General features: G+C 44.4%; 239 protein-coding genes, 1 tRNA gene, 1 other RNA gene, 5 pseudogenes and 2 riboswitches (1 of these 248 running past the window's edge). Of the genes and pseudogenes, 67 read left to right on the top strand and 179 right to left on the bottom strand.

Translation table 11 applies throughout. The features are described from left to right. From G9F48_RS15115 to G9F48_RS15090, 6 genes are all read right to left on the bottom strand, one after another. Positions 1 to 2,765 (bottom strand): non-ribosomal peptide synthetase (locus tag G9F48_RS15115; RefSeq protein ID WP_165409717.1); only part of this gene is annotated, 2,765 nt, incomplete at its 3' end. Between the two features lie 15 nt (positions 2,766 to 2,780). Continuing rightward, positions 2,781 to 10,478 carry a non-ribosomal peptide synthetase gene (locus G9F48_RS15110; RefSeq protein WP_165409716.1) on the bottom strand — a complete coding sequence of 2,566 codons (7,698 nt, stop codon included), beginning with the start codon at positions 10,476 to 10,478 and terminating at the stop codon, positions 2,781 to 2,783. 25 nt (positions 10,479 to 10,503) lie between these two features. Beyond that, complete coding sequence (locus G9F48_RS15105) at positions 10,504 to 18,162, bottom strand: non-ribosomal peptide synthetase (protein ID WP_165409715.1); 7,659 nt, start codon at positions 18,160 to 18,162, stop codon at positions 10,504 to 10,506. Between the two features lie 480 nt (positions 18,163 to 18,642). Further along, on the bottom strand, positions 18,643 to 20,118 hold the full coding sequence (dacB, locus tag G9F48_RS15100; protein ID WP_165409714.1) for a D-alanyl-D-alanine carboxypeptidase/D-alanyl-D-alanine endopeptidase: 1,476 nt from the start codon (positions 20,116 to 20,118) through the stop codon (positions 18,643 to 18,645). A 19-nt stretch (positions 20,119 to 20,137) separates the two neighbouring features. Next, positions 20,138 to 21,106 (bottom strand): aldose 1-epimerase, encoded by a 969-nt coding sequence (locus tag G9F48_RS15095; RefSeq protein WP_156734926.1) that lies wholly within the window; start codon positions 21,104 to 21,106, stop codon positions 20,138 to 20,140. A 114-nt stretch (positions 21,107 to 21,220) separates the two neighbouring features. Further along, positions 21,221 to 22,609 (bottom strand): MATE family efflux transporter, encoded by a 1,389-nt coding sequence (locus G9F48_RS15090; protein WP_139890107.1) that lies wholly within the window; start codon positions 22,607 to 22,609, stop codon positions 21,221 to 21,223. A gap of 228 nt (positions 22,610 to 22,837) precedes the next feature. Here G9F48_RS15090 and G9F48_RS15085 point away from each other — a divergent pair, with 228 nt between their 5' ends. The 4 genes from G9F48_RS15085 to G9F48_RS15070 all read left to right on the top strand — a co-directional run bounded on the left by G9F48_RS15085 (position 22,838) and on the right by G9F48_RS15070 (position 26,575). Then, positions 22,838 to 23,380 (top strand): IseA DL-endopeptidase inhibitor family protein, encoded by a 543-nt coding sequence (locus G9F48_RS15085; protein ID WP_015417595.1) that lies wholly within the window; start codon positions 22,838 to 22,840, stop codon positions 23,378 to 23,380. 342 nt (positions 23,381 to 23,722) lie between these two features. Continuing rightward, positions 23,723 to 25,375 (top strand): T7SS effector LXG polymorphic toxin, encoded by a 1,653-nt coding sequence (locus G9F48_RS15080; protein ID WP_165409713.1) that lies wholly within the window; start codon positions 23,723 to 23,725, stop codon positions 25,373 to 25,375. After that, complete coding sequence (locus G9F48_RS15075; RefSeq protein WP_046341269.1) at positions 25,372 to 25,803, top strand: SMI1/KNR4 family protein; 432 nt, start codon at positions 25,372 to 25,374, stop codon at positions 25,801 to 25,803. Before G9F48_RS15080 ends, G9F48_RS15075 begins: the two co-directional genes overlap by 4 nt. A gap of 154 nt (positions 25,804 to 25,957) precedes the next feature. Further along, positions 25,958 to 26,575 (top strand): hypothetical protein, encoded by a 618-nt coding sequence (locus tag G9F48_RS15070; protein WP_165409712.1) that lies wholly within the window; start codon positions 25,958 to 25,960, stop codon positions 26,573 to 26,575. Between the two features lie 44 nt (positions 26,576 to 26,619). Here G9F48_RS15070 and G9F48_RS15065 read toward each other — a convergent pair whose 3' ends face one another. From G9F48_RS15065 to G9F48_RS14830, 48 genes are all read right to left on the bottom strand, one after another. Continuing rightward, positions 26,620 to 27,618, bottom strand: coding sequence for an N-acetylmuramoyl-L-alanine amidase (locus G9F48_RS15065; protein WP_165409711.1), 999 nt, complete (start codon positions 27,616 to 27,618; stop codon positions 26,620 to 26,622). 48 nt (positions 27,619 to 27,666) lie between these two features. Then, on the bottom strand, positions 27,667 to 28,089 hold the full coding sequence (locus tag G9F48_RS15060) for a phage holin family protein (protein ID WP_015387952.1): 423 nt from the start codon (positions 28,087 to 28,089) through the stop codon (positions 27,667 to 27,669). A 51-nt stretch (positions 28,090 to 28,140) separates the two neighbouring features. After that, positions 28,141 to 28,329 carry an XkdX family protein gene (locus G9F48_RS15055; protein WP_015387951.1) on the bottom strand — a complete coding sequence of 63 codons (189 nt, stop codon included), beginning with the start codon at positions 28,327 to 28,329 and terminating at the stop codon, positions 28,141 to 28,143. Continuing rightward, the gene (locus G9F48_RS15050) at positions 28,326 to 28,688 is read right to left on the bottom strand and encodes a hypothetical protein (protein ID WP_139885416.1); all 363 of its coding nucleotides are present in this window, start codon (positions 28,686 to 28,688) and stop codon (positions 28,326 to 28,328) included. Before G9F48_RS15050 ends, G9F48_RS15055 begins: the two co-directional genes overlap by 4 nt. Further along, positions 28,685 to 29,962: a phage baseplate upper protein gene (locus tag G9F48_RS15045; protein ID WP_165409710.1), complete on the bottom strand. Its 1,278-nt coding sequence runs from the start codon at positions 29,960 to 29,962 to the stop codon at positions 28,685 to 28,687. The genes G9F48_RS15050 and G9F48_RS15045 overlap by 4 nt, the downstream gene beginning before the upstream one ends. A 16-nt stretch (positions 29,963 to 29,978) precedes the next feature. After that, positions 29,979 to 32,471, bottom strand: a complete 2,493-nt coding sequence (locus G9F48_RS15040) for a peptidase G2 autoproteolytic cleavage domain-containing protein (RefSeq protein ID WP_238785829.1) — start codon at positions 32,469 to 32,471, stop codon at positions 29,979 to 29,981. Between the two features lie 108 nt (positions 32,472 to 32,579). After that, positions 32,580 to 34,283 (bottom strand): phage tail spike protein, encoded by a 1,704-nt coding sequence (locus tag G9F48_RS15035; protein WP_165409708.1) that lies wholly within the window; start codon positions 34,281 to 34,283, stop codon positions 32,580 to 32,582. Between the two features lie 11 nt (positions 34,284 to 34,294). Beyond that, positions 34,295 to 35,134 (bottom strand): phage tail domain-containing protein, encoded by an 840-nt coding sequence (locus G9F48_RS15030; protein WP_165409707.1) that lies wholly within the window; start codon positions 35,132 to 35,134, stop codon positions 34,295 to 34,297. Beyond that, positions 35,134 to 39,009, bottom strand: coding sequence for a phage tail tape measure protein (locus tag G9F48_RS15025; protein WP_165409706.1), 3,876 nt, complete (start codon positions 39,007 to 39,009; stop codon positions 35,134 to 35,136). The genes G9F48_RS15030 and G9F48_RS15025 overlap by 1 nt, the downstream gene beginning before the upstream one ends. A gap of 200 nt (positions 39,010 to 39,209) precedes the next feature. Beyond that, on the bottom strand, positions 39,210 to 39,548 hold the full coding sequence (gene gpG / locus G9F48_RS15020; protein WP_061046721.1) for a phage tail assembly chaperone G: 339 nt from the start codon (positions 39,546 to 39,548) through the stop codon (positions 39,210 to 39,212). A 59-nt stretch (positions 39,549 to 39,607) separates the two neighbouring features. Next, a complete protein-coding gene (locus G9F48_RS15015) occupies positions 39,608 to 40,216 on the bottom strand; it encodes a major tail protein (protein ID WP_165409705.1) in 609 nt (202 codons plus the stop codon). Beyond that, positions 40,217 to 40,570 carry a tail completion protein gp17 gene (gp17, locus tag G9F48_RS15010; protein ID WP_238785828.1) on the bottom strand — a complete coding sequence of 118 codons (354 nt, stop codon included), beginning with the start codon at positions 40,568 to 40,570 and terminating at the stop codon, positions 40,217 to 40,219. A gap of 23 nt (positions 40,571 to 40,593) precedes the next feature. After that, positions 40,594 to 40,977 carry an HK97-gp10 family putative phage morphogenesis protein gene (locus G9F48_RS15005; protein WP_165409703.1) on the bottom strand — a complete coding sequence of 128 codons (384 nt, stop codon included), beginning with the start codon at positions 40,975 to 40,977 and terminating at the stop codon, positions 40,594 to 40,596. Next, positions 40,970 to 41,329, bottom strand: coding sequence for a phage head closure protein (locus tag G9F48_RS15000; RefSeq protein WP_165409702.1), 360 nt, complete (start codon positions 41,327 to 41,329; stop codon positions 40,970 to 40,972). The genes G9F48_RS15005 and G9F48_RS15000 overlap by 8 nt, the downstream gene beginning before the upstream one ends. Next, the gene (locus tag G9F48_RS14995; protein WP_046559647.1) at positions 41,274 to 41,609 is read right to left on the bottom strand and encodes a head-tail connector protein; all 336 of its coding nucleotides are present in this window, start codon (positions 41,607 to 41,609) and stop codon (positions 41,274 to 41,276) included. The genes G9F48_RS15000 and G9F48_RS14995 overlap by 56 nt, the downstream gene beginning before the upstream one ends. 14 nt (positions 41,610 to 41,623) lie before the next feature. Then, the gene (locus tag G9F48_RS14990; RefSeq protein WP_165409701.1) at positions 41,624 to 42,133 is read right to left on the bottom strand and encodes a collagen-like protein; all 510 of its coding nucleotides are present in this window, start codon (positions 42,131 to 42,133) and stop codon (positions 41,624 to 41,626) included. Positions 42,134 to 42,160: 27 nt separating this feature from the next. Continuing rightward, complete coding sequence (locus G9F48_RS14985; RefSeq protein ID WP_165409700.1) at positions 42,161 to 42,475, bottom strand: hypothetical protein; 315 nt, start codon at positions 42,473 to 42,475, stop codon at positions 42,161 to 42,163. Between the two features lie 11 nt (positions 42,476 to 42,486). After that, positions 42,487 to 43,680: a phage major capsid protein gene (locus G9F48_RS14980; RefSeq protein WP_015968216.1), complete on the bottom strand. Its 1,194-nt coding sequence runs from the start codon at positions 43,678 to 43,680 to the stop codon at positions 42,487 to 42,489. Positions 43,681 to 43,719: 39 nt separating this feature from the next. Beyond that, a complete protein-coding gene (locus G9F48_RS14975) occupies positions 43,720 to 44,346 on the bottom strand; it encodes an HK97 family phage prohead protease (RefSeq protein ID WP_015968215.1) in 627 nt (208 codons plus the stop codon). Beyond that, the gene (locus G9F48_RS14970) at positions 44,336 to 45,586 is read right to left on the bottom strand and encodes a phage portal protein (protein WP_069448797.1); all 1,251 of its coding nucleotides are present in this window, start codon (positions 45,584 to 45,586) and stop codon (positions 44,336 to 44,338) included. Before G9F48_RS14970 ends, G9F48_RS14975 begins: the two co-directional genes overlap by 11 nt. A gap of 247 nt (positions 45,587 to 45,833) precedes the next feature. Further along, entirely contained in the window at positions 45,834 to 47,543 is a 1,710-nt protein-coding gene (locus G9F48_RS14965; RefSeq protein WP_024085421.1) for a terminase large subunit, read from the bottom strand. Then, positions 47,543 to 48,076 (bottom strand): phage terminase small subunit P27 family, encoded by a 534-nt coding sequence (locus tag G9F48_RS14960; RefSeq protein ID WP_139885406.1) that lies wholly within the window; start codon positions 48,074 to 48,076, stop codon positions 47,543 to 47,545. Before G9F48_RS14960 ends, G9F48_RS14965 begins: the two co-directional genes overlap by 1 nt. A gap of 86 nt (positions 48,077 to 48,162) precedes the next feature. Next, entirely contained in the window at positions 48,163 to 48,498 is a 336-nt protein-coding gene (locus G9F48_RS14955; protein ID WP_230467100.1) for a transglycosylase, read from the bottom strand. Beyond that, entirely contained in the window at positions 48,458 to 48,832 is a 375-nt protein-coding gene (locus G9F48_RS14950) for an HNH endonuclease signature motif containing protein (protein ID WP_165409699.1), read from the bottom strand. The genes G9F48_RS14955 and G9F48_RS14950 overlap by 41 nt, the downstream gene beginning before the upstream one ends. A 176-nt stretch (positions 48,833 to 49,008) precedes the next feature. Further along, positions 49,009 to 49,485 (bottom strand): hypothetical protein, encoded by a 477-nt coding sequence (locus tag G9F48_RS14945; protein ID WP_039251269.1) that lies wholly within the window; start codon positions 49,483 to 49,485, stop codon positions 49,009 to 49,011. Between the two features lie 111 nt (positions 49,486 to 49,596). Next, positions 49,597 to 49,965, bottom strand: a complete 369-nt coding sequence (locus tag G9F48_RS14940; RefSeq protein WP_052250224.1) for a DUF2513 domain-containing protein — start codon at positions 49,963 to 49,965, stop codon at positions 49,597 to 49,599. A gap of 78 nt (positions 49,966 to 50,043) precedes the next feature. Next, positions 50,044 to 50,226, bottom strand: coding sequence for a hypothetical protein (locus tag G9F48_RS14935; RefSeq protein WP_039251267.1), 183 nt, complete (start codon positions 50,224 to 50,226; stop codon positions 50,044 to 50,046). 111 nt (positions 50,227 to 50,337) lie between these two features. Then, on the bottom strand, positions 50,338 to 50,508 hold the full coding sequence (locus tag G9F48_RS14930; RefSeq protein WP_153952963.1) for a hypothetical protein: 171 nt from the start codon (positions 50,506 to 50,508) through the stop codon (positions 50,338 to 50,340). A gap of 284 nt (positions 50,509 to 50,792) precedes the next feature. Further along, entirely contained in the window at positions 50,793 to 51,368 is a 576-nt protein-coding gene (locus tag G9F48_RS14925; protein WP_039251265.1) for a DUF4145 domain-containing protein, read from the bottom strand. Positions 51,369 to 51,584: 216 nt separating this feature from the next. Further along, positions 51,585 to 52,127: a tyrosine-type recombinase/integrase gene (locus G9F48_RS14920; RefSeq protein WP_070081937.1), complete on the bottom strand. Its 543-nt coding sequence runs from the start codon at positions 52,125 to 52,127 to the stop codon at positions 51,585 to 51,587. Beyond that, positions 52,124 to 52,576, bottom strand: coding sequence for an ArpU family phage packaging/lysis transcriptional regulator (locus G9F48_RS14915; protein WP_070081938.1), 453 nt, complete (start codon positions 52,574 to 52,576; stop codon positions 52,124 to 52,126). The genes G9F48_RS14920 and G9F48_RS14915 overlap by 4 nt, the downstream gene beginning before the upstream one ends. A gap of 17 nt (positions 52,577 to 52,593) precedes the next feature. Next, on the bottom strand, positions 52,594 to 52,770 hold the full coding sequence (locus G9F48_RS14910; protein WP_164672398.1) for a hypothetical protein: 177 nt from the start codon (positions 52,768 to 52,770) through the stop codon (positions 52,594 to 52,596). Positions 52,771 to 52,861: 91 nt separating this feature from the next. Further along, positions 52,862 to 53,395, bottom strand: a complete 534-nt coding sequence (locus tag G9F48_RS14905; RefSeq protein WP_229024204.1) for a hypothetical protein — start codon at positions 53,393 to 53,395, stop codon at positions 52,862 to 52,864. A 202-nt stretch (positions 53,396 to 53,597) separates the two neighbouring features. Continuing rightward, on the bottom strand, positions 53,598 to 54,080 hold the full coding sequence (locus tag G9F48_RS14900; protein WP_064115608.1) for a hypothetical protein: 483 nt from the start codon (positions 54,078 to 54,080) through the stop codon (positions 53,598 to 53,600). Between the two features lie 63 nt (positions 54,081 to 54,143). Next, positions 54,144 to 55,115, bottom strand: coding sequence for a DNA cytosine methyltransferase (locus G9F48_RS14895; RefSeq protein ID WP_165409698.1), 972 nt, complete (start codon positions 55,113 to 55,115; stop codon positions 54,144 to 54,146). A gap of 4 nt (positions 55,116 to 55,119) precedes the next feature. Beyond that, positions 55,120 to 55,377 carry a hypothetical protein gene (locus tag G9F48_RS14890; RefSeq protein WP_070081940.1) on the bottom strand — a complete coding sequence of 86 codons (258 nt, stop codon included), beginning with the start codon at positions 55,375 to 55,377 and terminating at the stop codon, positions 55,120 to 55,122. A 220-nt stretch (positions 55,378 to 55,597) separates the two neighbouring features. After that, positions 55,598 to 55,828: a hypothetical protein gene (locus tag G9F48_RS14885; RefSeq protein WP_165409697.1), complete on the bottom strand. Its 231-nt coding sequence runs from the start codon at positions 55,826 to 55,828 to the stop codon at positions 55,598 to 55,600. Then, positions 55,825 to 56,205 (bottom strand): hypothetical protein, encoded by a 381-nt coding sequence (locus tag G9F48_RS14880; RefSeq protein WP_070081943.1) that lies wholly within the window; start codon positions 56,203 to 56,205, stop codon positions 55,825 to 55,827. Before G9F48_RS14880 ends, G9F48_RS14885 begins: the two co-directional genes overlap by 4 nt. A gap of 140 nt (positions 56,206 to 56,345) precedes the next feature. Continuing rightward, positions 56,346 to 56,549: an XtrA/YqaO family protein gene (locus tag G9F48_RS14875; protein WP_024085436.1), complete on the bottom strand. Its 204-nt coding sequence runs from the start codon at positions 56,547 to 56,549 to the stop codon at positions 56,346 to 56,348. A 79-nt stretch (positions 56,550 to 56,628) separates the two neighbouring features. Further along, positions 56,629 to 56,784: a hypothetical protein gene (locus G9F48_RS14870; protein ID WP_165409696.1), complete on the bottom strand. Its 156-nt coding sequence runs from the start codon at positions 56,782 to 56,784 to the stop codon at positions 56,629 to 56,631. A gap of 12 nt (positions 56,785 to 56,796) precedes the next feature. Beyond that, positions 56,797 to 56,937 (bottom strand): BH0509 family protein, encoded by a 141-nt coding sequence (locus tag G9F48_RS14865; protein WP_024085438.1) that lies wholly within the window; start codon positions 56,935 to 56,937, stop codon positions 56,797 to 56,799. A gap of 107 nt (positions 56,938 to 57,044) precedes the next feature. Beyond that, the gene (locus G9F48_RS14860; protein WP_070081944.1) at positions 57,045 to 57,593 is read right to left on the bottom strand and encodes a hypothetical protein; all 549 of its coding nucleotides are present in this window, start codon (positions 57,591 to 57,593) and stop codon (positions 57,045 to 57,047) included. Continuing rightward, on the bottom strand, positions 57,590 to 57,748 hold the full coding sequence (locus G9F48_RS14855; protein ID WP_165409695.1) for a DUF6906 family protein: 159 nt from the start codon (positions 57,746 to 57,748) through the stop codon (positions 57,590 to 57,592). The genes G9F48_RS14860 and G9F48_RS14855 overlap by 4 nt, the downstream gene beginning before the upstream one ends. Further along, positions 57,745 to 57,894, bottom strand: coding sequence for a hypothetical protein (locus tag G9F48_RS14850; RefSeq protein WP_017417259.1), 150 nt, complete (start codon positions 57,892 to 57,894; stop codon positions 57,745 to 57,747). Before G9F48_RS14850 ends, G9F48_RS14855 begins: the two co-directional genes overlap by 4 nt. Before the next feature lie 14 nt (positions 57,895 to 57,908). Beyond that, positions 57,909 to 58,742 carry an ATP-binding protein gene (locus G9F48_RS14845; protein ID WP_070082714.1) on the bottom strand — a complete coding sequence of 278 codons (834 nt, stop codon included), beginning with the start codon at positions 58,740 to 58,742 and terminating at the stop codon, positions 57,909 to 57,911. Further along, complete coding sequence (locus G9F48_RS14840; RefSeq protein WP_070081945.1) at positions 58,726 to 59,604, bottom strand: phage replisome organizer N-terminal domain-containing protein; 879 nt, start codon at positions 59,602 to 59,604, stop codon at positions 58,726 to 58,728. Before G9F48_RS14840 ends, G9F48_RS14845 begins: the two co-directional genes overlap by 17 nt. Positions 59,605 to 59,832: 228 nt before the next feature. After that, positions 59,833 to 60,156: a DUF771 domain-containing protein gene (locus tag G9F48_RS14835; RefSeq protein ID WP_017417255.1), complete on the bottom strand. Its 324-nt coding sequence runs from the start codon at positions 60,154 to 60,156 to the stop codon at positions 59,833 to 59,835. Positions 60,157 to 60,219: 63 nt separating this feature from the next. Next, a complete protein-coding gene (locus G9F48_RS14830) occupies positions 60,220 to 60,426 on the bottom strand; it encodes a helix-turn-helix domain-containing protein (RefSeq protein WP_032858779.1) in 207 nt (68 codons plus the stop codon). Between the two features lie 164 nt (positions 60,427 to 60,590). Here G9F48_RS14830 and G9F48_RS14825 point away from each other — a divergent pair, with 164 nt between their 5' ends. Beyond that, complete coding sequence (locus tag G9F48_RS14825) at positions 60,591 to 60,989, top strand: helix-turn-helix domain-containing protein (protein ID WP_014305167.1); 399 nt, start codon at positions 60,591 to 60,593, stop codon at positions 60,987 to 60,989. 431 nt (positions 60,990 to 61,420) lie between these two features. Here the strand turns inward: G9F48_RS14825 and G9F48_RS14820 are convergent, their stop codons facing one another. Continuing rightward, a complete protein-coding gene (locus tag G9F48_RS14820; protein ID WP_061046701.1) occupies positions 61,421 to 62,521 on the bottom strand; it encodes an AimR family lysis-lysogeny pheromone receptor in 1,101 nt (366 codons plus the stop codon). Between the two features lie 242 nt (positions 62,522 to 62,763). Here G9F48_RS14820 and G9F48_RS14815 point away from each other — a divergent pair, with 242 nt between their 5' ends. Then, the gene (locus G9F48_RS14815) at positions 62,764 to 63,870 is read left to right on the top strand and encodes a tyrosine-type recombinase/integrase (RefSeq protein WP_165409694.1); all 1,107 of its coding nucleotides are present in this window, start codon (positions 62,764 to 62,766) and stop codon (positions 63,868 to 63,870) included. A gap of 158 nt (positions 63,871 to 64,028) precedes the next feature. Here the strand turns inward: G9F48_RS14815 and G9F48_RS14810 are convergent. The 3 genes from G9F48_RS14810 to G9F48_RS14800 all read right to left on the bottom strand — a co-directional run bounded on the left by G9F48_RS14810 (position 64,029) and on the right by G9F48_RS14800 (position 65,235). Continuing rightward, a tRNA-Arg gene (locus G9F48_RS14810) sits at positions 64,029 to 64,101 on the bottom strand. Positions 64,102 to 64,143: 42 nt separating this feature from the next. Further along, the gene (locus G9F48_RS14805) at positions 64,144 to 64,689 is read right to left on the bottom strand and encodes a site-specific integrase (RefSeq protein WP_003153850.1); all 546 of its coding nucleotides are present in this window, start codon (positions 64,687 to 64,689) and stop codon (positions 64,144 to 64,146) included. 315 nt (positions 64,690 to 65,004) lie between these two features. Then, on the bottom strand, positions 65,005 to 65,235 hold the full coding sequence (locus tag G9F48_RS14800; RefSeq protein ID WP_003153848.1) for an excisionase family DNA-binding protein: 231 nt from the start codon (positions 65,233 to 65,235) through the stop codon (positions 65,005 to 65,007). Between the two features lie 243 nt (positions 65,236 to 65,478). On the opposite strand from G9F48_RS14800, the gene ggt reads away from it, so the two are divergent. Then, positions 65,479 to 67,254: a gamma-glutamyltransferase gene (gene ggt / locus G9F48_RS14795; RefSeq protein ID WP_156734924.1), complete on the top strand. Its 1,776-nt coding sequence runs from the start codon at positions 65,479 to 65,481 to the stop codon at positions 67,252 to 67,254. A gap of 46 nt (positions 67,255 to 67,300) precedes the next feature. Here ggt and G9F48_RS14790 read toward each other — a convergent pair whose 3' ends face one another. From G9F48_RS14790 to G9F48_RS14775, 4 genes and pseudogenes are all read right to left on the bottom strand, one after another. After that, entirely contained in the window at positions 67,301 to 68,476 is a 1,176-nt protein-coding gene (locus G9F48_RS14790) for an MFS transporter (protein ID WP_165409693.1), read from the bottom strand. Positions 68,477 to 68,619: 143 nt separating this feature from the next. Next, entirely contained in the window at positions 68,620 to 68,922 is a 303-nt protein-coding gene (locus G9F48_RS14785; RefSeq protein ID WP_003153841.1) for an ArsR/SmtB family transcription factor, read from the bottom strand. Positions 68,923 to 68,959: 37 nt separating this feature from the next. Further along, positions 68,960 to 69,199, bottom strand: a pseudogene (locus G9F48_RS14780) (His/Gly/Thr/Pro-type tRNA ligase C-terminal domain-containing protein); the annotation flags it as partial. A 51-nt stretch (positions 69,200 to 69,250) separates the two neighbouring features. Continuing rightward, positions 69,251 to 70,117: a LysR family transcriptional regulator gene (locus G9F48_RS14775; protein WP_070081951.1), complete on the bottom strand. Its 867-nt coding sequence runs from the start codon at positions 70,115 to 70,117 to the stop codon at positions 69,251 to 69,253. A 118-nt stretch (positions 70,118 to 70,235) separates the two neighbouring features. Here G9F48_RS14775 and G9F48_RS14770 point away from each other — a divergent pair, with 118 nt between their 5' ends. After that, positions 70,236 to 71,216: a zinc-binding dehydrogenase gene (locus G9F48_RS14770; RefSeq protein ID WP_165409720.1), complete on the top strand. Its 981-nt coding sequence runs from the start codon at positions 70,236 to 70,238 to the stop codon at positions 71,214 to 71,216. A gap of 138 nt (positions 71,217 to 71,354) precedes the next feature. Here the strand turns inward: G9F48_RS14770 and G9F48_RS19785 are convergent, their stop codons facing one another. From G9F48_RS19785 to gltB, 3 genes are all read right to left on the bottom strand, one after another. Next, positions 71,355 to 71,492, bottom strand: a complete 138-nt coding sequence (locus G9F48_RS19785) for a hypothetical protein (RefSeq protein ID WP_165409691.1) — start codon at positions 71,490 to 71,492, stop codon at positions 71,355 to 71,357. Positions 71,493 to 71,592: 100 nt separating this feature from the next. After that, a complete protein-coding gene (gltD, locus tag G9F48_RS14760; protein ID WP_003153838.1) occupies positions 71,593 to 73,074 on the bottom strand; it encodes a glutamate synthase small subunit in 1,482 nt (493 codons plus the stop codon). Positions 73,075 to 73,090: 16 nt separating this feature from the next. Continuing rightward, on the bottom strand, positions 73,091 to 77,650 hold the full coding sequence (gene gltB / locus G9F48_RS14755; protein WP_165409690.1) for a glutamate synthase large subunit: 4,560 nt from the start codon (positions 77,648 to 77,650) through the stop codon (positions 73,091 to 73,093). Positions 77,651 to 77,795: 145 nt separating this feature from the next. Between gltB and G9F48_RS14750 the strand changes: the two genes are divergently transcribed. Then, positions 77,796 to 78,698 carry a LysR family transcriptional regulator gene (locus tag G9F48_RS14750; protein ID WP_003153836.1) on the top strand — a complete coding sequence of 301 codons (903 nt, stop codon included), beginning with the start codon at positions 77,796 to 77,798 and terminating at the stop codon, positions 78,696 to 78,698. A gap of 60 nt (positions 78,699 to 78,758) precedes the next feature. On the opposite strand, the gene proB is transcribed toward G9F48_RS14750, so the two are convergent. The 4 genes from proB to G9F48_RS14730 all read right to left on the bottom strand — a co-directional run bounded on the left by proB (position 78,759) and on the right by G9F48_RS14730 (position 82,302). Then, positions 78,759 to 79,877, bottom strand: a complete 1,119-nt coding sequence (gene proB / locus G9F48_RS14745; RefSeq protein ID WP_014305177.1) for a glutamate 5-kinase — start codon at positions 79,875 to 79,877, stop codon at positions 78,759 to 78,761. A gap of 24 nt (positions 79,878 to 79,901) precedes the next feature. Beyond that, complete coding sequence (proC, locus tag G9F48_RS14740; RefSeq protein ID WP_156734919.1) at positions 79,902 to 80,750, bottom strand: pyrroline-5-carboxylate reductase; 849 nt, start codon at positions 80,748 to 80,750, stop codon at positions 79,902 to 79,904. A 176-nt stretch (positions 80,751 to 80,926) separates the two neighbouring features. Beyond that, on the bottom strand, positions 80,927 to 81,295 hold the full coding sequence (gene rtp, locus G9F48_RS14735; RefSeq protein ID WP_003153833.1) for a replication termination protein: 369 nt from the start codon (positions 81,293 to 81,295) through the stop codon (positions 80,927 to 80,929). 290 nt (positions 81,296 to 81,585) lie between these two features. After that, the gene (locus tag G9F48_RS14730) at positions 81,586 to 82,302 is read right to left on the bottom strand and encodes a 3-ketoacyl-ACP reductase (RefSeq protein WP_015417604.1); all 717 of its coding nucleotides are present in this window, start codon (positions 82,300 to 82,302) and stop codon (positions 81,586 to 81,588) included. 129 nt (positions 82,303 to 82,431) lie between these two features. On the opposite strand from G9F48_RS14730, the gene G9F48_RS14725 reads away from it, so the two are divergent. Both G9F48_RS14725 and G9F48_RS14720 read left to right on the top strand, forming a co-directional pair. Further along, the gene (locus G9F48_RS14725; RefSeq protein ID WP_003153826.1) at positions 82,432 to 82,737 is read left to right on the top strand and encodes a DUF948 domain-containing protein; all 306 of its coding nucleotides are present in this window, start codon (positions 82,432 to 82,434) and stop codon (positions 82,735 to 82,737) included. A 65-nt stretch (positions 82,738 to 82,802) separates the two neighbouring features. Further along, positions 82,803 to 83,564, top strand: a complete 762-nt coding sequence (locus tag G9F48_RS14720; protein WP_165409689.1) for a hypothetical protein — start codon at positions 82,803 to 82,805, stop codon at positions 83,562 to 83,564. 31 nt (positions 83,565 to 83,595) lie between these two features. Here the strand turns inward: G9F48_RS14720 and G9F48_RS14715 are convergent, their stop codons facing one another. From G9F48_RS14715 to G9F48_RS14705, 3 genes are read right to left on the bottom strand one after another with little or no spacing between them, the layout of a single operon-like run. Further along, on the bottom strand, positions 83,596 to 84,843 hold the full coding sequence (locus G9F48_RS14715) for an RbtT/DalT/CsbX family MFS transporter (RefSeq protein ID WP_165409688.1): 1,248 nt from the start codon (positions 84,841 to 84,843) through the stop codon (positions 83,596 to 83,598). A gap of 47 nt (positions 84,844 to 84,890) precedes the next feature. Continuing rightward, positions 84,891 to 86,357, bottom strand: a complete 1,467-nt coding sequence (locus G9F48_RS14710) for an FGGY-family carbohydrate kinase (RefSeq protein ID WP_077722439.1) — start codon at positions 86,355 to 86,357, stop codon at positions 84,891 to 84,893. Continuing rightward, positions 86,350 to 87,366 carry a 2-hydroxyacid dehydrogenase gene (locus G9F48_RS14705; protein ID WP_165409687.1) on the bottom strand — a complete coding sequence of 339 codons (1,017 nt, stop codon included), beginning with the start codon at positions 87,364 to 87,366 and terminating at the stop codon, positions 86,350 to 86,352. Before G9F48_RS14705 ends, G9F48_RS14710 begins: the two co-directional genes overlap by 8 nt. Before the next feature lie 121 nt (positions 87,367 to 87,487). Continuing rightward, a riboswitch (SAM riboswitch) is annotated at positions 87,488 to 87,580 on the bottom strand. Between the two features lie 146 nt (positions 87,581 to 87,726). Between G9F48_RS14705 and G9F48_RS14700 the strand changes: the two genes are divergently transcribed. Next, the gene (locus tag G9F48_RS14700) at positions 87,727 to 89,790 is read left to right on the top strand and encodes a molybdopterin oxidoreductase family protein (RefSeq protein WP_165409686.1); all 2,064 of its coding nucleotides are present in this window, start codon (positions 87,727 to 87,729) and stop codon (positions 89,788 to 89,790) included. 133 nt (positions 89,791 to 89,923) lie between these two features. Then, positions 89,924 to 90,151: a hypothetical protein gene (locus G9F48_RS14695; RefSeq protein WP_165409685.1), complete on the top strand. Its 228-nt coding sequence runs from the start codon at positions 89,924 to 89,926 to the stop codon at positions 90,149 to 90,151. Between the two features lie 44 nt (positions 90,152 to 90,195). On the opposite strand, the gene G9F48_RS14690 is transcribed toward G9F48_RS14695, so the two are convergent. Further along, on the bottom strand, positions 90,196 to 90,420 hold the full coding sequence (locus G9F48_RS14690) for a hypothetical protein (protein WP_031379048.1): 225 nt from the start codon (positions 90,418 to 90,420) through the stop codon (positions 90,196 to 90,198). A gap of 199 nt (positions 90,421 to 90,619) precedes the next feature. On the opposite strand from G9F48_RS14690, the gene G9F48_RS14685 reads away from it, so the two are divergent. Continuing rightward, positions 90,620 to 91,198, top strand: coding sequence for a MarR family winged helix-turn-helix transcriptional regulator (locus G9F48_RS14685; protein ID WP_165409684.1), 579 nt, complete (start codon positions 90,620 to 90,622; stop codon positions 91,196 to 91,198). Beyond that, on the top strand, positions 91,191 to 91,472 hold the full coding sequence (locus G9F48_RS14680; protein WP_061581688.1) for a hypothetical protein: 282 nt from the start codon (positions 91,191 to 91,193) through the stop codon (positions 91,470 to 91,472). Before G9F48_RS14685 ends, G9F48_RS14680 begins: the two co-directional genes overlap by 8 nt. Before the next feature lie 397 nt (positions 91,473 to 91,869). Here the strand turns inward: G9F48_RS14680 and G9F48_RS14675 are convergent, their stop codons facing one another. Beyond that, a complete protein-coding gene (locus tag G9F48_RS14675) occupies positions 91,870 to 92,616 on the bottom strand; it encodes an SDR family NAD(P)-dependent oxidoreductase (protein ID WP_077722443.1) in 747 nt (248 codons plus the stop codon). A 168-nt stretch (positions 92,617 to 92,784) separates the two neighbouring features. On the opposite strand from G9F48_RS14675, the gene G9F48_RS14670 reads away from it, so the two are divergent. Further along, on the top strand, positions 92,785 to 93,141 hold the full coding sequence (locus G9F48_RS14670) for a winged helix-turn-helix transcriptional regulator (RefSeq protein ID WP_014417586.1): 357 nt from the start codon (positions 92,785 to 92,787) through the stop codon (positions 93,139 to 93,141). A gap of 699 nt (positions 93,142 to 93,840) precedes the next feature. Here the strand turns inward: G9F48_RS14670 and csaA are convergent. From csaA to G9F48_RS14650, 4 genes are all read right to left on the bottom strand, one after another. Then, positions 93,841 to 94,173, bottom strand: coding sequence for a chaperone CsaA (gene csaA, locus G9F48_RS14665; protein ID WP_025852277.1), 333 nt, complete (start codon positions 94,171 to 94,173; stop codon positions 93,841 to 93,843). A 68-nt stretch (positions 94,174 to 94,241) separates the two neighbouring features. Next, the gene (locus tag G9F48_RS14660) at positions 94,242 to 94,952 is read right to left on the bottom strand and encodes an AraC family transcriptional regulator (protein ID WP_165409683.1); all 711 of its coding nucleotides are present in this window, start codon (positions 94,950 to 94,952) and stop codon (positions 94,242 to 94,244) included. Positions 94,953 to 95,003: 51 nt separating this feature from the next. Further along, on the bottom strand, positions 95,004 to 95,570 hold the full coding sequence (locus tag G9F48_RS14655) for a TetR/AcrR family transcriptional regulator (RefSeq protein WP_165409682.1): 567 nt from the start codon (positions 95,568 to 95,570) through the stop codon (positions 95,004 to 95,006). Beyond that, complete coding sequence (locus G9F48_RS14650) at positions 95,570 to 96,289, bottom strand: MBL fold metallo-hydrolase (protein ID WP_165409681.1); 720 nt, start codon at positions 96,287 to 96,289, stop codon at positions 95,570 to 95,572. The genes G9F48_RS14655 and G9F48_RS14650 overlap by 1 nt, the downstream gene beginning before the upstream one ends. A 224-nt stretch (positions 96,290 to 96,513) precedes the next feature. On the opposite strand from G9F48_RS14650, the gene G9F48_RS14645 reads away from it, so the two are divergent. Then, positions 96,514 to 97,035: a hypothetical protein gene (locus tag G9F48_RS14645; protein WP_007407994.1), complete on the top strand. Its 522-nt coding sequence runs from the start codon at positions 96,514 to 96,516 to the stop codon at positions 97,033 to 97,035. A 29-nt stretch (positions 97,036 to 97,064) separates the two neighbouring features. Here the strand turns inward: G9F48_RS14645 and czrA are convergent, their stop codons facing one another. Then, positions 97,065 to 97,397, bottom strand: coding sequence for a Zn(II)-responsive metalloregulatory transcriptional repressor CzrA (gene czrA / locus G9F48_RS14640; protein ID WP_007407993.1), 333 nt, complete (start codon positions 97,395 to 97,397; stop codon positions 97,065 to 97,067). 191 nt (positions 97,398 to 97,588) lie between these two features. On the opposite strand from czrA, the gene G9F48_RS14635 reads away from it, so the two are divergent. Beyond that, entirely contained in the window at positions 97,589 to 98,254 is a 666-nt protein-coding gene (locus tag G9F48_RS14635) for a lysozyme family protein (RefSeq protein ID WP_003153802.1), read from the top strand. A gap of 64 nt (positions 98,255 to 98,318) precedes the next feature. Here the strand turns inward: G9F48_RS14635 and G9F48_RS14630 are convergent, their stop codons facing one another. Together G9F48_RS14630 and G9F48_RS14625 are read right to left on the bottom strand one after the other, a co-directional pair. Then, positions 98,319 to 98,855 carry a DUF420 domain-containing protein gene (locus G9F48_RS14630; protein WP_003153801.1) on the bottom strand — a complete coding sequence of 179 codons (537 nt, stop codon included), beginning with the start codon at positions 98,853 to 98,855 and terminating at the stop codon, positions 98,319 to 98,321. A gap of 144 nt (positions 98,856 to 98,999) precedes the next feature. After that, the gene (locus G9F48_RS14625) at positions 99,000 to 99,782 is read right to left on the bottom strand and encodes a VLRF1 family aeRF1-type release factor (RefSeq protein ID WP_165409680.1); all 783 of its coding nucleotides are present in this window, start codon (positions 99,780 to 99,782) and stop codon (positions 99,000 to 99,002) included. 188 nt (positions 99,783 to 99,970) lie between these two features. On the opposite strand from G9F48_RS14625, the gene G9F48_RS14620 reads away from it, so the two are divergent. Beyond that, on the top strand, positions 99,971 to 100,474 hold the full coding sequence (locus G9F48_RS14620; protein ID WP_014305189.1) for an N-acetyltransferase: 504 nt from the start codon (positions 99,971 to 99,973) through the stop codon (positions 100,472 to 100,474). A 64-nt stretch (positions 100,475 to 100,538) separates the two neighbouring features. Further along, on the top strand, positions 100,539 to 101,516 hold the full coding sequence (locus tag G9F48_RS14615) for a S66 family peptidase (RefSeq protein WP_165409679.1): 978 nt from the start codon (positions 100,539 to 100,541) through the stop codon (positions 101,514 to 101,516). Positions 101,517 to 101,546: 30 nt separating this feature from the next. Here G9F48_RS14615 and G9F48_RS14610 read toward each other — a convergent pair whose 3' ends face one another. The 7 genes from G9F48_RS14610 to gerPC all read right to left on the bottom strand — a co-directional run bounded on the left by G9F48_RS14610 (position 101,547) and on the right by gerPC (position 107,222). After that, complete coding sequence (locus tag G9F48_RS14610; protein ID WP_165409678.1) at positions 101,547 to 101,939, bottom strand: hypothetical protein; 393 nt, start codon at positions 101,937 to 101,939, stop codon at positions 101,547 to 101,549. A gap of 162 nt (positions 101,940 to 102,101) precedes the next feature. Next, on the bottom strand, positions 102,102 to 102,974 hold the full coding sequence (locus G9F48_RS14605; protein ID WP_003153795.1) for a 3D domain-containing protein: 873 nt from the start codon (positions 102,972 to 102,974) through the stop codon (positions 102,102 to 102,104). Positions 102,975 to 103,209: 235 nt separating this feature from the next. Further along, a complete protein-coding gene (gene recQ, locus G9F48_RS14600; RefSeq protein WP_165409677.1) occupies positions 103,210 to 104,988 on the bottom strand; it encodes a DNA helicase RecQ in 1,779 nt (592 codons plus the stop codon). Positions 104,989 to 105,095: 107 nt separating this feature from the next. After that, positions 105,096 to 105,281: non-coding RNA, 6S RNA (ssrS, locus tag G9F48_RS14595), on the bottom strand. Between the two features lie 214 nt (positions 105,282 to 105,495). Next, positions 105,496 to 106,122: an FMN-dependent NADH-azoreductase gene (locus tag G9F48_RS14590; protein WP_003153791.1), complete on the bottom strand. Its 627-nt coding sequence runs from the start codon at positions 106,120 to 106,122 to the stop codon at positions 105,496 to 105,498. 144 nt (positions 106,123 to 106,266) lie between these two features. Beyond that, on the bottom strand, positions 106,267 to 106,758 hold the full coding sequence (locus tag G9F48_RS14585; protein ID WP_003153790.1) for a TraR/DksA family transcriptional regulator: 492 nt from the start codon (positions 106,756 to 106,758) through the stop codon (positions 106,267 to 106,269). Positions 106,759 to 106,841: 83 nt separating this feature from the next. After that, entirely contained in the window at positions 106,842 to 107,222 is a 381-nt protein-coding gene (gene gerPC / locus G9F48_RS14580) for a spore germination protein GerPC (RefSeq protein WP_165409676.1), read from the bottom strand. A gap of 92 nt (positions 107,223 to 107,314) precedes the next feature. Here gerPC and G9F48_RS14575 point away from each other — a divergent pair, with 92 nt between their 5' ends. Continuing rightward, entirely contained in the window at positions 107,315 to 107,548 is a 234-nt protein-coding gene (locus G9F48_RS14575) for a hypothetical protein (protein ID WP_014418113.1), read from the top strand. On the opposite strand, the gene G9F48_RS14570 is transcribed toward G9F48_RS14575, so the two are convergent. After that, a complete protein-coding gene (locus tag G9F48_RS14570) occupies positions 107,535 to 108,017 on the bottom strand; it encodes an Hsp20/alpha crystallin family protein (protein WP_070081965.1) in 483 nt (160 codons plus the stop codon). The two genes, G9F48_RS14575 and G9F48_RS14570, sit on opposite strands and share 14 nt — an antisense overlap. Before the next feature lie 70 nt (positions 108,018 to 108,087). Here G9F48_RS14570 and G9F48_RS14565 point away from each other — a divergent pair, with 70 nt between their 5' ends. Continuing rightward, positions 108,088 to 108,360, top strand: coding sequence for a hypothetical protein (locus G9F48_RS14565; protein WP_088037336.1), 273 nt, complete (start codon positions 108,088 to 108,090; stop codon positions 108,358 to 108,360). Further along, positions 108,357 to 108,590: a hypothetical protein gene (locus G9F48_RS14560; RefSeq protein WP_003153785.1), complete on the top strand. Its 234-nt coding sequence runs from the start codon at positions 108,357 to 108,359 to the stop codon at positions 108,588 to 108,590. The genes G9F48_RS14565 and G9F48_RS14560 overlap by 4 nt, the downstream gene beginning before the upstream one ends. A 44-nt stretch (positions 108,591 to 108,634) precedes the next feature. Here the strand turns inward: G9F48_RS14560 and G9F48_RS14555 are convergent, their stop codons facing one another. From G9F48_RS14555 to G9F48_RS14545, 3 genes are all read right to left on the bottom strand, one after another. Further along, positions 108,635 to 108,979, bottom strand: coding sequence for a PH domain-containing protein (locus G9F48_RS14555; RefSeq protein WP_003153783.1), 345 nt, complete (start codon positions 108,977 to 108,979; stop codon positions 108,635 to 108,637). A gap of 293 nt (positions 108,980 to 109,272) precedes the next feature. After that, on the bottom strand, positions 109,273 to 109,413 hold the full coding sequence (locus tag G9F48_RS14550) for a DUF4025 domain-containing protein (protein WP_165409675.1): 141 nt from the start codon (positions 109,411 to 109,413) through the stop codon (positions 109,273 to 109,275). A 65-nt stretch (positions 109,414 to 109,478) separates the two neighbouring features. After that, positions 109,479 to 109,682 (bottom strand): DUF6501 family protein, encoded by a 204-nt coding sequence (locus G9F48_RS14545; RefSeq protein WP_003153779.1) that lies wholly within the window; start codon positions 109,680 to 109,682, stop codon positions 109,479 to 109,481. A 183-nt stretch (positions 109,683 to 109,865) separates the two neighbouring features. On the opposite strand from G9F48_RS14545, the gene G9F48_RS14540 reads away from it, so the two are divergent. From G9F48_RS14540 to G9F48_RS14530, 3 genes are all read left to right on the top strand, one after another. Then, positions 109,866 to 111,353: an aldehyde dehydrogenase family protein gene (locus tag G9F48_RS14540; RefSeq protein WP_024085472.1), complete on the top strand. Its 1,488-nt coding sequence runs from the start codon at positions 109,866 to 109,868 to the stop codon at positions 111,351 to 111,353. Between the two features lie 96 nt (positions 111,354 to 111,449). Next, positions 111,450 to 113,333 carry a terpene cyclase/mutase family protein gene (locus G9F48_RS14535; protein WP_165409674.1) on the top strand — a complete coding sequence of 628 codons (1,884 nt, stop codon included), beginning with the start codon at positions 111,450 to 111,452 and terminating at the stop codon, positions 113,331 to 113,333. Beyond that, positions 113,330 to 114,175, top strand: a complete 846-nt coding sequence (locus G9F48_RS14530; RefSeq protein ID WP_165409673.1) for a superoxide dismutase — start codon at positions 113,330 to 113,332, stop codon at positions 114,173 to 114,175. The genes G9F48_RS14535 and G9F48_RS14530 overlap by 4 nt, the downstream gene beginning before the upstream one ends. Positions 114,176 to 114,215: 40 nt before the next feature. Here G9F48_RS14530 and G9F48_RS14525 read toward each other — a convergent pair whose 3' ends face one another. Then, positions 114,216 to 115,553: a sodium-dependent transporter gene (locus tag G9F48_RS14525; protein ID WP_007407975.1), complete on the bottom strand. Its 1,338-nt coding sequence runs from the start codon at positions 115,551 to 115,553 to the stop codon at positions 114,216 to 114,218. Between the two features lie 195 nt (positions 115,554 to 115,748). On the opposite strand from G9F48_RS14525, the gene G9F48_RS14520 reads away from it, so the two are divergent. After that, positions 115,749 to 116,717 carry a bile acid:sodium symporter family transporter gene (locus G9F48_RS14520; RefSeq protein ID WP_165409672.1) on the top strand — a complete coding sequence of 323 codons (969 nt, stop codon included), beginning with the start codon at positions 115,749 to 115,751 and terminating at the stop codon, positions 116,715 to 116,717. A gap of 27 nt (positions 116,718 to 116,744) precedes the next feature. Here the strand turns inward: G9F48_RS14520 and G9F48_RS14515 are convergent, their stop codons facing one another. From G9F48_RS14515 to cdaS, 9 genes are all read right to left on the bottom strand, one after another. Beyond that, entirely contained in the window at positions 116,745 to 117,491 is a 747-nt protein-coding gene (locus tag G9F48_RS14515; protein WP_165409671.1) for an MBL fold metallo-hydrolase, read from the bottom strand. A gap of 73 nt (positions 117,492 to 117,564) precedes the next feature. Further along, positions 117,565 to 118,812: a 2-oxoglutarate dehydrogenase complex dihydrolipoyllysine-residue succinyltransferase gene (gene odhB / locus G9F48_RS14510; RefSeq protein ID WP_165409670.1), complete on the bottom strand. Its 1,248-nt coding sequence runs from the start codon at positions 118,810 to 118,812 to the stop codon at positions 117,565 to 117,567. Between the two features lie 15 nt (positions 118,813 to 118,827). Next, positions 118,828 to 121,662, bottom strand: a complete 2,835-nt coding sequence (sucA, locus tag G9F48_RS14505; protein WP_165409669.1) for a 2-oxoglutarate dehydrogenase E1 component — start codon at positions 121,660 to 121,662, stop codon at positions 118,828 to 118,830. Positions 121,663 to 121,889: 227 nt separating this feature from the next. Continuing rightward, positions 121,890 to 123,806, bottom strand: coding sequence for a vWA domain-containing protein (locus G9F48_RS14500; protein ID WP_165409668.1), 1,917 nt, complete (start codon positions 123,804 to 123,806; stop codon positions 121,890 to 121,892). Positions 123,807 to 123,816: 10 nt separating this feature from the next. After that, the gene (locus G9F48_RS14495) at positions 123,817 to 124,707 is read right to left on the bottom strand and encodes an AAA family ATPase (RefSeq protein WP_003153758.1); all 891 of its coding nucleotides are present in this window, start codon (positions 124,705 to 124,707) and stop codon (positions 123,817 to 123,819) included. A 77-nt stretch (positions 124,708 to 124,784) separates the two neighbouring features. Further along, positions 124,785 to 125,375 (bottom strand): superoxide dismutase family protein, encoded by a 591-nt coding sequence (locus G9F48_RS14490; RefSeq protein WP_057080768.1) that lies wholly within the window; start codon positions 125,373 to 125,375, stop codon positions 124,785 to 124,787. 84 nt (positions 125,376 to 125,459) lie between these two features. Next, complete coding sequence (locus G9F48_RS14485) at positions 125,460 to 126,701, bottom strand: C40 family peptidase (protein WP_165409667.1); 1,242 nt, start codon at positions 126,699 to 126,701, stop codon at positions 125,460 to 125,462. A gap of 320 nt (positions 126,702 to 127,021) precedes the next feature. Continuing rightward, positions 127,022 to 128,233: a macrolide family glycosyltransferase gene (locus tag G9F48_RS14480; RefSeq protein WP_165409666.1), complete on the bottom strand. Its 1,212-nt coding sequence runs from the start codon at positions 128,231 to 128,233 to the stop codon at positions 127,022 to 127,024. Between the two features lie 118 nt (positions 128,234 to 128,351). After that, the gene (gene cdaS, locus G9F48_RS14475) at positions 128,352 to 128,978 is read right to left on the bottom strand and encodes a sporulation-specific diadenylate cyclase CdaS (RefSeq protein WP_014305204.1); all 627 of its coding nucleotides are present in this window, start codon (positions 128,976 to 128,978) and stop codon (positions 128,352 to 128,354) included. 277 nt (positions 128,979 to 129,255) lie between these two features. Here cdaS and G9F48_RS14470 point away from each other — a divergent pair, with 277 nt between their 5' ends. After that, the gene (locus G9F48_RS14470; protein WP_165409665.1) at positions 129,256 to 130,617 is read left to right on the top strand and encodes an MATE family efflux transporter; all 1,362 of its coding nucleotides are present in this window, start codon (positions 129,256 to 129,258) and stop codon (positions 130,615 to 130,617) included. A gap of 13 nt (positions 130,618 to 130,630) precedes the next feature. Continuing rightward, positions 130,631 to 131,479: an STAS domain-containing protein gene (locus G9F48_RS14465; protein ID WP_070081972.1), complete on the top strand. Its 849-nt coding sequence runs from the start codon at positions 130,631 to 130,633 to the stop codon at positions 131,477 to 131,479. 27 nt (positions 131,480 to 131,506) lie between these two features. On the opposite strand, the gene bshB2 is transcribed toward G9F48_RS14465, so the two are convergent. The 4 genes from bshB2 to rarD all read right to left on the bottom strand — a co-directional run bounded on the left by bshB2 (position 131,507) and on the right by rarD (position 133,779). After that, positions 131,507 to 132,172: a bacillithiol biosynthesis deacetylase BshB2 gene (bshB2, locus tag G9F48_RS14460; protein WP_031379023.1), complete on the bottom strand. Its 666-nt coding sequence runs from the start codon at positions 132,170 to 132,172 to the stop codon at positions 131,507 to 131,509. A 17-nt stretch (positions 132,173 to 132,189) separates the two neighbouring features. Continuing rightward, entirely contained in the window at positions 132,190 to 132,540 is a 351-nt protein-coding gene (locus G9F48_RS14455; RefSeq protein WP_007611980.1) for a YojF family protein, read from the bottom strand. Continuing rightward, a complete protein-coding gene (locus G9F48_RS14450) occupies positions 132,537 to 132,815 on the bottom strand; it encodes a hypothetical protein (protein ID WP_003153742.1) in 279 nt (92 codons plus the stop codon). The genes G9F48_RS14455 and G9F48_RS14450 overlap by 4 nt, the downstream gene beginning before the upstream one ends. Positions 132,816 to 132,882: 67 nt before the next feature. Beyond that, positions 132,883 to 133,779, bottom strand: a complete 897-nt coding sequence (gene rarD, locus G9F48_RS14445; RefSeq protein WP_165409664.1) for an EamA family transporter RarD — start codon at positions 133,777 to 133,779, stop codon at positions 132,883 to 132,885. A gap of 97 nt (positions 133,780 to 133,876) precedes the next feature. Between rarD and G9F48_RS14440 the strand changes: the two genes are divergently transcribed. Beyond that, entirely contained in the window at positions 133,877 to 134,341 is a 465-nt protein-coding gene (locus G9F48_RS14440) for a hypothetical protein (protein WP_014305207.1), read from the top strand. A 33-nt stretch (positions 134,342 to 134,374) separates the two neighbouring features. On the opposite strand, the gene G9F48_RS14435 is transcribed toward G9F48_RS14440, so the two are convergent. Then, on the bottom strand, positions 134,375 to 134,614 hold the full coding sequence (locus tag G9F48_RS14435) for a hypothetical protein (RefSeq protein WP_003153736.1): 240 nt from the start codon (positions 134,612 to 134,614) through the stop codon (positions 134,375 to 134,377). Between the two features lie 201 nt (positions 134,615 to 134,815). Here G9F48_RS14435 and G9F48_RS14430 point away from each other — a divergent pair, with 201 nt between their 5' ends. Together G9F48_RS14430 and G9F48_RS14425 are read left to right on the top strand one after the other, a co-directional pair. Next, positions 134,816 to 135,205: a tautomerase family protein gene (locus G9F48_RS14430; RefSeq protein WP_165409663.1), complete on the top strand. Its 390-nt coding sequence runs from the start codon at positions 134,816 to 134,818 to the stop codon at positions 135,203 to 135,205. 52 nt (positions 135,206 to 135,257) lie between these two features. Next, positions 135,258 to 135,626 (top strand): hypothetical protein, encoded by a 369-nt coding sequence (locus G9F48_RS14425; RefSeq protein ID WP_102422256.1) that lies wholly within the window; start codon positions 135,258 to 135,260, stop codon positions 135,624 to 135,626. A 39-nt stretch (positions 135,627 to 135,665) separates the two neighbouring features. Here the strand turns inward: G9F48_RS14425 and G9F48_RS14420 are convergent, their stop codons facing one another. Then, on the bottom strand, positions 135,666 to 136,007 hold the full coding sequence (locus G9F48_RS14420) for a winged helix-turn-helix transcriptional regulator (protein WP_003153729.1): 342 nt from the start codon (positions 136,005 to 136,007) through the stop codon (positions 135,666 to 135,668). Between the two features lie 129 nt (positions 136,008 to 136,136). Here G9F48_RS14420 and G9F48_RS14415 point away from each other — a divergent pair, with 129 nt between their 5' ends. Then, on the top strand, positions 136,137 to 136,745 hold the full coding sequence (locus tag G9F48_RS14415; protein ID WP_031379019.1) for a nitroreductase family protein: 609 nt from the start codon (positions 136,137 to 136,139) through the stop codon (positions 136,743 to 136,745). 43 nt (positions 136,746 to 136,788) lie between these two features. Here G9F48_RS14415 and G9F48_RS14410 read toward each other — a convergent pair whose 3' ends face one another. Further along, positions 136,789 to 137,391: an alpha/beta hydrolase gene (locus tag G9F48_RS14410; RefSeq protein ID WP_031306620.1), complete on the bottom strand. Its 603-nt coding sequence runs from the start codon at positions 137,389 to 137,391 to the stop codon at positions 136,789 to 136,791. A gap of 2 nt (positions 137,392 to 137,393) precedes the next feature. Further along, positions 137,394 to 138,317, bottom strand: coding sequence for a ring-cleaving dioxygenase (locus G9F48_RS14405; RefSeq protein WP_003153719.1), 924 nt, complete (start codon positions 138,315 to 138,317; stop codon positions 137,394 to 137,396). A 185-nt stretch (positions 138,318 to 138,502) separates the two neighbouring features. On the opposite strand from G9F48_RS14405, the gene G9F48_RS14400 reads away from it, so the two are divergent. Further along, complete coding sequence (locus tag G9F48_RS14400) at positions 138,503 to 138,703, top strand: DUF3311 domain-containing protein (RefSeq protein ID WP_003153716.1); 201 nt, start codon at positions 138,503 to 138,505, stop codon at positions 138,701 to 138,703. Beyond that, positions 138,703 to 140,193, top strand: a complete 1,491-nt coding sequence (locus G9F48_RS14395) for a sodium:solute symporter family protein (protein WP_165409662.1) — start codon at positions 138,703 to 138,705, stop codon at positions 140,191 to 140,193. Before G9F48_RS14400 ends, G9F48_RS14395 begins: the two co-directional genes overlap by 1 nt. A gap of 35 nt (positions 140,194 to 140,228) precedes the next feature. On the opposite strand, the gene G9F48_RS14390 is transcribed toward G9F48_RS14395, so the two are convergent. Further along, positions 140,229 to 141,707, bottom strand: coding sequence for a glycoside hydrolase family 30 protein (locus G9F48_RS14390; protein WP_165409661.1), 1,479 nt, complete (start codon positions 141,705 to 141,707; stop codon positions 140,229 to 140,231). A 147-nt stretch (positions 141,708 to 141,854) separates the two neighbouring features. Further along, entirely contained in the window at positions 141,855 to 143,297 is a 1,443-nt protein-coding gene (gene bglA / locus G9F48_RS14385) for a 6-phospho-beta-glucosidase BglA (RefSeq protein ID WP_165409660.1), read from the bottom strand. Between the two features lie 249 nt (positions 143,298 to 143,546). On the opposite strand from bglA, the gene G9F48_RS14380 reads away from it, so the two are divergent. After that, the gene (locus G9F48_RS14380; protein ID WP_071391727.1) at positions 143,547 to 144,272 is read left to right on the top strand and encodes a GntR family transcriptional regulator; all 726 of its coding nucleotides are present in this window, start codon (positions 143,547 to 143,549) and stop codon (positions 144,270 to 144,272) included. 60 nt (positions 144,273 to 144,332) lie between these two features. Here the strand turns inward: G9F48_RS14380 and ctpA are convergent, their stop codons facing one another. Beyond that, entirely contained in the window at positions 144,333 to 145,736 is a 1,404-nt protein-coding gene (gene ctpA, locus G9F48_RS14375; RefSeq protein WP_015388098.1) for a carboxy-terminal processing protease CtpA, read from the bottom strand. Between the two features lie 146 nt (positions 145,737 to 145,882). On the opposite strand from ctpA, the gene G9F48_RS14370 reads away from it, so the two are divergent. Both G9F48_RS14370 and G9F48_RS14365 read left to right on the top strand, forming a co-directional pair. Beyond that, on the top strand, positions 145,883 to 146,584 hold the full coding sequence (locus G9F48_RS14370) for a class I SAM-dependent methyltransferase (RefSeq protein WP_032857922.1): 702 nt from the start codon (positions 145,883 to 145,885) through the stop codon (positions 146,582 to 146,584). A 92-nt stretch (positions 146,585 to 146,676) separates the two neighbouring features. Further along, complete coding sequence (locus G9F48_RS14365; RefSeq protein WP_003153704.1) at positions 146,677 to 146,931, top strand: hypothetical protein; 255 nt, start codon at positions 146,677 to 146,679, stop codon at positions 146,929 to 146,931. Positions 146,932 to 146,974: 43 nt separating this feature from the next. On the opposite strand, the gene G9F48_RS14360 is transcribed toward G9F48_RS14365, so the two are convergent. Together G9F48_RS14360 and deoD are read right to left on the bottom strand one after the other, a co-directional pair. Then, positions 146,975 to 147,793: a M15 family metallopeptidase gene (locus G9F48_RS14360; RefSeq protein WP_165409659.1), complete on the bottom strand. Its 819-nt coding sequence runs from the start codon at positions 147,791 to 147,793 to the stop codon at positions 146,975 to 146,977. Between the two features lie 83 nt (positions 147,794 to 147,876). Then, the gene (gene deoD / locus G9F48_RS14355; protein WP_003153702.1) at positions 147,877 to 148,575 is read right to left on the bottom strand and encodes a purine-nucleoside phosphorylase; all 699 of its coding nucleotides are present in this window, start codon (positions 148,573 to 148,575) and stop codon (positions 147,877 to 147,879) included. 135 nt (positions 148,576 to 148,710) lie between these two features. On the opposite strand from deoD, the gene G9F48_RS14350 reads away from it, so the two are divergent. Then, complete coding sequence (locus G9F48_RS14350) at positions 148,711 to 148,836, top strand: hypothetical protein (protein WP_003153701.1); 126 nt, start codon at positions 148,711 to 148,713, stop codon at positions 148,834 to 148,836. Positions 148,837 to 148,890: 54 nt separating this feature from the next. On the opposite strand, the gene G9F48_RS14345 is transcribed toward G9F48_RS14350, so the two are convergent. The 3 genes from G9F48_RS14345 to G9F48_RS14335 all read right to left on the bottom strand — a co-directional run bounded on the left by G9F48_RS14345 (position 148,891) and on the right by G9F48_RS14335 (position 150,129). Next, a complete protein-coding gene (locus G9F48_RS14345; RefSeq protein WP_003153700.1) occupies positions 148,891 to 149,211 on the bottom strand; it encodes a YodL domain-containing protein in 321 nt (106 codons plus the stop codon). A gap of 59 nt (positions 149,212 to 149,270) precedes the next feature. Continuing rightward, on the bottom strand, positions 149,271 to 149,882 hold the full coding sequence (locus G9F48_RS14340) for a phosphatase PAP2 family protein (protein ID WP_077722470.1): 612 nt from the start codon (positions 149,880 to 149,882) through the stop codon (positions 149,271 to 149,273). Between the two features lie 73 nt (positions 149,883 to 149,955). Then, positions 149,956 to 150,129: a YozD family protein gene (locus tag G9F48_RS14335; protein WP_003153696.1), complete on the bottom strand. Its 174-nt coding sequence runs from the start codon at positions 150,127 to 150,129 to the stop codon at positions 149,956 to 149,958. Positions 150,130 to 150,245: 116 nt separating this feature from the next. On the opposite strand from G9F48_RS14335, the gene G9F48_RS14330 reads away from it, so the two are divergent. After that, positions 150,246 to 150,389 carry a hypothetical protein gene (locus G9F48_RS14330; RefSeq protein WP_012117771.1) on the top strand — a complete coding sequence of 48 codons (144 nt, stop codon included), beginning with the start codon at positions 150,246 to 150,248 and terminating at the stop codon, positions 150,387 to 150,389. Here the strand turns inward: G9F48_RS14330 and G9F48_RS14325 are convergent. From G9F48_RS14325 to cgeC, 15 genes are all read right to left on the bottom strand, one after another. Next, positions 150,386 to 151,066, bottom strand: coding sequence for a hypothetical protein (locus G9F48_RS14325; RefSeq protein ID WP_003153690.1), 681 nt, complete (start codon positions 151,064 to 151,066; stop codon positions 150,386 to 150,388). The genes G9F48_RS14330 and G9F48_RS14325 overlap by 4 nt on opposite strands. Positions 151,067 to 151,207: 141 nt before the next feature. Next, positions 151,208 to 151,570 carry a glyoxalase gene (locus tag G9F48_RS14320; RefSeq protein WP_238785827.1) on the bottom strand — a complete coding sequence of 121 codons (363 nt, stop codon included), beginning with the start codon at positions 151,568 to 151,570 and terminating at the stop codon, positions 151,208 to 151,210. Positions 151,571 to 151,821: 251 nt separating this feature from the next. Beyond that, positions 151,822 to 152,046 carry a YozE family protein gene (locus G9F48_RS14315; protein WP_003153684.1) on the bottom strand — a complete coding sequence of 75 codons (225 nt, stop codon included), beginning with the start codon at positions 152,044 to 152,046 and terminating at the stop codon, positions 151,822 to 151,824. 74 nt (positions 152,047 to 152,120) lie between these two features. After that, positions 152,121 to 152,399 (bottom strand): YokU family protein, encoded by a 279-nt coding sequence (locus G9F48_RS14310; RefSeq protein WP_053573288.1) that lies wholly within the window; start codon positions 152,397 to 152,399, stop codon positions 152,121 to 152,123. Beyond that, the gene (kamA, locus tag G9F48_RS14305; protein ID WP_101562175.1) at positions 152,396 to 153,817 is read right to left on the bottom strand and encodes a lysine 2,3-aminomutase; all 1,422 of its coding nucleotides are present in this window, start codon (positions 153,815 to 153,817) and stop codon (positions 152,396 to 152,398) included. The genes G9F48_RS14310 and kamA overlap by 4 nt, the downstream gene beginning before the upstream one ends. Continuing rightward, a complete protein-coding gene (gene ablB / locus G9F48_RS14300) occupies positions 153,814 to 154,686 on the bottom strand; it encodes a putative beta-lysine N-acetyltransferase (RefSeq protein ID WP_165409658.1) in 873 nt (290 codons plus the stop codon). The genes kamA and ablB overlap by 4 nt, the downstream gene beginning before the upstream one ends. Further along, a complete protein-coding gene (locus G9F48_RS14295) occupies positions 154,649 to 155,950 on the bottom strand; it encodes a peptidase (RefSeq protein WP_446697971.1) in 1,302 nt (433 codons plus the stop codon). The genes ablB and G9F48_RS14295 overlap by 38 nt, the downstream gene beginning before the upstream one ends. Beyond that, entirely contained in the window at positions 155,922 to 156,617 is a 696-nt protein-coding gene (locus G9F48_RS14290; RefSeq protein WP_025852465.1) for a 3-oxoacid CoA-transferase subunit B, read from the bottom strand. Before G9F48_RS14290 ends, G9F48_RS14295 begins: the two co-directional genes overlap by 29 nt. Continuing rightward, complete coding sequence (locus G9F48_RS14285) at positions 156,602 to 157,291, bottom strand: CoA transferase subunit A (RefSeq protein ID WP_012117777.1); 690 nt, start codon at positions 157,289 to 157,291, stop codon at positions 156,602 to 156,604. Before G9F48_RS14285 ends, G9F48_RS14290 begins: the two co-directional genes overlap by 16 nt. 6 nt (positions 157,292 to 157,297) lie before the next feature. Then, positions 157,298 to 158,629 carry an aspartate aminotransferase family protein gene (locus G9F48_RS14280; RefSeq protein ID WP_156734895.1) on the bottom strand — a complete coding sequence of 444 codons (1,332 nt, stop codon included), beginning with the start codon at positions 158,627 to 158,629 and terminating at the stop codon, positions 157,298 to 157,300. Positions 158,630 to 158,896: 267 nt separating this feature from the next. Then, complete coding sequence (locus G9F48_RS14275) at positions 158,897 to 159,343, bottom strand: AraC family transcriptional regulator (RefSeq protein ID WP_165409657.1); 447 nt, start codon at positions 159,341 to 159,343, stop codon at positions 158,897 to 158,899. A gap of 137 nt (positions 159,344 to 159,480) precedes the next feature. Further along, on the bottom strand, positions 159,481 to 159,627 hold the full coding sequence (locus G9F48_RS14270) for a YjcZ family sporulation protein (RefSeq protein WP_014418145.1): 147 nt from the start codon (positions 159,625 to 159,627) through the stop codon (positions 159,481 to 159,483). A 78-nt stretch (positions 159,628 to 159,705) separates the two neighbouring features. Next, the gene (locus G9F48_RS14265) at positions 159,706 to 160,485 is read right to left on the bottom strand and encodes a GNAT family N-acetyltransferase (protein WP_063636667.1); all 780 of its coding nucleotides are present in this window, start codon (positions 160,483 to 160,485) and stop codon (positions 159,706 to 159,708) included. Positions 160,486 to 160,523: 38 nt separating this feature from the next. Continuing rightward, a complete protein-coding gene (locus tag G9F48_RS14260; RefSeq protein ID WP_165409656.1) occupies positions 160,524 to 161,795 on the bottom strand; it encodes a glycosyltransferase family 2 protein in 1,272 nt (423 codons plus the stop codon). A gap of 63 nt (positions 161,796 to 161,858) precedes the next feature. Next, the gene (gene cgeC / locus G9F48_RS14255) at positions 161,859 to 162,158 is read right to left on the bottom strand and encodes a spore maturation protein CgeC (RefSeq protein WP_003153667.1); all 300 of its coding nucleotides are present in this window, start codon (positions 162,156 to 162,158) and stop codon (positions 161,859 to 161,861) included. Positions 162,159 to 162,369: 211 nt separating this feature from the next. Between cgeC and G9F48_RS14250 the strand changes: the two genes are divergently transcribed. Both G9F48_RS14250 and G9F48_RS14245 read left to right on the top strand, forming a co-directional pair. Next, positions 162,370 to 162,801: a hypothetical protein gene (locus G9F48_RS14250; protein ID WP_029326144.1), complete on the top strand. Its 432-nt coding sequence runs from the start codon at positions 162,370 to 162,372 to the stop codon at positions 162,799 to 162,801. 6 nt (positions 162,802 to 162,807) lie between these two features. Next, positions 162,808 to 163,764, top strand: a complete 957-nt coding sequence (locus G9F48_RS14245) for a CgeB family protein (protein WP_165409655.1) — start codon at positions 162,808 to 162,810, stop codon at positions 163,762 to 163,764. A gap of 49 nt (positions 163,765 to 163,813) precedes the next feature. On the opposite strand, the gene phyC is transcribed toward G9F48_RS14245, so the two are convergent. Further along, on the bottom strand, positions 163,814 to 164,965 hold the full coding sequence (gene phyC, locus G9F48_RS14240) for a 3-phytase (RefSeq protein WP_114354832.1): 1,152 nt from the start codon (positions 164,963 to 164,965) through the stop codon (positions 163,814 to 163,816). A gap of 315 nt (positions 164,966 to 165,280) precedes the next feature. Here phyC and G9F48_RS14235 point away from each other — a divergent pair, with 315 nt between their 5' ends. Further along, the gene (locus G9F48_RS14235) at positions 165,281 to 165,775 is read left to right on the top strand and encodes an SDR family NAD(P)-dependent oxidoreductase (protein WP_258570277.1); all 495 of its coding nucleotides are present in this window, start codon (positions 165,281 to 165,283) and stop codon (positions 165,773 to 165,775) included. On the opposite strand, the gene sprB is transcribed toward G9F48_RS14235, so the two are convergent. Then, a complete protein-coding gene (gene sprB, locus G9F48_RS14230) occupies positions 165,740 to 165,916 on the bottom strand; it encodes a recombination directionality factor SprB (protein WP_094247860.1) in 177 nt (58 codons plus the stop codon). The genes G9F48_RS14235 and sprB overlap by 36 nt on opposite strands. Positions 165,917 to 166,266: 350 nt before the next feature. Next, positions 166,267 to 166,524, bottom strand: a complete 258-nt coding sequence (locus G9F48_RS14225; protein WP_238785826.1) for a DUF3221 domain-containing protein — start codon at positions 166,522 to 166,524, stop codon at positions 166,267 to 166,269. A gap of 547 nt (positions 166,525 to 167,071) precedes the next feature. On the opposite strand from G9F48_RS14225, the gene G9F48_RS14220 reads away from it, so the two are divergent. Continuing rightward, positions 167,072 to 167,308 carry a hypothetical protein gene (locus G9F48_RS14220; RefSeq protein WP_063636671.1) on the top strand — a complete coding sequence of 79 codons (237 nt, stop codon included), beginning with the start codon at positions 167,072 to 167,074 and terminating at the stop codon, positions 167,306 to 167,308. A gap of 123 nt (positions 167,309 to 167,431) precedes the next feature. Then, the gene (locus tag G9F48_RS14215; RefSeq protein ID WP_063636672.1) at positions 167,432 to 167,806 is read left to right on the top strand and encodes a YoqO family protein; all 375 of its coding nucleotides are present in this window, start codon (positions 167,432 to 167,434) and stop codon (positions 167,804 to 167,806) included. A gap of 238 nt (positions 167,807 to 168,044) precedes the next feature. Here G9F48_RS14215 and G9F48_RS14210 read toward each other — a convergent pair whose 3' ends face one another. Beyond that, positions 168,045 to 168,497, bottom strand: coding sequence for a hypothetical protein (locus G9F48_RS14210; RefSeq protein ID WP_094247858.1), 453 nt, complete (start codon positions 168,495 to 168,497; stop codon positions 168,045 to 168,047). Positions 168,498 to 168,847: 350 nt separating this feature from the next. Between G9F48_RS14210 and G9F48_RS14205 the strand changes: the two genes are divergently transcribed. The 3 genes from G9F48_RS14205 to G9F48_RS14195 all read left to right on the top strand — a co-directional run bounded on the left by G9F48_RS14205 (position 168,848) and on the right by G9F48_RS14195 (position 171,502). Then, positions 168,848 to 169,984 carry a Rap family tetratricopeptide repeat protein gene (locus G9F48_RS14205; RefSeq protein ID WP_094247857.1) on the top strand — a complete coding sequence of 379 codons (1,137 nt, stop codon included), beginning with the start codon at positions 168,848 to 168,850 and terminating at the stop codon, positions 169,982 to 169,984. Then, positions 169,974 to 170,156, top strand: coding sequence for a hypothetical protein (locus G9F48_RS14200; protein ID WP_003153655.1), 183 nt, complete (start codon positions 169,974 to 169,976; stop codon positions 170,154 to 170,156). The genes G9F48_RS14205 and G9F48_RS14200 overlap by 11 nt, the downstream gene beginning before the upstream one ends. A 326-nt stretch (positions 170,157 to 170,482) precedes the next feature. Beyond that, positions 170,483 to 171,502, top strand: coding sequence for a hypothetical protein (locus tag G9F48_RS14195; protein ID WP_165409653.1), 1,020 nt, complete (start codon positions 170,483 to 170,485; stop codon positions 171,500 to 171,502). Positions 171,503 to 171,561: 59 nt separating this feature from the next. Here G9F48_RS14195 and G9F48_RS14190 read toward each other — a convergent pair whose 3' ends face one another. The 4 genes from G9F48_RS14190 to G9F48_RS14175 form a co-directional block, all read right to left on the bottom strand. Next, entirely contained in the window at positions 171,562 to 171,921 is a 360-nt protein-coding gene (locus G9F48_RS14190) for a hypothetical protein (RefSeq protein ID WP_165409652.1), read from the bottom strand. A gap of 210 nt (positions 171,922 to 172,131) precedes the next feature. Then, entirely contained in the window at positions 172,132 to 172,590 is a 459-nt protein-coding gene (locus G9F48_RS14185; protein WP_165409651.1) for an SMI1/KNR4 family protein, read from the bottom strand. A 15-nt stretch (positions 172,591 to 172,605) separates the two neighbouring features. Then, positions 172,606 to 174,405 (bottom strand): T7SS effector LXG polymorphic toxin, encoded by a 1,800-nt coding sequence (locus G9F48_RS14180; protein WP_165409650.1) that lies wholly within the window; start codon positions 174,403 to 174,405, stop codon positions 172,606 to 172,608. Between the two features lie 36 nt (positions 174,406 to 174,441). Continuing rightward, positions 174,442 to 174,876: an SMI1/KNR4 family protein gene (locus G9F48_RS14175; protein ID WP_148661873.1), complete on the bottom strand. Its 435-nt coding sequence runs from the start codon at positions 174,874 to 174,876 to the stop codon at positions 174,442 to 174,444. Positions 174,877 to 175,138: 262 nt separating this feature from the next. Between G9F48_RS14175 and G9F48_RS14170 the strand changes: the two genes are divergently transcribed. Then, the gene (locus G9F48_RS14170; protein WP_003153650.1) at positions 175,139 to 176,119 is read left to right on the top strand and encodes a thermonuclease family protein; all 981 of its coding nucleotides are present in this window, start codon (positions 175,139 to 175,141) and stop codon (positions 176,117 to 176,119) included. A gap of 138 nt (positions 176,120 to 176,257) precedes the next feature. Here the strand turns inward: G9F48_RS14170 and G9F48_RS14165 are convergent, their stop codons facing one another. Both G9F48_RS14165 and G9F48_RS14160 read right to left on the bottom strand, forming a co-directional pair. Continuing rightward, a complete protein-coding gene (locus G9F48_RS14165) occupies positions 176,258 to 176,578 on the bottom strand; it encodes a hypothetical protein (RefSeq protein WP_070081995.1) in 321 nt (106 codons plus the stop codon). 260 nt (positions 176,579 to 176,838) lie between these two features. Then, positions 176,839 to 177,165 (bottom strand): hypothetical protein, encoded by a 327-nt coding sequence (locus tag G9F48_RS14160; protein WP_165409649.1) that lies wholly within the window; start codon positions 177,163 to 177,165, stop codon positions 176,839 to 176,841. 803 nt (positions 177,166 to 177,968) lie between these two features. Between G9F48_RS14160 and G9F48_RS14155 the strand changes: the two are divergent. Both G9F48_RS14155 and G9F48_RS14150 read left to right on the top strand, forming a co-directional pair. Next, positions 177,969 to 179,653: pseudogene (locus G9F48_RS14155) on the top strand (recombinase family protein). After that, positions 179,629 to 180,249 (top strand): annotated as a pseudogene (locus G9F48_RS14150) (polysaccharide biosynthesis protein); the annotation flags it as partial. The pseudogenes G9F48_RS14155 and G9F48_RS14150, both read left to right, overlap by 25 nt. 40 nt (positions 180,250 to 180,289) lie before the next feature. Here the strand turns inward: G9F48_RS14150 and msrB are convergent. Together msrB and msrA are read right to left on the bottom strand one after the other, a co-directional pair. After that, positions 180,290 to 180,724 carry a peptide-methionine (R)-S-oxide reductase MsrB gene (gene msrB, locus G9F48_RS14145; RefSeq protein ID WP_007409536.1) on the bottom strand — a complete coding sequence of 145 codons (435 nt, stop codon included), beginning with the start codon at positions 180,722 to 180,724 and terminating at the stop codon, positions 180,290 to 180,292. Position 180,725: 1 nt separating this feature from the next. After that, entirely contained in the window at positions 180,726 to 181,259 is a 534-nt protein-coding gene (gene msrA / locus G9F48_RS14140) for a peptide-methionine (S)-S-oxide reductase MsrA (protein WP_063094973.1), read from the bottom strand. A 128-nt stretch (positions 181,260 to 181,387) separates the two neighbouring features. Between msrA and G9F48_RS14135 the strand changes: the two genes are divergently transcribed. Then, positions 181,388 to 181,813, top strand: coding sequence for a MarR family transcriptional regulator (locus G9F48_RS14135; protein ID WP_003153639.1), 426 nt, complete (start codon positions 181,388 to 181,390; stop codon positions 181,811 to 181,813). A 49-nt stretch (positions 181,814 to 181,862) separates the two neighbouring features. On the opposite strand, the gene G9F48_RS14130 is transcribed toward G9F48_RS14135, so the two are convergent. The 5 genes from G9F48_RS14130 to ilvA all read right to left on the bottom strand — a co-directional run bounded on the left by G9F48_RS14130 (position 181,863) and on the right by ilvA (position 185,562). Continuing rightward, a complete protein-coding gene (locus G9F48_RS14130) occupies positions 181,863 to 182,426 on the bottom strand; it encodes a YpmS family protein (RefSeq protein ID WP_003153637.1) in 564 nt (187 codons plus the stop codon). 9 nt (positions 182,427 to 182,435) lie between these two features. Continuing rightward, complete coding sequence (locus G9F48_RS14125) at positions 182,436 to 183,191, bottom strand: SGNH/GDSL hydrolase family protein (protein WP_165409648.1); 756 nt, start codon at positions 183,189 to 183,191, stop codon at positions 182,436 to 182,438. Between the two features lie 77 nt (positions 183,192 to 183,268). Beyond that, the gene (locus G9F48_RS14120; RefSeq protein ID WP_165409647.1) at positions 183,269 to 183,850 is read right to left on the bottom strand and encodes an SCO family protein; all 582 of its coding nucleotides are present in this window, start codon (positions 183,848 to 183,850) and stop codon (positions 183,269 to 183,271) included. A gap of 99 nt (positions 183,851 to 183,949) precedes the next feature. Then, positions 183,950 to 184,201: a DUF2535 family protein gene (locus G9F48_RS14115; RefSeq protein ID WP_094247854.1), complete on the bottom strand. Its 252-nt coding sequence runs from the start codon at positions 184,199 to 184,201 to the stop codon at positions 183,950 to 183,952. A 92-nt stretch (positions 184,202 to 184,293) separates the two neighbouring features. Then, positions 184,294 to 185,562 carry a threonine ammonia-lyase IlvA gene (gene ilvA / locus G9F48_RS14110; protein ID WP_031379000.1) on the bottom strand — a complete coding sequence of 423 codons (1,269 nt, stop codon included), beginning with the start codon at positions 185,560 to 185,562 and terminating at the stop codon, positions 184,294 to 184,296. A 184-nt stretch (positions 185,563 to 185,746) separates the two neighbouring features. On the opposite strand from ilvA, the gene G9F48_RS14105 reads away from it, so the two are divergent. Continuing rightward, a complete protein-coding gene (locus G9F48_RS14105; protein ID WP_048367432.1) occupies positions 185,747 to 186,739 on the top strand; it encodes a sigma 54-interacting transcriptional regulator in 993 nt (330 codons plus the stop codon). Between the two features lie 16 nt (positions 186,740 to 186,755). Further along, positions 186,756 to 187,394 (top strand): PAQR family membrane homeostasis protein TrhA, encoded by a 639-nt coding sequence (gene trhA, locus G9F48_RS14100; RefSeq protein ID WP_003153625.1) that lies wholly within the window; start codon positions 186,756 to 186,758, stop codon positions 187,392 to 187,394. Between the two features lie 41 nt (positions 187,395 to 187,435). Here trhA and G9F48_RS14095 read toward each other — a convergent pair whose 3' ends face one another. From G9F48_RS14095 to G9F48_RS14050, 10 genes are all read right to left on the bottom strand, one after another. After that, a complete protein-coding gene (locus tag G9F48_RS14095) occupies positions 187,436 to 188,059 on the bottom strand; it encodes a lysophospholipid acyltransferase family protein (RefSeq protein WP_015417675.1) in 624 nt (207 codons plus the stop codon). Positions 188,060 to 188,074: 15 nt separating this feature from the next. Beyond that, a complete protein-coding gene (locus G9F48_RS14090; protein WP_015417676.1) occupies positions 188,075 to 188,560 on the bottom strand; it encodes a dihydrofolate reductase in 486 nt (161 codons plus the stop codon). After that, positions 188,557 to 189,351, bottom strand: coding sequence for a thymidylate synthase (locus G9F48_RS14085; protein WP_003153622.1), 795 nt, complete (start codon positions 189,349 to 189,351; stop codon positions 188,557 to 188,559). Before G9F48_RS14085 ends, G9F48_RS14090 begins: the two co-directional genes overlap by 4 nt. A gap of 99 nt (positions 189,352 to 189,450) precedes the next feature. Beyond that, complete coding sequence (locus tag G9F48_RS14080) at positions 189,451 to 190,059, bottom strand: YpjP family protein (protein ID WP_165409646.1); 609 nt, start codon at positions 190,057 to 190,059, stop codon at positions 189,451 to 189,453. A 262-nt stretch (positions 190,060 to 190,321) separates the two neighbouring features. Continuing rightward, a complete protein-coding gene (locus G9F48_RS14075) occupies positions 190,322 to 191,092 on the bottom strand; it encodes a class I SAM-dependent methyltransferase (protein WP_165409645.1) in 771 nt (256 codons plus the stop codon). A gap of 39 nt (positions 191,093 to 191,131) precedes the next feature. After that, positions 191,132 to 191,566, bottom strand: coding sequence for a BrxA/BrxB family bacilliredoxin (locus G9F48_RS14070; protein ID WP_003153619.1), 435 nt, complete (start codon positions 191,564 to 191,566; stop codon positions 191,132 to 191,134). 81 nt (positions 191,567 to 191,647) lie between these two features. After that, positions 191,648 to 193,324 (bottom strand): dihydroxy-acid dehydratase, encoded by a 1,677-nt coding sequence (gene ilvD, locus G9F48_RS14065; protein ID WP_007409524.1) that lies wholly within the window; start codon positions 193,322 to 193,324, stop codon positions 191,648 to 191,650. A 258-nt stretch (positions 193,325 to 193,582) separates the two neighbouring features. Beyond that, positions 193,583 to 194,716 carry a conserved virulence factor C family protein gene (locus G9F48_RS14060; RefSeq protein ID WP_016936689.1) on the bottom strand — a complete coding sequence of 378 codons (1,134 nt, stop codon included), beginning with the start codon at positions 194,714 to 194,716 and terminating at the stop codon, positions 193,583 to 193,585. A gap of 68 nt (positions 194,717 to 194,784) precedes the next feature. Further along, on the bottom strand, positions 194,785 to 195,393 hold the full coding sequence (locus G9F48_RS14055) for an HD domain-containing protein (protein WP_071391713.1): 609 nt from the start codon (positions 195,391 to 195,393) through the stop codon (positions 194,785 to 194,787). An 11-nt stretch (positions 195,394 to 195,404) separates the two neighbouring features. Then, on the bottom strand, positions 195,405 to 195,887 hold the full coding sequence (locus G9F48_RS14050) for a glutathione peroxidase (protein ID WP_061582158.1): 483 nt from the start codon (positions 195,885 to 195,887) through the stop codon (positions 195,405 to 195,407). A gap of 283 nt (positions 195,888 to 196,170) precedes the next feature. Here G9F48_RS14050 and metA point away from each other — a divergent pair, with 283 nt between their 5' ends. From metA to cspD, 4 genes and pseudogenes are all read left to right on the top strand, one after another. Further along, positions 196,171 to 197,076, top strand: a complete 906-nt coding sequence (gene metA / locus G9F48_RS14045; protein ID WP_003153608.1) for a homoserine O-acetyltransferase MetA — start codon at positions 196,171 to 196,173, stop codon at positions 197,074 to 197,076. A gap of 224 nt (positions 197,077 to 197,300) precedes the next feature. Then, positions 197,301 to 198,443 carry a diglucosyl diacylglycerol synthase gene (locus tag G9F48_RS14040; RefSeq protein ID WP_102422245.1) on the top strand — a complete coding sequence of 381 codons (1,143 nt, stop codon included), beginning with the start codon at positions 197,301 to 197,303 and terminating at the stop codon, positions 198,441 to 198,443. Between the two features lie 94 nt (positions 198,444 to 198,537). Continuing rightward, positions 198,538 to 198,649: pseudogene (locus tag G9F48_RS14035) on the top strand (hypothetical protein); the annotation flags it as partial. A gap of 15 nt (positions 198,650 to 198,664) precedes the next feature. After that, positions 198,665 to 198,865 carry a cold-shock protein CspD gene (cspD, locus tag G9F48_RS14030; protein WP_003153604.1) on the top strand — a complete coding sequence of 67 codons (201 nt, stop codon included), beginning with the start codon at positions 198,665 to 198,667 and terminating at the stop codon, positions 198,863 to 198,865. A gap of 51 nt (positions 198,866 to 198,916) precedes the next feature. Here the strand turns inward: cspD and G9F48_RS14025 are convergent, their stop codons facing one another. Beyond that, positions 198,917 to 199,099, bottom strand: coding sequence for a hypothetical protein (locus tag G9F48_RS14025; RefSeq protein WP_077722488.1), 183 nt, complete (start codon positions 199,097 to 199,099; stop codon positions 198,917 to 198,919). A gap of 161 nt (positions 199,100 to 199,260) precedes the next feature. Between G9F48_RS14025 and G9F48_RS14020 the strand changes: the two genes are divergently transcribed. After that, positions 199,261 to 199,518: a DUF2564 family protein gene (locus G9F48_RS14020; protein WP_007409519.1), complete on the top strand. Its 258-nt coding sequence runs from the start codon at positions 199,261 to 199,263 to the stop codon at positions 199,516 to 199,518. A 26-nt stretch (positions 199,519 to 199,544) separates the two neighbouring features. Here G9F48_RS14020 and G9F48_RS14015 read toward each other — a convergent pair whose 3' ends face one another. Together G9F48_RS14015 and G9F48_RS14010 are read right to left on the bottom strand one after the other, a co-directional pair. Next, the gene (locus G9F48_RS14015; RefSeq protein ID WP_003153581.1) at positions 199,545 to 199,727 is read right to left on the bottom strand and encodes a zinc-finger domain-containing protein; all 183 of its coding nucleotides are present in this window, start codon (positions 199,725 to 199,727) and stop codon (positions 199,545 to 199,547) included. A gap of 2 nt (positions 199,728 to 199,729) precedes the next feature. Further along, positions 199,730 to 200,401 (bottom strand): ribonuclease H family protein, encoded by a 672-nt coding sequence (locus G9F48_RS14010; RefSeq protein ID WP_102422244.1) that lies wholly within the window; start codon positions 200,399 to 200,401, stop codon positions 199,730 to 199,732. An 81-nt stretch (positions 200,402 to 200,482) separates the two neighbouring features. On the opposite strand from G9F48_RS14010, the gene G9F48_RS14005 reads away from it, so the two are divergent. The 3 genes from G9F48_RS14005 to sspL are packed head-to-tail and all read left to right on the top strand — an operon-like array spanning position 200,483 to position 201,742. Continuing rightward, positions 200,483 to 201,163 carry a queuosine precursor transporter gene (locus tag G9F48_RS14005; protein ID WP_077722490.1) on the top strand — a complete coding sequence of 227 codons (681 nt, stop codon included), beginning with the start codon at positions 200,483 to 200,485 and terminating at the stop codon, positions 201,161 to 201,163. 6 nt (positions 201,164 to 201,169) lie between these two features. Continuing rightward, positions 201,170 to 201,562 (top strand): reverse transcriptase-like protein, encoded by a 393-nt coding sequence (locus G9F48_RS14000; protein WP_102422315.1) that lies wholly within the window; start codon positions 201,170 to 201,172, stop codon positions 201,560 to 201,562. Positions 201,563 to 201,613: 51 nt separating this feature from the next. Then, on the top strand, positions 201,614 to 201,742 hold the full coding sequence (sspL, locus tag G9F48_RS13995; RefSeq protein WP_003153575.1) for a small, acid-soluble spore protein L: 129 nt from the start codon (positions 201,614 to 201,616) through the stop codon (positions 201,740 to 201,742). 5 nt (positions 201,743 to 201,747) lie between these two features. Here sspL and G9F48_RS13990 read toward each other — a convergent pair whose 3' ends face one another. The 7 genes from G9F48_RS13990 to G9F48_RS13960 all read right to left on the bottom strand — a co-directional run bounded on the left by G9F48_RS13990 (position 201,748) and on the right by G9F48_RS13960 (position 208,812). Then, positions 201,748 to 202,635 (bottom strand): 5'-3' exonuclease, encoded by an 888-nt coding sequence (locus G9F48_RS13990; RefSeq protein WP_070082003.1) that lies wholly within the window; start codon positions 202,633 to 202,635, stop codon positions 201,748 to 201,750. A gap of 95 nt (positions 202,636 to 202,730) precedes the next feature. After that, positions 202,731 to 202,874 carry a hypothetical protein gene (locus G9F48_RS13985; protein ID WP_003153570.1) on the bottom strand — a complete coding sequence of 48 codons (144 nt, stop codon included), beginning with the start codon at positions 202,872 to 202,874 and terminating at the stop codon, positions 202,731 to 202,733. A 76-nt stretch (positions 202,875 to 202,950) separates the two neighbouring features. Then, entirely contained in the window at positions 202,951 to 203,208 is a 258-nt protein-coding gene (locus G9F48_RS13980; protein WP_031378990.1) for a YpbS family protein, read from the bottom strand. A 67-nt stretch (positions 203,209 to 203,275) separates the two neighbouring features. After that, positions 203,276 to 206,857 carry a dynamin family protein gene (locus tag G9F48_RS13975; protein ID WP_165409644.1) on the bottom strand — a complete coding sequence of 1,194 codons (3,582 nt, stop codon included), beginning with the start codon at positions 206,855 to 206,857 and terminating at the stop codon, positions 203,276 to 203,278. 180 nt (positions 206,858 to 207,037) lie between these two features. Beyond that, complete coding sequence (gene fbpC, locus G9F48_RS13970; RefSeq protein ID WP_025284905.1) at positions 207,038 to 207,133, bottom strand: Fur-regulated basic protein FbpC; 96 nt, start codon at positions 207,131 to 207,133, stop codon at positions 207,038 to 207,040. A gap of 72 nt (positions 207,134 to 207,205) precedes the next feature. Then, positions 207,206 to 207,712 carry an isoprenylcysteine carboxyl methyltransferase family protein gene (locus G9F48_RS13965; RefSeq protein ID WP_003153565.1) on the bottom strand — a complete coding sequence of 169 codons (507 nt, stop codon included), beginning with the start codon at positions 207,710 to 207,712 and terminating at the stop codon, positions 207,206 to 207,208. Continuing rightward, positions 207,712 to 208,812: a type III polyketide synthase gene (locus G9F48_RS13960; RefSeq protein ID WP_102422241.1), complete on the bottom strand. Its 1,101-nt coding sequence runs from the start codon at positions 208,810 to 208,812 to the stop codon at positions 207,712 to 207,714. The genes G9F48_RS13965 and G9F48_RS13960 overlap by 1 nt, the downstream gene beginning before the upstream one ends. Positions 208,813 to 208,977: 165 nt before the next feature. On the opposite strand from G9F48_RS13960, the gene G9F48_RS13955 reads away from it, so the two are divergent. Beyond that, positions 208,978 to 209,586 carry a GNAT family N-acetyltransferase gene (locus tag G9F48_RS13955; protein WP_165409643.1) on the top strand — a complete coding sequence of 203 codons (609 nt, stop codon included), beginning with the start codon at positions 208,978 to 208,980 and terminating at the stop codon, positions 209,584 to 209,586. Between the two features lie 29 nt (positions 209,587 to 209,615). Here G9F48_RS13955 and G9F48_RS13950 read toward each other — a convergent pair whose 3' ends face one another. Then, complete coding sequence (locus G9F48_RS13950) at positions 209,616 to 209,924, bottom strand: MGMT family protein (protein ID WP_156734881.1); 309 nt, start codon at positions 209,922 to 209,924, stop codon at positions 209,616 to 209,618. A 222-nt stretch (positions 209,925 to 210,146) separates the two neighbouring features. Between G9F48_RS13950 and G9F48_RS13945 the strand changes: the two genes are divergently transcribed. Both G9F48_RS13945 and G9F48_RS13940 read left to right on the top strand, forming a co-directional pair. Beyond that, positions 210,147 to 210,410 (top strand): hypothetical protein, encoded by a 264-nt coding sequence (locus G9F48_RS13945; protein WP_025852546.1) that lies wholly within the window; start codon positions 210,147 to 210,149, stop codon positions 210,408 to 210,410. Positions 210,411 to 210,755: 345 nt separating this feature from the next. Beyond that, a pseudogene (locus G9F48_RS13940) lies at positions 210,756 to 211,283 on the top strand (DUF421 domain-containing protein). Between the two features lie 205 nt (positions 211,284 to 211,488). Here the strand turns inward: G9F48_RS13940 and G9F48_RS13935 are convergent. Then, on the bottom strand, positions 211,489 to 212,055 hold the full coding sequence (locus G9F48_RS13935; protein WP_165409642.1) for a cysteine hydrolase family protein: 567 nt from the start codon (positions 212,053 to 212,055) through the stop codon (positions 211,489 to 211,491). Between the two features lie 334 nt (positions 212,056 to 212,389). Between G9F48_RS13935 and G9F48_RS13930 the strand changes: the two genes are divergently transcribed. Then, positions 212,390 to 212,665, top strand: a complete 276-nt coding sequence (locus G9F48_RS13930) for a hypothetical protein (protein WP_165409641.1) — start codon at positions 212,390 to 212,392, stop codon at positions 212,663 to 212,665. Positions 212,666 to 213,056: 391 nt separating this feature from the next. On the opposite strand, the gene pbuX is transcribed toward G9F48_RS13930, so the two are convergent. The 5 genes from pbuX to G9F48_RS13905 all read right to left on the bottom strand — a co-directional run bounded on the left by pbuX (position 213,057) and on the right by G9F48_RS13905 (position 219,103). Then, the gene (gene pbuX / locus G9F48_RS13925) at positions 213,057 to 214,361 is read right to left on the bottom strand and encodes a xanthine permease PbuX (RefSeq protein WP_165409640.1); all 1,305 of its coding nucleotides are present in this window, start codon (positions 214,359 to 214,361) and stop codon (positions 213,057 to 213,059) included. Then, entirely contained in the window at positions 214,358 to 214,942 is a 585-nt protein-coding gene (gene xpt, locus G9F48_RS13920; RefSeq protein WP_003153553.1) for a xanthine phosphoribosyltransferase, read from the bottom strand. The genes pbuX and xpt overlap by 4 nt, the downstream gene beginning before the upstream one ends. A 99-nt stretch (positions 214,943 to 215,041) precedes the next feature. Continuing rightward, a riboswitch (purine riboswitch) is annotated at positions 215,042 to 215,141 on the bottom strand. A gap of 133 nt (positions 215,142 to 215,274) precedes the next feature. Continuing rightward, positions 215,275 to 216,777 (bottom strand): carboxypeptidase M32, encoded by a 1,503-nt coding sequence (locus G9F48_RS13915; protein ID WP_165409639.1) that lies wholly within the window; start codon positions 216,775 to 216,777, stop codon positions 215,275 to 215,277. Between the two features lie 111 nt (positions 216,778 to 216,888). After that, the gene (locus G9F48_RS13910) at positions 216,889 to 218,808 is read right to left on the bottom strand and encodes an ATP-dependent DNA helicase (RefSeq protein ID WP_139885591.1); all 1,920 of its coding nucleotides are present in this window, start codon (positions 218,806 to 218,808) and stop codon (positions 216,889 to 216,891) included. A gap of 103 nt (positions 218,809 to 218,911) precedes the next feature. Further along, positions 218,912 to 219,103 (bottom strand): hypothetical protein, encoded by a 192-nt coding sequence (locus tag G9F48_RS13905; protein WP_003153550.1) that lies wholly within the window; start codon positions 219,101 to 219,103, stop codon positions 218,912 to 218,914. A 166-nt stretch (positions 219,104 to 219,269) separates the two neighbouring features. Between G9F48_RS13905 and G9F48_RS13900 the strand changes: the two genes are divergently transcribed. Further along, a complete protein-coding gene (locus G9F48_RS13900; RefSeq protein ID WP_003153548.1) occupies positions 219,270 to 219,422 on the top strand; it encodes a YpzG family protein in 153 nt (50 codons plus the stop codon). Positions 219,423 to 219,506: 84 nt separating this feature from the next. On the opposite strand, the gene G9F48_RS13895 is transcribed toward G9F48_RS13900, so the two are convergent. Together G9F48_RS13895 and G9F48_RS13890 are read right to left on the bottom strand one after the other, a co-directional pair. Further along, positions 219,507 to 219,953, bottom strand: a complete 447-nt coding sequence (locus G9F48_RS13895) for a hypothetical protein (RefSeq protein WP_003153543.1) — start codon at positions 219,951 to 219,953, stop codon at positions 219,507 to 219,509. Between the two features lie 351 nt (positions 219,954 to 220,304). Beyond that, positions 220,305 to 221,017: the 3' portion of a THUMP domain-containing class I SAM-dependent RNA methyltransferase gene (locus tag G9F48_RS13890; protein WP_070082011.1), read on the bottom strand. Its footprint extends 436 nt past the window's final position; 713 of the gene's 1,149 nt are visible here — the last part of the coding sequence; the start codon falls outside the window, past its right edge — the gene reads right to left on this strand; its stop codon occupies positions 220,305 to 220,307.

Here is a 221,017-nt window from a genome sequence, read left to right as displayed (position 1 = left end):
GCCCGCACGTCATCGCTTTTTCGTCCTTCAATATAGGCGTAAAGTGCGGTTTCGCCGTGTTCGGTCCGGGCGGTGACCGCCGCCTCACGAATGCCGTCAATTCGCCGGATCGCCGCTTCGATTTCTCCCGGTTCAATCCGGTAGCCGCGGACTTTCACCTGTCCGTCTGACCGGCCGAGCCATTCGACAAGCCCGTCTTCAGTCCAGCGTGCGATATCGCCCGTCTGATACATGCGCTCTCCCGGATAAAACGGATCATCGAGAAAACGTTCCGCCGTCAGTTCAGGACGGTTCAAATAGCCCCGGGCCACCCCTGTCCCCGCGATGTACAGCTCTCCTGCCACGCCCGCAGGCTGGATGGCTCCTCCGCTATCTAATACATACAGACGGGCACCCGGAACGGGTTTTCCGATCGGAAGCCGCGTCCGTTCGCTGTCCCGTTTTCGGTCACAGACGTAAAACGCCGCATCAACCGTCGCTTCCGTCGGCCCATAGCCGTGAATGAGCACGGTCTCCGGCAGAAGATCGGAAAACCGGGCAGCCGTAAGCGGGGAAAGAGCTTCCCCTCCGGCAAACACGCGTGTCAGGGTTCTGCCGAGGCGTGTTCTTGTTTCCTCAGGCTCCGTTTCCAGCGCGTCTAAAAAGCTGTTGACCATCGCCGGAATAAAATGCGCGGTCGTCACCTTTTCTGAGGCAAACGCTTCAATCATCCGCACAGGATCTTTCTCCCAGCCGGCCGGAAGCAGATAGACGGAGGCGCCTGACATCGTCCACCAAAACAATTGCCAGATGGAGGCGTCGAATGAAAAGGATGATTTCAGCACGATAATGTCCTCTTCCGTTAACGGAAACTGCCCTTGCATCCCTGATAAAAAGGCGGCGGCTTGACGGTGTTCAACAGCCACTCCCTTCGGTGTTCCCGTCGAACCGGACGTATAAATGATATAAGCGAGCGAATCAGCATCCGCTTCGTCAGAGACAGCCCCTGTCTCCGCCTCACCTGTAAGGGCAGAAAGAGACACTTCTAGCGTTTCGCCGGAAAAACCGGGAACGGATAACCCCGACTGTTGAAGCAGGAGACAGGCGCCGCTGTCGTCAAGCATATAGCGCAGCCTGTCCTCCGGATATTCCGGGTCAAGCGGCACGTAGGCGCCGCCTGCTTTTAACACGGCAAGCACTGAAATCACCATCTCTGGCGAGCGTTCAGCGAGCACACCGATCATGCTTTCTTTGCGGACGCCTTTTTGTCGGAGCCGGACGGCAAGCCTGTCCGTGTACTGATCGAGCTCAGCGTAAGTCAGCATACCGCCCGGAAAACGGAGCGCCGGACGATGCGGCGAAAGCGCGGCGCGGCGAGTAAACAGCCCGTGAAGCGTCGGGGCCGGCGGTTCAGCCGTTTCTGTATGGTTAAATGCATCCATCATACTTCTGGCTTCACACGCATCCAGCAATGCGATCTCGGAAGCGCCGATTTCAGGGTCGGAAATGACTGAGTTCACCATATGCCGTAAAAATGTTTCGATATTCTTCATAAAAACATCGTCGTATATACCGGTATCAAATTTTAAGCGGATATAAAGAGAATTGCCCGGAATCACCTTTATGCTGCATCCGTAGTTTGTGACTTCTTCCATCGTGAAATCCTCTACCGCAAAATCAAATGAACCGGCCTGACTCACATTTTCAATTTCACGCTGGGCCGGCACATTTTCAAACACGATAATGTGGTCAAACAGCGCTTGCTTCAGAGGGCTTTGAGCCTGAATGTCATACAGCGGATAATAGCTGTACGCTTCTGCTTGCAGCGTCTCCTGCTGCAAATGCCTGACAAGCTCCAGAAAAGAAAATGAACCGCTTTTCACCCGTACGGGAATCGTATTAATAAACAGTCCCACCATTTTTTCCACGCCTGCGAGATCCGACGGCCGGCCGGAAACGACAGAACCGAAAACGGCATCATCACAGCGGCTGACACGCTGCAGCAAAATGCCCCATAGTGCCTGGAACACTGTATTCAGCGTTGCTCCCGCCCTTGCCGCAATGTTCTTCAGCTCATTTGTCTGTTCTTCAGAAATGGTGAAAACCGCCTGCTCAAGTTCGCCGTTTGGTTCCGCGGATTTTTTCGGAAGAGACGCCGATTGCTCAAGATCGGCAAGTCTCGTTTTCCAAAAAATCTCGGCTTCTTTACGATCCTGCTTCATGAGCCATTTAATATACTTCCCATATGGCTGAACAGGCTCGAGAGACGGAAGCCGTCCGTCTCCGAGAGATTGATAGATCATCAGAAATTCCTTCATGACAATTCCGAAGCACCAGCCGTCCATGACAATATGATGATGGCTCCATATACAAACATATCGTTCAGGCGCTTTTTTCAAAATGGAGATTCTCATGAGAGGATCTGATTGCAAATCAAAGCCTTTATCTTTATCTTCTTTTCTGAACCGGTCGGCATATTTGTCTTGCGCCTTCTCGTCCAAATGAGAAATATCATGAAACTGAACGCGGCTCGGCCTGTTTTTCAACACGACTTGGCGGGGCTTCGCCACATTCTTATGAATAAATGTCGTACGGAAAATATCGTATCGTTCAAAAACAGCATCTATACTTTTTTGGAATCGTTCCCGGTCAAGCTGTCCGCTGATCGTAAACACCGCTTGTTCGAAGTAGGCTCTTGAGTCATGATCCAACAGAGAATGAAAAAGCATGCCCTCCTGCATAAAAGACAAAGGATATATATCTTGTATTTCCGGTTGCTGCCCCATTGCGCCACTCCTTTTCTATAGTTTGTTGACGGCTCCCATAATGTCATTCAGATCTTCCAGCGTTAACTCCTCGTCACTGAAATCAGCGGCGCTCCATTCACGCTCCTCTTTTCCTGTGCAATGCGTGATGATCTGCTTGAGAAAGGTATGAAAATATCCCGTCAAAACTTCAATCGTTTCTTTTTGATACTGAAAACGGTTGTACACGACATGCATGCTGAGACATTCCGACGATACGGAGCCGCTGATATCAAGTGTGTACGGGCGTTCCCAGTCTGGGCTGACTTCATTTCCCGCTTTTACGGGAGAAACACCGAAGCCGCTGGAACGGATTTCCCGGTCAAACTGTCCCAGATAGTTAAAACTGATTTCAGGAGAATCAGATTCAGTCTCTCCCCAGAGTTTGCTTATATATTTCAGCACCCCGTATCCCGCTCCTTTATGCGGTATGCGGCGCATCATGTCTTTTGTCCGCTTAATGTGATAGCCGAGACGCTCGCCGTCATCAGGCTGATCTTGAAAACTTGCGTTAACCAATACCGGATAAATTGACGTAAACCAGCCGATGGTTCTGCTGATATCAAGATGCTCCAGGTGCTCTTCCCTTCCGTGGCCTTCCATGCTGATTTTGAATGTCTCGTTTCCGGTCCATCTGTTCAGCGCTAGGCTTAACGCGGCAAGCAATAATTCGCCCGTCTCTGTTGTGTATGCTCTGTTTGCTTCCGTTAACAGCTGCTCAGTCTCCTGTTTTGTCAATGTAACGGTCATCACATCTGTATCTTTCAGAAGATTGGAAGAGGTGCGGGCATCTTTCGGAAGCGGTTTGACCGCCGCTTTTTCTCTTTCGGACCAGTAGTCTGCTTCCTGTAACAGCCGGCGGCTTTTTGCATAATCAGAGATTTGCTTTGCGTAAGTCTGATAGGAATCGGTTTTCGCCGGAAGCGCGTTTTCTTTTCCTTCGAGCGCCTGCCTGTAGCACGCGGTGAGATCTTCAAATAAAATCCTCCATGACACTCCGTCAATGACAAGGTGATGAATGGAAAGCAGCAGATGATCGCCATCAGCGGCATGAAATAAGCCGACAGCTACGAGCGGACCCGTCTCCAGCCGAATGGAAGTTTGAATACGGGCGGCCGCCTGTTCAATTGCGGCGTGCTCCTCTTGTAATGAACCTTTCTCTCTTACGTCATGCGTTTCAAACGTAAAGAGTTCTTCTTCAGAAAGGTTTTCCGCTCTGTTATATTGAATCACCGATCCGTTTTGCGTGCCGCATACCATCCGTAATGCGTCATGATGAACCGCGAGTTGTGCCAGCGCTTTTCTCATAGCAGATTCATTGATTCTGTCCGCACTGCGGAGCATAACGGACTGATTAAAATGATCATGCGGCAATGATTGCGAAAAGAACCAGTGCTGGATCGGCGTCAGCGGCACGTCTCCCGTGACGGGAGACTGATCAATCACGCGGCGGACTTTCCGGAGCCGCATCGACACTTCTCCCAGTGTCTGATGCTCGAACAGCTCGCGGACGGTCGTTTCATAGCCCTGCTGTTTCAGCCTCGCACATACTTGCAGCGCTTTAATCGAATCCCCGCCGAGATGGAAGAAATGAGCATTGGGGCCGAGTCCTTCAACACCTAAGAGTTCTTCCCAGATGTCAGCCATCATTTCTTCAGTTTCATTTCTCAGGCTGATATCATCTCCAAGGCTTTCATTTAATTCAGGCTGCGGGAGTGCCTTCTCGTCCAGCTTCCCATTCGCCGTCAAAGGCAGTTCATCAAGCTCTATCAAGCGGGCGGGAATCATATATTCCGGCAGAAAAGCTCTGAGAGAGGCCTGAACCTCTGCTTCTTTTATCTTTTCGTTCCCGTGTAAGACCGCGTATGCGTAAATGGAGTGCTGACCGTGCTGATCAGCACGTGTGATCACGGCGGCCTCTTTCACGAAGGAAAGCTCCTGCAGCGCTGATTTTATTTCTCCCAGCTCAATTCTGTGGCCTCTGACTTTTACTTGCGCATCTTTCCGCCCGACATATTCCAGCTCGCCATTTGAGAGTCTTTTGGCAATATCGCCCGTTCGGTAGAGCCGCATGCCGGTAATGTGCGGATTCGTGATGAACCGGGAGGCGGTTAAATCATCCCTGTTTACATATCCCCTCGCGACGCCTTCCCCGCCGATATAAAGCTCACCTGGAATTCCGATCGGCTGCGGATTCATATAGGCGTCCATGACAAAAGCATGAAGGGTTTCCAGCGGTCTGCCGATATTGCTTTTATTTCTCTCAATATCATCCATCTTCAGTTTTTTGCATGTGACGTGAACCGTGGTTTCCGTAATGCCGTACATATTAACAAGCTCCGTCTCCGGGTACTTCTCTTTCCAGCTTTTCAGCATGCCGGGCTGAAGCGCTTCTCCGCCGAAAATGACATATCGAAGCTTCAGCTTGTCCGTATGCCCGGCTTCTTCATGAATGAGTCCGGAAAAAGCCGTCGGCGTTTGGTTCAGCACCGTTACGCCTTCACTTTGCAGCAGCTGCCGGTACAAATGCGGATCACGGGCAGTTTCTTTCGGCACGATAACTACCTTTCCGCCGTATAGAAACGCGCCGAATATTTCCCAGACAGAAAAATCAAAGCAATAGGAGTGGAACAGCGTCCAAACGTCTCCAGAGCCGAAATCAAACGGCAGTCCTTTATGTGTGATAAGGCTGATGACATTGCGGTGTTCCGTCATAACGCCTTTCGGTTTTCCGGTAGTGCCCGATGTGTAAATCACGTAAGCCGGCTGTTCAGGCGTTATCATTTCTTTCGTTCTGTCTGCTGAAACGGATTCAGGCTTATCGATGTATAATACCGGCAGCCCGTCCATTCCGGATATCCCAAGACCCGATTGCGTCAACAGAACACGCGCGCCGCTGTCAGTCAGCATAAATGAAATCCGCTCGTCCGGATAGTCAGGATCAATCGGCAGATACGCCCCTCCCGCTTTTAAAATACCGAGAATCCCAATTAGCATATCCGGAGATCGTTCGGTCATAATTCCCACAATCTGTCCGGAGCGGATGCCGTTTTCCGACAGCATATCGGCGATTCGATCCGCCTTTTCATTGAGCTCGCGGTAGGTGAGACGCTCATCGGACATAACGGCTGCAATTTGATCCGGCATTTTTTCCGCCTGTGCTTCAAATAAACTGACGATCGTCTCATGCCTCGGATACTCAGCTGTTTGATTTTCCGCTTGAAGAAGCATCTGCCGCTCGTTTTTATCCAGCAAATGAATGTCAGACAGCTTCCGCTCATCATCCGATGCGATTTGTCCTAAAAGCTCTTTAAAATGACCGGCCCACCGTTCGATCGTACCTTTTTCAAACAACGCGGTACTGTATTCAAAATGAAAATCCAGTGAGCCGTCCGGCTGTTCCTCGGCATGAAGCGTCAAGTCGAATTTTGAAATGTCATGTTTCACTGCATGTGAAGAAACGGATAAGCCCGGAAGGTTCACTTTGAAATCATCACTGTTTTGCAAAACGAGCATGGCATCAAACAGCGGATTGCGATTGACTTCCCGGTGTGTATCAAGCTTTTGGGCAAGTTCTTCAAACGGGAAGTCCTGATGTTCGGCTGCGCCGAGGGCGAGCATTTTCACCTCTTCTAAATAAGCGCGGAATGTCTTATCCCCTTTCGGCCTGCTTCTCATTGCCACGGTATTTACAAACATGCCGATGACCCCATCAAGCTCAGCGCGGCTTCTGCCGGCCGCAGGTGAACCGACGATAATGTCTTCCTGCCCGCTCAATTTAGAAAGGAACAAGGAGTAGCCTGCCAAAAGAATCATATACAGCGTCGAACCCGTCTCATCCATAAGCCGGCGCAAATTCCCCGCCGTTTCTTTTTGAAGGCGCGTTCGTACAACGGACCCGCTGAAATCAGGAAGCTGCGGGCGCTTTTTATCGAGCGGCAGATCAAGAACGGGAATGTTTTCCCCGATCGCATCCAGCCAATACCGCTCATGTTTTTTGAATTCTTCAGCGGCGAACCGCTCATGCTGCCAGACGGAAAAATCTTTGTACTGAAGTTTTAACGGCCGCAGCTCTTTTCCTCTGTACAAATCCGTCAATTCTTGAATCAGAACGCTCATTGACACACCGTCTGCGATAAGATGATGCATATCAAGCAGCAGAAAATGACGTTCTTCAGTGGCTTTGGCTAAAGTCACTCTCAAAAGCGGCGCTTTTTCCACGTCAAACGGCTTGACGAAAGCTTCCATTGTCTCTTGAAAAAGTGTCCCGGATGGCATGTGAACCTCTGTGAGATCGAGATCGACATGTGAATGTACGTGCTGCATCGGCTCCCCGTTTCGCAAAACAAATGATGTCCGTAACGCTTCATGCCTTTGTAACAGCGCTGAAAAGGCTTCGTGCAGACGATCCCGGTTGAGTCTGCCGCTCAGTTCCAGACAAGCGGGCATATGATAGCCCGTGCTGTCCGCCGCAAGCTGATGAAGGGCATAGAGCCTTTTTTGCGCAAAAGATAGCGGGTACAAGTCCTTTGCCTCCGCAGGCGTGATTTCTGCATATTCTCCTCTTTTCCTCTGTTCTAGGAAGCGGGCCATGCTCTCGATGGTCGGATGTTCAAAAACATGGCGGACGGCAAGTTCAATTTGCAGCCGTTTATGTATGTTTGAAACAAGCGACGCGGCTTTCAGCGACTGTCCGCCGATTTGGAAGAAATCATCTCTCATACTGATGTGTTCCCGTTTCAGCACTTCTTGCCAAATAGACAGCAGCTCAGTCTCAAGCATTGTGCGCGGAGCTTGATAATCACCGGTTCTCTCGGCTTCTTTCGGCTCAGGAAGTGCGGCCCGGTCAAGTTTTCCGCTCACAGACAGCGGCATTTCCGTCAATTTGGTAAAGCTTCCCGGGATCATATAAGCAGGTAATCTCCCGGCCAATTCGGCATGAGGGTCAAATGTCACACCCGCGTTTTCCAGCACGACATAAGCTGCAAGCTCCTGTTCCCCGTCCGCCGTTTTGCGCACGATGACTGCCGCCTCTTTTACCCCGGACAGACTTCTGAGTGCCGTTTCGATTTCTCCTAATTCAATTCTGTAACCTCTTACCTTCACCTGATCGTCAAAGCGTCCCATATATTCAATCGTTCCGTCCGGTAAAAATCGGGCTGCATCTCCCGTTCTGTACAGCCGTTCACCTTTACGAAACGGATGAGGGGTAAAGACTTTGTCCGTCAGCTCTTTTTGCTGAAAATATCCGTCCGCCAGACCTTTTCCGGAAATACACAGTTCACCGACGGCTCCGACCGGCTGCAGCCGATCTCCGTGCATCATATAGACAGAAGTGTTGGCAATCGGGCGCCCGATCGTAATCCGGCTGCTTTTTTGCAGGTTGCGCAGAATCGTCGTGGCCACACTGTTTTCCGTCGGGCCGTATTCATTCAGCAGCTCGGCATTCGGGCATATGTTGCGGCTCGCTTCCACGATATCAGGGGTGGCCGCTTCCCCGGCAAATGTCACCGCCCGAAGCGTCTGCGCATCCTTTTTCGTCAGCGAATCAAGCAGAACGCGATACAGAGACGGAACGATCAGAAGATGGCTCACTCCGTGGCGGGCGATTTTCTGTTTTATTGAAAGGACGTCTTTCGCATCATCTTCATCAGTTAACAGTACACAGGCGCCCGACAGAAGCGGAGTGAAAAGACTCGTTAATGACCCGTCAAATACGTATGAAAAAAGATGAAGCGCTATGTCTCCTTCTGTCATCCCGTATTCTTCACGCCGCCATTGCAATGTATTGCTGATCGCTTTGTGTTGTACAAGCACCCCTTTCGGCCGGCCTGTCGTTCCGGAGGTGTAAATGACATACGCCCAATTTCCGCTGTCAGACACCGGCGGAAGCGGTGCGGTCTGCTGGGAAACCGTTTCCTCCATGATGACGACGCTGCCCTTGAAATGCGGCGGAATGAGGGAGAGCAGGTCTTTTTCAGTCACGAGCAGTGAGGCTTCACTGTCTCTCAGTAAAAATGAAATCCGTTCAGGCGGAAATTCCGCATCAATCGGCATATAGGCGCTGCCCGACTTCCAAATTCCGAGCAGAGCGGCAACCGTACTCATTGATCGGCGCAGCATAACAGCGGTGATCTGATCGGAACGGGCGCCTTTTTCCCTTAACGCATGGGCAATCTGATTCGCCCGCTGATTTAATTTTTTGTAGCTCCAGCTTACTCCGTTATATCTCAACGCCTCTTGGTCAGGCATTTTTGCCGCCTGTTCTTCAAACAGCCCATGAACGGTTGTCTCAGGGTACGGACGGTTCGTTTCGTTAAACGAATGAATCAGGGCTTCTTCCCCCGGAGGTACGAGACTGATGCTTGATAAAAGCCTGTCCGGATCTTCCGTTACACAGGAGATGACCTCCAGAATATGCCCTTTGATCCGTTTCATGTCTTCCCGATCGTAGATGCCCGCATTGTAGCTGAATTTCACATAAAACTCTTCTCCCGGAACGATGACGACGTTAAGGTCGTAATTGGTTTCTTCCGCCATCGAAAAGTTTTCAAGTGAGAGCGCACTGCTTTCCGTTTGCTGCCAGCCGTTTACCGCAGCCTGCATCTGAACCGGATAATTTTCAAAGACAAGGATATGGTTCAAGAGATCTTTTTGCAGGCCGCTCTCGTTTTGGATGTCATAAAGCGGATAATAGCTGTGCTCTTCCGCAGCGAGTGACTCTTTTTGCACTTTTTTGAGAAGAGAAGAAAAAGTCATATCCCCAGCCGCGCGCACCCTTACCGGCACGGTATTGATAAACAGTCCGGCCATGGATTCAATGCCGGCGATAGCTGACGGCCTGCCGGAAACAACTGAACCGAATACCGCATCTTCAGTGCCGTTGTAACGATGGAGAAGCAGACCCCAAATGCCCGTAAATATAGTATTCAGCGTGACCCCGATGCCTCGGGCAATGTCTGTCAGTTTTTGCACGGTTTCAGGCTCAAGGGAAAATTGAAAATGCTCAGATGCATAACCGTTTTGCGCCGGCTTATTCTTCGTTTGCGGAACGGAAACGGTTTCTCCGTAATCTTCCAAGCAGCGCGACCAGAACGCTGACGTCTCTTCTTTATTCCGGCTTCGGAGCCATTTGATATAAGTGCTGTAAGGAGCCGGACTGCCGAGGTTTACAGACCTGTTGTTTCGGATCGCATAATACATGCTGAAGAAATCTTTCAGTACAAGGCCCAAGCTCCAGCCGTCCATCATAATGTGATGATGAGTCCAAACGCATGTATGGCGATTTTCTCCCGTTTGAAAAAGAGTCAAGCGCATTAAGGGGCCTTTTTGCAGATCAAACCCCTTATGCCGGTCGTTTTCCTTAAATTCGTCAATGATGCTTTGCTGCCGTTCTTCCGAATAGTCTGAAATGTTCTCAGTCTGTACGGCAGTGTCACGGCGTGAAAGGACAACTTGCTGCGGCCCTTCAAGGTCAGGCACTTCTTTTATGAAAATCGTTCTGAAAATATCATAACGGCTGACAAGCATATCCAGACTTTTTTGGAATGTATCAATGCATAAATCCCCGCTGACTGTAAACGAAATCTGCTCGACATATGCGTTTGATCCGGAATCCAGAAGCGAATGAAACAGCATGCCTTCCTGCATATATGATAAAGGGTAAATATCTTGAATTTCTGTCGCTTGTGTCACGAATGCCACACACCTTTTTATGAAATTAAAGTCCTTTTACGAGATCTTCAATGCTTGATAGTGCTTGAGCGGTCAATTCTGTATGGCTGTAATCCGTTAATGTTTTTTCCCGCTCTTTCTTGCCGGAACAATGGGCGATGATGTCCTCGAGGTGAGTATGGAAACGATTCATGAAGAACTCGATTGCCCCCGGTGCAAATACATCGGTATAAACGGCTTTTACCTCCAGTTGCCCGGCCGCCACCATCGCGTTAATATCCAGATCAAACTCGCGGATGCGCCCGGATGCTATATCATGCTGCGGCTTGAACGGTGACATCTTCAGCGTCCCCTCAAGACCGTCAAACGCACCGAGATAGTTAAAGCTTATTTCTGGGTCTTTATAAAGAATGTTCCGCGAATATCTCAGCAGCCCGTAGCCGGTTCCGTGATGAGGAACCCGTCTCATCATGTCTTTTACCGTCTTTATGCGGTGCGCGGTTTTTTCGCCTGAGCCGTCCGGCACTCTCATATCCAAAAGCACCGGGTAAACAGATGTAAACCAGCCTGCCGTTCTTGACATATCAATGTCAGGAATATGCCCTTGGCGTCCGTGTCCTTCAGTGCTGATAAGGATCTGTTCGGAACCCGTCCACTCATGAAGCGCCATTCCAAGCGCCGTTAAAAGCAATTCATGAACATCCGTTCCGTATGCCTGCTGTGTTTCCAACAGCAGCTGCTTCGTGACTTCGCTGCTTAATATCCACGATGCAGTGCGCGCGTTTTCCTGCAATCGTCCGGCGTTTTCATCAGTTATTTTCGGCAGCGGCGCTGTTTCACCAGACATCACGCTGTCCCAGTATGCGGCTTCCTCCAGCAATGCTTTGCTCTTGGAAATGTCAAAAAGCTCTTCAGCATACTTTATATAAGAATCGCTTTTCGGCGGCAGTTCGATTTGTTTGCCGTCCAATGCCTGCTGATAAGCTGTCTGCAGATCTTCAAGCAATATCCTCCATGACACGCCGTCCGTGATAAGGTGATGAATCGTGATGAGCAGATGGTCGGCTTCTTTCAGCCTGAACACTCCGAGATGAAGCAGAGGGCCTTGATCAAGGCGCATAGCCTGCTGTATTGCTTTTTCCTCAGCGGCTATCCGTTTTTCCGGCTGTGTTTCTTCTGAAAGATCTATGACATTAAGCGTAAAGATTTCTTCATGCTGCTCTGTGATTCCGCGGTTATATTGAACAACTTCCCCATGCTCATTTTCAGTGAAAGTCATTCGCAGCGCATCATGATGTTCTGTCAGCGCGCAAACCGCCTGATACAGCGCATCTATTTCGAGGCTGTCTTCACTGCACAGCATGACTGATTGGTTATAATGAAGCTCAAACGCACCCGGCTCCTCAAAAAATCTCTGCTGGATCGGTGTCAGCGGAGCGCTTCCTTCTATCGGGCCCTGATCAGCCGTTGCAACAGCCGGCGTGAGGTGTTTCGCGAGTTCTGCAATCGTCGGGAACTGAAACAAATCGCGGATCGACATATTCCAGCCTTCTCCGGCGAGTCGGGCTGACACTTGAAGCGCCTTAATGGAATCTCCCCCAAGCTCAAAGAAAGAGTGATGAATTCCCGCTTTCTGAATATGAAGCACATCTTCCCAAATCCGGCATAACATCGCCTGTTTTTCATCGCCGGGCGCGACAAATGCCTGTGATGAATGTATCTCTTCTGCCGGCAATGCCGATTTATCAAGTTTGCCGTTCAGTGTCAGGGGCATGCTGTCTAAACCGATAATATGAGACGGCATCATATAAGCCGGGAGCTCCTGCATAAGAGACTGGCGGAGTGATGAGATATCGGCCTCTTTAGGAACGATGTATGCCGCTAACCGGGCTTGTCCTTCGGCATCTTTCATCACGGTAACAGCCGCTTCTTTGACTTGATCGTGTTTCAAAAGCACACTTTCTATTTCTCCCGTCTCAATTCTGTATCCTCTGATCTTCACCTGCTTATCGATCCGCCCTTTAAAACGAAGAGTTCCATCCGGCAGCCAGCAAGCCTGATCTCCGGTTCTGTAAAGTGTTTCTCCCGTTTGTAACGGGTCACTGAATGCGTCCTCTGTCAGCTCAGGCTGTCCCCAATATCCTTTGGCGACGCCGGCGCCTCCGATATACAGCTCTCCGAAAACGCCGATCGGCTGGACCTGTTTGTCTTTGTTTAAGACGTACATTTGCACATTCGGAAGCGGAACACCGATCGGCACATCATCTTCCCGCGGCTCTTCGCTCATTCCGGCTTCATAATACGAAGAATCAATTGTCGCTTCTGTTACACCGTAGCTGTTAATGATCCGCATTTCTTTCCCAAAGCGTTCATGAAGCGTATAAAAATCTTGCGACTTGATCATATCTGAACCAAGTACCAGTATTTTTACGCTTTGCAGCGCGAGTTTCCGGCGGTATATATATTCCATAAACGGAACAATCAGCGCGGGTGTCGACTCCATAAACGTGATACGGTGCTGATCAATGAGCCGATAAAGCTGCTGCGGCTCAAGCCGGACGTCATCCGGACAAATGACAAGCGTTCCCCCGTTCAGCAGGGCGCGTGCAAGATCCCCTGAAAATACATCAAATGAGAAACTCGCCATCTGCAGCACTCTGACCGGTATAAGATCAAGCTCATAAATCCTGCGCCATGCAAGTGCTGCATGCGTAAAGCTGCGATTTCTGACTTCGACTCCCTTCGGCGTTCCCGTTGTTCCCGAAGTATATATGATATATGCAGTATCATCCGGTGACGCTGCCGGCTGAATATTCTTTGCAGAAATATCGTATTGATTTTCATGATCAAGCTGAATGAGAAATAAATTGTGATCCGTCAGCTGTGAAGCAAGTTCTTTGTATTCTGACTGCACCATCAAGACGGATGCTGCGCTGTCTTTTAATAAATAACGAATCCGTTCCTCAGGATAATGGGAGTCAACCGGTATATACGCCCCTCCCGATTTCATGACGGCAAGAACACTGACGATCGCTTCAATCGAACGGTTTGCTAATATGGCTGCTCTTTTTCCCGGACCGAATCCATTTTTCTGCAGTGTTCGGGCAAGACGGTTTGCCCGCTCATTGAGCTGGAAATAGCTGATCTGTTGTGTTCCTTCAATAACAGCGGTCTGATGAGGCGTTTCTTCTGCTTTCTCTTCAAACAGCTGGTGAAACAGTTTGTGTTTTTCCATGAATTCGGTTTGTGTGTTATTAAACTCAATCAGTAACTTTTGTTTTTCTTCTTCATCCAAAATGTCAGCTTTCGATAGTGTGACTTCCGGTTCGGCGGTAACATGGCGCAAGAGATTCAGTAAGTGGCCCATCCAGCGTTCAATCGTTTCTTTTATAAAAAGCTCGGTGCTGAATTCCATCTCAAAGCGGATGTTTCCGTCGGATTCAGCCGCTGATAAGGTCAGGTCAAAACTTGATACATCATGTTCGGTATGCTCTGAGCGTGACGCCTTCAGACCGGCCAGATTTATCTCCTCTCGCTCCATATTCTGAAGAATAAACATCGCATCAAACAGCGGATTGCGGCTCATGTCCCGCTGCACGCCGAGCCGTTCCACCAGCTCTTCAAACGGATAGTCCTGATGTTCATACGCCTCAAGCGCCGCCTGGCGGACTTCCGCCAAGTAATCGGTGAACCGTTTGTCCCCTTTCGGCTCCGTTCTGATGGCGAGCGTGTTGACGAACATGCCGAGAATCGGTTCAAGGTCTTTATGCGGGCGCCCGGCAATCGGCGATCCGACGATGATATCTTCCTGTCCGCTCAACCGCGCGAGCAGCGTATTGTACGCGGCGAGAAGAACCATATACAAAGTGGAGCCGTGATCGCGTGCGATGCGGTGAAGGCCGGATGCCGTGGCAGCGTCAAGCGTGCACGATACGCTGCCGCCCGCAAAGCTTCTGACAGCCGGACGGGGCTTGTCAGCCGGAAGCTCAAGCACCGGAAGCTCTCCTTCTAGCCGTTTCAGCCAATAGGCTTCCTGCTTTTGGTATCCTTCTTTCTCCTGAAACGACCGCTGCCAGACGGCATAGTCTTTATATTGAAGGCGCATCGGCGCAAGCGAACGGCCTGCGTACAGCTCGCCGAATTCTTTTATCAAGGTGTTGACGGACACACCGTCAGAGATAATATGATGCATATCCGTTAATAAAAGATGGCGTTCGTCCGATTCTTTCACGAGGGCCGCACGGAAGAGCGGCGCTTCCTCCAGACAAAACGGCCGGACGAATGTGTCAGCTGACTCGGCCTCATCGAGCTGAAACGGTACGCTGTCATGGATGCGCTGCACCGGTTCGCCGTCAGGCCCCGTTTCGAAGGACGTTCTAAGCGATTCGTGCCGCTCCACAAGCTGCCGGAACGTCTCCTCCAGCCGGACACGGTCAAGCGGGCCCGTCAGTTCCAGCACAGCCGGCATATTGTAGCCGACACCGCCGTCTTCAAGCTGCTGGAGCACATACATCCGTTTCTGCGCTGAAGACACCGGATAAGTGTCCTGCGTTTTCGCCGGCTGAATCGCTTCATACGGGCTCTCTTCCAAGTCCTGAATAACCGAAGCGAGCTCTTCCACCGTCGGCCGGGCGAAGATGTCCTGTAACGGCACCTGAACACCGAACTCCTTGGCGATGCGGGATACGAGAGCCGTCGCTTTTAACGAATGGCCGCCCCGCTCAAAAAAGTGATCCCGGATGCCGACAGGGCCGTTTTTCAGCACCTCTTCCCAAAGGGCGCAAAGCTTCATTTCCGTGACGTTCCGAGGGGCTGTGTACGCCCGTCTGTCTGCCGATCCGCCGGGAGCCGGCAGCGCGCGGCGGTCAAGCTTTCCGCTCGGTGTGACCGGCCACTCGCTCATCTCTATAAACTGAGCCGGCACCATGTAGGCCGGAAGACGTGCCGCAAGCTCCGCCCGCACGTCATCGCTTTTTCGTCCTTCAATATAGGCGTAAAGTGCGGTTTCACTGTGTTCGGTTCGGGCAGTGACCGCCGCCTCACGAATGCCGTCGATGCGCCGGATCGCCGCTTCGATCTCCCCCGGTTCAATCCGGTAGCCGCGGACTTTCACCTGTCCGTCTGAACGCCCGAGCCATTCAACAAGGCCGTCTTCTGTCCAGCGTGCGATATCGCCCGTCTGATACATGCGTTCTCCCGGGTAAAACGGATCATCGAGAAAGCGCTCCTCCGTCAGCTCAGGCCGGTTCAGATAGCCCCGGGCCACGCCTGTCCCCGCGATGTACAGCTCTCCTGCCACGCCCGCAGGCTGGATGGTTCCCCCGCTATCTAATACATACAGACGGGCACCAGGAACGGGTTTTCCGATCGGAAGCCGCGTCCGTCCGCTATCCCGTTTTCGGTCACAGACGTAAAACGCCGCATCGACCGTCGCTTCTGTCGGCCCGTAGCCGTGAATAAGCATGGTCTCAGGCAGAAGATCGGCAAACCGGGAAGCCGTAAGCGGGGAAAGAGCTTCCCCTCCGGCAAACACGCGTGTCAGTGTTCTGCCGAGGCGTGTTCTTGTTTCTACAGGCTCTGTTTCCAGCGCGTCTAAAAAGCTGTTGACCATCGCCGGAATAAAATGCGCGGTCGTCACCTTTTCAGAAGAAAAAGCTTCAATCATCCGCACAGGATCTTTCTCCCAGCCAGCCGGAAGCAGATACACGGAGGCGCCGGACATCGTCCACCAAAACAATTGCCAGATGGAGGCGTCGAATGAAAAGGATGATTTCAGCACGATAATATCCTCTTCCGTTAACGGAAACTGCCCTTGCATCCCTGATAAAAAGGCGGCGGCTTGACGGTGTTCAACAGCCACTCCCTTCGGTGTTCCCGTCGAACCGGACGTATAAATGATATAAGCGAGCGAATCAGCATCCGCTTCGTCAGAGACAGCCCCTGTCTCCGTCTCACTTGTCAGAGAAGAAAGAGACACTTCTAGCGTTTCACCGGAAAAACCGGAAACGGATAACCCCGACTGTTGAAGCAGGAGACAGGCGCCGCTGTCGTCAAGCATATAGCGCAGCCTGTCCTCCGGATATTCCGGGTCAAGCGGCACGTAGGCGCCGCCTGCTTTTAACACGGCAAGCACTGAAATCACCATCTCTGGCGAGCGTTCAGCGAGCACACCGACCACGCTTTCTTTGCGGACGCCTTTTTGGCGGAGCCGAACAGCGAGTCTGTCTGTGTACCGGTCAAGCTCGGCGTACGTCAGCATACCGTCGGGAAAACGAAGCGCCGGACAATGCGGCGAAAGCGCGGCGCGGCGGGTGAACAGCCCGTGAAGCGTCGGGGCCGGCGGTTCAGCCGTTTCTGTACGGTTAAACGCAGTTAACACCCGTTTCTTTTCTTTTTCATCCGCCATATCAATATGCCGAATCAGCCGGTTTGGATTTCTAACGGCATTTTCAACGATCGTCAGCAAATGAGTTTGAATCCGTTTAATCGATGTTTCAGTAAATAAAGCGGATTGATAATCAAAATTCAGCTCAATCAATCCCGTATCTGTCCGCTCCTTAATTAAAATGGACAGCTCATTTGCCGTATGCCCGCTGAAAAACATCGCCGTTTCATAATCGAAGCCCTCCGCCTGATGCCACGCGAGAGGCTGGTATTGCATCGAAATCCCGATGATATTTTGCAGATCGTGATGAACCTGCCTTAATTCATTGACAAAAAGATTGTAAGGATATTTCTGGTGCCGCATAACAGACAGCTGCTCTTTTCCTACGCTGCGGACAAAGGACAGGAACTCCGCATCAGGATCTGCCGTCATTCTGATCGGCAGTGTGCTGACGAACATGCCGAGCATATCCTTTTCGAGCCTGGAGCCCCGGTTTCCGTAATAAGTGCCGATGGCAATATCTTTTTTAGCCGTCAGACGGCTGATGCATATGTATAACGAAGCCATAAACAGAGAGATGATGCTGATATTATTTTCTTTGCAAAAACGCCGGATAGATTGTTCTAAGGAGTGAGAAAGAGTGATTGTATCTCTGGAAGCCGCAGTGCTTTGTCTAAGATGAGAGGTTCGTTCCGCCAGTGAAAGGTGTTCCGGAACGGTTCGGTATGTTTCAGTCCAAAATGAACGGTCCTTTTGAAAACGGGAAGACTGTAAGTATTGCTGTTCTTTTTCCATGTAGCTGAGATAGGAAGGCCTGTGATGTTCAGCTAAATCCTCGCCCCGCATGATCTTTTGGTAGATATCAATGAGCTGGTTGCCGAGCAGGTTGAGCGAGATGCCGTCCATGATAATATGGTGAAATTTTGAATAAAGCCAAACTTCTTCGTCTGACATGACAAGCAGAGTAAATTGATACAGAGGTGAATGAAACAGCTTGAACGGAACACGGGTCTGCGTGTCAATCCATGCGTCCCGCTCTGAGTTATCAGTATGAGTAAAATCAACAGTCTCTAAAGAAATCGGCCGATGTCCCGCCAGATACAGCTGGGGTTCTGATCCGTCCCCTTCTGTCAGTTGAAACCTGAGCGAATCATTTTGCGAGATAGAAAAATCTAAAGCATGGCGCAGTACGTCAAAATCAATGTCCCCCCTGAATTTGACGCATGCCGCGAGATTGCAGATACTTGTGCCCGGTTCGAGCAGCTCGGTAAACCACACTCTTCTTTGTGCGTGAGTTAAAGAATAAACAGTGTTCTTCAATGGAATCCCTCCGCTTCAATTTAAGAGGATAAGAAAGTGAAATAATTACAATTAAATTTCGACAGCATATGACTAAATCATCCATATAAGCATTATTTTAAAACATATTTTAGAAATCACAATAAAAAATTAAATTTTCTCTAACATTTTTTAGAATATAGTATATATTCCTCACTTCATTTCTTCATTTCTATAATCTTTATACCATGTAAAACGGTATGTATGCACACTGCAAACTGGTTCTTAAACACTATAATAAGGAATAAAATGTATAATTAATTGCGCTTTTAAAAAGGTTTTGCCTCCTGAAAAGAAGTTTCATGTTAGAAAATGAAAAATCGGTGAACAAGTAAGAAAGTAGTGTGTAAAAAAAAGGAAGTATATTGCGATATTACTTTTTGAAAAGATTGATTCATAATCGCAATATAATGTTTTACAGACATCAAAAAAAAGCCGAACCCTCTAAGGATCCGGCCCTTCTTATTGATTTGCCAGCACGACTGCGATTTTGTCTTCAATGTCTTTTCCGTCATCTTCGTCAAGCAGCCCGTTTTGAAGCACGGAAAAAATAAGCGTATCTCCTGTTTTTGTGTCTGCATAGCCGGCAATCGAACTGACTGATGTTAGTGACCCGGTTTTCGCTTTAATTTTGCCCTCTGCCGGAGTATTCTTCAGCCGATTCCGAAGAGTGCCTCCCGTCATTCTGTCGCTTGCACCGGCGACAGGGAGCGAACGAAGGAAAGCCGGGTACCACTTTTCTTTCTGAACCGCATACAAAAGCTCTCCGATTTGGCCGGCGGATACGCCGTTAATATGAGAAACGCCGGATCCGTCTCTTGCAATCAATTCATCCGGATTCAGCCCGAACGATTTGAGCTCCGATTTCATCACGTCCAAACCCTTTTCCCAGCTGCCCTCCCCTTTTTTCACTTTTCCCATTTCCTTGATCAGAATTTCGGCGTGCCCGTTGTTGCTCAGTTTCATAAACGGGATCAATAATTCTGAAAGAGGCATGGATGTCCGTGATGTGACAAGCTGGGTGCGGTGCGGCATTCGCCCTGTTCTGATTTTCCCTTTTACAGTTATACCCTTTTTTGTAAGCGCTTGTTTCCATAAATCTAAAGCATAGGACGACGGGTCCCACACTGCCGCCCATTCTCTTGCCTTTGACGAGCCGGCAGGTATGGTTCCCTTTATCGTAATCACATTGCCACCGTGCTCCCGTTCAACCGTCAATTCTTTCTTTTCATCAGAAGCGACGGTTTTCACTTCATTTTTCACACGAACGACGTCCGTATGGGGAGAAATCGAAATGCGCGGCTTTTTACCGGGCTGTTTCGCCGGGGTGATTTCTGCAATCACCGTTCCGGTATCATAATCTTCATTTGGGGAAGCGGTAAGAGCTGATACTTGCGCGCCATAATATTGGCCTTCATCACTCCACGGAAGATCAACTGAATACCTGGTATCGTCATACCACGAATCATCCCCGACCAGATCTCCTTTAATGACATGGATGCCTCTGGCTTTGACTTGTTTAGCCATCTTCTCAAAATCAGAAGCCAATAGGGTCGGATCGCCTTTTCCCCTGAGATAAAGGTTTCCGCGCAGCTGTTTTCCTTTCACGGCGCCGTCTGCCCGTACTTCTGTCTTAAAGGTGTAATCTTCTCCGAGAACGGAAAGCGCCGCAGATGCCGTCAGCAGTTTCATCAATGATGCAGGCCTCAGCCGCATATCTTCCCGGCTGCCGAACAGCACCTCCCCTGTTTTTGCTGACCGGACACTGACGCCCGCTGAAGTTCCCTTTAAAGCGGGTTCTTCATCCAGAATGTGTTCCAGCTCTTTTTGCAAAGTATTTTTTTGTTCAGCCGCCTTAGCCGCATCATCAATATAAGGAACTGCGGCAATGATCAAAAGCAGAATCACCGCGCACAAGCGTTTCACATATGTTTTCAATGTTATCCCCGCCTCTTTCCTATTCTTCGTCATGCAAAATGGTGATTCTGGATGACGCAGCCGCTTCTTCGCCCGGTTTCAGAATCTGAAGCCCTGTCAGTGATGCAGGCTGATTCAGATTAAATGCATCTGTAACGGAAGTATAAGGCTCAAGACTGACAAACCCCTGCTTTCCGTCACCGTTATATACCACCCAATGCTTGAAAGACGTGTCCGCTTGATACAAAACGGATAATTGCTCATCCGGATGATAAATAACAGCTTCGTTATTGCCGCCATTCCGTCCGGAAGAAAGAAAAACATCGTCAAACTGTTTATTTTTCAAAGACATTCCATGACGGAACGCTTCTTTATCAGGAACATCCAATAAACGGCCCGTCGGTACGAAACGTTCATTTAATTCCCACATGCGGTCAGCCGTCAAAAATAGACGGGATCGCTCTTCATTGAAAACAAATGTGGAATGATAGCCTAGCCCCCAAGGAAAAGCCTCCGTTCCCTTATTCATAATCAGCGCCCGCTGCGTAAACACATTGTCTTTTAATGTATAGGTCATCCGGACAATGACATCGTGCGGAAATTGTTTATGAACACGGGGAATCTTTGAAAGATCAATTTCTGTTTCGACTGTCATTCCATCCCCCTCTTCTCTCGCTGCCGCCGCTTTCCAATGCTGATTGTGAAGAAAGCCGTGAATATGATTATGTTTATCCTCTTCGTTTATCTCGAATTGATACGCACGCCCGTCAAAACGAAACGTCCCGTCCGTAATCCGGTTCGGCGGGAATAAAACGGGAATGCCGTACAGCATGGGTTTTTTGAGGAATTCCTCCGCAGTTTCCGGTTCTCTCAGAAGCCGCATACCGGTTCTTTTATCCCGAAGCGATATGACATTTGATCCCCACTCCGGCACAATGATGCATTCAGCCTGATCAGTCTCCGCTTTTATGGCTGAAACTCCTAAATAAGTCGTATGTTCAATCGTCATAAGCACCTGCCCTTTCCTTGTTTTCTAGCATGTATAGGAATTCCATTTTCTAAACTCATTTTCCTTCTCTAAAAAAACATCGCCCGTATGAATTGAGCGATGTGCGGTAAAACCTTATTGAATCAGCCGGGTAATCTGTTTTTTCTTCCATACAAACCGGTAATATCCGTATTGCAGCAGCAGGCTGACGACAAAAGCCGCCGGATAACCGACCCAAATGCCGAGAATGCCGAGATTCGTATAATGAGAAAGAATAAAGGCCACAGGCACTTCAATTCCCCAAATCGTAAAAATGCTGATAATCGTCGGCCATAACACCGTACCGCTCGCCCGCATTGTTGCTGAAACAATCTGAGCATGACCGAAAATCAGATAGCTCCAAAGGGTAATCATAATCAGATTGCGGGCAATGCGGAGTGTATCCTGATCGGTTAAAAACAAAGCCAGTATCTGCCGGGAGAAGGTGTAAATCAGCACAATCAAAACCCCGCCGATCAAATAATTCAGGCCGATGCCGACTTTAATGACCTGCTTCAGCCGGCCGAATTGATTTGCTCCTATGGATTGGGCGGCAAAAATTGAAACGGCGATACCGAGGCTTACCGCCGGCATCTGCACATAACTCGCCACTTGGTTGACAACCCCGTAAGCAGCCGTCGCGTTTGATCCGTAATGATTGACAAATGAAATGACCGCAATTTCAGAAAGTGACACGAGAATCATATTGATGCTCGACGGAATCCCGAGACGGAGTAAAAGCGCGAGCAGCTTTTTGTCCATTTTAAGAGAACGGAGCGCAGTCCGGTCAAATGCCAATGGATGTTTCCTTTTCCGCAAATAAACCATGAGTACGATAAATGTCACGATGTTTGAAATCACGGTTGCATACGCCGAACCGTAAATGCCGAACTTCGGAAGTCCGAAAAGCCCGAGAATCAATAAGGGCAAGATACCGATGTTTATGACTGTACTGACGATTAACGTATAAAACGGAGTCTTTGAATCTCCCGTTCCGCGTAAAAATGTCGTATACGCAAAATATAAAAACATCAGCGGCATTGCGCAAAACAAAATGCGCGCATATCGGACACTGACATCTATTACGTTTTCCGGCGTTCCCATCAGCCGCAGAATATCAAGCGTAAACACACTGCCGACAACTGCCAGAACAACACCGAGCATAAAGGTAAAAGTCAGTGTAGTGCCGACAATCGCCTTCATCCTCTCTTCGTTTTTCGCGCCGTAAGCCTGCCCGATCAGAATGGAACTTCCCGAACCGATTCCGATCGTAAAGGAGATCAGCAGAAAAAACAGCGGAAAAAAAGACGATACGGCGGCAAGCGCATCAACTCCGAGCCACCTTCCGACAAATACCATTCCGACCAATTGGCCGACAGATTGCAATACATTGCTTAAAAGCAGCGGCACTAAAAACAGTGACATCGATCGCCAGACAGACTGGCCGCGGCCTTCCGCTGTTTCTAAATGATCTTGTACTTCCATATGTAGGACTCCTTTTTTGATTTTCTTCCATTTTATTATTCAGCAGACAGCTTGTAAAAACCTTTTGTTCAATGAAACTCTTTATCTTATTCTCACGTCTTACATGGAAATAAACCATAAAAATAAAAAGTCCGGAAAATATTTCTGAAAAGGTATTGTAATCTCACTGTAATTATTGTAACATTTGTAACATAAGAGAAAGAGATTGATTGAAGGAGAGATTATATCATGAAAAAATGGCTATTATTCCTCACTACTATTACATTGATTCTGTCATTGGGCACTGCGGCGACCGCAAAAAATGCATCTAATGACCTTACACAAAAACAAGCACTTCAACTGGCCCTGTCAGCGAGAGAACATTTCTGGAACACGATGAGCGGCGGTGCGCTTAAATCAAACGCAAACTGCACATCTGAACCGTTTGAATATCAAAATCTTCAATACGTATTTATGTGCAAAGACCTCGGAACAAAAGCGAAAGCCGTAAAATATCTGACACCCGCTTTTACAAAGCAAGCGATTGACAAAGGGCTCAAAGATTACCACTTCACTGTAAAAGACGGCAAATTGGCTGTTCCGGTCGGCGACGGAGATAACCTCCTGAATTGGAAAAAAGCAAAAATGACTCTTCTTTCTAAAAAAGGAAGCGTTCAAACATACCGCTTCACTGTACCGACTCTTGACGGTTCTCCGTCAGCAAAACGCGATGTAACATTCGTAAAAGAAAACAACGTTTGGAAAGTCAATCAATTTGATGCTGTCATATAAGAAAAAGCCCGCTTGCTTACAGCGGGCTTTTTTCACATCATTTCCACCAGGTTCTTGCAAAATATTAAACTCAAAAACCCCTTGTATAACAAGGGGTTTTTTGTTTTGCCGACATTATTAATCTGCGCCTATCTTATACAAAAAACGCTCTAGGAGAACGTGCAATATACCTCTATATGCGTTGATATATAAGCTTTTTTAACAATACTTGTGCTAAATTTGCGAAAAATATTTTAAGTGTTTTTATCTGTGTAAATTTCGAACTCTTAAAGATATTCATTTTACTCCGAGTTTCAACGTGGTAAAATTTTGAATAACATTTTATCACGAAAGGATATGATCATGAAAATCTTTGAAGCAACCACCCTGCTTTCTGCCGCCAAACAACGCGCAAACGAATACAAAGAATTGCGCAACCAAATGACGAACCTGAAAAATGCGTTCCAAGGTATGGCAGACTTGGGCGACAATGATTTTTCGGGCAAAGGCGCTGATAACATCAAAGCTTTATTTCAAGATCATGCAGGCGTCACAGATGAATGGTTGGAATTGATTGATATGAAAATCGCGTTTCTCACAAGCATAGAAGCCATGATTGGAGATGCCGGGCTTTCAGATTCTTATGTGGAAGAATCGTTCCTTGAGCATGAATTGACAAATGCACTTGATAAATCAAAAGCGATTATGCAAGAGCAGCGCAATGAAATGAAAGGTATCCTTGATGAAATCGCAGATATACTGCCGCTCGATCTCTTTTCAACCGATAACGCAGATCAGAAATTAGATGATTCGGATACAACAAAAAGAGAAACAATACAAAAAATTGGTGAGCTGGATAACAACCTTTCAAATGAGTATGCGCTGACAGAAGCTAATGAGGCGTTTATCATGGCGGATTTTCAGGCATTACAGGATGCGACAGGTAAAGGCAAAAACGCCACACCGCTCAACTATAATGCAAAGGCGTATCGGGAAAGTGAAATCCACCAGATGCAAGCAGGATTACATAAGCAGTCATCCGAATATCTTTCGTTCAAAAAGCAGCAGGCTGAAGAGCGAAGAATCGCCAAGGAGCAGGAAGAGCTTGCAAATAGACCCTGGTACGAAAAAACGTGGAATGTTGTATGTGATTTTACAGGTGAGGTTACCGGATATTATGATTATAAAAGGGCCGCTGATGGAGTTGACCCCGTCACAGGTGAAAAACTCACTACCGGTCAGCGAGTCGCAGCAGGAGGAATGGCTGCCGCTGGTTATGTTCCTATTGTCGGCTGGGCCGGCCGTATCTTTAAAGGTGGAAAGGCAATCTATTCAACTGGAAAAGCAATTTACAAAGCAGATAAAGCGCTCGAAATATATAAAACCCCAAAAACCTTTAAAGCCCTTCAAAACTCTGACAAAGGACTTTATGGGCTCGCATCTGCGAACGGTTTTAGTGAGGCAATAACCGGTCGAGATATGTTTGGGAATAAAATATCGGACGAAGAACGAAATAACAGTATACACACTGCCTTAGCTGCATTTGTGCCGTTCGGGGTTCGTGGAGTTAGTGGGAAACTAAATGTAAAAGCAAATGGCACAACTGAGAATTTCGTAATATTTAACAAGACTCATAAAGATTCAATGCCAAAACCAAAAGGTACGGGCCCTAGTGGTGGGCGGTTACAATCCCATCATGGATTACAACAGCAGTGGGCAAAAGAAAACCTAAAAAAGTATGGTTATGATGCCAATAAAGCGCCTACTATAACTATTGAAACAGGAAAAGGGTTCCCCCACACTGAAATAAGTAAAAGACAGAACATGAGACGAAATGAACGGGTTGCTCAAGGGAAAGGGAAATGGGAATCGACTTTACAAGAGGAACTCAATCACACAGTGGAGGATTTAAAAGCAGCAGGGTTTTCTCATAAAACTATTGAAAATGTACTCGAACAACAATATAAGATGTTAGAGAAGCTCGGAGTAAAATTTGAAAGGATTGATTTGAAATGACTTTGCTCAATAAAATAAGCTCTCGTTTTTCAGTAGATGCGAAAGAAGCAGCAGCAACCGAAGAAGAAATCAAAGCATTAACGGAATTTTCCCCTATTAATGTACCATCGGATTATTTAGACATAGTAAGTGAAGCCACAGAAGTAGAAATAAATGTAGCTGGTGAAAAGTATATACGAATATGGAGCCCTGCTGGTTGTATTGATATGAATGAATCCTATGAAATACAGGACTACATACCGAACTCGCTTGCTGTCGGCGACGATGAGGGCGGGAATGCTCTGATTTACTTGGAAGGAGCAGAAGGATTTGGGTTATATATTGTGGGATTCGGAGATTTAGATCCAGAAGAAGCTGTAAAAGTCGCCCCATCTTTAAATGATTTATTAATTCAGGATACAGGTATAGAAAAAATATTAGAAAATTAATAAAAGCCCTCTTATAGAGGGCTTTTATTTTACTGCAGTTTATCTTTCGTACTCAGCCCATTTTAAAATTATAACAAAGTTTTTACAATGCATAGAAATGAATCCTTATTTGCTTTAAAATGTAAATGTTGTTTGATTAAGAGGAGGATTTTTTATGAAAAAGCTTGTTTTTTTATTATCCATTTTTCTTCTATGCTTTGGTATATCTGCGTGTAGCAGTGAAAACACCATTTCGGAAGAAAAAGAGAAAAATAACACTGAAAGTGAAGACAATAACGTCGAGACAGATAAAGTTGAGAATACACAAAAAGAATTTAACTTTAGCCTTGAGGAATTTGTACAGACTTTCAATGAAGCGACTCGAGATATTGAAAGTGATGAAGATATTGAATCCACTGGTCTCAGTCGTATTAATAAAGATAATATCGGAGATTTTGAACTTACCGAAGCCAAAGATGGTACAATTTACACCAGAGAACTGAAAACAGAAACTGATAACTCCGGCGGAACTTTCACTTTGGAAGCATGGTATGACGAGAATCATAAATTCTATCGTTTACATTTATCCACTTCTGGTCCAGATAATATGGCTTCTCAAATAGGCCTGGATAATACACTTGCGGTTTTTCATGCTTTAGGAATTGATATTAAGCATGTAAACGATCTTCTAAAAAGCGAGCAAAATACACTTGAGGTATTTGACGGTAACTATCTTGTTACACTAGCTAAAATTCCTCAAATGTCGTTAATTATAAATATTGAACCAAAATAAAAGCCCCTTTTGGGGGCTTTCTCATTATTTCAAAAGCGTTTTACTTAAACCATTTTTCCATATTGTCCTGACACATACCGCCGTTTACCGCCATGGATGACTTCCCAATAGCCTTTAGAGTTGTTTAAACCTTTAACAGAACCTAAGATATTAATTGTCTTACCGAGGCCAATTGTATCCACATTCTTGGCGTTTTTACGGTCTGGTTTGTCCATAATAATTGCAGCACTTTTAACACCAACAATTTTAATTTTGCCTACGGACTTAATACTCCCACCAGTCTTGTTTGAAGATTTCGAAGGGATTTTCCCTAACTCTGCATCGCTCTTGATATAGCTTACATTAACGTAACCGCTGTATGTGGCTCCTTTAGAATTGGTATATTTAATGTAACCCCAACCATTTTGAGTCGATCCTTTTTTATATTGGACAGTCGAACCTTTAGGAAGAGCAAGCACAATAGACGAGTTGGCACTGCGCTGAGTTCTCACATTAAGGCTGTCAGCAACAACTGTATTTTTAATATACGATTCTTTTGTTTTATCAACAGGAGAATTTACCGTTTTAGACGGGGCGCCGCTGATACCGGCTTTAAAGGAGTCCCATCGATCAAGCAGCTTGCGCGGACAATACTTGCCGGACCAGTGCTGGTGAGGGACCACGTTTGCAAAGGAAATGCCCTGCTCCTTCATGAGCTTTTTGATCAGCCATTGAGCATTTGCCACGGCTTTCTCAAAATCCCCATCGCTATTCTCGCAAATTTCAATGCCGATAGATTTCCGATTGCCAGTTCCGCGGTTTCCGTCTCCCGCGTGCCATCCGTTTTCATTCAATGGCAGATGCTGATAAATCTCTTTGTCGTCTACTGTAAAGTGCCAGCTGGTGGGTGTTTCCGGATTTTTCTCATAACGGGCGTGCATGGATGCGCTTGCCCCTTGTGCCGTGTTTGCCGTGTTATGAACTGTGATGTATGCCGGGTTCATTGCGTATCCCGGTCTGTTATTGTGCCCCGCTGGAATAAAGTCTTTAGTGATTTTCACCATGTTTCATCGTCTCCTATTCTATTTTTGGAATTTAAAAAGCCGCTGGATTTACTCAGCAGCTTTGTCCTCTTTTTCTGTTTTCTGATCGTTGTCACTTTCAATTACATGGAGCCGGTCAGTGATGACGGCCGGAATTTTAACGCCGATCTGTGCCAAGTTTTCCGTGATGGATAGGCCCTCATTTGCAATATAAAAAAGAACGGTCGCAAAGGTCAGGACGCCGTTCAGATCCATAATCGTATCAATAGCATTCGCCACAATAACCACAAGGAAACTGAGCATCTTACGCACATAGCCGAACCATGCGCTACGGCTCCGAAGCTCCTTGAATTTCCATGCCTTTATCACACCGGTAATGATGTCAATGATGTTCAGCACCAGCATTAAATCAAGATATTTCACCTCCCCAAAAAGATATGCTCTTGCGATCTGTAAGCTCTCAAAATTCATCCACACGTATATTCCCTCCAATTGTTATCACCTCCTTCGAGGCAAAATAAAAAACACCTCTCCGGGTGTTGATCAGTTTGCGGCGCCGCCTAAATCCACACTGACAGGCTGTTTTGTCATCGGATAGGTTAAGCCGGTTATTTGTTTGTATTCATCTTCTGTAATTCTTCCCCACTCCACAAAACGGGCCACGTCTGCATTACTGTAATACTGCGGCCCCCATCCGTAGATGGTTTTAACGCTTGTAAACCAATCCATCATACCCCTTTCCCTCCCTCCGCCAGCATTAGATAAAGATTTGCAATCATTTGCGCTTGTGACTCGGCCAGGCTCTGCGCTTCCGCAAGCTGCGTTGTAATGGCCGCATTCTGAGCTTTCAATTCATCGACGGGGGAAGGAACCCGTCCGCTTTCAATTTGCTTTTCCAAGGATTTTTTCTCTTCCTCTGTGGCCGCCTCCGTCCATATCTTCTCAGCTGGATGATACATCGCCTTTATAAAAGAAGGAGGCTGGATCATTGTGCAATTATCAGGAATTGTATAGTTTCCTTCTTCATCAGGCTCAATTGGAACGGGTTTGGTCAAAATGAAATTTTCATCGTACTCATAAACCTGAATCATGCTGTCCCTCCTTCCTGAAAGCCCACGACCACATCCAGATAGTAGCCTCCGCCCATCTTACTTGAGTCCGCCGGGTCCGGGTATTTTATTTTCAAGTCTCCATCATCATAAATGATTAAATTGGCTGTGCCGCCTGTACCACTTAACGGCACTGTTATAACGGAACCGCCAGCAGGTGCGTATTCCGCGGGGATGGAGCCGAATATAATTTCGGCGTCTGTTTTCACATGCCCCCGTAAGATTAAAAACGCCCCCCACTTTGCGTACATCGGTGTCCGCGTCCCTGCGGTGGCTCCGTTCTTCAGCATGATGTTGGCAAAGGTGGCAGCTCCGTTCCATGTCTTCCGTTCAACTTTAGAAATATGCCGTTCTTGGTTGTAATTATGGGCCGTGAACTGACGTAATAATTCTTCCAGTTCATCTTTAAAACCCGCTGTGAATAACTTTGATAATTGCTCCAATGTATCTTTGAAAGGTTTGGTAACATGAATGTCCGTATTATTGGCGTGAGTGTTTACCTTCTCTTGCGCCCCGCTTTCTGTTTCTTTACTGTCCCAAACCTTCCGATCTGCTGCAGAAACATGCTTTTCTTGATCGTTCGCATGGGCGTTTACTTTCTTTTGCGCGCCGGAGGGGGTTTCCTTGGCATTCCACGCCTTTCTTTCGGCAGCCGTAATATGCTTTTCTTCATCATTCGCATGTTCATTTGTATAAGCCTTGGCCTTTTCCTCTGCAGCATCCGCTTTTTTCTGCGCGCCCTCTTTCGTTTCAATAGCTTCCAGATCGGCAAATTTCTTCTGTAATTCCTCGACAGTCTGACTGATTTCTTCGACGATGTGGTTTACCCCGTCTCTCAGCGTTTCAAAATCATCAATGTAATAATCAGCTGTCGGAACGATGTTCTGATCCTCTAACGTTTTGGCGATAGAGAAAGTAAAAAATGAAGTCGCCAGCGCTTGGCCGTTCGTGTAATATAGTTTGATTTCCGCCTTAACCGTTCCGTAATGCTTGAGTTCTGCATTGGACAACACATATTCTGCTGTGCCGTTTACCTTGTCAGTGATGGTGTGGCTCTTTTTATAAAACGATCCATCATCATACAGTAGGACAATTTTTGCATCTACGGCTGACAGAGGCAACGGTACACCATCCTTTGTAAAAGAAAAAAACAGCTTTGCGCTGCCTGTGTCTTGCGTCATAAATTGTATATTTGTACTCCGGCCATTGATTGGATTTGTATTAATGTTGATCGGCACGCTGCCCGTTTTATACATCGTCGCTTATCCCTCCTTAGTGCTGCGGTGTAACCATCATTTGCGCCACACCGTATCCTTTTTCCGCATCGTACGGGGATTCAAATCTCATCACGGTTCCGTATCCGCCGCTTTCCGCCTTTGTCGCGATGCCGTCAACTGCTGAAACACTGTCACCGACGTTAACGGTATCATCAACGCGCACGAACACTTGACCAATCAATCCAACAATATGCCACTCGTCTCGTTCCTCTCGTGGCTTGTACTCAGCTTCCGGATCATAGTTCGGGTTCTCAGCTGGAATCGTAATGATGTCCTCACCGTCAAATACTTCCCGGTAGATAATGCCGCCAAATTCATCACGAAGAAAACGATCATTCCAATAGAAGGCAGCTCCGCCAAGCACAACGCCGGCAGTCCTAGAAACGACCCCGAGTATCTTGTCGCCTTCTTGCGCTTTTCGGATTTTGTCCCCCTCTAACGCTACAAGATAAGATGCCTCTATCTTTGCTCCGTCAGCTGATTCAAAATACTCCGCCAAGTCTTTTAAATTCGATACACTTTCTATTGCGCCAGTAGCCTTGACTGTTCCATTCTTTGCGTTTAATTCTATTTTTTTGTTGGTTTCCGAGGCTTTGCCATTTCCATGGCCTAAAGCCAATGTGTAAGATTTACTATTCTTGGTAGCCTTCGAGAACATGACACCCGAGGACGCCCCGTCTCCTGTTGTGTGAGAATCGTATGAAAACATGACACCGTTGCGCGATCCTTCCGAGGAAGAACCTCCCGCATTTCCTGCAAGCAGATTGCGCTCACCCTTCGCGTACGTTGCCCCCGTACACGCAATAATCGCACTGTATTTCGTCAGTGCATGGCCGGAGCCGGAAGCTGCTCGAAAGCCTCCCTTGACGTTATTCGGAACGACTGAATGCTTTTCCCCCGCAATGACAGCCGCATCTTTATAGCCGTAAGCTCTGACAAGAAAAATATTGGTCTTGGTGTTCGGGGATGTAATGCCGGCCGTTCCGCTTGCCACATGCATAAGCCCATTTAACAAGTTAACATTATATACGCCGCCCCCTATCGCGATGCCGGTTCTTGCGGAATCATGGATAACAAAATCAGAAATAAATACATCGTCGGTCATCTGATCGCCGCCGGTAATATAAATGTCACAATCAGCCTTTTTAAATCCGGTAATGTGCAAGTTGTTTACTGTTATCTTCCTGCTCTTATACTGGAAAGCAATGATCGAGCCGTCTTTGTAATCATATGTTGGATCACCTATGGCTTTGAATCCGATAATCTGAACACGCTGGTACGCCGAAACGACAAGGGCTTTCGGAGCTAATCCTTCATAAAGCGAATTATAGACGGGTTCCCGGGATGTGCAGTCTACTAACGTCACATCACGAGCCGTCTCGCTCCATGGGTCTTTTACAAGATGGTGATCAATATGCCGTAAATCAAATGAGCGAACGTCACGAAATGATTCATGACCGCGAATGTGAACGTCACTCGGTGCCGGCCATTCCTTATGGGCTTTTACCTCTACGCCCCGCACATTCCCCTCTGTATAATTATCTATAACCCAGACATGCTTGGAGCCGTCATCCACTTCAATTCCGTTTGAATTGGCTCCCCCTTTACGGTGTGCGGTGCCGCGCGGGTTCGTCATCACATTATTTGTGATGAAAATATACTCGCTGTAATGGGTCGTAATGCCGTCGTCACCATACCCCGAGCCGACACACTTGTCGATCCAAATATATTTGCTCCCCGTTGCCGTGTAATCTTTTGCTGTAATGTCATAAGAAGGCGCTGATACATCAAAACAATGTAAGCCGGGATTAATACCTTCAACGCCGCGCGCAATACCAAACTTTACTTGCGCGAAAAGCAGACAGCTTGAATGTACACCTCCGGTTGCGCCTACGCCGCCCTGACGATCAGGATTCCAGTCAAGCGACATACCTTCCACAACGATATTCCGGTTGCCTTTCGCATGATCAGCATTTGTGACAACCCACTCACTGGCCGGCGTGTCCTCGTGCAGTTTTAGCGTGGTGACGCCCATGCCCTGGCCGATCAAATACGTCCATGACGGCAGCTTTACGCCCCTTATCACGTATTCTCCGGCTGATAGATTGAGCCGCACCTTTCCATTTCCGATCGCTCTTTTGAATGCTTCTGTGCTGTCTGTCTCCCCGGTAGGGTCGGCCCCGTAGTCGTCTACGTTAACGTTTCTGGTGATCTTACGTAGAAGTTTGTTATATTCCTTATCAAGACGCTCTTTCAACAGTGGAGCAATTTCTCCATCAGCAGTAACACGGGCGTCCACTACTTCTTTTACATTTGTCCCGTCGGCATTAAGAATGAGATTACGCACCCGGTTATAGAGTCCGTCAATATAAGTTCGTAAAGAAAAGCCCCCGTGATCAATTTGCTCAGATGTATGCGCCGTAGCAGCTTTCTTATGACGGGTAATTTCACTTTCAAGTCCGTTTACGCTACTCTCGATCGCTTCCATATCACCAGATAGCTCATCCTCATAACGAGAGTTTCTAGTGGTATCGTAATTTTTTTTCAACCTCAACACTGTATTCACTCTCCTTTTCGACAAAATAAAAAACGCCTATCAAAGCGCTGTCAGTATTTGATCAATATATCGTTTTTGTTCTCTCAGCTTCTTCGCCTGATTCACCGCGATATCTTGTATGTCTTTTCTGAAATTAGCAAAAGTCAGCTTCGGGCTGCTGTATGGATTTAGCGGATTGTATTGAATCGTTAAGAGCCGCACATCATCCTCATAAGTCGTTCCGTCTGCTGTGTCGGCTAAAATGTGGACTGTATCACCTTTCCAGAATGGCTTTTCAATTTTGAGCAATTTCGGTTCGTATACATATTGATAATCCACACTGACGACTGTTTCCGGATATGGATTCACATGTTTTTTCAGCGCAGAAACCATGCTACCCGACTTTTTTATAGTTTCGTCTCTGATCGGGTCGGCCCACTTCGGTTTACCTTCCCGCAGGAATTTCTTTTCCTCTGGATGGATGTACAAGATCGGCTCAAATACGTATTTCGGTTTTTTGTCTGTGCTCTTACTGTCTTTAGACATCGCGCCGTATCCCCATGCTCGAGTAGAACAGTTTTGCGAGTTGGTTTTGATACTGATGCCCGGCATATTGTAACGAGAGTCAAATGTGAAAGGGATCTCTTTCCCCATTTTCTTATAGACATGAATTTTATAATTATCCACGTCAAGCTCTAACTCATAATCATTTATGAGCTGATCTATTAATTCGGTAGAGTTTTTATCACCAAAATTCTCTTCTTCGGCGGTGGCGAATTTGCTTTGTGGCTCTTCCAGCACATATGAAAAATCAGTACCTTTTAACGCAATGTCAAAGGCCTCTTTTACGGTCAATTTCTTCGTTACTGTATCATCCACTCGATTCTCAGCAAGCAAAACGGTAAATATATGATTGGCCGTGATTGTTTTTGTCAGGACGTTTTTAGCCTGCTTCAAGTCTACATCTGTAATATAGTATTTTTGTTGTTTGAATCTTCTTTCGTCAATGTAAAGAATATTGTCATTGACCAGTAAATCGAATTCAGTCGCATTGCTCTCTGTTTTGGTAATTGTAAAGGTAAAGCTCTTTTTCCCGGTAGTATCGTCTGTAAGATCAACGATCACGCCTGTTACTTCCACAACGTCATTTCCATCCTTCGTGGAAACATGCAACTGAGGAAAGTCCACATCTGACGGCAATTTTTTATTAAGAGGGATGTCGTTACCTGTGTATTCTTTACTCGGAAAGCTCGGTTCTTCTTCTGGGGTCTCTGGGGATTCTGGATCATCAGGCTCGTTCGGCAATTCTGACGTATCGTCATATTGCATCAACTTATACTGTTCGATCATGGTAATTAATTTATTAGCATAGTTGATGTCTGTTGCGTAACCAGCTTTTTGAACGGCTCGGCATGCTTTTTTATAATCAGTTTCCCCTACCACTGCTTTATACCGATCAAGACGATTATACAAGCTTCCCAGATCGGCCAAACTCTCAGCGTATGAAGGGTACTTTCTAAATTTAGCTTGTACCCTCTCAACATTTCCGTATTTGTCCTGCTCGCTGGTCCACATCAAAACGTATTTTCCGTTATAGGTTCCCTTTATCCCAAACAAATTGTAAGCTTGTTTGGAAAGGCCACTCGTGCCAAACCCACTTTCCAGACAGCCTTGAGCAATGACAAGGCTGGCAAGGACATTATATTTTTTTCGTACCTTCTGCGCCCCCGGTACCAGGCTTTTAATAAAGTCAGCCGCAGCCATGTTATCCCTCCTTACTTATAATAAAAACGAGTATCAAATAAAATTTCAAAGTCATTTGAGTTTATAATTTCAAAATCGTTCCATCCTACATCCAGTGTCGGCAGACGGCCGGATGTTTTCAGACGCTTATCCCCGATTACAGTGTACTGCCTGATGAATGTGACTTTTTGCGAGCGTTTTAGCTCCTGCTCAATTTTCAATTTTTCCCCGTTCGTTCGGTTCACAATGGTTACGTTTGTGCCTTTGGCCCACAGAAAGACGTTATAATCATGCTGCAGAGTGTTGACCGCGGCGCCGCCGGGATTGTAAACACTGAACCGTTTTTGGTTATTGAAATGATATTCAAGATCATCTCTCCGAAGGATTCCCATGCCGGGACTCCAGTGCTCTCCATTGAAATTCTGGATGGTAGAAGAGGTATATTTCGACTCGGCAAGCCCCAGAATGTCCGTGAAATCTACTGTAAATGTGGCATGGTTTTTCTGTTTGTCCTTGGTGATAGTAAAATTCCCGTCACACGTAACAAGGAACCGACGGTTAGGCAGAAGGTCCGTCGAAATATAATAAGGAAACGGCTGCACTAACAATGAATAAAGTTCATGCCGGTTCTGATAAAAGATTTCGGCAATGACGGAATCTAATAAAAAATCAACCTTGATGCCTCTCTCTTTGTAAACAACGTCCCGGGGGTGTTGCGGCAGTACTAAACCGTTTATCCTTGGAAGGGTTGTTGTTTCTCGTTCAATATTCGGTGAGTCAGGCGTGAAGCTGCGTACCTTAAAACGGGGGAGAATGCCTGTTAAACTTTGTTCCCCCATACCGTTATTAAAAGCAATATATAAATCTAGCATTATGATCTGACACCGCCTTTATAGGCATTCTGGTTGTATCGGTCTGCAGCTTTCTGGTCAAGTATCCTGCCATCTCCTTTTTCAAAAGCGATCGTCGCAATTTGTTGGCCGTCCATATGCACCGCAGCCGGATGGATGATGATAGGCTGCTGAGGTATCGCGGCCTGGCCTGCCCCGCCAGACTGTTGCTGTGACAGAAGTGTGATTAGAGCGTCGAGTTTTTGGTTTAAGGCAGGCGTGTCAACTTCATTCCGAACAGTAAGCTCCGACTTCATTGAAATGAGCTGATCAGCAGCCCCCTTTATGTTGAAAGCCATCTGATTTAATTCCTGCTTAAACGAGGTCATCGCGTTCTGTGCCATAAAAGCAGCGCTTTGTTTTACGTTTTTGGCTTTGTCCTCTATCCCTAACGCAAACCCATCAGAAAAGTTGTTTCCTTCCGCTTTTGTTAGTTTGGAGGGAGAATGAGAGTCAATTGACTTTTTTAAGGTCCGCAAGGCGGATTTCCCCAGATTCCATGCCGCACTAAAGAGAGAGCTGTTTTTTGATCCCATTCCATTTATAAAGCCAGTAACAAAATCGGTACCGACACCTTGTGTCTTAACGCTTTTCATCCCTGTTTTTGCGCTGTTTGCAACACTTTTTCCGGCGCTGTTTGCTGAGCCTTTTTTGCTAAGAACGCCGCTGGCTAATTCAGTTCCGGCCTTTTTACCGCCTCCGCCGTCTGAGGTTTTGGCTAAATTGCTCGTTACCGATGAGCTAAGAGAGCCGGCCGCAGATGTATTGGCGCCTTTGGTAGACGTTAAACCAGCTTTATGCTTATTTCCTTTGTTTTGTCCTGCTGCATTTGCTTGCCCGCCGCCTTTCCTCATCTCGCTTAAAGCAGATTGGAGTATAGACGCCCCCGCTTGTGCATTACCGGGCTTTGTAGAATTGATACCTGTACGAAAGGCATTTCCTTTATTTTGTCCGGCCTGTGCGGGCGTGGCATTATCTGCGGAAAGCGAATTGTTAAGGGCTTGCTGTAAGACCGTTCCCCCACCAATCACTGCTGGTGTGGACTGCTTCAAACCGGCAGAAAAATCCTCAGCAACCTTCTTCCCTGATTGGCTGGCGCTTGTCGGCTTATCTAATTCCCCTTCAACATTGGCAACCATCTGACTTGCTTCTTCACGGGCTTGTTCTTTGGTCATCCCCATACCTTGGTAAAACTCTTCTAAAGCCTGTTGGGTTGTCTCAATCGCTTTTTCTTTGGACTGCCCTAATTTTTGAAGATAGTCTATTTGCCGTGCCGCCCATCGTTCTTGATATGCGGCCTCCTGTTCTTCAGCTTGCGACGCTATTCCCATAGAGTTAGTAGTAAACTCCGTTTGTCTCTCAAGAGCCTTTCCTGTTTCTAAATCAAGGAGTTTCCCATCTCTCGACATTTTAGAAAACAAGGCTCTCGAGTTTTTTTCGTAGACATCGGTATTTTTGGTTAAAGCTGTATTATAGTCAGCTGTGCTTTTGCTCAGTAATGATCTTCTTTGTTCAGCCTCTATATATCCCTGCGCAAATAACTTCTCAATAACATCATTTCTGTATTCCATGTCTTTCTTGGCGGCTTGTTTACCATCGTCATAGACTTTTTTAATGTCGTTGTTGTACTTCTGAGCTTGTTTAAATGAAAGCTGTCCTTGCTGATCTGTTACTACTTTTTGCATTGCTAATGCTTCTTTTTGATTGGCCGCAAATTTACTTGTAGACAATTCAAAATAGGAAACAATGTCATTGAATTGCTTCTTTTGTGAGGCATTCATGTTGGAAGTGACGAGGCCCGTCTCTTTTTGTAGAGCATTTAACTGTTTCAGTTTATTTCTAGCCTCTTGCATATCTTTATCAATTGCGCCAACCATCTTGTCAGTCATCTTTTCGCCGGCTTTTTTTGTTTTCTCATCGGTGTCCGCGTATAGTCCTTTTAAGACAACCAGAGCATCCTTTTTAAGCCCTTCAAGTTCTTGTATCAGCTGGTCGCGCATATTGGCATAAGTTTCAACTAATTTAGCTGACATCTTCTGAGCTTCTGAACCCGATACCCGGGTCAATTCAAATAGCTGTAGTTCCGCCTTTTCCCTTAAATCCACATAGGCGGAAGCAGATTTTTGTGTTGCTTTAGAAACGCCCTCGCCGTAAAGCAAGGCGGATTCTCGCGCCTCTTCTTGCTGCTTTTTCTGGTTCTTCAATTGTTCAGTGTAAGCGTAAGTAGCAACTGAAATGCCGCCAAGCAGCGCTGTACCTCCGACAATCGCAAGGCCAACAGGACCGGTAAACGCTAAAAGCGCCCCTATTCCAGCTGTAAGCGTGGCGACGGCTGTCGTAACTCCTAATACACCTGTCGCCAGAACGGCTGTTTTCGCTATAGTTTGCACGGTACCGGAATCCAGATTATTAAACATCATAATCAAGTCGCTGCCCTTGTTTGCTAAATCGCCCAGGGCAGGTAGCAGGCTTTCCGTCAGTTTGATTTTTGCTCCTTCGAGTGCTGACTCAAAAGCTATTATGCTTCCGTGTGCATTATCCAGCATTGTATCCGCCATCTTTTTGGCGGCTCCATCTGATTTTTCAAGCGCCTTAGTATTATCCCCCAAAGCCTTTGAACCTTTTTGAAGAAGGACAGCCCAATGTTTATATGCTTCAGCGCCCACAATCGTTTTTAATGCGGCCGCCTGTTGCTCTTTGGTCATGCCTTTCAGACCTTTTTCCATTTCCTCAACGACTTCCGGCATGCTTTTCATGTTTCCGGCTGCATCGAAGAAATCAAAACCTAATTTTTTGACAAGCTTCGACGCCTTACCCGTCGGCGAAGCGAGACGGATCAAGGATGTACCAAAAGCCTGCCCTGCAATTGAGCCTTGGAGTCCTGCGTCACCAAAAGCCATAATGGCGGCCGCTGATTCTTCCATTCCCCAACCAAGAGAATTGGCATTCGGCGCCAAAAACTTCATGGCTTCGCCCATCTGTTCAACGTTGGTGTTTGCGTTGGCTGCGGCGTAAGCAATGACATCCGAGGCGTGCCCTGACTCTTTTGCTTTTAGAGCAAAGGCAGACATGATATTTGATGTAATATCCGCGGCCATTCCTAATTCCAGTTGACCGGCCGCCGCCAGACTGAGCATTCCCGGCATTGCGTCATAAATGTCATTCACCTTAAATCCAGCCATTGCCAAAAAACCCTGTGCATCCGCTGCCTGACTTGCTGTGAAGACAGTGGTTGCACCGAGTTCTTTTGCTTGCTCTCTCAATTTTGCGATCTCTGCCGCCGATCCGCCGGAAATGGCCTGCACCTTACTCATTTGCTTTTCAAAGTCAATGCCGACCTGAACAGCATCACGAAGGGACAGAGCCAGCGCACCAAAGGCGATGCCCGATGTCATAGCTACTGACGAACCAACTGAACGCATTTTTCCACCAATTGAATCCATTCGTTCGCCCATGATCCGAACACGGGAGGAAGCTCTTTTCGCTGCCTCCTCTAACGCTTTTATCCTCTGAGTCGTACTATTTAGCGCGTTTTGCGTCTTATTCATTGCGGCAGTAGCGTTATTTAAACGGCGGGCGAGGGTTTGTGTTTCTTTTATGTCTTTCCCTTTTTTTATAGCCGCGTCTGCGTAAGCTCTCTCGAGCGCCTTTACTCTACGTTTATGTGTTTCCAGTTGTTGTGTTAATGTTTTTTCGGTTACTTGAGCAGTTTTTAATTCGTTGCCCCACACACCCACTGCCGTACGGTTTTTTTCAAATTCCGACTTCAAATTTTTCATTTGAACAGCACAGGCACTCATTTCTTTTTTAAACTCAGATGAATTCGAATACAGCCTGACCTTTATGTCTTTGCTCAACCGGGCACCTCCTTATCCGAGAATTTGATCAATATACACAGGTTCATCATTGTTTTTTACTTTCGGTTGTGTCTTTTCTTGTGATTTTCTCCGAGCCAGTCTTTTCAGATGATAGACAATGTCCATTTCGTCAATTTGATTCTGCGTATATCCTATTTCCTCAAGGGCGTTATACATATCAAGGACTGACTCAGACAGACTTACTCCCCCGGCTCTTCACCATTGGAAGTTTCTCCGCTATTTAAAAGAGCCGTTGCTTCCGCAATATTCCCCAACACGTACTGTGCGGCAGCGTAGATTGTTCTTCCTACCAACCGGGCATCAATTCCTTTTTCAAACTCATCAGGCGCAAATTTCTGACCAAAGGTATTACAGACAAATTCAACCTGTTCATTAGTAAAAAGACGCTCTGAATCTTGTGATTCAAAATCGTCAGCAATCTTTGCAGCCTTCCGGAACAATAAACCTGTAATGTGGTCAGGTGTAACAAATTTTTTATCTTTGCCGTCAAGCCGAAGTGTAATAGACAATGCTTCCATGTAAGTTCCTCCTTTTTTATATAAAAAGAGCGCTCTAAGGCGCTCAATGAATGAATGAATTATTTACCTACATCAACAACAGGCGTTTCTTCTTTCGTGATGTCCTTATAGACAACTTGTTTAAACCATGTTTCGGCGTTGATTCCGTTGCCTTCTTCTGCTTTGGCTTCCCACCTGCGTTTACCTTCTTTCACATTAGTAAGAGGCATGAATTTGATCTTCACCTGTGATGTTTGAGGAGTAGGTTTCCCTTCCTCTGTTTTATGTTCAACTGGCACTAATTCAGGTTTTCCTTTTAATGCCCAATAGTACCGGTAACCGCCAGTTGAAATTTTGGCCCGGAAACCGAGTGCGATTTCAAGCGTCCTATCATCTGCGCTAGAAAAGTGGATTCCGTTTTCAACTGTTTTCCCGAATATTCTCGCTTGCATATTAAGTGGCAGATCGGCCACTTCCATCTCTCCGTCAATATCTCCCAAGCTACTCATCTGTGCATATGATACGTTATCGGCATAAAATGTTTCTGTCTCTGATTTCGGGTCCAACTTCATATTGACAGCGCCCGGCAATTCTTCTGGAACAGAGAATTCCAATTCATCCTTCGTGTCTTTTAAAACTTCTGAGATATGAAACATATCCAAGCCGGTTAATACTTTTCCCGCCTCCATCTAATTCTCCTCCTGATAATAGGTTTTTTTATAACGTCTGGCCTTATGAAAGACCTTTGTGTCTGTTTCGTATAAATCTTGAGAATCATACCGGCTGTAGCCGATTTCCCGCATAAGCCTGTCTATTTCAGCAGCAATCGCTGTTTCCTTGCCGCGGGTGCTCGCTTGAGTGAAAATACTGATCTGATAACGCACCTCAAATGAATAGACCTTGTTGTCTGCAAAATCCGTATCGGCGTCTTGAATCTCCGAAAATACTACTCTTGGAAAAGCACTGACATCATTTGCGACGAGATTATGAATTCCGCCAGACGCCAGGCTTTTTAATAAGGCACTGGAATTAAGTGTACTCACCAATTCAATTTTAGGAGAGTAGGTCATTTGATCGACGCTGTAAGAATTCGCTCCAATAATTCCACAGCAGCCCCCTCCCCTTCTTTTCCGCCTTTTTCTATGAACGGTTGCGGCGGCATTTTTGAGGTTCCCCACTCCAAGAACCTCCCGCGATACGCTACCTTTTTATTCGGACCAACGGCCACAAACCTCACTCCGTCCTTGGATTCTCGGACATTGGAGACTGTGATATTGTCCTGCATATGGGGCTGTTTCTTATCACTCCGGTTAACGTGAGCGCGCTGCCGTTCAGCAATAAGTTCTCCGCCCGCCTTTAATGCTACGGGTTCAACTTTTTCGACGTCTCCGCCGATTTTTTCAAAATACTGCGTTAGATCATCTATGCCGTCAAAGCTCATATCAGCCATTGATTCCCACCTCCTGACAAAGAATCTCAAGCTCTTCCCCTTGATCATCCGGATCGTTAGTGTCCAAAATATCAAAAACGCGTTCCGTCTTTTCTTTAGGAACGCGCTTAACAATCCGCATATTCGGTTTTATATCATTCCGGTAACGCACCGTGATTTTTTTAGGGGTCTTGACTCCCAATGCTCCGGCAATCATAGTTTCGCTATTCCCAAGAGAGCCAGCCCCCTCTACAGCTCCCCAGACCGTGAATAAGTCCGCATAGGTTGCATTCCAGTTACCTTCTTCATCCTGTGTCTCAGTTTTCTTTTGAAAGGTCAGACGGTGCCGGAGTTGGCTGATCTTTTTTCTCATTTTCTTGTTCCTCCACAGATACATAACGCAGCTGCGTCAATATATTTTCAGCAGTAAAAGGGATAGATAAGCCGGTTCCCCCGGACTCATATATCCCTTTGTTTTCATACCAATGTTGGACAAGCATTTGAAGCACCAGCTCAAATTGCGGGTGCCCTTCAATATACCTGCCTATCCCGTTGATAATATAGCTTTTGGCCGCCGCCATTTGATTCAAAAGCTGACGATCATCTTCTTCATGCTCGACCTTTAAATAGTTTTTAATAGCCTCTAAATCCATTCAGGACACACCGCCTATTCTGTCGGTCCTTCTTCTGTTCCTTTCAAAGCAGCCAGGTCACTTTCAAGGTTATTCATTTTTTGTTTCAATTCATCAAGCAATTTTGTAATTTCGCTGTTTAGATGCTCCGGCATCACGCTGCCAGTTCCGATGTTTTTACTCCGGACGGATTTTTCTGCAAGCATTTCATACGTAATGCTGCTTTCTTCAATAACAGCCGGATCACCCTTGTCTCCTTTCTCACCTTGCGGGCCTTGCTCGCCAGTATCTCCCTTTGGTCCGGCCGGTCCCGGTTCACCCTGTGGCCCCTGTTCCCCGGGTTCCCCCGGTTCTCCTTGAGGACCTTGTTTACCGGTATCGCCTTTGTCTCCTTTCTCACCTTTTTCACCCTGCAGTCCTTTTACAAAAAGAGGATTTTCTTCGCTGTTTTCTTTGAGATAGACTGGCGTTATCGCCTTGCCGTCTTTTCCTTTTTCAGATGAAGTTTTGACTCCATTACTTTCATATAAATAATCTTCAGCCATCTGTAATCATCCTTTTCCTTTTATTTTTTATTCCGTTTTTCCGTCAGACTCAGAACCGGCAAGCTCTTTCAATTTATCTTCAATAGCCTTGAGACGATCTAAAACAGATGAATTTAAGTGTTCTTCCATTACACTGCCGGTGCCGATATTCCTGCTGCGGACCGACTTATCCGCCAGCATTTCATGGGTTACGCTTCCGGGTCCTGGTTCAGATTGGTTTCCGCCGTCTAAACTGACCTCTTGTCCATCTTTAATGACCTTGCCCCCGGCAATTTCTAAAACACCGCCGATGACGGTACGATTTCCCCCGTCGGCGGTGTAGTTTTTTGTTGAATAGCTCATATTATCTCTCCTTATTCAACCGTGATTTGTCCGAATACTACAGCATCCTCATCCCATTTACGGACATCTTCTCGTTCAATCCCTCTGACTTTTGTTGAATTTGTCTCAAATGCTCCTGCCCCTGTGTCTGTGGATGCAATTGACTGTTGTTCACGATCAAACAGAACAATCGCTTCTTTTAAATTCCCGATGATGAGAGGAGCTTTACCTTTTTGAGTTTTTAATACTCTGTTAGTAAAAGGCACGACAGGTCGTCCATCAAGCAACTTCTTTGTAGGATTGGTTGGGTCCGGCTGTAATAGGTATCTTCCTGTTCCATCTTTAAGCGTGTCTAACCAGTCATATCCGTCTTGGTTTGTCAGCACGATAGAACCCGGCGCCACCATCGGATCAAGCGTGACATTTAATGCTTTTTTAATACCATCCAAACCATCAATATCTACTTTTTTCAATGATGCAATTGCAGCCAAAATCAAATTGTTACGGGTAACAACTGATTTCTTTGCGAACCATTTTGCTACATATGTCATGATCGCTTGGTCAGAGTCATTCAACATTGAATTAGATAGAGTCATGATGCCACCATAATCTATGATTGAGTAGGATACTTTTGTGAATCTAGGCTGATCAATCTCAGGTAAATTCCCCAATTCCTCTACAGGTGAAAACGGCACCATATCAGCATTTTTCTCAAGTAAACGAGTTCCAGATCGAGTTGTGACAGGTTCAACGGTTACATATTGTTCCAACGGCTCAAACTGACGTTTAAATTCATGGATTTGCCTTCCAATATCCTCTGGGATCAAAATTCCGCCATCTTCATCATTTATACCGGACATCGCTCTAAATTCTGGACTATCCAGAAGGTCACGCTCTTCGTCGGTAAGTCTTTTGCCTCTCAATCCTTTAAGGAAAGCTTTGCTGTATTGCTGTTGCCTTTCCTCATTTCCTTGACCTTGTGAACGCTGCCCCTCTGGGTTTCGCTCTTGCTCGGGCACAAAGTTTACACCGCCCGGTAAATCCGGGACATCAAGTGAACGTCCTTCGGTCATCAATTCGATTTGATTTTTAAGCTGTTTCACTTCATCAAGCAATGCACGCGCTTCATCGGTATTGCCCTCCTGCAGTGCCTTGTCTGCTTGCTGCTTCTTTTCAGTAAACTGTTGTCTTAATGCGATTTCTTTTTTGCTCATTTGCATTGGCATAAAATCATTTCCTCCTTGTTTTCTGAACTAAAAAAGACCTTACTCCGGGAGTACAAGGCCTAATAGTTCCAATTCCATTTTTAACGCTTCATCTGATGAATTACGTCTTTCTTTCAGCTGCTCTACCTTTTCTAAACTGCGGGCACCTACAACCGCCTCAGTATCGCTGTAAGCAGGCGTAGTGACGAGCGAAATATCAAAAATACGATTGATTTTATTAATTCGTCGCTCGTAAATGTCCTCATCTTCATTGATACGCCATTCATCTGCCTCAGCATCCCCATAATCAAGTGAAAAAGCAAAGGAGCACTGATTGATCACACCGCTCCTGACATTCTCCATTAAATCACGCGCATATGACGTGTCTGAGGGCTTGAATCGGAATTTGAGGCCTATCCCATCTGTTTCTAATTCAAGGCGGCCAGTATCCCCGGAAACAGTATTTCTCGCCAAGGGGAAATCTTGCTGATGGTTAAAAAGGGCGATGACGTTAGACATGTCAGCTGAGTCAAGAGCTGTTCTACTGATTATCTCTTTAAACCAGCCCAAACGTTCTGACCATTTTTCGAATTTGAGAGCGTACCCTTCGATATATTCACTCTGCCCTTCACCTTCGGAACGCAGTTCAATCGGCGTCGTCAGATGCCGCACCTCTTTATCCTTCATTCTTGTTGTCACCCCCCTTCATGGCGCCGCCAGCTTTAAGCCGCTGATATTCTTCCACAAAATCGAGGAACACATAGTTTAAGCTGGAGATATATTTGTCGCCGTTTTCAATAGGGTTGCGCTCAAGTAATTCTCTGATTTCGTCTTTATTCAGCACTCCTGTTTCATGAAGTGTTTTCAAATACTCCGCTTGCGTCTTACTGTCGCCGCGCAGCTCGCTATCTATATTGAATTTCACGTAATGGCCGCTTTTCTGATCGTGATCTAAGAACAATTTAACGTTTAGTTCTTGTTCAAAATTCACAATCCACGGTTGCAGCGTGTTTCTGACATATTCAATGGACTGATGCTCAATATTTGAAAATGTCGCTTTATCCAATTCGTTCAGCTTATGCAACGGCACTTTATAAATCATGGAAATCTGTGCTTTGTTAAACTTCATAGACTCAACAAATTGAGCTTCTTGCAGAGGCATGGAAATAGATTGATATTCCAGTCCGTTATCTATAATGGCGATATTTTCACCTTGATTCACCCGTTTCCACTCTTTGCGCACGTTCTCTTTTGGTTTTTCATCCAGGAACGCCGGAACTTTCAATATCCCCCGAGGAGTTGCCTCGTTCTTGTACAGTTTGGCGTTATATTTTGTGGCAGCCGCTTGCGCCCCGATATGCTCCCGCACAACGCCAATAGGTGATTTACCATGTATTCCGTCAGTCGAAAGCCCTTTAAAATGCAGTACCTCGTAGTCATATAATTCAATGGCTTTCCCGTTTAACACAGTTTGATACCACAGCATGCCTGTTGTCGGATGAACGTAAGCATTCGTGTAATCAGGGCGCAAGGGAAAGAGCGCTTCCGGGTAACCATGTGGTCCGAATTGAATATAGGAATATGCATTCCCCCAAGTCAGAACATGAGTCATCATGAGCTTTTTCCATGTGAAAGCTGTCATGTAAGGATTCGGCCGAGCATAAACAGCATGCGCGGACATGTGCTCGGGTTTCCGCTCAATGCCGCCGTCCGTTCTTTTATATGTGTGAATCGGCAGTTTCGCAATGTCATCCGATAATACATTGACACATGCAAATATGTCCGGCTGCACAAGTGAGTTGCTTTCACTCACTCTTTCGCCGCTTGCTGTTTTCCGGCCGCCGAACATGTTTAATAAAATGTTGTTAAAACCATCTTCATGATCTGACGAGCCAGAACGTTTCTCAAACATTCGTTCAAGCAGCATTTATATCACCTCGCTTTCTTTGATATGAGGTATGCATAAAACATTAAAAAGACACCCGTCAGAATCAGACCGATGTTGGTGCTCCATCTATAGACAGCTGTCAGGATAAAGGCGGCTCCCGCCATAAACAGCAGATCATTTATTATCAAGCAGAAAAAAGAAAGCAGGGCTTTCAAATACTTGGGGTGAAAAAACCACTTAAAAGAAGCTTTGATCTTTTTCCTGACTTTTTTCATTTTCTCACATCCTAAAAACTGAAATTCCCAGAGCCGAAGTGATTATTTAAATCTACTCTATGGTTTGTGTCGTGATACATCGCTCTGGCGTAAGCATTTATAACAGCCGCAATAGGGTCGATTCTCTGCGGTGATTTTGCTTTATCCAACATGATATTCTCTTGCGGGTCCATTTTCGTAATTGCGTTATTAATTGCCCATGTTAAAACCGGATCATCGCCATGCACGACTTTCCTTTCAAATACCTTTTCTCGAAAGCTTTTTGTTGGTAATGAAAGATGATTGATTCTCTGCGGCAGTTCCACCATTGTATGCCCTTTTGATTCAAGCCGCTGCGCTAAATGAAGAGCATTCCACTTGTCATATGCTGTCTCTTGTAGCCGAAAACGGTTTTTATGAATAAATTCAATGATCCATTGTTCAACTAATTGATAGTCAACTGCTTCGCCAGATGTATAAGTGATAAATCCCATCTCTCTCCACAAATCATATGGCACTTTATCCGTCGCCATTTTTTCTTTGGCTCGGGCTTCAGGCATAAAGGAATGTTGACCGACATAGAAAAAGCCGTCTTGCATGGCCACATATCCAACGGAGGTTAAGTCTGTTGTCATTGATAAATCAAGGCCCAAATAAACGGGCAGTCCTTGCAGATCAGGAATTTCCCCGCTGCAAGCGCGCCATTTTGTCATCTTCATATAACCATTGTCCTTCTGGTCAACCCATCGGTTCATATTTTTGGTGAGGAAACTGCGCATCTTTTCAGGCACTTCAAGAGCCACTTTTAAAGCAGAACGTAATGACTCCATCCCCTCGGGGTATGTTGCCACAATCGGATTCGCCTTGATCCAGTTTGATTCATCTTTTATGTCATCTTCCGGGTCCAGTTCACAGATCATAACAAAATAATCATCATTCTCCGTGTCAATGTCTGGATCAAGAATTTTACTCGTATATTGATATTCCTTAAAGCATGGCCGCTCCATGTTGAAACCCGCTGTCGTAATAACAGCCATTAACGGACTGCGCCGGGCGACCATCCCGCTGTCCAGGACATCGTAAATCTCACTTGTTTCATGTGCGTGGTATTCATCCACAATTCCCAATGATGGGTTTTTACCATCCCCGAGCTTCCGGGCCTCACGGGAAAGAGGCTGGATAATGGAGTTTGTTTTATATTTTTTCACGCGGCCATTAGCAGAGGTGTATTTCCCTTTGAGTATCGGCGCGTGATGCAGCTGCTCAAGAATTGCTTGATATACTTCATCTGATTGTTCGCGGGACCAGCCTGCGATAAATACCCGGTGTTTTTCTTGTGTCGGGAAAATCTCATATGACGCTATTAAAGCTAAAAATTGCGATTTCGCATTTTTACGTGCCAGCTGGATATAAGCTTTCCGGAACCGGCGGGCGCCATTTTCTTTTTTATAGAATCCGTATATATTGGCCGCAATAAAAAGCTGAAAGTCTGTTAGTTCAATCGGCTGCCCTGCAAGTATACCTTCGACATGATTAAATTGCCGCGACCATTCATAAAAATCTACAACAGCTTCAGCATCAAAGTAATAAGGGCAGTCATCTTCTGCGAGCCGGTCAACATCTTTAAAAAATCGCTCTACAGCCCATTTTTGCTTTTTGCCTGCCTTAATTTCCCCGGAACGAATTTTCTCAGCATATGACCAAACCCGCTCAATGAGAATTTCAGCAGTTATCTCTTGCATTACACGCGGCCCCCGAACCGTTCTTCCTCTTTAGTTTTCTGTTTTCCGTCATCTTTTTTCGGGATGACAAGTTTACAACGAGAGGAAATGGTTAACCCCAAATCACTGGAAGCTTGCCTGCATTGTTTAAAAAGCTTGTCCTGATTGATTAAAAGATCGGAATAGTCATCATTCGGAACAATTTTTTCTTCTTCCCCTATTACATTTCCGTCATCATCCAATTTTCTAATGATCACTGTTTTCATTGGTCCTCGTTCAAGCAAGTGCTCCGTTACTTGCAGATATAATTTTCGAGCAAACAAAAAACGGGCGAGCGCATCAACATCTAAATTAGTCATAATTCCGATGTTTTTAAGCTCATCCGCTATCTTTTTAAACTCTCTTTTTAAGTCTTTTGGCAAATATGATGGAGCTTTCACTTTGTCGCTCGGCGCCTTTATTTCTTGTTCCCTGCGTTCCTCAATCTCTTGCTTTGTCAAGTTTTTCTTGCCTTTATAAAGTAACAAGTCCACAGGTTGACGCGGTCTGGCCATTCCCTCACCTCCTTCCGATTTTTCATTTAGGGAATTTATCAAAATGGGGAGGGGAGCGCGGTCTCCGGCAAACGTCCTCTAGGGATTTAAGGGTGGGGGGCCTCCATCTCCTTCTTCAGCTGGCTCATGGCTGCTTGTATTTCCTTTTGTGCTGTTTCTATTTTCTTTGAATATAGATCGACAGCTGATTCCTTTTTCATGTTACGACGAAGAGCAAACATCTTTCTTATTCTGTGTTGCATTCGTCTGATGTCCTCGTTCGTATAGAAGGATGTATACTCAGCCTTGCAGCGTGGACACTTGATATAATGCTCTTTGATTCCGTTGTTGTGCTTCCTGATCTTTGAACAGCCTTTGATAAGCAGTCTGGTCATACATTGATCACACACGCACGTTTGATGTTCTGTTCCCAAATCCTCCATCCTCCTTCGCTGTCTTCCGGCTATGGCACGGCCCGCAGAGAGGCTGCCAGTTACTCGAGTCCCAGAATAGTTTTTTGTCGCCTTTATGCGGAACGATATGATCGACAACTGTCGCCGGGGTTCTTCTGCCTTGCATTAAGCAGGCGGCACATAACGGATGCTTGGACAGGTAGCCAGCGCGGGCCTGCCTCCACTTGCTGTTATACCCCCGTTTGGCAGCAGACTCTCGGTATTGATCATAGGCCGGCTTGGTTCGCTTATGCTGTGCGCAGTAGCCCTCTCGCGTCAGGGTGGGACAACCGGGTTCATTGCAGGGCTTTAAAGCTTTCTTCATTCCAATCCCTCCAATCATATTCTTTCTAAACTGCCCCCGCACTCAAGCCGTTAACCGCCAATTGTCTATCCTGAGATCTACCGGCCGCAGTTTACAGAGAATATAAAAAACACCCCGTAGGATGTTTTTCTTCTTTCTTCAAACTCATTATATTTGGTTAAAATATTTTTATAATTTCAATCTCCAGCTTCCGAATCACCAAAAATGATCTTATGAATCTTAGTAAATTCCTTTTGATTTACCTGTTCTAATCTTGAATTGAATTCATCCAGGTCAATTAATTCTTTTTCCACAAGCAATTGAACTAACGTAACAATATCTAATTTGTTGGTAATTGATAAGAACACAGAATTAGCTTGCCAGTTTTCATTAGAATTAGCTTCAGCTTCTTTAAGTACAATTGAAAAGGAGACGGCCGTATTTCTATCTAGTTCTCCTTGGTAATTTGTTGTTGAGCTCTCTAGTTTTGCTACGAACGATCCTCTCGGTGTTACCACGTCTAATTTATTATTCGAGAATAAACTTGAATACAGATGATATTCATTTGCACCATGGGTTAAAAATTGTATTGACAAGTGATTATCTCTTCCATCAATATACTCAGCCTTACAGTTGATTTCAACACCATTAATAGTAATTTTTGTATTTTTCATGCGATTCTCCTCCCTATCTAATTATGAGGTAATGGTAGGGATAATGGAACCAATTGCGAAATTTGTCGAACGATTTACTAGAAATAGTTTTTGCAAAGAATAAATCCTTAATCAGAAACCAAGTTTACTCAAAGTCCACTCTTTCGCTATTTCCACTGCTACACTCGATACTACTGTTAAAGGAGCCGTCTTTAACTGATTCCCCATTTTTTCTTTAATCTTAGAATAAGTTGTCTCATTTTTAATTGTGTCTAAAAAGTCATGGCCTTGATTTGTTAATGACCTTGCATACCACCAAAATCCAGGATTTAAATTAGTATCTTTTCCTTCTATTAATCCTGCTTCTGTTAACAATTTTACATGATAACTTATAACCTTTTGGTCTCTCTCTTCGAGTTGAATAACTTTCCAAGATTCTGGATTATTATCATTTTCTAAAGTAATAAGTATTTCTCGTATTAAATCAAAATCTCTTTTCATCTTAATCCCTCCCACCTTATTATCGGTAAAAGGAAGCGACAAGGGAATCATTTGCGAAATTTGTCGAACGATTAGTAATTAAACTGGATCATAACCTCTTATGCTGTAACAAATGTCGCCGTGCTTGTTGTATTCATTCTTTAAAGAGGGTTCTTCTTTTGTTGACTTGACTTCTAATATTTGACCAGCGTCAAGAATCTGTGTAATTTTGTCCAAAGCCGCTCCCTTGCAATGTGTAACCCGCATTACTAAATTCTTCAATGAAATCCCTCCAATAGAAAAAGCGCCCTCCCGATTGGGAAAGCGCCTGTTTTTTTGCATAGAGAGTTACAGCGAAACAAAAATTTCTCATAAAGCGACTATCAAACTCGCTTAATTTTTAGATGCTTTTTCGTATTTTTCTAGTGCTTTTGCCAACATCTCAGCATTTAGTTTGATCATAGCTTCATAGATATGATACGTTGTCTGCCCTTTAATTTTCTCAATTGTTGGCATGTACTCTTCTATTAACTCAGATGCAATTTTTGCGAACTTAGGATCCAAGATTCCCCCCTCCTTTCTATGTGAATCCTACCATAAATTATATCTAACGACTAAGATTTTCAATAAATCATCTTTACTTATATTCTTTCTAAACCAATCATACTCAAAAGGCTTCTTAAACATCCAATAGTCTATCCTGAGATTTACCGGACGCAGTTTACAGAGAACATAAAAAAGCGCCCCCGCTCATCAGCAGTGCCGCTCCCTTATTTTATTACCTATTACCATAATACCTTATCTAAAACAAAATGGTGTGCCGTTATCGTGCCAAGTTTGTGCCAAAATTATTTTCTTGCCATTCTACCAGGCATTTCATACTTTATTCTTAATAAAAATTCTAAAAACGTTACAATATCTTCTGCTAATTCTTGATTTATTGATGGAATTTTATGAGTTGCAATGTTACCCGCTTGTCTAATAGCATCAACCCAATCCTTACCGTCTTTAGGAATAATGCCTTCACTCTCAAGAAAATTTACATAGGTTACAAAACTTTCTCCCTCTTTTGCACCTGAATCAACAGCTATATTCATTAACAGCTTCCTAGCTAACAATACACCTGCCGTATATAATTGATGAGACATACAATCTCTTATTTCTGTGTAGACTTTTTCGATTTCTTCTGGAAGATGCTCTATTTTATTCCCATATCGCGGTGAAGGAATTTGAGTCCTATCATTACTCATTTCAAAATAAGTGGGTCTGTTGCAGTTAGGACATATATAGACTTTCCCCAATGCACCCCCATGTCGATCACATAAATAACCTGAATCCGGGCCAACTAATGCATCACAGTGGGCGCATTGATATTTACACGGATCCATTCTATCAACATCAACCCATTCTCCCCATAATACCATTATTCCACTTCCTCTTTTTTGTATAGTATAACATATCCACATTATCCACCAATTACTCATATGTTATATACTGTGCAACTGCCCGAAGTGCCGTCAACCCTTGGCACCCTTGTTTTCAAGCAATATCCCTAAAATGAATTCCACGTATGCTTTTTGAAGGGAATTAATAAAAATATGCAGAAAAAAAGACTCATCTTGTTTATGAGATGAGCCTGCTTATATCTTGAATTTCTTCATGGCGTGGTTCATGGCATCCTGATTGATTCCAATGTATCGAAGGGTTGTCCGCTGATCTGAGTGATTAAAAATCTCCTGCAGCATGGCAACGTCTTTTGTTTGCCTGTAAAAATGGTATCCGAATGTTTTCCTCAGCGTGTGTGTGCCTATATCATCCAAACCGACATACTCAGCGGCGACCCTTAGAATCTTATAAGCCATCGATCGGGAAATGGGCTTGTTGATCCCTTCGCGGCTTTTGAAAAGATATTCATGATCTTCTTTCCCCTCGATATACGCTTTTAATTCCCTTTGAAGAGCCGGCGTCATATCAATTCTCTTTTTCTTTTTGGTTTTCTTCTCTATAAGATTAAAATACGGCCGTTTGGCGTCCCTTACCCTCAGTTCCAATATATCTGATATGCGGAGACCTGAATTTATCCCGGTGACAAATAGCATGTGATTCCGCTCGCTCTGTTCTTTTAAAAACCGTTTGATATAGAAAATACATTCCGGGTCCCTTATCGGCTGAACAAAATTCATTCCGGCGCGCCCCCGTCCTTATAGACTTCCACACGAAGAGCAAAGGCCAGCCGGTAAAATGCTTTTGCTTTCGTCCGGTAGTAGCTCCGCTGACTGAGTCTCATTTCTGCATAGACTTCATAATCATACATTTCTTCATTCTGCATGTAGAGCATGACGAGAATTTGCCGCTCCTTTTGTGAAAGCCGGTTAACCGCTCTTTGCATTCTCTTTAAAAACCGTTCTCTCTCAACCTCCCAATCCATGCGTTTTAATGCTGCGTCTTCTGTGGAGGAATGAAATTCATTCGAAAAGCTGGGCGGAACAAGGCTGTATGTCGCGGTCACTTTCGGCAAAAAATCCTCCGGCACTTGTAACAAGTACATGCGATATTGTTCGAGCAGCTTTTCTGCTTTCGTTCTCGTTGCTTCTTCGTCAATTTGAGGTATGTTCAGTGTCATTTGATACATTAAAAATCCCCCCGCTATTATTTCTGTCTAAAAGCTCCGCCACGGCCTCTTTTATATGTAGGTCTGTTTATACCCATGAGGTTCTCTAAATCTCTCTCAGTAAGCTTCTGCGGCTTTTTTTCGATACTCTTGCGTGACGATGGCTGTTTTTCTTTAAAACCAACGTTCTGTGCGACGTTTTTCTTCGTTTTCATGCCGTCCCTCCGCTCAAATAAAAAACGGACACCAATCAGAGCACAGTAATTCTGTGCAATGATCAGTGTCCGCAGGCTTTCCGTCTTGGACTTATTTCGTTTTAATATCCTCTATACAGGCATCAGCCATTTCTTCTATAAACTTTAAACGTTTTTTATTTCCCGAAAAAAGGAAAACGATATTAATAATAATAGACAGAAAAAGCATCAAAATTAAAGAAATATTCATAACATTCATTAATAACGGGTTTGCATCTTTTAATGGAATTTTAATGCTTTCCATAAAGGCATTGTTTCTAATAACGTATAGAAACAACGGACCTGCTAGTAATGTAATTATTGTACGGTTTATCGTGTCTAGGCTACCCTCAGTGATTTTAGTACGAACAAGAGCTTTAAGCATTCTTAGCTTTGTAATATCATGACTTGTATAAATCAATAACTGTAAACGAAAATTATTAAGGTTATTATGGAGGTTCTGCTTATCAATTTTTATTTCTTCTAGGTTCTTAAAGAATGTATTCGGTTCATATATTATTGGGTTCTCTAACCATTGAAATAAATTTTTAGGTGGTTTAATCTGTTCTAAAGGGGTTATTAGACCAAATATAAGGTAGTAATACATTAATCCGTGAACTCCTATAACAATAGTGTTAGATGACCACGTCGGTTTATTTATCGATTCAAAAAACGATGCTACTGATACAGTTAGTAACATGGAGAATATAAAAGCAAGGGAAAAGTTTACGAATCTATTCGTAAAGAGTTTTTTTATTACTGCTTTAACCAATTAACAATCACATCCTATGTTAAGCTCTAATCTTTTTTCAAAAAATTTTTTTTGAATCAGAAAGCAATGATTTAGTTATAGATAGATTCCAAGCTCTCATTCTCTTGTGCCAACGCTTATGCTTTATAAAACTATCCCAACTTAATTCGTATATTCCTTTTAAAGCATACTCTCTATCAAACAAAACAATTATTACATATTCGAATTTTTGAACATCAGGGTCCGTTAATTCGGGATCGTTCAAACCATAAAAAACTCCCGTAACATTTCCAGTTGTTGTTTTAATACTATATCGATCTCCTTTTATGCTTAGAGCATCGATATTTTGAGTTCCCGTCGGAGCAGCTTGAAGCTTAGGTAGTCCTTTAGTTTTATTATAAAAATTAATAGCTAAGTATTCCCCAAGCTCTCCAACCACATTATTCGTACGAATTATACCTCGATGCTTCAACTCCTTGAGTAACTCACTATAAAGGAAAGTCAATTCCAAGTCGTCTAAATTTTCTAATGATACAGCCAAAAAGTAACCCACCTTTTATAATTTATATCCATATTAAATCATAAAAAAGTGAAATTATGTCTTTCAACTGTGAAATTCTCTTAAAAATCTAAATATCGGATAAATCTGCTGCGGCACAACCGCGTTGCCTAATCCTTTAATTCTGTCCACCCGGTCGGGAACCCCATAAGCCACTCGACCCACGTCGGGTTCAGCTGTCCACCGACTCGCTTCCCCTCTAGACTTGAGACTGTATTCCCCAACCTGACATACTGCTTTTTCGCTCGTCTTTCTTCCTCTGTCATGTTGTTCCACTTGGTCGCATCGCTCGCAAGAGGTGTCGGGTATAGCTTCACCCTCTCCGGTAAACCCTGCTGTTTGCTGTTCGGTCCCCGTCCTTTGTAATCGCTCGCTGTAGGTGTCGGAAAAAGCTTGGTCACCGCCGTATAAAGATTTTGACAAGAAGGATTCACTGCTTTTTTCTCGTTGTAACTGCTCTTTTCCGGATTGTTGAATCTTTTCCGGCTGTCCCTTTCGTTCCATGCGTCCGAAGCTGCCGGAGTAGGCAACAACGAAAGTTCGATCTCTTCTATGTTTGGCGTCGACGGCACAAGCCGGTATAATAAACGATTGCCCTGTGTAACCTGCGCTTTCCAAGTCAGATAGCGTGCGGTCGAGTTCCATATTTGCGAAGTTAGCAACGTTTTCACCAACAACCCAACTGGGTCTAAGCTCTTTGATGATCCTAAACATTTCCGGCCAGAGGTCGCGGTCATCTTCCGTGCCTCTTCGCTTCCCGGCAATACTGTAAGGCTGGCAAGGGAATCCCCCTGAAATAATGTCAATTGTTCCACCTGGCTCAATCACTCCTTTTTCTTCTAAAAGCTGTCTATTCAGGGTGCATACATCATCGAAGATAGGTACGCCCGGGAAATTTTTGTTTAATATCTTTTGACAAAAGGGTTCACGCTCGCAGAATGCTACCGTCTCAACGCCGGCCCATTCAGCGGCAAGAGCGATCCCCCCAATGCCGGCGAACAATTCAATACTTTTCATCCTGTCACCCCACCAATCCTGGCAGGACACAAACAGCGAAGAAGAAAAGCCCCACGCATGCCCCGACCAGCCAGATATTTGTTTTATCCCGTTTAGCGATAATGGTATGGTCGCCAATCATTTTCAGATCATCAGACCGAGCGACCAGCGTCGGGATGTAGTCCGGGTGAACCTTTAAAAGCGCGGCCGCCTGCTCGACGGTCATTGCTTCGTCCTTCGTGGCCTTCACGTTCCGTTGTAGTTCTATTTGTAATGGCATCATTTTTCTTCCCCCTCGCAATGGCATTCACTTTCTTCATGACCGCATTCTTCACATATTTTTTCAACCTGCCAACCCTCAAAACGATATTGGGGCATTGAAAAATATTCTTTATAGCAACTCGTGCATGTTACGATCCCGTCGCTGTCTGAATCCCAGTTAGAAAGGGATGCTTCTTCTGTGCAATCGCAATACGGACAAGTTTGTTCTTGGGATAATTCGCTCATTCCGCGTCACCTACAATCTGTAGATTTTTATAATGAGCTACATGTCCGCAGGGGTTTTCCCAAGTATGAACCCGTCCAAAGAATCCGTCCTCAACTTGTTGCGTCAGCTGAGGATTCCTCATTTTCTCCCCACAAGTAGGACATTCCCAAAGTGCATTCACTTCTTTGAACCCGATCATGAAACCATTGGAATCGCGGGCGGGTATAGTTACTTTTTTTGCGTTCATTCCGCAGCCCCCTCCAATGCTGTTTTGGCAACAGCGCCCCAATCCATATCAATAGCGGGCGGACAGTCTTCAAATTCATTTGTGTATGTCGTGTCATCAGCGTAAAATTCTAATGCGTTTCTATAACGCTTGTTCTCCGCCTGCAGCAACTTAATATCTTTCTGTGCCTGCCGGAATTGATTGGCCGCAATATCCTGCTGGCGCTGGTGTTCTCGATTCATAGCCTGCTGCATGATTAACTCTTCCGCGAGCTTTTCGGCTGCTGCTTCCAAAGAAATTTGCTCCGGTGTACTGGCCGCCGTTTTCGAAAGGGTGCAAATGTAAGAGCCGGTATATAAAACCTCACCTTTTGATAAGTTGATTTTGAATTCTTTCATACCCGGGCCTCCCGGTCTAAAAGACATGTTTTGCATACAACCCATTGAGCTGAATAATATATTTTTCCGCAGCGTTCACACTTGCGGGCAATTTCGTTTTGATACATTTTCCGTTCCTCCCCCGCAGGGGAAAACCCCTGCTAATTGAATTTATGGCCGATCTCGTAATCACAACGAGCCAGGCCGCCTTTTACTGTTTGAATGATTGTTTTACCGTGTTCGGGTGCCTCAACGACATACGCGGCGTTTTGATTGCCGTCTAACACGATGACAGACACCTTCCCCGGCTCAATAAATTGAGAAACACTTGTATTTTGATTGAGTGATATATGTTTTGGCTGCATGTTCAAAGCCTCCGTATGGTATAATAAAAGTGTCTAGTTTTTATTTTTCATACGGTGGCGGTTGCTTTAGCGGCCGTCCTTACATCCAATATTTTGACGGGAAGAGCTGCATACCAGCTTTTGGTTTTTCCGTCGGAATGATTGGGTGTTTTTTTATATACTCCATGCGTTCCTCTTCGTTCATCACCCGCGTTGTAACTTCGCCGTGTCGACGCAAGTTTTTGTTTTCTGTCATGGTGCTATCCTCCTATTCTTCGTTCAAGCCTTTGATTTCGCGATTATATAAGCGCTCAAGCTCTTCGTCTGATTTGCGGTTTAGAAAATCTCTGCCAAAAGAGCCGATAAGCAAAAGCCATTCAATTAAATGCTTTCGTTCTGCCTGTCCCAACGTCTGCCACTCCCTTCATAATCAGCATTTGTAAGGCCGCGTTCCGTACCTCCGGGGCGCAGTCTTCATAACGCACGATGACCATAAGTTGCTGGACGGTTGCTTTTTCAAAATGGAAGCTTTTGTTTGTTGCGTTCATCTTCTGACGCTTCCTTTCCGAGCAAGCCGGATTCCCGAGGCTCTATGAGGTCTTTTTTTGCTTGGTCGATGATAAGAAATAATGTTTCGTCTTCATTCCGTCTCAGCTCTTTTGCTATGTTGAGATATGACTCATTTGCCGCCCATAGCTCCCGGAAACGTCTAATTTCGCTGTCATAAAACATGAAGTTTAGTTCCTGAAAAGGGATATACACCGGGCTTTCTTCAAACAAATAGCGCAGTCGATACATTTTATCTTTCATTGTTTTCTCAGATATTCTTATTCTTTTGTTAGCGCGTAAACCGTTCTTACGGGCGGGCAGGATGTTTTTTCGTGCAAAGTCCATGACCAACAAAATGATTTCATCCGAATCCCTGTTTAATAATTCCGACATATCAAGAATGGATTTTCCATCATGCCAATATTGAACGACCTTTTTTAGCTGGACCATTGACCACTCATAATTCATATTTTCTAAAGCCAGTTCGAACCGTTCAGCATTGACCGCCTGACTCATGCCCAACACCTCCGGACCGTTCCTGTATGCCGATGGACGATAATAAGACGGTGTTCGTGCTGCAGATTTTTGGTTACAAGCCAGTTAATCGGGTTTAAGCCGTTTGCCTTAATGACATTTTTCTGTGCGCGCGTCGGGCGCTTCCCGTGTTTCACACTGCATCCCCCCTAAAGTTCTGATAGTCTGCTATTTTTTGATCAAGAATCTTGATAAGCTCGTCTATTTCTTTTTTGCGCTGGTCATCCGTTAATTTGCGTTCAGGGACGATCTGCAGCACGCCGGGCATGATTGCCTGTATCAACTGTTTTCACCTCCTTAAAAGGACAGGGCGGGCGCAGTACGGCCTTTTCTTTCCTTCTGCTTCTCTTCGAATTTGACTGTTTCCAAGTGTGCCGTGAGCCGGCTTACGACTTTCTTGTCATAAAGTTTAGTCAGAGCCACGCCGGATAGATTAGTTGTAACGATCGTGAATTTGCCTTGCCGCCCTGTAGAGACGCCGTACCATACGCGATGAATAAAATCATTTGCCGCCCTGTTTTCGTTGTCTGTGTCGCCCACCTCGGCCCCGAGATCGTCAATGACAAGATAATCAACCCTTGTCAGCAGTTCGATCGCAAAAGCTTCGGTAAGCCTTTCAGAGCTGTCCTTGAATGAGTTCTTTATTCGCCTCATAAGGGCGTCACTGTTTACAAACAACGCTGATTTAGCGTATCCTTCTGCGTCCCTCTTGTTCAGCTCTTTAATGGCTGACATAGCGAGATGGCTTTTTCCTGCGTTAGATTCACCCGTTAAGAAGACATTCATGACGGCTCCCGCCTTCACTTGCTTAACAAGCTCCATCATCCGGCGCTTGTTCCGCTCGTCTTCATGGTTATAACTTTGGAATGTCGAGAACGTCGCTTCTTTGAGTGTGGGATCAGCGATTAGTGAATACATAGATAAAACCTTTTGATCCATCCGGCGGCGCCATTCCTCGGTTTCATGCTCAATCTCCTTATTGCGCTGTTCCCGTTCGCACATGGGACACTTTGCAGAGCCATCCCGAAGTTTAATGAGCTGAACTGGATACGGCTTTTCTTCTCCACCGATAATCCGGGTGTGTTTATCGCAGTAAACAGGATTGCCGTGCTTATCAGTATGGAATGTCATCCTCCGAGATATTTCGCCCTGGACTGCGGCCGCTTGTTCCTTTGTAAAATCCTTCATTCGCTGATCCTCCTTTTTGATTTAGGTAAGATTCAAATTTTGTCCCGAACAATGTTTCAGGACGCAAAAATCTATTCATAGCAGGATCATTGAGCCATTCCTCAGTTTTTACTAGAATGACATGTTTAAAATCTTCAAAGCGAAAACCTTCGTTCCAGCGTGCCTTGATGTCTTTTTTTGTTTTTGGTGTAGTAGGTCGGTATCGTTTGCCCGCTACTTTGTTCAGCAGATCAATGATCAGTTTGTAAGGAATCTCGTCCTTTTCGTTTTTGGAAGAAGATGCGTCGTCGGGTTTACCCGACAATATATCTTTTAATTCTTCTTCTTCTTTCTTCTTTCTTCTTTCTTCTTCTTGTTCGTTACCTTGCGTTACTGTAACGTTACCTGTAACGTTACTAGGTTGAGAAAGCTGTAAAGCCTTTTGTTTTTCCCGATATTTAGCAACTCTTTTGCGTGTATCTTCCCTGATTTTATCCATCGCATCGACGTTCTGATGCTTTTCCCAATTGCAAATACTGATATAGTTCTGATCGTTAATCTCGATCATTCCGAACCGTCTAAATGTATCCAAGGCCATTCTTACAACCCCCAACGGCCGCGAGAAAATAGCTGCAAGCATTTCGTCAGTATACGGAACATTTTCACTAAGAAAGATGTAACCGGAGGCGTTGGTTTTACCAGCTTGAGCGAGTAATTTCACCCAAATAATTAACAAAGTGTCAGCTTCGGGCATCTGTTCAATAAGCTTAATTTTTTCGTCATCAAACATATGGGTGCTGAGCTTTACGAATTTAATTTCGCCCATTCAACTCCCCCCTTTCTGACTTGGTCAAAGACCATACAGACCGCTTGCCGTTGACAATTACAGAGCCGAGGGTGTTTTGCTGACATTGATCAGACAGGCAGGTGCCGCCTTGAGCTTCTAGTTCGGCAATTGCCCTTTCGTGAGTATTAACAGACTCGCTTATAATTACGTGAATTTGATTATGCAGCCAGATGTGGCTTTCTAAAAACACATGTATTCTCCTTTCGGCTATTTGTTGAAAATCTCAGCAAAGTGCTTATCTAAAAAGGCAGCCATTTTAGAAGCTTGAAAGCTCCAGTTTTGCCCTTTGGCTTGCGGGTAAAATACAAAACCCCCGTTTACCGAATCTAAAACTTTGCGGAACCGACTTGGGTATAAAATGTTTTCTTTGATCCACTCGCTTTTACGTGCTGTCTTTTTCTCAAGGTCTTTCATGTTCCAATAGACCCCGGATAACGATTGTTCTCTTAGTTCCTGGAGTTCCACCTTGCTGATGAGAATTTTGTCAGCAGGGATCGGAATTGACAGGCTAACATCAAGAAGTTGTTCCATAAGTTTCTCCTCTCATGTCTTTTAAAAATTTTACTCACTTTTATTTTGTTCCTATCAGTACCATTATTGTTCAAAAAAAAATCGGATCTTAATATTAAGTTTCTTCGTGACCTTTTCAATCGCTTGCATAGAAAGATTCGCTTTCCCTCTCTCAACTCTTGAGATGTATGAAGCTGTGTACCCTAAGAATTGAGCGAATTCGATTTGAGACATTTTCCGCTTTTTTCGGATTTTTTGGAGCAGACGTCCAAACTCTTTCAGATCGAACATTTGTTTTAACACATCCTTTTTGTACCTGAAAGGAACAATTCGATCTTAACATAGCGATTTTTTTTACACAAGTGCTTTTTAAAAGAATTTTCTCGTGAGGTACACGATATGGTATAATTACCTATGAGGAATAAGGTTAATTTTTCAAAAGAGCAGGTGTTATTATGGGAAATATGAAAATGGGAGAAGCGATTCGGCGTATTCGTAAGGAAAAGAAAAAAACATTAGATGAAGTTGCCGAAGCTGTGGGAATTACACACAGCTACCTTTCAAGAATAGAAAGAAATTTACAACAGCCATCAATACAAGTAATAGAAAAAATCGCTGACTATTTAGGCGTCCACAAATCATACTTGTTTTTTGATGAAGAGAGCCTAGAAAAGTATTCAGAACCAGAGAAGCAGCTTCTTTCACAGAAGAGTATAACAATAGATGATCTCAAGAAGCTAAACATTGTCCACGATAACGGAAGTAAGATAACAGAAGAAGAATTGCAAATGGTTATAAATTATTTAAAGGAATTAAGGGAATTAAAAGAACGACATTTGAAAGATTTAAATTAACCAACTTTAAGTTTTTTTGTGTCCACATTTTTCTCCTTTTCAATTTCCTTTTTTAGATTCCCGATGATGTTCTCGAATGTAATATGCATGATGTGTTTCCCCTCCCAAAACAGAACGTTTGTTCCTATTATATTTAATAACAATTTTAAAATAAATACTTTTTCAGGAATTTCCTATTTTCGTTTTTCCGGAAAACAGGAAATATCCCCGAAAAGTACGAAAGACGTTGCCAGTCATGGCAGCGTCTTTTTGTTTTTTTATGTACTTTTCGGGAGTCAGATATACTACATGCCTACTCTTATCTCAGTCGTTTGAAAACTTCCGCCTGCTTCAGAATGGTTTAACGAAACACCCACAAAAGCAGTAGTCAGTATACCGAACGCTAAAACTAAGGTCAATGACATTTTTCTCATCTGCAACACCTCCCACTTCTAAATATTAAAATTAAATCCTAATTTTATCAAGTCAATTTTAGGAAGAGTTGCTCTAAATTGATCTTGCTGTTGAGAAAAATAATAAAGGGATAGCAATAATTTTTCAGCGTTTTCTTCTCTTTTCCCATCAAAAAGAAGAGCATATTTTTTATAAAAGGAATCCGAATAGAAAGAGTTTAATGGCTCGGATCTTCCTAAAGCCTTTGCGAATTCAGTCACTTGAAACTCCTTTGAAATTTCTTTGTTCCAATAATATTGTAATATGGCTATTTCCTCTTTATTCTGGACCATTTCCTCACTGCGATCAGGGAAATTTGCAAGTAAGTTCAAACACCTCAAATAGTACCTATAAGAATGGCAATATGATTCATTCATATAAGACAATGCCAATATGTACAAAGCTGTCATATTCAAATTGATACTGAGGTCTTTTTCAAGGAGAGAGAAGGCCGCCTCTCTCGCCTTATTAACGTCGTTGTTTTGTTTTAAATATATATTCACTAAGACTTCTTCTATACGAGCAGTAAATGCGATTTTCAAAAATGGATCTGATAAATTTTTAATAAGACTTCGAATGGATCGAATATGGTATAGAGTGATCTCATACCTGCCATTATAAAAGTACCCATACATTTCTAGTATACTCAACAACGTTCTCATTTCGTCACAAGAAGGACTAAACTTCTTTAATCCTTCGGTATACTCAATATTCCCAAAAGAGAATCTTGAATTAAGAATAAATCTATAAATATTAGACCATTGATCGTATTTGCCATCCCTTTCAATCTGGGCGCTTATCAATGCCTCTATAACAGAATATAATTGCTTAGTGTAGCAATATTCCAAAGCAGAAGCATAATTTTTCTTTTTCACTCCAGTTAAGCAGTGCTGTTCCATCAATGCAGTTTCATTTTCTGGATCAACATACCTTATGATCTCTCGAACCATCCAAAAATTAATTTCTTTTCCGCTAAGAAACTTACTTAAATAGCCTTCGCTAATCCCGATTTTAGCAGCTATAACATTCTGCTTTTCATCAGAGGATTTTATTAATTCTTTTAGATGGATCCTTATATCTCTAGCTGCTACTGTTTCCATATGATCACCTTTTCACCTCAAATTTAACATAATCACAAAGAAAATTTTGTCGAACGATGGCGATAAGATTTAGAATTTTTTGATTTTTTACGTTATAATTTATTCCTCTCAATACTTATTATAACTTATTTTACAATGGTTAACTAATCGAAAAGCCTTATTTGGGACAATCTTTTAAATAAATTAAGATAGTGCTATCCTATTATTGGAGAATTAAAGTTCCCCCTATAGGAGTGAATGAAATGGCTAGTTTCCTAAAACGCGGTAAAACGTGGCAGTATTGCGTTAGCGCTAAACCCAAGCCCATCAGGAAAGGCGGATTTAAAACTAAGAAGGAAGCTCAAGTTGCTGCCGCAGAGGTTGAAGAAAAATTGAGGAAATATAAAACGCCGGGCACAAAAAAAGTCCTCTTTGATGAATACTTTAAAAGTTGGGTAAATGTTTATAGAGCTGATATTGGTGCCATCACTCGTGAAGGTTACTATATTACACTTAGAGAAATTTCAGAGAATTTTGCAGGAAGATATATCAATGACATCACTAAACGAGAATATCAAGAGTTTTTAAATAAGTTTGGATCTGAACACGCAAAAGAAACTGTTAGAAAAATAAATACGCACATTAGAGCTTGTGTGCAAGAGGCAATTGAAGAAGGGATTATTCAATTTGATTTTACCCGGAAAGCAAAATTGATTGGAAGCGTGGAATCAAAACGCCCGGAAGAAAAACACTTGAATTATGTTGAAAGTCAAAAGCTTTTAAATGAATTATATGTGCGCAAGGATCAGTCTATCGGATATTATTTATTAATACTGGCCCTCACTTCAGGAATGCGATTTTCTGAAATGTTGGGATTAACACTCGAGGATTTCAACTTTGAATTAAATGAGATTACAATCAACAAAACCTGGGATTATAAAAAAGGAACGGGTTTTGCTACGACAAAAAATGCGTCTTCAAATAGGACCATTAAAATGGATTCTAATACAATGGATTTATTCAAAAAGTTGTTATCCGAAATGCCTGATAACATACATAATCTTGTATTTTATAGTCCTCGCAGTTCTAGGAAAGTCATCACTAACGAATTTGTCAACAAAATATTGAAAAAGACATTGACGGACTTGAAAATAGAACCAATTTCGATACATGGGTTGAGACATACACATGCCAGCGTGTTACTCTACAAGAGGATTTCAATTTATTATGTCTCAGAGCGTTTAGGACATGCTAAGATAGATACCACGCATAATTATTATTCACATGTAATTAAAGAACTACGTGAAGAAGACACCCAAAACACCCTTGATTTATTTGAAAAAATGCCTGACGTGAAAACATCTGTATAGAAATGTGCAAAAAATGTGCAAAAAAAAATAAAATCACATCGTTTTTCAGCGGGTTCTCACAAAAATAAAAAGCTTGCAAAAACGAAAAAACCCCTTGTGTAACAAGGGGTTTTCTGTTTTACCGCCATTATTAATCTGCACCTATCTTATGCCGAAAACGCTCTAGGAGAGATTCGAACTCCCGACCTGCAGTTTAGGAAACTGCTGCACTATCCGCTGTGCTACTAGAGCCTGCTTCTATTATAGTAACGCTGGCGGCCGTTTTTTTCAAGCCTACAGCCCTCCGAAAACTTTATAGGCGGCTCTCGTCGTATCTTCATCTATTCCGATATAACGCATTGTAATAGACGGAGAAGAATGATTCAAAATCCTCTGCAGTTCAGCAATGTCTTTTGTCCTCTGATAAAAATGATACCCGAACGTCTTTCTAAGCGTATGCGTCCCGATTTCCTCCAATCCGCAAGCGGCTGCCGCTTCCTTTAATATTCTGTATGCCTGAATCCGGGAAATAGGCTTATTCGTCCGTTTCGATTTAAACAAATAGTCATCCTCTTTCATGTCTTTTGTATAAGCGTATATGTCGGCCTTTAAAGACTCCAGTATCAGAATTTTTCTTTTCTTTCTCGTTTTGCTTTCGGTTGCCCACACATGGTCTTTGTTCCTTACATCCCTCACGCGAAGCGGCAGAACATCAGAAATCCGCAGTGCGCTGTTCATGCCGAAAATAAATAAAAAATAATCACGATCACTTTTCTTCATTAAATACTGTTTGACTTCCTGGATCTTTTCCAAACTTCGGATCGGCTGTACGATATGCATCAAAAAACCCCTTATAATTGGTAAAGTAACATATTGAGCATTATGTTACTATTATAGCCGAAACCTGTTGAATGATAAAGGATAAAGGGCCTTATGTAACATAATATACATAGTGTTACATAAGGGGAATAAGGCATGCAGTTTCATCGAAGTCTTCAAAAACATCATTTTCGACCCGGTGGCGGGCTTTTAAATCAATAGATACTCACGGTATCAAAAAAGAAAAACAACGTCCTTAAAACGAAATCTGAGCATTCGTTTTTTTTGTGAGCAACCGAAAAAAATGAAAAAATAGACACAATATGAAATTGTGTCCTAGTCTTCATCTTTTACATCAATGTCTTCAGGAAGCGGCTCATTTAAAAACTCTTGAATCATTTCCTTATATTTTTCCAGCTGTTCGAGATGGGTTTGAAATTGTTCCTTGTTGATTAAATATTGCTGTCCGTCATGTACGGCCCTTATTTTATTCGTCAATACAAGATTGTGCACATATTCTTCAGGAAGACTGGTAAACTCAGCTGTCTCTTTGATCGTTAAATACATGGCTCACGTTCCTTTCATATGTCATGTGAGTGAATTCTGTTTTGTTTATTGTAGCTTATTTTTTGTCTTTATGCTTGTTTCACAGCTTTTTCTGTCCGGTTTCCCATTTAGCCTATTTGCGACTGATTATATTCACACAGAAACTCCGGCTTTTTGCGCACCGGACTATTCCGTTTGTCACTTGTGAAAACAGCACATTTTACTTACTCTATAATTGTAAGCGGAAAACAAAGGAGGCAGACTATGAAAAAGAAAAAGTTTATGAATCTCTGTTTTATCGTTCTGCTCAGTACTTTGCTCGCGGCCGGAAGCATCCCTTATCACGCTCAGGCTAAGAAACACCCGTTTTCCTATGACGACTACAAACAGGTAGATGTCGGCAAAGACGGCATGGTTGCCACCGCCCATCCTCTCGCTTCACAAATCGGTGCCGACGTGCTGAAAAAAGGCGGCAATGCAGTTGACGCTGCGGTCGCCATTCAATTCGCATTAAACGTAACTGAACCTATGATGTCGGGAATCGGCGGCGGCGGATTTATGATGGTTTATGATGCGAAGACGAAAGACACCACCATTATCGACAGCCGGGAACGCGCACCGGCAGGCGCAACACCGGATATGTTCCTTGACGAGAACGGCAAAGCCATTCCTTTCTCCGAACGCGTTACTAAAGGGACTGCAGTCGGTGTTCCGGGAACATTAAAAGGACTTGAAAAAGCGCTCGACAAATGGGGCACACGCTCCATGAAACAACTCATCACCCCTTCCATTAAACTTGCCTCAAAAGGCTTTCCGATCGATTCGGTTTTAGCTGATGCCATCTCAGATTATAAAGACAAATTATCACACACCGCTGCAAAAGACGTGTTTCTTCCGGACGGAGAACCTCTGAAAGAAGGAGACACACTCATCCAAAAAGACTTAGCCAAAACATTTACAGCTATTAAGTACAAAGGCACAAAAGCATTCTATGACGGTGCATTCTCCAAAAAGCTTGCGGAAACAGTGCAGGAATTCGGCGGCTCAATGACAGAAAAAGATATCAAAAACTTCAATGTGACGATTGACGAACCGATCTGGGGAGATTACCAGGGCTATCATATCGCAACTGCTCCTCCTCCAAGCTCGGGCGGTGTTTTCCTGTTGCAAATGCTGAACCTCCTGGATGATTTTAAGCTTTCTCAATATGATATCCGTTCTTGGCAAAAATATCAGCTTCTCGCAGAAACGATGCATTTGGCTTATGCTGACCGCGCCGCATTTGCCGGGGATCCAGAATTCGTCAACGTCCCTCTCAAAGGCCTCTTGAATCCAGATTATATCAATGCCCGCAGACAGCTGATAGATATTGATAAAGTCAATAAAAAACCGAAAGCAGGCGACCCTTGGGCCTATCAGGAAGGTTCTGCAAACTATAAACAAGTGGAGCAGCCGACTGACAAACAAGAAGGCCAAACGACTCACTTCACGGTAACCGACCGCTTCGGCAATGTCGTATCTTATACGACAACGATTGAACAGCTGTTCGGTTCCGGCATTATGGTTCCCGGATACGGTGTTGTGTTGAATAATGAGTTAACAGACTTCGATGCGGTGCCTGGCGGCGCAAATGAAGTGCAACCGAATAAACGTCCGCTCAGCAGCATGACTCCGACTATTTTATTCAAAAATAACGAACCTGTCCTGACTGTCGGCTCTCCCGGCGGAGCAACGATTATTTCTTCCGTCCTGCAAACGATCCTGAACAAAGTCGAGTACGGCATGGATCTGAAAGCGGCGGTCGAAGAGCCTAGAATTTACACGAACAGCATGACATCCTATCGATATGAAAAAGGAGTGCCGGAAGAAGCCCGCACAAAACTGAACGAAATGGGGCATAAATTCGGCAGCAGCCCGGTTGATATCGGTAATGTGCAAAGCATCCTGATCGACCGTGAAAACGGCACCTTCACCGGAGTTGCCGACTCAAGCCGAAACGGAGCCGCAATCGGCGTAAACTTGAAACAATATAAAAAATAACTAGACAAAAAGCCTCGTTTCTCAAGCTAAGAAATGAGGCTTTTGTTTATTCTGCACTGTATTCAGATGAGGGTTTTTCAGATGTTAACGAGGCAAGTGAAAGCACGCCGCACATCGCGATGACAACACCAGCTGATCCGATCCATGTCACTGACGCAAGAGACAGATGAGTGACAACAATGCCCCCGATGCCCGCCCCGGCCGCCATAGCCAACTGCATCACGGACTGGTTGAGGCCAAGTAATACACCCGATGATTCAGGCTCCATCGTTGCCAAATGATACTGCTGAGCAGGTCCTGATGACCAGGCGGCGAAGGACCAAAAAATAAGCACTGCCGCCGCTCCGAAAGCAGAATGTGTGACAAACGGCAATAACATGAGCATGATAGCATGAAGCGCCATTCCGCCGGTTAATGTCATACGCGCCCCCCATTTGTCTGCACTGAAACCGCCTGCTTTAGAACCGGCAAGACTTGCAACACCGAAAATAAGCAGCAATGTACTCAGTATTCCGTTGCCGATATGAGTGACGTTCAGTAAATACGGAGAAAGGTACGTATACGCAACCGAATAGCCTCCGAGCCAAAAAAACGTAATGGCAAGCCCGACAGCCACCTTTCGTTTCTTCAAAAGAGAAAATTGCTGAATGAGCGGCACCGGTTTATCTCCTTTTATCTCAGGCAACGCGAAACGTATAATAAGCATAGCAATGATTCCGATTGCCGCAATTCCGGCGAAAACCACCTTCCAGCCGAAAGCATCAGACACGGTTCTTCCGATCGGAACACCGATAATGAGCGCCGCCGTAAACCCCATAATGACGGTTGCGAGAGAACTTGCCTGTTTTCCCGGGGGAGCGATTTTTGCTGCGATCGTAAGCGCGGTGACCACCACAGTTCCTGCTCCAAGCGCCATGATCACCCGGGCTGCCGCAAATAAGCCGTATCCCTGTACGAGAAATGAAATGATATTTCCGATTACAAACAATCCAAGAGCATAGATCATGAGCTTCCTTCTATCCAGTTTTGCTGTAAGGGCCATCATGACAGGCGTTCCGATTGCATAAACAAGTGAAAAAATCGTAATCAGCTGCCCTGCTGCTGCCACAGTAACTCCCAAGGAACCTGCAATTTTATCAAGCATCCCGGATATCACATATTCAGACGTCCCCACTAAAAAGCTGATAATTGCCAAAATGTAAATCTTCCAGGTATTTTGCACCTGACACACTCCTTCATTGATGATTTATATAAAGATATATTGTGATATATCGATATAAAGAGTTGAACAAACAGAAACAAATCGCAATATGTCGATGTATAGTCGGAAAAAGAAACTGAATCCCTCTTCTAAAGGATTCAGCCCTACATTTCGCGCTGAAAATAATCGGCCATCGCCTTTATCGCATCTTCATCTCTTTTATAATAAGTGTATTTGCCAATCCGTTTTGTTTGGATAAGGCCTGCCCGCTGAAGGATGGAAAGATATTGAGACGCCGTTGACTGTGTCATCTGAAGCTTATCGGTGATCTGGCTGACACATACTCCGATCTCATTCATATCAATGCCATCATGCGGTGCGAAGTGACGGTCCGGCTCTTTCAGCCATTGTAAAATCTCAAGCCGTGACTCATTAGACAACGCTTTAAAAACATCAATAGGTTTCATACGCTTTATTATATCGTGATTTTGCAATATGTCAATGTTATTTTTCTTGAATCTCTATTTTTTGTTTTGTCTCTCTTATGATCCGGGAAATAAAATCACTCACATTCTCTTCAAATGTGTTTTCCCGCCCGTATTGCCTTACATGTACAGAATGGTGGCGGCACTCTTGATCTCCCACAACCGCAATATACGGTATTTTTTTCATTTGTGCTTCTCTGATTTTATAGCCGAGTTTTTCATCACGCTGATCGAGCTCAGCCCGGATACCCGCTTTCTTTTTGAGAAAACCGGAACGAAAAAAATTGGCGTACACAGCTGTTCTGTTTTCTCATTTTCCGTTCGATAATGTTTTTAATCCATTCAGCAGTTCTTCAAACGCCGATGTCAAAAATAAATCACTCCGGTAGATGAATGATATATTCATATTCCGAAAATGTTCAGGAAGCTCATGAAGAAAAAGATTTTTCCTGTTTTGAAAATAACGGACGGCTGATGCAGGCAGAAAGGAGACCCCCATCCCCGCCTGCACCGCCCCAATAATCGCTTCCAACGTACCGAATTCAATGATTTTATGTGCGGGCACTGCCTCTTCTTTCAGTATGTTTTTTATTTTGCGGCGGTGCGAACAGCCCGCGGCAAAATACAGAATCGGCTCTCGCAGCAAGTCTTGCAAACTGCCTTCCCGCTTATTTGAAACCAAGACCAATTCTTCTTGAAATACAGCGTCTTGCTCAAGATCTTCATATTCGACCGGTCCGTAAACAAAAGCGCCGTCCAGCTCATAGTGTAGAACGCGCTGCACTAAGGTATGTGTATCACCGGTTGACAGCGACAGCTGTACTTTCGGGTAGCGGCTGCAATACTCCGTGAAAAATTGAGGGAGATGGACGGCTGCCGCCGTTTCAAGAGAACCGATTCGAAGCGGGCCGTTCGGATCGCCTGCCTCTTGCGCCGTTTTTTGCGCCTCATGCAGCAATTGAAGGATTCTGTCTGCGTCTTTTAATAAGTTTTCACCTGCTGGCGTCAGCGTCATTCCCCGATTTGTGCGGTAAAAAAGCTGTGTTTGCAATTGCCGTTCCAGCTGCTGAATCCGGTTTGTCACATTTGATTGAACATAATGCAGGCTTTCTGCCGCCTTTGAAATACTTCCTTTGCGGGCAACAGCCTGAAAAATCTTTAAGTCTCCGCTTTCCATGTAAGGGCACCTTCTTGCTATGATTTTTATTGATAGCCGGCTATCAATTTTCATTTATTTACTGCAGCTGATACAGCCTGTAAAATTTTTCTCATCAATCATAAAGGAGAGAAGAATGATGAATGCCCTTATCATACACGAAAATGGCTTTGATTTCAGGCAGGCACCTGACAAAAGGCCGGGGAACGGCGAAGTAAAAATAAAGCTGAAAACAGCCGGATTAAACCATCGTGATTTGTTTTTAATGAAAAAACACGAAACCGGAAACCATGAATTTATTCTCGGTTCAGACGGCGCGGGAATCGTAACCGAAATAGGACACGGCGTCCGGTCTCATTTACTGAATGCAGAAGTCATCATCAACCCGGTGCTGAATTGGAAGACTGTTGAGGACGTACCAGCCGTCCCTGATATTTTAGGCGGTCCGAGCGACGGAACATTTTCACCTTATGTCATCGTTCCTGCGGAAAATGCCGTTTTAAAACCCGAACACCTGACTTGGGAGGAAGCGGGCGTCCTGCCGTTATCAGCATTAACCGCTTATCGCGCCTTATTTACAAAAGGACAATTAAAAAAAGGCGAACACCTTATCCTTCCGGGCATCGGAAGCGGCGTGGCAACATACGCCTTATTAATGGCAAAAGCTATCGGAGCGACAGTCAGCGTCACCTCCCGCAGTGAAAACAAAAAACAAACCGCACTGTCATACGGTGCAGACCGGGCGATTGACAGCTACGGTGACTGGAATGAGGCGCTGAATGGCGAAAAAGCAGATATCATACTTGACGGTGTAGGCCCCGCCTTATTTCAACACTATCTTGACATTATTAAACCGAATGGCCGGATCGTAACATTCGGCGCCAGTTCAGGCGATCAGCTCGGATTTCCTATTCGCTCGCTGTTTTTTCCGCAGATTCATATTCTCGGTACATCAATGGGAAGCAATGAGGAATTCGCGGATATGCTGGAATTGATAAACCGCTGCGGCATCCGTCCCATTATCGACCGCATGTACCCTCTCAGTGAAGCAGCTGCCGCTTTTAACAGGATGCGGGAAGGACGGCAGTTCGGCAATATTGGCTTTCGTGTAGATGTCTAAAAAAAGGAGCGGACCCGTCCGTTCCCTTATTTGTTTTTAAGCGTTTCCGCTTGAAATGCAATATGTTTTTCTTCATCGATTAAAATCTGCCCGAAAATCGACTGCAGACACAAAGAGCCCGTCACGTTTTTTAGGGCGTCATAAATAAACGGCGGCGATGACTTCCGCCGTCAGCAGCACCGTGATCGACAGCTCAAGGCTTGCAAATCGTCTCAGTCTGCGGAAGAAAATAATCTCTCCACTCTGTAAAACAAAATTCCATATGTTATCTTCCATTTCACGTTACCCTTATATGACCAATACAGGAAGAAGGAGGTTTCATTTCAATACGAAAAACCGGCTGATTCCAGCCGGTTTTATAAATAAACCCCTTTATTTACGGTAAAACAGTGCTCCCCATTAAATAACTGTCGACTTCGCGCGCTGCTTCCCGGCCTTCATTAATCGCCCATACAATCAGGCTTTGGCCCCTTCTCGCATCCCCTGCGGCGAAAACACCGTCAACATTCGTTTTATAATCCCCATATGCCGCCTGAATTTTATGATTTGCCGAATCGACACCGAACTGTTTCAATAATGGCTGTTCTGTTCCTTCAAAACCGATGGCGATGAACACCAGCTGAGCAGGCCAGACTTTTTCTGTACCGGGCAGTTCATGAAATTCATACTTTCCGAATTCGTTTCTGACTTTTTCCATTTGGATGGTGTGGATCTCTTGTAAGCGGCCCTGCTTATCGGCCACCATTTTTGTCGTCTGAATTGAATATTCTCTCGGGTCTTTGCCGAACTTTGCCTGCGCTTCTTCATAGGCGTATTCAAGGGTAAAGACGTGCGGCTGTTCAGGCCACATATTGTCGTTCGTGCGCGTCTGAGGAAGTTTAGGATGTTTCCCGAACTGGTGCACGCTGCGCGCTTTTTGGCGCAGCGCGGTTGCCACGCAGTCAGCTCCTGTGTCTCCTCCGCCGATCACGATGACATCTTTCCCTTTAGCGTCTATAAATTGTTTATCTTTGAAGTTGGAATCTAAATAGCTTTTCGTCGCCAGTGTTAAATAGTCCATCGCATAATGGACGCCTTTTGCTTCCCGGCCTTCAATCAGCAGATTACGCTGCTTTTGGGCGCCTGTGCACAAAATGACGGCATCAAATTGTTCTTTCAGCTCATCTGCCGTTATGTCAACGCCGATTTCGGTATTTGTCACAAAATCTATACCTTCCTGCGTCAAAAGCTTAATACGGCGTTCGACGACATTTTTCTCAAGCTTCATGCTCGGAATGCCGTACATCAGCAGGCCGCCGGCTCTGTCGGCACGCTCGTAGACCGTTACGGAATGACCGGCTTGATTCAGCTGATCAGCGCTTGCCAGACCTGCCGGGCCTGAACCGACGACAGCGACTTTTTTACCTGTGCGTTTCGCTGGAATTCTCGGCTGAATCCATCCATTTTCAAAACCTTTGTCAATGATCGTCCGCTCGATGTTTTTAATTGAAACAGCCGGATCTGAAATGGCCAGCGTACAAGATCCTTCACAAGGAGCGGGACAGACCCGCCCTGTGAATTCAGGAAAGTTATTCGTTTTCAGAAGGCGCTCCAAGGCTTCTTTCCAGCGCCCGCGATAGACGAGGTCATTCCACTCCGGTATCAGATTATAAATCGGGCAGCCGGAGGTAAAACCGTTGATATCAGCGCCGATTTGGCAAAACGGTGTGCCGCAATCCATACACCGCGCCCCCTGCCGCTTTGACGCTTCATCTGAAAATGGAGCCGAATACTCTTTCCAATCCTTTAAGCGAGTGAGAGGGTCCCGCTCAGCCGGTTTTTCTCGTTTTTCTTCCATGAATCCAGTTGGTTTCCCCATGTTCCTCTCCCCTTTCTTACTGTACTACCGCTTGTTTTTGATCTTTGGCAGGCGTTTGGAGGACCTTTGTATTGGCTTCAAAAGCATACATAATTGCGTCTTCTTCTGATAAACCCGCCGCTTTTTGTTCTTCGATGCTGAGGAGCATTTGTTTATAGTTTTTCGGAATGACTTTGATAAAGGTTTCTGCGGCTTTTTCCCAATTGTCCAGGAGATCTGCGGCTTTTTTGCTGTTTGTCAGCGCCGCATGCCGTTTGACCATTTCTTGCACTTCTTTGATCTCCGCCTCATCCGTCAGCTTTTCAAATGAAATCATTTCCATGTTGCATTTGCGTTTAAATGCTTTGGCATCTTCACTCAGGACGTATGCGATACCGCCTGACATTCCCGCCCCGAAGTTTTTGCCGACTTCGCCGAGGACGACAACCCGGCCGCCTGTCATGTATTCACAGCCGTGGTCTCCGATACCTTCTACAACGACATTGACTCCGCTGTTACGGACTGCAAAACGTTCACCGGCGCGCCCGTTAATGTACGCTTCCCCGCTTGTTGCTCCGTAAAATGCGACGTTCCCGATAATAACGTTATCGTGTGTTTCACAATTGAAGGCATCAGGCGCTTTCACGATGATTTTTCCGCCTGAAAGCCCTTTGCCTACGTAGTCATTTGAATCCCCGTTCAAATGAAGCGTCATCCCTTTAGGGACAAATGCTCCGAAACTCTGTCCGGCTGATCCGGTAAAATGAAGTCTGATCGTATCATCCGGCAGGCCTTCCGCTCCGTAGCGTTTAGAAATTTCACTTCCCGTCACGGTTCCGGCTACGCGATTTGTATTATTGATCTTGATTTCAGCTTCCGCTTCCTGACCGGCTTCAATTGCAGCCTGCACCGCCGGAAGAATAACCGTCATATCAAGCGACTCGTCGATTTTATGGTTTTGCGCCGTACGGAAAGTGCGTACGCCTTCAGGTTGGTACAGCAGTGTGGATAAATCAAGCTGTCCCGCTTTCCAATGCGCTTTCGCACGTTCACTGACATGAAGAACGTCTGTCCGTCCGATCATTTCATCAAGCGTCTTAAAGCCTAACTGTGCCATATATTCACGCACTTCTTCTGCGACAAACAGCATGTAATTTACGATATGGTCAGGATCGCCCATGAATTTTTTGCGGAGCTCCGGATTTTGCGTCGCGACACCTACTGGACATGTATCTAAATGGCAGGCGCGCATCATGACGCAGCCGAGAACGACAAGCGGCGCTGTAGCAAAGCCGAATTCCTCCGCACCGAGCAAGGCGGCCATCACGACATCTCGGCCTGTCATCAGCTTACCGTCCGTTTCCAATACCACGCGATCCCGTAAACCGTTCAGCATCAGCGTTTGGTGAGCTTCTGCAAGACCAAGCTCCCACGGAAGACCAGTATGTTTAATACTCGTTTTCGGCGATGCGCCCGTTCCGCCATCGTAGCCGCTGATGACGATGACATCCGCAGTGCCTTTTGCCACACCGGCCGCAATCGTGCCGACACCGGCTTTTGACACGAGCTTGACGCTTATTCGCGCGCTTCGATTTGCATTTTTTAAATCATGGATCAGCTGCGCCAAATCTTCAATTGAATAAATATCATGGTGAGGAGGCGGTGAGATCAGCCCTACACCTGGTGTAGAACCGCGGACATCCGCGACCCAAGGATATACTTTGTTCCCCGGAAGCTGACCGCCTTCTCCCGGCTTCGCCCCTTGCGCCATTTTGATCTGCAATTCATCCGCATTGACGAGATAATGGCTCTTTACGCCGAAACGGCCGGAAGCGATCTGTTTAATCGCACTTCTTCTGTCGTCTCCATTTTCATCCGGAACGAAACGTTTCGGATCCTCGCCGCCTTCTCCGCTGTTGCTTTTTCCGCCAAGCCTGTTCATCGCTATCGCTAAAGCCTCATGGGCTTCCTTGCTTAATGAACCGAATGACATCGCTCCTGTTTTAAAACGTTTCACGATGGACGCAGCTGATTCAACTTCCTCTAATTTTAAAGGCTTGCGGTCTTCTTTGAAGGCGAACAGATTGCGTAAAAATCCGATTCGTTCTTCATCCGCTGCTTGAGAGTACTGCTTAAACAGGCTGTAATCATTTTTTCGGCAGGCCCATTGCAGCGTATGGATGGTTTTCGGGTTGAAAGCGTGGTGCTCTCCTCCGTTCCGCCATTGAAATTCACTTCCCGGATCAAGAGTTTGGCTGTAATCATCCTTGTACGCCGCTTGGTGGCGCTGTTTCGCTTCTTGCGCAATCGTCTCAATATCGATTCCGCCAAGCTGAGATGCAGTACCGGTAAAGTATTTGGCGATAACGTCTTCACCGATGCCGACCGCTTCAAAAATTTGGGCGCCCCTGTAACTTTGCACAGTTGAAATCCCCATTTTTGACATCACTTTCACGACGCCTTCTGTTACGCTCTTTCCGTATTTGCTGACAGCTTCTTCATACGGAATATCAAGCCGGCCTTCATCGATTTCCTGCTTATACGTAGCATAAGTCAAATACGGATTGACAGCATCGGCACCATACCCGATGAGAGCCGCAAAGTGATGAACTTCACGCGCTTCCCCGGATTCAACGATAATGCTTGCTTTTGTTCGCAGGCCTTGACGGATCAAATGCTGATGCAGCGCACTGACGGCCAAAAGCGGCGGAATCGGCGTCAATTCCCTACTCATTGCCCTGTCAGATAAAATTAACAGAGATACGCCTTCCTTGATCGCTTTTTCCGCTTGCTGAAACAAATCCTTCAGGCCTTTTTCCAGGTCATCGGAAAACAGCGTGCGGATGTTCTGGCTCTTAATGTCAGGGTGCACAAGTGTTTTCAGCGCATAAAACTGTTCGTTTGATAATACAGGAGTATACAATTTTATGCGGCGTGCATTTCTTTCACTCGGATGGAGCAGATCGCCTTCAGCCCCAAGCCATGTCACCGTAGAGGTCACAAGCTGCTCGCGGATCGCGTCAATCGGCGGGTTTGTGACTTGCGCAAACAGCTGTTTAAAGTAATGAAACAGTGATTGGGCGCGATCGGATAAAACGGCGAGCGGCGAATCATTTCCCATAGAGCCGAGCGGGTCCTTTCCTTCTTTAATAACAGGAATTAAATATTTCTGGATATCTTCATACGTATAGCCAAACGCTTTTTGACGGACGAGAAGATCATCGAATTGTTCCTCTTCCCGGATTTCCGGGTCAGGATTCACTTGAACCAATTCTTCTTCAAGCCATTTTTGATACGGGAATTCATTGGCGATTTCTGTTTTTACTTCTTCATCTGAAATAATCCGGCCTTCCTCTAAGTCAATGAGCAGCATTTTTCCGGGCTCCAGACGTTTTTTATGAAGAATGTTCTCCTGCTCCACTTCAATAACGCCGACCTCAGATGAGAAAATAATATGATCATCTTTTGTCACATAGTAACGTGCCGGACGCAGGCCGTTACGGTCAAGGATGGCGCCGATTTGTTTTCCGTCCGTAAACGAAATGGCGGTCGGCCCGTCCCACGGCTCCATTAAAGAGCTGTGATATTCATAAAAAGCCCGTTTCGCTTTAGACATGTGAGTGTTTTCCGTCCATGGTTCCGGAATCAGCATCATTGCCGTATGTGCCGGTTTCCGCCCCGCCATCACGAAAAATTCAAACGCATTATCAAGAATGGATGAGTCACTGCCCTCAGCATTTAAAATCGGCAGCACTTTGTGAAGATCGTCTCCGAAGCTTTCTGAAACGAACTGCTGCTCCCTCGCTCTCATCCAATTGATGTTGCCCCGAAGCGTATTGATTTCTCCGTTATGAATCAGATAGCGGTTCGGATGGGCACGTTCCCAAGTAGGAAAGGTATTTGTGCTGAATCTTGAATGCACGAGTGAAAATGCAGATACGAAGGTTTCATCCTGCAAATCCAAATAAAAAGCGTCAACCTGCTCAGGCGTTAACAACCCTTTATAAACAATAGTCTGGCTTGACAAGCTTGCGAAGTAAAAATCAAGCTGTTCTTGAACGCCCCAATTTTCCGCCTGCTTCCGGATAACATACAGTTTGCGTTCAAAAGCAAGGCTGTCTTTCAAATCGTTTGCGGCTCCGATAAATACTTGACGCACATACGGGCAAGTTCTTTGTGCCACTGTTCCGATTTTTCCGACATTTACAGGGACGGTTCTCCAGCCGAGAACAATCTGTCCTTCCTGCTCAATGAATGCATTCACCTGTTTTTCGATCTTTTTTCTTTCCTCTTCATTTTGCGAGAAAAAGACCATTCCTACCCCGTAACGGCCTTTTTCCGGCAGCTTCATTTCTCCGCACTCTTTCTTAAAAAAAGCATCAGGGATCTGAACCATCAGGCCGGCGCCGTCACCCGTATTCGGATCACTGCCCTGTCCTCCTCTGTGATCCAGCTGGCAAAGCATCTTCAGTCCTTTTTTGACAATGTCATGTGAAGGTTTCCCTTTTAAATGGGCATACAAGCCGATTCCGCATGCATCGTGCTCAAATTCCGGACGGTAGAGACCTTGTGCTTTCGGCATTTGATTGTAAGTCATAATTCCTCTCCCCCGATCAGTTTCCGTTAATTATCGGTCATAAAATCTGACAACTTTAAATTAATTGTAAGTTTTCAAAACAATATAAACAATATATAATTTAGATCAAATACATCTCAAAATGAGATAGATGGGTGTGAACGCAATGGAATTACGCCAGCTTCGGTATTTTATGGAGGTAGCAGAACGGGAACATGTGTCAGAAGCGGCTGATCATCTGCATGTCGCACAATCCGCTATCAGCCGGCAGATTGCAAATCTTGAAGAAGAGCTGAAAGTCACTTTATTTGAACGGGAAGGCAGAAATATTAAATTAACGCCGATCGGCAAACAATTTTTAGAACATGTTAAAACCGCGATGAAAGCAATTGATTATGCGAAGGAACAAATTGATGAATATCTTGATCCGAATCGCGGAACCGTCAAAATAGGATTTCCGACGAGCCTTGCAAGCCAGCTTTTGCCGACTGTGATTTCGGCATTTAAAGAGGAATACCCGAACGTTGAGTTTTTGCTCCGCCAAGGATCTTATAAGTTTTTAATTGAAGCCGTAAGAAACAGAGATATAGATGCGGCGCTGCTCGGCCCCGTTCCGACGGAATTCCCCGACATAACAGGCAATATCTTATTCACGGAAAAGATTTACGCGCTTGTACCGCTGCACCACCCGCTTGCCAAACAGAAAAATATTCATTTAATTGATCTTCGCGGCGACCAATTTGTTTTATTTCCTGAAGGATTTATTCTCCGCAATATGGCGATTGACGCTTGCAGACAGGCCGGCTTTGCGCCGCTTGTATCGACGGAAGGCGAGGATTTAGATGCCATTAAAGGATTAGTCTCCGCGGGGATGGGAGTTACTTTATTACCCGAGAGCACCTTTGCAGAAACCACACCCCGGTTCACGGTCAAAATTCCGATTGAATTTCCTCAAGTGAAGCGCACCGTAGGCATTATTAAACCAAAAGGAAGAGAGCTGGCTCCGTCTGCAAATGATTTCTACCATTTTGTCATTCAATTTTTCTCCAAACTTGAACAATATCAATAAAAAACAAACCCGAGCTTCAAAACGAAGCCTCGGGCTTTTTCATATTTTTATAGATCTTTCTCAGCCGATCGGAATGGATAGTTCAACGTGGCAGACAAACGCTTCCGGATCAATGACTGATTGATCGGTCTGTTTGTGCGGCGTTTCTTTAAATGTCTTCAGCTGGGCTGAGGAATAGTTGACGATGCCGAGTCCGAGCTCTTCTCCCTGCTGATCAAGCAGCCTGACAACCGCTCCGCTGCTGAATCTGCCCTTAATCTGTTCGATATCCTGCGGTGACAGCGCCATATTTCCGTTCGCGACATCGCGGCTGCTTTTCTTTTCCATCACAATTTCGCCTTCGGGGCCGGAATTAAATGCAAGCCATTGTTCTTTGTGGTTTAACGGCAGGGTTCCTTCGGCTTCAAAATAAGTTCCTTCAGCCGCCTCATCTACCGCTTGAAGCAGAATGTCCGGAATGTTAGCCTGCCCGAGAAAGCCTTTAATACCGGAGGCCATCACAATTTTAAAAGCATCCAGTTTCGAACGCATTCCGCCGGTTCCCATTTCACTCCCGGCATCTCCCGCGCTTGCTTCTATTTCCGGAGTGATGTCACTTACATGTCTGATTCTTTTCGCTTTCGGGTTGCTGCGCGGATTATCATCATATAAACCGTCAATGTCTGATAAAATCACAAGCATGTCGGCATCAATTAAACCTGCCACCTTCGCTGCGAGTGTATCGTTATCTCCGAATTTCAGCCGGTTGACTGTGACCGTGTCATTTTCATTAATAATCGGAATAATGCCTCGTTCCAAAAGGACGTTCATCGTATTGCGCACATTATGGTAGCGGTATTCATCGGAAAAGTCGCTTCTTGTAATTAATATTTGTGATGCGACATAACCGTGCGCTAAAAACAGCTTTGAATAAGCCTCCATTAATAATCCCTGCCCGATGGAAGCAGAAGCCTGTTTTTCAGGGAGGCCTTCCGGTTTCTGAATAAATCCGAGCTTCCGATAACCTGCCGCCACTGCGCCGGAAGATATTAAAATCACTTCATAGCCGCTGTCTTTCAGCTGTGCGATTTGATCCACCAATGCTTCCAGCTTTCTTCTGCTGATTTCCCCGTGCAGGCTCGTCAGTGAGCTGCTTCCGATTTTCACCGCGACTCTTTTGATCTTCGTCCGAGACGTCACTGTATCACTCCTGTTTCTTAACGATTATAGTGCTGCCGTTTTTTCAATTGTTTTGCTGATCTCAATAGAACGTTCGGTCGCATGTTTAATGGCTTTGGCAATGGCTTCTCCGCCGCCTTCTGACCTGAGCGCATCGAGGCCGGCTTCCGTCGTGCCGTTTGGAGAGGTGATGTTTTTCCGAAGCACATCCGGTTTTTCACCCGTTTCCATCAGCATTTTAGCAGCGCCCAATAACGTTTGCGCGCCGATTTTGCGGGACAGCCGTTTGTCTAAGCCGGCTTCTTCACCTGCTTTTTCAATAAACTCCATTAAATAATAGAAGTACGCCGGTCCGCTGCCTGCGATGCCGGTGAAAATGTCCATCTGATCTTCCTTGATCACGTACACTTCCCCGAGGCATTCCAAAAGGGATACCGCGGTTTTTGCTGAACCGTAAGAGACATGGTCTCCGAAAGCCGCAGCTGTTGCCGATTCGCCGATCATGCTGGATGTGTTCGGCATCACTCTTACAACTGGCTGACGGTCATGTAATGATTGTTGTATAAATGAGGTTGTTATGCCTGCCAGAACAGACAGGATGATTTGATGAGGTTGAATACGCCGTTTCAGCGTAGCAAGAGCGATTTCAGCGTCCTTCGGTTTCATGGCTAAAATAAAGACATCAATGTCTTCGGTTTTCATGCTGTCAAAAGCAATGCCTTGAATTCCGTATTGATGTTCCAATTCAGCGAGTCGCTCTGTATTGCGGCGGTTTGTCACGCAGATGTTTTGGTTGGGAATTTTTTTTGCGCGGACCATGCCTGATATCATTCCTTCAGCCATTGATCCTGCTCCGATAAAAGCAACTTTCTTTTGATCTAAGATCGGTAACATCTCCCTTGTTCGTATTTTGTTCGTATTTTTCACACGTTTTTTATGTTACCACTTCAGGAGTCGATGTCAAGTTTGAAGGTTTTATTGATATGTATTGTTCCGAGCCTGTTATTATGTATAATGAATCACAGAACAAACCTTTAGAGCCCGGGAGGCCGGGTGCGTTCCGGCCGGATTTAAAAATTATCTGAAATGGCTTTTTCTATCAGCTTTTTGCAGCGGTCAAGCTCTGTCTTAAGCTGTTTTTTGTAAAGCTTCGCAGCTTCATAGTCTTTAAATTGATAGAGAACGACTTCCTGGAGTTTGGCTCCCTCTTTTTTCACTTTTACTTGCTTTAAAATCCCGTCATCCAAAAGTTCATGAAGTGAACGGTACACCTCGGTATGATTCGGCTTAAAACCGATGGGTTTAAATTCCGAACGCAGCACCTCGAGAAGCTTCAGCCCGTAAAGCCGTTCCTGCTCTGTCATTGTAATCATGTAAAGCTTTAAAAAGGCTCTTTGTTTCACTAAAAAACCGGTTGAACTTCTTTTTTCTTCTTTCAATATGTGCACATCCTTCCTTCTAACAAATTATTCCATGTACTAAATATTCTCTTTATATCCCGTTTTCCCTTGTATTGTTCGGACAGTTTGGTTTGTATTGATTTGTTTTTTGGATGCGGGGAAAAATAATCTCATTGAACATTTGGTACATAGTTTATTTAGTTTAATTATAGCTGATATCGGTTTCTTTTTCACTCTTTTTTCTGCAAAAACGGATCTTTATGCCTATTTAATCGGGTTGCGAAATCAAAAAAAGAAAAGACCCGCCACAAAGACAGGTCCCCTTTTGTTTAAGGATTAGTTGACCACAAACCGGCAGTTTTGATGAAAATGCGCGGATGTAATTTCAATTGAGCAACCATATATTCTGCAAGATCCTCAGGCTGCATGACTTTTTCCGGATTGCCGTCTGTCAGATTTAATTCAATAGACATGTCGCTTGCAACCGTACTCGGAGTCATTGCGCTGACACGGATATTGTGTTTTCTGACTTCCTGCATGAGAGATTCGGTCAGACCGAGAACGGCAAATTTAGAAGCGCTGTACGCACTTGTCGCCGCGGCGCCTCTTTGGCCCGCCGTAGAAGAAATATTAATGATATCTCCTGATTTTCTCTCAATCATTTCAGGAAGAACGGCGCGTGTCACGTGGTATACACCCATTACATTAACTTGAATGATGTCTTCCCACTCTTCAGGCGTAAGATCCAAAAATCCGCCGAATTTGCTGATTCCGGCATTGTTAATCAGGATGTCAACCTCACCGAGTTCTTCTTTAATAGAGGAGACGGCTTGTTCAACCTCTTTTTGGTTTTTTACATCGGCAGCAGCGAATGATGCCTTTACACCAAGGGCTTTCACTTCTTCCGCAACCTTTTCGACATTTGCTTCTGTACGGCCGATTAAACCGATATTGACTCCTTCTTTTGCTAAAGCGATAGCGGCGGCGCGGCCGATTCCTCTGCCCGCACCCGTGATAAGAGCCGTTTTGTTTTGTAGGCTTTCCATGTCTTTCACCCTTTCTGAATGTCCTTATGTACGATTTCACATTATAAGCAGAAAAAAAACAATTAGCAAATAAAATGATTCAACACGATCCGTAAAGGGTATCAACTGAAAAAAAGGAGTGAAAAGCAGATGATCATCATTTTGTATATCAGTGCTGCCGTTGCGGCTGCCGCATTAATTTATGCAGCCGTATCCGCCGTGCATTTTAAAAGAAACACAGCGCCTGATATAAAGAAGATTAACGCCGCGACAGCGTCTATGCAGACGTCCGTTGAAGAAATCAAAACAGAAACCCGTTTGTTATCACAAAAGCAGAAAGAACTGCAGGAAGACTTTCTTACTAAAAAAACAGCCGTGCAAACGACGGCAGCCGAAGTTAAAGGAACGCCTCACGTGCTGAAAATGCTCTGGAACGCCGGTAAAAGCGGTTTATGAGCCTGCATGTCATCCGACGTTTTTGATGACACTAAGAGAAACTGGCGGATTCAAGGAGGCATAACATGATTTGCGATCGTGAGCGGCTTGCGCATTTTTTGCAGCAGCTTAAAGCATTATCATCTTCGGGAGGATTTACAAAATCGGATTTGCTGACTCCGGAGTTCCATTTAGCCAAGGACGGAGATCTGGATATGTATTATTCGCCTCATAATGAGTATATCAACCCACATGCTGCGGTTGTCATCTCCGGAATTACACCCGGTTTTTTTCAGATGCAGCGGGCTTACAAAGCAGCGGCACAGCTTTTAAAAAACGGCGAATCTCTTGAGGTGATAGCATATGAGACAAAAAAAGCGGCCGGACTTTCCGGTTCCATGAGGCAGCACATCATCGAAATGCTTAATGAATGCGGTCTGCCGGCCGCGCTTCACGTTGAGGATTCATCCCGGTTTTTTGATTCAAAACGGGAGCTGCTTCATACGACATCCGTTATCAAACACCCTGTTTTTTATAAACAGAAAAACTATACGGGACACCGGCCGGCCATCAGCAGATCAGCTCTTCTCAGCCGTTACGCGCTGACATGTTTTCCGGATGAAATAGAAATGATGAAAAAAGACATTCTGCTTATCCCTCTCGGTAAAGCAGCAGAATCGGCCTGCCGCATGCTGAAGAAGAACGGCAGAATGGGCCATGCGGTCATTCTGGAAGGCTTCCCGCATCCGTCCGGAGCAAACGGACATCGTTTCAAACAATTTCACGAAAACCAACAATCGTTACGTGAACAAATTCAGCGGTTTGCCGGGTTTCTTCAGAAGCTGTAAAAAAACGCCCCGAATTTTCGGGGCGCTGCTGTTAAGAAGCGTATTCAGGCAATGCTTTATTGTGTTTTGCCGTTTTCTCTTCAGGTATTTTGATTTGATTTGTCAAGATTGCACTTACGAAATAGAGCGCTGCGAAAATCCATACAACGCCTTGTGCGCCGACAAGCCCGATGAACGCCCAGGCAAGCGCGGGGCCGACAAATGCCGACAGGCCCGCAGCCAGATTTAACACAGACATGGCAGCACCTTTATTGCCGCCGGCCGCCGTCGGCACGATAGCCCCGATCGGAACGAACCCGGCGAGGAGCCCTCCCCATATAAAACCGACAATGCTGACGAACAGCAAATTCCCATGTGATACAACAGGAGCATAATATAATAAAAGAGTAAAAATGCCGCAGCCCACTCCTCCGAACCACATGACAGTCTTTTTCCAGCCGAAGGCATCGCCGACTGCGCCGAAGATTAAGTTAAAGACGATATTTCCGAGAAAGATCGTTCCCCAAATTTGAAGCCATACATTTGTAGAAATGCCGTGCTGCGCCATATGCATCGGGAGGAATACCGGAAATCCGTATGTTCCGATGCTGTTAATGATGCGAATGATCCCCCCAGAGAGCACGCGCGGATTTTCAGCAAGGATGGTGATTCCCTTCATTAATTCCTGCGCCTTTTCCCGCTTATCTGCCTTTTTCTTTTCAAAGCGGTCCCTATTTAAAATCAAAGCAAAAAACGCGCCGAGACATACCCAGAAAATTGAACTCCACAGCGTATTCAAATAGCCGAAGGATTTGATGGCCCAGCTTGAATACCAAGCACCGAATACAAACATCCCGCAGCAATATGCAATCCAGAACCAGCCGACCGCCGTACTGAGCCTGTTTTTCGGCGAACGGTAAATCACCCATGTCAAAAATGAATAGGCAAACAGCGGGTAACCCAGCCCTTTAATAAAATACGTGACATACATCACCGGCAAATTAAGATTCTCAAATCCGTATGCGATAAACGCGGCTGTTCCGATGACGTAAAACAACAGCCCCATAAACATCGTCCGCTTTGCGCCGAAGGCTTCGAGGCAGACCCCTGAAAACCACGACGCCACAGCAAGAGAAATACCGTAAACCGTAAACAAGGATGCTGATTGCTGTACCGTCAAGCCGTTTTCAACTAAAAACGGGCTGAGCCAGCCTTGTTCAAGGCCGTCCCCCATCATAAACAGCACGACCCCTAAAAATCCCCAGGCGAGCTGTTTTGGAATTCCTATTTTATTAAGCATTTTTGTTCCTCCTCAGCCATCTTTCATGTTGTCATCTCATCCCCAAGTCAGGCTTTCACCGCCGGTTGAAAATGAGTAAATAATTTTTGCGTATGTTTCCATTCTTCATATAGGAAGAGATCCGTCTGATCCGCTTCCGGCTCAATTATCTTTGTGCGGGTCGAAAGCTCTGCTTTCACACCGAGAGCTTCGTTGCAAATCATCACCGCTCCCATTGCGGATGCCTGGCTGAACCCCTCTCTCTTATAGATTTTCTTTTGAAGAAGGTTAGCAAGAAACTGCGTCAAAGCATCGCTTTGGAAACCGCCGCCGCACACCTTCACATAATCTTGTGAAAAGGAAGCCGCCTCTGTTAACGCCTCATAGTTCCATTTGATTGAAAAAGCGATTTCCAGCAGTGCGGCTTTAACAAAATGGGCTCTGCTTAAGTTTTGGGACAGCGGAGCGTCAAATATAAATCCGCCTTTTGCCAGTGCGTTTTTCTCAGGCGATAAATAGGAGCCTAACGCAGATATACAAGCATGATCATGTTTCGGCAGACTTGCGATTTCCCGTTCCATGACGCTGTAGGATTCATTCGGATAAAAAATGGATTTTAATTTTTGATAATTGAGTCCTGTTACACCCGGATTCGTTTCAAGAAGCCATTGACCTTCTTCTGTATGGCAATTCAGCCATGCATTCTCCAAACTTTCGGTTCCGGTCTCCGCTGTTATCTTTGTAATCGGCGTCGTTGTGCCGGATACGATGACGATATCTCCCGGCTTTGCATCTGCACTTTTGATGGCAAGCTGTGTGTCTCCCCCGCCTGCAATCACAGGCACTCTTTCAGAAAGACCGAGCACCGCCGCTTTCTTAAACGTTAACATTCCGACAACCGCCCCAGATCGGACGAGTGAAGGAAGAATGGCAGAAGACACACCGAAGATGTTGCATAATTTCTCTGACCACGCCTTTTTCCTTACGTCAAACAGCAGTGTTTCAGCAGCCTGTGACGGTTCATAGCTTAAAATTCCGCTCAGCTCAAATGTCACCCAGTCACTGATGCTTGTGATGCACTTCACTTCTTTCCATAAAGACGGCTGTCTGGCTTTTAATCCAACAAGTTTCATGGCGGAAAATAAAGCGCTCGGAAGACGTCCGGTTTGCTGATGCACTTCGTCTTCTGCCTCAATCCCGCCTTCCCATTCACGCCCTCTGTTATCAATGTTGGGCAGACCGAGAAATGCCTTTTTATCTTTATTGATCAAAACGATTCCCTGCCTCTGGCTTGTTGAGGTGATTCCGATTAATGTAATATGAGGGCTCTTGGCAATAGCCTTTCTTGCCATAGCGCTGATTTGCGTCCATAACCCTTCCGGTGAGAAATATCGTCCGTCCGGATAAAGCGGATCCGTCACATATTCGATGTCTTCCCTTTCAAGCGCGGTCACTTCGCCGCCGGCAGTAACGACCGCGACTCGCGCATTCCCAGTCCCGATGTCAAATACAAGGTAGCCTTTTTGTTCAGCCATTACAGCCTCCTCCTTCCGTTTCAAGTTCTCTTTTGTTATAAAGTTCACGTATTGTGCAGGTTTGATCTTGTTTCCATTTGAAAAGCGCTTCATTTAAAATCTTCACATGATGATCTTCCACTTCAAATGTTGCGCCCGCTAAATGGGGAGTCGCGAACACATTCGGCAAAGAGATCAATTCATAATCAGAAGATTCAGGCGGTTCATGATAAAACACGTCAAGGATCGCTCCCTTAATCCGCCGTTCTTTCAGCACCCGCAGCAGCTCTTCCCTGTCTGTAACCGCCGCTCTTGACGTATTGACAAAAACAGCTTCCTGTTTCATCAATTGAAAGTGCCGGGCGCCGATAAGGCCGATGGTTTCTTCTGTGCGCGGCAAGTGAACGGAAACAATATCACTTTCAGAAAATACCCGTTCAATCGTCGTTTTTTCATACTCCCGGTTTTCATGACGGACAAATGGATCATAGTAAAGCACCTTGCAATCAAAAGCGGCCAATAGCCGGGCGATTCTCTGTCCGACAGCGCCGAAACCGATAAGGCCGACTGTTTTCCCCGTCAGCTCATTTCCCCTGAATTTGACGTAAGCCTGCAAATAATCACCATTCCACTTCCCGTCCTTCAGCCACTGATGGGAAGAATACGTATGACGCAAAAATGAAATCACATTTCCGATAAACATTTCAGCAACGGCCTGGGCATTGCGGGCCGGTGTAAAGAAAACGGGGATTTTTCTTTTAGTCGCCGCCGCAATATCCACATTAGACGGCATTCCTCTGCAGACACCGATAAAAGCGGAATCCGGCAATATGTCAATAACACGCTCAGACACCTCATCAAGTTCGGTAATAAGCCCCGACGCGTTTGTCTCTTGAATCATTCGGATTAATTCATCTTCCCGATAGGCCCGGCCATGCTTCTTCCACGGCCGGTGCACAGTCCGGCCGAACAGCTCAGTCAGCTCCTTCAGCCCCTCGTCGTGATATGGCGCGGTAATTAAAACCGTCATGGTGCAAAACATCCTTTTCACATAAATTTTTTCATAAAAAAATCTCTTTCCTCAAAGAAGGAAAGAGATTCATATACCGTCTTTATACGCTTGAAGCGCACAAATATGTATAGACCATTCTTTCCTATCTTTCAAGCATACGCTTGCTGGAATTGGCACAATAAATGTTGCCGAGGTTTCATAGGGCCAGTCCCTCCACCTCTCTGGATAGAAAATAAAATGATAAAATTGTCAGGTTGTTTAAAAGAATAAACTCATCATAGAAAAGTCTTTCCGTGATGTCAACACTTTTTTCTGAATTGACGTTCGATTTTGAAATGTTATAATGCTTACAATATAAACAAAGAGGAGAAATGGGCTATGAATTCTGCTGCAACACAGCCGAACGGGGTCTTTAAGTCGGTGTGCTCACTAGACTGTCCCGATCAATGCGGCTTGCTTGTGACAAAAAAAGACGGAAAAATCGTTAACATTCAGGGAGACCCCGATCACCCGGTCACATCAGGGAATATTTGCAACAAAGTCAGACACATGGCTGAGCGTATTTATGATGAGAAGCGCGTAACCGTTCCGTTAAAACGGATCGGTAAAAAAGGTGAAGCCGCGTTTGCGCCTATTTCCTGGGAGGAAGCAATCAATACGATCAGTTCGCGCTGGAAAGAGCTTATTGCCGAAGAAGGAGCGGAAAGCATTCTTCCGTACAGCTTTTACGGCAATATGGGAAAACTGGCGGCAGAGGGAATGGACCGCCGTTTTTTCCATCGTCTCGGAGCGAGTCATCTCGAACGGACGATCTGCAGCAAAGCCGGATCTGAAGGCTATAACTATACAATGGGTGAAGGAGCGGGTACTGATCCGGAGGAGACCATACATGCTAAGCTTTTTATTTTTTGGGGAATTAATGCCGTCAGCACGAATATGCACCAAATCATGATTGCTCAAAAAGCCCGGAAAAAAGGGGCTAAGATTGTCGTTATCGATGTACATAAGAACCAAACCGGCCGGCTTGCCGATTGGTTTATTCCCATTCGCCCCGGCACAGATGCCGCACTCGCCCTTGGTATCATGCATGTCTTATTCGACGAAAACCTTCACGATGAAGCATTTCTCACAGAATACACCGAAGGCAGTGAAGAATTAAAAGCGCATGTTAAACACTATGATCCGGAAACAGTTTCTGCTATTACAGGCGTTAAAGCCGACGATATCAGACGCCTTGCGAGAATGTACGGGGAAACCTCCCCTTCCCTTATCAGGATCGGAAACGGCATTCAGCACCATGACAATGGCGGAATGATCGTCCGCACCGTCTCCTGCCTTCCGGCTGTTACAGGACAGTGGCTCAACACCGGAGGAGGCGCAATCAAGCACAACAGCGCGGTATTAAACTATAACAGACAAGCGCTCCAGCGGCCTGATCTGCTTTACGGACGGAAGCCGCGATCATTTAATATGAACAGGCTCGGAAGCGTTCTTTTAGAAACAAAACCGCCCGTGCGCTCCCTGTTTATTTACGGTACGAATCCCGCAGTGGTTGCGCCGGAAGCGAATAAAGTCAGAAAAGGCCTGCTGCGGGAGGATTTATTTACAGTCGTTCACGATCTGTTTTTAACGGAAACCGCCAAATATGCGGATATCGTGCTCCCTGCTTCATCCGCTTTTGAAAACACGGATTTTTACACGTCTTACTGGCATCATTTTATTCAGCTGCAAAAACCGGTGATCGAACCCTACGGGGACAGCAAATCGAATACGGAAGTGTTCCGTCTGCTTGCCGGAGCAATGGGATTTACCGAGCAGGAGCTTCAGGATTCCGATGAAGAATTGATCAGACAGGCGCTGGACTTTCCCGACAATCCGTATATCGAGGATATTGATTACGAAGCGCTCTCACGCCATTCCTTCATGAAAGCCAAACGGAAAAAACCGCTTTTTCCGGGAAAACTCAAGACACCTAGCGGAAGAATTGAATTATATTCGGAAAAGATGAAACAGGACGGTTATCCGGCGCTGCCGACACACATCCCTCTTGAGAGCGATGACGATTTTCCGCTTTTATTTGTCCCGGGACCGAATCATAATTTTTTAAATTCAACATTTTCAAATAATAAAAAACACGTAAAATTAGAAAAAGCGCCAAAGCTTTTTATTCATACAGAGGATGCTGTACGCCGGAACATAGAAGACGGGGAAGCCGTTAGAGTTTGGAATCACCGCGGAGAGTGCGAATTGACAGTTTCGGTCGGTGAACAGGTGCTTCCCGGCGTTGCGGTGAGCCAAGGTCTTTGGGCCGATATGGATGATAAAAAACAGCTCGTCAATTCGCTCACGCCCGATCGGCTGGCGGATATGGGCGGAGGCGCTGTTTTCTTCTCCGGAAAGGTGCAGGTGGAAAAGCTCAGCAATCAAAACCGTCCGCAATAAACGCCCGGCGGTTTTGCTGAAGGCTGAATCCTTCGGCCGGCTTCACCGTATAAAAAATGTTAACGTTTATTGGAGGTTTGGATATATTACCGGCATCGGAATCGCTTTAGCCGGATATTTCATAGGAGACGGATTGAAAAACTTTAAATCACCTGATCCTCATGAACACACTGACCACATTCTCATTAAAGAAAAAGATTTACACTATTATATTGGTTATTATTTAGGAGTAACCAAGGAAGAAGCGAAACAAATCGTGCCTGACACCTCTGACATTCCGCATATCACGAGAAACGGAAAGCGGTATGTGCAGAAGACGGCATTAAGAGAATGGCTGACTTCCATGCTGGAAAAAGAATAACAGCTGCTATGAAAAGCGGGAAGAGTTTTTTCTCTTCCCGTTCATTAAGATTTGCCGCCCTGCCTCTCTTCAACCCCAAACATACGACAGATATCGTTCTTACGTAACGAAACATCCCCTTCTTTAGATTTCAAATAAAACCCTTTCTTATATAACCGTATGACTTCCTCATATGTAAGCTCATGACGAAGGAGCGCCATTAAACGCCCGTCTTTTTCATCTTGTTTATTGAACCATTCATACCGTTCTGACCAGTTCACTTTCTGCATGTCAAACACCTTCTCACTTTGAATTAAAGCCCTTTTCGCATTTATTATACTTATTTCCCCTTTTGTAAACACTCCGACTGCCTGTGACATTTTTGAAAACAGCCGTACCCGTCCCTATTAGTCACTATGTTGACTTATTTCCCTTTGCGATGTATATTGTAATTGTCAACATGGTGACAATTCGGATGGGAGATAACTTATGGATATTAAATTACTAATGAAGGAACTGCATTTTATGCAACAAAGTTACGCATCATTATTTTCGGTTGTCAATAAGGTGCAGACTCGGGGGGACGAATACTTAGAAATGTTGACTTCCCGACAGCACATGACTCTTATTGCTATTGCCCATTTACCGACGGAAGATACCACACTTATGAATATCGCTAAAAAGCTGGGCACAACAAAACAAACCGCTAACAAATTAATTTCAAGCCTCGCGAAAAAAGGATATGTTCACACTGTGCCAAGCAAACTGGATAAACGTGCAATCAATATTGAGATTACCCCTGAAGGAAAAAAAGCGTTAATTTCCTGTTCAGAAAGATCCACCTATTTTTTAGCGGATATGTTTTATGAGTTCACAACTGAAGAAGTTGAAACATTCTGGAGGCTATTGCAAAAACTTTATCGTTTTGATGGTGAAGAACAGGATGGTTTTGAAGAAAAAGCACATTTGAAAGTTGAAGACCAGGCACGATTCATCTCAGATGACTATGAAGAAAAAATCATGGCTGAATTTTCAAAACGGCGAAATGGGAGTGCAGACGATGAATAATATGCTTTATCGAAAAGTAAAAGAAACAGAGGATAAGATGAAGGAAAAATGCTATGAGCTGAAAGATAAAATTGATCAATTTATTTCTCATACTAAATATAAAATTCATTGCAACCGTAAACTGGACCGAGCCGGCAATTATATATCAATTGCCATTGGACTCTTTATCCTAACTGCCTCATGGCTGACCGCAACACAATGGCTGCTTTGGATAGGCGCGGCGAGTATTTTGAGTAATGCCTGTTTGCTCATTATAAAGCCTGTTAAAAATTGAAAATCTGAAAAAAGCTCTCTAAAAGAGAGCTTTCTTTTATTAATCGTCCCAGTCTTTATCTTCTTCCCAGTTTTCTTTCATCTCATGAAGTCTTTCATAAAAGAACTTTATAAAATGGGCAGAATTAAGTTCTTTATAGCCACCGAATTCACTCCAAATAACAACTGGACATTCTCCTTCCCGTTACTTTAAGTACATTTATTCACAAAGTAATCTTTTTTACAGGTCATTTAGTGGCAGCCCCAGGAAAATGCGAATTTACAACGTTAATCAAATTCAAACATAAAAAAGTCGAATTCCCTGTCCTTTAAGGAAAACGACTTTTTTATACGGCTTCTTCAAGTAAATCCCCATTAACCTTTTTTGGGGGACGATTTGTAATCTCTGCGCAGTGAAATTATACCTGTGCTAGCCCGCCATCTACGAACAATTCAACACCCGTCAAGTAACTGCTTTCGTCTGAAGCAAGGAAAGATACAGCGTTTGCTACTTCTTCAGGTGTCCCAACTTTTCCAGCTGGAACAGTATTTCTGCTATTTTCCATTACTTCTTCAAGTGCATCACCAAAAAGCTCATCGTAGGCAGGTGTAAGAATAGCTCCTGGACTAACCACATTTACACGGATTTCAGTATCTTTTAGGTCAAGAATCCAGTTGCGAACTAGTGCTCTTAATGCTGCTTTAGATGCTCCATATACACTAAACGCTGGGTTGCCAATTGATCCAGCAGTAGAGCCCGTTACAATAATAGAACCTACTTTGTCCGGGAATAGTGATAACGCTTTTTGAACAGTAAAGATGGTTCCTTTAACGTTAATGCCGAACGTTCTATCAACCTGCTCTTCAGTAATTTCACCTAATGGAAGGAAGCTGCCGGTGCCCGCATTAGCAAAAAGAATGTCCAACTTACCTTTTTCCTGCTTTATCATGTCATATAGTTTGTCTAAGTCTTCAAGCTTAGAAATATCACCTTGAACACCGGTTACGTTCTTGCCAATTTGGTTAACAGCTTTATCAAGTTCGTTTTGTCTACGTCCCGTGATATAAACATATGCACCTTCGTTTACAAATTTTTGTGCTGTAGCAAGACCAATCCCACTTGTTCCACCCGTTACAAGCGCTATTTTACCTTCAAATTTACCCATACTTAACACTCCTTTAGAATGAATATTATTTTATGTCTAGTACCTTTAAGTACTTGAAGAACAACTTACAAGATATAGTATCCTTCAGTAAGCACATTATCGGAAGTACCCACTTTTTTGTGATATAGTAACTAAAAAGTAATAAATGTGGAATGGAGAGCTTTAGACATGAAAAAATTTAGCTGTGGGTTTGAAGTGACAAAGGAAGTTATTGGCGGAAAATGGAAAGGCCTTGTATTATACTTTTTAATGAATGGACCAAAGAGAACGAGTGAATTAAAACGCATTATCCCAAATATAACTCAGAAAATGCTGATTCAAACACTTAGAGAGCTTGAAGCCAGTGGACTTGTGAGCAGAAAGATGTATAATCAAGTACCGCCGAAGGTTGAATATTCATCCACTGAACTTGGAGAATCTCTTAAACCTATCTTGCAGGAGCTCTGTCAATGGGGAGGCCATTATGCGGAGCAAGAGTATGCAGAAGGTGAATATGAAATTGTACAGCCAGAACAACTAAGTTAGGATTGATGTAGCTGCTGAAGTAAATGCTAAACAACTTCAATACCATCACCTGACAGATGAAGAACAGTCAGAAATAAATGAGATATTCAATTTTGAAAGTGAAGTTCTAATAAGAAGTGTCATGGACTATATTCAGGAGAACTTTGATGAATTTCAAAAAAGAGCTGTTTCAAATGTTAAAGAGAAGGTTCAGAAACTTAGCAAAAAGATAAATGAAGACATCAGTAATAACATTTAATGCCTATATGGCCTCTACGCATGCATTTTTTACACAAAAAGACCCGGATTTTAATTCCAGGTCACACTTACACCTTGTATTCACTTTATTTTCAGTACGTTTTGATTGATATAACAACGTTTTTGACAGCTCATAATAATAGATTTGGGATCACACTCAGGTCACAATTCGGGTCACAATTTGCTCAAATTCCCTCTTGCATTTCTCGAACTGCTTTATTCAAGATCATAAAATTTCAAACGAAACCTTACACGAAGGAATCGGGGATCGGTAAAACAAAGCTAGATATAACATATATTAAAAAATCTCTTGCATTTCCACACCCGGCATGCTATATTCATATAGCGATGAGCTGAATTGTGTAAGCCGATGCACATGCCCTTGCGGCACACACGAATGTGGCGTGTGGTGTATCGCCTCAATACGCAAAAGACGTTTGCTTCTGCAAACGTCTTTTTTTATTATCCGATTTTCGTTCCGTTCGGTACTGTCTGCTCTGGCGTAAGCAGGACAACGTCTCCTTTTTCCGGGATGCCGCCGAGAACGAGAACTTCTGACTTAAATCCGGCGATCCGCCGCGGCGGAAAGTTGACAATAGCGGTAACCTGCCTGCCCGTCAGATCATCCGGTTCGTACCGTTTTGTAATCTGGGCGCTTGATTGTTTCATGCCGATCTCTTCGCCGAAATCTATTGTCATCTTAATGGCCGGCACCTTTGCTTCCGGGAATACTTCCGCTTTTACGATCGTTCCTATTCTGAGATCGAGCTTGATAAAATCTTCGATGACTGCCATATCAAAAACTCCTTTTTTACAATCATGATATCAAAAAAAGACGCAGTTTATTTAACCGATTTTCAGGATTATTTATCAGATTGAAAGGTGTTTCGGAAGACGCGCGGCGTTATTCCCTTATGTCTGACAAACCATCTGGTAAAGGAAGACAAATTTTGAAAGCCGACCTCCTGACTGATGTCTGTCAGCCGGCATTTTGTTTCAATAAGCATTTGTTCCGCTTTCTTCATACGGAGCTCAGCAATATAAGCTTGCGGGCTTTTCCCCGTCTGCTTTTTAAACCAGTCGGAATAATACGTCGGGTGGTAATGTTCCATTGCGGCAAGCTCTTTAATTGAAAAAGTCTTTGAGAGATTTCGGCGGATATACGCAATTGAATCATTCGTACGGTTTTCTTGTATCTTTTCAGCAATATATTCTGCAAGCAGACTCAATGAATGAGCCGACTGCTGCTTTGTCTCTTCTGTCAGCAAAAACCGAATCGATGTCCAAAAAGGATCAAGCTTATTCAGAACGCCGGGGTCAAATGAACCTTTGAAAAAATATGCCGGTATGTCGAGAACGAGACATTCGTTTCGCTCCAAAGAACGGAACCGATGTTCATGCCCGGGCGGAATATACAGCATTTGATCAGGTTTTAATCTGATTTCACGTCTTTCTGTCTCCAAGTCCAGCTGTCCTTCGAGCGGAAAGAGCATTTGGCAGTATGTGTGTGCATGAGAATCAAAAATATGTGAATAGGTGCGCCGCTCACAGATGATATGTTGTAATGAATCCATTTGTCCCTCCTTTTACATGATGCGTTTTTTTATTTAGTTTACATAATAATATTATTGTTCCCTCATCTGTAAACCTCTTAGGAAAGCAACAACTGCAAACTTCCGGCTTTCTTTAATTGATTCGGTTAATTCAAATGCACTCTGTTTTCTCAACACGGCAAATCCGTGAAGAAGGCTCCTCAGTCCTCTCGCAGCATGAATCGCAGTGTCAGACTGTGCATAACCGTTAGCTGTCAGCTGCTTGACAACAAGCTCTACAAGCAGGCTTGACAGATTCTCAATCCGGCCGTCTTTTATCTTTTGAAATGTTGCGTCATATAATCCGGGATTGGCTTCGGCGAAATTGATATAGGCATCGGCAAGACTGAGCAGAGCAGTTTCACCCGTCAGTCCTTCTGAAGAGGCCGCCATTTTTTCATATAACATAGTTAAACCGGAGACAGCCAGCTCTGTTTTAATTCCTTGAAGGCCATTGACAAAATTGTAAAGGGAAGGCGGTTTTACGTTTAAGGACTTTGCAACGGCCGCAAGCGTCACTTCGTTCAGCCCTTTATCGTCAGCGATACCTGCTGCGGCTCTCAATATCATGTCAAGGCTCATCCCGACTCTCGGTGACATTATGATCGGCCTCCCGGCAGGCTTCGTTCGGCTTCCTCAACAGCCTCAGCCATCATTTCAACGGGATTGCAGAGAACATTTCCATGTCCGGCGGCCAGACTGCTTGGTTGTTGAGCGATAAGCGTTCTTGCTGTTTTTACAGCTTCTTCTTTATTCCACGTAGCAAAAGCCGGAAACGGAAATTTCCATTTCAGCTTCCCTGAAACAGCAAGGCCGCCCCGTACTTGAAAGGCATCTCCGACGATCAGCATATCATTTCTCATATCTTTAAAAGCGAGGCTTCCCGGCGTATGACCGGGAGCGGGAATGACAAGTAAAGATCCGATCCGCTCGCCGCCTTTCAGCAGGCGATCAGGTTCAGTCTGAACATTTTTCGGCACTCCCCCCTTTATCGGCGTTTGTGCTTCATGCTCAAATAATGAAGTGTCACCTTTCAGCAAGAAAGAATCCCGCTCAGAAATACAGACGGAAGCATCCGGAAAATCCGCAGCTAATGAGTCAAGCGAACCGATGTGATCCCCGTGCGCGTGGGTGAGTAATATGTCATTCAGCGGCTTCCCAACCTGCCGCAATGCTTGTTTGATTCCTTTATGACTGTTAGGCAGTCCGGCGTCAATCAGGGTTACTCCTTCTTCTTCTTCAACCAAATAACAATTCACCGGGAAAAGCGCTGGAAAAAAAGTCAGCTGCCAAACCCTTCCGTATTGTAAGATTCTCATCAACATCCCCCTAAAACTAATATCATTAGTTTTATTATAACTAATACCGTTAGTTTTTCAAGCGTTTTCTGTTTAAATCCTGAGAAAGGCGCGGGCGATTCTCTTATGCCAAAAAAAGAAACGTGCATAATGTGATAAAAGATGCTTTCAGCCTGCGAATAAATCAGACTACTAAAACCAGCCGGATAAGCATACACTACTCAACGGAGGGGGAGTTCCACACCATGCATATCACACTTCAAAGCATCTGCCCTGTCTTAATGATTGCCTTTTTTCTGTATAAAAAGGTGAAACGGTCCGTCGGCTTTCAGCCTTTGAAACCCCGCTGGCTTTATACAAGAATGATTTTGTTTTCATTGCTGGCCGCAGCTCTGGCGTTTTTCAGCATCACACACCCGGCTTTATACGGCCATCTTATATTCGGCACTTTTTGCGGCTGGCTCCTGGTCCTGTTTGCTAAACGGAACATTTCTTTTGAAGAACGCCGCGGAAAAATGTATTTTCGCACTCACCTGTGGATTGAACTTATTCTATTAACGTTATTCCTATCGAGATTTGTTTATCGCGTTATTGAAATTTACCGGGTCACAGCGGACTTTACCCATCCGGAGGCATACAGCCAAACGGTCGGCGCCGATCCGCTGACCATCAGTATCTTTTATTTCATCGCAGTTTATTACAGCGGCTTCTCTTTTTATGTTTTAAAAACGAGCAGAGACCAAACCAATAACAGTCAGTACGGCTGACATCCCTGTCTAAAAAGCAGGGATGTTTTTTAATCGTGCCGCGTATGGTGAATCATTTGCTGAAGCACATCTAACACATGTTCATCCTCAGGAGAATAATAGATGGATGTTCCTTCTCTGCGTGATTTGACGAGGCGCAGATTTTTAAGAAAACGCAGCTGATGAGAAACGGTAGACTGCAGCAAATTCAGCTTTTCTGCGATATCATTTACCGCATGTTCACCCTGTGACAGCAAATGGAGAATTCTGATTCTGGTCGGATCAGACAGCGCCTTAAAAGTCTGGGCAACCAAAAATAAAGTTTCCTCATCTAAATCGACAGCGGGGTCATTCGTGTTTCCGGATTCGTGAAATTCAGTCATATACCTCACCCTTCTTTTCTCAAGTAGCCCAATTATACCAAATGTCAATTGATGCAGATACATCCTGCGCCTGACAAAAGAACCGTTATTTTAAATTTATGTTTCAAATACGGGTTTCCGCTTGGTTTCGCGCATTCATCTGTGTCATAATGAAAAAGTCATAATGCTCCTGAAATTGAGGGTGAAACACAGTGGAGAAAAAGAAAAAAGGCTGTTTCGCTGCCGCGGGTCTTATGATGATATGTGTTTTTGTCATGGTTTCCTTCTTCCTCATTCTGTTATTTTCAAATAATGAATGGCTCAAAAGTCTTCCGTTTGATGTCAAACCGATCGTGCTTGAACGGCTGACAGATTACAAACCGCTTGTTGAAGACGAGCTGGATGAAAAAGGACTCACCAAATATACATCGCTTGTACTCGGCATGATATATCAGGAGTCAAAAGGAAGAGGAAATGATCCCATGCAGTCTTCAGAATCTCTGGGTTTAAAGCGAAATGAGATTAAAAACCCTCAAACCAGTATCAAACAGGGAATCAAACAATTCACTCTCATGTACCAAACAGGCAAGAAAAAAGGCGTAGACTTGGATACGATTATACAAAGCTACAACATGGGAGCCGGCTATATTGATTTTGTGGCTGAACATGGAGGATCGCATACTGAGGAACTGGCAAAACAATACTCCGAGCAGCAGGTCAAAAAGAATCCGAAACTTTACACTTGCGGAGGGAACAAAGACAATTTCCGTTATCCCTACTGCTATGGTGATTACACGTACGCAGAAAAAGTAAAAGCAAAAACAAAAACCGTTGAACAATCCTTAAATGTAACAACACTTGAAACGCTTGAAGAGTAAAAGGCGCCCTGATGAGGCGCCTTTTTCCATCAATAGAAAAAAGCCGCGCAGAGCACGGCTTTTTTTAATAATACGGTGAAATCATTAAGTATACAATGACACCCGTCAGACTGACATACAGCCAGAGCGGCATCGTCCATCTCGCGATTTTTTTGTGGCGCTCCACCTGCATGCTGAATCCTCTGATCAGCGTAAACAGCGCAAGCGGCACGATAACGGCGGAAAGACAGATGTGCGTAATTAAAATAAAGAAATAAATCCCCCGAATGATGCCGTGGCCGCCGAATAAAGTATTCTCAGCTATCGAGTGGTACACGACATAGCAGATCAAAAACAGCAGAGTCGTCGTAAACGCCGCCAAAATAAAGCGTTTATGCGCTTGAATATTTTTTTGCTTGATCATAAAGAGCGCTGCCAGCAAAAAGATAAAAGTAAAGCTGTTAAAAATGGCATTTAACATCGGCAGAATATGAATATTGGCAATGCTGACCTGTCCCGATTTCGGCATAAAAAACAGCACCGCAATTAACCCGTTGATCAAAACGGTCAATGTCAGCACGATACCGGTATAACTTTTAGGTTTGTTTTCTGTCTGATTCATCTTATGACCTCTCTCAATTTTACTGACTATCCAAATGGTATGAGAATTCAGCTTTGATGTCAACGGTTTCGTCCGCTTCGTCAGAAATTAGACAAACTTAAGCCCTAAAAAGACCGGGCGTTTGAGACCCGGCCTTTCGTCATATTATGCTTCCTTCAACAGTTCTTCTATCACCTTATGTTCATTTTCATTCAACAGATTTTTTGGAATGATCCGATCTATCGGTTTATTCATATGCTGATCGAGAATATCAGCTGTTTCTTTGTCCCCTGCGATTACGAGACGCTCCCATTGGTGTGAAGCGGCCTTTTGATCAAGGTTTGAAGCCAATCGTTTATACAGCCTGTTTTGGTTTTCTTCGACATGGGCTTTGGCCGCATCTTCGTCCATCGATGCGGAGCTTCCGCTTACATCCTGCGGTTTCCACGATTCATTGATGACGTCGTATTGATAATGCTCCACCTCTTCAATTTTTCCGAGTACGGTTTCTATGATCTTCACTTCATTCTGCTGGGTGAGAATAAAAGCCGTGCTCGGAAATTGTTCACGGAGAAGTTCTAATTGATCAAGGACAGCCGTTTCTTCCCAATAAAATCGTGTTTCGACAGGCACCTGCAATTCAATCGTCTCCCAGATGCCGCCTTCTCCCGATGCAAAAAATACGAGACTTCGCGGCATCTCTTTACCAAGCCCATCGATATATTGATAGACGCGTTCCATGATGCGGACGAGAGATTTTTCTTCTTCCGGATCACTTACAGACAGATACTCTTTTAATCTCCGAAAACCGGTTTTCAAGGCGATTTTCCACTCTCCCCCCTGCTGATCCGGATTTCTCATATCCGTATTTACATATAAGGAAAGCATTTTATCAGGAGATTCCGTCATTACGTACTTCAATTTGCCGATGAGTGAGTCAATTGCCATTATAGATTCCTCCTTTTTCCGCTGCTCACTGTTCCTTTCCCTATCCGCACCGCCTTAAAAACGTCAATCCACATATAAACGGCAGACTTTTCTAAAAAAGTTTTTGCAAAACCCATTTACAAACCAAGACATCATTTACTACAATGGATACTTGTGTTTGACTAAGACTTTTACGCTGTGAAAGGAGTATGATTTTGTTTACTGCAGAAGAAAGAGATCAGAAAGAGCTGGAAAAAGAGCTTCATAAACTTGAATTTCAGATTTTCAGAATGCGGGAAAATCTGATAGATGTATCAAAAGACGCGCGAGTGCTTGGTATTGATCAATCGAACAATGACGATTGGATCATTGTTTCCTCGATTGATGATGGCCAAACATGTAAGATTATGCTGACTGATTGTGAATCAGCCTACCGGGGAAGAGGCTGTTTTTCACTGATCGCCTCTTATTATGATAATGCCATTCATATCGGGGACATTAAAGGGCCGCCGAACCACGGCTACGGCTCGATCTGCATGAAATTTTTAAAACATATCGCCAGAGAGCAGAATATCCCGAAAGTGACGGGCGACATCGCTAAGCGTGATTGGGATCATGTCGACCGGCTCGTTCATTTTTATGAAAAACATCAATTTGATGTCTGGATTGACAATGATACGCAATCAGGCGGCATTAAATGGGTCGACCTGTAAAAAATGATAGATAAACCCTCGTTAATATGGTGTAATATTTTAAACCATTTAAGGAGGGTTTTTTTTGTATCCGGAAAAATTGAAAAAAGGCGACGGCATTCGTATTGTGTCTCCGGCCACAAGCATGTCCGCCATGTCAGATGAAAATATAAATGCCGCGAAGACAAAATTGGAGGAGCTGGGCTTTTGTGTCTCTTTTTCAGAGAATGCAAAAGAAATAAATGAATTTCATTCATCATCGATTGAATCGCGTGTACGGGATCTGCACGAAGCTTTCGCTGATCCTGACATCAAAGCGATTTTGACGACACTCGGCGGGTTCCAATCAAATCAGCTGCTCCGCTATCTTGATTATGAAAACATCAAGCGGCATCCGAAAATCCTTTGCGGCTATTCAGATATTACCGCTCTCGGCCATGCCATATATCAAAAAACCGGCCTTATTACATATTCCGGTCCCCATTTTTCTTCATTTGCCATGAAAAAAGGGCTGGACTATACGATTGACTCTTTCTTGGCCTGCTGTGCTTCTGACAACCCGTATGAGGTAAAACCTTCATCCGAGTGGAGTGATGATAAATGGTATTTGAACCAGGAGGACAGACGTTTTTATCGGAATCCGGGACCGCTCGTTATTCAACCCGGATATGCGGAAGGAACACTGATCGGAGGAAATCAATGCACGCTGAATCTTCTGCAGGGCACGGAATACTTTCCGGAGATGGAACAAGTGATTCTGTTTATAGAAGATGATCATATGTCGGACATTCATATGTTTGACCGGGATTTGCAGTCACTCATCCATCTTCCCGCTTTTTCAGCCGTGAAGGGAATTGTCATCGGACGTTTCCAGCATGCTTCAAATGTGTCTGAGGAGGCTCTGCGTGCCGTCATCCGTACAAAAGAAGAACTGTCATCCATGCCTGTTATCGCAAATGCTGATTTCGGCCATACCTCCCCTTTGATGACATTCCCGATCGGAGGAACATGCAGGGTAGAAGCCGGCTCAGAAGGCGGACGGATATGGATCGATCGGCATTAACACATAAAGACGGGAAACCGCCCCGTCTTTTTATTTTGACGCCTTATGCCGCGGCGTGCGCGGAGCGATCATAATTCGTCCGCCAGCCGCTGCCGTCACCCATACGGAAGCTCCTTCATAAAAACAGCTGATCTCTTCATTATATACGGCGTGTGTCAGTTCACGTTTATCATGCGTTCCGTCTTGGTTTTTTACGTTTAAAATAAGTACAAGCTCGTGCCTGCCATTCTTCATCACGCCAGTACGTCTCACCTTTTCAATAACGGCTGGCCTTCCTCTCCCTCTGTCAAGCGCCTGAAACAGCCTGACAGCAGGCATAGACAGTCCGATAACGAGCACCATGGCAAAAGCGGTGCATATACCTGCTTGAAACACCGGTGATTCTGTGAAGGCATTCCCTAAACATATAAATTCCGGCTCCATCAGATTCATACATCCCTTCAGATTCCGTTTTCACATCCCTTCCTTATTATATTAGAGAAACGCTTTTTCTTTTTCCGCATATAACGATTATATACAGTCAAAAAAGGGAAGAAAAAAAGAACACAAAGCATTTCGCCTTGTGTTCTTCATCTCTATATGAAACTAGTCTAATACTTTAACATTTACAGTTCTGACGCCCCAGTTGTTAGCGTCACTTTTCTTTGCAACAAATACGTCAATTTTATTTCCTTTAATTGCGCCGCCTGTATCTGCTGCTGTTGCCACTCCGTAACCTTCAACATAAACCTTAGAGCCAAGCGGAATGACACTAGGGTCTACCGCGATGACTTTTGCATCAGGGTTTTTGTTTAAGTCAACACCGGTTGCCGTTACACCGGAAATGCCGCCGTCGTTAGCAGAGTAAGCAGTTGCAGTCATTGTCAGCTGCTTTTTAGGCTCTTGTTGGTTTGTATTTGATTGAACAGGCTGCTGTTTTGCTTCGACAGCCTTCGCTTCTTGTTTAGGTTGTTGTTGTTCTTGAACAGGTTCTTGTTTAGGCTGCTCGTTTTTGACAGCTTCTTGTTTAGGCTGTTCTGTCTCAGCAGCTGGTTTTTGTTCAGTTTGCGGCTGGCTGGCTTCTTGAGCCGGCTGTGCAGCCTGAGCCTGACCTTTCACATTTAACGTTGTGCCTGCGTAAATTATATCTGATTGCAAGTTATTCAAGCTTTTCAGATTGCCGACTGATGTTCCGAATTTCTGAGCAATTTTCCAGAGGCTGTCGCCCTGCTTCACTGTGTACTGCCCAGATGTGGTTGTTTCTACTGAAGAAATAGTCAGTTTCTCTCCTTCAATAATTAAATCAGAAGATAACTGATTCCATTCTTTTAAGTCCTTTAGGTTCACTCCGTTTTTTTGCGAGATCCCCCAGAGCGTGTCACCCTTTTGCACCGTGATTTCTTTAGCAGAAGCGTGAGCTCCAAATGCAGTTGTTGAAATTGCTGCAACTGCGACAAAGGACATAATCGTCTTCTTCATAAGTAAATCCTCCCTTGTTAGCTTTTTATTGGCGGCTAACAGGTGATATCGTAACATATGAAAATGTCAGTTCAATAACAAAACGATTTGAATTAGATTACAGTTCCTTTACATGAAACATTTCTCTCGCTTGGTAAGTCTTGCTGAAACCTTGATACAGCAAGGGTTTTCAAGCTTCTGATTTTTCCGGCGCCAATGAAAAACACAATGTGCAAATTTCTAAAAAAACTTTTTTTCACTCTGTTTCTCTTACATAATTTCGGATTTCTTCTAAAAAAACCGCTCCGTATTTCAATCTTTTTTGTTCCCCGACCCCTTTTACGGAAAGAAGATCCTGATCTGTTTTCGGAAGTTTCGCCGACATTTCTTTTAACGTCTGATCTGAGAACACAACAAATGGAGGAACACCCTGTTCAGCTGCAATCTCTTTGCGGAGACGCCGGAGAAGCTCAAATAATTCATCATTTTCGGTAACGGCGGCGGCCTGTAAGGCTTCTTTTCTCGCGACTGCGCTTTTTCCAAACAGAACGTCCCTGCCTTTTTGGGTGACCATAAGCGTCGGAAATGTGCCGTCCGCCATTCTGATATATTCATCTGAAATAAGGAATTCGATAAAATCACTGATTTCCGCTGCGGATTGATGCTTCATAATGCCGTAAGTGGACAGGCTGCTGAAGCCGTTTTCCAGCACTTTTTTATTTTTAGACCCGCTAAGCACCTGCGCCACCATCGTTTTTCCGAAACGCTCATTCATTCTGATGATGCATGACAATACCATCTGCGCTTCTTTTGTGACGTCATGGGCGGTCCTTGTATCAGTGCAATTGCCGCATGCTTCGCAAGCTTCCGCCTCATTCTCGCCGAAATACTTCAGAATAAACCGCTGCAGGCAATCTTCCGTATGACAGTAATCCACCATCTGTCTCAGTTTTTTGAGATCCTGCTTTTGTTTTTCTTCTCCGGCGGCCGATTGGTCTATTAAAAAACGCTGCACCATAATATCCTGCGGCGAAAACAAGAGCACACACTCGCTGTTAAGGCCGTCGCGCCCGGCCCGTCCGGCTTCCTGGTAATAGCTCTCCATATCTTTCGGGATCTGCGCGTGTAAAACAAACCTGATGTTGCTCTTATCGATTCCCATTCCGAAAGCGGACGTAGCTACCATCACTTGTATCTGATCGTTAAGAAACCGCTCCTGCTGGTCTTTTCTGTCATCATCCGCCAATCCGCCGTGATAACGGCCGGCATTGATGCCGCTGCGTTTTAATTTCTCATATAAACGGTCGGTTTCTTTTCTTGTCGCTGTATATATAATGCCGGCTTCGTGTTTATTTTTTTCGAGGTACCGCTCGATAAACCGGTCTTTGTTTTCCCCCTTTACTACTTTAAACGTTAAATTCTCTCTGGCAAAACCGGTATATACAGTTTGTTCTTTCTTAATATGAAGCTGCTTGCAGATGTCATCATGAACCTCAGGCGTAGCCGTCGCCGTTAAGGCGATGATGACGGGCGGTTCTTTTAATTCATTAAAAAGGATTTCGATATTCCGGTAACTCGGCCTGAAATCATGTCCCCATTGCGATATACAGTGAGCTTCGTCAATGGCGACAAGAGGAACCGTAATATTCTGCAGGATGTGAATGAATTCAGAAGAAGTCAAACGCTCCGGTGTGATGTAAAAGAGCCGGTAAGCCCCTTGTTTCAAACCGGTCAGACGCTCATGAATGTCACGGCTTGTCTGGGTGCTGTTAATATAAGCTGCCGCGATACCCGCTTCTTCAAGCGCGTCCACTTGATCTTTCATTAAAGAAATAAGAGGGGAAATAACGATTGTGGTTCCTTCAAACAGCAGTGCGGGAATCTGATAGCAGATTGATTTTCCGCCCCCCGTCGGCATAATGCAGACCGTGTTTTTTCTCTCCTCTGCAACTGATTGTATCGCCTGCTTTTGGCCCGCGCGAAGACTGTCGTAGCCAAAATAATGCGCCAGAAGGGATTGGGCTTTATCCAGCATATGTTGTAAAACCTCACTTTGTCTTTGATTCTTTCATTTTATCATAATGATAAAGTACGCTGCTCAAGGGCAATTCAAAATAAAAAGCCATCTCCGCAAGGGAAATGGCTTTCGCTACGTATGCCGTACGCAAGTAAGAAAGTTTTAAACCACCACTCCTCAAAGTGGGTGTTTGCAGAAGCGTTCCTGTCGTCCTCTGCAATGGAGGCATGACATTCCGGCTTCGATATAAAACTCCCTATTACAGCTTAAAGGTTAAAACTTAATTAACAATACGAACAATGTAGCTTCTCTTATATCCTACACCATCAGTCGTATTTTGGCAAGAGGGTTAATTCTTTTACAGAAAACCTTTTTTCTTTGTAAAAAATGCTTTATTCTACATAAAAATTGTTTTTTCGACAAAATATCAATATATCAATATAAGATCAGATCGAAAGCTTCCGATAGTTTCTTCTATAATAGAAAAAACTCTCACACCCTGTAGGGGCGCAAGAGTTATGGCAATTAGAATTTTGCAGCCAGATCTTTCGCTTCTTGCAGTCCTTTTTCAATGATCGCTTGAGCGTTATCCGGTGCAGCATTATGACCTTCAACGACAACAGTGTGAAGATCTTGGACACCCCAGAAACCGAGAACGGTTTTCATGAAGTTTAATGACATTTCAAGAGATGCCATCGGTCCTTCAGAATATACGCCGCCGCGTGCGTTTAAGAGCGCTACTTTTTTATCTCCCATCAGACCTTTAGGGCCTTCAGGCGTGTATGTGAAAGTAACCCCTGCGCGAGATAGGTAATCAACATAAGTATGAAGCACAGCAGGCACTGTGAAGTTCCAAAGCGGGAATGCAAACACGACTTTGTCAGCTTTGACGAATTGATTTAAGTAAATGTCAGCAGTTGACGCTTGTTTTTTCTCTTCGTCTGTCATTTCAATTCCTTTTGAAGCTTTGAATGTTCCGTTAATCATATCTCTTCCGAGGTAAGGAAGGTTTTCTTTATGAAGATCAAGTTCGATCACTTCATCATTCGGATTGTTTTCTTTATAAGCAGCCAGAAACGCTTCGTATAATTTTACGGATACGCCTTCTTCAGCCGTACGGTCGCTTGATTTTACAAATAATACTTGAGACATTCTAAATTCCTCCCGGTAATCTTTTAATATTTACTTACAAATAGTATGTTACTTTCTTTTTTATATAAAGTCAATGATTTTATTTCGATTCTGAGATTTTTTATGGAATAAAAAAACAGGTACATATGAATGTACCTGCTGCTATTATTGTGAATCCTGCTCGCGATCCAGGATTTCGTAAGTTTGTGAGCTTTTTTGATCAACGGTTTCTTTATTTGAGAGGTCTTTCACCTGCTCGTGAAATTCCCTTTCATATGACGGAGCGTCTGTTTTCACATCCCCTTCTGTTTCTCGCTGCGCTTCGACGGTCATTCTGGCGTACGGTACGGCTTCAAGTCTTTCATAAGGAATTTCTTTTCCCGTTTTCTCGCAAATCCCGTATGTTCCTTTATCCATTCGTTCAAGCGCGGCGTTCACCTCATCTAAAAGATTCTGATCGACACCGTCCAGCGTCTGATTCGTGACCCTGTCCAAATAAATGCTTCCGTGATCAGCTAAGTGATTATCTACTCCGTTCGACAATTCTCCTGTGTCTTCGCTCATTGAATGATTTTCTTTTGATTCTCCCTGAAGACTTTCCTTTAAATCGATTAATTTATGATAAAGGCTGTCCTGCTGTTCTTTTGATAATGACATATTCATCATCTCCTTTTTCGTCTGTATTCTTCGCTGCATCTGTTAATACATACCCTCGAAAAAGGAGGATGAAACAATGGGGGTCAATGCTTTCTCCCCCTGATGGTGACATTGGGTGTCTGCTGCTTTGTCTGTCTTTTTTCTTTCGCAGCATCATTTTGCGGGTTGTCCCGACTTTCTTCAGCGCAGGCTTGTTTGAGCCTGTGCGCCGTTGTATGGTAAGTGGCGCCGATATTCAGCATACCGCTCAGCTCTTCTATACTCAGCTGTTCAAAATCAATATTGTATTCAACCTTGTCCACTTTGACGTGCTCAATATGGACATATGTTTTTTCCCCTTCAACCGTTTGCGGCTCAAAATGACACTTATCCTGAAGCTCATCAAGCTGTTGTTCCACTTTCTTAAGCCGGTCTAATTCTTCTTCACACACTTTTTTGAAAATCTCTTTCATTATTTTTTTCAAAGAAAATCACTTCTTTCCCCGTCACTCTTGGAAAGTTCTATGCGTCCCGTATTGCGAATATATAAACATGATATACAAAAAGGAGGCGAATCATGATGTTTTTTCCGTCCGTTATCAACTTTGAGTATATAAAAATGAACGGAATCAGCGGCGGAGCGGCTTTTAACACCGGCTCTTCCGTTATGGTGAGAAACACAGCAGCCAATAAAAGAAATGAAGGGTACGGTGAACAAAACGGTGATTGCACCGTTGTCGTCATCCCTATCATGAGTATCGATGATTCAGATCTGATAGATGGCACAGCGAACAAGATCAGCCTTCGATAATGATCTGGCTTGCATCCCCCAGATGTTTAGCAATCGATATATATAAAATCCCGTCTTTGAATACCGCCTGCATTCCCTTCGTACCTTGAGCGGAATGCGGAAGATCGAGTTTTTTTTCAAAATCGCCGTATTTTCCGTTCCTCTGTTTAAAATCCTGTTCATTGAAAAAGGATTTTCTCGTGCCTTTTACGACAATATATTCTCCGTAGGACAAAAGCTGAACATCTTGTTTCCGGTAGCCGGGCAGATACAGCAAAAATTGGAGCTCATCATGGGTTTCCACAATATCTATAAGAGGAAAAGCATCCTCATTTCTTCTCATTTGCCCATCTCCCTGTTGAAAGGGAAAATGAGAATGACCGTTTTGAAATGATTTCAGTTGTTCATCATCAAAAACGTTTTTCCAAAAGTCGCCGCCGGACATGTTTTGCGCCATTTCCATCCATTGCTTCATCTTATCGAAATCCATTTTTATCGCCCCCTGTCTAAGCATACGGTCATAACAGCCGGCATACACCTGTATTAAAGGAGGTTTGCCTGTGGTTCAACCAACTCCATATATCAATATTAATATTTTCATGTTGAAAATTAATTCCTTTGAAAATGCTTCAGCGGTGAATGTCGGACAAAATTTACTGGCGGAATGGCAGAATTCTGATAAAAAGAATCAGGGATACGGACAGAACTTCGGAGATGCAAGCGGCTTCATCGGCACGAACGGCAAAGTGGATGACCGGGATCAAATTGATTCTCCATCAACCTTTGAGTCTGCATGCGATAAAATCCCTGCCGGAAAAGGAGGCTCATTATGATGTTTTCGCCGGTTTTGGTAAATGTAGGAGGCTTTAAAGTAAATGCGGTCGACCGCGGTTCTTCCATTACGATCGGGCCGTATCAGCAGATCGATTATTTTTTATCCAATAAGATCAACTACGGATTCGGTGAAGAAAATGGTGATTTGGCGCCGATTTATATTCCCATCAGTTCTATCGCTGATCCGGATCTCATTGATTCGAACTCCGGAAAAACAAGCATTATATAATAAAAAGGCCATCCGCATGCATTCGGATGGCTTTTATGTGATATTTAACTGCATAAGTATTTTGTTAAGATGGCTTGAACCTCAGTCAAGTCCGTTTCTTTTGCAAATTCCAATTCGAAAGTTTTTCCCCTTGTCATTAATACAAGCCCGGTATCGGGATCAAACATCCCCGCTTCTTGAATGGCGAAGCTTTCAATTGTTTTATATGGAAGAAATACGCGCACTTTCTTTTTGGAGAACATTTTATTATCAAAGAAAATCACTCGTTTATTCGTAAAGCATATTTGGTCAACCCGCAGTTTATAAATCGTTTCGATCCGTTCTCCCTCAACGAGCAAAGCCTCCAGCTTTTTTGTGTCGGTTGATCTGCTGACAGAAAAAATTCCCAATGAAGAACCCCACTTTCTGCTTCTATACTATTGTTTTATTACAATCATAAAAAAATAAGTTCTTTATCCCTATATAAGAATACGACATAGACGGCATTTAAACCATTACGAACAGATTACATTTTTAGAACGTTCATCAAAAAAGCCCTTCGCGAAAGGTGCCGCAGTTATGAAGTAATACGGTTCAGCGGAAGAAAAGGTTTCAAGAAAACGGTATTTTTTTCGAAAAGTCAGTTTTTTATTTTCGCCATAAAAAACCGCGGCTTCTCCAATGCCGCGGTTTCAACAAAACATCAACGATCCGTATCTTCAATTGTTCCTTCTTTATAGGTATCTGAAATTTGTTCCATCGTTGTGTCGGTGCCTTCTTCAGGTTGCACTTGCTGAAGCTGATCTGATGTTTTATTTCGTTTGTCTCGCTCTGTTTTTTTCATTTTGCAGCCACCCTTTATATGTAGTCTTTTTTAGTATGGCTCAGGCAAAATGGATTCATTCAGCTTTAAACTTCTTCAAAATACTCTTTGTAGAAGCCTCCGACTTTGTTTGTATTGTCTGCAACAAAAATGAATTCTTCTGTTTCATTTTTGACTTCATACTCTTTACCCGGCGTCAGCACATTTTTGACAATGTATTTTTTCGCATCTGTATGTACGCATTTGACCTTTTTGACGCTTTCTTTTGTCTGCCAATTATTATGAATCATTTATAAAACTCCTTTTCTTAATCGATAAGCTTATTGTAGCCGTTTTTTCTTGTGAATTGCAATAACGGTTATCGATTGATTTTACCGGGGGTGTTATTATAGAATGACTGTATGCGCTTACTTTGCGCGGACATCAAGATGCTCAAAACAGACCATAAAAAAATTTCGGGAGGTTTGTTACGAATGAGTTCTTTAACGATGCAGATCACAAAAAGGCTGGAAACATTTTTACAGGGCACGAAGAAACTTTATATTGACGGAAAATTTGTTCCGAGCGCTTCAGGATCAACATTTGTCACACCGAATCCGGCAACCGGAGAAACGCTGATGACGCTTTACGAGGCACAGTCAGAAGACATTGACAGTGCAGTGAAAGCGGCACGCAAAGCCTTTGATCACGGCGAATGGCGCACTATGCCGGCCGCTTCCAGAAGCAGGCTGATGTATAAGCTTGCCGATTTAATGGAAGAGCACAAAACGGAACTCGCGCAGCTTGAAACACTTGATAACGGAAAACCGATTAATGAAACGACGAATGGGGATATCCCGCTCGCAATTGAGCATATGCGTTATTATGCCGGGTGGTCTACAAAGATAACCGGACAAACGATTCCGGTTGCCGGCTCATATTTTAATTACACCCGCCATGAGCCTGTCGGCGTCGTGGGGCAGATCATCCCTTGGAACTTTCCGCTCCTTATGGCGATGTGGAAAATGGGCGCCGCCCTTGCCACAGGCTGCACAATCGTTTTGAAACCGGCGGAGCAGACACCGCTGACCGCCCTCTATTTAGCGGAATTAATAGATCAGGCGGGCTTTCCTGACGGCGTCATCAATATTGTCCCAGGGTTCGGCGAGACGGCCGGGGAAGCGCTGACCAACCATGACGATGTCGATAAACTCGCTTTTACCGGCTCTACAGAAATCGGCAAAAAAATCATGGAAAAAGCCGCAAAAAAAATTAAACGCGTGACACTGGAGCTTGGCGGAAAGTCACCTAACATCATTTTGCCTGACGCCAATTTGAAGAAAGCCATTCCGGGCGCTTTAAACGGGGTCATGTTTAATCAGGGGCAGGTATGCTGCGCAGGCTCCCGGGTCTTCATTCACAAAGACAAATATGATGAGGTCGTCAGCGAAATGGTTTCATATGCGAAATCGCTTCAGCAAGGCGCCGGCCTTCACCAAGATACACAAATCGGCCCGCTCGTCAGTCAGGAACAGCATGAGCGCGTGCTTTCATATATTGAAAAAGGGAAAGCGGAAGGAGCCAAAGCTGTCGCGGGCGGCAGCTGCCCGTTTGAAGAAGGGTATTTTGTCTCCCCGACTGTATTTGCGGATGTGGATGACAGTATGACCATCGCAAAAGAAGAAATTTTCGGCCCGGTCTTAGCCGCCATTCCGTATGATACGGTTGATGAAGTCATTGAGCGGGCGAACCGCTCGGAATACGGCCTTGCAGCCGGACTTTGGACTGAAAATGTGAAAAACGCCCACTACATTGCTGACCGTCTCCAAGCCGGCACCGTTTGGGTCAACTGCTACAATGTTTTCGATGCGGCATCTCCTTTCGGCGGCTATAAGCAATCCGGCCTCGGGCGGGAAATGGGCTCTTACGCGCTGAATAATTATACAGAAGTGAAAAGCGTCTGGATCAACCTGGAAGATTAAATCAAACAAGAAACTGCTGCCTGTCAGCAGTTTCTTTCTTTTGTCATGCCGCCTTTTACATATGAATATATATGCTTCTGAAGGAGTTGAGCGAGTGTGAGCACAATTCATGAAAACGTCAGAAGCCGCCAAAAGAAAACTATCTCCCTATTAAGAGAAACGCAAAATGCGGACGGCTCATGGTCATTTTGTTTTGAAGGTCCGATTTTGACAAACGCCTTTCTGATCCTCCTTCTCACTTCTCTTGAAGACAATGATAAAGAACTGATCGCTGAGCTTGCAGAAGGCATTCGCGCTAAACAGCGCCCGGACGGAACTTTTGCCAACTATCCTGATGACCGGAAAGGAAATGTGACCGCTACTGTACAGGGCTATGCCGGCTTGCTGGCTTCCGGTTTATATAGCCGTTCTGAGGCGCATATGATTCAGGCCGAACGCTTTATCATCTCAAATGGCGGCTTGCGCAACGTACACTTCATGACAAAGTGGATGCTTGCGGCAAACGGCCTATATCCATGGCCCGCGCTGCATCTGCCATTATCTTTCTTAGTCATTCCCCCATCCTTCCCGCTGCATTTTTACCAGTTCAGTACATACGCTCGTATTCATTTTGTACCGATGGCCGTGACGCTTAACAAAAGATTTTCGCTGGAAAATCCCAACGTTCCGTCTCTCGCGCATTTAGATCGGCATATGACTAAAAATCCGTTTACATGGCTTCGTTCCGATCAGGATGAGAACAGAGATCTCTCTTCTCTTTTCGCGCACTGGAAGCGGCTTTTGCAGATTCCAGCCGCTTTTCACCGGCTCGGTCTGCGTACGGCCAAAACGTATATGCTTGACCGGATTGAAGAAGACGGCACATTATACAGCTATGCGAGTGCCACTATTTTTATGGTGTACGGCCTGCTCGCACTCGGTGTATCGCGCCACTCCCCCGTTATCAGAAAAGCGCTTGCCGGCACGAAAGCTTTGCTCACGTCTTGCGGCGATATACCGTACCTGGAAAACTCAACGTCGACCGTTTGGGATACGGCGCTTCTCAGCTATGCGCTTATGAAAAGCGGCATCTCAGATAACGATCAAATGATAACCGGCGCCGCCCGATTTCTGCATGAACGGCAGCAGACGAAAGTCGCTGATTGGGCCGTTCACAACCCGCATGCTGAACCGGGAGGATGGGGTTTTTCAAACATTAATACAAATAATCCTGATTGTGATGACACAGCCGCAGTGCTCAAAGCCATTCCGCGAAAACGTTATCCCGCCTCATGGGAACGCGGACTGAGCTGGCTTTTGTCCATGCAAAACAGTGACGGCGGCTTCTCTGCTTTTGAGAAAAATGTCAATCATCCGCTGGTCCGCCTGCTGCCGCTGGAATCGGCTGAGGAAGCTGCCATCGATCCTTCAACAAGCGACTTAACCGGACGGGTGCTGCACTGTTTAGGAGAAGCGGGGCTTTCTTCTGATCACCCTCAGATTGAAAAGGCCGTCCAATGGCTGATCCGCCATCAAGAAGAGGACGGATCGTGGTACGGCAGATGGGGTGTCTGCTATATTTACGGCACATGGGCAGCGCTGACAGGGATGAAGGCTTGCGGCGTGAGCCAAAACCACCCGGCCGTGAAAAAAGCGATCCGCTGGCTGAAGTCCATTCAAAACGAGGACGGAAGCTGGGGAGAATCCTGTAAAAGCGCAGAAGTCAAAACCTATGTTCCGCTTTCTTACGGGACGCTTGTACAGACGGCTTGGGCGGCCGAAGCTTTGCTGCAATACGAAAAACCTCATCATCAAGCCGTCACAAAAGGCATATCCTTTCTTATTGAAAACCGGCATTACGAAGGAGACGCTTTCAGCTATCCGACCGGAATCGGCCTGCCGAAACAGTTTTACATCAGGTATCACAGCTACCCGTATGTGTTTTCTTTGCTTGCGCTCAGCACTTTTATGAAAGTGCGTGAAAAGGAGGAAGAAAAATGAAACGGCACGCTTATCAAACCGAAATGCTGAATTGGTGTGAAACCTTGAAGGAACAAGTCATACAGCAAGGTCGGTTCGATCGCTTCGCGGCACAAATCGACCGGATTTTTCACACCCTTCAGGATGATGGATTAACGGAGGCGGAATGGTACGAACAGGCATCAGCACTTTACCGGGACATTACCGAACCGGATGAGCCGGATGAGCGCAGAGCCTATGTGCCGATCGGCAAGCATGTCCTCCCTAAACTGCCATACAGTTATTCCGCACTGGAACCGTATATTTCAAGAGAGATTATGAAACTCCATCATACAAAACACCATCAGAGCTATGTTGACGGTCTGAATAAAGCAGAACTGGAGCTCAAAAAAGCGAGACAAACGAAACAGTACGACTTAGTGGCGCATTGGGAGCGGCAATTGGCATTTCACGGGGCGGGCCATTATTTGCACAGTATTTTCTGGTTTTCCATGAATCCAAACGGAAAAAGACGGCCGACGGGTGCGCTCTTTCAAATGATTGATGTGTCATTCGGAAGCTATTCTGCTTTTAAAGAGCAATTTTCTCAAGCGGCGAAAAAAGGCGAAGGAGTCGGCTGGGCTATCCTAGTCTGGGCGCCGCGCGCCGGGCGGCTGGAGATTTTGGCCGCTGAGAAGCATCAGCTCTACAGCCAGTGGGACATCATTCCTTTGCTTCCGCTGGATGTGTGGGAACACGCTTATTATTTACAATATAAAAACGACCGCGCGGCTTACGTGGATCAATGGTGGAATGTCGTTGATTGGCGGGAGGCGGAGAAACGGTTCGAACAAGCGCACCGCGTGATATGGCCGCTTTATTAAAAAAGGCCCCCGTCTTGAACGGGGGCCTGCTTCTTTTGGTCTAAAAAATACCAAGCACGTGCAGAAAAACGATAATAATGGCTACAGGAGCCACATAACGGATTAATAGGAGCCAGACTGCAAACCACTTTCGTTTTATACCGGAACCGCTTTTCAGTTCGTCAAACAGCATCTGTTTCGGAATTTTCAGCGGTACGAAAACGGCAATTAAAAGCGCGCCCAGCGGCATTAAGACATTGCTGACCAGAAAATCCGCAGCGTCAAAAATACTGCGGTGAAAAATAGAAACATCACTCAAAATTCCGTACGACAGCGCCGAAGGAACCCCGACAATAAATATAGCAAGTCCCCCGATCCATGCATACCGCTTCCGTTTTGCCGAATCGCCTTTTGACAAAACAGCAACTAAAATTTCAAGCATTGAAAAAGCCGATGTCAGCGTCGCAAATAAAAACAGCAGCAAAAAGGCGAGTAAAAACACGATGCCCAACGGCATTTGGTTAAAGACTGTCGGCAGCACGTTAAATAAAAGCTGCGGACCTTGATCCGGCTTGAGGCCGAATGCAAATACCGCCGGAAAAATCGCCACTCCCGCCATCACGGCAACAAGGACATTTAATACCGTCACCGATACGGCGGATTGAACAATATTTTCTTCTTTTTCTAAATATGCGCTGTATGTAACCATTACGGACACTCCGACGCTTAACGAGAAAAATGATTGACCCATCGCATATAAAATGGTATTGGCATCCATCGCGCCAAAATCAGGCATGAAGAAGAATTTTAATCCCTTCGCTGCATCATGCAGCGTAACGGAACGGATCATTAAAAGAATAAACAGAATAAACAGAGCCGGCATCAGCACCTGGCTTACCTTTTCGATGCCGCTGCTCACCCCTTTTGCCACAACTAAAATCGTCAGCACGATAAACAGCAGCTGACCGAAAACCGCTGCATAAGGGTTGGAAATGGTATCGATAAATAACGTATCAAATCCCGAAGAAAGCGATAAACCGCCTGTAAAGCCTTTTATAATGTAGATTAATATCCATCCCCCCACTACGCTGTAGAAGGATAATAGAATAAAACACGTAATGATTCCGAGATATCCGATCCAGTGCCACTTTTTCCCCGGCGCCAGCGCCTTATAGGATTCAACGGCGTTTTTTTGTGTTTTTCTGCCGATAATAAATTCAGCAAGCAAAAGCGGCAGTCCGATTAAAACAGTAAATAAAATAAAAACAAGCAGAAAAGCGCCGCCTCCGCTGGTTCCCGCTACGTAAGGGAACTTCCATATTGCGCCGAGCCCGATTGCAGAGCCGGCCGTAGCTAAAATAAATCCCAGCTTAGATGACCATTGATTAGCTTCTTTCACTTCAGCACTCCCAATTCATTTCAGTATAAAAATCAATTGTAAGAATATATGTCTGAATAGTCAAGAAGATATTAGTTTACATAATAATTTTATCGAAAACTTATATTTAATATTGAATTATTCAGAATATTATTTATAATGGAGTACAGAAAAGTCAGTCATATTTTCTGACTGGATATAAAAGGAGCTGTGTTTATGGAATGGCTGAAAAAAATAAGCGGGTTTGCGGGCCAAACCTTTGGCTTGTGGGTTATCGTCTTTGCCGGTTTGGGATTCGCCTGCCCTGATTTGTTTACTTGGATCAGTTCTTATATGACGATTTTCCTTGGTATTATTATGTTTGGGATGGGGCTTACTCTTCAAGCAGACGATTTTAAAGAATTAATCAGAAAGCCTTGGCATGTCGTGATCGGAGTCGCTGCCCAGTTTACGATTATGCCGCTTACGGCTTTCTGTTTATCAATCGGGCTCCGCCTCCCCGCAGAAATCGCCGCGGGCGTCATTCTGGTCGGATGCTGTCCGGGCGGTACGGCATCAAATGTCATGACGTTTTTGGCGAAAGGCAATACGGCACTTTCTGTTGCGGTCACCACGATCTCAACATTGCTTGCTCCTATTGTAACGCCGGCACTTATTATGCTGTTTGCGAAAGAGTGGCTTCCCGTTTCTTTCGGTTCACTGTTTGTTTCCATTATGCAAGCCGTGCTTTTGCCGATCGTCCTCGGGGTGATTGTGAAGCTGTTCTTCAAAAAACAGGTCGGACAAGCCGTGCACGCGCTTCCTCTCGTATCGGTAATCGGCATCGTAGCGATTGTATCCTCTGTCGTCAGTGTAAATCGTGAGCATCTGCTTCAATCCGGACTGCTGATTGTGTCTGTCGTCATCTTACATAACGGAATCGGATATTTGTTAGGATTCCTGACTGCAAAGCTGTTCAGAATGGATTATGCTTCACAAAAAGCGATTGCGATAGAAGTCGGGATGCAAAATTCCGGACTGGGCGCAGCACTTGCGACAGCGCATTTCTCCCCTTTGTCAGCCGTACCGAGCGCAATTTTCAGCATATGGCACAATCTGTCGGGGTCTGTTCTTGCCACCTACTGGTCTAAGAAAAAAGAGAAAAACAGCGCCAAAGAAGAAACGGCAAAGATTCCGTTTTCATAACTGAACAAGGATAGGCTGCCGCCGCTCCTATCCTTGTTTATTCTGCAGATCACGAAACAGGCGCAAAAGCGCTTTTTTTACATCCCCCTGAAATAAACCTCCATGATAACAAATCAATTGGCGGATATCGTAATCGAGCAGCCGCTGCACAGATCGGACCGCATCATCCATATGTAACGTATAGCCAGGATTAGCAAGGTTCAGCTTTCCGTCTTCAATGACGATCGCATCACCTGTGACCATTGTTTTTTCGGCAGGCAGATAGAGACTGATATGGCCGGGTGTATGACCCGGCGTGGCTACAATCCGAATGCCTCCGCACCAAGGCAGCAGCTCACCGTCAGTAACTGTCCGGTGAACTGGGGCCGATTCGACTGATTGAAGCGAGCGGATGAACTGTTTTGCATAAGGCTTTGCATCCTCTGGCAATGAACTAAACGTTGATTCAGCCTGCTCAAGCCGTAAAGATTTTTTAGAGCCGTCAATATACGGCGCTTCACGCTCATGTACTGTCACGCTGATATCCGGGTGCAAACGGTGTAATGCAGCGAGTGAGCCGATATGATCTATATCGTGATGCGTTACAATGATTTTTGTCAATGAATGAAGCGACATTCCATGCCGGGCAGCAGCGTGTTGAAGATGGTTTATAAAACCGGGATATCCGCAGTCTATTAATATCGTGTCATGTTCGTCTTGCAGAAGAACCGGAGTGATTGAATGCAATTCTTCATTATATTCAAATTCGATCTCAAGCGGATAACAGCTTTTCATATAAATTCTCCCCTTCGCTCAATAAAAAAAGCACACTGCTTGTAAGGGCAGTGTACTTTTTGTCTGTCTCAAATTATCCTTCCAGCAGCAGCTGTTCCGGATCTTCAAGCAGGTTTTTAATGGTGACAAGGAACCCGACCGCTTCTTTACCATCTACAATTCTGTGATCATATGATAAAGCGATGTACATCATCGGACGGTTTTCAGAGCGCTCCGCATCAATTGCTACTGGGCGCAGCTGAATTTTGTGCATACCTAAGATCCCAACCTGAGGGCTGTTTAGGATCGGTGTTGACATAAGCGATCCGAATGTACCTCCGTTTGTGATCGTGAAGGAGCCTCCTTGCAGCTCACCTAATGTTAATTTATTGTTTCGCGCTTTCTTCGCAAGTTCGCCGATCTCTCTTTCAATGCCGGCAAACGTCAGGCGGTCAGCGTCACGCACGACTGGGACGACAAGCCCTTCTTCAGCCGCGACAGCGATACCGATGTCATAGAATTTTTTCACGATCAGCTCATCGCCTTGAATTTCAGCGTTAAGGAGCGGGAATTTTTTCAATGCAGCCACGACGGCTTTTGTAAAGAACGACATGAAACCGAGTTTTACATCGTTTTGCTCAAGGAATTGGTCTTTACGGCGTTTTCTTAGATTCATAACGGCCGTCATGTCAACTTCGTTAAATGTAGTCAGCATCGCAGAAGTCTGCTGCACTTCAACCAATCGTTTCGCGATCGTCTGTCTGCGGCGGGACATTTTTTGCACTTCGACAGGTTTGTCAAAGCTTTGCTGTGTTTTTTGAACCTGCTGTTTCGGCTGTGCCGCAGGTTTTGAAGCCGGTTTTTCATAAGCTTCCACATCTTGTTTGCGCACGCGGCCAAGCGGATCCCCCGTCGGAATTTGTGATAGATCAATCCCTTTCTCCCTTGCCAGCTTGCGTGCAGCCGGAGACGCTACCGTTCTGGATTTCGCTTCTGATTGTGCTTCCTGGCTGACTTCTTGTGCAGCAGGTTCAGCTTTTGCTTCCTCTTTCGTTTGTTCATTGGCTGGAGCACTTTCTGAAGGGGCGGGTGCAGAACTTTCGCCAGCGCCTTCTGTAATGGTACCGATAATTTCTCCTACTTGGACGGTATCACCCGAATCTTTCAATACCTCTTTTAGAACACCCGATTCTTCTGCTGTCAATTCAACATTTACTTTGTCCGTCTCCAGTTCAAGCAAGTACTCACCCTGTTCTACATAATCACCGGGCTGCTTTAACCATTGGGCTATCGTTCCTTCTGAGATTGATTCTGCTAATTCAGGTACCTTAATTTCCGCCATTTTTACATTTCCCCCTTAGTTTTTGCGAGTCAAGCTATCAGATACAATGCGTTCCTGTTCTTTTTTGTGGACTGTCGGATCTCCTTCTGCGGGACTGGATCGTCTTCTTCGGCCGATGTATTGGACATTTACTCCTTTTGGCGCAATTTCCGTCAAATACGGGCTGATATAACTCCATGCCCCCATGTTCTGCGGCTCTTCCTGAACCCAAACGATCTCTTGCAGGTTCGGCAGTTTGGCGAAAAGCTCCTTCGTATCTTTTGCCGGGAACGGATACAGCTGTTCGATTCTGGCAATATGAAGCCAATCCTTATCGCCTTCCATTTTGTTGAAGTGATCGCTGATATCAATTGACACTTTTCCGCTTGATAATACGACGCGAGTCACTTTTTCGTAAGCATGGGAAAGACCGGACTGCTCATAGACAGGCTTGAATCGGCTTTCGCTCAGTTCCTGCACTTCAGATACCGTATTCGGGTTGCGCAGCAGGCTCTTCGGCGTCATGATCACAAGCGGGCGGATTTCCTCACGAAGCAGCATTTTCGCTTGTCTTCTTAAAATGTGGAAATACTGAGCCGCACTTGTCAGGTTGGCCACCGTCCAGTTGTTTTCCGCCGCCAGCTGCAGGAACCGCTCGACGCGGCCGCTGGAGTGTTCAGGGCCCTGCCCTTCGTAACCATGAGGCAGCAGCATGACCAGCCCTGATTTTTGTCCCCATTTTGCCCGTCCTGCAGATATGAATTGATCAAAATAGACTTGAGCCGCATTGGCAAAGTCTCCGTACTGCGCCTCCCACAACACAAGCGTTTCAGGCGAATACACGTTGTATCCATATTCAAAGCCGAGAACCGATCCTTCAGAGAGCGGGCTGTTATGCACCGTAAATGAAGAAGCGCAGTCGTCTAAGTGATGGAGAGCAACAAATTCTTCTCCTGTTTCGCTGTCATGCAGCACAAGGTTTCTTTGAGCGAACGTTCCGCGCTCTGAATCCTGCCCGGTCAGCCGGATCGGCGTGCCGTCTTTCAAAATAGAAGCAAACGCAAGCGATTCAGCCAATGACCATTCAACTTTACGGTCATCATCAAACGCTTTTGCACGTCTTTCCAGGATTCTTTTCAGCTTGCCGAACACGTTAAAGGATTCCGGCCAGTTGATAAGTTCGCCGTTCAGCTTGCGGAGAACATCAAAATCAATGGCTGTGTCAACGTCTGGAAAACCGTTGGACACCGGCTCCGGCAATTCAATTTCCCGTACGGCGTCTTCTTTTTTGGCGGGCACCTTTTTATAGGCGTCTTCAATTCGTTTTGTCACTGCCATTTCGATGTTTTGCGCTTTTTCCTCGCTGATCAGTCCTTCACTTACGAGTTTTTCCGCAAAGATCCGCTTGACAGTCGGGTGTTTTCTGACGGCATCATACAGCATCGGCTGTGTCGTTGACGGCTCATCCATTTCATTGTGGCCGTATCGTCTGTACCCGATTAAATCGATTAAGAAATCTTTATTGAACCGCTTCCGGTATTCAACCGCAAATTTAACGGCTGACAGGCATGCTTCCGGATCATCCGCGTTGACGTGAACGATCGGAATTTCATAGCCCTTCGCCAAATCACTGGCATATTTCGTAGATCGTGATTCATCGCTTTCAGTGGTAAAGCCGATCATATTATTGGCGATGATATGAATGGCCCCGCCGACCTGATAGCCTTTCAGAGAGCTTAAGTTCAGCGTCTCGGCGACAATGCCTTCTCCCGGGAACGCTGCGTCACCGTGAATTAAAATGGCGAGCGATTTTGTTTCATCTTGAACCGGGTACCCCTTTTGCGTTCTTGTTTCCTGTGCCGCCCGCGTGCTTCCTTCAACAATCGGATTGATGAATTCCAAGTGGCTCGGGTTATTTGCAAGCGTAATCCGCGCGCTTTTGGTTTCAGCATCCTGAAGCTGTCTGTCTGCACCGAGGTGATATTTGACATCGCCCGTCCAGCCGTAGCTGATGCCGGTCGATCCTTCAGACGGCACAAGGTCTTTATTCGGCGCGTGCTGGAATTCTGAGAAAATAATTTCATACGGTTTGCCGAGCACATGCGCAAGCACATTTAAACGGCCTCTGTGCGCCATCCCGATATTGACATTGGTTGTGCCCGCTTTCACAGACTGGGCGATAATGTCGTCAAGAACCGGCACAAGCGCGTCTAATCCCTCAATTGAGAAACGCTTCTGACCGACGAATGTCCGGTGTAAAAATTGTTCAAATCCTTCTACTTCCGTCAGTCTTTCTAAAACGGCTGACAGTTTTTCCGGTGAATTTTTCCGGAACAGTTCTCCGGATTCGACCATTTTTGTAATCCATGCGCGCTCTTCGAAATCATGCACATGGTCAAACTCGAAAGAGATGGTTCTTTTATAGGTATTGCGTAAATGCTGGATGGCTTCTAAGCCGTTTGTTATATTGGCAGGTGCGTCTTTACAGATGACAGACACGGGTATTGCTTTCATTTCTTCTTCTGTAAGCCCGTACTCGGATAACGGAAAGAGCTCGCTCTTTTTCGGATCCTTTCTGAGCGGATTGACGGAAGCGTTCAGATGGCCATAGGTTCGAATATCTTCTGCAAGTTTAACTGCTGCTGCGATCTTTTGAATCAGATCTGCGGTGACGCGTCCCTGTTCCTTTGTTTCCGATGCCTCTTTTATTTGGCTTGGCGGAGCGCCTAGTTCGTCAAACATGTCTTTCAGATCCGGATCAATGCTGTCTGGATCTTCAGCATATTGGTCGTACAGCTCCAGTGCGTAGCCGAGGTTCGGTCCGTAAAAATCTTCCCAATTCATTCTTTGTTTCATATTATTTTGAAACATTTGAATATTACCCCCAACCTAGATAATCAAGTGATCAATTCACTATCTTGAAATAACTTTTGAACGCTGTGCCCAAAATTATGTAATAAAAACGCTTCCAAGGATATTTTACCACTGATTGCGTTTGGATTCTACCTTGATTGTTCACAAAATAGTAAAAAAAACAGATCAATACCGAAAAAATTAAATCATTTTAAAATAAAAAGCGAAAAAGCATAGGAAAAAGCCTATCCTATGCTTTTATGAAGCAGTTTTTTCAAGAGCGGATACAGCACATCGGGCAGCTGATCGACATCCGGAACAAAAATACTGTACTTTCCGTACATATCCTGAATGGTTTTCATCTGGGATTCTTCTATCGCAGTATTGGACAGAAAAACATTTATGACTTCTATCCCTTTTTTTCTCGCTTCGATGACAGCCTCGCTCGTATCGACGATGCCGTTTTGTTCGTATCCGAATGCTGCCGGCTCTCCGTCTGAAAACACGATTAAAAATTTTTGCGCCTCACTCCGCCGCATCAGCTGTTTCGTCATTTGTCTGATGGCGTATCCGTCTCTGTTATCTTCTTCAGGCGCAAGCTGCATGATCAGCGGACCCGCAGCCTGCAGCAGCGACTCTTCAAACGGAATGACGGTATTGAAGAAATTCGGCTGGCTCGTTTCGGTCGCTTCGTTTGTATCCTCCCAAAATCCGACGATTTGGTGAGGGACGGATACTGATTTCAAGGCTTCATGAAAAAGAACGATCCCTCTTTTTGTTTCATCCATTTTGTCAAACATGCTGGCCGAACAATCGACAAGCAATGTAAAAACGGCGTCAATGTCTGAGGACGGGTCCTGCTTTTTATAGAAAAGGCGCGGGTTCCGTTCCGTAAAATAGCGGATGAGTTTGCGATTCAGCCGGCCTGCGTGAAGGTCGGTCCGCGGGAGCGTTTTTTTGTGCTCAAGCGTTTTTTGTATCATCTGCTTCAGGCGTTTTTGATATGATTCTATCGTTTTTGCCTGTTCTTTATAAGACTGCTCCTCTTCGGGAGACGCTTTATGAGGCGTTTGATAAACCGGGAAGGCAAATTTGTTTTCTTTTCCGTCAGCCAGCCCGGCGCCCTCATGTTCATCCTGAATGGATTCAAGCGCTTCCAGTTTGGAGTAATCCTCTCTTTTCGTCTGACGTGCGGAACCTTGAACGGAGCCGAGCGCCTGGTCACCGTCATCGCCTTCTCTGGCCGCGTCTTTCCCAAGATCTGATTTCGCGCCGTGCTCAATATCAAATTGAAGGAAGCTTTTTGACGGCGCTTCGGTTTCCCGGTGCCACGTATTCATTTTCTCTTCAAGGATCTCTTCATCTCCGTCGGAAGACTCAGGGAGCGTGAGATCGTCACTTAATGAAGGCGCTTTTTTTACGCTTTCGAATAAAGGCTCTTCAGCAGCTTTTTCGTAATCAAGTTCCGGCAGAAAAAAGTATGTGTTCAGCATATCTTTCTCAAGCACTTCATCAAGGCCTTCCATGAGGTCTTCCGTTATTGTTGCGATTTGTTCCGTAGAATCCGCCTCATACACCCGGATGAGCTGACGTTCAATATACGGTATCATCATATCAATATTTTCATGCATGGTAGGAATGCCTTCAAGCGGAGACTCAGCCGTCAGCTTGACAAACATCGCGCAATACAAAGCGTCGGTGAAAATGCTCCGTTCTAAATTCAATGTCAGCTGCGTCGTGAAATATTTCCTGTACATCTCCCTCCGCTTCTGAAAAACACGTTTCGTTCCCGGCCGTTCTTTTTTGATCTGCTCTTCAATTCTGATATCCTCGAGCAGCATAAACAGCTGCTTGGCAAAGCTTTGGCGGGTGAAGTGCCGGTGAACGTCATTTAAAAACCCCGCAAATACCAGAAATGAGCTGCTGCGTGTCCCGACAGCGCGCAAATAGACATCGCTTTTCAGGCCGGCTTCCATATCCCCGGCTGATCGGTCTTTCCAAAAGTGGCTCATGTAAATTTTCTTTTCAAAGGGATTGTAGTAAGACTGCACGCCGTATTCCACTTCAACTTCACTGCTTCTGGTCAGTGTTTTGGCCAGATCAGTCAGCATCATGAACAAAAACGAATCAATCGTGCTGTCGTTAAATTTGATAAACTTCATTGTATATCCCTCATTCGAACAGCGTTTCTGCAATATTTCTGACAGCGGCTTTTTCCCTGTCATCGTCAAGTTTTTCCACGATGCCTCTTTCAATCGCCCGTTTCGGCGGGATGTACGCAGCCAAGTCGCACGTATCAATGAGAGCCCTGATGGATGCCGCTTCTTCTGACACTTGTCCGTTATGCGCTTGTGCGATTAAATCAGAAGACAGCGTCATAAAGCGCTCAATTAATTTCTCATCTTTTAAGACAGACTGAGAGGTCAGCACCTGTTTCAGGAGGCTTCCTTTAATATACGGAACATCAATGATGACAAAACGGTTTTTAAGGGCTTCGTTCAGCGGAACGGTGCCGACGTAGCCTTCATTAATCGCGGCGATAACACCGAATCCTTCGCTTGCCTTAATCACTTCTCCTGTAAAGGGATTTGTCATCATTTTTCTGTAATCAAGCACGCCGTTTAGAATCGGAAGGGTTTCAGGCTTTGCCATATTGATTTCGTCAATGTATAAAAAATGTCCCTCGTTCATTGCGGTTGTTACAGGTCCGGGAACGAATTCAATTGTCGCCTGCCCCTGTTCATTTTCAATCGTTTTATAGCCGACAAGCGCTTCTGCATCGAGGTCTACGGAGCAGTTGACGCTGTGCATCGGTTTATGAAAATAGTTCGAAAGCGTTTCTGCCAATTTTGTTTTCCCCGAACCCGTCGGTCCTTTTAATAAGATATTTTTTCCCATTGTCAAAGCGATGACGGCATCGAATACAATCGCTTTATCTTCGGCCTCATAGCCTGATGATCCGATTAAATCCCGGAATTCTTGGGAAACGGGATGATTTTGATAAGCCTGCAGTTTGTTTTGTATATCTTCCGGAAGTGATAAGTGCTGTAATTCTGAAGTCATAGGTGATGTTTCCTTTCCATTTGTATTCCATAACCGAGTATACTAAAAAAGCCCTTGTATACTCAATACAAAAGGGCTCATTCCCTGCGGGCGCTTTTTGTCAGGGGAGCGCAGGCGATTCTGGCTCCGGAATTTCCGCTCGGGTTTGTTAAATAATCGTCCGTATGTTCATGAATGACGAACGCGCTTCCGTCCCGGTCGAGCAGGCTGAGTCTGCTCCCTTCTTTTAATGAAGTTTGCGGCGCGTTCATAATGACATCCACTTTACCGTCAGCCCCCACTTCAAGATTGGGGAGATCCCCGGCGTGATGACCCATCGGATTGTTGAAGCCGTGTTCTTTGTTCAAAGGGTTGAACGGACCGCCGGCTGATTCGAAATCAGGTGCCTGACATGTCCCTTTTTCATAAATATGAAATCCGAGAGAAGCGCCGGGCGGCAGATGTCCCGCTGATATATGAATGTCTGACCCTTCATCATCAGATTCCCTCACTTCGATATATCCGATCGTTTTTCCGTTTTGATTGATGAGTCCGGCATGCTCACGGTATGCAGATGCTTCCAATGCGCGGCTTTCCCCATGTTTTTTGGGCGGAACAGGAGCGGGTCTCCCCCCGCAGCCGCAAAGCGTAATTGATGCGAGCATGAGAAAAAGCAAGAGACGATTCATGCTTCCTCCCCCTTATTTTTTTACCCATCAGTCTTGTCAAAACGTGAAAATGGTAAACAAAAAAAAAGCCCCGAAAGGCTTTTTTTAAAAATAACTGCGCGCTCCTAAATAAGCTTTTTTCCAATATGGATTGCTTAAGTTTGAAATTTCAACCCCGGAGGAGCTTGCGTGAATAAAGTCTCCTCCGCCTAAATACATTCCCATATGAGAAGGGCCCGCTTTATATGTCGTAAAGAAGACAAAGTCGCCTGCTGACGGCTGGCTGATATGTTTCATCTTATTCCAATATCCGGCCGTGCTCAGACGGGAAACAGAGCTTACCTTATTTAAAAGGTAATAGATGTAACCGCTGCAATCGAAGCCCGCAGGCGTATTGCCTCCCCAGCGGTAAGGCACGCCGACATGTTTTTTCGCCTCGCCTATCATTCTGTCAATCTTTGACCCTGTCACCGGAGGTTCGGGAGTATTTGGCTTGTTTGGCTTTTCCGGTTTGTTATCCGGCTGACGCACAGGATCTTCTGTTTTTCCCGTTCCGTTAATCAACAGAACCTGTCCGATTTGAAGCACATCAGTTGTCAGTTTATTTTTTTCTCTGATGAGCTGAGCGGTGATGCCGAACCGATTAGCAATTTTCCAGAGGGAATCGCCTGCTTTTACTTTGTAAGTGGATGGCTTCTCAGAAGGGTTTGAATGAGATGGCGGTGTTGTGCCGCTGTTTCCGTTATGTGAAGAACCTTTGATCTTTAATACTTGATTCGGATACAGCATGTCTGATGTTAATTGATTCAGCTTTTTCAGTTCGGCGATGGTGATGCCGGTTTGATTGGCGATTTTCCACAGCGAGTCACCCGGCTTCACAGTGTAAGTCCCTGATGCGCCTTTATCAGGCTTTGTCTGTCTGCCGCCTCCGTCCGTGCCGCCGGCAGACCCTTTAATTTTCAGTTTTTGGCCCGGATAGATGACATCTGAACTCAAACGGTTCAGGCTTCTCAGCTCAGAAACGCTCATTTTGTATTTTTTTGCGATCACCCATAATGAGTCGCCGTATGTAACTGTGTAGGCACCCGTGCTTCGTTTTCCCTTTTGCCCCGTTTTATGTGTGCCGCTGCCGTCGGGAATGTGCAGCCGCTGTCCTGGGTGGAGTATCGTTGATTTCAGTTTATTTTCCGCCTGCAGAGCTGAAATACTTGTATGATATTTCCGGGAAAGCTTCCAAAGAGAGTCGCCGCTTTTTACTTGAATGGTTTTTGCTTCAGCGGGATGCACGGCGAAGGTTGAAGTCATTACTGCAGATACAGCCAGTCCGGCTGCGATTTTTTTCTTCATATAACGAAAAACCTCCTATTTATCATTGCTGAAAGGGACGTCCCTTTTCTTTGGACGCCGCCTGTTATGCAGGATTCATTCAGAAGTCGGCATTAATTCCGATTCATTTGGTCTTAGATCATCACCAATGCCACACATTTTACATAAATTGAGAACATTTTACAAAAGACTTTGGAATCATTTTCATAACATGGCTTTTTTCCGCGACATTCCACCTTTCTTGTCTGTTTTTCATACAATTCTCTTTACGGCGTGGAAAATCCTCCCGAAAAACAATCAAAAAAAGCCCGCTTCCTTTAAAGGAAGCGGGTGACGGCTGATTACAGAATCCGGGTCTCGGCAGTTTTCACGTCTTCTGCTATCAATTCCGCTGCACGCGGTGCTCCGCCGGCCGCTTTCAGGGATTCTCCGATTTCAGAAGCTTTTCTCTGATATTCAGGATTTTCGCTCAATTCTTTTATTGCTTCAGTGAGCAGTTCCGCTGTTACATCTTCTTTTTTAAACATCTTGCCCGCGCCCGTGTTTTCCACTTGGCTTCCGACGGCGAACTGATCTGCGCCCATCGGAATGACGATCATCGGAGTTTTGTAGTAAAGCCCTTCGCTCGTACTGTTCATTCCGCCGTGAGTGATAAAAAAGTCCGCTCTCTTCAGGATCTCAAGCTGCGGAACATAAGGCTTTACAATGACATTCTCAGGAATTTCATCAAGCTCCGCCGGATCAAGATGTTTGCCGATTGACATGACGGCTTTTCCGTTAAAGTTTCTGACCGCTTTTAAGCATTTATTAAACAATTCCTTCTGATTGTTAAAAATCGTGCCCATTGAAATAAACAGGACTTTTTCTCCTTCAAGCTGTTCAAACGGGAAATCCTGAGCCGCCGGCCTTTCAGTTATGGACGGACCGACAAAGAGATAAGAATCGCCAAACTCTTCTTCTTTCGGCTGAAACGCTCTTGAAGTAAATACGATGGTTTTTCTGCCGTCATTTGAGAAAATATTATACGGCGTTTTAATGTCTGCGCTGAATTCTTCATTGAGCCGGCTGACCGCTTCGGTATAAGCCGGATAATGAGATGATTCCTCTGATACAAGGTTTGTATTTGAAAACACTTCTTTAATAAATGCTTCATTCATTGCAAAAGTCGTGCAAAGTGAATATGCCGGCAGTTTCAGCTTATTTCTCACAAGCCTTCCTGCCAGAAAATGATGATCATACAGGATGTAGTCATAGGACTCATCTTTTACTTCCTCAAGAATACGGAGTGCGGCTTTTTTGGAAGTCTCAATCATTAATAGCAAAAACTCGGTAGCGTCCCGCTGTTCATCACCCGTTGCGTTTTTTCCGAATTCATCTTTTCGGAAATCTTCATATTCACGGAATTCCGCTCCGCTTGACGCGATTTTGTTCTCATATTCCTTCACGCCGTAATATACGACATGTTCCCCTTTTGACTTTAGTTCTTTTACGACGCCTAAAGACGGATTGATATGGCCTTCTCCCGGAAAGCCGATCATCAATACATTTGCCATCTTTCCACTCCCTATTCTTTTAAATTTTATGTATATTTAAACGATAACATCAATACAGAAAAAGGTAAAGATGTTCACCTTATTAATATTAAATGGGTACAATATTCCCATTTTCTTATTATTTCGTATGAAGCGCCCGCGGCGAAACAAGCGGATACAGTCCGCCGTCTTTAGCAAAAGACATTTTTCCCGTTTCTTCTGAAACAACGAGCACGAGTGCATCAGTCACGGCCGAAAGTCCCATCGCGGCCCTGTGGCGCGTCCCGTATTTGAGATCGACATGTTTTGTTGTGAGCGGAAGCACATTGGCTGCTGATACAACCCGGTTTTCTCTGACCAATACGGCTCCGTCATGAAGCGGATTGCCGGGATAAAAAATACTCTCAATTAAAGCTGAACTGATCTCGGCATGCAGGCTGGTCCCTTTTTGTATCATTCCGTCCAGCGGATCTGCACGTTCAATCACAATCAGCGCTCCGTGCTTTTCTTCCGCCAGATGCTGCACGGCCCTCGCCAGCTCTGTATAGGAAGGCGTAAAATGTTCGATATATGACTGCAGGTAAAACGACGAAGCGACAGCCTGCATTTCCTGAAACGTATGTCCCAGTTCATCTAATTCGCAAAGAAGGCATTGGTCTTTTTCATCCAATGTCCGCAGTATCATTCCGGCATCCTCCGTAATTTGTTTCAAATACGTTTGAACGGCAGCGGTAAACGCGCTTTCCGTCATTTGAGTGTGGCGCATGTCACATCATCTCCTTTCCCTTATTTTCTGCATCGCGCGCATGGATATGCGCCGCTGTGTACACCATAATCATGAAAGGAGGCGCACATCATATGGAATTCGCACGGCTGATGCAATATATCTGCACCTTTTTAGGGGTCATTTCACTTTCATTCATTTATGCCAAGATGTTTAAAAAGCCGAAACCGGACAAAAAAGAGTAGGCCGGCTTTCATTGCTTTTTATACATAAAATGTTATAATTTCTCTCGTTAAAATAAAGAAACGGGGAACCTAACTTGAGAGAAACGAACACGATCGGCCAAAAGGTCAGACAGCTGTTACATATCTTCATTCCGATTTTAATCACGCAGGCGGGCCTTTCCCTGATCACCTTTTTGGACACGGTGATGTCAGGGAAAGTGAGCGCCGCCGATTTAGCCGGTGTTGCAATCGGTTCCAGCCTGTGGACGCCGGTGTATACGGGCCTTGCAGGAATATTAATGGCCGTTACGCCCGTTGTTTCGCAGCTGTTTGGAGCCGGCAGACAAAAGGAAGTGCCGTTTTCCGTCATCCAGGCCGTTTATGTAGCGGCCATTCTCAGTGCGGCGGTTATCCTGATCGGCTTTTTCACCGTTGATATGGTCTTGGGACATTTGGGCTTGGAACCTCGTGTCCGGACGATCGCCAAACACTTTTTAGGCTTTTTATCCCTCGGTATTTTTCCTTTGTTTGTGTACGCCGTTTTGCGCTCGTTTATTGACGCACTCGGCAAAACGCGAGTCACGATGCTTATTACGCTTTGCTCATTGCCTATTAATTTTGTTTTAAATTATGTATTTATTTTCGGGAAATTCAACATGCCGGCATTGGGCGGAGTCGGTGCGGGGCTCGCATCCGCCCTGACTTACTGGTGTATTTGCGCCATCAGCTTTTTTATCGTCTTCAGATTTGAGCCGTTTGCCGGGTACTCTGTATTTCGGAAACTGTACCGTTTTTCTCCGTCTGAATGCAGAAAACTTTTGAAAATCGGTTTGCCTATCGGTTTTGCGGTATTTTTTGAAACGAGCATTTTTGCGGCTGTCACACTTCTAATGAGCCATTTCCGGACGGTGACGATTGCAGCCCACCAGGCGGCAATGAATTTTGCTTCCCTCTTGTATATGCTGCCGCTCAGCGTATCTATGGCCATGACGATTTTAGTCGGCTTTGAAGCAGGGGCAAAGCGTTACAGGGATGCCCGGTCATACAGCTATATCGGCATTGTGATGGCCCTTTGTTTTTCTTTATGCACGGCGGCTTTCATTTTACTGTTCAGGCCGCAAATCGCCGGAATGTATACATCAGATCCGGAGGTGCTCTTGTTGACGCAGCACTTTTTAATCTATGCGCTGTTTTTCCAGCTTTCTGATGCCGTAGCAGCTCCGATACAAGGCGCCCTGAGAGGATATAAGGATGTCAACTATACACTCGGTGCGGCTTTTGTTTCGTATTGGATTATCGGGCTTCCGCTCGGTTACGCAGTCGGCACTTACACGAGCCTCGGGGCATACGGCTACTGGATCGGGTTAATTGCAGGACTTGCCGCAGGAGCTGTCGGTTTATTCTTCAGACTGATGAAGCTGCAAAAGCGTTATGTGAAAAAAATGATGATTTTATAAAGGAGGAGCAGCAATGCCAAAACATAAACTGCTGTACGATTATTTAACCGAACGGGCGGAGGACATCAGTCAGACATGGTTTGATACCCTTCATGATACGGATCCTGATTCTGTTTATGCTTCTACTGACCCGGCTGTTCTCACAAATCTGAAAAAACAAAATCTGGCGTTTAATTATCAACTCAATCGGATTTTTTCTGAAGAGAAGGAAGTATATACAGCGGCATTGGAAAAGTGGGCGTTTGAAGCCGCACGGGATAAAGAACATTTAAAAACTCCCATCCATTACATCATTCGCGAGTTTATCAGAGTTCGTGATTTGTATGTCGGCCATGTAAAGCAGTTTACCAGACTTCATTCAGACACCGTGACAGAAGAAGATGCCGAAGATATATTCCATACGCTGATTAAATCGTTTGATGTGGTCATTCATATTTTCATAGAGGAAATGTATAAAAACACAAACATTCAGCTTGAAGCGCAAAAAGAATTGATTACCGAGCTGAGCTCGCCGGTCATTGTGCTTTTTGACAATGTCGGACTGCTGCCGCTGATCGGGGATATTGACACGGCAAGAGCCAAAATGATTTTGGAGAATACGCTGCACCAGTGTTCAGAGAAGCGCATCACGCAGCTGTACATTGATTTATCAGGCGTAGCCATGGTTGATACGATGGTTGCCCAACAGCTTTTCACCTTAATTGAATCACTCGGAATGCTCGGCGTGAAAGCGACATTATCCGGAATCCGTCCTGAAATCGCACAAACCGCGGTACAGCTCGGACTGAGTTTTTCAAATTTATCAATACGGTCTTCGCTTGCGGAAGCGATCGCTTCCGATCTGACACAAAAAAAGGGATAAGGCATTTCAGCCTTATCCCTTTTTTTATCAGTCTTTCCACGGATATGTCCAATACACTTCTTCTTCAAACCATGTCTGAAGAACCGGCTCGTTATTTTTAATTTTTTCTTCCAGCTCTCTCAGCATGCCTTCCGTTTGGGTGCGGTGCGCTTTTAAGGCATTCATTTTAATATCGGCAACCTCTTTAATATCAAGAATGACATCAGGCTTGCCGACGGCTTCCTCCCTGTTGCGGGTGATTGCCATGCAAAGCGTGCGCGGGCGGTCCTCTTTTTTCTTTCTGTAAAGCGCTCTGATGACCGCTTCGCCGCATGCATCATGATCCGGATGGACGCCGTGCTCCGGATAGAATGTGACAATCAGACTCGGTTTTACATCGTCGATAATCTCTTCCATCATATCCGCGAGCCACTCGTCATCTTCAAATTCAAGTGTTTTATCACGAAGCCCGAGCATTCTCAGGTCAGTAATGTCCATTGCTTTGCATGCGTCAATCAGCTCTTGCTTTCTTAACAGCGGCAGTGTTTCACGGTTCGCGAAAAAGGGATCTCCCATGTTCCGGCCCATTTCGCCAAGCGTTGCGCATGCATACGTAACGGGAATATCTTTTTGTCTGTGTAAAGCAATCAGTCCTGCCACTCCGTATGATTCATCATCAGGGTGAGGCAGGATGACGAGTACATGTTCTTTCATGATTTTCACCCTTTTCTTTAAACTGTAAACGGCTTTTCGCTGATTTGAAGCGAAATCGCCAATTTTCCGCCCGGCAGATGCCCCGCCATTAACAGACGGTCTTCGTCATCTACTGTATACTCAGTCAAACCTTCTGCGTAAATCCAGCCCTCTTCTGTTTTCAAACCGACGCGGTACGGGCCGTTTCCTTTGATTTTCGCCTGATGGTACGTCACTTTTGCATTGCGTATATAGGCTACAACCGTCATATTTTTCTCATTCAGATGCGCTGAATAAGAACCGGTCGTTGTTTCCAAATGGATATATACAGGACGATCGGCATATCGCTCTAAAGAAGTTTGCACATCTTCTTTTATGATCGCTTTCATAGCTGCTCCCCTCTTTCTTCTTTTAAAAATTGCAAACGCTTCGTATGTAGTTCAACCAATTCATATTTCTCAATCGGCCGCAGCCGGGAATCTACAATTCGCTGCACCGCCAGAGCAAACTTTTCCTCGGGTGACTTCCGGAGCCTCGGATGTGTTCTTTGATCAAGCAGTTCAAGATCAATCGCCTTCTCCGCTTCTTCAAGGGTTGAAGCCGGGAGAGTGCGGTTATTCCACAGTGCCTGATAGGCTTTTGCTATGTCTTTATCAGTGCCCATTGTACAGCTCCTTTACATACTCGTAATGATTATACATAATTTAAGCTATCGCTGGAAAGCGAAAGGCTTAGCGGCTTTTTATCGGCCGCTTCCATTTTATCTGTGAAAAGGTAAACAAAAGCAATGCTGCCCATATACAAATGAAGGTAAACGCTTTTTGCCCGGAAAACGGTTCATGATACACAAACACGCCGAGCATAAGGGTAATGGTCGGCGCTATATATTGCAAAATGCCGACTTGATACAGCGGCAGACGCTTTGCCCCCTCTGCAAACAATAACAGCGGCAGGGCCGTAAATACGCCTGCGAAAAATAGGAGCGCCCATGTTCCTGCCCCTAAGGACCCAAAAGTGCTCCCGTCAACTGTATATCCTAAATAAATAAGTGCAGCCGGGGTAATCAAAAGCGTCTCCAGCGTCAGTCCGATCGTGCTGGACATGCGGGTTCTTTTTTTACATAAGCCGTACAGACCGAAGCTGAATGCAAGCAGCAATGCGATATAAGGAACCGCGCCATATTGAAACGCAGATATGAGCACGGCCGCCCCGGCAATAGAAACGGCTGCTGTTTGCATCTTGTTAAGCTTTTCTTTTAAGAATAGGATGCCCAAAAGAACGGAAACGAGCGGATTAATGTAGTACCCGAGACTTGCTTCAAGCAAAAAGCCGTGATTGACGGCCCATATGTACACAAACCAATTAACGGAAATTAAAACGGAAGCGAAAAAAAGCGCCAGCAGGCCCCCTTCCGATTTCAAAAGACGCAGTTCACGCCATCCGGTTTTCCACTTCTTAAGCACAGTTAAAAGCACACACATGAAAACAAATGACCATAAAATCCGGTGAGCTAAAATGTCCAATGCGGGTATTTGTTCAAGAAGTTTCCAATAGACCGGAAACAGCCCCCACATGACGAAAGAACAAGCGGTATAAATGATTCCTTTTCTTACGTTATTCCCTTGCACGGCCTTCCCCTTCCTTTCTGTAAACAGATTATATTATATCACGGGAAGCTTCCGGCGGGCATATACTATGTTGTCCGTTAAGAAAGGGTGAGATGCCGTGTTTGATTGGAACAGATATTTTCCCTTCCAAAATCAGTTCTCTAAAGAAACGTTTAAAAATGCTGATCCGAAAGATGTCGAGACATATGTCAACCGAGTGATGGAAAGCGTATTCGGCGCCGGCTATGCCGGACAGTTCCCTTTTCGCGACCCGATGTCCAAAAAGACCGATCCGGTCGAAGCGGAACCGCCCAAGCCGGAAATTGACCTGTTTGAAACATCCGATCATGTTTTTGCGAAAATTCCCGCCGAACAAGAGGAACTCGACCGTATCAGGATTAAGCATACGTCACACAGCCTCGTTGTAGAGAACAGCAGCCTGGGAGAAGGAAAAAAAGAAATCGTACTTCCGAGCCTCGTCAAACGGAAAGGAACAAAAGCAGTCTATAAAGACGGGATGATTGAAGTTATGTTTTCAAAACAGGAAGACTACAATCTATCGGAAGTGGAGATTTTAAGATAAAAAAACGGCCCGCGCGATGCAGGCCGTTTTTTCTTAATAAAATGGCGGATAACCGCCAGCTCCCGGCCCGAAACCGCCGTATGGGACGCCTCCGTATCCGTAACCGGCAAACCCGTACGGATAACGGGGTCTTGTAAAACCTGTGGCAATCACGCCTCCGAGAAGACCGCCTAAAAATCCGCCGAATAAAGGAGCGCCGAACAAAAAAGGACTTCTCGCCGGAAATCCGGCAGGACCGAAATTCCCGCGATACAATGCATGACGAGGGTACATGTTTTTCCTCCTTTATGTCTGCCTATTCTTAAGCGTATTCATAAAATGAGGGAATTGATTGGGCGGTTGTAACAACTTGTGCCTCTCTCTGATATTGCATTAAGATGTAAACATTTTGGTTATAATTTGATTATGTTTTGATTAACTGTTATACTTTTTTTACAAGTTGCGACATTATAAAACCATCAGGGGGAATAAAATATGCCATTACTTCGTTTTGACGTTATTGAAGGCCGGGATGACGCAGTATTAAAAAAATTACTGGATACCGCCCATTACGCCATGGTTAAAGCTTTTGACGTCCCAGTAACGGACCGTTATCAGATCGTTCACCAGCATCGGCCTCATGAGCTTATCATAGAAGATACCGGGCTCGGTTTCAAAAGAAGCAAAGATCTTGTCATCATCAGCATTGTCAGCAAAGCGCGCACCGAACATCAGAAAGAAACGTTATATCAACTGATGGCTGATCAGCTTAAAACAGAATGCGGCATATCACCCGAGGACGTCATGATTTCCATTACAGAAAACGGGAACGCCGATTGGAGCTTCGGGCTCGGTGAGGCTCAGTTTTTAACCGGGAAACTGTAAAAGGCCTCCCCGCTTGTTCTGAATGATTGCAAACTGAATAAAAGAGGGATGTATGTTGGTTAGTGAGTTGTATCCTTGTTTGATATGCGGATTTAAAGGATTAGAGACAAATCCCGTTTATAACGGCGAATATCAAAAAACATTTGATATTTGCCCCTGCTGCGGGTTTGAATTCGGCTACAGTGAGGACCATGACGTAAGCTTAGGGTTTATTGTAACGCCTGATCATTTAATTGAAGCGGCATTTCAGTTATACCGGAAACAGTGGATTGAGGGAGGAATGAAACTATTTTCTCCAAACGATGTTCCGGCGGAATGTAAAAATGATCATTTCCTTACATTCGATGCTTTATTAAAGCAATTAAAAGGCTTGAACCTCAATCTGAACAATTTTGATATTAATGGTTTTTATGACGATTAAACATTATCATTAAGAAAAGGCTGCCTTGGGCAGCCTTTATTATTCATCACATGTGTCGTTCGCAGATCCCCCGGGCTCGCAAAAACTGTCTGCCCATTTTTGCATTTCCTGAAAAACGGCTTGCAGGGCCATGCCTTTATCAGTCAGTTTATAAATGACTTTGACAGGTGTTTCAGGCAGCACCTGACGCTCGACGATTTCATTTTGTTCCAGCTCTTTGAGCCGCTCCGCGAGCATTTTTTGGCTGATTGTCGGTATCGTTTCGGTCATATCTTTAAATCGTTTCGGCCCGTCCATCAGTACATGGATAATGAGGCCGTTCCAGCGCTTTCCCAAAAGAGAAAAAGCGGATTCCATTTTAGGACACATTGTATATCCCACGTGAGTTCATCCCTTCATCTATGAATTGACAAGTTTTTTGTGATCCATTAAAATTAGTTTTCGAGTTACATTTAGTAAGCTTCTAACTTTTCTATTATGATAACACGTTTATCCGAAGGAGGAAACATGATGACATCCGTATTAGACGTTTTAAAGGAACGCGCATCTGTTAAAGAATACGATAAAGACGCGGTCATTACAAAAGAGGAATTGACAGAACTCCTTGAAATCACAACGCAAGCGCCTTCCGCCTGGAACCTTCAGCATTGGCATTTTCAAGTCTTTCACAGTGATGAAGCAAAAGCTGCCCTGCTTCCGGTTGCTTTTAATCAAAAACAGATTATTGATTCATCAGCAGTTATTGCCGTATTAGGCGACTTAAAAGCAAATGAAAATGGTGAAGAAGTTTATGCTGAACTGGCTGAGCAAGGCAATATCACAGAAGAGATTAAACAAACGCTTTTAGGCCAGATTAACGGTGCATACCAAAATGATCAGTTTGCCCGCGATTCAGCATTTTTAAACGCTTCTTTAGCAGCGATGCAGCTGATGCTTGCCGCTAAAGCAAAAGGCTACGACACTTGCGCGATCGGCGGATTCAATAAAGAGCAATTCGTTAAAGAATTCGACGTGAGTGAGCGTTTCGTGCCCGTCATGCTGATTTCAATCGGTAAAGCCGTTAAGCCGGCGCATAAAAGCAACCGGCTGCCTGTATCTAAAGTGTCAACTTGGCTGTAAGATGAAAGAAACCCTTAGTCCGCTTAAGCAGACTAAGGGTTTTTTATAGGAATCGCTCACTGTACCAGGCTCGTGCCTGCTCGGCTTCCTGCTGTGTGAGCTGATGACCGCCCTCCTGCCATTCAAGAGCAACCGATGCATGAGCATCTGTCAGATACTGATAAAGCTCCTCCGATTCTTCTTTTGTACATAGGGGATCGCGTTTTCCCGCACCGATAAACACAGGCAGCCCTTCCATATCAGGCAGCTTCACTCCGCGTATCGGCACCATCGGATGATGCAGAACCGCTCCTTTCAATACATCTTTATAATGAAACAAAAGACTTGCTGCAATATTGGCGCCGTTTGAATAGCCGGCAGCAATCACGTTTTCTCTGCTGAACCCGTACATTTGCGCCGCTTCATCAATAAAATTCTTTAATTCTTCCGTCCGTTCAATTAAATCTTTCTCGTCAAATACGCCTTCTTTCAGCCGCTTAAAAAAACGGGGCATGCCGTTTTCCGACACTGATCCTCTGACCCCCAGCAGACTTGCGTTCGGATCGATAAAACGTCCGAGCGACAGAAGATCATGTTCATTTCCTCCCGTTCCGTGCAAAAGCAGCAGAACATTTTCTGACGTTCCCTGTTCAAACACATGTTTCATCATCATTCTCCTTTCTCCATTTTGGGCAGAACAGCTGTAATCTGACTGCGATGCTCTTCCAGCCATTCCGGAAGCTTCAGCTCTGTTCCGAGATTTTCAAAAGATTCATCCGTCATAAAGCCCGGTTCATCGGTTGCCATTTCAAATAAAATGCCGCCGCTTTCTCTGAAATAGATTGAAGTAAAGTATGACCTGTCAAGAATGTCAGATGAAGCAAGATGAGAATCAGCAAGAATGTCCTTCCACTCCGCCTGCTCTTTTTCGCTCGTGCGGAAAGCGACATGATGAACTGTCCCGTAACCGCCGGCACCTGCTTCTTTCGGCGCAAGGTCAACATCTATAATATGTCCGATCCGTGCCTCCGATTGCAGCCTGACAATCTGATTTTCTTCTCCTGTCTTTGAATAACCGAAGCGTTCTATGAGAAATTGAATGGTTGCTTCAGGACGGTACGAGTACAGAAGAACACCTCTCATGCCTGTGATCGCTTCTTTTTCAGTAATGCCCGAAGGAGTCCATTCACTCTGTCCGCTTCTTTCATCTTCCATTATGGCAAGCGGCAGGTCTTCTGTATCATTAAAGAGAAGGACTTGTTCAGACAGCATGATCTGTTCTTTTACAGACAAGCCGTTTTCTTCAAGCCGGCGCTTCCAAAACGCGAGTGCTCCTTTCGGCACGGAGAAATAGATTCTTCCGGCCTGCCCTTTTCCCACGGTTCCCGGGCGGCTTCCCTGAAAAGGAAAAAATGTAATGATCGTGCCCGGCTCTCCGTTTTGGTTGCCGAAATAAAAGTGATAAGTGGCCGGGTCGTCAAAATTAACGGTTTTTTTAACGAGCCGCAAACCCAGCACTTCAGTATAAAACCTAAGATTTTCAGCAGGATCTTTTGCAAATGCGGTAACATGGTGCAATCCTTGTGTATTCAATGTATTCACTCCTAAATATCTTGAGTTCGAGATATTAACTATTCTAATTTAATATGAATGAAGATGCAACTAAAGTGTTTCAGTTAAAAAAGTAATAGAATTCTTTTTTTTCTGAAAAATATCTTGTGATCTTATCTGACACCTGCTATGATAAGGAGCATTATCAAGTTTCAGGAGGAAAGTAAATGGTCAGAAAAGCACTAATTTTCGTTCTCATCTTAATCCCTTTCAGCCAGCTGGCCCTGCTGTCAGTCGCTAATCGGGTTCATCCGATCATTATCGGGCTGCCTTTTTTTCATTTCTGGCTGCTTTTATGGATCGCAGTCACTCCATTATGTTCGTTTCTTATTTATAGGCTGCAGAAGAAACAAGGAGGACTGGACTGATGCCCGCAAATATAACAGCATTGATCATTACAGCCGTCATCGTTTTAACCGTTGTCTGTATCGGCTTTATAGCCGGAAGAGACAAATCATCACGTACTTCTGTTGAGGAATGGTCTGTCGGCGGCAGACGGTTCGGGGGGCTCCTCGTCTGGTTTTTAGTCGGCGCGGATCTCTATACGGCTTATACGTTTTTAGGCTTAACAAGCACCGCCTACACAGGGGGAAGCGTAGCTTTTTTTGCAATTCCGTATTCTGTTTTGGCGTATTTTATTGCTTATTTCTTTCTGCCGAAGCTGTGGAAAGTGGCAAAAATCCATAAATTAACGACGCTTGCCGATTACGCCCGTGAGCGTTTTGACAGTAAACTTTTGGCCAGTCTTGTCGCCATTGTCGGCGTTCTTATGCTCATTCCTTATATTTGTCTCCAGCTGAGCGGGATTCAAGATACGCTTCAGGTGGCCGGAACGGGTGTCATTAATGTCAATATGGTCGTCATCATCTCTTTTATTCTTGTAGCGCTGTATACTTTTTTCAGCGGAATTAAAGGGCCGACGTTTACGGCGATTATTAAAGACATTCTGGTGTGGGTGATTATGCTGTTTATGGTCGTCTCACTTCCGCTGATCCATTTTCACGGCTGGACGCCGATGATTCACACTTTGGCTGAAAAAGCGCCGCAAATGCTGACGATTCCGGACTCGGGGCCGAAAGGAATTCCTTGGTTTATCACAGCTTCCATCGTATCTGCGCTGGCGCTCTTTATGTGGGCGCATGCGGCAACCGGCGTATTTACGGCAAAAAGCGCAGATGCCGTCCGCAAAAACAGCATGTTTCTGCCGCTTTATAATATTGTTTTGATTCTTGTTATTTTTCTCGGCTTTATCGCGTTTCTTGTCCTTCCGGAAGATACCAATCCGCGGCTCGCTTTATTGAAGCTGATTCAAACGTCTTACGGCGGAGTCGCACAGGGATTTGCTTACTCCACGATCGCCCTTGCGTCATTGATTCCCTGCTCTATCATGGCCATCGGAGCATCAAACTTATTTGCGAATAACTTATATCGGGATTTGATTCACCCGAATGTGTCACCAAGCAAGCTGACGATGATCACCCGTTCAATGGTATTTGTCGTCATCGGGCTCGCGCTTTTATTCGGTATGCTGTTCCCGACTGCGCTCGTTACCCTTCAGCTTCTCGGTGTTTCCGGCATGGTTCAGATCTTTCCGGCTATCGCCGTCAGTCTGTTTTGGAAGAATCAAACGAAAGAAGCGACAATTATCGGTCTTCTCGTCGGTCTTCTCGTGACATTCACGGTAAATATCACCCAATCCGCCCACGGTATATATGAAGGGTTTTGGGGTTTGACCGCTAACATGGCAGCCGTTATTATCCTTAACCCGTTTTTTGTAAAAAAAGCGTCTTCAAACGCTGTCAAAGACGGTTTATTCAATAAAGCGCCTACTGATAAACTGAACCAAAAAGGCGCTTAACAGAAAGAAGCCGGCACGTAAATGTGCCGGCTTTTTTACTTTTTGTGCTGCCATTTGTAGGTGGCGACGGTTTTAGCCGGGATGACGGCTTCAAACTGCCGATTTTCTGAAACGACATGGAATTTTTGTTCTGAAGATGTCTGGTTGATTACGACTGTCACAATGGATTGATCAGGATTAAGGAACGATACATTCGAGACTGTGTTTTTGGAGCCGTAATTACTTTCTATCCGCTTTGCTCCCCGGTCGATAAATTTTGAAAAGTTGCCTGTCATATGAAAGATCGGGATATTCCAATAGCGGTCAGGGTTTTTAGCATCCTGAATAAACAGCGTCGGGTCCGGGGTGCCTATCCAATGATGCGTCTTAATTTGACTGTCGAGCATCGTCACCCACGCATTGTAGCTCGACGCGCCGTTGCGGAAATACTGTGCGATCCGATCCGCCCCTGCCGTCCCCCAGACAGACCGCTCCGTTAAGTGAATAGATTGATCAGGATATCTCTTTCCGATTTCCGACATGACGGAAAGGTCACCGTCATAATCGTGAAAAGCGATGCCGTCTGCCGCCCGGTTTCCTTTTTTATCATCTAAAATCGGCGGAATATAGTTCCACGCCCCGCTCGCATTGTGATCATAAATCCAAATTTTCGTGTCAATTACGTGTTTTTTCATTTCTTTTTTTAAGGCCAGTGCCAGTTTGCGCTGCTGAGACGGCGGCATGTACATGCTCGGATAGTCGATTTCCAGCAAAGGTTCATTTTGAAGGGTCATCGCATAAATCGGAATTCCCTGCTTTTCGTACGCCTCAATAAATTTGCGGAAGTAAACGGCCAGTGCACCGATATATTTATCTTTCAGCTTTCCCCGCTTGAGGTTTTCATTCGTTTTCATCCAAGCCGGCGGGCTCCATGGTGAGGCAATGATTTTCAGTTCCGGATTTATCGCCAGCGCTTCCTTGATGGTTGCTGTAATGTGTAAATCAATATCCTTTTGGATCGAGAAATGACGGAGCTTAGGATCTGTTTGGCCTTCAGGCATATCGTCATACGTATAAAATTCCTGTGCCGTAAAATCAGATGTCCCGATCGTTATGCGCATAACGTCCATGCCGATACCATCTTTGGGATCAACCAATTTTTTCAGCACTTCTTTTCTTTTTGCGGGTGTCATTTTTGATAAATTATGGATTGTGGATTCTTCCAGGGACGATCCTACGCCTAACACACTTTGATAGCGGCGCGACGGATCAATATACACGGTGGCGGAGTCAGAAGCCTTCTTTTTTGTCCATGTAAGCGGTGTTTGTTCGTCTAAGGCGTATTTCACTTCCAGCGGCCCGTCATACCACGTACGGGAAGCCGGATCTTTTTCAGAACTGAACCACACCCTTACTTTGTTTTTGTCTGAAGCCTTCCGATCAGCAGCATACACTTCGGTTTGCATGCTGCTTGATATGAAAAAGAAAAACATAAGAAAAACCAGGGTCATGTGCAGACTTTTTTTAAAAAACATGAACCACCATCCCTTTCCTTATTTTTATAAGCGATTCTAAATGAAAAGCCGGACAGTCACCTCCTTCCCGCTCAAATGAATACGCTTTCAAAACCACTGATAAAGAGCCGGCTTCACACAACGGTGAAGCCTTCCCTTTTTACACCTTTAGGATACATATGCGCCGTTTGTTTCAATCACTTTTTTATACCATTCAAATGAGTCTTTCTTAAGCCGCCTCATTGAACCGTTGCCTTCATTATCCCGATCAACATAAATCATGCCGTAGCGTTTTTTCATTTCTCCGGTTGTAAATGACACGATATCAATAATTCCCCATGGGGTATAGCCCATTACATCCACGCCATCATATGTGACTGCTTTTTCCAAAGCTTTTATATGTGACGATAAATATTCAATTCTTGAAGCGTCATGAATTGAACCGTCCTCTTCTAATGTGTCAATGGCGCCGAATCCGTTTTCCACGATAAATAATGGAATCTGGTAGCGGTCGTATAAGCGGTTTAATGTGTACCGTAAACCGGTCGGGTCAATCGCCCAGCCCCAATCACTCGCTGTAATATAAGGATTTTCCACGCCGTTTGGCAATCCTCCGTTTACGACATCCCCGGTATTATCGTTTATCACGTCACTTTTTACGGTAGTGGACATGTAATAGCTGAATCCGAGGTAGTCCACTCGGCCGTTTTTCAAAATCTCTTCATCACCGTCTTCAAAGTGTATCTGATAGCCTTCTCTTTCAAATTCTTTTAACGCATAGCTTGGATAATATCCGCGAACCTGGACGTCCGGGAAGAAAAAGCGCTGTCTCATCGTTTCTTCAGCCAGCATCACATCATCGGGGTGAGATGAGTATGGGTAAATCGGGACATGTGATACCATCGCGCCGATCCTGAACTCGGGATTGATTTCTCTTCCCTTCGAAACAGCCAATGCGCTTGCCAGCAGTTCGTGATGGCCGGCCTGATACATGACTTCTTTTGCGTTTTCGTTTTCTTTGACGGCGACGCCCGAGTTCGTCCATAAAAAGATCGGATTATTCACATCCATCTTATTATTGATTTCGTTAAACGTCATCCAATATTTCACCTTATGTTTATAGCGTTCAAAACACACTTCAGCGAATTTCACAAAAAACCCGACTGTTTTTCTGTTTCTGAAACCGCCGTATTCCCTCGCCAAATGCAGCGGCATCTCAAAATGTGACAGCGTGATTACCGGTTCAATCCCATGTTTCAGCAATTCATCAAACACCCGGTCGTAAAAAGCCAACCCTTCCTCATTAGGCTCGGCTTCATCACCTTTAGGAAAAATTCTGCTCCAGCCGATGGACGTTCTTAAACATTTCAGGCCCAGCTCGCTGAATAATGCGATGTCCTCTTTATAACGATGATAAAAATCGATCGCTTCATGATTCGGATAAAATTCCCGCTCTTCAATTGTATCTGTTATTTTCCGGGGCACACCATGCGCGCCTGCCGTCATGACGTCCACTACACTCGGCCCCTTGCCGCCTTTATTCCATCCCCCTTCAAATTGGTGGGCGGCCAGAGCGCCTCCCCATAAAAAATCTTTTGGCAATGTCCCCATCGTTTATATCCTCCTTTATTTGACTGCCGCTTGCATGCCGAATAAATGCACTGCAGCAGCTTCAACCATCAACTTCGCAAGTGTAGAAGAATTCCTGCCTTCATTTTCATATTATACGTTTACATTATAATTGTACCGGTATAATTTATCAATACATAAACAATTATAGTTAATTTACGAAATGGCTTTTAAAAACGATTATGCTATAATTCTGAAAGAAGCGGGACAATAAATGAATGAGGAATGTATATGTTAAAATACCAGCAAATTGCGTTAGATATTGAAAAATACATAGAAGAACATCAGCTGCAGCAAGGGGATAAACTGCCTGTGCTGCAAACCTTAATGACCCGGTTTAACGTGAGCAAAAGCACGATCACCAAGTCCTTAGATTTATTAGAAAAAAAGGGGATTGTGTTTCAAGTGAGGGGAAGCGGCATTTTTGTCAGACGGAATAAAAGAAAAGGGTATATCAGCCTGCTTTCTAATCAGGGATTTAAAGAATCACTTGAAGATTTTAATGTCACTTCCAAATTATTAGCGCTTGAAGTGAGAAAACCCACGCCTGAGGCTGCCCAAAATCTGAATATGCCGCCTGACGGCGACGTGTATTATGTCAAGCGAATCCGATATATTGACGGGCTGACATTGTGTATCGAAGAGTCATTTTACAACAAATCGATTATTACGTATTTGAATAAAGAGATCGTGGCAGAATCAATATTTGATTATATTAGAGAAGGTCTCGGGTTAAAGCGCGGTTTTTCAGATTTATATCTGTACGCGGGGATGTTAAATGAGGAAGAAGCGGAGTACTTAGGTCTGTTTACAGGAGCGCCTAAGCTTTGCGTTGAAACGATTTTTCATTTAACCAACGGCCAGCCGTTTGACTTCTCAAAAGTCACCTATCACTATGAGCAATCACAGTTTTTCATTCAGGCGAACAGCCACCTTTTTGAACAGGAAACGACATAAGGCGGGCTTTTCGCAAACAAAAAACACCCCATGCGCGAGCGACGCATCGGGTGTTTTTTACTATTTCATATTCTTATTTAATGTTTCAACGGCTTTTTTCATTTGTGTATCGTTATCCGCAAGCTGTTTTTGCAGATCCGTCATCAGTTTTGCCGTTGTGTCTCCCGTTAAAATACCTGTTTGTTTCAGTTTCTCTTTTGCTTGGAATTGTTTGACTGCTTGTTCAAATGCTTTATCATATGTGCCGTTTACATTCACGCTGTACCCCAGCGCTTTCAGCATTTTTTGCGCATTGGTGACAGTCGTTCCGGAATCCCCGTATTTGTATGTTTTTTTCGCATCTAAATACGGCAGGTTCGCATATTCAGGAAGCTTAACCTGATATTGCGGTTTGATTCCTTTTTTATGAATCCACTCTCCGTCCGCTGTCAGCCATTTTGCGATTGTCAGTTTAACGGTAGAACCGTCGCTGTAATCTTTTGCCGTCTGCACGGTTCCTTTTCCGAACGTTTTCTCGCCGATCAGCGGAATTCCGGATGATTCATGCAGCGCAGCCGACATGATTTCCGCGGCGCTCGCGGTGCCGTCATTGACGAGGACGACTGTCGGTTTTGTCACTTTGCGCTCTTTCGTCGCTTTCATGACCTCTTTCGTGCCGTCTTTGTATTCGACCTGCATGATATTTTTCCCTTTATCGATAAACATGTTGCTCATTTTGATAGCTTCATCCATCAGGCCGCCCGGGTTGCCCCTTAAATCAAGAATGTATCCTTTCGCTCCTTGTTTTTCGAGGCTGTCAATGGCTGAATTCAGCTCTTTTGCCGTCGATTCAGAGAAGGATGTGATTTGGATTTCGCCGATGTCTCCTTTTTTCATTTCAGAGTACACCGTTTCAACCGGGATGGTGTCACGTTTGATCGACAGGTTCAGATCGCCGACACCCGCTCTGTGCAGCACAAGCTTGACGTTTGTTCCCTTTTTGCCGCGGATTAATGCGACGGCTTCGTTTACATTAAGGCCTTTAACGCTTTTGCCGTTGACCTTCAAGATCTGGTCATTCGGTTTAACCCCCGCTTTTTCCGCGGGTGACCCTTTAATCGGCGATACGATCAGGATGCTGCCGTCCTTTTCTTCCACTTGTGCGCCGATGCCTTCAAACGAAGCGGAAATTGTTTCTTCAAACGACTTTCCTTCCTGAGGATCCATATAAGAAGAATACGGATCATCCAGGGAACTGATCATGCCTTTTATCGCTCCGTCCACTAATTTGCTGTCATCTGTTTTTTGATAGTAATCACTTTTAATCTGCTCATAGGCTTTATTGAATTTCTCAAATTTGCTGTTCGTCAAAGCAGCCGAGCCTTGTCCGAAAATGGTCGTATTGCCCGTGATAAACAGCGTAAGCGCCGAGGCTGCGACCGCAGTGATCAATATAATAAAAAACAGTTTAAATTGCCGCTTCAAGAAAACACCACCTTTTTATTCTTACATTATTATCATAGACGAACGCTCATTCGTCAACTTCAAACGTGAGGCGCCCTTCTTTCCCATTTACCCAAACCTATGCTTTTCTCTCAACATATGCTGAGGAAAAAAGGAGGATTCGGCCTTTGAGCAAATATTTAGAAATGCTGTCCTTATTCGGAGTCGGAGGGGCTCACCCGGGCGGGCTCGCTTTTTCCAAAGCCGTTCTCACAAAAGCGGCTCCTCCTCCTGGCGAACCGATTCTTGACGCCGGCTGCGGAACGGGACAGACGGCCGCTTATCTCGGCCACCTGCTGTATCCCGTCACCTGTGTGGATAAGGATCCCCTTATGCTTGAAAAAGCAGCAAAACGATTTGCCGCTGAAGGCTTAACCATTCCAGGCTATTTGGCGGAGCTTGAGCGGCTTCCGTTTGCTGAAAATCAATTTTCCGCCGTTCTTTCCGAATCAGTTCTCACCTTTTCAAATCTTGATTCATCGCTGTCTGAAATCCTGCGGGTCCTTAAACCCGGGGGCATGCTGATCGGCATTGAAGCTGCTTTACAAAAGCCCATGCCGGAAAACGCCATCACGCAGATAAAAGACTTCTACGGTTTTACCGTATTGCAGGATGAAACGGCATGGAAACAGAGATTGCTTCAGCAAGGCTTTCAGAAAGCGGATTTCATTCCCGCTGTCTGTGAAAACAATGCGCAGGAGCCGACTACAGAAATGGATTTATCGCCCGTTATTCAGCCGGTTCACTACGATACGCTGACGGCTCATTACGAGCTTATGCAGACGTACCGTGAATATATGGGACACTGCGCTTTTGTCGCTTACAAGTAAAACGGCAATTGTCCTCCTGTTTTCGTCCAACCTTTTTACCGCACTCTATCATAAGCTGACATAGAAAGATAGGTTGGATAGGAGGAGAAAAGATGCAAAACTATTATCATCTTTGCCGGCAGCACCAAGGAAAAGTAGCAAGAATTACAGAACGAAACGGCAGAGTCCACGTCGGAAGAATCGTACGGGTGACTAACAGCAAAGTGTATATCACCCCTGTCGGCGGCCGTCACAGAGGGTACGGATTCGGTTATTGGGGAGGAGGCTGGGGAGGCTGGGGAGCAGCCTACGGTATCGGCCTTGGTTTCATTACCGGATTTGCGCTTGGAGGTCTGCTCTTCTGGTAATAAAGAAAGCCCGCTTTCTATTTTTCAAGCGGGCTTCTTCTCATTACACTTTCTTTACTTCATTAAAATATTCTTCAAGCGTTAATTGATGGTCATGGATGGCTTTTGCCGCTTTTTTGCCTACATAGCGTAAATGCCATGGTTCATACTCATACTTTGTAACATTTTCTTTGCCTTTAGGATAGCGGATGATAAAGCCGTATTCATACGCATGGTCTTTCACCCATTTGCCGTCCGCCGTGTTTCCGAACGCTTCATTCAGCTCATATCCGTTGCTTTTGCTGGAAATGTCCATGGCAAGCCCCGTCTGGTGTTCGCTTTGCCCCGGATATGCGACGGCTTCTTTCGCCTTTTTTTCACCTTTCAGACTGACTTCATTATCGAAAATAACTTTCTGTCTGTCATAAGAGCGGTATCCTGAAACGGCAACCAGGTCATAACCTTCTTTTTTCCCGGCGCTGAATAGTTCCGCCAAAGCATCGGCGACAGGTTTGCGGATATATCGTTTCTCGATTTTCTCAGTAAAAGAAAATTCGACTTTCGGGATCACGAGATCATTCGGTTTATAATCTCCCGGCAGCGTATATGTCTTATTTACGAGCGCAAGTGTATTTGTCGGGTTTTGAATGGTCTCAAGCCCGTTCACTTCTTTAATATCATTAAAATATTTGCTCTCCAATACAAAATCGCTGTTTTCTGTCTTCGTTGTTTTTTTGCTTGATGTGTCATCTGATTGTTTTGTTTCAGCTGCTGTTTTTGTGTCCTTATGGCTGTCGCCGCCTGAAATGCTGCAGCCGGTGCCCACGATTGCGGTTACGCTGAGAGCGGCAGCGAGCGAGAACCATTTAGTGGATTTCTTCATTTTACCCTTACCTTTCTTTTTTTGAATCAGGGCGATGCATAAAGAAGAGGGCTGCTTTAATCAGCATAACCCTCATCTCAAGTTTACGATACAGTATGCAGCGCCAGTTTAATCATATCATGAAAAGTCGTTTGACGCTCTTCTGCCGTTGTTTCTTCTCCCGTTAATACGTGATCGCTTACAGTCAGGATAGACAGCGCTTTTTTGCCGTATTTAGCGGCAAGCGTATATAAAGCAGTCGTTTCCATCTCTACGCCGAGGACGCCGTATCTGGCAAGCTTTTCGATTTGGGAGTCTTCATTGTAAAACTGATCGGCGGTGAAGACGCTTCCGACCGCTACGGGAAGATTGTTTTTTTGCGCTTCCTGGTACGCTTTATGAAGCAGTTCGAAGTCTGCGCAAGGAGCATAATCTACACTGCCGAAGGCGACACGGTTCATCTGTGAATCCGTTGAAGACGTCATCGCCAAAATCACGTCACGCACCTTCACGTCATTACGGATGGCTCCGCATGAGCCGACTCTGATTAAGTTTTGAACATCATAGCTTTGAATCAGTTCATTCACATAAATAGAGATAGACGGAACACCCATGCCGGTGCCTTGGACTGATACTTTTTTGCCGTTATATGTACCCGTAAATCCGTACATTCCTCTGACTTCATTATAGCATTCCACATTTTCAAGATACGTTTCCGCAATAAATTTCGCTCGGAGCGGATCTCCCGGCAAAAGCACTGTATCCGCAATTTGGCCTTTTTCTGCGTTTATATGTACACTCATTTCCTTTTCCTCCTGCCTATTCAAACTCCCACCCATTGTACACTGAATAACGGTAAGAGACAATCATCAGCATGATCAGGGTGATCTTGGGCAGAATATGCGGGATGACAGCCTAAAGAAAAAGGAGTGAACATAATGGGCAAAAAACAGCGCAACCGGGTGACCGGCCAGAAAAAGAACAATCACGTACCCGTTTCAGACGTCATTGCAGCTGATGAAGCGCATGGAAAAGAGCATTCCGCCGCTAAACGGAAGCCTTAACACTGTCTTTCCCAGACAATACGGAAGCCGGCTGAATCTTCAGCCGGCCCCGTCTTACCTCGGCTGGACGAGCAGCCGGTTAATTTTGCTCCATCCCGCAGGGTTAAGCCTGTAATAGGTCTTTCCTTTTCTTCCTTCGTCTATGAGTATGACGTCTCCGGTCGCTATGAATCTGGCTTGATAGTCGTTTGGGACCGTATCAGGCACATTAAAAACAGAAAATGCCCTTTCCAGTGCGTCTTGATGATTGTCAGCGGCCAGCTCTGTCCGATAGACGACCCTGTATCCCTTTTTCTCGCCGTAGCGGGGTGTTTGAAAAATCGTCACATCATAGGCACAAGTCTTTTTTTTAAACACGGGCAGCGATAACAGCATCAAGATCCCTCCCTCTTATTTCTTAATAGTATTAGCGTTTTTTCTCATTTTTCCTGTCTCTATTTTTGTCGAAACGGATGATACTTTTCGTCAAAGAGCGCAAAAAGCGAAACGAGGCAAAGTCCGAGACTGAATCCGGCAAGGACATCCGTCGGAAAATGCGCGCCCAAATAAATTCTGCTGAATCCGATCAGAATGACGAGAACTCCGGTAAAGACGGTGACGGCCCTCTTTCTTTTCGTGAAAAACGGAACATGCTTGATCAAAAAGTAAGCGATGACGGGATACATCACTGCCGAATTCATGGAGTGGCCGCTCGGAAAACTGTATGAGGTTTCATGGACGAGCGGTTCAAAAGCGGGTCTGGCTCTTTCAATCAATTCTTTTATTTTTATGTTTACAATCCGTTCAATGAGAAAGAGAAGCGGCAAAAAAACAACATCCGGCGTTTTTTTGTACATATACAGAGCTGCGCCTGTCAAAAGAAGAAGCGGCAAAAGCACCGCGGTCGTGCCGAGCTCCGTTATCCATAACATCAATTCATTCAGCCAGACAGACCTGATCCTGACAGCCGCTTCTATCACACGCTCATCAAAAGCCCGGACGGCTTCTATCCGGATCGCTGCTGCGAGCAGAATAAACAATGTGAAAAGACTTGCTGGCTTGTACAACGTTTTCCCCCCATGTTTCATTCTCCCGAGCTGATTGAAAAAACCGAAGCTTTTTCACTTCGGTTCCGCAGTTTCAGTCTTCATCAAGCTCTTCGTCTATCATACATTTTTCTAATAAATAATCAAAGGTGATGTCGGCTATTTCGAAGATTTCCTCTTCACTCGGTATGTACCCGCGCATAGCAAGCTGACTGTAAAAATAATCAGCTATTTCTTCTGTGTCAATCACAAGATCTATTTCTTTCATGCAAACACCGCCTCCTTTTTTATGTTTTATGAAAAAACCGTTCAAATTATACCCGAAAGTTCTAAACGTTTTGTCCGCTCATATACTTTTAAAAACAAGCCCCGGAGGGAGAAAAGATGATGACGAAAATGATGGCTTTATTGGACGGAGATGGATTTGATATCGTATTGGAAAAAGTGCTGAAAGGAATGTCGTTTGTCATCTTTGCCGGCTGTCTGCCCTGGTTTTTATATGTCACCGTCCGTTTTTTTGCCGGCTAGCTGAAATGCTCCCGCAGGCTTTCCAGCACAAAATTCATCATATCTTTATATTCTTCGTCACCGAACAAATGATAAAGAATCTTATAATCGTTATAAATATCAAGCAGCTCATCTACAATCGATACCGCCAGCACATGCAGGGCATCGGGATCATCAGCATCGCCTTCAAACTGAAGAAGAGCAGACGCGACGGTATCCTCGCCGATCTCATGAGATGCTTCCCCAACATAGTGGACAAACAGCAGCTGATGCACAAACTGATCCATTTCATATTTTCTCAGAACCAGCGTGAGATCCTCTTCCTCCGTTTCAAGCCACTCTCCGTCTTTCAGCCGAGTCAGCTCATAAATAATATCCTCCCAGCCATCCTCTAAATATCTCCATATTTCAGTTCTGTGACCGATAACTCGGAATAATTCCTTTCCGTAGTCCTTTACATATACGACATCGCCGATCAGAAATTCATATTCAATATCTAATTTTTCCATATCGACGATCACGCCCTCATAATCTTTATAAAGCTGGATGGACGATTCAAAATAAAGCACTTCATTATGATTGACTTCATAAAGATAATGTTTATCAATTTGATGAACCTTCGTAATGGTGCCGACGGTTCCGTACATCACGACGACCACGATGTCTCCCACTTGAAATTTCGGTTTATCTGGCTTCATGCTGTCTCCCCCTTGCCGCGGACTGTCATACGCTATCGTATGCCGGCCGCCATCATTTCGCATGGGCATGAAAACCACAGGAAATATCTATTTCTGCACCTGTTCAAAATGTCAAAAACCGCAACATGCTTGTGCGTTTTTTCACTTACCGTAACAGAAGCGTCTGATGGCATTGCGCTCTCGAGCGAATGAGCAGTAACAATGACGAGACAAAAAGCGCCTGTTTTGAATGAGTTTTTGTTTATTTCTCCATGACGCAAAGATAAATACCCGGCCCGAAGGCATGTTGACAATATCATCGCCGTGATGTTCAAAATTTGCCGTGAAACACATCATCGAAGATGTATGGAGATCCAATTCCGGCTGCATATCTGCAATGGCTTGTTTATCATGAAGAACCAAACTCGTTTCGGCTTTCAATGAAGCCACAATTTCAATCCGCTTCAACCTTGTCACATAAAATTCCCTTTTCCGTCCAAACGTCAGTGCCTCACCATAGATCATTTGATTCCTCTCACTTCATTTAAATGTTTGATGATTTCTCCGTGAAAAGAGCTCCTTACACGGGACCCCTCCGGCAGCAGGCCTGATCCGGTGAACTCTGCAGCTATACATTCTGCTGACTTATGATCCGTGCCGTCAGGAAGATTTGTTTACGTGCTGATCAAAATGGAAGGCATTGGGGATTTGATCATACGGCACCTCATAAGCGAGTGATTTCAACAGAAAAAAACCGCACAATGTGCGGTTTTTCGTCAGGCGTGATGCACCTCGGTCTCATATTTTTCCCAAGCTTCATCAAATGTCGCCATCGTTTCTAAATAGTCGGCGCTCAGTTCTAAATAAGAACTGAGCTCGTGATAATCGCTTGACGTTTTCGGAAAGCCGTGATCTTCGTATGCCTGATTCGCAAACCGGCTGATTGCGTCCTGCGGTTTGGGATGCCTGTATTTCATCAAATAGTGATAAAAGGATTTCATGGGTTTCCCCTCCTGATGACTGTCTTTTGTTGTACTATTATACAATTCAAGTGTGAAATTACAACAAAAGAAGATTAGGAGAAGTCAAAATAATTCCGTTTCAAGATCCGTTCTGTCCCCATCAGCTCTTGATATGTGAGTGTTTCCGGTAATTTTTTTGCATTGACTAAAAAAAGCTGATTTTCGATTTCCGCTATGACCGCTTCCTCCTGATACGTCATGCCGCAGGAGGAACAGGCGAATGCGGGTGTTTCTGTAATTTCTATGGCCCTCGTACCGTCAGGAAGCTCCCAGTACACAGCCGCCTGACAAGCTGACGCCTTCTGATTGCCGCACCACTCGCATGGCTTCACGGCGATTCACCTCCGACTTCCGATCCTGCTTTTTGCTCTTTCTTTTGCTGTGCAATAAATTTCTTTTCTTTTAATTCATCTCTCTTTTCCCTCCGGTCTTTCAGCGTTTCATGATCAGGGTTTGATGTAAACGTTTTCCTCCTGTCAATCCTCGATACATTTTCCGGTGTGAACGAAACCTCTTTGTCCGCGAAAATGGCGCTCAGTCCGACCGGCTCGCGTTTGGCCATTGTTCCCGGAAAAACAGATTCAAAATAGTCATCGGCTTGATTCGGGATATAGTTTTCCGGCTCGGGATAAGATGTAATCACCCCTTCGAAGTTTCTGATCACTACTTTCTCCGGACTTTGGGAGAGCAAGTAGTTCGGCTGCAGGGCGATTTTACCGCCTCCGCCCGGGGCGTCGACGACAAAGGTCGGCACGGCAAAGCCCGTTGTGTGGCCTCTCAGTCCTTCAATGATTTCCAGCCCTTTTGACACAGGCGCTCTGAAATGGCCGATTCCCTCTGACAAATCACATTGATAAATATAGTACGGACGCACGCGGATTTTCACTAAATCATGCATGAGTTTTTTCATAATCGGCACCGAATCGTTAATGCCTGCTAAAATAACGGCCTGGTTACCGACCGGAACACCTGCGTTAACGAGCTTTTCACACGCCGCAACCGATTCTTCCGTCAGTTCGATGCTCGTATTAAAATGAGTGTTCAGCCAGACCGGATGATATTTTTTCAAAATCTGACAAAGGTTATCCGTTATCCGCTGCGGAAATACGACGGGCGCTCTCGTTCCGATCCTGATAATTTCAAGGTGGGGAATGTCACGCAGGTTTTTCAAAATATATTCCAGAATCTGATCGTTGATTAAAAGCCCGTCTCCGCCGGAAATCAGGCAGTCACGGATTTCCGGCGTTTCCCGGATGTACGCGATTGCCGCATCGAGCTGTTTTTTCGGCACCCCCATTCCGATCTGTCCGGAAAAACGCCTTCTGGTGCAGTATCGGCAATACATCGAGCATTGATTTGTCACCAGAAAAAGAACGCGGTCGGGATAGCGGTGCGTAAGACCGGGAACCGGTGAATCTTCATCTTCAAACAGCGGATCTTCAAGGTCATATTTCGTTTTGTGCATTTCTTCTGACAGCGGCACGGACTGCATGCGGATCGGACATCTCGGGTTATCGGGATCCATTAAAGAAGCATAATAAGGCGTAATGTTCAGGGGAATGGTTTTTACAGACATCCTGACGCCTTCTTCTTCCTCTTCGGTCAAATGAATGACTTTTTTCAGGTCATCGACGGTTCTTACAGTATGGGTGAGCTGCCACAGCCAATCATTCCACTTGTCTTCCGGCACATCTTTCCACAATTCAATCTCCTTCCAATGACGCTTCGGCTGAAACCATTGGTTTGTCAAACGAATTCCTCCTTATGAATGGCCAAACGTAAAGTCTTGCACCATATATTCATATTTTCGAGCCCTTCTGAAATGCGGCAGTTGTTCACAAGCCTGCCTCTGTAGCCGTATCCCGCATGATACAAAACGGCGTTCATCCCGTAAGACGCTGCACGGGCCAAGGAAAAAAGATGAATGATTCCCCGGCCAGCGAGTTCCTGCTCCAACGCTTTAAACAAGTGTGCCGTTACGGAGTTCCCCCTGTAACCTGACAGAACCGCGCAATCGGTCATTTCAGCGTGCCCCAATACCGGATTGATATCTGCGCTTGCCGCCCCAATGAGACGATCCTGATCGAATGCGGCATAATAGATGGTGTTTTCTTTCATTGTTTTTTTAATATAAAGGGGATTAAAGACAGGAGTCGGATAGGTAAGAAAAACATGTTTATATAAGTGCGATAAGCAGTCTGCATCATCTTCGTCCGCTTTTCTGAACATCAGCGTGCTTTCTGTTTGAGTCAGTCCCCGCCGCGGTGTCTCATATAAACAGTCAACAGTCGAATCTTCTGATACATATGAATCTGACCGTCTCCGTTCCTCTGATAAATAGCGCACCATCACAACAGCCTCATGCCCGTTGTAATACCCGTCTATGACACCCTCAACAATAAAAAGATGCTTGACAAATTCCGGCTCATCGCCGCGCTTGGCAAAGAAAATCACCTTTTGGGCTCCTTCTTGCTTTGCTTCTGCCAAAACGGCCGGTATAAGCGCCGTGATCTGTCCGTCATAACGAATGACTCTGAGCCGCTCATTGAAACGGTCTGCATCAATCTCGGCCGCTCCGCTTTCAGCCCTCAGTTCCTTTATCAGCTCCGTCACCCCCATCTGCGACCCCGCACCATTCCATGATAAAAAGAGAAATGATTTTGACGGCATCGATTAACGCCCGGACTTCAATGTATTCATTCGCCTGATGCGCCGCCTTGACTTCTCCCGGACCGAAGACGATGACCGGTGTCTGTCCCGCGTGCTGCAAAAGCCCTCCGTCCGTTCCCCACGGGGACGCTTCACGAACTGGTTTTGCCCCTTTCATTTTCTCAAAAGAAGATTCCAGAGCGGAAATCAGCGGATGCTCATCCGGGAGATCATTCGGAAGCCACTGAGCTCCAAACCATTCTATTTCCGCGGGGTGGTGTTTAAACCATTCATCCCGGTACTCCAAATCTTTCAGCCAGCTTGCCAGCTCTTCTTTTACTGCTTCGGGCGTTTCATCCGGCGCTATTCCGCACCTGCCTTCTATCACCACACGGTCAGCTACCGATGATGGCCACGTTCCCCCTTGGACGGTGCCGATATTAATGGGAACCGGAATCGGAATGTCCCGATAAAGCGGGTCTGTGATACGGGCGTTGCGGACGTGTTCAAGCTCTTTAAGGGCTGTGATGACATGCAGGCTTTTTTCAATGGCGCTCACCCCTTCATAGCGGGTGCCGCCGTGTGCGGACAATCCTCTTACCGTAATGCGGAACCACATGGATCCTTGCTGCTTAACAAACAGCTTTAAATTAGTCGGTTCGGGAATAAGCGCCCCGTCAGCCTTGTAGCCCCTCATAACAGCCGCCAGTGTTCCCGCGCCGCCGCACTCTTCATCTACGACACTTTGAAACAGAACATCTCCTTTTAACGTAATCCCGCAGGCTTCAAGCGCTTCTAACGCAAACAAGAGGGCTGTATTGCCGCCTTTCATATCCGTTGAACCGCGTCCGTAAACTTTGCCGTCCTTTTCAACAGCTGTAAACGGTTCATACGTCCATGCGGCGGGATTTCCTTCCGGGACAACATCAATATGTCCGTTCAGTATCAGTGATCTTCCGCCCCCGGCCCCTTTCTTTACGGCTGTGATATTCGGGCTTTCATGGAAGTCTTCGCGTTCCGATACAAAATAAGGATGCTCTTTCAATTGTTTGACACTCGGCTCCCAGACATCAATATCCATGTCAAACTGTCTCAGTTTTTCTAAAACGACTGCCTGTGCGTTAAATTCATGGCCGAACGTGCTTTTTTCCCCGATCAGCCGTTTCAGCAGGCTTACCGCTTTTGCTGTGTTTTCTTCCGCCCACTCAGTGACTTTCTTTTCTAATTGATCCATGGACAGACCCCCTTTTAAGAAAACATTCTCCCAATCTGATTTCGGCATCCGTTGTTTGAATGACATCGTCTATGGTCGTGCCATTCAGCAGTTCCTCAAGAACAAAAGCTCCCTCATCTATGCTGATGACGGCTTTCTCTGTAATGATGAGATCTGCACAGCCCGCTGCTGTAAGCGGCAATGAACAGCTTTCGACCAGCTTCGGCCGGCCTTTCTGATCGGTGTGGCTCATGACGACAACCACTTTTTTCGCGCCTTGGGCAAGCTCCATCGCCCCGCCCATTCCGGGCACTTTTTTCCCCGGCACGAGCCAATTGGCGAGATCACCTGTCCTGCTGACTTGGAGCGCGCCTAAAATGGTAATATCTATCAGCCCTTTTCTGATCATGGCAAAAGACAGAGCTGAATCAAAATAGGAAGCACCCTTAACTGTACTGACAGGAAATCCGGCCGCATTGCATAAAAGCTCATCCTCCTCTCCGCGCTCCGGACTACCGCCGATCCCGAGGACGCCGTTTTCCGCCTGCAGCATTACCTCCATGCCGGCCGGCAGAAAGTTCGGCACTAAAGAAGGAATGCCGATCCCCAGGTTGACAATCATACCTGAGGTAATTTCACTGGCGGCCCGCCTCGCGATACTCTCTCTTTCCGCTATTCCCAAGCCCATCTCCACTTCACTCCTTCACTTTGCACGACACCCTCTACGAAAACGCCCGGCGTTACAATATGCTCGCTGTCAAGTTCGCCGGCAGGCACAATCTCTGCCGCCTCAGCAAATGTTCTTTCGGCCGCAGCAGCCATCAGCGGGTTCATGTTGCGCGCCGTTTTGTCAAACGTCAGATTCCCGAATTCATCAGCAGTATGTGCGGACACAAAAGCGAAATCAGCCGTCAACGCTTTTTCAACTAAATAGGACTTTCCGTCAATCGTTACGGTTTCTTTGTTTTCACAAACGGTTGCGTTATCAATGCCGATATCAGTTAAAATACCGCCTAGCCCCGCTCCTCCTGCGCGAATCCGTTCAGCAAGCGTCCCTTGCGGCGAAAATTCCACCTCAAGCGCTCCGTCAGTCATTTGTCTGCCCGCGACAGGATTTGAGCCGATATGGGAAGCGATCAGCCTTTTCACCCGCTTATGAACGATAAGCGGGCCGATGCCGATTTCAGGAAATCCGGCATCATTGCAGATGACGGTCAGCTCTTTAACGCCGCTCTCCAAAATCGCTTCGATTAATGACGGAGGTGAACCCACTCCCCCAAAACCGCCGAACATGATGACAGATTCGTCCTTGACATCGGCAATTGCTTCATGAATATCGATTTTTTTATGAAAAATAGACATATCAGCTCAATCCTTCTTCATCATTTTTTCAGCTTCTTCTGCGGACTGGGAAAATAGATTCGACAGCTCATCCAGCTCAGCATATGAAATCGTGAATGGCGGGGCGATGATGACGGCGTCTCCTTCTCCGCTGTCTATACCGGGCTTTGCTGGGTAAATAAGCAGGCCCCGTTTTTTTGCCGCTTTAATGATTTTTTCGGTGAAGGCCTGTTTTTTCGAAAAAACGTCCTTCGTCGTTTTATCCTTAACGAATTCAACCCCGATCAGGAGGCCTTTACCGCGGACATCCCCGATCACCCCGCTGCGGTCTTTGATTTCTTCTAATTTCCGCTTCAGCATTACGCCTTTTTCCTCTGACTGCCGAAGCAGCTCGTGTTTCTTGACATAGCGAAGCACTTCAAGCGCCGCTCTTGCACAGTATGGGTTGGCACTGTACGTATGTCCGCTCATAATGACCCCGGAGCCCCGCTTGATCGTTTCAATGATGTCATCAGACGCAACAGCTGCCGCAATCGGAGCGTAACCGGCGCCTAACCCTTTTCCGAGCACCGCGATATCAGGGGCGATCCCCCAATGCTCAGAAGCAAGCATCCGCCCTGTTCTCCCGAGCCCCGTCATGACTTCATCTGCAATAAACAAAATACCGTGCCTGCGGCAGACAACCTCAAGCGCTTCATAATAACCTGCCGGCGGAGTGATGGCCGCCCCGGCTGCTCCGACAATCGGCTCTGCGACAAAACCCGCGATAAATGAGGAACCGATCCGCTGAACAGCCGTTTCCAGTTCAGCCGCCGCAGCTTTCACAAATTCCTCTCCCTGCAGCTCTGAACGATACATATTAGGCGCTGAAACGGCCGGAAACCGTTCAAGCAGCTGGGTGAAGCGGTATCTCCGTTCGTAGAACCCCGATAATGAAAGCGCTCCCAAAGTAATGCCGTGGTAACTGCCCCATCTTGATAGAAAGACGGATTTTTGGTATTGCCCTTTTTCCTGCCAATATTGAACGGCTATTTTCATCGCTGTTTCGACTGCCTCTGAGCCGCTGTTTACAAAAAATGACCAATTCAGCCCGCCCGGCAGATGATCGGCCAGAAATAAAGCCAGTTCTTCTGCCGGAGTACTGGTGAATTGCGAGCGATACACAAACGAAACAGAGTCAAGCTGCTCTTTTAAAGCTTGTATAATATCCTCCGTGCCGTGACCGATATTGCAAGTGACCGCCCCCGATGCTCCGTCAAGATACTTGTTCCCCTCCTGATCATACACATATGATCCCTTTCCATGACTGACTGACGGATAATTTGCGTCAAGCTCCGGTTTGATTAAATAGCTCCCCATATCTTTCCACCTCGAAAACCCATTTGCTTCATTGTATGAACAGATGAATAACCGCATTCTTTCCTTCAAAAAGTTTTTTGCAGAAAATACCTTTCTGTAAAACAGGCTGCCGGAGATGTCCCGACAGCCTGAAGAGCGTTCTGGAAATTCTATTACTACTGTTGATTTTATTCTTTCTTCGGTTCTGCTATTTATCTGCTCAGCTCATCATCACATCATTTTTGATCTGAATCAGTATAAGCAGAAGGCGGAAAATTCCCGTCTTCTTTACTGTATGGGAATCAATATTTCACACAAATGATGATTCACCTTTTGGAAAGTATACCTTTCGATAATGGGCTGTTCTCTGATTGATAAATTTTTTTTTTCGATCTCAGAAAAAACAGTGTTCCAAAATCCGCTGACTGCCTCTTTTGTATGATCAAGCAAGAAAACAGCGTACTTCCCTCCGGAAAATGTACCGATCCGGGCTGGTTCAGGCACATGGTCTTGATTGGTAACAAGACAAACATCATAGCGGCATTTCTCTTTAGGAATACGATTCGGATGATTTTGCGGAATTCCTAAAATGACAGAATGATCAAGCAGGCCATTCAATTGCGCCCAGTTTTTAAATGACTCCATCAGTTCTTTGTTTTGCTTTCCGCCATACTCTCCGACGTTTCGGAAATAAGCAATTCCGGATTCGGGTAATTCTTCAATCGTTATGTTCACATTTTCTCCCCCTTCTCCAGAAAGGCAATATGTATTAAAATGTTTTTCAAGCTGATTTTTCAGCATGGAAATAACAAAAAGCCTGCAGAAAGTGATGTTCTCTGCAGGCTGATTTTCATTATAGGATTTTTTTCAGTCTAACAAATAAAAGCCGCACCGACGATGATTAATAAAATAAACAATACAACGATCAGCACAAAAGTGCTGGTTCCGCCTCCGCAGCCGCCGTGCCCGTAACCATAGCCAAAACTGCCGCAACCGTAGCCATATCCGTATCCGTACATACGCAAATCATCCTTTCTTCTTACGATATACGGCATTGTATGCGGGCCAACTCCCAATTGGTTTATGCGAATGCCCAACTATGTAAGAAAATAATGAAAAATTGTATGCACGCGCCGAAATCTTTTGAAACCGAGTTTTTCATAAAAGCGGTTTACACCGTCCATCCCGGACGTCACAAGGTATACGGTTTCCATGCCGTTCAGCTTTGCCGCCGCCATCAGCTCATTCATCAATATCGATCCGTAGCCTTTTCGTTGGAATTGATCCAGAATTGCGACTTCTTCTATTTTTGCGGTTTTATCTGCTTTGTTGATGAAAAGCTCTCCGCAGCCGATCGGAATCGTTTGCGAGGCGTCGCTGTAGCACACGACAAGCATAACCGTTCCGTCCTTATACAAAGGATATTTCCGCTCAAGCTTTTGTTCGGCCGCCGCCTCGCCAATGTAAAGGGCATCATAGATGTTCATAATAGACGACCCGTCGGCGAGGCTTTTTTCCGTCCCCCAAGCAGTGAGCGGGTGTCCTGCCTGCAGGTCCCCATTTGCCAGTTTCCTTGCAAAAAACAGCTCATCTTCCACTACGCAGCCCTGCTTTACCAGAGTTTGTTTCAGAAGAAGCGGAAATGCGTGCTCCGGAGACGCTTTCACATGAATATAATTGGCTTGAAGCATGCCCGGAACGGACGAAAAAAACGGCAGCAGTTTGTCTAACGGAAATGTACGGTGCAGCTGAACAAAGTTATGCGAAAAAATCTGCGGCAAAAAAGGGTCCGTATATACACTGAAATGCTCGAACCTCTGAATGCCGGAAGTAAGCTCTATATACTGCTTCTCGGTTTTATCAAATTGATCGGTCATAAAAGCTCTCCTTTTCCTTACACATCCGACTGCATCTCTCAACCTTTTGTTATATTGAGATTTCTTATAATTTCATCGTACACCGGATAGAACGGCATTCCAATTGGTAATTGTTTAATTTGCTGAAAGGAAATGGGTATCGCCTTCTGATTCGCAAAAAAGCGTTTCGCTACGTCATGACTGATCGGATGGAGAACCCCTCTCAAATAAACATAAAATTTCCGTTCAATGCGAAACAGCATTCTCCCGGGCAGATGTTGAATACAGCCCGCTGCCCCCCGGCTGATCGGCGGACCGTCCGGAAGCGATTGTATTTCGGCCCGTTCTAAAGCCGGAATGTCATGCCGTTTAAATCGGTAAAAGCGAAATGCGCTATGATCAACCAGCCTTTTCTCCCCGTCTTCTATAAAATAAACATGAAACTGATCCCTGACGAGCTGAAAATTCGGAATACTGGCGGAGTCCTCTTCCTCATATTGAAATAAAAACGGATCCGGAATGACGACGGTTCGGCCTTCATATAACATATACCAGCGCTCGTTTACAGGCTTCCTTTTATTTCGGTCAAGCTGATATACTTTCTGATCCGTCCCCTTTACAAAGGATCCGTCGATCAGGACAGACGGAAGCGATTGATACGTGTTCTGAAATGAGTGGGGTGTTTTATAGGTCGTATCCAACACTTCTTTTATCGGCAGAAATGATGTAAATGTGTTGAGCCTGCTCCAAAAAACAGAGTCTCCGTGATTCCAATGGATAACATCTTCGTCCCAAAAGCTGCCGAACTTCTCTTTCACACGCTCAAGCAATGATCTCCGGTGCATCACTGAACAGTGATCAACGAGAAAAGCGGCCTGATCAAGCACCTCTTCAGCAAAACGATAAAAGTGGAATTGTTCTGTTCCGCGCCCGTTTACATGTATCACCTTCTGGCTGGAATAGACGGCATCAAACTCGCTGCATTGATTAAGCGCTTCCGCCATGCGGCTGAGCCTATTCGGATGAAATACGGTGTCGTCTGTCAAATAAGTGATGTATTCGCCTTCGGCCCGTGAAAGCGCATCATTAATCAAAACGGCATACCGGGTCGACTTCAGCCGTTCGGCTGGATTGATAAAACTGTTGTCATAATATATGCGAGGATCTTTTATATACGTACTGATGGCAGCCGAGGTTTCTTCATTTGAATGATCATCCATCACAAACAGCTCCCAATTGCTGTAGGTCTGATGCAAAACACTTTCAATCGCCTGTTTCACAAGATCCGGTTTGTTGTAACTCGTTAAGATAATTGAGATCTTCTTTTCCATCCCATCACCCCTTCTGTAAAACGTAAAAAACGGCTCCGAAAGAGACAGAGCCTGATATCGTTATTAAAAAGCACCCCAGCTGACGATGCTTGAAATTGCGACGTTTGATCTCGTATTATTGAGCGGATTTTGAAAAACGGCCAAATCTGACAGCACTTCTTTGACAATTACGTTCTGCAGTGTGCTGCCGTTAATCAGATTGACGCGCGATACAGGAACCCCAAGCTCTTTTGCCATTACAAGCTGACGCCGCAAATCTGAATGATCTCCGGACGGCTGATGAGATAACAAAAGAAGAAGAAGCAGTACGAGCTGAAATTCCTCCTCAAAACCCCCGTGTTTTACAGTTTCTCCTGAATCCAAAATATTCCTCTCCTTCATTTTTTTAATCTATACAACGTATGTCATACTCTTACAATCCGCATAGGCAAACAAAGCCTGATTCGAAAATTCAGCTGTTTGATTAAATATTGAAAAAAACACAAGCAAAACGGCATTCGACTTATACCAATCTCTTCAATCAGGAATATGAATAAACGTGAGGTTGAAATTGTTAAAGGAGGTGTATGTCCGCATGAGCGAGGATCGTTTGGAGCTTAAAAAGAACTTATTGAAAACTCTTTTAGCCCCTGTATTTGACAACAGCGCTTTATCTGGCGGCACAGATGGAGGAGATAACGTGAAAAACAGCGTAAAAGAATTATTGGAATCGGCAATTGATGCAAAAGTAGATGAAGCAGCGGCGAAAGACAGTCTCAGCGCACAATCTGTATTGGGAAGCGGTATTTCATTAGCGGCGAGATGGATTTTTGCAAGAATTCAGCCCGGCACTGTCATCAGCATTGTGATGGATTCAGGAGACATGATCGGCCCGGTTCAATTTGTTGCCTTTGACGAAATTCACGGAATCGTTTTTGTTACGCAGGAAAATTCCGTTACGCCGGCAGGCTCTGCTACAACATTGCTTGACGTCGACAAAGTTGAAAGTGTCACGTTCACTTCGTAACAGCATATGAACGTTTTATATATCCGTTCAGGATATAAAGGCATATACACGTATTTTGACCGCTGGATCGAGGAAGGCTTTTTACAGTCTTCCGTCCGCTTTTTTTCTGTTTCTGAGTTTGAGGAAGATACCATCCGCAGTATACGGGCATTCAAACCAGACATCAGTCTGATGATGACGGGAGACCGTATTCCGTCTGAATGGCTTCAATGGCTGAAGACAGAACAGATTCCCGTTTATCTATGGATGACGGAGGATCCTTTTTATTTCGATGTGAGCATGACAATCGCCCCGCTTGCCGATGCCGTTTTAACGATAGAACAAAACGCGCTTGATGCTTACCGGCGAATGGGCTTACAGCACGTATATTATGTCCCGATCCCCGTTAATCAGCGGCTTTTTAAGAAACAACCTGCTGAAGCCTCTCTTCACACAAATCTGCTTCTGATCGGATACCCGTATCCGAACCGCGTTGAACTGGTGAAAGCAGCGGCGAAGCTTCCGTATACGCTTCGTATTATCGGGAAGGGATGGCGCAGACATCTGCCTAAAAAAATCGCCAGGCAGCAAAATGTGCTCGTAATGGATGAATGGATTGAACCCGAACATGCCGCATTATATTACAACAGCGCAGACGTGGTCTTAAACCCTCACCGTTCTTATCGGTTTGCGCTCAATCAGAACGGACGCGGCATCGAAAATACCAGTTTAAATACGAGAAGCTTAGACATTGCGGCTTGTCAGGCCTTTCAGCTGACAGACCTTTCTCCCGCGCCCCCGTTTTCATCATTTGTTTCTTACAGCGGGTTTGCGGATTTTGCGGATAAGATCCATTTTTATATGACAAACCCGGGTGAACGTAAACAAATCGCGGCGCTTAATTATCAAGAGACAGTACCGGCGTATACGTATGACCGGCTGCCGGCTGTGCTTACGGCTATCCGCTCCAAGACTTTCTCATGAAACGCTCTTCACATCAAAAAGCAGCTTGGATAAGCTGCTTTTTTCATGTTTATTTTCCGCTTCTGTCAGTCAGTTTTCTCGGGTCAACCTGTTTATTGACCTGCGGATGAAAGCCGATTTTATCAGCGATTCTTTCCCATGGCACCATTTTAAAATTTTGATTGGCCTTTTGGCCGTGATCTATATTCTCTCCGTCCTGTGCGACAAAAAGACCGAACGGATATTCAGGCCCCAGCCCGAAACCCAGAACGTCAATTCCGTCTGTATCGCTTGTGCCGTCTGTTTCAGGCCCGTCTGTTATCTGAAAGTCCGCAACATATTTGTTCTGTCCCTGTCTTTCATAAATCGCGTAGCTGCTGTTACCCTGGCTTGATGCAAGCAGATAACCTTTCCCGTCAGCAGCGTAGTAAATCGTCAGTCCTTCAATATCAGGGGTTAAATGCCTGCCGTCGGCACGATCGATAACCGTTCCGTTACTGCCGCCGTCCGGCTCAGCGCTGAACTTCCAGATGGCCTCGTCTTCTTCTGCGATATAAAGACTGCCGTATTCATCGTCTGCTGCCATTCCTTCTGTCTGAGAATTCATTTTAAACGCCCTTACCTTTTTGCCGGATATGTATCCATTTTTATCCGCATTTAATTCGTATTGTTCAAATTCGCCTTCTTTCCCTGTCACCATCGCGTAATATTTTCCTGTTTTTTGACTGTGGTACAAGCTGAAACCGTATACTTCATCAATTGCTGATGCAATCGGGCGGTCTGGATCCGTAATGTTTTGTAATGTGCCGTTTTTCCCGTCAATGGCGTAAATCTCAATGGTATTCTTTCCTTCAGACCGATTGGATGCCGCCGCAATATCGACTTTTTTTCCGTTCAACGGAAAATCATAGCGGATATCAACATTGTTCAGCTTCCCGGTATGATAGGAATGAAGCATTTTTCCCTCTAGGCTGTACACGACTAAGCCTGATTTTTTATTGGTTGTGATCAATTTGCTGTTCTGAGGATTCTTGGGGTCCAGCCAAATCGCAGGATCATCAGCTGCATCACCGGCTGTATCAACCGGCTCCGTTTCCGCCGCCGCATTCACGGTAAAATGATAAGGATCAGACAGCTTATGTTTGGCCTGGGAAGAAACCGCACCGCATGTGAGCATCAATCCGGCTGCCGCGGTTAACAAAAGTGTTTTTGAATGATTCATTTTCTTTCCTCCTTTTATAAAAATGTACTTTAATTGTAAAATACATATAGGAAGTTCAGTGTTAAGTTTTTGTGAAGATTGTCCGCATGTGAGGATTTATGGAGAGAAAAAATTGACGTGGACAAATATTCTCGATGAATGTTTAGTACATTGTTTTGTTTGTAAGTTCTATTCTATTAATCGGGTAAAGCGATATGAAAGCGCATCAGATTAATGTTTTTCTCTAATTTTTGATTTATTGGTTTCTTTCATTAACTCGCTGAAATTGTTCAACATATGATGCATGGTAGAGAAACGAGAGTTGGAGGATAAGCCATGCCTAAACAGCAAGCAGTAGAGCTACAACCGTTTTTTCACGATAAAACTGTTCTCGTCACAGGCGGAACAGGATCAATCGGAAGCCAAATAGTAAAACGCCTTTTGCTCTTAACCCCTAAAGAAGTCATTGTGTTCAGCAAAGATGACAGCAAACAATATGTGATGAAACAAAAATACGCGGATGAACAAAGACTGTCGTTTGTGCTCGGCGATGTTCGTGACTACAGAAGAGTCAACCAAGTGATGAAAGGTGTTGATATTGTCTTTCACACAGCTGCGCTGAAGCAGGTTCCGACATGTGAGGATAATCCCTTTGAAGCCATTCAAACCAACCTTATCGGCGGACAAAATGTCGCAGAAGCCGCTTTGCTGCAAGAAGTGACGCATGTGATTAATATCAGTACCGATAAAGCCGTTTATGAAGATACTTACCACAAACAAATCAAAAAAAGAAGCCTACTCTGCACTCCTTTCCAAAGCAGCCTCCAATAAATGCTGAGCAAATTGTTTATAAAATTCATCTAAGTCATTACTCGCTTCATCCTGATCTATATAGCGGATACTGTAATTATCTTTATGGACAACCTTTATTGTTTTCTTCTTTAATTCCTTATAACGTTGGTAAGGTTCCAAAACTACACCCCCGCTTTCACAGGAGTATTATATGTATGTAATGGTTCGTCTCTTGACTGTTCTTTCTTTATCAAAGCCTCGCAAGCTTGTTCAAATGTATGATCAGCGTTCAGTACCGATCTCTTCGCATATGAATATGGGAATGCTGGCTTTATTCAAGGTGCCCAGTAATTCAAAATGTGTTCTTGACATATGCCTTCTCTGCACCTGAGTCAACAATCGTCAAATAAATCCCGGGGCAGGAATAAGCCACCGCGAATGAAGAATGACGTGAGGTTTGAAGACATTATCTCGGTTCAATATGCCGTTTCAGTTTTGCAGCGGTATTTCTGAGAATTAAAGAATAGGTACTAAATCCTTTCAAACTTTGAGATATTTGTTTTTGGCGGTGAAGATTCATTTAATTTTTTATACCAAATACGAATTTTTTGTCCTTTGCTCAAGTCATCTTTATTGTTAAGTTGACTAAGCCCCAGTAAAACTATATCCGATCTATACTTTTCAATAATCTCTTTTTCACTAAGATTTTCATAGTCTTTAACATCAGCTTTTTCATTAGGTATGAGAATTGCTTGATTCTCTCCTTTTAAAATGACATAGCCGACCATGGTTTTCTCAGCCTCCATAAAATGTTTGTTATGTTGGTTTTGACACCCTAATGTTATACATAACAAAATTAACAGCATTATAAACACTCTATACAAGTTCAAACCGCCCTTCTTGCATATTTGTGACAAGAGTAAAACACTGTTTTAGGAAATGACAGACTAGAACGCCTCATTTTAAGGATTTTAACAACTTCCCCGTAGTCTTATGGAACACGGTGAGGTCTTCACCATTATAGAACCGCACAATTGCATCATGAAATATTCAATTGGCTGATCAACCACATCACCTTCTTTAAGCGATCTAAGTTTAGGTAAGGTCTGACTTATAAGTCTATACAGCCTTTCCGCGTAATCATTTTGCTTATCTCTAAGCAGGTTAAATTAGCTAAGGATATGTACAGTTTTTCAGACATGTCCAGCTTGTCCTTGAAATGCCGGATTGCTTTATCTTGTTCTTGACGTAAAATGTTTATCATTTAATCATGCTGACTTAATATAATGTTTAAGTGTTTTTATATGGGGGAATACGTGTAAGGAGGCGGTTTATTTGAAAAACGATCAGAAAATAACACTTGAATCTTCTTTTGCGTTATCCACTCTTATTGTCTTACTTATTGCATTGTACCCGTCCTATTCTTCTTGGTTTGTCACAATATTCTTTTTAGGATTTGCACTAATATACACATTTGAAAAAAAGAGCAAATCTTCAAAACTAATTGCTGTTATCTCTTATCCATTATTTATTGTTGCGTTTGTTTACAGCATAATAAACAGCATGTCATGATCCACTCTAAATTTGTTCTTAAAATTATGATTTTAAGTTAACTTTAAACTGCATTATGTTGAGAATATCACCTTTAATTGGTAAGCTGACACCAGATCATACTTATCCAATGAAGGTGAAATCATGAATAAAATAATCGGAATGACCGGATTAATTATCTCCTTACTTGTGCAAGGGTTTTCAGCAAGTGATTCATTGACTCATAAGATCGCCATGGCTTGTCTATTTTTGTTCTTATTGATTTATAATTTTAACCATACTAAGGAGTTCTCTAAAAAGTCTCTCGCTATTATAGGCGCTTCCTTTATTGTGCTGATGCTTGGAATTTATCAATTGCTCTTTTTTACTGAGGATTACTTTGAAAGGCGCGGTTTGAATTTTGGGTTTATCCTCTTACTTGAAATTGTTTTAGTTATTGCATTAGTGACTGCTGCGCTGAGTTTAATTAAGCATATTGCAGACCGCTTAAGGAAAACACCTGATGGTAAAGAGCGTTGACTCTTTGCCTTTTTTTAGCTAACCACTTCTTTTTATGCCGTCTTTCTATGTACAAAATCAAACGCAATGCAATATCGACTTTTGCCGGCTCTCTTCTGTCAAATGATGAATTGACTTCAGGCACTCCATCTTAACGGACTCTTCATCATTTTTTACCAGAATTTCTCGAACAATTACCTTTTTTGACAATTTACAAAAGATCAAGCGCACTGCTCTCTTTGATAAGAGCTCTACATTTCTAATAGCAAGATTGGATATTGTTTGTTAATACACTCGGCCCCAACTTTTGCGTCTTAGAATTTGAAAGGCGTACTTGCACTTTAACATTTGTCATTTCAGCCGATATGGAATCAATCCTTCCAGCCCAATTAGGGCTCTCTTTCTCGGGAGTCGGATATAGTTTAAATCGCCAACTGATCTCCCCTGTTTTGGAGGCAAATCCTTCATAACCGTCGTAGCTTCCGTAAGAAGATGGCTGAGGAAGGTGGACAGCAAGAATACTCATATTCGTTCTCGCAGCACTTGGCGGGTATAACTGCACTTTATAGATTAGGGCCGCACCCTTCGCATTTTTCAGTTTTTGATTTACCGGTTCGAGTACTGTACTACAAGGCATTGGACTTGCTTTTATTTGAGTTGGAGAGGCAATAACAGCAGCCAATAAAGGTATAACCAAGATAAATCGTTTCATCTAAATTCCCTCACATTTTTTTGTTAATTTCCCTTACTCCCGCCTTGAATATTCATCACTTTTGAATGGTTAGCTTCATTAAAAAGGCAGTACTGGAGCTACTAACGCTGCCGGTGAAGATGGAAAATCAGCATATGAATTAGCCGTTCAACAAGGTTTCTCTGGAACATTAGATGAGTGGCTTGCCTCACTGAAAGCAACAGGAAATTGATCATATCTCCTTCTCGAACGAGGGGGGTTCTATCGCATTCCAAACCGAATTGAGAAATTAAGAAAAAACACCCTTCCCAACATATTACATTATGATAAAATATTACATAATCAGACGAAATACTAGGAGGTTGATTTTTTTGGAGCAATTGATCTCTTCTTCAAAGGTTGGCTTAAAAATCAATGAATGGTACAAATATATAAGATTATTCAGTGTTGCAGATGCAGAAATTCTAAAGGGTGAAATTGAACAAGAAATAGAGCATATGGAAGAAGATCAAGATTTATTATTGTACTACTCTCTCATGTGTTTTCGACATCAATTAATGCTTGATTACCTTGAACCAAAAACCATGAATGAAGAACGACCTAAAATTTCAGACTTATCAGAAGAGATCGAAAGTAAACAAAGCGATCTAAAAGGAATCCTTGAATATTATTTTAACTTTTTTCATGGGATGTATGAATTTGAACAGTACGAATATCTTAAAGCAATAAGTTTTTACAACCGAGCTGAAAAGAAGATATCTATTGTCCCCGATGAAATAGAGCGAGCTGAATTTCACTATAAAGTTGCTGAAGTGTACTATCACATGAAGCAAACCCACATGTCTATGCATCATATTGTTCAAGCAATAGAAACCTACAAAGCACACGAGACATACTCAATAAGAGTAATCCAATGTTCATTCGTCATCGGTCTGAATTATTTAGACATGGAGTATCCAGAAAAAGCAATACCGCATTTCATGAATGCATTAAAACAAGCACAAGAAATTGATATGCCACGGTTAATAGGTTCTTCTTTGTACAATCTCGGTTTATGCTCATTTACAACAGGACATATGGAGAAGGCATTGGAGTATTTTAAAGAAGGCGTCTCAATTTATCAAAGTAATTCTCTTCACAATTCTAGCCGACTGCTTGACATACTTCTAATGTTGGCAAAAACGCACTTTAAATTATTCAACACGGTTGATGGAAAACAGGTTTGTGAACAAGGTCTTATGCTGTCAAAGGAGTTGAACGATGACGTATTAGGAAAAATGTTTGATTTTCTTATGGGTTTATTCGTTGAGAATGACAAAGAACGACTTTTTAAAATCTTAGATTACTTAGAATCAAAAGCTATGCTTTCAGATGTGGAAGACCTAGCGACTGATGCAGCAATGTATTATAATGTAAATGAAGACCATAAAGTAGCTACAGCCTTTTATGAGAAAGTGCTTTATGCCCGAAAACAAATTCAGAGAGGGGATTGTCTTTATGAAATTTAAATTTGCATCGGCTTTTATCTTTTTAGTTATCTTACTTGGGCTTGTTGGACATTATCTTCTTGACGGCCACAAAGTTTTTAAAGAAGCCCGAAGAGGCCACACAGCCAGTATCCATATCGCGCTTGATCACCATAATGACTTCTCAGCGGAACGCCGAGGACAAACCGCATAAATGTTTTGGCACTCCCGCATAGGGGGTGTTTTTTTATGATCTGTGTTCACCTGTAGAGCTCTATGCAATGCTGTCCTTCATAGTAAAACAGGTAAGCCTTATTCATAGCTGCAACCAAAAAAAGCACAAATAAATAGTATTGCTCTAAACTTGTGTGGCAATCATACAAAAACACAAAAGGATCCGACCTAGACAGTAATGGAGGCGCACTTGTCACACCTGCAGATATTGACCGCTCATCAAAAACTGTCTGCTCCTAATCATTTACTTTGCAGATTTATTCTGCAAGTGTCTTTTTATTTTATATAAAAGATAAGGAGTGTTATATGAAAAAGTCTTATGTTTTATATGGGATTTCAGGAGTTCTAATTGGTGCAATAGTAATATTGTTGATCAATATATTCTTTATAAATAAAATTGAACACTCTGTACGTACTTCTAAAATTAATCCAACCGAGGATAAAATCTTTTTTATCTATTCAAATCCACTCATCAAGAAAAGCGTACTCATATCCACATCCCAAGGAGAAAAATTCAATAAACGATACTTTAAGGTACCGGATATACCATATATCCAGAAAAAAACCCCCTCTTCAGACGATATCGTCTTGTTAGCTGAACATGAACCATATTATTACACATTAAAAAACAACACCATTAAAGAACATAAATTGTCCAATCCATTTGCTTTTTGGTATCAAGGAGAAGATATTTCCGTAAAAGCCTATAATGTCGACACCAATGGAAATGAACTGAAAGTAAATGATAAAAAGTTCAATAAAAAATATAGCCTGAATTTGCCTCCCCTCGTAACCATGGGAGGAAGCGATAATAGGTATATTTACGTCATTCAAGGAATGTCTTTGTACTTCATTGATAGAAAAACAGAAGAGATTATTAAAACGATTGGATTAGCTTCCTATGGAGATGTATTTGATCACTCTGAAAAATATGTTGTGGCTAGCTCAGAACATGAACTAACTGTAATCGAAAAAGGATCATGGAAATCAAAATTCATAAAATATCCTGATGATCTCGAACAAGCGGACGCTGTGTATTACGACAAAAAAAGCGGTAAATTTTACGTTACATATATTAACAAATCCGGATGCGCCTGCTTACTTGAGTACGATAAAGATTTTTCTTTTGAAAAATTCGATTTAAAATTTCCGTATATGAATGCAAAGTTTAAAGATCAAAAACTTTATGTGATTTCACAAGAGGAAAACAAAAAAGGCATTGGTGGCTATATGGGGATTTTTGATATCCGTACTAAAAAGAAATTTAATGAATTTGATTTGCCTGAAGAAGAAACAAAAGTGCAGGACTTTATGGTTTTAGATTAAACATAAAGAATGAGTTGCAAAGCAAAAGCCCCTTCCTGAATAGGGGCTTTAATATTAAATTAAATAGATGTTTTATACGCGTTAATGGCTTGATTTCTCAAAAGCATATTATCTTTCGTCACCATTCCAAGATTGTATGCTTGTTTGATGATATCCAGCACTTGATGATCAGTTTCAGTTACAGCTCGTCCCCCAGTTATTCTGGACTTCCAGTAATCAAACTGGTGATTTAATTCCGAACTGCTTTTAAGGTTTTTATTATCAACTACTTTGCCATTCTCCAGCGCTTCTTTGAATTCATTAAAACCAATTGAACATTGCTGATTCGAACTAATTCCTGCACCTTCTGTCGCTAAACTGCAAAACGCTAAAAACTTCGGATCTTTCGTGATATTGTAAGAGTTATTTAGACCTTCCATAGCATTCACCCTCACTCAAATTTTGACGGGGTGTGACCAACACCATGCTCTTTTTATTTTATGCATTTCTTATTAAAAAGATACACTATAACCAGTTTGTATTTTACAGTTTGATTATAACAGATCAAATGAAACCATTGGAAGATTTACAAAAATTTGTTTATTGGATAAAAACATTTTTTATAGATTACACAAGTGTAATACTTTTGCTTAAGTGTCCCAGTCTTCATCCTCAATCCAGTCGTCTTTCGCTTCTTCTAGTTCCTCTATTAAAAACTCTAGGAATGTGCTACTAACTTGTTTACCATATCCCTCTTGGTTATCCCAAAGAATGACGGGGCATTCACTATTTTTCATCTTGTTAGTATCAAGACAATAAGAAAATTCATCTACATATTCGATAACTACGAGACCATCGGAAAGGTTATAATACTTTTTATATTCATTGGTCTGCTCGACAACTTCAGCACCGTGAGAGTCATAACCGAGTATCATAGTCCCGTATGCTCCCCCTGAACCATACTCAGTCAAAAACCATTTATAGCTGCCTGGAAGGGTTACATTGAGACCCTCTTCTATTTCTTTAATCTGATCTTCAGTAACACCTCCTGTTAGAATTGAATTTTCTTTATTTTCTTTGAAGAAAGTTTTCACTTTTGAATAATCCATTAAACCTTCACCTCATTATTTTTGGTTCTCAAATTGCTGAGCTCTCCATCTCCAATACTTTCTTCTGAAACTTTTATATTGTTTATCAAGTACTGGGTCATTTCTAAAACTCTGTCCATTCCCTTTCAAACCATGTAAAACATCACTGTACTTATTATGCCAGCTTTCAGGTATCTCGAGCATATTTCCAGGTTCTTCTTGAATCAAGTGATGCAAATTAATTTGGGTTCCATCTTTTGCAAACGGAGCGTTACCATTTTTCATCAGTTGAAGATTCGTAAGGCCTTTACGATTTTTTTGATTAAGATCAATATCTTTCATTGTATATACCCTACGGTTTACATCTCTAGGCTGTCCTTTAACTTTTACCTTACCGTCTATTTCGTATGCTTCATATTTTTCTTTATTTAACCAAGGGACATTTACTTTCTGGCCTGTAAATGGCTTTCTTGTTTCATCTAATTTCTTTGCATTAATAAAAAGTTCATTTTTAAGGTTTTGGCTGTCAACCACATTGTATGGTACGTCACCCGACAGAGCAAGATCATACTTAGAGTTATAAGGAAGCAAATCTGCAATCTTAACGTCTTTAATTTTCTTCCCTGCCTGTCCTGCTTTGTTTATGACCTTCCCCGCCGCATCTGCTTTGTTAACGGCTCCTGCGCCTTTCGTTCCGACGACAGCCACAGCTGCTGAACCAATTGCATATGTCACCCATCTTGATCTGGAGTAAGCATCTCCGTTCACCATATCTTTTTGATACGATTCCTCGATTGCTGCTGAAACAGCATCATATGTTTTAACTGGATGAAGTACTGCGTTTCCCAGTGCTGACAAGGTTTCTCCCGGGTCGGTTATGAAGTCCCATAGACTGGTTACCGTGTCTTTCCCGACATCATATAAACCAACGCCGGCTCCTTTTAATATATCCCAAGTCACTTCTCCGGCTTCTTCTAGCTGTTTTGCTTGTTCAAGCTGAATGACATATTGCTGCTGGGAAGGTTCAAGGTTTTTATAGCCGATCTTCTTCGCGATTTCCAAATATTCATCCGGATCGGTCACACCATCAGCCAGCTTTTTCTTCAGATCCTTGATTTCCCGCTCTTTCGCTTCTTCCTTCTTAATCGTCAAATAAGCATCTGAATGTCTTGCAATCTCGCCTTTCTTCTTATGTATATCGCTTTCCTTGTACGCCTTGGCGTTATAGTGAAGCGGAGTGGCGTTTTTTCCTTTGCCTGTGGCATTTTGAAGCTGCTGAAAGTCAGACTGGATGAACTGTTCGTTTGCTTCGGTTTCTGCGTATTCTTTCGTTAGATCGTGATCAAGCTTGCCGAGTTTATGTATGGTATCGTTCCTATTTTTTTCTGCTGACTTAAGCTTTTGATCGACATCTTCTGTAGAGAAAACATCAAGATGAATGATATCACTGATTTCACCAAGGATACCCTTCATTTCATTGCGCTGCTCCTGCATGATGGCTTGTGATTTATTCTTCGCATGAATCAGCTCATGTTCTAAAAATGACTCTTCCACAAACGAATCGGTCAATCCGGCATCAGCTACTTTTCCAGAAATGCTGTTAAGAAAAGCTATCTTCATATCGATCAGGTCAAGCCAGCTGTCAGTAACTCCTGCGTGATCTTGAAAGAATGCTTTGATGTTATCAGCACCTTTACCCGAAAACTCACTGTCATCTAAGTCAGCCATTCCCTGATAGGCTTTCCTGAGATTGATAAATTGTTCTCTAATCTGATCGTATTCTTTTGCCCGCTTTTCCGCCGCTGAAATGAACGAGGCTGCTTCAAATACTTTCATAGCTGTCTCCTTCCCACTTGATTTTATCTAAACTTTCTATTCTGAAACATATTTATAATACTCTTGAGTTTTCGGGCTCACTTCCCAGTATTTTGTTCCATTTGAAGACACTAACATGTCAAACCATACCTCAAAGTTAGAGTCTAAATATACCGTATCTTCAATGTCATCAATTGAATCTAGATACAACATATACTCTAATCCCTTATTTGATTTGTTTGTGTCAATAACATACCTGCCATCATAGTGGTATCCAATTAGGACATAGCCTTTAGGGAAATCTTGAACTTCATTAAATTCAATTATCCCTTCTGTGCTAAGAAGCTCAATACCATTAAACATTTCCATTCCGTTGTGATTGAATAGGAACTCTTTATAATCATTAGGCAAAGTTACCCCTAACATCTTTTCTAAACTATTAATTTCTTGAGGACTGGCCGGATCTCTGAATTGAAAAGCAGCGTCTTCCATGACATGCCCCCCCATGTTGGAACATAGGAAAAGTTCCGTATTTAGAAACAGCATCCTTTATTCCATTAAGAGTCATGTGAATTAACTTCCCTTCTTCCATATAAATTCCCTCCTCTAATGTTTAGACCACTAAATTTTACCTCAAAACTGTATTTGAGTGTCTTAAAATGCCAAAATGGAATTTACAATCTTTGGTTTTATATTTATAATTAGGAAGGTTTGTCCGATATAGAGACAGAACAAACAAATTGGGGGAATTACATTGAAGAAATGGCTGTTAGGTATTTGCGCATTATCTTTAAGCTTTTCTTTGGCCGCGTGCGGGTCTGATTCTGATTCTTCAGATAAAACAGATTCAGACAAAGCTAAAACAACGCAGCAAGAAGAAAAGGATGTAAAAGAGACAAAGGCAGACACTCAATCAAATGACAAAAGTACTAATGACAACAATGAAAAAGCCGAAAATGCTTCAAAGAAGGATTCGTCGGATAAAAAGGCGTCTGACAAAAAGAAAAGGCTGGTCGATGTAACACTTAACAGAACAGTTGATGGGAATACGATTAAAGTAAACTATAAAGGCGAAGTCAAAACGGTTCGTTATTTACTTGTTGACACGCCTAAAACTAAGAAGCCAAACTCTTGCGTACAACCATATGGTGAGGAGGCTTCAGCAAGAAACAAACAGCTGGTTAACAAGGGAAAACTTCAACTGGAGTTTGATAAAGGAGATCGTACAGACAAGTATGGCAGAATGCTGGCTTACGTTTATGCAGATGGCAAATCAGTACAAGAAACACTGCTTAAAGAAGGATTAGCACGAGTAGCTTATGTATATGAGCCAAACACGAAGTATTTAGACACGTATAAGAAAGATGAGCAAGCTGCGAAAGATAAAGACTTGAAGATTTGGAGTAAGAATGGGTATGTGACTGATAAAGGATTTAATGGCTGCGCAACGAAACCGAAGAAATCAGTAAGTGTATCTAAGCCGGCTCAAAAGTCAGTTACAACACACCAATCCGAGACACATAAATCGAACCCTAGCAATTCAAATTCAAGCAGTTCAGCATCAAGCAGCTCTTCTAACTCTGCACAAGCCTCCCCTTCTGCTGGAGGAACAGAACACTTTGCAAACTGCACAGAGCTGAGAAAGAAATACCCGCATGGCGTACCAAGCACTCACCCTGCTTATACATCTAAGATGGATCGCGATAATGACAACTTTGCATGTGAGAAGAATTAATAATTTTAGAAGTCCTCTGAGGCTTCTTTTTTTATTTGGATACATTCAAATCTAAACAAAAAAACCACAGAGCGTGTGAGGGACTCTGTAGTCTATAGTGGCTGATTAAACCCCTATGATACATCAATTAGGATTTTATCAAAACTTTTCTTTTAAAGATAACATCATCTCTGTCTCAAATAATGCCTGCAGCAGTTCATCTATATTAATTTCGTTCTGCTTGTAATTATTCTTTTCATAAGTACGAATAATTTCTTCATATTCTGATCGATTATCTCCTTTAATGGAGCTAATTCCAAGCTCTTCACCATATCGGGTAATGAATAATTGCTTACTCATTTCTTTCGCTTTATCATTTTCATAATTACAAAATGCACCTGACAACTGGACGAGAAAAGTTTCGTCTTCAGAATTTAGGTTATTTTCGTTACACCAGTCTACAAAACGATTTCCAGTCATGGTATTACCTTTAATTTTAGTATTTAAAGAACAAGATAATCTGCAGCAAGGATGATATATTCTACCGCCATGCCAATTGTTTCAGCAACTCCTGCGCCAACAGCACCTTTAATAGCTGGTGGAATTTGTTTTCTTGCCATAGCAGCAACCTCTTTAGGAGCTCCGGTTATATCTTCGAGAACCTTACAAATTTTGTTTGTGTTTTTAATAATCTTGTTTACCGTGGACTTTCCGAACATTGTACCTAAAATGTCTTTTGCTCAAGCATTATTCGCTAGTCCTCTAATAACCTTAATCGCTTCTTTAGCTGCGGCGCTTTTAGCTCCCATAGTACTCATTTGATCTTGTGAGTTACCATTTTCGAGACCTTTTAATTCTTCAGCCGCATTTAAAATGCCTTTTTCTTTAACTGACGGGACTGAGTATTCTTTAGCAAGTTTTTGAAGCTCGGTTGGATTATAAGTAAATTGCACATCCTGTTTAGAAGTACTCGCTTTTTTCACTTCCGAGGCCGAAGCTCCAACAGTTGGGATGGCTATAACGGCTGCAAGCAACATAAAGAGAATTTTAGCAAATAGACTTTTCAATTTGAACTCTCATTTATCCCTAATTTTATTGTTTAACACATTGAACACCATACCATAAAACATTTATATTTTTTCCTGTTATTATTATATTCGTTTAAAAAAGGTAAGGCAGTCCTACGTTTGAAACCGTTCAAAAATCACTGCAGTTATCAAATATTCATTCACAATTTAAGATATATTTACTACACAAAAAAGACTGTTCTCAAAAACAGTCTTAGATGTTTTGAGAATTAACGTATCCGTTAATTTCTTTAATTCTTATTCTGATTTTTAACGCCAAGTGCTCAATTCCTTGATCCTTAAAAACTTGACGGATGTAGGGAGGCGAATAATTATATTTCCGGCCAATTTCTTTTAGGCTCATTTTTTTGTTGAAATGCAGATCGTATAGCAGATCAAAGTCTTTTGCTCTCCTCCTCATTGACAATTCAGAGTAAGAAAGCTTGTCCACTTTTTTTGCCTTAAATAGATTCAGAATACCCCAGTCTGGGATATTAAGTTCCTTTGATATTTCCCCCACCGTTCTAAGTTCTTTGTTTATGGATAAAACCATTATTTTATTTAGTGTTCAAGTTATAGTTGCTCATAAGCGCTGTCATATGAGGATTAAATGAACAAAATAAAAACCCTGTTAATTACAGTCGGCGTTTAATTAAAAAATGAATACGATTAGAATAGATCAATATTCAAACAATACAATCCTTACAATATATTACGTTATTTTCGTATTCAATGTCAGACAGAATATTGTACGAATACTTCTGTTTTTACAGTAAATACAATAAAGAGGAGGTGCTGATTTTTTGGAGTTAAAAAACATCGTTCATTCTTACAACATTACAAATATTTTGGGTTATCTTAGACGCTCTCGTCAGGATATGGAGCGGGAAAAAAGAACAGGCGAAGATACGCTAACAGAACAAAATGAACTCATGAATAAAATACTGAAGTCGATTGAAATCCCCTATGAATTAAAAATGGAAATCGGGTCAGGAGAAAGCATTGAGGGTCGCCCTGTTTTTAAAGAATGTCTTAAAGACCTCGAGGAAGGCAAGTATCAGGCAATTGCTGTTAAAGAAATAACAAGACTCAGCCGCGGGAGCTACAGTGATGCGGGACAAATTGTTAACCTTCTTCAAAGTAAGCGATTGATTATCATTACACCATATAAAGTTTATGACCCTCGAAATCCTGCAGACATGCGTCAGATTCGTTTTGAATTGTTTATGGCCAGAGAAGAATTTGAAATGACCAGAGAGCGTATGACAGGCGCTAAATACACATATGCGGCACAAGGGAAATGGATTTCCGGACTAGCGCCTTATGGATACCGGTTAAACAAAAAAACATCCAAACTAGTCCCAGTCGAAGAAGAAGCAAAAGTCGTTCAATTCATCTTTAACATCTTTTTAAATGGGTTGAATGGAAAAGAAGTTAGTTATACAGCGATTGCTTCTCACTTAACAAAATTACAAATACCGACTCCATCAGGAAAAAAGCGCTGGAATCAATACACAATTAAAGCAATTCTGCAAAACGAAGCGTATATCGGAACTGTTAAATATAAGGTTAGGGAAAAAACAAAAGACGGTAAACGAACAATTAGACCTGAAAAGGAACAAATTGTAGTATCGGATGCACACGCCCCTATAATAGATCAAGAACAATTTCAACAATCACAAGAGAAAATTGCAAACAAAGTTCCCTTGCTGCCTAATAAAAACGCATTGGAATTAAGTGAATTGGCAGGCGTATGCACTTGTTCTAAGTGCGGTGAACCATTATCTAAATACGAAACTAGGCGAACGCGAGAAAACAAAAACGGCACGGAAAGTGTGTATCACGTTAAATCACTCACTTGCAAAAAGAATAAATGCACTTATGTGAGATATAACGATGTTGAAAATGCCATTCTGGATTACCTCTCTTCTTTAAGCAACTTAGATAATAAGACTTTAACAAAACATATCATTTCGATGATTTCTAAATACGAAGACGTAAATAGTAATATGAAAACAAAGAAGCAAATGTCTGAACATCTTTCACAAAAAGAACAAGAGTTAAAAAACAAAGAGAATTTTATCTTCGAGAAATATGAAAGCGGCATTTACACTGATGAACTTTTTTTGAAAAGAAAAGCTGTTTTAGATGAAGAATTTAAAGAACTCCAGATTGCCAAGCATGAACTCAATGGAACTCAAGAAGCGCAATCAGAAATAGACAGTAATACAGTCAGAAACAACATAAATAAGATAATTGATCAATATCACATTGAAACAAGCACAGAGAAAAAGAACTCACTATTAAGAATGGTCTTCAAAGATGTTATCGTTACGATGACACAAAAAAGAAAAGGGCCAATTCCGGCTCAGTTTGAAATCACCCCTATCCTGAGGTTTAATTTTTCGCTTTCGATCTCACCGCCACTGATAGTTCCTCAAAATGCAGTAAATATCTTAAAAAACCGATAAAGCCGTTTCCCCGGTAAACACAATGGGGGCTACGAAGCTGTTGTCCGAGAAGCTGTTTCATCAGGCAAATCATCATGTTCAAAACCGCGGTACGGTGTTTTGTTCGGTCCGCTTCGGCAATGTGCTCGGTTCACGCGGTTCCGTTATTCCTATTTTATTTGAGCAGTTGATGGCAGGCGGTCCGCTCACCATTACGGATAAAAACATGACGAGGTTTTTTATGTCGATCGATGACGCCGCAACGCTCACTCTGCAATCTGCGGCGATTACAAAGGGCGGAGAAACGTTTATTTTTAAAATGGAGTCCCTGAGGCTTGAAGAACTGCTTCACGGGTTTGAAGAATATGCGTTCCGGCACGGACTGCCGCGGCCAGCCGCTGTTGAAGTGGGAAAACGCCCCGGTGAGAAGCTTCATGAAGAACTGACCTCTCCTCATGAGACGGAATCTTTATATGAATGGGGCAATCTTTACGCGATATTGCCGGATCCCGCCAAACATCCGGAATTTCGGAAGGTCAATCTCCCCAGATATCAATCCGATCAGGCGCCGCTCATCACAAAAGACACAATCGTAAAGATTATTGAACGATTACATGAAGAAAAAAAAACATAGAAAAAAGGCCTGTCTGATAGGCAGGCCTTATTGCTGAGCTCTATTTTTCAAATAAATGCAGGCAGGCTTCATAGCCCTCTTCCTTCAGCTTGTCTTTCGGAATAAACCGGAGTGCCGCAGAGTTAATGCAATAACGGAGACCGCTTGGCCCCGGGCCGTCATTAAATACGTGGCCTAAGTGGGAGTCCGCTGTTTTGCTTCTCACTTCCGTCCGGATCATCCCGTGGCTTGTGTCCAGTTTTTCGTCAACCTCTTCTTCCTCAATCGGTTTTGTAAAGCTGGGCCAGCCGCAATGAGAATCGAATTTATCCAGAGATGTAAACAAGGGCTTTCCTGATACGATATCAACATACAGCCCCTCTTCTTTGTGATCCCAGAATTCATTTTGAAACGGCGGCTCCGTTCCGTTATTTTGCGTGACTTCATATTGCATGCGGTTTAATGATTTGATTTTTTCTTCTTTATTAAAAGCCATCTTATCTGTCCCTCCAATGCTCATCCAGAAAGCCTTGACGTCCGGAACCTACACGGTAGCGCCCGTAGTGATCAGGATTTTTCTTATAAAAGTGCTGATGATAGCCTTCCGCTTCATAAAAAGGCTCAGCCTTTAAAATGTCTGTGACGATCGGCTTTTTAAATATGCCGCTTTCTTCAAGCTGTTTTTTTGAGGCTTCAGCGATTTGTTTTTGTTCATCATTATGGTAATATATCGCCGCCCGATATGAACTTCCGCGGTCTGCAAACTGGCCGCCTGCATCAGTCGGGTCGATCTGCTGCCAAAACAGCTCGACAAGCTTTTCATACGGATAAACGTCAGGTTGAAATGTGATTTGAACGGCTTCTCTGTGTCCGGTCGTTTCACTGCACACTTCTTCGTAAGTCGGATTCTCAGTATGACCTCCTGTATAGCCGGACACCACCTTTTCAATCCCGGGCTGTTCGTCAAACGGCTTCACCATGCACCAAAAACAGCCGCCTGCAAATGTGGCGATTTCTTTTTTTTCTGACATACGGGTGCCCTCCTTTGTTCATACGTGGTATTATTATATTATAGCATGTATAAACAGAATAAAAATAATTCTGCTTTCAGGGGAAGCTGAACGAATGCCACGCTGACTACATATTGGAGGTTCATGATTTGAAAGTAAGGACACAAATGATGTATGATATGGAAGCTTTGCTTCGAAAAGTGTTTAAACAAATCAGAAATGAAGTTAATGAAATTCTAGATAAAGAGCTGTCCAGGAACGAATTCACCATTTTGCGGATTCTCAGTGAACAAGGGCCTAAAAAAGTAACAGAATTCGCCCCTATTCTTGAGGTCTCCGCAAGCCACATTACCGCAGTGACCGACGCTTTAGTAGAAAAGGAATGGATCACCCGCATCCGTTCTAAAGAGGACAGGCGAATTATCAGAATCCATATTACGGAAGCCGGGGAGAAAATTGTCGATCATTTCAACCAGAAAAAAACAGAATACTTTTTTAAACGGTTTGACTGCTACTCTGATGAAGAGCTTGCAACGTTAATCAAACTGTTCAGCAAGCTAGACAAAAAACGCTGACACAAAAAAACACAAATCCCTGAAAGGATCTGTGTTTTTTTATGAAAACTTATTGTTTCGGATGATAATAGGAAAATTCAATTTCATCCGTGTCGAGATTGATTTTATCCGCTTTTACATACATGCCGTTGTCTAAAGGCATTTCTGACAGACGGATCTCGATGCTTTTATCCCCGGAATGAACGTGCACAAATGACGGGAGTTCGTAAAAGCTGTCCATATAATTCAGCACAAAGCTGATCGGCAGGCTTAATTCGCCTAATGAAAACTTCGTCACTTTCAAAACCACATCTCCGTTCTCCTGTACGGACGGTTCAAATGTGACGACCGCGTTAATGGAGGTTGAGAATGCTTTGATTTTACCTGCCACGTGCACATCGTTATTGATGTCCACTTTGTAGTCAAGCTGATTCGATGCCTTCTCTTTTAAGTACGAATTCACAAACCTGGCAAGTGATTCTTTGGAGCTTGTGATATGAAAGCCGTACTCACTTTTTGTCTGATCTTGTATTTTCGCCTGCTCTCCCGGCATAACCAATAATGTCACAATTACCGCGGCGGCAATCACATTGAGTGCGAGAAGAACAAAAAACAGCGATTTCCACTTTTTCATCATTTCACCCTATTCTGCTGGTAACCCTTGTTTTTCTATGATGCCGTATAATCGGTCGGCGATGAGTGCATACCCTTTTGCGTTCGGATGAAAATCATCATCCTTTGAAATCCGTCTGCTGCCGCTTTTTTGACTGAACAATTCTTCAACATTCACCGCAGCGGCGTGAGGATCTTTTTCCAGCTCTTTTGCGGCGATCTTGTTCCAATCCGTCACAACCCCATTAATTTCTTTTAATTCAGGCAGCGTAAACGTAAATGGATTATACATGCTGACATACACCAGCTCTGCGTTTTCATTATATTTGCGGATTTTTGAAATGATCGCCTTGAACCGTTTTTCAAAAGGTTTCTTTTCCTTTTGGAACGGCTGAACCGTCAGCTGCATCATATTCTGGCGGAGCACCTTCATTAAGTCATTGCCGCCGATGGTAAAAAAGATATAGTCGGCGCTCCTTAATGATTTCTGCACTTTTTTATTATCAAGCTTTTCCAGCAGGTCCGACGTTTTGTCGCCCTGCACCGCATAATTTTTAATATCTACCGTTTTCACATGTCCCTTTTTCTTAAGAGACTCCGCTGCCCTGCCGACGTATCCTGAACCGTCAGGATCTCCTACTCCTTCAGTCAATGAATCACCGACCGCAGCTATGACAATATGATCTTTCGTTTTCGGTTCTTCAGCGTCAGAACCGGTGCGCTGGACAGAACAAGCTGATAAAAGCAAAGCCAGTCCGGCGATCAATGAGAACATTCGCAGCTTCAATCTGGTTGCTCCTTCCCCGTCTACTAGTGGAAAGTGTAACATGTTTTTTCAGTTTTGAAAATGTCTAATCTGCCAGTTTACTTGAGCTCCTCAGCCGCTTTGACATCTGAGAGGATATCATCATACGGAACCTTCTGCACGCCGTCATAATCTTTAAGCACCTTGCCGTCAGGTCCGACTAAATAAAAAGAAGTTTTATGTATTACCTGATCCTCTCCCTCCGGCTTTTTGACGATTGCTTTAAAGCTGTTCAGCGCAAAATCTTCAATGTCCTTTTGGCTGTAACCGGTCAGAAAATCCCAGTTGCGAAGCGAAAGCGGATATTTGGAAGCAAAGGCTTTCAGCTGTTTCGGCGTATCATTTTCAGGATCTACACTGAATGACACAATCCGCACGTCCAGGTTCTCAGCCTTCAGTTTTTTTTGCAGTTCGGTCATGTGGGCCGTCATCGGCGGACAGACTGTATTACAGTTTGTAAACATAAAATCGACAATCCAGACATGCCCCTTCAGGCTTTTCAGTGACACTGTTTTCCCGTCTTGGTTCTGATATGAAAACGGCTCAATCTGATAGTTCAGCGGGTCTTTTATCGTTTTCCCCCCGCAGGCGCACAAGAGCAGCAAACAAAAGACGGCAGCGAAGCTTTTCATTTTTTTCATTTCCATTCCCCCCCATAGATAAAACGCTTACAGCGTTCATCATAAAAAAATTCCCGCACCCTCCCTTATCAAAAGGAAGGCGCTAAGGAATGTGCACCGTTATGCGTTATGTTTTAAAATCTCTTGGATGAAAACGGCCTCATAATCTTTCCACTTCATACGGCGCTTGACATATTGTCGGAATGAATACACTGTTCTCACACTTTGTGAAGCAAAAACTTCTCTCAAATAAAGCTCAAGGTGCTGATGAATTTGAAAAAAATAATGTTCACCTTCCGTGACAACCGGTATTTCTGTCACTTTTACCTGAATCCCGTCCTGTCGTTTGAACTCTAGGCTTTTGAGTAACAAGATATCAATCCTTCTTTTTCGATTGTTTTCTTTTTATTATATACAATCTGAGAAAGCGTGTCTGTCATTTTGCGCGGCCGTTCTAAAAAAAGTCAGATTAACAGGTGGAACAGATCCTGATCTTTATTCACCTCTACGTAATGAAATCCTTTTTGATTCATCCGGGCAATGAGCGCGCCGTAATCTTCCCGATGCTTAAGCTCAATGCCGACCAATGCGGGGCCGCTGCTTTTGTTATTTTTTTTCGTGTATTCAAACCGGGTGATGTCATCATCAGGACCGAGCACCTCATCAAGGTATTCGCGAAGCGCTCCCGCCCTTTGCGGGAAATTAACGATAAAATAATGCTGCAGCCCCTCGTAAATCATGGAGCGCTCCTTCATCTCCTGCATTCTGCCGATGTCATTATTCCCTCCGCTGACCATGCAGATGACGTTTTTCCCTTTAATCTCTTCTTTGTACAGATCAAGTGCTGACACGGACAATGCACCCGCCGGTTCAGCCACGATAGCGCATTGATTATATAATTCAAGAATCGTGCTGCACACTTTTCCTTCCGGGACAAGCAAAACGTCATCGACGATGGTTTCGAGCGTTTGAAAGGTTTCAGCGCCGATTTTTTTTACGGCCGCCCCATCGACAAATTTATCAATTTTCTCAAGTTCAACCACTTGTCCGGCTTTTTTCGATTCAAAATAGGAGGCTGCGCCCTTCGGCTCTACAGCTATGATTTTTGTATCCGGCGAGATGTTTTTCATGTACGTGCCGAGCCCGGACAGGAGTCCCCCTCCCCCTACGCCTGCAAAAAGAAAATGCGGTTCAACATCAATGTCATTTAAAATTTCGATGGCAGCCGTTCCCTGTCCGGCCATGACATCGGGATCGTCAAACGGATGAATAAACGTGCGGTTTTCTTTTTCACAGCATTCCGCAGAACTCTTATACGCATCATCGAAAGTGTCACCCGTCAATATGATTTCAACAAATTCTTTTCCGAACAGCTCCACTTGGGATACTTTCTGTCTCGGTGTAGTTGACGGCATAAAAATCTTGCCGTGAATGCCGAGGTGTTTGCATGAAAACGCAACCCCCTGCGCATGGTTTCCCGCACTTGCGCATACAATTCCGTTTTCAGTCTGCTCTTTTGAGAGCTGCCTCATTTTATTATAAGCCCCTCTGAGCTTAAATGATCTGACCACCTGCAGGTCTTCTCTTTTCAAATAGATATTGCAGCCATACCTCTCAGAAAGTCTGTCATTCCTCTGCAAAGGCGTATGTATCACAACGTCCTTTACGTTTTGGTGCGCTTTTAAAATGTCTTTTACCTGGATGAGAGAGTCTTCTTTAAGCAACGGTTTCATTTACAGAGTCCTTTCTTATTTAAATCCCTATTTAATATGCCATTATAACATGAATATTCGAACAATAAGATAATTATTTTAATTTTGTAAATAAAAATAAATGAACCGATACAAGAGAAAAAGATATTTTCGATCGCATAAACGTGTTATACTTAAACCAATTAGAACCAAAAGGAGCCAATTCATGAGTGTAATTGAACAAACTGATCCTTTTTATCAGCTAGCCGGCGAACATCACACCTTTTCAGAAGCGAAACGATTGGCCTCGCAATTTGCCTTATCTGATTTGCCAGTCTTCATAACAGGTGAAGTCGGAACCGGAAAAAAACAAATGGCCAGAGCGATCCATCATAAATCCCGCAGAAACAGCGAACTATTTATTACCGTTCACTGCAGCCAAAGCGAAGATCGGCTCGAATATGAACTGTTCGGCGCTGAAGGTGCATTAAACAGAGCCCGCCGCGGAACATTATTCTTATATGAAATCGGAGACATGCCGCTCTCGGTACAGGCCCGCCTTCTTTCCGAGCTGGACGCCGGGCTTTCCGCCCGCATCATTGCAAGCAGCACGGCGAATCTTGGCGATACCGGCGCGGAAAACACGTTCAGCATAGATTTATTTTACAGGCTTCACGTGTTATGCCTTCCGCTCCCTGCTTTATCTGAACGAAAGAGCGATATACCGCTTCTTCTGCAGCATATGCTGACAGTCTCGGGGCAGCATATTCATATCGATCCGTCCGTTTATCCGCTGTTTGAGCGGCACACCTTTAACGGCAACATCAGAGAACTTCAAAATGCGGCGCACTATATGGCCGCGGCAGCATCCGGCAGCACGATTTATCCCGAGCATGTCCCGCCGTATATCAAAAACAGCCAGAAAGCGAAAACCGCTAAGAAAAAAGAAAAACGGCTGACATTGATGGAGAAAGAAGAGTTTTTGTTTATTTTGGAAGCAATTAAAGACTTAAATACAAAAGGCGAACCCGCCAGCAGACGGAGCATATCCGAATTAAGCGAAAACAGCACAATGACATTAACGCCCCAGCAAGTCAGAAACAGGCTTGATTACTTAGAAAAGATGAACTATGTGACAAAAGGCCGGGGACGCGCAGGAACAAAAATCACATTAGAAGGGTTGACCTTTTTGCAGTCACTGCAAAAACAAATCCTTTAAAAAGGAGGACATTTGATTGTTCACAATAAAAGAGGAAATCGCAAATGCCGTCACACACGGAATCGGTGTATTGCTGTCGATTCCGGCGCTTATTTTTCTCATTATCTTCGCGGTGAAATACGGCTCGCCGACAGACATCGTCAGCTTTTCAATCTTCGGCGCTTCAATGCTCCTGCTGTATCTCAGCTCGACTCTTTTGCACAGCATTCAGCATAAAAAAACGAAAGACATTCTTGAGATTGTGGATCATTCCGCGATATACGTATTAATAGCCGGAACATATACGCCATTTTTATTAGGACCCCTTAAAGGGGCGCTCGGTCTGACCCTTTTAATTATTGTTTGGTCGCTTGCCATCGGAGGCATCGTGTTTAAAATCTTTTTCGTGAAGCGGTTTATCATTTTTTCAACGCTTGTCTATTTAATGATGGGCTGGCTGATCATCATCGCCATTAAACCGCTGTACGCTTCGCTGTCAGGCCCCGGTTTCGGTCTTCTTCTTTTCGGCGGCTTATTGTATTCCGCCGGCACAATATTTTATATTTGGAGAAAGGTTCCGTATCATCACGCCATTTGGCACAGTTTTGTTTTAGGCGGCAGCGCCTCGATGTTTTTCTGTATTTTGTTTTATTGCGTCAAAGTTCCCTTTATCTGAAATAAAAAAGCACAGCCTCTCGTATAGAGACTGTGCTTTTTTTATGCACGGAGCCGTTTCTGACCGGCCGGATAATAAGCGGGCTTTATATGTAATTCAATGTCAGCCGGTTTCAGCCGTTTCAATAATCTGCCCCGCAGCAGCCGGTCTGTTCCCGAAGTGCTGACGGGCACAATCGGGAGATCGAAACGTAGGGCCAGTTCCTCCGGATTGATTTTGCCGTCTTCGGACAGAATCAGACTTTGCCCTTTTTGCAGACGGACTTCCGCCTCCTGAAGCACTGCATCCCGGCTGTCTCCGCCACAAATGACACCCATCAGACGCAGCCAATTTCCGAGAAACGGCATCCGGAAAGCTTTCTCGCCAGCGATAAAACCAGCCGGCTCTTCAAGATGTCCCGCGAGCAGCAGAAGATCAGCCGGGCGCAATTTGGGATGCACATACAATACGGGGCCGTCCGGGATCGGCTGATCATGATGAATGCCGATTGTCGATCCCGACACGTCAATACAGCCTCTCATAAAGGCTTTCGGCCGTTCATACACCAGCCTCATTTGTTTTTGAAAAGAAAGCCGCGGGTCAAGCTCTTTTTGATTGATATATTCCTGAATATTTTTCATGAACATAAATACAACGTACATCACAAGGCAGCCGTAACGAATCAATTCTTGTCCCCCTGCTTAATTCTTTTTCTCGTATACAAGGTACTCATAATCGTAAGGATTTTTTTCATTTTTTACTCCCTGTTTGCGGGAGGTCAATTCCCATTCAGCTTCATTAAATTCCGGAAAAAAACGGTCTCCTTCAAAGACATGGTGAATTTTTGTCATGTAGAGTCTGTCCGCATAAGGAAAGAGCGCACTGTACAGCTGGGCGCCGCCGATTACAAAGCATTCTTCATCCGCCGGGATCAGCTTGAGCACTTCCTCAGCCGAGTGGGCGGCAATACAGCCCGGGAATGAAGATTCGTCCCGTGAGGTTACAACGATGTTACGCCGGTTCGGAAGCGGGCGTCCGATTGATTCAAACGTTTTCCGCCCCATTACAATGGTGTGGCCCGTCGTCACTTTTTTGAAATACGCGAGATCATCGGGAAGGTGCCAAGGCAGATCGTTATCTTTTCCGATCAGCCGGTTCTCATCCATCGCAAAAATAAACGAAATCATACGCTGACAGCTCCTTTTATGTGCGGATGCGGGTCATAATCCTCAATGATAAAGTCTTCAAACGTAAAATCAAAAATAGAATCAACATTTCGCGCAAACCGCAGTTTCGGCAGCGGACGGACATCCCTTGTCAGCTGCAAATTCACCTGCTCCACATGGTTTTGGTAAATGTGGACGTCTCCGAATGTATGAACAAACTCACCCGGTTCAAGCCCCGTCACATGCGCGATCATCATTGTTAAAAGCGCATAAGACGCAATATTAAACGGCACGCCGAGAAAGACATCCGCTGAGCGCTGATAAAGCTGACACGACAGTTTTCCATCCGCGACATAAAACTGAAACAGGCAGTGGCAAGGCGGAAGCGCCATATGATCAATTTCGCCGACATTCCAAGCGCTGACGATTAAACGTCTGGAATTCGGGTTTGTCTTGATGTCATGAATCAGCCGGGAGATTTGATCAATGGTCTCGCCGTCCGCTCCGCGCCATGAACGCCATTGAGAGCCGTAAACCGGTCCGAGTTCTCCATTTTCATCCGCCCATTCGTTCCAGATGCGGACTCCGTTTTCCTGAAGGTAGCGGACATTCGTATCTCCTTTTAAAAACCAAAGCAGCTCATGCGCGATGGATTTAAAATGGAGCTTTTTCGTCGTAAGCATCGGGAAACCTTCCTGAAGGTTAAACCGCATTTGGTAGCCGAACGTGCTGATCGTACCCGTTCCCGTGCGGTCTCCTTTTTTTTCTCCGTTTTCTAACACATGACGGCACAAATCTTTATATTGTTTCATTTTTTTCATCCTTTTAAATTAGTCTTTTAGTAGTGTAACACAATAAAAAATCATTTCTGCAAAATTTCTCAGAAATGATTTTTTTATTTCTTCTCGCTATTACACGCTCATCCAGTCAGGCGGCGTATTGCGGTCCCAGTAAATGCTGCCGAGCTCATGATGTGATTGAAATCCGTCTTCAGCGGTATGGTAATGAAAATTAAACCAGTAGCCGTCTTGCGGAGGATGATCCCGGCGGACGTGGAACCTTAAAAGATCTTCACCTGTCAGCCTGTTATACACATGAAAAATTTTTTCGGTTTTTCCGGCCGACGGTTTACTGGAAATAACCACATCCTGATACGCTTCATCATCTTGAAACTTGGCTAAATGTCCTGTGATCACATCTTCGATTTTCGGCAGAATTTCACTTCTGTAATCATCTTCAATGACCGGAGAGATTTTGCTGCCGAATTTTAAAAATGATTGATTTTCAGCATCACCGAGAAGCTGCTGCTGATACGATTGAAACAGTAATTGAGGCTCCCGCCCTGCCTTCGCTTCTCCCGGCAGGGCGTGTTCATCATAAAAAGCGGTGTAATCATTCTGCTCAAGACTGCTCGACTGTCCTGAAGGCTTGTCTGTCATCAAAGCAGCCGGAGGAGACACGAGTCCGAACGTTACAATGGTAAACAGAACCACAAGGGTCTTTTTCATCCACAATTTCATGATAGATTGTTCCCCTCTGTTTTATTGTCCTCTTTTCCTTTATTTTAGCATAGATTAAAGCGCGGCGTCATGCCCGGCAGCGTATTATCATGCAATATGGGAAATTGGTAACTGTGACCGAGCGGATAAACCGCTTACAATAAGAAGGAGAAAAAGGAGGGGATGAGATGATTAACGCTTTATTTGCGACTGTATCACTTCTCACGCTGCTTTATTTTGTCGTTATGGAAATCACTGATTAACGAAAAAGAAGCCCATGATATCATGAGCTTACATGGATGACACCGAAGTGGAAAAGCGCCGTCTTTCTTTTCAGCACCTTGAAGCCGTATCGTTCAAACCGCGGGCTTTTCCAATGGTCTTTAAGCACTACGCATTTTTTCGCCGCCCGGACGGCTTGCGTGATGCACTCTTCGTTAAAACCCTCTTCTGCCAGCGCGCGGAGCGGTGCAATGCCGTCTGACGTTTCAACAGGTTCGTGAAACATCGGGTCAAAATAAATGACATCTACCGATGAATCAGGAAGCTCCCGCAAATAATCGGTGCAGTCGGCATGTTTAACCTGAATGCGTTTCATGGCAGTTTGGAGCTGCTCCATTCCGGTTTCCCACGTTTGAAGTCCTGTTTCTACAAGCAATGAGACAAGCTTGTTTTTCTCCAGGCCGATGACTTGCCCGCTTTTTCCGACTGCCAGGCTCGCCAAAATCGCATCGGATGCCAGGCCGAGCGTACAATCTAAAAAGGAATCCCCCTCGTGTAATCCGGCTGCTTTTAACAACGGCTCGGCTTCCCCTCTCAAAAACCGCTTTGCGCGGAACATCGCTGTATTCGGGTGAAAAAAGAACTTCTCCCCTTGCTTCGTGTAAAGTTCGAACCGTTCCTTTCCGATGACTAAAAGATCGCTAGCGGCTCGTTCCAGCATTTTTTCAATGGGCTGTTTATTGCGGCTGCAGTAAGTGTCACCCAGCCTGACACTGAGTGACTGCGCTGTGTGTATCGTATATTCGCTTGGTCTGTAACTCGTTGTGATCATCTTTTTCTCCAAAAAGAAAATGCCCGGAATTCGGGCATTTCAGCAGTGCGCATCGAAGGCATCCGTCAGATTTTTCATAATTTCCTCCATGTCATGCCCTTCGATTTCGTGGCGGGGAATAAAATGAACGACCTCTTTCCCTTTTAACAGCGCCATTGATGGCGAGGAAGGTTCCTGCCCCGTAAAATATTCACGCATTTTTGCAGTTGCGTCTTTATCTTGACCGGCAAATACGGTAACCGTATGATCAGGCGCTTTTTCATGCTGTAAAACAGCCTGAGTCGCAGCCGGACGGGCGAGGCCGGCTGCACAGCCGCACACGGAGTTGACAACGACCAATGTCGTGCCCTCTGCCTGTTCCATAAAGCTTTCTACTTCTTCAGCAGTCGTTAATTCCTGAAAACCCGCACCCGTCAGCTCACGGCGCATCGGCACGACCAGCTGGCGCATATATTCTTCATAAGCCATTGACATAAAAAAGCCCCCTCTAAAATCCTTATATGAAGTCAAGGATACTATAGAGGGGGCGGGAATTCAATTGTTCAGGCCTCTGTTTTATATTTTCATGATTCCGCCTGTATTGGCGCTTGTTACGAGTTTGGAATACCGGGCTAGATATCCTGTTTTTACTTTCGGCTCGAAGCCTTTCCATTCGGCCTTGCGTTTTTCCCATTCTTCTTCAGGCACTTGTACGTCCAAAATCCGTTTTTCTATGTCAACGATGACATGGTCGCCGTTTTCTACGAATGCGAGCGGGCCGCCTTCAGCCGCTTCAGGTGATACGTGCCCGATTGAAAGACCCCGGGACGCTCCTGAAAAACGGCCGTCTGTAATTAGCGCCACTTTCGGGCCAAGCCCCATTCCGACAATCTGAGACGTCGGAGCAAGCATCTCCGGCATGCCCGGTCCGCCCTTTGGCCCTTCATAACGGATAATGACAACATCTCCTTCTTTTACTTTGCGGTTTATAATGCCTTCAAGCGCGGCATCCTGGGAATCAAAGACGACAGCGGGACCTTCATGTCTTGTAATCCCATCCTGTACGCCGCCTGTTTTGATAATGGCGCCGTCCGGAGCCAGATTCCCAAACAGGACGGCCAAACCGCCTTTTTCGGTAAACGGATTGTCAAGCGGATGAATCACGTCATAATCCTTTACTTCATGACCCGCAATTGTTTCTCCGAGTGTGCGGCCTGTTACAGTCAGCGCGTCAAGATGAAGCGCCCCTTCTTTTTTCGCCAATTCATTAAGGGCCGCCGAGACTCCGCCCGCTTCGTGCAGATCTTCAATGAAGACGTCCGAGGCCGGCGCCAATTTCGATAAGTGAGGCACTCGTTCAGCCACTTCGTTAATGCGTTCTAAAGAGTACTCAACCCCAGCTTCATTGGCAAGCGCAAGCGTATGTAGCACTGTGTTGGTTGAGCCGCCGAGAGCCATGTCTAACGCAAACGCGTTGTCAATCGCTTTTTCGGTGACAATATCACGCGGCTTAATGTCTTTTTTGATGGTCTCCATCAATTGGGCCGCTGATTTTCTCACAAACTCTCTTCTCTCCGGTGAAGTTGCCAGAATTGTTCCGTTTCCCGGAAGCGCCAGACCGAGCGCTTCAGACAGACAGTTCATGGAGTTTGCCGTAAACATGCCTGAACAAGATCCGCACGTCGGACAGCCGAACTGTTCCAGCTCCTGCAGGTCGCTTTCACCGATTTTCCCGGCTTGATATGCGCCGACGCCTTCAAATACTGAAGAAAGCGAAATTTTGCGGCCGTCGCTTGTACGGCCGGCTGCCATCGGCCCCCCGCTGACAAAAATGGTCGGAATATTAATCCGCATAGCCGCCATCAGCATCCCCGGCGTAATTTTGTCGCAGTTCGGAATGCAGACCATTCCGTCAAACCAGTGCGCCGAGACGACCGTTTCAACTGAATCGGCAATGATTTCACGGCTCGGCAGCGAATATCTCATGCCGATATGTCCCATCGCGATTCCGTCATCTACTCCGATCGTATTAAATTCAAAAGGCACACCGCCCGCTTCCCTGATTGCTTCTTTTACGATTTTTCCAAATTCCTGCAGATGAACATGTCCGGGAACGATATCGATGTATGAATTGCAGACCGCGATAAACGGCTTGCCGAAGTCTTCTTCTTTTACGCCGGCAGCGCGAAGCAGGCTGCGGTGCGGCGCTCTGTCAATTCCCTGTGTGATCATGTTGCTGCGTAATTCTGCCATGGTGATCCCCCTACTGTTTTTAGACTGTGCGATATTTTTAAAATTTTCAGTTTATTTAAGGGCGCATTCTGTATATATCTACAGTTACAGCGTTTCCGCCCTGTCCGCTTTCGTATTCTTTTTGTATCTCGATAAAAACCCTCCAACAATTAATATTGTACTTACTATATAGAGTTTTGAATCATTTTTCAACAATATTCTAAATAATTTTTATAAAAAGTGAATTCAAATAAAAAAGGTGCATGGCGCACCTTTTTATTACTGCTGTTCTTTTTTTCTGCTTTCAGTCATTTGTTTCCAGACTGAACCTTTCGCCTCTTCTCCGTGCTCAATCCGTTCAATCGCCATTTTGACTTGCAGGCTGACTTCGAATTCCGGATCGTCTTCCGCCGCTTTTAATGCTTCCAGCGCTGTTTCATCGCCGACTTCATATAAAAACATGGCCGCGCGCCAGCGCACGAGCTTACTTGAGTCACTGAGCGATTTTATCATTGCCGGGATGGCGCTCGCATCGCCGATATCTGACAGGCAGTCACCCGCCGTCCTTCTGACCGTCACCGTTTTGTCTTCAAGCGCTTTGTATAGCAGCGGAAGCACAGACGGCTTTTCGATCATTCCTAAATAGACGACGGCTTGTCTTCTGATCGAGGTCTTCGGATCATGAAGCGCTTTTTCCAATACAGGTAAATCGTCTTCATCCGGGTCCATTTGCTCAAGATGGGCATAGCGCTGTTTCCAGTCTTCATCATCGAGCATATCCGGTGTCACTTTATAAGCTTTCCGCTGCACTGCCGGCTTGGCCTCACCTTTTTGCTGTGCGGCCGCTTCGGTCAGGCGTTTGAGCCGCTCATCACTGTAAGCAGCCTGAAGCTCTTCTGTGACATCGTGTCCGATTTCGGTAAAATCTCCGAAGCGGACGCCTTGTTCTTTCCAGGAGCGCTCAAATACGACATTTGAGGCTTCTGAACGCAGCTTTAATATGGCTTCTTGAAAACGTTCCGGAAGGCCGAACCGTTCTTCACGTTCGCCGTCTGTCAATTTGACCTGCATCGGGATTCCGCTGAACATTTGGACGAAAACCTTCACTTCTCCGAATGATTCCTGTTCAGAACGGCTCTCAGACTGCTCCGTTTGTTCCATTCCGAAGGCTGATCGGACTTGCGGCAGAATTTCCTTCCAGTCAAAACGGGCGTTTCTCTCCACAGCCAAAAAATCAGCAACATGATAAACGCCTTTTACTCCCTCAATCTTTAAAATATCACGTACGACGGCCGGAGCATCTTCTGCCTGATCCGGCTTATAATTGTTGCTTTTGCCGGCCGGAAGCTCTTCAGTCAAGATCACTTTCATCGTGTTCGGACTCGGCGTCGGTTCTATTGATTTAATCTTCATATTGGTCCTCCTATGCACAATCTGACACTTATTCTAACATAGTCGGCACAAGCGTTCTATTGCGCCGCTTAGCTTTTGCCGATGCCGGCCTCTTTTTGGATACGGGCGGCGAACTGCAAAAGAAATTGATGCCGCTCCTCTGCTAAACCGGCTCCCGCTTTTGTATTCATTAAGCCTTTAAGCTTGATTAATTTATCCTCTATATGGGCCAGCACACTTGTTTGAGTTCCGTACATCGGGTGACCCTTCGCGCCGGCAAACATAAAAGCCCTGCCGATGCCCGCTGCGCCGATCGCATCAAGCATGTCTGCATCCTGAACAACTTTCCCCTCCAATGAAAGCGGCCGCTTTATCAGCAGTTCCCTGTGTCTGAATGACATTCTCGTGATGATATCCGCGATCTCCTCAATGGAGCCAGCCGCAATGTTGAAAGCAGCCAGCCGTTCTGTCACTTCGCCTGCCGTCAGCCTTTCGCTTTTTTCGAGCTTGGCGTCAATCAGATCATGAACCAGCGCGGCCGTCTCAGTGATAAATAAGTCGGCGCCTTCTTCTTTTGCCATATAAACAGAAAGTGCTGCGACCCGGGAAATATGAAGCCAGTCATGGCCTGTACGTTCATTGATAAGCTTTTCTCTGACCCAATTCCTGACGCTTTCCAGCTGCTCTTTTTCGTTCACCGTATCACCTCTTATTGGGCCAAAAGCCTCTGCACCGTATCTTCAAGCTCTTTTGGGTTGACGTTCGGTGAAAAACGCCCGGTGACTTCACCGTTTCGGTCCACGATAAACTTAGTGAAATTCCATTTGACCGCTTTTGTGCCGAGCATCCCCTTCGCCTGCTCCGTCAGATATGTGAAGAGAGGATGAGCGTCTGCTCCATTGACATCAACTTTCGCAAACATCGGGAATGTGACTCCGTAGTTTTTCACACAGAACTCTTGAATTTCCGCTTCGTTTCCAGGTTCTTGGTTCATGAATTGGTTGCAGGGAAATCCCAATATTTCAAGACCTTCCTCCCGATATGTATCATAGAGCTCCTGAAGCTGCTTGAGCTGGGATGTAAACCCGCATTTGCTTGCTGTATTCACAATGATCATCACCTTGCCTCTATAAGCCGATAGCGTCATGTCTTCGCCTGTTATGGTCCGTACGTTTATATCGTAAATTGTCATCTGCGGCCCTCCTTTTTACATTCTTCATTTATTTTACCTGTTTTACACTGCAAAACAAACGGTAACCGCTTTTTCCTTCCACTTAACGGAAAACGTATTTTTCGAGGAACCAAACGGCTCTTTACCCGTCATAATAAAGAGCCGCTCCGAATTTATGTCCATTTACCGCTTTTATCCCTGTCATTATGCGTTAAATGCGGTTTATTGCGCCGGGATGGATTGAAAAATGGCTTAAAAATTTCTATAATGAAGAAAATTAACGGGGAATAACGGAGGTGGCATGTTGCCTATTAATATACCAAATCACCTGCCTGCTAAGCAGGTGCTTGAAAGTGAACACATCTTTGTAATGGATGAAAGCCGGGCTTTTCATCAGGATATCCGGCCGCAGAAGATCGTGATTTTAAATCTGATGCCGAAAAAAATCCAAACGGAAACCCAGCTCCTCAGGATGCTTGGGAATTCACCTTTACAAGTTCACTTTACGTTCTTAATTCCGAGCACACATACTCCAAAAAATACGGCAAGGCAGCATCTGGATGAATTTTATACGGATTTTTCCAGCATCCGCCACAAACGGTTTGACGGAATGATTATTACCGGGGCTCCGATTGAGCACCTGCCGTTTGAAGATGTTTCTTACTGGGAAGAATTGAAGGAAATCATGGAATGGAGCAAAACGAACGTCACTTCAACACTCCATATCTGCTGGGGCGCTCAAGCCGGTTTATACTATCATTACGGCATTGAGAAAGTGGAGCTGCCGAAAAAAATCTTCGGTGTGTTTGAACATACCGTTCTTAAAAAACATGAGAGATTGGTAAGAGGATTTGACGAGCTATACTATGTGCCCCACTCACGGCATACAGATATTAATACGGAGCAGCTGCAATCGGCTTCGGATCTGGATGTGCTCAGCGTTTCAGAGGAAGCGGGGGTCTGTTTAATCGTTTCAAAAGACGAAAAACAGATTTTCTTAACGGGTCATCCGGAATATGATACCGATACGCTGCTTCAGGAGTATGAGAGAGACATAGAGAGAAATCTTTCAAACGTAGAAGCTCCTAAGCACTATTTTGCGCCCGGCGGGAAAGAACCTGTTAACCGCTGGAAAGCTCATGCAACGTTATTGTTTATGAATTGGCTGAATTATTACGTATATCAGGAAACCCCGTATGAATGGGATTAATTTTTGTTTTGAGTGATACGGTGACAAAAATATGATAAAATACTCTTGATTCAGTATGCGTATAACAAAACTTTAAAATAATGGAACATATCAATTAAATTTAGTTTAAATATGTTGCCGCGCTTATTATAAAATGATGCACTTGTGTTATGTTTATCTATAGACAATAACTCCTTACGATGCATGAAGCTTGCTTGTTGTTGATTACATTGAGGTGAATTTACTTGAATACCAATAAAAAAGTATTAATTTTGACTGCAAATTACGGAAACGGGCATGTTCAAGTGGCCAAAACGCTCTACGAACAATGTCTGCGTCTCGGCTTAGATGTGACGGTTTCCAATTTGTATCAAGAGTCAAATCCGATTGTTTCAGAGGTTACTCAATACCTTTATTTAAAAAGCTTCTCAATCGGGAAACAGTTTTATCGTTTGTTTTATTACGGAGTTGACAAAATCTATAATAAACGCAAATTCAATATTTATTTTAAAATGGGAAATAAACGTTTAGGCCAGCTCGTCGAAGAGCATAAGCCGGACATTATTATCAATACATTTCCGATGATTGTCGTACCGGAATACAGACGGAGAACCGGAAAAGTGATCCCGACGTTCAACGTTATGACCGATTTCTGCCTTCACAAAATCTGGGTTCATGAAAATGTTGATAAATATTATGTCGCCACAGATTACGTGAAGGAAAAACTGATTGAAATCGGCACTCACCCGAACAACGTAAAGATCACAGGCATTCCCATCAGGCCTCAATTCGAGGAATCGATGCCGAAAGAACCGATTTATAAAAAATACAATCTCTCTCCCGACAAAAAAGTTCTTCTTATTATGGCGGGAGCGCATGGTGTGCTGAAAAACGTAAAAGAACTGTGCGAAAATCTCGTTCATGACGATCAGGTGCAGGTTGTGGTGGTGTGCGGTAAAAACAGCTCGCTGAAAGAATCCCTCAGCAGCTTGGAAAGTGACAATGCCGACCGGCTGAAAGTGCTGGGCTATGTAGAAAGAATTGACGAGCTGTTCCGTATTACGGACTGCATGATCACAAAACCAGGCGGCATCACACTGACGGAAGCGACGGCGATCGGAGTACCCGTTATTTTGTACAAACCGGTTCCCGGACAGGAAAAAGAAAACGCCATTTTCTTTGAAGATCGCGGTGCGGCTGTCGTGGTCAACCGCCACGAAGAAATTTTAGAGTCTGTCACCTCCCTTCTTGCGGATGAGGAGAAGCTGAACCGGATGAAGGACAATATTAAAAGCCTTCACCTCCCCAACTCTTCTGAAGTCATTTTGCAGGACATTATAAAAGAATCTGAAATGATGGCCGGGAAGGCGGATATGGCATTATCGTAAAAGAAAAGCACACGAACGATTCGTGTGCTTTTTGTTTTTTTCCGGTTAAGCTTTGTTACTGGAAAAATAAAGATAAAAAATAGGGAGCGGCCGCTTGACGCCCGCTCCCATATGGTGTATAGTTGAACCATCATTTAACAACGTTTACATACGTACGGTTGGATGATGACAAAATTTTTTTTAGCACGAAGGTGCTACAGTACTAGGAGGAATTAAGCAATATGCAAAACGGTAAAGTAAAATGGTTCAATAACGAAAAAGGATTCGGCTTCATCGAAGTTGAAGGCGGAGACGACGTATTTGTTCACTTCACTGCTATCGAAGGAGAAGGATACAAATCATTAGAAGAAGGACAAGAAGTTTCTTTTGAAATTGTCGAAGGTAATCGTGGACCTCAAGCTTCTAATGTTGTAAAACTCTAAACTCAATACATGTTGATCAGATGACAAATAGAGGAGAGGCGTATGCCTCTCCTATTTGATTGCCGTCTGAATCTCAATTGCGACAAGATTCTGCTTACAGCGCTGCTCGATTTCTTCAATTTGCTTCTCCTTTGACGGCATTCCTTTTTTTGCCATTTCCGCTAAACTTCCCAAATCACCGTATATTTCTTTAAATGTCTGCTGAAGGATTGTTTTTAAATCATTATCATTCACGGCTGGTTTTTCCCTTCTCTCCCAAGATACCCTGAATAATAGTAAATAAGCCCTAATTAATCAGGTTCAATAGTTATATCGGCTTATTTTCTATATTTTTTTCTATTTTCCGTACATATTTCTAAAAAAAATCTCCAAACTATTTGCGGAGGTGTTTTTTAATGGACTCTGAATTTTTTCCAAACGGACTGACGGATAAACGCCAGCTTGAATTAGCAGTGGAAACTGCCCAGAAAACAACGGGAGCGGCTACCCGGGGCCAAAATTCAACTTTGGTGGAATCTGCTTACCAAGCGATTCAGGATGCCAGAACGATGTCACAATCCAGTGAACTGCAAGCTCTCGACCAGGATTTTCTGCAAAAGCAGCGAATGCTTCTCGACGATTGCCAGCATCAGCTTGATGAATTCGAAAAATAAAACCGCAGAAACTGCGGTTTTATTTTTTATTGATTTGTCAGCACCTTGCCGTAGGCTTTCAGCTTCTCCCCCACCGTGCATTGGTTGATACAGAAAGAATGAGCGTGCGTTTTTCCAAACTCTTTGCGGAAATGCTTTTTTACGAAACAGTCTTTGCAATATTCATCCTGAAGCTCTGTCAATTCTTTATAAATGCTTTTTTTATCCAATATCAGTCATCTCCGTTACCTTCTAATGTTATGCGGCTTTCAATTTGCCGGTCCGAGAGAATTTTTCTGGCAAGGTCATCCGCTTCTTGATTTTCCTTTCGGTTTACGGCTTCATATGTCGGTGTCAGCTTTAAGGATTCGAGCAGCGCTTCAATTTTATCCAGCCATTCGTTTTGCGTTTCATCATAACACGGCCAGCTGCCGTCAAGCTGATGCAAAACGACGAGGGAATCCCCTCTTATCGTGATTGAATTTCTGCTTGCGCCAAGTTCCTGCACTTCCTTAAGCGCTTCGTACAAAGCGGCATATTCCGCCTCATTGTTCGTCTGAAGCGTTAAGCTTTTGTTTTTCCGTATGCGATGCCGCTTGCCGCCGAGAGAATAATACACGACAATTCCGAGTCCTGCGCGTCCGCTTGTTTTGTCAAAGCCGCCGTCGAAATACACTGTAATGTCGTCAGGTTCGTACGCAAGTTCTTCAGTAAGCTTTTCTAATTCTTTAAGCGTCCAGCTCGCGCCTTTTTCATCCTCAAAATAAATGTTTTTTATATAAGGAAAGCGGCTGACTTCTCTTGCAAGCATGCGCGCTTTCGGAACGGTCAGCCAATCTTCGGAAAAAAACGCGACAGGGCCTGTTCCTTTTGCTTCTATTTCGATATACGGCTTAAGATTCATTGAAATCACCTTACCATTCATTAGTTGACGGGCGTGTGCTATAATCAAACCATTCTCAAATTGAAAGGAAGTCAGCAGGTTTTGTTTAACGATGTGTTATGGATCTTATTTGCGGTCATTCATTTTATCATTGTTCTTCTGTTTTATAAAGGATTTGGCAAAACGGGCCTATTCGTATGGATCGGTTTCGCCACGGTGTGCGCCAACTTGCAGGTTGTCAAAACAGTTGAGCTGTTCGGGCTTACGGCAACACTGGGAAATATCATGTACGGCACCGTTTTCTTCGCAACGGATGTGCTGAACGAAAAATACGGTCCCCGGGAAGCTCGCAAAGCCGTCTGGCTCGGCTTTTCCACTCTGCTCGCTTTAACATGCGCCATGCAGGGGGCTCTTTTATATAAACCGGCTGCGTCAGATATCGCACAGCCTGCCCTTGAGACGATTTTCGGTTTTCTGCCGCGTGTTGCGCTCGGAAGCCTCTTGGCTTTTATTTTCAGCCAAACGATAGATGTTTATGTATATTCAGCCATTCGGAGAATCTTTCCTTCAGACAGGCTTCTCTGGCTCAGAAACAGCGGAAGCACGGCCCTCAGCCAGCTGCTGGATACATTTATCTTCACTGCCGTGGCCTTTCTCGGCGTTTATTCCGCGGGCGTCTGGTTCAGCATCTTTATTTCGACTTATCTGATTAAATTTGCGGTATCACTCATTTCTGTCCCTTATGCGTATGCGGCAAAACGAATGACACCGAAGGGAGAGTGACGGATGATGCCCGCTGAAATTTACGTGGACGGTGCAAGCGCCGGAAACCCGGGCCCGTCCGGTATCGGTATTTTTATTAAACATGACGGGAAAACAGAATCTTTCTCAATTCCGATCGGCGACCATTCAAATCAGGAAGCTGAATTTCTCGCTTTAATTGAAGGAATGAAGCTGTGTGCCGCCCGCGGATTTGAGTCCGTGTCATTCCGGACGGATTCGGATATCGTGGAGCGGGCCGCGGATCTTGAAGCGGTTAAAAACAAGGCTTTCCAGCCGTTTGTTGACGAAATCATCCGCTTAAAGACCGGATTTCCATTGTTTTTCATTAAGTGGATTCCCGGCAGACAAAACCAAACAGCCGATCAGCTCGCAAAAAAAGCGATTCGGCTGAATAAATAACCGGAATGAAATTGCGTCTCACTGTTCATCCTACAAATGAGGTGAACAGCTATGAGAAAAGAAAATAAAGGCCGGCTGACCGGGGGCGTGAATCCTCAGGGAAATATGGAAGGAAATGCGCATAAAGACCCGAAATCAGCCCTTGAAAACAACGCAAAAAAAAGCAATACAAAACGCTAGAGGGATCAGCTGATCTCTCTGGCGTTCAGCTTTTCGAGCATTCTTTCAATTCCTTTTATCTGATGGCGTCTGAGCATTAAGGATGCTTCTTCCATCTTCAATGAAAAAAGTGCTTCTTCAAGCGTACAGACTAACGGCACCTCGCAATGTATTTCAGCAAGCTGCCTTGACAGCTCCAATTCTTTCAAGCTTTGCTGAATTTTCGTTTGCTGGCCCTTCGGCAAGAGAGCGAGGCTTTCTAATAACCGTTCTATGTTTTCGTATTCACGGATCAGCTTGTACGCCGTTTTTTCCCCGATCCCTTTAACGCCGGGATAGTTATCGCTCGTGTCTCCCATCAGCGCCTTAATGTCAATCAGCGCTTTTGGCGGAACTCCCGTTTCTTCTCTGAATATCTCATCTGTATATACCTTATAATTGCCGATACCCTTTTGCAGCAGCGCTACTTGAACTTGTTCATTCAGCAATTGAAGCAGATCTTTATCACCCGTTACAATCGTAATTTCCGCTTCCCCGGCAAATAGGGCAGAAAGCGTACCGATACAGTCATCCGCCTCATAGCCTTTTATGCCGATGTTTAAAAACCCGAGCTCTCGCGCTGCTTCTTTCGCTAAATCAAATTGCGGGATCAGCTCAAGCGGCGGTTCGCTTCTGTTGGCCTTATAATCTTGAAACAAATCATTGCGGTACGTTTTGCTCCCCATATCCCAGCAGCAGACGACATGTGTGGGCTGAAACGTATCAACCGCCGTAATGAGATGCTTTAGAAAACCGTTGACGCCGTTTGTCGGGATTCCGTTTTCATTTATCATAAAATTGCGATGAACGGCCGTCGCGAAAAACGAGCGGAACAAAAGCGCCATGCCGTCAACGAGCAGTAATTTGTTATTCATATATCGAAACTCCTTTTTTTATTCAATGTTCCTATTTTACCAAAGAAGGCGGTAAAAAAACAGCATCCCCCCATTTGGAAGATGCTGCCTTCACGTTACTCACCGTGTCTTTTATTGCTTGCCATCAGCTTTTCAGCTTCACGGCCGGCATAAGAATCAAATTTCTGTCCGAAGCCGTTTTTCTTTTTGGCATTGTTATTCTGCTGAGCATTTCTGTTTCCCAGTTTTGTTCTGCCCATGGTCATATCCCCCTTTAGAGAAGATACGGATAGTATGTACAGCAAGCGCTGATGACACACGCGGCAGGTTCATCCATTACTGTCTGCTGACGAATTCTTTCACCATCTCTTCACTTACGAATCGTCTTTGCGGCACGATGCCCTTTTTCGCCAGCTGGTTCATTTTTGCGGTGATGCCATTAATGGCATCTGTCGTGAACGGTTCATTCTGTCTGCATTTTACAATGGCTTCTTCAATGGCCTGTTCACGCTCATAGTCAAGCTGTACAAATGTTTTGACGTGCTGATGCTGTTTTGCGGAATGTGCTGAAATTGCTTTATGGACTTCTGACATAAAAGGTTTCATCTCGCTTTTTTCATTTTAGTCTACCACGACTGTTATCTGCCCGCCAACCGGATTTTTAAATTTTCAGCATTTCATCTTTCTTTTTCCATGCTTTTTCGGCTTCGTAAAGGTGTTCAATTTCCCTTGCACTCGTATTTTCCGCAAGACCTTGTAAATAAGTGTCCCGCTGCTCGCGGATCTGGGACAGGCTTTTATCCGCCATGTCTTCTTGCAGACGGCGCACCTGCTCAGTATATCGCTCTGAAAGGCTTTCTTTCTCCTGCTCAAGCCACTTTTCTGTCACTTTTTGCAGGCTGAGCCTGAGCCCTTCCACAAACGCTGCTTTTCCGTTCTGTTCAAAAAACTGCTTCGGCGATTTAACTTCTTTTATGTGATGTGTGAATGCCGAGACGTCAATGACCGGAGCGACCTCTTTCAGCTGAACGGCAAATTCGTTTTCGGCGCTCACATAAATAGAGAAATCTCCGTCTTCCATAAGCTTCTTCTGACAGTTTTCCATCCATTCCTCAGTCATATGGCGCTCAATAAAACCGGTCATCCGGATATCGAGCGTTTTCAGCTCTTGAATATATTCAAAACGGAATTCCTTGAGCGCCTCATTCAGCGCCGCTGCTATATTTTGTTTCCAATCGCCGTTTTGAAGGCCCGGATGGAAGGCGGTTTTCAGCATATCATTCGCATAAAACGTCAGGCGATGTTTAATGTGATAGAGCTGTTCTTCTGTATCTTTCATCACTTTTCGAATGATGACCTCAGACGTACGGCGCTTTGAAATGTCAGCGAGAGCTTTTTCATAGGAAGACTCCAGACGCTGTTTCTTTTTCTCTTTTTCTTCTGCCGACTGGTGAAGAGATTCGTGAAGCTGTTCCACCATATCGCACAATTTGTCCGCCTCTGTTTTCAGCTGGGCGCAGCTGGCCCTCATTACATCTTCCTCAATAAAGTGCTCAAGTCCGGTTCTTACATCAGAGAACCTGTTATAAAAAGCTGCTTTTTTACCCGCAAGCTCTTCTTTACTTGAGACATGATATAATTTCGGCCGGTTAATTCCCTCTTTTGAGAGTTCTGAGCGGACATAGTCTTTGACTGTTTCCAGCTCGCTTTCGGTTTTGGCCAGATCGGCGGCGTTAATGACAAAAAACATTTTATCCATGCCGAATGATTCTTTGACGAGGCCGAGTTTCTTCAGAAAAGACCTGTCTCCTTTTGAAAAAGAATGCTGATAGTACGTCATATAAAAGAACGCGTCAGCATCTTTTATATATTGAAAGGCAAGTTCCGTATGGCGCTTGTTTATACTGCTTGCTCCCGGCGTATCAACAATGGTGATGCCTTTTTGCGTGAGAGGCGAATCATAATACACGGTGACTTCTTTTACGCAGCAGGCCGTTTTTTCTTCCGCTGCATACGGTTTTAAATCTTCAACCGGCACCGTCAGTGTCAGCCTTTGACGGATCTGTTCTTCATACGTATCAAACGCCTGCAGCATCGTCTGAATCACCGGGATAAGTTCATCCGGAACTTTTCCCTTTTTAATGGCATAATTCCATCTCTCTTTCAGTGAACGCCCCTTTACATCAGCGTCTTTCAGCTCAGTCAGCTGAAGCATTTCAGCGTCCAGATCCTCCTCCGTCTTAAAAACGATCTCCGCAGATTTATGCGGTTTGCCGGCTTGCGGTTTCGTTATTTTGTTGATCGTAGCCGTTGTGGGCGTCGGTGATGACGGAAGCACGTATTCACCGACAAGCGCATTTGCAAATGATGATTTACCGGAACTGAATCCGCCGAATAACGCCAAGGTAAACTGGCGGTTTTCAAGCCGCTCAATCCTGCTTCGAAAGGCTTCTGCCTGTTTTCCTAATATGCTCGAGGATTCAAGAATCCCGGCAAGCTCATAGAACCGATCAGTCTGCTCTTTTATAGGGAGTTCCTTCATCGCATTTTTTTCGGGCTTGTTTACTTCATACTGTACAGTCTCTTTTGGTTTCTCTTTTTGGACGGGCGCTTTTGCAAGACGTTTTTTTCGCGTATACCAGTCGCCGCTTCCCGTATCACAGGTCAATTCTTCTTCCCACAAAGCGCGGACCCGGGCTGCTTTTTCCAAGTCATTGCGTTCTTCTTTTGCCGATTGCGCGAGCTCATCCCTTATCTGCTTTTCTTTTTCGAGCCGGTTTTTCAAGTTCTCAATGAGCGGTCCGTTTTTTGCCTGAACATAAGCGGTCAGCTCCTCAATGAGTTCCGCTGTTTGTCTTTTGGCTTCCCTTCTGATCATCTCAGCGAGGTCTTTCGTATAAGTTAATACGTATTCAGATGAAAAGGCCGCTCCCTGCTTAATGGCCTGAGCGGTGATATCATCAGAAAGCGGTGTGCGGTACGCCTGGATTTTCTTGATCAGTTCGTCCGAATCCGCTTCATACCGCTTGGCCGCTTTCGTAAATGTGTCGATAATATGCCAATCCGCTTCCCCTTCCGTTCTTTTTTTAATATCGGCAAAAAATTCAGCATGCCTTCTCTCTTTCTCCTGAGCCGTTTTCGCTTTTGAAAAGAATAATCCGGTTTTAAATGAGGGCTGCTGTGATTCAATATAAGCAGATGCAAGCTCCCTCATCTCAAAGGGTGTCAGATTAGCGTTCTGCAATATGTTCTGCACGTCTTTTCTGATGTCTTTCTCTGCTGTTTCAGCCTGTTGAACGGCTTTTTTAAGCTCATCTTCAACAGAACGGACAAGTGCTTCTTGTTTGTCAAACTGCTCTCCGCTGCCGTTTTTATCTTCTTTTACGAGCATCTCTGTATGCTCTTTGACTAAGTGTGCGACTTTTCTCTCCGTTAAGGACCATAAATTTGATTTTGCCTGCTGTTTCAGCTTCTGCAGATGTTTTTTCAGCTGTTCCATGCCGTTTAAAGGATGGTCAGGCTCAGTGACAGACGTAAAGAAAAGCGATTCTTTCGGTATTCCCGCGCCTTCAAGCATATCTTCCACCTGCCTGCGGTACTCTTCAAACTTCGTTTCGGTTTCATCATGCCTGTCAATTTGGTTGACGATCAGAAACAAATTCGGAATACGGTCTTTGATGGAGCTGAGAAACAGCATATTTTCTTCTGAATGAACGTGATTATAATGAACGACGTAAAATAAAGCGTCAGCCTGATGGAGAACCGAAGCGGCAGATAAAAAATGCGCTTCGTCCGTCGAATCAATTCCCGGTGTGTCAATGTAGGCCGCATAAGGCTCTGACTCCTTAAAGCCGGCATAGACTTCCACCGTTTCAATTTGCTCACCGTCTTTACAGAATTGCTGCACTTGTTTTTTATCGTAACTTCCTTTAATTTCTGCATAAGCCCCGTCCGTCGTATGAAGCACGACTTTATCTTCACCGTGCCGGATGACAACGAGGTTGGCGCTTGTGGGAATCGGGCTTGTCGGCAGTATGTCTTCACCGAGCAATGTGTTTAATAAAGAGGACTTTCCGGCCGAATAATGCCCGGTAAACGCGATATAAACCTCTTCATCAGCCGCTTTTTTCATAATGGCTGCGAGCTGATCGGCCCGTTTTTCATCCTGATGATCCAAAAATTGTGCGTATAAGGCACCCGTTCTGCTGAAAATCTCCCTGTTATGGCGTTCTTCTTCTGTCATGTGTCTTTACCCCTTTGTGTCTGTCGCATCAAATGACGTTTTCATTTTTAGAAAGCTCTGAAAAAAACCTCTCCCCCATTTTACACAAGAATGGCCCACTTTTCTTCTGGAAACGTAAAAAAGCCGCCGATATCGGCAGCTGATAAAAAAAACACCCGCGGCATTAAAAACCGCAGATGTTTAAGAAGACATCGATTTATTCGAAACTTTTTTCAATACGAAACCAATTAAAACACTGTATGTACAAACGGCTGCAAATAAAAATAACATTGTCATTTTCGGCACCACCTTGAATGAGAATCATTTTCATATTTACATCTTATCATGAGTGAGAATGATTTTCAATCTCTATTTTGCGGTGTTTTCTTCTAGCGCTTTCTCTTCGGCGCGAATCCTCACAGTGAGCATGCAGGCATTGAGAATCGAAAAGAGAAACAGTGTCCAATATGCTCCGTATAACAGCGGCAGAAAAATAAATTCTAAGATGACGACCGCGTAGTTCGGGTGCTTCATCCACCTGTACGGCCCCTTTCTGACAAGCTCCGCATCCGGCACGACAAGAATTTTCGTATTCCAATACCGCCCTAATGATAATAGAGCCCAATACCTGATCCCCTGTACAAATAAAATAATACATATAATGGCGGCCCACCTTGGAGAAAGCGTTTTTTGAAACGCCGCCACCTCAGCTGTAAGAGAGACAAAAAAGAGCACGTGCATCAGGACGAGAAAGGGATAATGTCCTTCTCCGTATTCGACTGCGCCTTGCTTTTTCACCTTCTGCTCATTGCGCCGGGCCACGATCATCTCCGCAATCCGCTGGGCCGCAAGCAGCATGATAAACAGCCAAAACATTAAGAAGCCCCCTTTTCCCAGCTGAACAGCAAAAGCTCAGACGAAAATCCCGGCCCGAGAGCGCCGATCAGCCCTTTTTCGTTTTCTTTCTGCCGGCCGCGGAGCAACTGTTCTTTTATCACATGAAAAATAGTTGCGGAAGACATGTTCCCGTGTTTTTGCAGCACCTTCCGAGATGCCTCAAGCTGACCGGTGTCCATTGAAAGACTCGTTAAATAGGCGTCAATGACCTTTTTCCCGCCTGGATGGGCAAGAAAGGTTTTAATGTCGTGAGGACCGACACCATATTCTAATAAAAATTCATCAACATTGTCCTTCAGCCACTGTGAAACCAGGGTGGGAATATCTCTTGAAAAAATGACTTGAAAACCGCTGTCGGTGAATTCCCAGCCCATCACATCTTCCGCATCCGGCATCATCACCGATTGAGTGGCAAATATCCGCGGAAGAAGCGGCTGTTTGACGTCGTTTCGGTTCGCCTTTTCCCCTCCGATTAGTACTGCGGCAATTCCGTCCGCAAACAGGGAAGTTCCGATCAAGTTGCTTTTTGACTTGTCGTTCGGCTGAAACGTTAAGCTGCAGAGTTCAGCCGCGATGACAAGCACGTATGCTTCAGGATATGCGCGGCAGTATTCGTACGCCCTGGACAGGCCGGCCGCTCCGCCCGCGCATCCTAAGCCCCATATCGGTATCCGTTTTGTTTTCGCAGAAAACGGCAGCTGATTCATCACTTTCGCTTCAATGCTGGGTGTCGAAAGCCCGGTGCTGGAAATAAAAAAGATCGCATCCACTTTTTCATATGGGAAGGGATTTGTTAAACAATCCGGGTTTGTTAAACAATCAAGCGCCGCATCCGCACTATGCTTAACGGTTTCTTCCGTATACAGGCGGTTCTTTTCTGAAAAACCCCGCGCCGTTTTATACCATTCAATCGGCCGGACAAACTGCCTTGATTCAATTTCGCCGTTTTGAAAGGCTTTTAACAGCCGATCAATATCCTTAAATGAATCGGCAAACATCCCTCTCGCAAAATCCGCCGCCGTTTCTTGCGAGACATGATATTCCGGAATGCTCGTTCCGACCGACAACACATATGCCATGCCCATCACCTCTTCACATAAAGGTTTCCGCTTTTTTCCTGAATGTATGCATAAGTTTGAATCGAGGATTTCACTGACATGCCATTTTAATTTAAAATTGGCCCTTTTGAATGATAAGCCGTTCGACTATACTTGACCCATTCATGAAAAAAGGTTGTGATAAGAATGCTGAAGCCCGTCATTCTTAAAGGGTCACTCGTTCAGTTAGAGCCGAGGACGATTGATCACACTCAGGCACTTTGTGAAGCTGCTTCAGGAAATAGGACGACTTACGCTTACACCCATGTTCCTGACGGAATCGAAGAAACAAAGCGTTATATTGAACGTGCGCTTTCCGATTATGAAAAAGGACTTGCATTGCCATTTGCAGTACGGAGTCTTGAAACAGACCGAATCGTCGGAAGCACGCGGTTTATGGATGCGGAAGTGTTTACGCGGCCGGCGGACGCAGCCCCGGAAATGTGTGAGATCGGCAGCACATGGTATGCCTCTGCCGTACAGCGGACCGGTGTGAATACGGAATGTAAACTTCTGTTGCTGACCCATGCGTTTGACGCGTGGCAAGCTGTCAGGGTGACGCTGAAAACCGATGTTCGCAACCAGCGCTCACGAACTGCGATTTTGCGGATCGGTGCCCAATTTGAAGGAATCCGCCGCGCGCATATTCCGGCTGTCGACGGCGGCCTCAGAGATACCGCCTACTACTCCATCCTTCGGGAGGAATGGCCTTATATCCGGCAAAACCTTTCTGGCCGGCTCGCAGCATATAACTGAAAAACCTGCCGATATATACGGCAGGTTTTTTACATATTCGGCTCATGGACGTATAAATTGAGATCGATCCGTCCGTCTGACGTGACCGCTACGCCCTCAGCTTCAAGAGACAGCTTCTGTACAGAAAACATCTCTTCATCTCTTAATCCGATTTCACCCTTTGCATTGATGACCCTGTGCCAAGGAAGACGATGCTTTTTACTCATGGAGTGAAGAATCCTCACAACCTGCCTCGCTCCCCGCGGACTTCCCGCAAGACCGGCAATTTGACCGTACGTCATCACTTTTCCTTCAGGAATCTGTTTGATAATGGCTACCGCCCGTTCCGTAAATGTCATGTAACTCCTCATTTCGCAAGAGCAGATGATTTTCGAGAAAATCATCTGCTTCCTGATCTTATTTTTATAGATGATAATTGCTTCATCATCATACTTATTACATCTCTGCGTTTAAATAGATTATCTGTTTGTTCACAAAAAATTAACAAAGATAGGCATGTACATGTTTAACATAATATGTAATAATACAATTGTATTAAAAAAAGAAAAGGAGTGTTTGCAATGAAAATGAAAAAAGCTTTAGCCGGCTCAGCCCTATCACTCGCTTTACTCTGTTCTGCCGTCCCTGCTTTTGCTGCAGGTCCTGCTGATACACCTTCTGCAGAAAGCAAAACGAAGGAAGTATCTGCTTTGGCGACGTTCATACTTAATGGTTATGGCCCTGATTACCCTACTTCAATTTACCGGAATGGAATCACCTATTATTTAGACAACATCACCTTCCATGGTGCTGATGGCACTTGGACAGCCGTCTACAAAAGCTGATTTTTCATGACGGCGGAATGATTGTCTCAAGTAACAACTAGAAAGCTGCTAATATAAGGGGGCTTTGCCCCTTTTTTTAGTTTCACTCCATTTTATAATTGATCCAGCATATAGCACCTAGGTGCGTAATTTTATTACATCCGATGATCATTATCAGTTGTACTGTTTCTGCTTTTAGACGCAAAAACACATAATCTAAAATTCTCTCCCGCGTGTCTATCCAAAAGCCGAGTCTCAACTCTATCAATCCGGAACATTTTATCGACGCCTGAGTTCCCCAGCTAACGTTAAGAAACCTCTTACTTGCTCTTTTATTTTTGATAAAACAAAATCCAGGGTGATAACATGAGATTTGCTTGGGAAGAATTAATTATAATTGCATTCGGAATGATTTTACTGAGAATTTCAGGGAGAAAATCCATTGCACAAATGACCATCGCACAGACAATGGTGATGATTTCAATCGGTACGATTATCGTTCATCCCATTTTAGAAACCAGTTTATTGAAAACATTAATCGCTGCGTCTATCCTTTTTAGTGCTTTGATTTTGATGGAATGGTTTCAAGTAAAAATAAACTGGATTGAATTTTTTTAACCGGAAAATCTAAATTCGTTATAGAAGACGGCCAACTCAATATAGAAAACTTAAAGAAGCTGAGACTGACAGCAGATCAACTCGAAATGCGTTTAAGGCTTCTTGGCATTTCTAATATAAACACAATTAAATATGCCACTTTAGAAGCTAAATGGACAATTAGGCTACGAATTAAAAGATGACTGTAAGCCTTTAACCATCAAAGATCTTAAAAATGTGATCGACCCAAAATGTCTTAACAAAGAGACTCAGCACAAGCCAAAAAATCTTGAATAATTCGCTGATTAGTAAAACCTTTTTGTTATTCAAAACCGAAGCCGAATCAGACCGTTAACCGCCGATCATTTTTTACCGAAATCGGTTTACAAGAAACAAAAAAAGCATCTGAAGCAGATGCCTTTTTTCCGACGAGGTCCCTGTATGCGCCTGAATATGCTTTTCAGCCGCCTATACCCACCGTCGGCCTTAGCCATAATGTTAATCAGTTTGTTTTTATAAAATCATTGATTAATTGATCAGTCGTTAATATTGTGGCAAATTCATCATGCAACGTAGCCAGAGATATATTGTGAATAGTCTCTGCATCATAATATGTATCATTTTGGTCTCTCATCCCGAAGGCTGCCGTTGCATCTGAAATCAGGTAGGTATCAAATCCTAAATTACCGCTCATTCTTGTAGTTGTTGAAACACAATGGGGCGTAGTCAAACCAGTTATTACGACAGTTGTTATATCATTTGATTTTAAAATCTCTTCCAGATTAGTCCCGATAAAGCTGCTGTTTACTTTCTTGGTTATAATGACTTCTTTATCCATAGGTTTAACGATTTCCTTTATGGCAAACCCCTCATTCTTAGGATAAAACAAAGAACCAGGATTATCAGAAGTATGTTGTATGTATATGACTGTCCATCCTTTTTCTCTCCATAATTTCAGTATTTTACTAATGTTTTCTTCCGCCTTTACATTATTTCGTTCTCCCCATTTTTTATTATCAAAAGCTTTTTGTACATCTACAATGATTAACGCTTTTTTCTTTTCTGCCACCAGATAACCTCCTATATTGAAAATTAGTATTTATAACATTTTAAATAAAGTTTTTACTTTTGTACAATTGTTTCAGTTTTAAATTTCATATCACACCTTTCCCGTTGGAAAAGCGCTGGAATAGCTAAAGCAAACACTCACTCAAAGGCTGCAGTTCACCAGAGGCCAGCAATAATCAACTCTTTTTCTCTATATACTTATCAGTATCCCTTTTGCCGTCCACTCCCCTAACAAAATTCACGCTACGCTCACAAAATATTAACAAAAAACCCCTTGGTTATTTTTGTATTTCATGTAATAATACAAGTGTATCAAAAACAAAGGAGTGTTTAAAATGAAATTAAAAAAAGTTTTAACTGGTTCTGCCTTGTCTCTCACTTTACTCGTTTCCGCTGCCCCTGCTTTTGCATCCAGCCCTGGCAATATAAATAGCGACTCAACTCAAACAAAATTTTCGACACAAGCGACCAAAGATTCTTTTACAATGGATTACCTTCATAGATGGGATATCCCAAATACAACTGTTAAAAATGGTGTTACTTATTACCTTAAGAAAGTAGAGATAATCGAAGGATTCTATCGCGCAACTTTTGAAGGATGGATTAATTAGAAGAAGGGGCTTTCCCTTCTTTTACTCTCTTTTGTAAGGATCGGTGCACAAGACACTCCCCTCAGCGCCCATTCTGCAGTTGCACTTCGGCATCAGGCATTTCATTCCATGTCTCAACCAAGTTTCGTGTCATCACAGTGCGAGCAATGATATTGTTTACGATATGATCCCCCATTCTCCTTTTTTTCTTACATTTAGTCATATATTCACGTACATATAGTTCGGGACGGTTTTTCGGCGAAATAAGGCGGATGCCGCATCACTCAATTTGTTTCTTTTCAAACAATGAAACTAATAAAAAAAGAGAATGCCTCACAAAAAGTTCAGAAAACTTTCGGAAGCATCCTCGATCTGGATAAAATAAGATGTTATTTTAAAGAAAAACGGGTGACTAACCCTCTTGAACCCTTGTCACATCAAGGGTTTTTTTCGCTTTAGGAATCATATTATAAACTATATTCAAAAGCACGGCGGTAAAGCTGCCGGCAACGATTCCGTTTGTGGTCAAAAGATTTAAGTAAGACGGCAGGTGCTTAAACATATCGGGAACGACGGTTACACCGAGCCCCAATCCGACCGAACACGCGACGATCAGAAGGTTTTCCTGCTTTTTAAAGTCAATTTGACTGAGCATTTTAATGCCGTAGGAAATGACCATGCCGAACATGGCCACCATCGCGCCGCCCAGTACTGAAGACGGGATGATGGTCGTGAAGGCTGCGATTTTCGGAAAAAGGCCGAAGAGCATTAAAAGTGCGCCCGTGACACCGATGACCGCGTTTTTCTTAATCCCCGTCAGCTGCACGAGACCGACGTTTTGGGAATAGGCCGTATACGGAAAAGCATTGAAAATGCCGCTGATGAATACCGCCAGGCCTTCCGCGCGGTAGCCTTTTGCTAAATCACGTTCAGACAGGCGCCGGTTTGTCAGGTCACCGAGAGCGAAATAGACGCCGGTTGATTCAACAAGGCTGACAATGGCAACGATGGACATCGTAATAATCGGTGCCGCATGAAATGTCGGCGTCCCGAAGTAAAACGGTTTAATCATTTGAATGGCGTCAGCATTCGCCACATTGTCAAATTGCACTTTTCCCATAAAATAAGCGATGGCCGTCCCGATGACAATGCCGATTAAAATCGAAATGGATTTCAAAAATCCTTTTGTAAACCGATAAAGCAGCACGATGATGACAAGCACCGTAAATCCGAGGGCAAGGTTAGCCGGATCACCGAAATCCTTGCTGCCTTCCCCGCCGGCAATATGATTCATCGCGACCGGCATTAAGGTCATCCCGATAATCGTCACGACAGATCCGGTTACGACAGGCGGAAAAAAGGATACGAGCTTGCCGAAGAAAAATGACAGCAGAATGACAAGCAGACCCGATGCCAAAATGCTTCCGTAAATGGCTGAAATCCCGTACTCCTTACCGATGGAAATAATCGGCGCTACTGCGGTGAACGTACAGCCGAGCACAACAGGCAAGCCGATGCCGAAACATTTATTCCTCCATACTTGAAGCAGCGTAGCCGCCCCGCACATAAAAATGTCAATTGATACGAGATATGTCAGCTGTTCTGCGTTCAGTCCCAATGCCGCTCCTACAATTAAAGGAACGACGACGGCGCCGGCATACATGGCAAGCACATGCTGGATACCGAGGGAAAGTGTTTTGGCATAGCCGTTTTTCATGAACGGACCTCCTGTACAAATGTCACTTTTCCGTCTTCAAGCGATTGAATTCTCGCCAGTGATTCGACCCGGCATCCTTTTTTCACCAGCTCGTCTCTTCCCGGCTGAAATGACTTTTCAATGACGATTCCGATCCCGCAAACCGCTGCGCCTGCTTGTTTTACGATGGACAAAAGCCCCTCTGCCGCCTGTCCGTTCGCTAAAAAGTCGTCAATGATTAACACGCGGTCTTCTTTCGAGAGATGATTTCCGGAGATTGCAATCTGACTTTCTGTTTTTTTCGTGAAAGAATAGACGGACGCCGTCAGCAGATCATCCGTTAACGTGAGAGACTTCCTTTTTCTCGCAAAGATGACGGGAACGCCGAGTTCAAGGCCGGCCATTACCGCAGGGGCAATGCCCGAAGATTCAATTGTGACGATTTTGGTTATCTCGTCTTTTTCAAAACGCCGCGCAAATTCCCGGCCGATCTGCTGCATGAGAACCGGATCAATTTGATGGTTTAAAAAAGAATCCACTTTCAGCACTTGATCAGAAAGAACGATTCCGTCTTCTGCTATTTTTCGTTTTAATGCTTCCACAATGATTACCCCCGCTTATAAAAAATAAAAAAAGCATTGCCCGCTCTCCAAAAAAAGAGCAAGCAATGCCGAATGATCTACACGTAACGGCCGAATAAAGCCGTTCCATTGCTCACTCATAGTCGGACATTTACGGTGACCGGTAGAAACTTGCGTGCCATATCCACGCGATTATATGAGTGTTCGTATGATATTAATCAAATTATAACAAGATACACTTCTTTTGCATAGTGAAATTTGAATATTTCCGAACTTTTACAAAGAATTAGTTTTCTATTATTCGTCTTTTTAGAATTTTTAGAAAAACACCCGGTGTATACCGGGCGTTTCGTTTATAAATATAAATTTGAATATTTGCCGACGAGATACTCAATGAGATATTGAACGTTCAGTTCTTCTCCCGTTGCATCTTTTATGATGTCAAGCGGCATTTTGCGTCTTCCGTGCTGATGAACCTTTTCTGTCAGCCATTGTTTGATCGGCTCAAAGTCGCCCCGTTCTATTAATTGATCAAATTCAGGGAGATCCTCAAGCATGGTATGCTTCAGCTGTGCCGCATACATATATCCGAGCGCATAGGAAGGGAAATAGCCGAAATCGCCGCCCGCCCAATGTACGTCCTGCAAAATGCCTTTTGCGTCAGATGGCGGCGTAATGCCTAAATAATCATGATATTTTTGATTCCACAATCCAGGCAGTTCTTCCACTGTCACTTCATTGCTGAAAATCGCTTTTTCAATTTCATAACGGATAATAATATGAAGCGGATATGTCAGCTCATCGGCTTCAATTCGGATAAAGGACGGTTTCGCCTCGTTTACGGCGCGTACAAAATCCTCTCTTTTTACATTTTGAAATTGATCAGGTGAAGCCTCAACCATTTTTTCATAATAGGCGGTCCAGAATTGTTGATTTCTGCCGATAAAGTTTTCATAAAATAACGATTGGGATTCATGAATTCCCATGGATGCACCGTCAGATAAGTTCGTTCCGCTCAGGGCTTCGTCAATATTCTGCTCGTAAATCGCATGCCCGCATTCATGAATCGTTCCGAAAATCGCCGTGCGGAAATCGTTTTCGTCATATCTGGTCGTCACCCGCACATCGCCGCGGTTGATCGTTGTCATAAACGGATGAACCGTTTCGTCCAGACGGCCGCCGTCAAACTCATACCCAAGTTCTTTTAAGAAATACAAGGAGAGATCTCTTTGTTTTTCTTTCGGAAACGTTTTCGTTATAAAGGAAGTGTCCGGTTTATTTCCGGATGCCGTCACTTTTTTGACAAGCGGAATGATCGCTTCCTTCAATTCAGAAAACAGCTGATCCAGCACCTTTACCGTAACGCCCGGTTCGAAAATATCGAGCAATGCGTTGTATGGATGATCTTCATAGCCCCAATACGAAATAAACCGCTTATTAAAATCAATCAGCTTCTCAAGGTACGGAGCAAACATAGAGAAATCAGAGGCTGCCCTTGCCTCCTCCCAAGCCGTTTCCGCTTTCGATGTCAAAATGACATATTCTCTATACTCATCTTCAGGTATTTTTTTATTATGATCATAATCTTTTTTTGCAAGTTCCGCAGCTTTCACTGTATCTTCAGAGAGCTTTTCTGCATGCGCGAGAAGGATGTCAATCAGCTCTTTCATCCGGTCGGATGTCTGGATTTGAAAAACGTCAGCCGACAGCTGCCCGATGCTTTCCGCCCGGTCATCAGAACCTTTTTTCGGGGCTCCCGTTCTTGAGTCCCAATGCATGAGCGCAATGGCTTCTTCATAGTGGGATACTCTTTTTAACAGATCAAAAAACTCTTTTTCATATGTATGTAAATCCATATCCGTTCCCCTCCCTTTTCACTATCAATTACAGGCTAATGGAACGCCGTCATAAAGTCAACTTCCCGGATTTAAAAAAGCCGCAGGATAAGATTCCTGCAGCTTTTGTTTTTATACGATTTTCGGTGTAACAGGCAAGACCTTTTTGACTTCGGCCAGGATCCGTTCACTTTCTCCGCCCGCATAAATGGATATGGTTCCGCTGTCCTGATTAGAACGGATGAGGCGGCCGATTCCCTGCCGGACTCTCAAAAGCATGTACGGCAGATCAACTTCCTCAAACGGATCTTTTTTCGCTCCGTTCCGCTTTGCGGTAAACACAGGATCATGAGGCGGATACGGCAATGCCCAAATGGTCACATTCCGGAGCGAGTCACCGGGAATGTCAAGACCTTCCCATAAGTGGACGGAACAAAGCACGGATTCTTCATCCCGCTGGAATTTTTCGACCAGACTGCTGATCTCCTCGTCACCTTCGTAGTAAATCGGATACGGCAGCTCCCACGCGGCAGCCTGTTCTTTAAATTCCTTCATGTCTTCAAAGGAAGGGAAAAGAACGAGAGTGCGTCCTTCATTCTCCTTAATGGTTTCAATCGTTTCGGCTGTTTTCTGCTCAGACGTCATGTCACCGTGAAGCGCAACAGACATTTGCTCCTCGTAATCGTACGGAGATTCAACGGTAAATGATAAAGGTTCACGGATTCCGAGACTGTCAGCGATATAATCAAATGAACCGCCCTCAGAAAGAGTGGCCGATGAGAAGATATAAGGAATCTTTTTAGAAAAGACCTTTTCTCCCAAAACTTCTGCTACAGTTCTCGGCATAACGACAAACGTTGAGTCTGTATCCCGCGTTTCAAGCCAGCTGATGGCATCCTTTTGATACAGCGACAGCGAATATGCCATTTGTTCGACGTATTCTTCTACGACTGACAGCTCGTACTTATCGATCGTATACATTTCCGATTCAAATACGAGCGCCTCGCCGATTTTATCGAGCAGACGGCACAGTTCGTCAGCCGCACGCTTAACACGCTGGTCGTTTTGGATGTCCAATCGGTGAGAGCCGGCGATTTCCTTCGATTCCTCTGACAGCACATAGAAAAACTCATCGTTTGCGGCAAGGGCATCTTCAATCAGTTCGGCGAATTCCTCTCTGATGTCATTTTGAAGCAGACGCTCTAAAAACAGCTCAAGCGTCGACTGCTTCACACGATACGTTAACGCTTTTTGCGCGGCGAATTCCAGCAGATGTCCTTCATCAAACACGACGGCGCTGTGATCCGGCAAAAGCGGCAGCTGCCCTTCCCTTTTGCGTGATTCTTCCGTCCAAACATGCTCCATGTAGAAATCATGGGAGCAAACAATCAGATCCGTTGATTTTCTGTAATGATCTCTTGAAAGTGTTAAACCGCATCTATGTCTCATATCACATGTTAAACAATCTTGGAAGGAATCATAGCTGACGCCTGCCCACTCTTCATTTGTCAAATCAGCGTACTGTTTGCGGTCGCCGTACGGATAAAAGCGCTGCATCGCTTGTGATTCGTGTACGAATGAAGGCAGCGACTCATAAAGATCCAGCCACTTTTCATCATCAGAACGCTGCATCGTTTTCTCAAGCTTTTTCAGACACAGATACTGCTCATGGGATTTGGACAGCCGTGTATCAATCTGCAGATCCAAATGTTCTGTCAGCTTGGAAATGTCGCCTTCTTTTTTGACAAGCTGTTCTATTAACGTTTCATCGGCGCATGCGATAATGGCCGGTTTACCCGTATATCTTGCATAGCTGATGGCAAACAGCAGATACACCAGCGTTTTCCCCGTACCGACTCCTGCCTCAGCGAACATGACCTTTTTCTCTTTAAAAGCCCGTTCAAGCTGAAACGCCATAAATACCTGCTCATCCCGAAGGTCAAAGCCTTTCTCGGGAAGGATATCGTAAAACACGTCACCAATCCAATTGTTCAATTCTTCGTAAAAATTCTTTTCTTTTGTTAAAGCAAAAGGCAAACGTGATGTTGTCACCCAACTCCAACCCCTAACTATTCGGCATTCAGACCATCTATAATATCATTTAACCCTTTTCAATACAACAAAAAAACTTGGCCTCGCCAAGCTTTTGTCATTATCATTTCCGGTTAATGATATGTGTACATAGGAACGGATGGTCTGTTGAATGTGTATGTTTTACCGCATTTTCAAGTTCTTCCTGTGCATGTGTCATGGCGGAAGGACCGAACTCCGCTCCGGCTTCCTCCAGCCGGAAAGCAGTTGCGTCTAACGCCTTTTGTATTTTACTGAAGTGCTCGCTGTTCAGCATAAAATAAGATCACCTCTCAAATAGAAATAATCATCATTCTATGCCGATGCTTCACTTTCTATACATGCCATCCTGAATGATCCGCACCTGACCTGCACAAACTACAACAGATATTCGATCGAATATCCATCTTCACAAAATTATTCTATCCGGGAGTGATGGTTACATGAGTTATAAAGATCGATTAGATCAGCATTCTGAATTGTTTCATCACAATTGGACGCGGCCGAAACGCTCTAAATCGCAGGTGAACGGCCACACCGAAATGTCCCAGACCAACATTATTTTACGGAGCAACGCAAAAGCGCACCGCTGGTAATGGCAGAATAAAACGTAAAGATGCCTACAGGCTGTCGAATATCGACAGCCTGTTAAAATTATATCTACAGAAAAATTTTTCTGACTATTTTCTTTTCTCTACATAAATAGTTTTGGATTGAACTGCGTCTTTCATTTTCCCGCCTTTGTATAACTCAACATTAACCTGCCATCTCTCTTTAAATGTAGGTTTTAGTAGTTTACTGAAATAAAACTTTTTAACAGGTGTTTTATTCGAGAATGAACCTCTATGGGAAAAATTTCCGATATTGTATTCCCCATCTAAGGTGGTAACACCCATTCGATAGTTCAATGTCCCACATTTTCCGTTTGTTTGAGCATATACATCAATAGAAGTAGCTTTTCTTGTATATGTTGTTGCATCAGTCCAAACCCTAGCTTCACAACCTTTAATCCCTTGAACTGTTTGCCATGAACTCATTGCTGCTTCTGCTTTAGGACTGCAAATAAATGTAGAGCCTGCTATCAGTAATGCAGAAGCACCCATCAAGATTTTCGAAGTTTTTTTCATTAATTCCAACTCCTTCATATTTTTACATAAAATATTATAAATCGATATTATATATATATCAAGACTAGTAGGTAAATTTTATAAAATTATTAAACTATGGCTACTTACAATCTAAAAGGCGAATTCGTTAAGAATTTGCATTTATTAATAGAAATTTTATAAGTTAATTTATGTATGTATAATAAATCGTTCATAAAAACTTTATTCCCCAACAATATCCCAAAGATATTTATATATACTAAATAGCCGAAAAACAGGAACTTAAGTCCCTGTTTTTCGGCTCCAACTTAAAAATCTATTCATAACATATTTTCAAAATCAATATTGCCACAAAATCCACTATAAAAGGTACTATATTTTTGAAAGTGTTTTTTTCTTTTTAGCCCAGTACTGATAATAATCCGTTTTGATAAAACCGTTAAAGAGCTTCCGTTTTTTTGTTGCTTTTCTTCCGTAGACCTCTTCAAATTGTTCATTTGACGTTAACATGTAGACAGACCATGTATCAAGAGATTCAAATGCCCGGCCCATTTCTTTATACATCTGCTCGACTTCCTTTTTTTCGCCGAGCCGTTCGCCGTACGGAGGGTTTCCGACGATAACGCCGAATTCGAGTTTCGTCGTAAAATCCTGCACTCGCATCTGCTTGCATTCGATCAGGTCCCCAAGTCCCGCTTCTTCTGCGTTTTCTTTGGCGATGTTTACCATCCGGTGATCTACGTCACTGGCAAAGATCTGCAGCGGCTGATCATAGTTCGCCTTTTCTTCCACTTCAAGGCGCGCCTTGTCCCACAGTTCTTTTCCGATCCATTCCCAGTCTTCTGAAGCAAAATCACGGTTAAAACCCGGAGCAATGTTTTGCCCGATTAAAGCGGCTTCGATGGCGATCGTGCCGGAACCGCAGAACGGATCGACAAACGGACGGTCAGGCGTCCAGTTGGTTAACAGAATTAACGCGGCAGCGAGCGTTTCTTTAATCGGAGCTCCTCCCTGATCAACCCTGTATCCCCGTTTGTGAAGGCCTGTTCCTGATGAATCCAGCGTAAGCACGGCTTTATCTTTTA

It is taken from the genome of Bacillus sp. EKM420B (assembly GCF_011065565.1).
In the GTDB taxonomy this organism is placed as follows: domain Bacteria; phylum Bacillota; class Bacilli; order Bacillales; family Bacillaceae; genus Bacillus; species Bacillus velezensis.
The sequence above is the reverse complement of the archived record's forward strand: the minus strand, read 5'-3'. Positions and strand labels throughout refer to the sequence as shown.

Bases quoted from the DNA above. Each gene is read 5' to 3' on its own strand.
- msrA (WP_063094973.1), bottom strand. From the start codon at position 181,259: ATGTCAGAAAAAAAAGAAATCGCCACATTTGCAGGCGGCTGTTTTTGG.
- G9F48_RS15085 (WP_015417595.1), top strand. From the start codon at position 22,838: ATGAAAAAATGGCTATTATTCCTCACTACTATTACATTGATTCTGTCA.
- G9F48_RS14060 (WP_016936689.1), bottom strand. From the start codon at position 194,716: ATGAAGATTAAATCAATAGAACCGACGCCGAGTCCGAACACGATGAAA.
- proC (WP_156734919.1), bottom strand. From the start codon at position 80,750: ATGTTACCGATCTTAGATCAAAAGAAAGTTGCTTTTATCGGAGCAGGA.
- cdaS (WP_014305204.1), bottom strand. From the start codon at position 128,978: ATGCGCCACACTCAAATGACGGAAAGCGCGTTTACCGCTGCCGTTCAA.
- G9F48_RS14480 (WP_165409666.1), bottom strand. From the start codon at position 128,233: ATGGCAAATGTATTGATGATCGGCTTTCCGGGAGAAGGCCATATCAAT.
- G9F48_RS14875 (WP_024085436.1), bottom strand. From the start codon at position 56,549: ATGCAGCCAAAACATATATCACTCAATCAAAATACAAGTGTTTCTCAA.
- G9F48_RS14020 (WP_007409519.1), top strand. From the start codon at position 199,261: ATGGACTCTGAATTTTTTCCAAACGGACTGACGGATAAACGCCAGCTT.
- G9F48_RS14905 (WP_229024204.1), bottom strand. From the start codon at position 53,395: ATGTATTACTACCTTATATTTGGTCTAATAACCCCTTTAGAACAGATT.
- G9F48_RS14710 (WP_077722439.1), bottom strand. From the start codon at position 86,357: ATGGCTGAACAAAAAGGCTACCTTGTATTTGACATCGGGACTGGGAAT.
- G9F48_RS14605 (WP_003153795.1), bottom strand. From the start codon at position 102,974: ATGAAGAAGACGATTATGTCCTTTGTCGCAGTTGCAGCAATTTCAACA.
- G9F48_RS15095 (WP_156734926.1), bottom strand. From the start codon at position 21,106: ATGACGATTGAACATACGACTTATTTAGGAGTTTCAGCCATAAAAGCG.
- G9F48_RS14225 (WP_238785826.1), bottom strand. From the start codon at position 166,524: ATGGTCGGCTATGTCATTTTAAAAGGAGAGAATCAAGCAATTCTCATA.
- G9F48_RS14645 (WP_007407994.1), top strand. From the start codon at position 96,514: ATGCATATCACACTTCAAAGCATCTGCCCTGTCTTAATGATTGCCTTT.
- G9F48_RS14920 (WP_070081937.1), bottom strand. From the start codon at position 52,127: ATGAATTTTGTTCAGCCGATAAGGGACCCGGAATGTATTTTCTATATC.
- G9F48_RS13905 (WP_003153550.1), bottom strand. From the start codon at position 219,103: ATGCTGAACAGCGAGCACTTCAGTAAAATACAAAAGGCGTTAGACGCA.
- G9F48_RS14830 (WP_032858779.1), bottom strand. From the start codon at position 60,426: ATGTTCGATCTGAAAGAGTTTGGACGTCTGCTCCAAAAAATCCGAAAA.
- G9F48_RS14590 (WP_003153791.1), bottom strand. From the start codon at position 106,122: ATGTCTCAAGTATTATTTGTAAAATCAAGCGACCGTACGGCTGAAGAA.
- G9F48_RS14265 (WP_063636667.1), bottom strand. From the start codon at position 160,485: ATGACCGATCAATTTGATAAAACCGAGAAGCAGTATATAGAGCTTACT.
- sspL (WP_003153575.1), top strand. From the start codon at position 201,614: ATGAGAAAAGAAAATAAAGGCCGGCTGACCGGGGGCGTGAATCCTCAG.
- G9F48_RS14785 (WP_003153841.1), bottom strand. From the start codon at position 68,922: ATGAAACCTATTGATGTTTTTAAAGCGTTGTCTAATGAGTCACGGCTT.
- G9F48_RS13900 (WP_003153548.1), top strand. From the start codon at position 219,270: ATGAGTTATAAAGATCGATTAGATCAGCATTCTGAATTGTTTCATCAC.
- G9F48_RS14235 (WP_258570277.1), top strand. From the start codon at position 165,281: ATGCCTAAACAGCAAGCAGTAGAGCTACAACCGTTTTTTCACGATAAA.
- ilvA (WP_031379000.1), bottom strand. From the start codon at position 185,562: ATGAAACCGTTGCTTAAAGAAGACTCTCTCATCCAGGTAAAAGACATT.
- G9F48_RS14000 (WP_102422315.1), top strand. From the start codon at position 201,170: ATGCCCGCTGAAATTTACGTGGACGGTGCAAGCGCCGGAAACCCGGGC.
- G9F48_RS14165 (WP_070081995.1), bottom strand. From the start codon at position 176,578: ATGACTGGAAATCGTTTTGTAGACTGGTGTAACGAAAATAACCTAAAT.
- G9F48_RS14120 (WP_165409647.1), bottom strand. From the start codon at position 183,850: ATGAAAAAAATGAAAAGCTTCGCTGCCGTCTTTTGTTTGCTGCTCTTG.
- G9F48_RS14495 (WP_003153758.1), bottom strand. From the start codon at position 124,707: ATGACTTCAGAATTACAGCACTTATCACTTCCGGAAGATATACAAAAC.
- G9F48_RS14130 (WP_003153637.1), bottom strand. From the start codon at position 182,426: ATGAAAAAGTGGAAATCGCTGTTTTTTGTTCTTCTCGCACTCAATGTG.
- G9F48_RS15005 (WP_165409703.1), bottom strand. From the start codon at position 40,977: ATGGCTGATATGAGCTTTGACGGCATAGATGATCTAACGCAGTATTTT.
- G9F48_RS14070 (WP_003153619.1), bottom strand. From the start codon at position 191,566: ATGTCAATGGCTTATGAAGAATATATGCGCCAGCTGGTCGTGCCGATG.
- G9F48_RS14620 (WP_014305189.1), top strand. From the start codon at position 99,971: ATGATTTTGTTTACTGCAGAAGAAAGAGATCAGAAAGAGCTGGAAAAA.
- G9F48_RS14880 (WP_070081943.1), bottom strand. From the start codon at position 56,205: ATGAAAGAATTCAAAATCAACTTATCAAAAGGTGAGGTTTTATATACC.
- G9F48_RS14775 (WP_070081951.1), bottom strand. From the start codon at position 70,117: ATGGAAAGCGGAGACTTAAAGATTTTTCAGGCTGTTGCCCGCAAAGGA.
- G9F48_RS14215 (WP_063636672.1), top strand. From the start codon at position 167,432: ATGAATAAAATAATCGGAATGACCGGATTAATTATCTCCTTACTTGTG.
- G9F48_RS14490 (WP_057080768.1), bottom strand. From the start codon at position 125,375: ATGAATCGTCTCTTGCTTTTTCTCATGCTCGCATCAATTACGCTTTGC.
- G9F48_RS14285 (WP_012117777.1), bottom strand. From the start codon at position 157,291: ATGTCTATTTTTCATAAAAAAATCGATATTCATGAAGCAATTGCCGAT.
- G9F48_RS14680 (WP_061581688.1), top strand. From the start codon at position 91,191: ATGAATAATATGCTTTATCGAAAAGTAAAAGAAACAGAGGATAAGATG.
- gpG (WP_061046721.1), bottom strand. From the start codon at position 39,548: ATGGAAGCATTGTCTATTACACTTCGGCTTGACGGCAAAGATAAAAAA.
- G9F48_RS13895 (WP_003153543.1), bottom strand. From the start codon at position 219,953: ATGAAAAAAACTTCGAAAATCTTGATGGGTGCTTCTGCATTACTGATA.
- G9F48_RS14325 (WP_003153690.1), bottom strand. From the start codon at position 151,066: ATGAAGCCAGATAAACCGAAATTTCAAGTGGGAGACATCGTGGTCGTC.
- G9F48_RS14805 (WP_003153850.1), bottom strand. From the start codon at position 64,689: ATGCATATCGTACAGCCGATCCGAAGTTTGGAAAAGATCCAGGAAGTC.
- G9F48_RS14705 (WP_165409687.1), bottom strand. From the start codon at position 87,366: ATGACGGTTTTAATTACCGCGCCATATCACGACGAGGGGCTGAAGGAG.
- G9F48_RS15030 (WP_165409707.1), bottom strand. From the start codon at position 35,134: ATGCTAGATTTATATATTGCTTTTAATAACGGTATGGGGGAACAAAGT.
- G9F48_RS15070 (WP_165409712.1), top strand. From the start codon at position 25,958: ATGAAAAAGCTTGTTTTTTTATTATCCATTTTTCTTCTATGCTTTGGT.
- G9F48_RS14960 (WP_139885406.1), bottom strand. From the start codon at position 48,076: ATGGCCAGACCGCGTCAACCTGTGGACTTGTTACTTTATAAAGGCAAG.
- deoD (WP_003153702.1), bottom strand. From the start codon at position 148,575: ATGAGTGTACATATAAACGCAGAAAAAGGCCAAATTGCGGATACAGTG.
- G9F48_RS14105 (WP_048367432.1), top strand. From the start codon at position 185,747: ATGAGTGTAATTGAACAAACTGATCCTTTTTATCAGCTAGCCGGCGAA.
- G9F48_RS13955 (WP_165409643.1), top strand. From the start codon at position 208,978: ATGCTGAAGCCCGTCATTCTTAAAGGGTCACTCGTTCAGTTAGAGCCG.
- G9F48_RS13980 (WP_031378990.1), bottom strand. From the start codon at position 203,208: ATGTCAGAAGTCCATAAAGCAATTTCAGCACATTCCGCAAAACAGCAT.
- G9F48_RS14840 (WP_070081945.1), bottom strand. From the start codon at position 59,604: ATGGGCGAAATTAAATTCGTAAAGCTCAGCACCCATATGTTTGATGAC.
- G9F48_RS13945 (WP_025852546.1), top strand. From the start codon at position 210,147: ATGAAAATGAAAAAAGCTTTAGCCGGCTCAGCCCTATCACTCGCTTTA.
- G9F48_RS14400 (WP_003153716.1), top strand. From the start codon at position 138,503: ATGGTCAGAAAAGCACTAATTTTCGTTCTCATCTTAATCCCTTTCAGC.
- G9F48_RS15050 (WP_139885416.1), bottom strand. From the start codon at position 28,688: ATGATTCAGGTTTATGAGTACGATGAAAATTTCATTTTGACCAAACCC.
- G9F48_RS14990 (WP_165409701.1), bottom strand. From the start codon at position 42,133: ATGGCTGAAGATTATTTATATGAAAGTAATGGAGTCAAAACTTCATCT.
- G9F48_RS13985 (WP_003153570.1), bottom strand. From the start codon at position 202,874: ATGGGCAGAACAAAACTGGGAAACAGAAATGCTCAGCAGAATAACAAT.
- G9F48_RS14350 (WP_003153701.1), top strand. From the start codon at position 148,711: ATGGGCAAAAAACAGCGCAACCGGGTGACCGGCCAGAAAAAGAACAAT.
- G9F48_RS15035 (WP_165409708.1), bottom strand. From the start codon at position 34,283: ATGGCTGCGGCTGACTTTATTAAAAGCCTGGTACCGGGGGCGCAGAAG.
- G9F48_RS13965 (WP_003153565.1), bottom strand. From the start codon at position 207,712: ATGTTTTGGCTGTTTATCATGCTGCTTGCGGCCCAGCGGATTGCGGAG.
- fbpC (WP_025284905.1), bottom strand. From the start codon at position 207,133: ATGACAATGTTATTTTTATTTGCAGCCGTTTGTACATACAGTGTTTTA.
- G9F48_RS14985 (WP_165409700.1), bottom strand. From the start codon at position 42,475: ATGAGCTATTCAACAAAAAACTACACCGCCGACGGGGGAAATCGTACC.
- G9F48_RS14715 (WP_165409688.1), bottom strand. From the start codon at position 84,843: ATGCTTAATAAAATAGGAATTCCAAAACAGCTCGCCTGGGGATTTTTA.
- gltD (WP_003153838.1), bottom strand. From the start codon at position 73,074: ATGGGGAAACCAACTGGATTCATGGAAGAAAAACGAGAAAAACCGGCT.
- G9F48_RS14945 (WP_039251269.1), bottom strand. From the start codon at position 49,485: ATGAAAAATACAAAAATTACTATTAATGGTGTTGAAATCAACTGTAAG.
- G9F48_RS14330 (WP_012117771.1), top strand. From the start codon at position 150,246: ATGATGACGAAAATGATGGCTTTATTGGACGGAGATGGATTTGATATC.
- G9F48_RS14380 (WP_071391727.1), top strand. From the start codon at position 143,547: ATGTTAAAATACCAGCAAATTGCGTTAGATATTGAAAAATACATAGAA.
- G9F48_RS14500 (WP_165409668.1), bottom strand. From the start codon at position 123,806: ATGAAGTTTATCAAATTTAACGACAGCACGATTGATTCGTTTTTGTTC.
- ilvD (WP_007409524.1), bottom strand. From the start codon at position 193,324: ATGGCAGAATTACGCAGCAACATGATCACACAGGGAATTGACAGAGCG.
- G9F48_RS14180 (WP_165409650.1), bottom strand. From the start codon at position 174,405: ATGAAAGTATTTGAAGCAGCCTCGTTCATTTCAGCGGCGGAAAAGCGG.
- G9F48_RS14295 (WP_446697971.1), bottom strand. From the start codon at position 155,950: ATGGATCAATTAGAAAAGAAAGTCACTGAGTGGGCGGAAGAAAACACA.
- G9F48_RS14725 (WP_003153826.1), top strand. From the start codon at position 82,432: ATGATCATCATTTTGTATATCAGTGCTGCCGTTGCGGCTGCCGCATTA.
- G9F48_RS14550 (WP_165409675.1), bottom strand. From the start codon at position 109,413: ATGAAAAAAACAGAGCGAGACAAACGAAATAAAACATCAGATCAGCTT.
- G9F48_RS14520 (WP_165409672.1), top strand. From the start codon at position 115,749: ATGGAATGGCTGAAAAAAATAAGCGGGTTTGCGGGCCAAACCTTTGGC.
- G9F48_RS14010 (WP_102422244.1), bottom strand. From the start codon at position 200,401: ATGAATCTTAAGCCGTATATCGAAATAGAAGCAAAAGGAACAGGCCCT.
- recQ (WP_165409677.1), bottom strand. From the start codon at position 104,988: ATGCTGGATAAAGCCCAATCCCTTCTGGCGCATTATTTTGGCTACGAC.
- G9F48_RS14560 (WP_003153785.1), top strand. From the start codon at position 108,357: ATGATGTTTTCGCCGGTTTTGGTAAATGTAGGAGGCTTTAAAGTAAAT.
- G9F48_RS14995 (WP_046559647.1), bottom strand. From the start codon at position 41,609: ATGGATTTAGAGGCTATTAAAAACTATTTAAAGGTCGAGCATGAAGAA.
- G9F48_RS14280 (WP_156734895.1), bottom strand. From the start codon at position 158,629: ATGGGGAGCTATTTAATCAAACCGGAGCTTGACGCAAATTATCCGTCA.
- csaA (WP_025852277.1), bottom strand. From the start codon at position 94,173: ATGGCAGTCATCGAAGATTTTATCAAGCTCGATCTCAGAATAGGAACG.
- G9F48_RS14485 (WP_165409667.1), bottom strand. From the start codon at position 126,701: ATGAAGAAAAAAATCGCAGCCGGACTGGCTGTATCTGCAGTAATGACT.
- G9F48_RS14885 (WP_165409697.1), bottom strand. From the start codon at position 55,828: ATGAACGCAAAAAAAGTAACTATACCCGCCCGCGATTCCAATGGTTTC.
- G9F48_RS15015 (WP_165409705.1), bottom strand. From the start codon at position 40,216: ATGGAGGCGGGAAAAGTATTAACCGGCTTGGATATGTTTCATATCTCA.
- G9F48_RS14250 (WP_029326144.1), top strand. From the start codon at position 162,370: ATGAGCGAGGATCGTTTGGAGCTTAAAAAGAACTTATTGAAAACTCTT.
- G9F48_RS14075 (WP_165409645.1), bottom strand. From the start codon at position 191,092: ATGATCACAACGAGTTACAGACCAAGCGAATATACGATACACACAGCG.
- G9F48_RS14410 (WP_031306620.1), bottom strand. From the start codon at position 137,391: ATGAAACATGTGTTTGAACAGGGAACGTCAGAAAATGTTCTGCTGCTT.
- G9F48_RS14450 (WP_003153742.1), bottom strand. From the start codon at position 132,815: ATGGGCACTGATAAAGACATAGCAAAAGCCTATCAGGCACTGTGGAAT.
- G9F48_RS14800 (WP_003153848.1), bottom strand. From the start codon at position 65,235: ATGTATTTAACGATCAAAGAGACAGCTGAGTTTACCAGTCTTCCTGAA.
- G9F48_RS14175 (WP_148661873.1), bottom strand. From the start codon at position 174,876: ATGGAAGACGCTGCTTTTCAATTCAGAGATCCGGCCAGTCCTCAAGAA.
- G9F48_RS14545 (WP_003153779.1), bottom strand. From the start codon at position 109,682: ATGATTCATAATAATTGGCAGACAAAAGAAAGCGTCAAAAAGGTCAAA.
- G9F48_RS14530 (WP_165409673.1), top strand. From the start codon at position 113,330: ATGAAACGGCACGCTTATCAAACCGAAATGCTGAATTGGTGTGAAACC.
- G9F48_RS14425 (WP_102422256.1), top strand. From the start codon at position 135,258: ATGTTGGTTAGTGAGTTGTATCCTTGTTTGATATGCGGATTTAAAGGA.
- G9F48_RS14625 (WP_165409680.1), bottom strand. From the start codon at position 99,782: ATGGCAATTGACTCACTCATCGGCAAATTGAAGTACGTAATGACGGAA.
- G9F48_RS14085 (WP_003153622.1), bottom strand. From the start codon at position 189,351: ATGAAACAATATAAAGATTTGTGCCGTCATGTGTTAGAAAACGGAGAA.
- G9F48_RS14455 (WP_007611980.1), bottom strand. From the start codon at position 132,540: ATGAAAGCGATCATAAAAGAAGATGTGCAAACTTCTTTAGAGCGATAT.
- G9F48_RS14750 (WP_003153836.1), top strand. From the start codon at position 77,796: ATGGAATTACGCCAGCTTCGGTATTTTATGGAGGTAGCAGAACGGGAA.
- G9F48_RS14260 (WP_165409656.1), bottom strand. From the start codon at position 161,795: ATGGAAAAGAAGATCTCAATTATCTTAACGAGTTACAACAAACCGGAT.
- G9F48_RS14200 (WP_003153655.1), top strand. From the start codon at position 169,974: ATGAAATTTAAATTTGCATCGGCTTTTATCTTTTTAGTTATCTTACTT.
- msrB (WP_007409536.1), bottom strand. From the start codon at position 180,724: ATGGCTTTTAATAAAGAAGAAAAAATCAAATCATTAAACCGCATGCAA.
- G9F48_RS13930 (WP_165409641.1), top strand. From the start codon at position 212,390: ATGAAATTAAAAAAAGTTTTAACTGGTTCTGCCTTGTCTCTCACTTTA.
- G9F48_RS14185 (WP_165409651.1), bottom strand. From the start codon at position 172,590: ATGGATTATTCAAAAGTGAAAACTTTCTTCAAAGAAAATAAAGAAAAT.
- G9F48_RS14700 (WP_165409686.1), top strand. From the start codon at position 87,727: ATGAATTCTGCTGCAACACAGCCGAACGGGGTCTTTAAGTCGGTGTGC.
- G9F48_RS14090 (WP_015417676.1), bottom strand. From the start codon at position 188,560: ATGATTTCGTTTATTTTTGCGATGGATGAGAACCGGCTGATCGGAAAA.
- bglA (WP_165409660.1), bottom strand. From the start codon at position 143,297: ATGGGGACATTGCCAAAAGATTTTTTATGGGGAGGCGCTCTGGCCGCC.
- G9F48_RS14320 (WP_238785827.1), bottom strand. From the start codon at position 151,570: ATGATCTATGGTGAGGCACTGACGTTTGGACGGAAAAGGGAATTTTAT.
- G9F48_RS14360 (WP_165409659.1), bottom strand. From the start codon at position 147,793: ATGAAGAAATCCACTAAATGGTTCTCGCTCGCTGCCGCTCTCAGCGTA.
- G9F48_RS14870 (WP_165409696.1), bottom strand. From the start codon at position 56,784: ATGACAGAAAACAAAAACTTGCGTCGACACGGCGAAGTTACAACGCGG.
- G9F48_RS14655 (WP_165409682.1), bottom strand. From the start codon at position 95,570: ATGTCACCGAGAGTCGGGATGAGCCTTGACATGATATTGAGAGCCGCA.
- G9F48_RS15075 (WP_046341269.1), top strand. From the start codon at position 25,372: ATGACTTTGCTCAATAAAATAAGCTCTCGTTTTTCAGTAGATGCGAAA.
- G9F48_RS15040 (WP_238785829.1), bottom strand. From the start codon at position 32,471: ATGGAAGCGATCGAGAGTAGCGTAAACGGACTTGAAAGTGAAATTACC.
- G9F48_RS15080 (WP_165409713.1), top strand. From the start codon at position 23,723: ATGAAAATCTTTGAAGCAACCACCCTGCTTTCTGCCGCCAAACAACGC.
- G9F48_RS14820 (WP_061046701.1), bottom strand. From the start codon at position 62,521: ATGGAAACAGTAGCAGCTAGAGATATAAGGATCCATCTAAAAGAATTA.
- G9F48_RS15090 (WP_139890107.1), bottom strand. From the start codon at position 22,609: ATGGAAGTACAAGATCATTTAGAAACAGCGGAAGGCCGCGGCCAGTCT.
- G9F48_RS14390 (WP_165409661.1), bottom strand. From the start codon at position 141,707: ATGTTTTTTAAAAAAAGTCTGCACATGACCCTGGTTTTTCTTATGTTT.
- G9F48_RS14570 (WP_070081965.1), bottom strand. From the start codon at position 108,017: ATGGATTTCGATAAGATGAAGCAATGGATGGAAATGGCGCAAAACATG.
- G9F48_RS13915 (WP_165409639.1), bottom strand. From the start codon at position 216,777: ATGGATTTACATACATATGAAAAAGAGTTTTTTGATCTGTTAAAAAGA.
- G9F48_RS14915 (WP_070081938.1), bottom strand. From the start codon at position 52,576: ATGTATCAAATGACACTGAACATACCTCAAATTGACGAAGAAGCAACG.
- G9F48_RS14575 (WP_014418113.1), top strand. From the start codon at position 107,315: ATGATGTTTTTTCCGTCCGTTATCAACTTTGAGTATATAAAAATGAAC.
- G9F48_RS14585 (WP_003153790.1), bottom strand. From the start codon at position 106,758: ATGTCATTATCAAAAGAACAGCAGGACAGCCTTTATCATAAATTAATC.
- G9F48_RS14245 (WP_165409655.1), top strand. From the start codon at position 162,808: ATGAACGTTTTATATATCCGTTCAGGATATAAAGGCATATACACGTAT.
- G9F48_RS14925 (WP_039251265.1), bottom strand. From the start codon at position 51,368: ATGGTATTATGGGGAGAATGGGTTGATGTTGATAGAATGGATCCGTGT.
- G9F48_RS14210 (WP_094247858.1), bottom strand. From the start codon at position 168,497: ATGAAACGATTTATCTTGGTTATACCTTTATTGGCTGCTGTTATTGCC.
- G9F48_RS13950 (WP_156734881.1), bottom strand. From the start codon at position 209,924: ATGACATTTACGGAACGGGCGGTAGCCATTATCAAACAGATTCCTGAA.
- G9F48_RS14670 (WP_014417586.1), top strand. From the start codon at position 92,785: ATGAAAAAATTTAGCTGTGGGTTTGAAGTGACAAAGGAAGTTATTGGC.
- ggt (WP_156734924.1), top strand. From the start codon at position 65,479: ATGAAAAAGAAAAAGTTTATGAATCTCTGTTTTATCGTTCTGCTCAGT.
- G9F48_RS14770 (WP_165409720.1), top strand. From the start codon at position 70,236: ATGAATGCCCTTATCATACACGAAAATGGCTTTGATTTCAGGCAGGCA.
- G9F48_RS14950 (WP_165409699.1), bottom strand. From the start codon at position 48,832: ATGAAGAAAGCTTTAAAGCCCTGCAATGAACCCGGTTGTCCCACCCTG.
- G9F48_RS14395 (WP_165409662.1), top strand. From the start codon at position 138,703: ATGCCCGCAAATATAACAGCATTGATCATTACAGCCGTCATCGTTTTA.
- odhB (WP_165409670.1), bottom strand. From the start codon at position 118,812: ATGGCGGAAATTAAGGTACCTGAATTAGCAGAATCAATCTCAGAAGGA.
- G9F48_RS14190 (WP_165409652.1), bottom strand. From the start codon at position 171,921: ATGGAAGGTCTAAATAACTCTTACAATATCACGAAAGATCCGAAGTTT.
- G9F48_RS14940 (WP_052250224.1), bottom strand. From the start codon at position 49,965: ATGAAAAGAGATTTTGATTTAATACGAGAAATACTTATTACTTTAGAA.
- G9F48_RS14980 (WP_015968216.1), bottom strand. From the start codon at position 43,680: ATGCCAATGCAAATGAGCAAAAAAGAAATCGCATTAAGACAACAGTTT.
- sucA (WP_165409669.1), bottom strand. From the start codon at position 121,662: ATGTTTCAAAATAATATGAAACAAAGAATGAATTGGGAAGATTTTTAC.
- G9F48_RS14825 (WP_014305167.1), top strand. From the start codon at position 60,591: ATGGGAAATATGAAAATGGGAGAAGCGATTCGGCGTATTCGTAAGGAA.
- G9F48_RS14730 (WP_015417604.1), bottom strand. From the start codon at position 82,302: ATGGAAAGCCTACAAAACAAAACGGCTCTTATCACGGGTGCGGGCAGA.
- gltB (WP_165409690.1), bottom strand. From the start codon at position 77,650: ATGACTTACAATCAAATGCCGAAAGCACAAGGTCTCTACCGTCCGGAA.
- G9F48_RS14270 (WP_014418145.1), bottom strand. From the start codon at position 159,627: ATGTACGGATACGGATATGGCTACGGTTGCGGCAGTTTTGGCTATGGT.
- G9F48_RS14660 (WP_165409683.1), bottom strand. From the start codon at position 94,952: ATGGATTCATTACAACATATCATCTGTGAGCGGCGCACCTATTCACAT.
- G9F48_RS14515 (WP_165409671.1), bottom strand. From the start codon at position 117,491: ATGAAAAGCTGTTATCCGCTTGAGATCGAATTTGAATATAATGAAGAA.
- G9F48_RS14955 (WP_230467100.1), bottom strand. From the start codon at position 48,498: ATGGAGGATTTGGGAACAGAACATCAAACGTGCGTGTGTGATCAATGT.
- G9F48_RS13975 (WP_165409644.1), bottom strand. From the start codon at position 206,857: ATGACAGAAGAAGAACGCCATAACAGGGAGATTTTCAGCAGAACGGGT.
- G9F48_RS15065 (WP_165409711.1), bottom strand. From the start codon at position 27,618: ATGGTGAAAATCACTAAAGACTTTATTCCAGCGGGGCACAATAACAGA.
- G9F48_RS14720 (WP_165409689.1), top strand. From the start codon at position 82,803: ATGATTTGCGATCGTGAGCGGCTTGCGCATTTTTTGCAGCAGCTTAAA.
- G9F48_RS14195 (WP_165409653.1), top strand. From the start codon at position 170,483: ATGAAAAAGTCTTATGTTTTATATGGGATTTCAGGAGTTCTAATTGGT.
- G9F48_RS14335 (WP_003153696.1), bottom strand. From the start codon at position 150,129: ATGAAAGAAATAGATCTTGTGATTGACACAGAAGAAATAGCTGATTAT.
- G9F48_RS14685 (WP_165409684.1), top strand. From the start codon at position 90,620: ATGGATATTAAATTACTAATGAAGGAACTGCATTTTATGCAACAAAGT.
- G9F48_RS19785 (WP_165409691.1), bottom strand. From the start codon at position 71,492: ATGGAAGATAACATATGGAATTTTGTTTTACAGAGTGGAGAGATTATT.
- G9F48_RS14835 (WP_017417255.1), bottom strand. From the start codon at position 60,156: ATGGAACAACTTCTTGATGTTAGCCTGTCAATTCCGATCCCTGCTGAC.
- G9F48_RS14910 (WP_164672398.1), bottom strand. From the start codon at position 52,770: ATGAAAACGAAGAAAAACGTCGCACAGAACGTTGGTTTTAAAGAAAAA.
- G9F48_RS13960 (WP_102422241.1), bottom strand. From the start codon at position 208,812: ATGGCATATGTGTTGTCGGTCGGAACGAGCATTCCGGAATATCATGTC.
- bshB2 (WP_031379023.1), bottom strand. From the start codon at position 132,172: ATGAAAGAACATGTACTCGTCATCCTGCCTCACCCTGATGATGAATCA.
- G9F48_RS14965 (WP_024085421.1), bottom strand. From the start codon at position 47,543: ATGCAAGAGATAACTGCTGAAATTCTCATTGAGCGGGTTTGGTCATAT.
- G9F48_RS14650 (WP_165409681.1), bottom strand. From the start codon at position 96,289: ATGAGAATCTTACAATACGGAAGGGTTTGGCAGCTGACTTTTTTTCCA.
- cspD (WP_003153604.1), top strand. From the start codon at position 198,665: ATGCAAAACGGTAAAGTAAAATGGTTCAATAACGAAAAAGGATTCGGC.
- G9F48_RS14080 (WP_165409646.1), bottom strand. From the start codon at position 190,059: ATGAAATTGTGGATGAAAAAGACCCTTGTGGTTCTGTTTACCATTGTA.
- G9F48_RS14630 (WP_003153801.1), bottom strand. From the start codon at position 98,855: ATGAATCAGACAGAAAACAAACCTAAAAGTTATACCGGTATCGTGCTG.
- G9F48_RS14435 (WP_003153736.1), bottom strand. From the start codon at position 134,614: ATGTACCCTCGTCATGCATTGTATCGCGGGAATTTCGGTCCTGCCGGA.
- czrA (WP_007407993.1), bottom strand. From the start codon at position 97,397: ATGACTGAATTTCACGAATCCGGAAACACGAATGACCCCGCTGTCGAT.
- G9F48_RS14290 (WP_025852465.1), bottom strand. From the start codon at position 156,617: ATGGGCTTGGGAATAGCGGAAAGAGAGAGTATCGCGAGGCGGGCCGCC.
- G9F48_RS14675 (WP_077722443.1), bottom strand. From the start codon at position 92,616: ATGGGTAAATTTGAAGGTAAAATAGCGCTTGTAACGGGTGGAACAAGT.
- G9F48_RS14345 (WP_003153700.1), bottom strand. From the start codon at position 149,211: ATGCTGTTATCGCTGCCCGTGTTTAAAAAAAAGACTTGTGCCTATGAT.
- G9F48_RS14895 (WP_165409698.1), bottom strand. From the start codon at position 55,115: ATGAAAAGTATTGAATTGTTCGCCGGCATTGGGGGGATCGCTCTTGCC.
- ablB (WP_165409658.1), bottom strand. From the start codon at position 154,686: ATGGGGGTGACGGAGCTGATAAAGGAACTGAGGGCTGAAAGCGGAGCG.
- G9F48_RS14890 (WP_070081940.1), bottom strand. From the start codon at position 55,377: ATGATGCCATTACAAATAGAACTACAACGGAACGTGAAGGCCACGAAG.
- G9F48_RS14430 (WP_165409663.1), top strand. From the start codon at position 134,816: ATGCCATTACTTCGTTTTGACGTTATTGAAGGCCGGGATGACGCAGTA.
- G9F48_RS14365 (WP_003153704.1), top strand. From the start codon at position 146,677: ATGCAAAACTATTATCATCTTTGCCGGCAGCACCAAGGAAAAGTAGCA.
- G9F48_RS14815 (WP_165409694.1), top strand. From the start codon at position 62,764: ATGGCTAGTTTCCTAAAACGCGGTAAAACGTGGCAGTATTGCGTTAGC.
- pbuX (WP_165409640.1), bottom strand. From the start codon at position 214,361: ATGAAAAACGGCTATGCCAAAACACTTTCCCTCGGTATCCAGCATGTG.
- G9F48_RS14315 (WP_003153684.1), bottom strand. From the start codon at position 152,046: ATGAAATCCTTTTATCACTATTTGATGAAATACAGGCATCCCAAACCG.
- G9F48_RS14975 (WP_015968215.1), bottom strand. From the start codon at position 44,346: ATGAAGGATAAAGAGGTGCGGCATCTGACGACGCCGATTGAACTGCGT.
- G9F48_RS15045 (WP_165409710.1), bottom strand. From the start codon at position 29,962: ATGTATAAAACGGGCAGCGTGCCGATCAACATTAATACAAATCCAATC.
- G9F48_RS14465 (WP_070081972.1), top strand. From the start codon at position 130,631: ATGCCAAAACATAAACTGCTGTACGATTATTTAACCGAACGGGCGGAG.
- phyC (WP_114354832.1), bottom strand. From the start codon at position 164,965: ATGAATCATTCAAAAACACTTTTGTTAACCGCGGCAGCCGGATTGATG.
- G9F48_RS14415 (WP_031379019.1), top strand. From the start codon at position 136,137: ATGACATCCGTATTAGACGTTTTAAAGGAACGCGCATCTGTTAAAGAA.
- G9F48_RS14860 (WP_070081944.1), bottom strand. From the start codon at position 57,593: ATGAGTCAGGCGGTCAATGCTGAACGGTTCGAACTGGCTTTAGAAAAT.
- G9F48_RS15055 (WP_015387951.1), bottom strand. From the start codon at position 28,329: ATGATGGATTGGTTTACAAGCGTTAAAACCATCTACGGATGGGGGCCG.
- G9F48_RS14845 (WP_070082714.1), bottom strand. From the start codon at position 58,742: ATGACATTCCATACTGATAAGCACGGCAATCCTGTTTACTGCGATAAA.
- G9F48_RS15000 (WP_165409702.1), bottom strand. From the start codon at position 41,329: ATGAGAAAAAAGATCAGCCAACTCCGGCACCGTCTGACCTTTCAAAAG.
- G9F48_RS14610 (WP_165409678.1), bottom strand. From the start codon at position 101,939: ATGGAGCCGGAATTTATATGTTTAGGGAATGCCTTCACAGAATCACCG.
- G9F48_RS14690 (WP_031379048.1), bottom strand. From the start codon at position 90,420: ATGCAGAAAGTGAACTGGTCAGAACGGTATGAATGGTTCAATAAACAA.
- G9F48_RS13990 (WP_070082003.1), bottom strand. From the start codon at position 202,635: ATGAATAACAAATTACTGCTCGTTGACGGCATGGCGCTTTTGTTCCGC.
- G9F48_RS14970 (WP_069448797.1), bottom strand. From the start codon at position 45,586: ATGCTGCTTGAACGAATGTTTGAGAAACGTTCTGGCTCGTCAGATCAT.
- G9F48_RS14050 (WP_061582158.1), bottom strand. From the start codon at position 195,887: ATGACAATTTACGATATAAACGTACGGACCATAACAGGCGAAGACATG.
- G9F48_RS14540 (WP_024085472.1), top strand. From the start codon at position 109,866: ATGAGTTCTTTAACGATGCAGATCACAAAAAGGCTGGAAACATTTTTA.